The sequence below is a fragment of the Kitasatospora dryopteridis genome (assembly GCF_050749075.1).
Taxonomy (GTDB): domain Bacteria; phylum Actinomycetota; class Actinomycetes; order Streptomycetales; family Streptomycetaceae; genus Kitasatospora.
This window is the reverse complement of the sequence record NZ_CP192749.1, coordinates 4,284,681-4,509,677: the sequence shown is the minus strand read 5'-3', so window position 1 is coordinate 4,509,677 and position 224,997 is coordinate 4,284,681. Positions and strand designations below refer to the sequence as shown.

The window sequence follows — 224,997 nt, the reverse complement described above, 5'->3', positions numbered from 1 at the left end:
TTGGCGCGGACGAGGGCCCGTTGCAGGGCCTGCCGGAAGGCTTCCAGGGTGGTCGGGGGTCCGGCTCCGCGCAGGGTCGGCCGACCGCCGCCCAGCACCTCGTTGCTGAGCCGGGTGAGTTCGCCGTCGCGGGCCGCGGACTCCTCGTCCGTACCGTTCCACGGTTCGAGGGTGCTGACCCAGGCGAGGCCGCGCCGGTCGAGCCGGGCCACCTTCTCGCGGCGGCGGTCGTCGTACAGGGCCCAGCGGTCGACCAGTACGACGGAGGGGGCGGTGGGTTCGGCCCCGCCGAGCAGCGCCGTTGCCTCGTTCTCGAATTCGTGGACGGTTGCCCGGAAGTCCATGTCCCGGGCGCACTCGACGGCGTCCTCGGCGAGGGGTCTGCGGGACTCCGGCCGGTAGGGCTGCCAGTCGGTGCGCAGCGCCCCGTAGTACTCGGCGCTGCGGCCGGGCGGCAGTTCGTCGCGCCGGTAGGAGTAGACCGCGATCCGTACCGCGTTCGGGCGTTCCTGCTCGCCGAAGGCACTGGGTTGCGCCTCGAAGTCGGCCGGCCGCCCGACCGGGATGATCGTCTGCTCCGCGACGTCGACGATCCGCTGGGCGAGCCGGTGCACGGCGAGTTCGTACTGGGGCCGGTAGGCGGTGAGCTTCATCAGCGCGTACAGGCCCTCGGTGGCGTAGTCGGGGCCGAAGCTCGCGTGGTTGAACTGGAGCTTGCTGGCGCAGCGGGGCAGCGTGTAATGGCCCATCGCCACCCAGAGGACGGGGACGATGCCGCTGGTCTCCTCGCTGTCCTGGCGTTTGCGGTAGACCGGGCGTTGGCTGAAAAGATGCCATTCCTGACCGCACGCATGGCTCTTGAAATACCTCGGCGAGTACAGCGGCACGAAGACCCGGCAGCTGGCGAGCTCCTTGGTGAGCCGGTCGGCCCAGAACTGCCCCTGGTGCATGGACTGGTCCATGAACCCGACGGGAACGCCGTCGGGCACGTCGGTCAGTTCGGTGATCGCCTCGCAGAGGTCCTCGAAGAGTTTGGCCACCCAGTGGTTGGGGTCACCGGCCCGGCTGGTGACGCGTGGTGTGTGTGCATAGCTGAGGAAGAAGTACGGCCTTACGGCAGCCTCGCCCCGTCCCCCCAGGCCGTTCACATGTGCCTCCCCCGAGACCCGTCACCTGACCCCCGCACGGGATTGCCAGTCTAGGAAGGTGTTCTTCCCCATGGAATAGGGCCGCAACTCACGACACATCAGAACTCGGTCAACTCTGGCTCTTCAGCAGCCACTCGGTCGCCACGTCGACGGTCTCCGCGATGGGCATCAGCACGCACCCGGCGTCCCCGAAGGGCCCCCGCTCCACGCCGGGGATGCCGTCGACGATCTCGGCGGCCATCTGCTCGAAGTGCGCGGTCTCCAGCCGGGGCGCCTCGAACCGCGCCCACGTGCGGCGCCCGTCCGCGCCGGTGACGACCGTGGCGTAGTGCTGCAGCGGCGGGTCGGGCCGGCGGTACTCGGCGAGGTGGAAGACCGTGCAGCAGGACCACGGCACGCTGATCAGCAGCACCCTGGCGCCCGCCTTGTAGAGCCGGTTCACCGGGGAGCGCTCGCCCAGGTGGCAGTCGAGGTCGTGGTCGGCGGTGAGCTCCTCGGCCATCGGGCCGACGGCGGTGAAGGAGGTCTGCGGATGGTTGCTGCGGACGGCGCCCCGCAGCAGCCTGATCTCCTCGGCGACCCGGCCCATGGTGGGCGAGGCCGGGGTGTGCTCGCGGTCGAAGGCCTTCATGCCGTCGACGAACCGGCGCAGTTCGTCGCCGGAGAGCCCTGCCGTGGCCGCCTTGTGCAGCGGGGAGGTACGCGAGTTCTCCGGTGTCGCGGTGTAGGCGACGAGGGTGCCGCCCTCGCCGAGCGCCTCGCGCAGGGCGGCGACGATCGTCCGGGTGCGGTCCCGGACCGGGCCGACGGCGCGGGCGGAGGACTGGACGAGCAGCACCTCCCCCTCGCGGACGCCGAGAGCGCGCAGATGGCCCGTCAGCTCCCGCTGGGAGTACAACCCGGTCTCCGTCCTCCGTGGCGAGTCACGGACCAAGGCTAGTGCTGATTCGGCGTCATAAACCCACTCGGAAGGAAGGGATCCCCACCTGTCCCGCTTCGACCAGCCGCGTTCATCTCCGGAACCCGGAAAAGTCACCCGGACGGAAGCATCCGTTCGCCTCACCCGTCGGCCCCGTCCCCCGGCCCGGCGCCCTCCAGCTCGGCGACGGCGTCCCGCGCCCAGCGGGTGTACGGGTCGTCGTGACCGAGGACGCTCTCCAGCTCGGGGAGCAGCTCCCTCAGTCGGCCCAGGCCCTCCTCCCGGTCGCCCAGGCGGGCCGTCCAGTAGGCGTGGTCGCCCCGGCAACTGAGGAAGGTCGGGTGCTCGGGCGTCAGCCAGCGGCCGAGTTCACCCAGCAGCTCGCCGAGCAGTTCGACCGCGCCCTCCGCGTCGCCCGACTCCCCCGTCCACTGCGCGAGCCGGCGCCGGAATCCGTAGGGCGTCGCATGGGCGGGGCCGAATGCGGCGGCGAGGCGCGGGAGGACGGCGGAGATCATCCGGAGCGCGGCGGCCGGGTCCCCGGCGACGCCCGTCCAGTGGCCGATCTCCGCCTCGGTGGCCAGGGTGAGCTGGTCGTCGGGACCGAACGCCCGGCGGACGGCGGGGAACAGCTCCCGCCAGAGCCGCAGTGCCGTGTCGGTCTCACCGCGCAGGCCCGTCAGCGAGGCGAGGTTGGCCCGGGTGCGCAGGGTCTCCCGGTGATCCGCCCCGCGCACCCGCAGCTGTCGGGGCAGCAGGTCTGCGAACACGTCCACGGCCGCGTCCCGGGAGCCGCCGTGGGCGAGCCAGAATCCGATCCTGGCGCGGCTGTGGAGGCAGTCCGGGTGGTCGCGGCCGAGCAGCCGCTCCTGGTCGACCAGCAGCTCGCGGTAGCCGTCGGCGGCCTGCGTCCACTCCCCCGACCGGCCGGTCCATTCGGCGACCGCCGCCCGCAGGCGGAGCAACCGCGGATGGTCCGGGCCGAGGCGTCCGGCAAGGTCGGCGTGCAGCTGGCGGAGGAGCCGCCGGGCGTTGTGCGGTGCCCCCGCCTCGCCGATCCACTCGGCGAGGTCGAACCGCCCGGCCAGCACCTCGGGACTGCCGGGGCCGTGGGCGGCGAGCAGCCGCTCCAGTACCTCCTCGCCGCGGGCCACCGCCTCGGCCCAACGGCCGGCGGCGACGTCGGCGGCCAGCTGCGGGTCGTGCCCGGCCAGCGTGCCGAACGGCAGGTCGGTGATCGGTCCGCCGTCCGCCGCCGGCACGAAGCGGGCGAGCAGCGGCGCACCGGCTCCGGCGAAGGCGGCCGCGCCGGGCGGCAACCCCCGGGTGCCGGCCGTGTCGGCCAGGAGCGCCGGCGCGTACCGGCCCTGCGGCTCCTGGTGGTGCATCACCTCGCCGACCAGCGCGGCGGTGTCCAGGGCGGCCCGGGCGGGCAGCGAGTCGAGCAGCAGCTCCCGCACACCGGCCCGGAAGTCGTAACGCCGCGGCCCGCCGGCCTCGTCCGCCCCCTCCACCGGGCTGCGCCGCAGGAGGCCGCCGAGCATCACCTCGGCCAGCTGGGCGGGTGCCGCCCGGCCGCGCAGCACGGCGCGCTGCACCAGACGCATCACCGGCAGGGTGAGCGGGCTCACCGCGGCCAGGTGGCCGGCCAGCAGGAACGCCTCCGGCGAGGCGGCGGCACGGAAGAGCGCCAGTCGGGCGGCCATGTCCGGGGCCGGCCCGGCAGCCTCGGGATGCGGCCCGGGGGGCGCGGCCACCCGGGGGGCGCCGGCCTCGGCGACCCTCAGCACCGCTGTGCCGCCGGTGACCAGGGCGGTCCAGGCCGCGAGGTGGACGGGCCCGAGTTCCAGGACGGGCACGGGCACCCCGCCGGGCGGTGCCAGGTCGAGCGGCAGCAGCGGGTCCGTCGCCCGCCATCCGGTGTTGGGGCCGCCGGGCCGGTCGGCCTGCAGCCGACGGGCGGAGGTGGGCAGTCCCGTGCCCGGCCACAGGCGCTGCGGCAGCGGCTGCAGGACGGCCGTGGGACAGCTCCGGGCCCAGGCGGACAGCAGCGGGTCCATCCGGCCGTCCCGCCAGGCGGTGCCGACGGTGTCGGACAGCACCAGGACCATGCCCCGGCCGTCGGCCGGCAGGCCGCTGCGGGGCGCCGCCGGGGCGGTGGCGCTGCCGAACGGGCGGGGTTTCAGCCGCGGTCCGCCGGGGTGGCGGGTGTCGAGGCCGTGGCAGCGCATCCGGCGGAAGAGCCCGGCACCGGCGAGCAGTGTCCGCAGCTCGTCCGCGAGGTCCGTCCAGAGTTCCATCGACAGGCCGTCGTCGACGACCAGGGTGAGGTCGAGCCAGCGCTCCCGCCGGGGGCGCAGGGCGAGGTCGGGCCGTCCGGTCTCGGCGACGAGGTCGGCGGTGGCCTGCTCGTCCGGTTCCTCGTCCCGCAGGGACGGGACCGTCCTGCGCAGCGGCCGCAGTGCCCGGACGATCCGGCGCTGGCCGGGCAGGGCCCGGGCGGAGCGGACGAGGACGGGGGCCGCGGCCACGCCCGCGGCGACCGTTCCGGCGGCCGCGTAGACGTCGCCGCTGCCCGGTGGCGGTGTCGGCGGGTGGTCCCCGTCCGGTCCCGGCGGGGGCAGCCGGGACGGCGGCGGGGGCGGCACGCCGGGATCGGCGGGCCGGGCCGCGGGCGGGCCCATCCGCTCGGCCAGCCACAGCACCTCGGCGAGTTCCCGGGCGGTCGCGTCGATGCCGGCCGCCGTGAGGGCCGCGCCGAGGCGGCCGGGGCCGGGGCGCCCGTTCATCCGGGCAGTCCGCCCTCGTCCAGCGAGCGCAGGACGGCGGCGTCGAGGTGCGCGCGGTCGAGGTCGGCGCCGCCGAGCCGTAGGTGGACGGCGTTCAGGAGCTGGTCGGTGGCCAGCACGGCCCGGCCGGTGTCCCGGCGGTCGAGGAAGGACTCGATCAGGTCCTCGGCCACCGCCAGGCCCTCCGCGCCGAGGTGGGCGCCGACGATGTCGCGGAGCCGGTCGCCGGTGGGCGGCTTGAGGTCGAGCCTGATGCAGCGGCGCAGGAAGGCCGGCGGGAAGTCGCGCTCGCCGTTGCTGGTGAGCACCGTGACCGGGAACTCCGCGCAGGCCACCCTGCCGTGGCGGACGGTGTGCCGGTCGAGCGAGCCCTCGACCATGACCTGCACCTCCGCCCGGTCCGGCCCGAGCCGGGCGAGTTCGGGGATGTGGAACTCGCCCTCCTCGAACACCACCAGGAGGTCGTTGGGCAGGTCGATGTCCCCCTTGTCGAGTTCGTCGACCAGCAGGACGCGCGGACGGCCCGGGACCCCCGTGGCCAGCGCGGTGCCGAGCGGCCCGAGCCGGACGTAGTCGCCGATGCCGGGCGCGTCACCGGTCCGGCCGGCGGTGCCGGCGTCCCGGAGCCGGCCGACCGCGTCGTAGCGGTACAGCCCGTCGGCGAGCACCGTCCGGCTGTTGACGTCCCAGCGCAGCGGTGCGTCGAGTCCGAGCTCGTGGGCGACGGAGTGGGCGAGCGAGGACTTGCCGGTGCCGGGAGGGCCGGTGACCAGCAGCGGGCGCCGCAGGTGCAGGGCGGCGTTCACGACGTCCGCCTCCTCCGGGCCGATGTGGTACTCGGCACCGCGGGCTGCCGTGCCACCGGCGAAGCACCGCCACGGCGGGGGCGGCGGCAGGGTTGCGGAGCGGCGCACCCGGTCGCCGCGGTAGAGGCGCCAGTCGCTGGTCTCGTCGTTCATCGTGGCCTTTCTTCCTGCTCGCGGGTGGTGGCACGGGTGCGGGCGGCGGGGCGACGGCGGGCTCAGCCGGGGTCGCCGAGGGGCAGGACCGGGGGGAGCCCGTCGGGGCCGTCGTAGACCAGGGCGAGGTGCCGGCCCGGCCCGCCGCCGGCGGCCGCGAGCCTGGCTTCGTACACCGCACGCGGCAGTTGGGCGGCCGTCAGCCCGGACGCCAGCTCGCGCAGGAAGCGCGGTGCGTCCCGGCCGGCCGCGGGGCGGGGCCAGACGACGGCGGGCACGCCGACCGCGAGCGCTATGGCGCGCAGCACCGAGGTGTCCGCCGGGGACCCGCACAGCGCCACGCCGGCCACCGGCCGAGGCCTGCCGCGCTCCTGGACCGTCGGTTCCCGCCGTTCCTGGGCCAGGACGTGCCCGGTGTGGCGGACCTGCCAGCGGTAGCGCAGCTCGGGCCAGTACTCGGGACGGCGGAGCTCGGGGCAGCGGAGCACCACCTGGAAGTCCTCGCCGAGCACGCCCGGGAAGAGCTCGTCCGGCCGGTACACCCACCGGTCGACGTCCAGGTCCAGCTGGTCCCGCTGGACGAACACCTCGACGGTGGGCAGTGTGCCGGGGCTGCTGCCCCGGACGGCCTCGGCGAGCAGGTCGGCGAGCTGCTCCTGCACGACGGAGCGGGCGACGGGTGTGTCGTGGCAGATCCGGCGGCGGACGGTGCCGTCGGCGGCGCGCTCCTGGAGGATCGCGCCGAAGGCGTCCGCGGTGCCCGTCCGCCAGAGCTGGAGCTGGACGACCGGTGCCGGAACACCGCGCCCCGGCGGTGCGGCCCGCACGGCCTCGGCGGCGAGGGTGCGCTGCTCGGCGAGCGCGGCCGCCAGGCCGAGCCTGGCGGCGACCGCGTCGTTCCAGTCGCGCAGGGCGTCGGCGGCGGTGCCGGCGGCCTCCCGGGCGGCGGCCTCGACCACCCGGAGGAGGCTCGGGAGCGACCCCGGCCGCGGGCGGTAGCCCTCGAGGTGCCCGATCAGCACCGGCCAGTCGAGGTCCTCCCAGAGCGGGCCGAGCGGCAGGGCGCGGGCGGCCAGGGCGCTGGGGCGGCCGGGATGGTCGGCGAGCAGTTCCAGCAGCCGGCGGTACTCCCGTGCGGTCAGCAGTTCGTCCGGGGCGGCCAGCACGGCCCGGGCCTGGAGCAGGGCGCGGTCCTCGGGCGCGGCGACCCGGGCCGCCAGGACGGCCGTCAGCGTGGCGGTGCCGTGGCTGTCCGCCGCCGCCGTGCGGACGAACCACTCCGGATCGGGTGCCTCGCCCTCCGGCCGCTGCCGCGAGCCGAGTTCACTGAGCAGTTCGGCGGCTGCATCAAGGCGTGCGGCGGCCGTCGGGAGGATCCGCCGCACCAAATCGAGCAGATGGTCCCGGTACGGCTCCGGCGGTGTCCGGGGGCCGTCGGAGGGTGCGGTGACGGCAAGCCAGGGGAGGCGCGCGGTGATGGCCCGGGCCGGAACGGCGAAGGCCCTCTCGCCGCGGCGGCTCACCACGAGGCCGACGACCCGCTGCTGCTCGCGGTCCCACAGCGGGCTCCCGCTGAACCCCTCGACCAGGCTCTGGGAGGAGCCGGGCGTGTCGAGGACGAGCCAGCGGTCGGTGACCCCCTGGACGAGGACGGCGGCGACGCTGCTCAGGGCTCCGCTGCCGAACCAGGCGAAGGCGGACGGGCCGAGCCGGTGGTCACCCAGGCCGGGGCCGGTCGGGCCGTCCGGGACGGGATCGAGCAGGCGGAGCACGGCGAGGTCGTCGGCCCACTCCGCGTCGCCCGCAACGGCGGGTTCGCCGGTACTGCGGCGGGGAGGGAACCAGTGCTCGAGCGCCACCCGCAGCCGCCGCGGCGCCCCGCGGCCGGGCAGCGCGGCCTGCAGCCCCACGACGGCACCGTCGGCCTCGTCCGGCGGCCGCTGCTCGAAGGTCTGCCGGCCGAGCGCCAGGTTGACCACGTGCGCACAGGTGATGACGCGGTCGCCGGCCACCAGCAGACCGCCGCCGCTCGCCTTGCGGCGAGCGGCGCTGTAGAGCGCGACGTGGGCGCTCTTGACGGCCCCGTCCGGGTCGCCGCCCGGGGCGGGGAGCCAGACCGGACCGGCGGCTGCGGTCAGGGCTCGGTTCCTTCCCGGGCGGCGGCCGGGATTCCCTCGTCGGGGGCAGAGCCCTGAGCGGGCACCGCGGCGGCCGGCCCGCCCGTCCTCCAGGTGGCCCGGACGGTCAGGGCCGCCTCCGCCCCGGCGGACACGATCCCCAGCCGGAGGTCCTTGCTGAGTTTCACCCCGAACTCGACCTCGACCTCCTGGGGCGGCCGCGCCGCGGACCGGACGGCTCCGTGCACCAGGTCGAGCACACCCCCGAGCGGCTGCAGCGCGTCGCGCAGTGCCTGGCCGGTGGTCCGGGTGGCGTCCCGGAGGCGTCCCACGGCGACGACCTCCCCGGCTCCGTCGGGCAGGTCGTCGTCGTCCGCGCCGGGGCCCTGCGGCTCCAGGTCGAAGACCTCCAGCAGGACGGAAGTGCCGTCCCCCAACACCACTTCAGTGAATCCGGCCATGCCCCTCACTGTGCCACCGGCCGCCCGCCGCGGCCGGTGGTTCCGGGATTTTCCCGCCTGCCCGGAGATCGCATTGACTGATCGTCAAATACGTTCGGACGCCACGGTCCTGGCCTCCCAGGCGGTCAGGGCGGAGGTGGCCTCGGCCCGGGCGGCGGCCTCGGCCGAGCGGCCGACCGGCACGTCCAGCCAGGGCCGGACGGCACGGCGCATGCCGTCGGCGAGGCGCTCTCCGAGCCTCGTGAGCGAGCCGGAGGCGGCCAGGGTCTCGACCGCGGTGGCGGTGTGCGAGCGCCAGAGCGCGAACTGGAGCCGGGCCCGGTCGCCGGCCGCACCGGCCAGCCCGTCGTACGCCCGCACCCGGGTGCCCCAGAACTCGGTCACCGCGAGGTGCGCGTAGGTGCCCTGCAGCAGCCCTTCCAGCGGCCGGGGGTCGGGCCGCCACGGCGCGTGGTAGAGCCGCTCGTCCTCGGGGTCGAAGAGCTCGTGCCGGTCAAGCACGGCGCCCAGCTTGACGTGCTGGAACTCGTGGACGAGCAGCAGTGCCAGGATCGGCGCGGTGGCCGGGCGGGCGATGCCGACGGCACCGAAGGCCTGCCGGGCGGCGGCGCTGACGTCCCGGCCGTCCGGGCCGGGGCGCAGCGGGGTGACGGTGCCGAGGCCGGCGGCGAGGCCGGGCGCGTATCCGGGCAGGTCGCGGCCGACGAGCTCCCAGGCCTCCCGCAGGGCACCTGTCCAGCCGAGCAGCTCGTCGTCGGAGAGCCGTTCGGCGACCGGCCACTGGTGGCTGTCCCGCTGCGGGTCGGTGTCCTCCAGGGCGACCGTCCAGCCCGGCAGGGCGACCCTGCGGACGGGCTGCCAGGCCCCGCCCGCCGGGGTGTCCCACCCGACGGTCGTGCCGCGGACGGTGAAGCCCTCGGCGCTGCCGGTGAGCCGGGCCTCGCCGGCGCCGCCGACGACGAGCCTGCCGAGGGTGGGCAGATGCACGGCGCCGTCGCGGACGGGGACCGGGAGGTCGACCTCGACGCGGGCGCGCAGTGCCGCGGCGGCGGCCAGTTCGGCCAGGCCGCCGAGGTCGGCGCCGCGTTCGCCGCGCAGGCAGCGGGCCGCCCAGGCGCGTGTGTAGGGGTGGCCGAGGACGGCGTCGAGGACCTGCGGGGCACGGCCGTCCAGCTCGGCGAGCAGCTGCCAGGCGTCGGGGCGGCCGTCGGCGAGCGCGGCGACCATCCGCCGGGTGAGCCCGAGCTGGGCGGCGGCCAGGGCGTCGACGGTGGCGCGGTCCCCGTGGCCCGAGGCCAGCTGGTCGAACTGTTCGTCCGTCAGGTCCGCTTCGGTGGGCGCGGCCTGGGCGGGCACGGTGGCGGCCGGACCGATCCGGTCGCGGACGGTGGTGATGAGACGCATCAGGTCTCCACAGAAGACCGAGGGGTTGGCGAAACCGCTGCCGCCGGTGCGCCAGCGGTGGGCGTAGAGACCGCCGCCGCAGGAGCGGACGACGGGGCAGGCCCGGCACTGCTCGGCCAGTCCGGCCAGGCCGGACTGGCGTTCGCGCATGCCGGGGTGGTCGGCGACCTGGTCGAGGGTGTGCTCGAACACGGTGAAGCCGGTGGCCGGGGCGCCGTCGTAGGCGGTCTTGAGGCTGTCGGCCTGCTCGAAGCTGCCGTCGGTCTCGATGACGACGAGGTCGGCGGGGTCGAGCCCGAGGGACTCGGTGAGGCTGGAGCGGCCGCGCAGGGTGCGGTGGATCGAGTCGAAGGTCCGCACCGGCACCGGGCGGCCGTCGGCGCTCCACCGCTCGTGGATCGCCAGCAGCCAGTCGGCGTAGGGGTGCGGGCCGAGCCGCTCCGGCCGCGGCGGCGGGGTGTCCCAGGTGGCGTGCGGGAGCAGGAAGTCGATCCGCGGCGGCGCCTCGGCGAGGAGCGCCTCGTACACGGCGATCGGGTCGTTCTCGACGTCGACGGTGCAGAGCAGGCCGGCGTAGAGGTGCCGGTACTCGGGGCGGCGCAGCAGCTCCAGGGCCTTGAGGACCTTGGCGTGGCTGGAACGGCCGTCGGCGAAGCGGCGGTGCCGGTCGTTGGCGGCCAGGTCGCCGTCCAGGGAGACGCCGACCTTGATGCCGTACTCGGCGAAGAGATCGAGGAACGCGGTACTCAGGAGCACCGCGTTGGTGTGGATCCGCAGGTCGAGGGCGCAGCCGTCCGGCAGCGCCCGGTGCAGTTCCTCGGCGGCCCTGCGCAGCAGCGCCGGTCCCGCCAGCAGGGGTTCCCCGCCGTGCAGCACGACGTGCACGGCGGGCAGGGAGTGGGCCCGCGCATGGTCGCCGATCCTCGCGGCCGTGGCGGCCAGCACCTCCGTACCTGTGGCCCTGGGGAGGCCACGCCAGCTGGAATCGGCGTGCTCGTACACGTAGCAGTGGTCGCAGGCGAGATCGCAGCGACTGTGCACCTTGAGCACGAACTGGCTGAAGGGTAATGGGCGGTGTGCCATGGCGGTCGGTCGGTAGGCGGCGCGGGACCCTGGCTCAGATCGACGACTGGAAGGCGGCCACCGGAACCTGCCGGGCTGCGACATCGGGAAGCGCCCGCTCCAGCTGGGCGACCAGTTCGTCGGCATCGAGGGCGGCGAGTTCGGCGAGGGAGGCACGACCGCGTGCGGATTCGGCCCGATTGTCCGTCAGCTCGATCGTAGCCGCGGAGGAGAGAGAGGTCGGCATGATGGGCGCCTTCTGGTAAATGAAAAAGTGACCGACAGTCATGGAACGGGCCACGGGGATCGAGGCAGCCGACCGCTGTGGCACGACACTTGCGGCCACAGTACTCGCCGTGGTCTCGACCCGATGCTCAACTCACGCACGGACTGCGCCGAGAAGGTGCACGGCGGGACCCCGGCGGGGCTCCTGCGGGACCCGGCGGACGGGCTCCGCCCACCGGAGGGCGCCAAGTCCTGGCTGGTCAGGGGCCGGGCAGTTCTGCCGGATCGTTTCGGCGTGCCGGCGCGAGCGGCCGCGGAGGCCGCAGGATGCCCGCCCCGGCCGTAATCCAAACTTCACCCGTGTGGCGGTTTCCGATGGGCCGCAGGCATGTCCGCCCGGCACATGCCGGGCCGTGGGCGACGTCAGGGGCACAGACGCTCGACGCGCCAGCCGTCACTCTCCGCGACGAAGAACAGACGATCGTGGAGCCGGTTCTCCCGGCCCTGCCAGAACTCGACCGTCTCGGGCACGACGCGGTAGCCGCCCCAGAACGGGGGGACGGGGACGCCCTCGCCCTCGGGGTAGCGGGCGGCCAGGTCGGCGTAGCGCTGTTCCAGGACCTCGCGGCCGGCCACCGGGCTGGACTGCTCGCTGGCCCAGGCGCCGAGCTGGGAGCCGTGCGGGCGGGTGCGGAAGTAGGCGGCGGTCTCGTCCCGGCCGACCTTCTCGACGCGGCCGCAGACGATCACCTGCCGGGCCAGCTCGATCCACGGGAAGAGCAGCGAGGCCTGCGGGTTGACGGCGAGTTCGGCACCCTTGCGCGATCCGTAGTTGGTGAAGAAGACGAAGCCGCGGAGGTCGAACCCCTTGAGCAGGACGGTGCGGGAGCTGGGCCGGCCGGCCGCGTCCGCCGTGGAGAGCACCATCGCGTTGGGCTCGACCACGCCCGCCTCGTCCGCCTCGTGGAACCACCGGGTGAACTGGGTCACCGGGTCCGCCGCCAGATCGCCCTCCGCCAGCCCTTCGTGCTGGTAGTGCTTGCGCATGACGGTCAGGTCCGGGCCCGGCCGGGGTTCGGTCGGCGCGGTCAGGGCAGTCGGGGGTCGTTCCGCGGTAGGCACGGCAACATCATCCCGTACGACAAGCGTTGCGGGCGGCTGCGTCCCGGCAAACCGCAGGGGGAGTTAAGGTGTCCCGCCATCGCTTGGCCTGCCACAACCCCGGGAATCGTCCGGTATGAACCGGTTTTCCCCCGGGTGTCCGCCGACGGCGTCGGACACCGGAGGGTCGAGCGCTCCCATGGGGGAAACATCACCGTCGTGGTGTATGGCGCAATGCACGCCGTGCCTGCAAGGCTGACACCGAGTGCCAACCCACCCGCGGTCACCCGGCCCGCCGCACCACTCACTGCGGCCCGCCGGATCGGATCATTGAAGGAGCCGTCTGATGTCCGACTTCGTACCAGGGCTCGAAGGTGTCGTCGCCTTCGAGAGCGAGATCGCCGAACCCGACCGTGAGGGCGGCGCGCTGCGCTACCGCGGCGTGGACATCGACGACCTGGTGGGCCACGTCTCCTTCGGCCACGTGTGGGGCCTGCTGGTGGACGGCAAGTTCAACCCCGGCCTGCCCGCCGCCGAGCCGTTCCCGATCCCGGTGCACTCCGGCGACATCCGGGTCGACGTGCAGTCCGCGCTCGCCATGCTCGCCCCGGTCTGGGGCCTCAAGCCGCTGCTCGACATCTCCGCCGAGCAGGCCCGCGACGACCTCGCCCGGGCCGCCGTGATGGCGCTCTCCTACGTCGCCCAGTCGGCCCGCGGCCAGGGGCTGCCGATGGTGCCGCAGCGCGAGATCGACAAGGCCGAGACCGTCGTCGAGCGGTTCATGATCCGCTGGCGCGGCGAGCCCGACCCCCGCCACGTCAAGGCCGTCGACGCCTACTGGACGTCCGCCGCCGAGCACGGCATGAACGCCTCCACCTTCACCGCCCGCGTCATCGCCTCCACCGGCGCCGACGTCGCCGCCGCGCTCTCCGGCGCGGTCGGCGCGATGTCCGGCCCGCTGCACGGCGGTGCACCGTCCCGCGTGCTCGGCATGATCGAGGAGATCGAGCGCACCGGCGACGCCGTCGGCTACGTGAAGAAGGCGCTGGACAAGGGCGAGCGCCTGATGGGCTTCGGCCACCGCGTCTACCGCGCCGAGGACCCGCGCGCCCGCGTGCTGCGCCGCACCGCCAAGGAGCTCGGCGCCCCGCGCTTCGAGATCGCCGAGGCGCTGGAGAAGGCCGCGCTGGAGGAGCTGCACAACCGCCGCCCCGACCGCGTGCTCGCCACCAACGTGGAGTTCTGGGCCGCGATCATGCTGGACTTCGCCGAGGTCCCGGCGCACATGTTCACCTCGATGTTCACCTGCGCCCGCACCGCCGGCTGGTCAGCGCACATCCTGGAGCAGAAGCGCACCGGCCGGCTCGTGCGCCCCTCCGCGCGCTACATCGGCCCCGGCCCGCGCAGCCCGCACGACGTCGAGGGCTACGACTCGATCGCACACTGACGAATCGCCCTTCCGGGCGGGTTCGGGCATCCCCGGGCCCGCCCGGAAGGGGCGGGGATCACATCTCAGCGGGCGGACGTCCGCCCCCGTACCACCCCCCGGGGCAGTAGGCTGCCGCCGTGGCCCAGATCCAGATCCCCGCTGACATCAAGCCCGCAGACGGCCGTTTCGGCTGCGGTCCGTCCAAGGTGCGCCCCGAGGCCCTGAGTGCCCTCGCCGCCACCGGAACCTCCCTGCTGGGAACCTCCCACCGCCAGGCCCCGGTCAAGAACGTGGTCAAGCGCGTCCGCGAGGGTGTGAGCAGCCTCTTCTCCCTCCCCGAGGGCTACCAGGTGGTGCTCGGCAACGGCGGTTCCACCGCGTTCTGGGACATCGCCGCCTTCGGTCTGGTGCGCGAGAAGTCCCAGCACCTGAACTTCGGCGAGTTCTCCTCCAAGTTCGCCTCCTCGGTCAAGGCCGCCCCGTGGCTGGCCGAGCCGTCCGTGATCAAGACCGAGCCGGGCACCCACCCGCTGCCGGTCGCCGAGGCGGGCGTGGACGTCTACGCCCTGACCCACAACGAGACCTCCACCGGTGTCGCCATGCCGATCCGCCGCCCCGAGGGCGCGGACGCCGGCTCGCTGGTCCTGGTCGACGCCACCTCGGGCGCCGGCGGCCTGCCGGTCGACATCACCGAGACCGACGTCTACTACTTCGCCCCGCAGAAGTCCTTCGCCAGCGAGGGCGGCCTGTGGCTGGCCACCTTCTCCCCGGCCGCCCTGGAGCGCGCCGCCGAGATCGCCGGCTCCGGCCGCTACATCCCGCCGTTCTTCGACCTGCCGACGGCGATCGACAACTCGTCGAAGGACCAGACCTACAACACCCCGTCGATCAGCACGCTCTTCCTGCTCGCCGAGCAGCTGGACTGGCTGAACGGCAACGGCGGCCTGGAGTGGGCGGTGGCCCGCACCGCCGAGTCCTCCTCGATCCTGTACTCCTGGGCCGAGAAGTCCTCCTTCGCGCAGCCGTTCGTCGCCAAGGCCGAGGAGCGCTCGCAGGTCGTCGGCACCATCGACTTCGACGACTCGATCGACGCCGCCGCGATCGCCAAGGCGCTGCGCGCCAACGGCATCGTCGACACCGAGCCGTACCGCAAGCTGGGCCGCAACCAGCTGCGCATCGCGATGTTCCCGGCCGTCGACCCGGCGGACGTCCAGGCGCTCACCGCCTGCATCGACTACGTGGTCGAGCAGCTCTGACCGCTGCCGCAACGGGACCGAAGGGCCACCGCCGGCAGGCGGTGGCCCTTCGCCGTCCGGTGCCGGGGCCGTCCGGTGTCAGGGCTTCCGGAGCCGTCGAAGGCCGCCGGGGCCGTCCTTGGGCGCAGGTCACTTCCGGACGAGCGAGCTGACGATCACCACTACGAGCAGCAACACCAGCGCGCCGGTCACGATCCGCATGCGAGTCTTCGGGTCCACGCTTCGAGGTTAGTCGGTCGTCCGGAGCCCCTCGGTACCGGCCCGGGGCGGCAGCCCGCCGCGGTACTCCCGCTCGCGGAAGACCGACGGGGCCACCCCGACCCGGCGGGTGAAGAGCCGGGTGAAGTAGGCCGGGTCCGGGTAGCCGACCCGGCGGGCCACCGCCGCCACCGGCAGCTCCCCCGCCGCCAGCAGCAGCTTCGCCTCGCTGAGCCGCACCGCCAGCAGGTACTCCTTCGGCCCGGCCTCCCCCACGGCACGGACCGCACGCCGCAGCCCGGCCACCGTCAGCCCCGCCCGGCGGGCGTGCTCGGCGACCGGCAGCGGCAGGAAGGCGTCCCGGCGCAGCGCCTCCAGCACGGGCGCTCCGCGCGGGTCCAGGTCGGCCCGCTGCCGGTGCAGCTCGACCAGCAGCTCGTGCACCGCCGCGCCGGCCTCGGCGTCGACCAGCGGGCCGCCGCGGCGGCAGGCCCCGGCGATCCGGGCGACCACCCGCTGGGCGGAGTCGGCGGCGAGCAGCGGGACGAGGTCCTCCTGCGGCAGCAGGCCGAGCTCGGCGTAGCCGGCGAGGCCGGGGCCGGTGAAGTCGACGAAGGACTCGGACCAGCCGCCGCCGTCCGGCGCGTAGTGGTGCGGCACACCGGGCCGCAGCCACAGCACCGAGGGCGCCGCCACCGGGCGGCGGGAGCCGTCCCGGGCGGTGTACCAGCCGCTGCCGGAGGTGACCACGACCGCGACCCAGCGGTCCAGGGTGCGCGGGCCGACCACGGGCAGCCGGCCGCGCTGCATGCCGACGCCCAGGCAGGCCAGCCCGGTCGCCGCCTGGGCCGGGCCGGGTGTCAGGTAGTGCCACCAGCGCTGCACCGCTCACCTCCGGCGACGACAGTCCAACACCTCACCGGGTTTTGTCCATGGCCGGGGGCGGAGCGTTCCTGCAGGCTGGTGGGCATGCTGACCTACGACCGGGCCGGGTTCCGGCTCGACGGCCGCCCGCTGCGCATCCTGTCGGGTGCCGTGCACTACTTCCGCACCCGCCCCGAGCAGTGGCCGCAGCGGCTGGCCGCCGTCCGCGCGATGGGCCTGAACACCGTGGAGACGTACGTCCCGTGGAACCTCCACGAACCCGCGCCCGGCAGGTTCGGGCGGACGGCCGAGTTGGGCGCCTTCCTGGACGAGGCGGCACGGCAGGGGCTGTGGGCGATCGTCCGGCCCGGCCCGTACATCTGCGCCGAGTGGGACAACGGCGGGCTGCCCGGCTGGCTCACCGCCCGGGTGGGGCGGCGGGCCAGGACCTCCGACCCGGAGTACCTGGCCGCGGTGGACGCCTACTTCGACGAGGTGCTGCCGGCCGTGGTGGAACGGCAGGTGGACCGCGGCGGGAACGTGCTGATGGTGCAGGTGGAGAACGAGTACGGCTCCTTCGGCAGCGACGCGGTCTACCTGCGTCACCTCGCCGAGGGGCTGGTCCGGCGCGGGGTGACCGTCCCGCTGTTCACCTCCGACGGGCCGGAGGACCACATGCTGACCGGCGGGACGCTGCCCGGCGTGCTGGCCACCGTGAACTTCGGCTCCGCGCCCGAGGAGGCCTTCGCCGCACTGCACCGGCACCGGCCCGATGACCCGCCGTTCTGCATGGAGTTCTGGAACGGCTGGTTCGACCACTGGGGCGAGCGGCACCACACCCGCGGCGCCGCGGACGCGGCCGACACGCTGCGCCGCATCCTCGCCGCGGGCGGCTCGGTCAACCTCTACATGGCGCACGGCGGCACCAACTTCGGCACCGGCGCGGGCGCCAACCACGCCGACCCGCCGTTCAACTCGACCGGGTGGACGCACTCGCCGTACCAGCCGGCCACCACCTCCTACGACTACGACGCACCGCTGGACGAGCGGGGGGCGCCGACCGCCAAGTTCGCGCTGTTCCGCGAGGTGCTGGCGGAGTTCGCCGCCGCGCACCCCGACGAGGCGCGCTTCCTCGACGACCGGGAGCCCGCCCTGCCCAAGCTGCCGCCGGTGCTGGGGGCGGCGGTCGTGGAGCTCGCCGAGACGGCCCCGCTGCCCTTCGGGGAGGCCGTCCACGCCCCGGTGCCGCCGCTGTTCGAGGAACTCGGCCTGGAGCACGGGCTGGTCCGCTACCGCACCCGGGTGCCGGCCGGACGCCCGGAGCTCCCGCTCACCGTGGAGGGCCTGCGCGACCGGGCGGTGCTCCGGGTGGACGGCGTACGGGCGGCCGCGCTGGAGCGCGGCATCCCGCAGCCGGAAACGGCCGTACCGGGCGGGGTCACCGTGGAACTGCTGGTGGAGTCGCTCGGCCGGGTCAACTACGGCCCGCAGGTCGGCGAGACCAAGGGGCTCGACGGCGTCCGGCACGAGCGGCAGTACCTGCACGGCTGGCAGGCCGAGGCACTGCGGCTGGACCCGCTGCCGGACGCGGAGTTCGGCCCCGAGGCGGACGGGGGCGCGGCGGACGGCGAGCGCCTGGCCCGGGGGGTGCTCGTCCTGGAGTCCACCGGTGACGCCTTCCTCGCCGTACCGGGCGGCGTGCACGGCCTCCTGTGGGTGAACGGCTTCCTGCTGGGCCGGTACGACGTCAGGGGCCCGCAGACCACGCTGTACTGCCCGCAGCCGCTGCTGCGCCCGGGCCGCAACGAGATCGCCCTCCTCGAGCTCGGGGACGCCCGCCCACGCAAGGTCGAACTCCGCCCCGCCCCGGACCTGGGCTGAAGGGCGGGCAACCCCGTCAGGCCGCTTCCCAGCGGGCCAGGGGCCAGGTGCCGAGGCTGCGGTAGCGGGAGGGGCCGAAGCCGGTCTCGCTGTGCATGAGGTGTATCTCGGCGGCCTCCCACTCCAGCCCGCGGAAGCCGTCCAGGCCGGCCGCGAGGTGCTGCAGTTCGGAGGCGGCCACCCGCTGCTCGGCGCGGCGGCGGCCGCGGCTCGACCCGGCCCTGGCCAGCGTGAGGTGCGGGTGGAAGCCGTACTGGTCGGTCTCGATGCCCACGTCGCCGACGGCGCCGCGGACGGCCTCGGCGAGCCGCCGCAGCGCCCACACCTCGCCGTCCACGCCCGCCCACAGCACCCGGTCGCCGAAGGTGCCCGCGCCGGCCAGCCGCAGCCGGTGCGCGCCGTGCTCACCGGCCGTCCGGGCGAGCACCGCCTCCAGTTCGGGGACGTCGGTGACCGGTACCTCCCCGAGGAAGGCCAGGGTGAGGTGCCAGCCCTCGATGCCGCTCCAGCGCAGCCGTTCCGCGCCGGGCAGCTCCCGGACGGGGGCCGCCGCGTCGACCAGTTCCTGCACCGCCTCACTCGGCGGGTTGACCGCCACAAAGAGCCTCATGCGCCCCATCTTCCCCGCAGGCCCCCTTCCCGTGGCGGTGTTCGGCGACTAGAACCGTCCGTATGAAGATCAGAACGGGAGGCCCCGAGGACGCGGCCGACACCCTCGCCCTGCTCGACGCCGCGGTGGCCTGGCTGGCCGCCCGCGGCCGGACCGGCCAGTGGGGCGACCAGCCGTGGACGAGCCTGGGCCGCGGTGGAGCGCATCCACCGCTACGCCGGCGACCACCTGCTGCGCGCCGCCGAGGACGCCGACGGGCGCACGGTGGGCGTCTGCGTGCTCGCCGAGGAGGCCCCGGAGTACGCCACCGCGGCCGGCGAGCGGGAGCTGTACGTCCGGCTGCTGGTCACCGACCGCAGCCGGGCCGGCTCCGGGATCGGTGCGGCCCTGGTCGCGGACGCCGTCGAGGAGGCCCGCCGCCGCGGCATCGGCCTGCTGCGGGTCGACTGCTACGCGGGCGACGACGGCAAGCTGGTCGCCCAGTACGAGCGGCTGGGGTTCACCCCCACCGACGCCTTCGAGGCGGCCCAGCCGGGCGGGCCGTGGCCGGGGCAGATCCTGGCGATCCGGGTCTGACGCACGGCCCGGCCGGCCCGCACCCGCGCGGTGCGGGCCAGCCGGGCCGGCGGGCCGCTCAGCAGGCGGTGGCGAGGTCCTTCCTGGGCAGGGTCCGCGGCACCACCGCCACCACCCGGCCGCCCGCACCGGGGTGCAGGTCGACGCGGACCTTCAGGTCGGCGGCGCGGGCCAGTACCACGGCGACCACGCCCGCGGCGGCGGCCGACACCAGGCCGCAGGCGAGCAGGCCGAGCCTCGGCCCGTACGCGGCGGTGACCCAGCCGACCAGCGGGGCGCCGATCGGGGTGCCGCCGGTGAAGACCAGCACCAGCAGGCCCATCACCCGGCCGCGGACGGCGGGCTCGGCGCCCAGCTGGAGGGCGGCGTTGACCGAGGTGTTGAAGGTCAGGCCGAAGACGCCGATCAGCATGAGCAGGGCCGCGAAGGTCCAGTAGCCGGGCGCGAACGCGGCCAGGACCTCCAGGGTGCCGAAGGCCACGGCGGCGCCGACCAGCCGGCGCAGCCTGGGGGCGCCGCGCCGCGCGGCCAGCAGAGCACCGGTCAGCGAGCCGACGGCCATCGCGGTGTTGAGCAGGCCGTACTCGCCCGCACCGACCCGGAAGGTGTCGTAGGCGAAGCCGGACAGCAGGGTCGGGAAGTTGAACCCGAAGGTGCCGATGAAGCCGGCCAGCACCATCGGCCACAGCAGCTCGGGCCGTTCCCGGACGTAGCGCAGGCCCTCGCGGAGCTGGCCGCGCTGCCGGGCGACCGGTGCGGTCGGGCGCAGTTCGCTCTCCCGCATCGCCAGCAGGCCGCCGATGACGGCGGCAAAGGACAGTGCGTTCACCGCGAACGCCCAGCCGCTGCCGACCGCGGCGATCAGCAGACCGGCGACGGCCGGGCCGACCAGGCGGGCGGTCTGGAAGTTGGCGGCGTTCAGGCTGACCGCGTTGGGCAGGTCGCGGGCGGGCACCATCTCGCTGACGAAGGCCTGCCGGGTCGGGTTGTCGACCACGGTGACCAGGCCGAGCAGCAGCGCGAAGACGTACACGAGGCCGGCGGTCACGGTGCCGGTGACGGTCAGTACGGCGAGGCCGGCGGCGAGCAGGCCCATGGCGCCCTGGGTGGCGAGCAGCAGCCGGCGCTTGGGCAGCCGGTCGGCGAGGACGCCGCCCCACAGACCCAGCAGCAGCATCGGCAGGAACTGCATCGCGGTGGTCACACCGACCGCGAACGGGCTGCCGGTGAGGCTCAGCACCAGCCAGTCCTGGGCGATGCGCTGCATCCAGGTGCCGGTGTTGGAGACCACCTGGCCGGCGAAGTAGTAGCGGTAGTTGCGGATGCGGAGGGAGGAGAACATCCCCCCGGGCCGGGTGAAGCGTGCCCCGGTGGGGCTGCCCGTTGCGGGGCGGGGTGCGGCGGTGGTGGCCGCCGCGGTGCGTTCGTCGGGGTCGTCGTCGCCGGTGCCGGGCAGGCCCACGGGTGCGGGCGCCTGGCTCTCGGCGGTCGCAGCGCGGTCGGCTGCGGGCTCTGCGGTGAGGTCGTCGGTACGGGTGGCGGCGGCGCTGGCTGCGGCCGGCGGTGTCAAGGTGTTCTCCCCTCGGGGCGCGGCGACGGGCAGGTGCGTCGCCGCGCGACTGGTGTCGCGGATGTGTCCTGCGGTGATGCGGTACTCCTTCGTTCGGTGCCGTGGGATGTCGTGCTCGTCAGAGGTGCGCGAGCTTGTAGAGCGCCGGTGCCGCCGCGCGGACCAGCGCCCATTCCTCCTCGGTCAGCCCTTCGGCCAGTTCGGCCAGCCAGGCGTTCCGCCGCCGCCGGCTCTCCATGAGGATCGCCTCGGCCTGCTCGGTGCTGCTGACGACCACCTGGCGGCGGTCGTCCGGGTGCGGCTCGCGCCGCACCAGCCCCTTCTCCTCCAGCATCGCGATGATCCGCGTCATGGACGGCGGCTGGACGTGCTCGCGCCGGGCGAGCTCGCCAGGGGTTGCCTTGCCGCAGCGCGCCAGGGTGCCGAGCACCCCCATCTCGGTGGGGCTCAGCGACTCCTCGACACGCTGGTGTCTCAGCCGACGGGCAAGGCGCATCGTGGACGAGCGCAGCTGGCTGATCGCTGCAAGATCGTCCTCGGACATCTCGGGCATGGTCATTAGCCTACGTCATTACCCTTTCTAAGGAAAATCCTTTACGAGGCCCGGCCGCCCACCCGCCGGCGCCATGCGGAGGTGGGCGGGACATCGCGTCAATCTCCGGTGACGAGATCTTGCCCCTAACGTGAAGTACCGCTACTGACCTGCGAGTTCACCGAATCTCCCGGCGTTGCCCACGAGCGGAGGGGGTGGCTAGGGTTCGCTGTTGTCAGGAACACAGCACGCCGGCACTGTGCACCCCCACTCCGTCCCGGGAGTCCTCTTGGGTCACATCCACCACGCTGTCTACGGCTGGGTGACACCGGCGTCCTCGTACCTCATCGCCTGCCTCGGCGCCCTGGTCGCCCTGCGCAGTACCCGCTGGGCCCTGCTCGCCGAGGGGCGCTCCAAGCGCAACTGGCTGCTGCTCGGGACGGTCTCGCTCGGCGGGGGCATCTGGAGCATGCACTTCGTCGCCATGCTCGGCTTCGCCGTGAGCGGCGCCGAGATCCGCTACAACGTCCCGCTGACCCTGGCCAGCCTGCTGGTCGCCATCGGCTTCGTCGGCATCGGCCTCTTCACCGTCGGCCACAGCACCCGGTCGCGGAGCGCCCTGCTGGTCGGCGGCGTGGCCACCGGCCTCGGCGTCGCGGCGATGCACTACATGGGCATGGCCGCGGTACAGCTGCCCGGCCGGCTGAGCTACGACCCCGTGCTGGTCGGCGCCTCCGTCGCGATCGCCGTCCTCGCCGCGACCGCCGCACTGTGGGCGGCGCTGAACATCAAGGGGACCGCGGCCGTCATGGCGGCCTCCCCGGTGATGGGCGTGGCCGTCTGCGCGATGCACTTCACCGGCATGCTCGCGGTCTCGGTGCACCTCACCGACACCGACCGCACCCCGTCCGGTCCGGTCGCGCTGCAGTTCGTCTTCCCGCTGGCGGTCGGCTTCGGCACCTACGTCTTCATCAGCGCCCTGGCCTTCGCGGTGGCACCGAGCAAGCAGCACCGCTCGCAGCCCGTGCTGACCGGCCCGGCCGCACCGCTGCCGCCGAAGAAGGCCGCCCGCCGGGCGCCGGACGACTGGCCGGAGTGGCCGCTGCAGGGCGCGGGGTCCCGGCAGGACGACCTCGGCTCCCCGTACGGCCAGGGCGCCTTCGGCCAGCGCAGCGGCCGGCGGGCCCGGCCCACGGCCTCCGCCCCGGTCTCGGGCCGCATCGTCCCGGCCTGGTCCGGCCCCCAGCCCGACGACCAGCCCCGCTACTGAACCGGTCGGGCCGCCCAGGGGCGCAGTTCCCCACGCCCCTGGGTGGCCCCCACGCCCCGGCGGGGAGCCTCAGCCCCGCAGGTGTTCCGGGGTGGCGGTGGGGCAGACCTTGTGGACGAAGTCCCGCCGCAGGCGGTGGTAGGGCTCGTCCGGGGCGGTGAAGTTGCGCCGCATGTGCGCCAGTTCCTCCGCGCGGTAGGCGGAGAGCGGCTTCTCGGCCTCGTCCGCGGCCCGGCGGCGCTTCTTCTCCAGCAGCCGGGTGCCGAGTTCGGGCGAGGCGGCGATCGCTGCGGCCTCCCGTTCCACCCAGCGGCGGAACTCTCCGGCACTGCCGCGCCGGACGCGGTCGACCAGCCCGATCTCCCCGGCCTCCCGGGCGCCCACCGGCAGTGCGGCGGCGGTGAGCCGGCGGGCGTTCTCCTCGCCGACCCGGCGGGGCAGCGTGTACGTCCAGTACTCGGAGCCGTACAGGCCCATCAGCCGGTAGTGCGGGTTGAGCACGGCGGAGGCCCGGCACCAGACCTCGTCGGCGGCGGCGGCGAGCATCATGCCGCCGGCCGCGGCGTTGCCGGCCAGCGCCGAGACGGTGACCTTGTCGGTGGTGGTGAGGACCGCCTCGACCAGGTCGTCCATGGCGTTGATGTTCTGCCAGGACTCCTCGGCGGGGTCGGCGGCGGCCTCGATGGTGTTGAGGTGGATGCCGTTGGAGTAGAAGTCCCGGGCGGGGCCGAGCACGACGACGCCGGTGGGCCGGGTGCAGGCCTCCCGGTAGGCGGCGAGCAGGCGGCGGCACTGCTCGGTGCTCATCGCGCCGCCGGGGAAGGCGAATTCGAGGTAGCCGACGCCGGCGTGCTCGCGGTAGCGCAGTTGGGACCAGGTGGTGCGGCGGGCCGCGTCGTAGGGGGTGACGGGCACCTCGGGCACCCCGGCGAGGAGGTCGCCGAGCACCTGGGCGGCGGGCAGCTTGAAGGTGGCCGGGCCGCCGGGGGTGCGGCGCGGGCGCAGCTGCGGGATCCACACGGCGCCGTCGGCGGTGGCGCGGCAGACCGCGCCCTCGCGGGTGGCGAGGACGGCGCCGGCCGCGCCGCGCAGCACGTCCTCGGGGTGGCCGCCGTGCAGGAAGTACTCGCGGCCGTACAGCTCGTCGAGGACGCCCGGCTGGGAGTCGCCGGAGCGGAGTTTGCGCAGCACGGTGGCGGTGTCGTCGCGGGCCCAGTCGATCCGGCGGTACTCCTGGGCGTGGTAGGGCCGCAGGCGGCCGCGGACGTCCCAGCGGGTGTAGTCGAGCGGCTCCGGTTCGAACCAGCCGCTCTCGTACCGCTCGACGGCGAGCAGGACGGCCTCCAGGGCGGCGTCGGCGACCTCGTTGCGGTAGGCCTCGCTCTTGCCGCAGGGCGGCAGGGTGAAGGGGACGGAGGCCCAGATCGGGCCGGCGTCCATCTCGGCGACGGCCTGGAGCACCGTGACGCCCCACTCCTCGGCGCCCTCGTGGATGGCCCAGTCGAGGGAGGAAGGGCCGCGGTCGCCCTTGGGGCCGGGGTGGACGATCAGCACGGTGTGCCGGCTCCACACGTCCTCGGGCACGGCCCGGGTGAGCATCGGGGCGAGGACGAGATCGGGGGCGAAGCCGCTCACGGCGGCGCGGACGGGTTCGTCGCCCAGGGCGAGCTCGACGGCCACGGTGTGGCCGCGGCCGCGCAGCTCGGTGTGGACGCGCTGGGTGAGGCTGTTGAAGGCGCTGGCGACCAGCAGGATGCGCAAGGTGGCCCTCCGACGACATGTCAGCGGTTGTGGGGGGATGGCCCGTCCGGTCGGCTCCGGGTGCCCGACTGCCTACCCGGGCACGCTGCCCGCGGCACCGGGGCGGGGCGTCCGGGTCGGGGGTCCGGGCTGCCGCACGGCGGGATTCGGCCATCCAAGCATGGTCATGCACACGCAAGTTGCCAGATCGGGGCGTGTCGCCATGCCTTGCACAACACCCGCCCCGAACACGCGCCCCCTTCGTCGAATCGACGCCGGATCGCCACCCGCACGCCCCCTTGTGCGCTGCTCTGCGCCTCCCCCGGCTGCCCGCACGCCGGCCCGGGAACGCCGACGGGCCCTCCCCGGTGTCGGGGGAGGGCCCGTCGGCTGCGGCGCGGATCAGAGCAGGCCGAGCGCCGGCATCAGGTAGTAGAAGGCGAACACCGCGGACACCGCGTACATCGCCACCGGCACCTCGCGGCCCCGGCCTGCGGCCAGGCGCAGCACGCAGAAGGCGATGAAACCCATGCCGAGGCCGTTGGTGATGGAGTAGGTGAACGGCATCAGGACGATGGTCAGGAAGGCCGGGATCGCGATGGTGTGGTCGGCCCAGTCGATCTCCTTGATCGAGTTGGCCAGGATCAGGAAGCCGACGGCGACCAGCGCCGGGGTGGCCGCCTGCGCGGGGACCATGGTGGCGACCGGGGTGAGGAAGAGCGCCAGCAGGAACAGCGCGCCGGTGACGATCGAGGCGAAGCCCGTCCGCGCGCCCTCGCCGACGCCCGCGGTGGACTCGACGTAGCAGGTGTTGGCGGAGCAGGAGGTGGCGCCGCCGGCGGCGGTGGCGATGCCGTCCACCATGAGGATCTTGTTGATGCCCGGCAGGTCGCCCTTCCCGTCCAGCAGGTGCGCCTCGTCGGCGACGCCGAGGATGGTGCCCATCGCGTCGAAGAAGCAGGACATCAGGACGGTGAAGACGAACAGCGCACCGGTGAGCGCGCCGGCGTGGTGGAAGCCGCCGAACAGGTCGACCTCGCCGACCAGGCCGAAGTCGGGGGCGGCGACCGGGCTGCCGGGCCAGGTCGGCACGGTGAGGCCCCAGCCCTGGCCGAGGCCGGCGACCTGCTCGATCACCAGGGCGACCGCGGTGGCGGCGACGATGCCGATCAGGATCGCGCCCGGCACCTTGCGGACCAGCAGCACGAGGGTGAGCACCAGGCCGAGCACGAAGACCAGCACCGGCCAGCCGGTCAGGTGGCCGCTGCCGCCGAGCTGCAGCGGGACGGTGGTGTGCGCGGCGTCCGGGATGCGGCTGACGAAGCCGGCGTCGACCAGGCCGATCAGGGCGATGAACAGGCCGATGCCGATCGCGATGGCCTTGCGCAGGCCGAGCGGCACCGCGTTCATCACCCGCTCGCGCAGGCCGGTGGCGACCAGGACGAGGATGGCGAGGCCCGCGAGGACGACCATGCCCATCGCCTCGGCCCAGGTCATCCGCGGGGCGAGCTGGAGGGCGACGATGCTGTTGACGCCGAGGCCGGCCGCGAGGGCGATCGGCACGTTGCCGACGACGCCCATCAGCAGGGTGGTGAGGCCCGCGGTGAGGGCGGTCGCGGTGACCAGCTGCCCGCTGTCCAGGTGCGCGCCGGTCATGTCCGTGGCGTTGGCCAGGATGATCGGGTTCAGCACCAGGATGTAGGCCATGGTGAAGAAGGTGGCGATGCCGCCGCGGATCTCCCGGGGCAGCGTGGAGCCGCGCTCGGTGATCCGGAAGAAGCGGTCGAGCGGGCCGGCCGGGGGCCTGGGGGAGGCGGAGGGCGCGGAGGTCTCGTCGAGCACGGGCGTCGACTGGGCCTGCGGAGACATGCGGGGGTCCTCGTCGGGTGGGGGCACGGGAGGAGGGACCGGGGGCAGCGCTGACCTGGTCCGCCGGCGGCCTGGGGGCATCGGAATGACGCGCGTAGCAGCAACCGGAAGCACAAGTATGAGTTTCCGCTCGTGCACACGCCATCTTCGCGCGTAGAGCATTGCCCCTTACGGCTGTCCGCGACGGAATCGGTGGTGCGGGGCCGCCACCCCGCTGTCGTCGCCCGGCCGCCCCGTACCCTAGGGGCCATGCCGAAGACCCCGCTGCGCCCCTCGCCCCCGCCCCTGGAGGCCAACGACGTCGCCATCGTCGGCGGCGGCACGGTGCTGTGGTTCGTCGCCTTCCTCGCCCTGCTGCCCTTCAAGAGCACCCTCGAGGCCCACGACCACGGCACCTGGCCGTGGATCTGCCTCTCCGGCGGCCTGCTGGGGCTGATCGGCCTCTGGTACTGCCGGTCCCGCCGGGACGCCATCCGCCGCGCCCGCGCCGCCGAGGCCGAGACCGCCGAGGGCCCCGCCACTCGTCTGGACTGACCGCTCCCCCGGCAGGGCGGCACCCGACCGGGTGCCCACCTAGAGTCGGTGCCATGACGCATCCCGCGGAGGGCATGGCCGAGGCAGGACACCCGGGACCGCCAGGGCGTCGGGGCGGGCTCACGGCGGCCGAGGTCGCCGAGCGGGTCGCCCGCGGCCAGGTCAACGACGTCCCCGTCCGCTCCAGCCGCTCCGTCCGCGAGATCGTCCGGGCCAACGTCTTCACCCGCTTCAACGCGATCATCGGCGTGATGTTCGCCATCATCCTGGTCGTCGGCCCGATCCAGGACGGTCTGTTCGGCCTGGTCATCGTGGCCAACACCGCGATCGGCATCGTCCAGGAGCTGCGCGCCAAGCGGACCCTCGACAGCCTCGCGCTGATCGGCGAGGCCCGCCCGCAGGTCCGCCGGGACGGCACCGAGCAGTCCGTGGCCACCGCCGAGATCGTGCTCGACGACACCGTGCTGCTCGGCATCGGCGACAAGGTGGTGGTGGACGGCGCGGTCACCGAGGCCGACGGCCTGGAGATCGACGAGTCGCTGCTCACCGGCGAGCCCGACGCCGTCCTCAAACGCCCCGGCGACCAGGTGATGTCCGGCAGCTTCGTGGTCGCCGGCTCCGGCGCGTTCACCGCCACCAAGGTCGGCCGGGAGGCGTACGCGGCCCAGCTCGCCGAGGAGGCCAGCCGCTTCACCCTCGTCCGCTCCGAGCTGCGCAGCGGCATCAACGAGATCCTCAAGTTCATCACCTGGCTGCTGGTGCCCACCGCGATCGGGCTGATCGTCAGCCAGCTCGCCGTGGAACGGCACGACTGGCAGGAGGCCGTCCGCCGGATGGTGGCCGGCATCGTGCCGATGGTGCCGGAGGGGCTGGTGCTGCTGACCTCGGTGGCCTTCGCGATCGGCGTGGTGCGGCTCGGCCGCAAGAAGTGCCTGGTGCAGGAGCTGCCCGCGATCGAGGGTCTGGCCCGGGTCGACACGGTGTGCCTGGACAAGACCGGCACCCTCACCGAGGGCGGCATGGACCTGCTGGAGCTGCGGCCGCTCGCCGACGGCAGCCCCGGGCCCGGCGCCGGACCGCTCGGCGAGGTGCTCGGCGCGCTCGGCGGCGCCGACGCCCGGCCGAACCCCTCGATGAAGGCCGTGATCGACGCCTACGGGCCGCCCCCGGACGGCCGCTGGCGGGTGGTCGAGGCGGTGCCGTTCTCCTCCGCCCGCAAGTGGAGCGCGGCCCGGCTCGCCGAACCGCAGGGCGGCGAGGCCAGCTGGCTGCTCGGCGCCCCCGACGTGCTGCTCCCCGCCGGGCACCCGGCGCTGGCCGAGGCGGACGGGCTCGGCGCGCGCGGCCTGCGGGTACTGCTGCTCGGCCGCTCCCCGCTACCGCTGGACGCCCCGGACCCGGCGGCCCGGCTGGAGCCGTGCGCCCTGGTGGTGCTGCAGCAGCGGCTGCGCGCCGACGCCGCCGACACCCTGCGCTACTTCGAGCAGCAGCGGGTCCGGGCCAAGGTGATCTCCGGGGACGCCGCGGTGGCCGTCGGCGCGGTCGCCGCCCACCTCGGGCTGCCCGGCGCCGACGACCCGGTGGACGCCCGGACGCTGCCCCGCGACGACGAGACGGCCTTCGCCGACACCGCCGACCGGACGTCCGTCTTCGGCCGGGTCACCCCCGCGCAGAAGCGCGACCTGGTCGGCGCCCTCCAGTCGCGCGGGCACACCGTGGCGATGACCGGGGACGGCGTCAACGACGTGCTCGCCCTGAAGGACGCCGACATCGGCGTCGCCATGGGCACCGGCAGCGACGCCACCCGGGCGGTCGCCCAGATCGTCCTGCTCGACGACTCCTTCGCCACCCTGCCGTCGGTGGTCGCCGAGGGGCGGCGGGTGATCGGCAACATCGAACGGGTCGCCAACCTCTTCCTGGTGAAGACCGTCTACTCGGTGCTGCTCGCCCTGCTGGTGGTCTTCACCCATGTGCCGTACCCGTTCCTGCCGCGGCACTCCACCGTGCTGTCCACCCTGACCATCGGCGTGCCGGCGTTCTTCCTCGCGCTGGCGCCGAACAACGAGCGGGCCCGCACCGGCTTCGTCCGGCGGGTGCTGCGGTTCGCCGTGCCGGGCGGGGTGATCGCCGGCACGGCCACCTTCACCGCGTACATGCTGGCGCGCGCCAACAACGGCACCGACCTGGAGGCCGACACCAGCGTGGCGACGCTGACGCTCTTCCTGGTCGCGATGTGGGTGCTGGCGATCGTCGCCCGGCCGTACTCGTGGTGGCGGCTGCTGCTCATCGGGGCGATGGGCGGGGCCTTCGCCCTGGTGCTGGTGGTGCCGTGGCTGTCCGACTTCTTCCAGCTGCAGCTGGCGGGCGTCCGCGACCCGTGGATCGGCGTGATCATCGCCGGGATCGCGGGCGTACTGCTGGAGATCAGCTGGCGGGTGATCGTGCTGCGCTCCGAACCGGCCGGGGACGGCGGCTGACCGCCGCCCCCGGCCGGGCCGGTCAGGACTCGTAGTCGCGGGCGTTCAGCAGTTCGTAGGCGCGGTCCGGCTCGGCCAGGGCGGCGAGGATCTCGAAGCGGCGGTGCCACTGGCCGACCGACCAGGCGAGACCGGCGGCCAGGCCCTCCGGGGTGGCCGCGTGCAGCAGGCCCGGAACCGGCGGTACCTCGAACTCGTCGTCCTCGTCGCCGGACTCGGCCTCCTCCGGGGCGTACGGCACCTCGGGGGTGTCGGCGGCGGTGTCCCAGCGCCAGTCGACGTTCGCCTCCTCGCCGTCCGGGCCGACCACCAGCAGCTCCTCGTGCTCCTCGTACGCGGCCGGGCAGCCCGGCAGCAGTTCGCGGACCACCGCCGGAACGCGGTGCAGCACGCCCTCGGACAGCACCCGGCCGCCGGCCACCTCGCTGGCCAGCGACACGTGCAGCCGCTCGGCGAGCGCCACGGCCAGCTCGGGGGCGACCGGCAGCACCGCGTGGTCGTGCAGCAGCTCCACCAGGTCGGGGGCGTCCGCGACGACCGCCTGCGAGGCGTCCACGACCACCGTGGTGTCGGGACGGCGGCCGGTCTCCGGGTCGAGCGGGGCCAGCGCCCGGACGACGTCCAGCGGTTCGACGCGCTCGGCGGGCAGCGCGGCCAGCTGGGTGTGGATGCCGTGCAGCTGGCGGTGGGTGACCTCGGAGGCGTCGTCGACCAGGCGGTCCAGCAGTTCCTCCGGGCCGTGCGGCTCGGCCAGCAGCGCGGCCAGCGTGGTCCGCACCCCGAGGGCGTGCAGGAACTGCTCGTCCAGGGTGGTACGGGCCTCGTCGTACAGGCCGCGCAGCAGCGGGTCCGCACCCGCCGCGCGCAGGCCTGCGGGCTCGCGGCCGTCCAGCACCGGGTGGTCGCGCAGCCACCAGGCGGTGTACGGCGGCAGGTCGACGTACCTGCCGTCCGGCAGCAGCGTCCGCACCGGGTTGACCACGGCGTCCCGGTACGGCGGGCGGGCCAGCACCGCCAGCGCCTCCGGCCAGGCCGAGTCGTCGACCAGGTCCAGGTCCCGCACGGCGAGCAGTTCGGCGGCGACCGGCGGCACGCCGAGCTCGCCGCTGTCGTCGGCGTGCAGGGATTCCAGGGCGTCCTCGCACCACTCGGCGAGGCCGTCCGGCGCCTCGTCGATCAGGCCGGTCGGGGAGCCGCCGACCGCCCGGTCGGCGGGGGCGGTCGGGTCCAGCCGCTCCAGGTCGTCCGGGTCGAGGACCACGTCCTCGGCGCGGACCAGCACGAACGCGGCCAGCGCACCGGCCGCGGCCAGCACCTCGGGGCCCCAGCGCTCCAGCAGGTCCTCGTCCACGAAGGCGGCGTCGCCCTCGCGGGCCAGGTCGGCGAGCGGGGTGTCCGGGATGATCAGCTCGCCGGCCCGGGTCAGCTCGCCCTCGTCGTCCGGCAGCGCCAGCCGGGCCAGCCACGGGTGGTCGCCCGGAGTCGCCTCCGCGGCCCTGACCAGTGCCAGCACGGCGTCCGCGAGGTCCACGGCGGCGTCGAAGTCGTCCTCGCCGACCTCCAGCGAGCGGGCGACGGCGGCCCGGACCTCCGGGGTGTCCAGCACCCCGGCCGGGGTCGCGGTCGCCGCGCCGAGCTTGGCGAGCAGCGGGTGCGCCGCCTCCGGGTGGGCCAGGCGCAGGTCCAGCAGGACGAGCGCCTCCGCCAGGGTGTCCGGGTACCCCTCGTAGCCCGCCCAGTCCGCCGGGTCCGAGGGCAGCAGCACCCGGCGCGGGCCGGTGACGGTACGGCCGTCGGCCAGCGGCACCGGCAGCGCGCCCAGCGCCTCCGGGTCGGCCCCCGCCAGTGCCGCGTACAGGTTGCGCCACCAGGCGGGCTCGCGCTCCAGGCCGCCGAGCTGGTCGACCACCTCGGCCAGCGGCACCCGCCGCACCTCCAGGGCGCGCAGCTCCGGGCGGCGCTCCAGGCCGGCCGGCAGCAGGCCGGGGAAGATCGGTGCCAGTGCGGCCACCACCGAGGTGTCGGCGCCCTCCAGCAGCGTCGCGTCGCGCGGCCGCAGCGCCGGGGTGCCGTCCTCGACCGGGCCGGGGTGCGGCAGGAACGGCGTGCCGGGCAGCCGGCCGAGGATCGCGGCGCGCAGCGCGTTGTCCAGCGCGCCGTGGCCGAGCCGGCCCGGCACCAGGGACAGCGAGCCGAGGTCCGCGCCGCGGGCCCGCAGCAGGTCGGCGTAGGCGTCGGCGGCGCGCTCGGTGAGGAAGTCGGTGAGCGGGCCGGGCGCGACGTGCCGGCGGGTGGAGTCCAGCGGGTAGCCGGCGATCAGCAGCGCGGGCACGCCCAGCGGCTCGTCGCTCGGCGTCGGCGCGTGCACCACCGGGGTGGTCCGCATCTGCTGCGGCACGCCCGTGTCGGAGACCGGGACGGCCCAGGTCACCGACCAGTACGGGCGGGCGCGCTCCTCGGTGGTGCGGTCGGCGAGCAGCTCCGCCGCGACGGTTCCCTCGGCGCCGACGGTCTGCCAGACGGTGGCGCGGTCGCCGTCGGTGATGGTGACGGTGGTGATGCCGTCCGGGCGCGGGGCGTCCGCGGACCGGGTCAGCGTGCGGGCGCCGTCCGGCGTCTCCACCACGACCTCGGCCAGGCCGGGCAGGGTGAGCAGCAGCGCGTCGTCGATCTCGGCGAGCAGACGGCGGGTCAGGTCCTCGGCCGCGGCGTCGCGCAGCGGCAGCACCACGACCGTGTCGTAGCCGTCCGGGGCCGCGCCCTCCGCAGGGAAGGGCAGCCGCAGCAGCGGGACGTGGCCCTCGCGGCGGCGCAGTTCCTCGGCCAGCTGCGAACGGGCCTCGGTCAGCGCGTACGCCTCCGACAGGGACCAGCGGACCGAGCCGTGCGAGGACAGCACGGCCGGCTCGTCGGTGACGGCGAGGACGGCCGAGAAGCCGACGCCGAAGCGGCCGACCGCGCGGGCGTCCTCGGAACGCTTGGCGGAGGCGCGGAGGGTGGAGAGCGACTCCACCGCGGTGGCGTCCAGCGGGGCGCCGGTGTTGGCGGCGGCGAGCACGCCGTCGCGGAGGATCAGCCGCAGGCGGCCGGGGGCGGTGCCGGCGCGGGCCGCGGCGTCGGCCGCGTTCTGGGCTAGCTCGACGATCAGGCGGTCTCGGTAACCGCCGAGGGCGAGTTCCTCCTCGGCGTTGGCGTCCTCACGGAAGCGTGCGGGGGCGGCGGTCCATGCCTCCAGGACGCGGTGGCGCAGGCCCGCCGTGTCGAAGACGTCCGCCGCCCGTCCGTCCGTACCGCCGATGATCCGAGGCTCCACTGGCCCTGCCGCCTTCCGCCGTCTGCACCCTGCGTACGGTCCGCATTCTCCCCTGTCGGGAGGACAGCTCCGGCCCAGGGGCGCTGACGGGTCACCCCGGGGGCGCGGGGTGCTGGAGGGGCACCCCCGGGCGCTCGCCGGGTGCGTCAGGCGTGGCCGAGCTCTTCGGCGGGGGCGTCGGGTTCGACGGAACCGCCGGTGCGGTCGGGGTGGAGGGCGAGGGGCTCGACGACGGTCTCGTCGAGGATCAGCTCGGAGGGGGTGGGCGGGGCGGGCAGCACGGCCGCCTCGGAGTGGCCGCCGCAGCCGTAGCCGAAGGCCACGACCTGGCCGTCGGCAGGACCGAACTCGTTGCCGCACACGCCGAACGCCTGCCCGAGCGAGCCGCCGATCGGGATCAGGAAGCCGCAGGTGTCGCAGTTGGCCGGGGCGGCCTGCGCCATCGGCGTCTGCGGGCCGAAGGAGGTCTCCCAGCGCTCGGCGGCGAGGTGGAGGCCGAGCCGGGAGAGCACCCGGGGCCGGGCGAGGCCGAGCTCCTCGGCGACCGCGCCGATCCGGGCGCGGGCCGGGGCGGGCTGGATGTGCGGGTCGGTGAGGACGACGTCCTCCTCCGCGGCCTCGCTGATGGCGGAGTTGGGGGCGGGCTCGTCCTCGCCGCTCCAGCCGGGCTCCAGCCGCAGGTCGTCGGCGCCGGTGGGGAGGAGGTCGCCGGGGCCCATGTCGCCGGGGCGCAGCCGCTCGCTCCACGGCACCCACTGCGGGGCCAGGACGGCGTCGTCGCCGGGGAGCAGCACGACCTCGTCGAGGGTGACGTTCTTGGCGCGCGGGGCGCGGGCGACGGTGACCGCCCACTGCCATCCGCGGTAGGCGGCGTCGAGGCACTCGAAGGTGTGGGTGACGACGCGGTCGGCCTCGGCGCGGGCGCCGAGGTGGGCGCCGACGGTCTCCGGTCCGACCATCTCGACGGCGGCCTGGCGGGCGAGTTCGACGGCTTCGGCACAGAGCCGGTCGGGGGTACGGCTTCGCATCGCAGCGCTCACGGCGTCGATTTCTCCCAGTCCTGTTGTCCGGCGGTTGTCCCGCGCACGGCCTGGGCCGTCCGGGGTGGTGCCCCGCAGGCCGCCGAAGCCGTACGAGGGGGCACTTCCATTCTGCGCGACCCGGGTCAGTCCCCGGTACCGGCCGCGCCGCCCCGCCCGGTCCGTCCCGCCCCGTGCGCGCGTAGTGCAGGCTACCCGCCGGTCGGTGCCTCGGCACAGTCCGGGGCGGCGCACGGCAGGTCGCGGAACCTCCGCCGGGTCACAGTCGTACGGCGGGTCATTCTCGGGCAGGATGGCGTATGTGGAGGACGAGACCCCCTCGCAGCACGGCGTGGACACTCCGCAGCCGGAGGGTCCCTCGGGGGTGAGGGCTGTGCCTCCACGGGATGCCGGCGCTCCCTCCGAAGCGCCGGACGGCGCGGTTCCGCCGAAGTCGGGCAGGCCGAAGAACCCGCTGGTGCGGGGGGCGTCCGCGGCGGGTGTGCGGACGGGGCGGGTGGTGCACGGCACCGGCCGCAGGATCCGGCGGGCGACCTCGGCGAAGGGCGCCGGCGAGTCGGGTCTGGCGAAACTGATCGAGCTGCATGCGCTGAACTCCTTCGGCGACATGCTGATCACCATCGCGCTGGCCTCCACCATCTTCTTCTCGGTGCCGACGGGCGAGGCCCGCGGCCGGGTGGCTCTGTACCTGCTGATCACCATGGCGCCGTTCGCGCTGCTGGCCCCGGTGATCGGCCCGCTGCTGGACAAGCTGCCGAACGGCCGCCGTTCGGCGATGGCGATGTCGATGCTGGCGCGGGCGATCCTGGCCTGGACGATGGCCGGTTCGATCGCCGGAGGGGGGATCGCGCTCTATCCCGAAGCGCTGGGCGTGCTGGTGGCGTCCAAGTCGTACGGGGTGGTGCGCAGTGTGGTGGTGCCGCGGCTGCTCCCGCCGCAGTTGTCGCTGGTGAAGGCGAATTCGCGGGTGACGCTGGCCGGGCTGCTGGCGACCATGGTCGCGGCGGGGGTGGGCGGGCTGCTGCACCTGGCGGGGCCGGGGTGGCCGCTGCGCGGCGCGTTCCTGGTGTTCGTGATCGGCACGCTGATGGCGTTTCACCTGCCGCACAAGGTGGACTCGTCCAAGGGCGAGCAGCGTGCGGTGATGCACGCCGAGGGGCACGGGCCGCGGTCGTCCAAGGCGATCCTGCGGACGGTCGGCCCGTCGGTGATCCTGGCGCTGCGCGGGGTCTCCTCGCTGCGCTGGCTGGTGGGCTTCCTGGTGATGTTCCTGGCGTTCCTGATCCGCAAGGATCCGGTGAGCGGGGTGCCGGAGACGGCGGCGCTGGGCATCGTGGCGGCCTCCGCGGGGGTGGGCAACGCGCTGGGGTCGGTGTTCGGCTCGTGGCTGAAGACCCGCGGTTCGGAGGCGACGGTGGCCGCGATGCTGCTGCTGGCCGCGGTGGCGTCGGCCGCGGCGGCGCTCTGGTACTCCCTGCTGACGATGGCGATCGTGGCGGCCACCGCGGGCATGGCGGCCTCGCTGGGGAAGCTGGCGCTGGACGCGGTGATCCAGCGGGACGTGCCGGAGTCGGTGCGGACGTCCGCCTTCGCGCGGTCGGAGACGATCCTTCAGCTGTGCTGGGTGGTGGGCGGCGTGGTCGGCATCTCGCTGCCGCTGAACGCCACGCTGGGCCTGGCGCTGGCGGCCGCGGTGATGACGATGATGCTGCTGTGGACGCTGCGGTCGCTCTTCAAGGTCGGGGGGATGCGCAGACCGGCCGCTCGGCCACGGGTGGCATAGCTCCGGCGACTCGGCCACCCCCGCGTCGCGTGATCGCGAAAGCCCGGTAGCCTCTTGCCCATGAGCCTCAGCACCCGTGCAATCGCCGCCATCGGCGCCGTGGTCGTGATCGGCGCCGGCACGGTCGGCGGTTCCATCGCGTACGCCAGCAGCCAGGGCGCGCCCCCGGAGAACGTCGTCACCCTGACGGTCGGCCGCACGTCGATCACCTCGGAGCCGTTCTGCTACAACGACGGCAAGGCGCTGCAGCAGGACGTCCTGGCCAAGTGCCAGGTGGACGCGAAGAAGGCCCGCGAGGCCAACAAGCTGCCCTCCTCCGACGTGCTCGCCAGCGACCGGATCGGCGTGGGCGTGCCCCCGTCCGTGGCCGATCGCGGCTGGTTCGCCTTCACCGACGGCGGCACGCAGGGCCAGGCCCCGCTCGCCCAGGACACCCACGGCTCCACGTGGTCCGGCTCGGTGCTCGCCTCCACGGTGCTGAACGCCTCCGGCACCACCACGGTGACCGTCGTCGAGGCCGACCAGAAGACCCAGGAGATCCTCGGCATCTGGTACTTCGAACTCAAGTCCCAGGACTGACCGCAGCGGCGATGAGCCTTCCGTACGGCGGCGAGCAGCCCGGCACCACGGCCGGGCTGCTCGTCGTCGTTGCCGTTCAGGCCGAGGCCGAGGCGGTTCTGCGCGGACTCGGCAGCGGCCCGCGGCCGCTGCCGCTGCCCGGCGGCGGCCTGTGGCGCGGCGGCGAGCCCGGCGGGGTGCCGGTGGACGTGCTCGCGGGCGGGGTCGGCCCGGCCGCGGCCGCCGCGGCGACCGCGGCGGCGCTCTCCGCCGTGCGGTACCGCCTGGTCGTCTCCGCGGGCATCGCGGGCGGTTTCGCCCCGCACGCACCGGTCGGCGGCACGGTGGTCGCCTCGGAGATCGTGGCGGCCGACCTGGGCGCCGACACCCCCGAGGGCTTCCTGGACGTCTCCGAGCTCGGGTTCGGCGGTGTGCGGCACCGGCCCGCCCCCGGCGCCGTCGCCCTGGCGGCGAAGGCCCTGGACGCCGTGCCGGGCCCGGTGCTGACCGTCACCACCGTGACCGGCAGCGCCGAGCGGGCCGCCGGGCTGGCGGCCCGTCATCCGGGTGCGGCCGCGGAGGCCATGGAGGGCTTCGGGGTGGCCGAGGCGGCCGCCCGGTTCGGGGTGCCCGCCCTCGAGATCAGGACCGTGTCCAACCCCGTCGGCCCGCGCGACCGCGCGGCCTGGCGGATCGGCGAGGCGCTCGCGGCCCTGGAGCGGGCCTTCGCGGCCCTGCCGTACCCAGAACTGCTCCAGGAGGCCGCCGATGGCTGAGCCGCTGCGGGTCGCGTACTCGCCGTGCCCGAACGACACCTTCGTCTTCCACGCCTGGGCGCACGGCCTGGTGCCCGGTGCGGACGCGCCCGAGGTGCTGTTCGCGGACATCGACGTGACCAACGGCATGGCCGAGCGCGGCGAACTGGACCTGCTGAAGATCAGCTACGGCCAGCTGCCCTGGGTGCTGGACGAGTACGCGCTGCTGCCCTGCGGCGGGGCGCTGGGCCGCGGCTGCGGCCCGCTGGTGCTGACCCGCGAGGCCGGCGCCGACCTCACCGGCCGTACGGTGGCGGTGCCGAGCGAGCGCTCCACGGCCTACCTGCTCTTCCGGCTGTGGGCGGCCGAGGCGGTCCCCGGAGGCTTCGGGGAGATCGTGGTCATGCCGTTCCACGAGATCATGCCCGCCGTCCGGGACGGCAGGGTGGACGCCGGGCTGGTCATCCACGAGGCTCGGTTCACCTACCGGCAGTACGGGCTGCACAGCCTCGCCGACATGGGCGAGGCCTGGGAGCGCAAGACCGGCCTGCCGATCCCGCTCGGTGCGATCGTCGCCCGCCGCTCACTGGGCGCCGACCGGCTCCGGGAGCTGGCCGACACCGTCCGCGCCTCGGTGCGGGCCGCCTGGGACGAGCCGGGGAACTCCCGGGCATACGTGCTGGAGCACGCGCAGGAGATGGACCCGGCCGTCGCCGACCAGCACATCGGGCTGTACGTCAACGCCTTCACCGCGGACCTCGGCGAGGAGGGCTACGCGGCGGTCGCCACGCTGCTCACCCGGGCCGCCGCGGAGGGGCTGGTGCCCTCGGTCGACCCGGGTGCGCTGCACTTCTGACGCCCTCGGCGGGCGGTGCGGTCAGACGTCGAACTGGTCGGCGACCGCACGGAGCATGACGGCCAGCTTCTGGCCGGCCGGCTTGGCCGGGTAGCGGCCGCGCTGCAGACCGGGCAGGACGGCGTCCAGCGTGGTGATCAGGTCCTGCACGATCGGTGCCATGTCGTCGGGGCTACGGCGCTGGGCGGCCGCGACCGACGGCAGGGCGTCGAGCAGGGTCACACCCATCGCCTGGTCGCCGCGGTGGCCCGCGACGATCCCGAACTCGACGCGCTGGCCCGGCCGCAGCGTGGTGACCCCGGCGGGCAGCGCCTTGGTGTGGACGAAGACGTCGCCCCCGTCGTCGCGCGACAGGAAGCCGAATCCCTTCGTCTCGTTGAACCACTTGACCTGGCCGGTGGGCATCTCGAACTGTCCTCGGTGTGAGTGTGGGCGGGGCACCGGTTCGGCCGGACCCCGCCGGGTGGACGGCGAGCCGACCACCCTACGCGGGAGACCGGCGACGCTCAGCAGATTAATGATCCCTCAGCCGCTCATCCCCGAGCGGCACTCGATCCGTCCGGGGGCCTGACGCGGCCGGGACGCGACGCGGCGCGATCCACAGGCAGACACCCCCGATGACGAAGCGGGGTACCCGATCAACCCCGTGCGAGGGCTGCATACCCGGCCGGGGCGGCTGCCGAAACTTTGGGTCCCCGGAGAACTGCGAACAGTGACGGACGGCACGTCGCAGCGCTCCGCGGGCCCGCCCGGGCGCGCCGGACACGCCCTAGGCTGGCCGACATGGTTCTCACCGTGGGCTTCGACCTCGACATGACGCTGCTGGACACCCGCCCGGGGATCAAGGCGACGTACGACGCGCTGGCCGCGGAGACCGGCACCTGGATCGACAGCGAACTCGCGGTCAGCCGGCTGGGGCCGCCGCTGGTGCACGAGCTGGCGAACTGGTTCCCCGCCGAGCAGGTGGACGCGATCGCCGACCGCTACCGGGTGATGTACCGGGAGCACGCGCTGCCCGCGACCCTGCTGCTGCCCGGCGCCCTGGAGGCGGTCGCCGCGGTGCGGACGCACGGCGGGCGGGTCGCGGTGATCACTGGCAAGTACGAGCCCAACGCCCGGCTGCACCTGGAGCACTTCGGCCTGGACGCGGACGTCCTGGTCGGCGACCTGTGGGCGGAGACCAAGGGAGACGCACTGCGCGAGCACGGCGCCGGGGTCTACGTCGGCGACCACCTCGGCGACATCCGCGGCGCCCGGGCCGCCGGCGCGGTCGCGGTCGCGGTGGCCACCGGGCCGTACACCGCGGCGCAGCTGCGGGAGGCCGGCGCGGACGCCGTCCTCGACGACCTCACGGCCTTCCCGGACTGGCTCGCCGCCCACCGCGGGGCGATGCGGTAACGCAGTCCCCCGCTCCAGTGCCGCCCTAGGCGTCGGTGCCGGCGCGGCGGCGCTGGGCGCGGGCGGAGGTGAGCAGGCCGGCCAGGGACAGCAGGAAGCCCAGCGGCATCAGCATGCAGATCCAGTACGCCGCGGTGGGCAGCCTCGTCAGGTGGAAGAAGAGCGGGACGAAGGTGACCATGGTCGCGACCGCTCCGACGGCGAAGACGATCGCCCCGGCCCGGACGAGGGCGTCGCCGCGGTCGGCGGACGGCTTGCTCACAACTGGCTCCTCACTGCGTCGGCACGCATCAGTCTCCCAGCCTTCGGCCCCCGCCGTTCGGCGGGGGCGGATTCAGCCTGCGTGTCGAGTCCTCCCAGGAATCTCCCAGCGATCCTTGAAACTGAAGCAACAACGGGGGCGCCGGGCCGACCGGGGGGAGCGGACGCATGGGACTCACCAGCCACAAGGTGCTGGCACTGTCCGCATTGGTGGCGGTGGCTGCGATCGCGGGCACCGTCTGGCTCTGGCCCAGGCTGGCCAGGCCGACCTGGACGGCCGTGATGGCCCGGCTGGGCACCATCGTCGGCACCCAGCTGGCCGTCATGTGCACCCTCGGCCTGCTGGCCAACAACTACTTCGCCTTCTACAGCAGCTGGGACGACCTGCTCGGCACCGGCGACCAGGGCCCGGTGACGATCCAGAACCGGCTCGACGGGCGCCAGCACGGCGTGCAGCGGATCTCCGCCGAGAACGTCCGCGGCACCAACACCGTCGGCCGGGACGCGGCCCAGGTCGGCAAGCTGGAGAAGATCCGCATCCCCGGCGCCACCACCGGGCTGGCGACCGACGGGTACGTCTACCTGCCGCCGCAGTACTTCCAGCCGGAGTACAAGGACAAGCGCTTCCCCGCCGCGATCGCCATCACCGGCTTCCCGGGGGACGCCAAGAACCTGATCACCAAGCTGAACTACCCGGCCACCGAGCTCCAGCTGATCCGCGACGGCCGGATGAAGCCGACCGTCCTGGTGCTGATGCGCCCCTCGCCCGCCATGCCGCGGGACACCGAGTGCGAGGACGTGCCGGGCGGACCGCAGGCGGCGAGCTACTTCACCCACGACGTGCCGGCCGCGATCGGCAGCGCGTACCGGGTGGCCACCGGCCCCGGCAGCTGGGGCGTGATCGGCAACTCCACCGGCGGGTACTGCGCGCTCAAGCTGGCGCTGCGCAACCCCGGCGTGTTCTCCGCGGCGGTCTCGCTCTCCGGGTACTACAAGGCCGCCGAGGACGCCACCACCGGCGACCTGTTCGGCGGTGACGCCCGCCGCCGCGAGGACGCCGACCTGACCTGGCGCCTCACGCACCTGCCCCGGCCCGCGGTCTCGCTGCTGGTCGGCGGCACCAAGGAGGGCGACGGCGACTACTACCGCAGCACCGAGCAGTTCGTCGCGGCCGCCAAGGGCGGGCCGACCAAGGTCTCCTCGATCACCCTGGCGACCGGCGGCCACAACTTCAACACCTGGTCGCGGATGCTTCCCGCCTCGCTGGGCTGGCTCGGCGAGCACCTCCCCGACCCGCGCTGACGCCCACGCCGGTGACGGTTCCTCAGGCAGATCGGGCATTTCATCCATAATCGGATGCAGATGCTCGACCTCCGGGAGGTCCCGATGCCCCACCGGCCGACCCGCCGGGCGGTCCTGACCGCGCTCGCCGCCGGCTGCGGCGGCGTGCTCGCCGGATGCACCGGGCCAACCGTGCTCCGCGGCACCCCGGCCGCCACCGGCGCGCAGTCCGCGGCGAGCGGCAGTCCCAGCCCGCGCCCCACCCCGAGCACCACCGTCACCGCCGCGACCGGGCCGGTGACGGTGCCCGGCGGCCCCGTCCGCGTGGTCGTCCTCGGCACCCCCGAGCTGGACTCCGCGATGACGCTCGGCATCACCCCGGTCGGCTCGACCCGCTCCGCCCTCGACCCCGGCCTGCCCGACTACTGGCCGGCCTCCCGGCTCGCCGAGATCGCCCAGGTGGGCGACACCGGCAGCCCCGACCCGGCCCGCATCCGCAGTACCGAGCCGCAGGTCGTCCTCGGCAGCCAGTCCCGCGACGGCGCCCACCTGGAAGCCCTGCAGCAGATCGCGCCCACCGTGCTCACCCGCACCCCGGGCCCGCCGTGGAAGGACAACTTCCAGCTGCACGCGCAGACCCTGGGCCGCCAGGAGCAGGCCGCCGCGGTCACCTCCGAGTACCGCCGGCACATCGAGCGGGCCGCCCGGGCGATCCGGAACGCCGGTTCGGGCGGGCGCAGGATCAGCGTCCTGCGGTTCGTCGAGGGCCCGCCGCCCGGCATCCGCACCCACGGGCGGCAGAGCTTCCTCGGCAGTGTCCTCACCGATCTCGGCCTCGGCCGCCCCGACGCCCAGAACACCGAGCAGGACGAGATCGACCTGCCCCTGGACCAGCTCGCCCGCGCCGACGCCGACTTCCTCTTCTACGCCACCTACGGCGACCCCGACCGGGCCGGCACCACGGCGGTACTGCGCAGCCCCGGCTGGCTCGCCCTCGGCGCGGTCAGGGCGCACCGGGCCTTCCCGGTCGACGACCGGCTGTGGTTCCAGGGCGTCGGCTACACCGGGGCCAACCTGATCGTCGGCGAGCTGCAGCGCTTCCTGGGCGCCTGACCGGGCAGCCCGTCCGCGGCTGCCGACCGGGCCGGCGTCAGTCCGCGGCCTTGCGCCGGCGGAGCGTCACCGCCAGTACGACCAGGGCCGTCAGCACGGCGGCCGTCCGCAGCACGTCGGGGGCCGCCGTCCAGACGGCGTGGTTCATCGCGTCGCCCTCGGCCAGCGGCTCGCCCCAGCGGCCCTTCGTCCGGCCCCAGTACCAGAAGGCCGACGCGCTCATGGTGGCCAGCGGGATGCCGATCACCACGATCTTGCGGGTCAGGTCGGAGAACTGCCGCGACAGGTAGGCCGCCCCCCAGCCGAGCAGGATCGCCAGCAGCTGCCCGGTCACGGCGCCGGCCAGCAGTGCTGCGGCCGCGAACAGCAGCAGCGGGGAGGGCCGGCGGCCTGCCAGCAGGCCCTCCGGGGCGGGCTCGGCCGCGCGTCCCCGGTGCTGCCGCCCGCCGTGCTGCCGCCCTTCCCGGCCCGGCCCTTCCCGGGCTTGCCCTTCCCAGATGTGCGGCCGGTCGGCGCGGCGGGGGCCGGTTCGGTCGGGGCGGGTGCCTCGGCCTCCGCCCCGGCCCGCTGCGCGGGCACGTCGGCGGCCGGGTCCGCGGCCGCCCGAGCCGCCTCGCCGAGCGGGTCGAACTGCACCACTTCCCAGCCGGGCAGGGTCAGCCCGGGGCCGGAGGAGCCGAAGAGCGGGGCGTCCTGGGCCACCGGGGGCTTCGCCGCCTGCGGAGCCTCCGGAGTCTCCGGACCGGGCGCGGCCGGGGACTTCGGGGCGTACACGCTCTGCTCGTCGGCCGGGGTGTCGTCGGCAGCCGGGCGCGGCGGCCCGATCACCCGCCACGGCATCCCGGACTTCCACCACTCGCCGCCGGCCCCGCCGGCCCGGCCGCCGTCCTGCCCGGCGCCGTCCGCCGTACCGCCCGCCCCGCCGTCCGCCATCTCCCGCACCCCGCTCGCTCACCGGCCCCGCCCACTGCCGACGGTACCGACTGGCATGCCGCACACGCGAGAGGCGCCGCCGTCGCCCGCCTCCGGACCCCATCGGCCCGTCCTGCGACGGACCTGGCGCCGTCCGGCACTGGGCCCGGGGAAGGCGGGCCGACTAACCTGGGTCGGATGACCACCCAGCAGAGCGGGCCGTCCCGCACCCGGGCCACCGCACCCCGCACGCTCGCCGAGGAGCTCCGCGCCCGCAGCGACGAGGACCTCGCCGGGCTGCTCCGGGTGCGGCCGGACCTGCTGAACCCCGTCCCCGGCGACCTCACCCAGCTCTCGGCGCGGCTGTCCAGCCGGGCCTCCGCGCTGCGCGCCCTGGAGCGGCTCGACCGCTTCACCCTGCAGGTCGCCGAGGCGCTGGCCGCCGCGCCGGAGGGCAGCCCCGACACGGTCGTCCGCAATCTGCTGGCCGGTCCGGCCCGGGTGAAGCCGCACCCGCAGGCCGACCCGGTCGACCGTGCCGCGGTCACCGCCGCGCTGCCCGGCGCGCTCGCCGCACTCCGCTCCCGGGCGCTGCTCTGGGGCCCGGACTCGGCGCTGCGGCTGGTCCTGGCCGTCCGCGAGGCGCTGGCGCCGAGCGCGGCCAACCCCGGACGGACCGGCCTCGGCCCGACCGTGGCCGAGGCGACCACCGGCATGTCGCCGGCCCGGTTGCAGGAGCTGCTGGCCGGCGCGGGGCTGCCCGCCACTCCGGACCCGGTGACCGCGGTGGCCGCGCTCGCGGGCCTGTTCGCGGACCGCAAGCGCTGCGCCGCGCTGCTGGAGCAGGCGCCGCCGCCCGCGCTCGCCCTGCTGGACCGGCTGGTCTGGGGCCCGCCCACCGGCACCCTCCCGGACGCCGCCCGCCCGGTGACCGCCGAGCGGGCGCACACCCCCCTGGAGTGGCTGCTCGCCCGCGGCATGCTGCTGCCCTCCGGCCCCGGCTCGGTCGTGCTGCCCCGCGAGCTCGCCCTGCACCTGCGCGGCGGCCGCAGCCACCGCACCGTGGAGCCGGCACCGCCCGTGCTCGCACCGGCCGCCGAACGCGACCCGGCCACGGTCGACGCCACCGCCGCCGGACAGGCGTACACCGCGGTGCGGACCGTCGAGGAGCTGCTGGAGGGCTGGGGGCTCCAGCCGCCGCCCACCCTGCGGGCCGGCGGCGTCGGCGTCCGCGACCTCAAGCGGGCCGCCGCCGCACTGGAGTGCTCCGAGCAGACCGCGGCGTTCTGGCTGGAACTCGCCCACGCGGCCGGCCTGCTCGCCCCGGACGGCGAGGCGGACGAGCACTGGGCGCCCACCCCCGCCTACGACGGCTGGCTGCAGGACCCGGTGGCCGAGCGGTGGACCCGGCTCGCCGACGCCTGGCTGGCCGCCACCCGGGTGGCCGGGCTGACCGGCAGCCCGGACGCCAAGGGCAAGCCGCGGGCCGCCCTCGGCCCGGAGCTCGACCGCACCCTCGCGCCGTCCGTCCGCCGGGCGGTGCTCGGGCTGCTCGCCGGCCTGCCGCCGGGCGGCACCGCCACCGCCGGGGGTCTGCTGCCCGCGCTGCGCTGGCAGCGCCCGCTGCGCGGCGGCGCCACCGGCCCGGACGGCCGCGACCTGCGTGAACACCTCACCGACTGGACGCTGCACGAGGCCGAACTGCTCGGCGTCACCGGCCGTGGGGCGCTCGCCACGGCCGCCCGTACCCTGCTGGCGGGCGACGACCCGGTGCCCGTGCTCGCCCCGCTGCTGCCGCAGCCGCTGGACCACGTCATCCTGCAGCCGGACCTGACCGCGATCGCCCCCGGGCCGCTGCTCACCCCGCTCTCCCAGGCGCTGGCGCTCTGCGCGGACATCGAGTCCAAGGGCGGCGCGACGGTCTACCGGTTCACCGCGGAGTCCGTCCGGCGGGCGCTGGACGCCGGGCGCACCGCGTCCGACCTGCACGCCTTCCTGGAGCAGCACTCCCGGACGCCGGTGCCGCAGCCGCTCGCCTACCTGGTCGACGACGTGGCGCGGCGGCACGGCGTGCTGCGGGTCGGCGCCGCCTCCTCGTACCTGCGCTGCGACGACCCCGCGCTGCTGAACGAGGTGCTGGCGGACCGGCGCGCGGTCGAGCTGCGGCTGCGGCTGCTCGCGCCGACGGTGATGGCCGCGCAGGCGCCGGCCGAGACGCTGCTGGCCGTGCTGCGGGGGATGGGCTACGCGCCGGCCGCGGAGTCCGCCGAGGGCGATGTGCTGATCACCCGCCCGGACAGCCGGCGGACGCCGCCGCGCAGCGCGCCGGTGCCGGTGCCGGACGGGCCGCCGCGCCCGGACGACGCGCTGCTCGGGGCGGCGGTGAAGGCGATCCGGGCCGGCGACCGCGCGGCCACCGCCGTCCGCCGGGAGACGGTGGCCGGGCCGGCCGCGAACATGCCGCAGTCCGGCCCGGCCCGCACCGACCTGCGGCAGCTGCCGCGCACCGCGGCCGCCGACACGCTGGCCGCCCTGCAGACGGCGGTGCTGCTCGGCGAGCGGATGTGGATCGGCTACATCAACGCCGAGGGGATCGCCTCGCAGCGGGTGGTCGACCCGGTGAAGGTCGAGGGCGGGTTCGTCACCGCCTTCGACCACCTGTCGGACGAGGTCCGCACCTTCGCCCTGCACCGGATCACCGGCGTCGCCGAGGTCGACGAGCCGGCCTGAGACCGGAGGTCAGTGGCCCTGGGCGGCCTTGGCGTCCTGTTCGGCCTTCTGCTGCTTGGCCTGCTCGACGAAGGACTGCGGGTCGGGGATCTTGGGCTGCACGCCGGTCAGCAGACCGGTCGCGGTGAACGCGGTGGCGCCCAGCAGCCCGCCGGGCTGCCCGATGTCGGCGACCTGGTCGAGGCCCGGCTCGGCGGCCTGGGCGGGGCTCGCGCCGAGAACGGTGGCGAAGGCCGCGCCGGAGAGGGCGAGGCCGGCGAGGAGGCGGTTCGGCTTGTTCATGACCTACCCAACGAGGCCGCCGCCGTCCGGTCACCCCGGGCCGTCCGGGGAACGGCAGGAGCCCCGGGCACCGGCCCGGGGCTCCTGGGGAAGGGCTTCGGAAGGTCAGACGCCCGCGCCGACCGTCTCCTGGTCCTTCGCGCCGTCCTTCGGCTGCGGGGCCGCGTCACGCGCCGAGTCGTAGCCGATGAAGAACGTGGGACGGTGCTGGACCGCGGTGTAGATCCGGCCGATGTACTCGCCGAGCAGGCCGACGCAGATCAGCTGGACGCCGCCGATGAACAGCATCCCGACGAAGAGGGAGGTCCAGCCCGGGACGGTCTTGCCGCCGATGTAGATGCCGAGCGTGGCGAGCAGCATCGCGAAGCAGCCGAAGAAGCTGGTGACGCCGAGCCAGGTGGCGATCCGCAGCGGAGCCGCGGAGAAGTTGGTGATGCTGTCGACCGCCAGGCGGATCATCTTGCTCAGCGGGTACTTGGTCTCGCCGGCCACCCGCTCGTCGCGGAAGTACGTCACCTGGCCGCTCGGGAAGCCGAGCCACGGCACCAGCAGGCGGTAGACCTGCTGCTGGTCCGGCAGGGACTTGAGGGCGTCCACGGCCTCGCGGCTCAGCAGGCGGAAGTCGCCGGCCTGCGAGGGCACCCGCTTGCCGACCATGCGGCGCATCAGCCAGTAGTAGGCGCCGGCCGTCCAGCGCTTGAAGCCGGTGTCGGTGCTGCGGTCCGAGCGGACGCCGTAGACGATGTCGAGGTTCTGGCTCCGGGCCAGGTCCAGCATCTCCGGTATCTTCTCCGGCGGGTCCTGGAGGTCCGCGTCGATGCTGGCGACGTACGCGCCGACCGAGCTGTGCAGGCCGGCGGTGAGCGCGGCCTGGTGGCCCGAGTTGCGGCGCAGCTTGACTATGCGCAGCTCCGACCAGGTCAGGCGGAACTCCTCGAGGAGCTCGGCCGTGCGGTCCGCGCTGCCGTCGTCCACCGCGACGACCTCGTAGCTGACGCCCGTCCCGTCGAGTGCGGGCCGGAGGCGGGACACCAGTGCGGGGAGGGCCTCCTCCTCGTTGTACATCGGGATGACCACCGACAAGACTGTCGTGGTTGGCTCAGCCGCCATGGGATTCCTGCCTGCGGTGTCGGACTTGACGAAGATGGCGCCCTGACTTTAGTACATGCGCGCAAGCGGCCCGCAGGCCGCTCCGGCCACGGACCGGCCCCGGGGCGCCGGGCCTCCGGCGGGCTCCGCCCGGGCGGGCGCCCGTTCCGACGGTGCACGTCCCAGTGGGCCATATCAAGGCTGATAGTCTGACGATTCTCATTCGCTCCCCTGCGCAAGGGGGCGGGCGGCACCCGCACGGAACACCGCGGATCGCACCGGAACGCGCACAGGACTGCCGCCCGCGACCCCGCGGGCCGACCGGTCGGGGAGACCGGCCGACACCGCGCGCGGCGGAGCACCCGTGTGTCCGGGCAGCAGCAGCGACTCCGCCGGGCGCACCCCGGCCGACGGGTCGGCGGGCGCCGGTCGAGCCGGACACACACAGGAGTGGAAGAGCCCGATGGGCACGAGTCACAGCACCCCGCCCCTGGCGGACCGCGAACCCGTCGCCGTTGCGGCTCCGGCCCCGGGCCGGCCCACGAGCGGCGGAGGCGCCGACCGGGCGGGCCGTCGTCCCCACGCGGTCCTGCGCTGGCTGCCGGCCGCGGCCGCGGTGGCCGTCCTGGTCGCCTGCCTCCTCGCCACGGACACCCCGGTCGGCGCGATCCTGCGCTACGCCGGGTACGCGGCCTGGGGCGTCCTGCTGCCGGGCACCCTGGTCTACCGCTCGCTGCGGCGCCGGCCGCACACCCTGGTGGAGGAGCTGGCGTTCGGCGCCGCCACCGGCCTGGTCCTCGAACTGGCCGCCTGGGCGTTGTTCGTCTCGCTCGGGATCGAGTCCGCGGCGACGCTGTGGCCGCTGCTGGTGGTCGTCCCGTTCGCCGCCGTGCCCCGGCTGCGCAGGCACTGGTGGGTGCGCGGCCACCGGCCCGTCCCGCTCGGCTGGTCCTGGTCCGTGGCGGGCATCGTGGCCGCGTCCTTCGGCTACCTGTACAAGGTGTACCTCGAGCGGAACCCGATCCTGCCGCCGAACGACAGCGCCCGGCAGTTCGTCGACATCTCCTACCAGATGTCGCTGGCCGGGAACGCCAAGCACAACTTCCCGCTGACCCTTCCCCAGGTCGCCGGCGAGCCGCTGGAGTACCACTGGTTCGCCTTCGCGCACCAGGCCATGACCAGCCTGGTCGGCCACCTCGACCTCCCGGTCGTCCAGCTCCGGCTCATGATCCCGGCGCTGGTCGCGCTCACGCTGGTGCTCACGGCCGTGGTCGCCTGGCGGATCTCCGGCCGCGCCTGGGCCGGTCCGGTCGCCGCCCTGCTGATCTTCGCCATCGGCGAGTTCAACGCCTCGGCCACGGGCACGCCGTTCGGCTCGCCGCAGACCACCCTGATGGTCTGGGCGAGCATCTCGATGACGTACAGCCAGCCGCTGCTCTTCGCGCTGATCGGCGTCACCGCGGAGGGGCTTCGCAAGCGCGCCGCGGACGACGAGGTCCCGGCGCTGGGCCGCGGGGTGTTCGTCCTGGTCGCGCTGTTCGCCTTCGCCTCGTGCGCCGCCAAGGCCACCTCCGTCCCGGTGACCCTGGCCGGCCTCGCGCTCGCCGGACTGGTGGTCCTGGTGCGCACCCGGCGGCTCCCCCTGGCCGTCCTGGGCATGGGGCTGGCCGTGGCCGCGGCCCAGCTCTTCTCGACCGCCGTCATCTTCCGGTTCAAGAGCTACGGCCTGGAGGTCGGGCCGCTCGCCAACCTCAGCGGCAGCTGGGCCGACCCGCAGCAGCTCCGCTCCGGTGCCGGCCGGGCCGTGCTCGCCGCGCTGGTCTGCTTCGCGTTCCTGGTCAACACCCAGCTGCGGCTGGTCGGTGCGCTGCCGCTGCTGCTGCGCTCCCGGCTGCGACTCGACACCGTCCAGTGGTTCCTGCTCGGCGGCGCCGTCGCCGGACCGGCCGTCTTCCTGCTGGTCAAGGGCTGGAACGCCGGCTACTTCACGCACGCGGGCCTCGCCTTCGGCGTGGTGCTGTCGGCCTGGGGCTTCTGCGAGTCCTTCGAGCGGGCCCGGCTGTCCACCCGCGGCAAGGTCCTGCTGGCCCTGTGGGCGGTCGTCTTCACCGCCGTCGCCACCTGGGCGGTCGTCGACAGGAGCGCCGGGATGCGGGCGCGGGTCGCGGCCCGCGTCAAGCACTGGGGTTCGGACCCGTCCTCCGTCCTCGCCGCCTTCGGCGACGGGAAGGCCGGGCAGGCCTCCGGCCTGACCATGATCGTGGCCGGCGGCCTGCTCCTGGTGGCGGCCTCCGCGGTCTTCGCCGTGCTGTGGTGGGCGGCGTCCCGGTTCCTGCCCTCGCTGCGGCACCGCGGCGGCATCGTCGTGCTCACCACGGCGCTGCTCGCCGGCGCCCCCACGCTGGCCGTCGACCTGCCGAAGCCGACGTGGGACGCCACGGTCTGGGGCTCGTTCCCGCTGCCGGCCGGCAAGGTCGACGCGGCCCGCTGGCTGCGCGCCCACAGCGCCCCCTCGGACGTCGTCGCCACCAACGAGCACTGCTGGTCGGCGGACGACTTCGCGGACCCGGCCGCGCCGTGCACCGACCACCGCGACTTCGTGCTGAGCGCCTACTCCGAGCGGTCGGTCCTGGTCGAGGGCTGGTCCTTCGCCCCCCGGGTGATGGCCACCGGCTCCAACGAGTTCTGGGACCAGGAGCTGCTGCGCCGTAACGACGACGCGATCTACCACCCCACCACGGCCCTGCTGGACGAGCTCCGCGACGACCACGGCGTCCGCTACCTGTTCGTCAACCGCAAGGCCGGCCGCGAGTCCCCCGAGCTCGCTTCGCTCGCCGAGCGCGTCTTCGACAACGGCCGGATCGGCATCTACGAGCTCCGGCGGTAGTCCAGGGGCCGGCGGCCCGGCGGGGAGTGCCCGCCGGGTCGGCCGGGGCCGTCCGGGTGCGGGACACTGGAAAGTCTGCGACACGACAACCCGGAGGGTGCCCGCGTGAACGACGGACCGCTCATCGTCCAGAGCGACAAGACGCTCCTGCTGGAGATCGACCACCCCAGGGCGGCGGACTGCCGGCGCGTGATCGCGCCGTTCGCCGAGCTGGAGCGCGCCCCGGAGCACGTGCACACCTACCGCGTCACCCCACTCGGCCTGTGGAACGCCCGGGCGGCCGGCCACGACGCCGAGCAGGTGGTCGACGCCCTGGTCACCTACTCCCGCTACCCGGTGCCGCACGCCCTGCTGGTCGACATCGCCGACACCATGGCCCGCTACGGCCGGCTGCAGCTGCAGAAGCACCCGGTGCACGGCCTCGTCCTCTCCACCACCGACCGGCCGGTGCTGGAGGAGGTGCTGCGCTCCAAGAAGATCGCTCCGCTGGTCGGCGCCCGGGTCGACCCGGACACCGTGGTGGTGCACCCCTCGGAGCGCGGCCAGATCAAGCAGATGCTGCTGAAGCTCGGCTGGCCGGCCGAGGACCACGCCGGCTACGTGGACGGCGAGGCCCACCCGATCCACCTGGAGGAGGACGGCTGGCAGCTGCGGCCGTACCAGCAGCAGGCGGTGGAGGGCTTCTGGCACGGCGGCAGCGGCGTCGTGGTGCTGCCGTGCGGTGCGGGCAAGACGCTGGTCGGCGCGGCGGCGATGGCGGAGGCCAAGTCGACCACGCTGATCCTGGTCACCAACACCGTCTCGGCCCGGCAGTGGAAGCACGAGCTGGTGAAGCGCACCTCGCTGACCGAGGACGAGATCGGCGAGTACAGCGGCACCCGCAAGGAGATCCGGCCGGTCACCATCGCCACGTACCAGGTGATGACGACCCGCCGGAAGGGCGTCTACCCGCACCTGGAGCTGTTCGACGCCCGCAACTGGGGCCTGGTGGTGTACGACGAGGTGCACCTGCTGCCGGCGCCGGTGTTCAAGTTCACCGCGGACCTGCAGGCCCGCCGTCGCCTCGGCCTGACGGCGACCCTGGTGCGCGAGGACGGCCGCGAGGGGGACGTGTTCTCGCTGATCGGCCCCAAGCGGTTCGACGCGCCGTGGAAGGAGATCGAGGCGCAGGGCTACATCGCGCCGGCGGACTGCGTGGAGGTGCGGGTGACGCTCTCCGACTCGGAGCGGCTGGCGTACGCGACCGCCGAGCCGGAGGAGCGGTACCGGTTCTGCTCCACCACGGCGACCAAGCGCCGGGTGGTGGAGTCGCTGGTCCGCAAGCACGAGAAGGACCAGACGCTGATCATCGGCCAGTACATCGACCAGCTGGACGAGCTGGGCGAGGTGCTCGGCGCCCCGGTGATCAAGGGCGAGACGACCAACGCGCAGCGCGAGAAGCTGTTCGACGCGTTCCGGAACAAGGAGATCTCCGTGCTGGTGGTCTCCAAGGTGGCGAACTTCTCGATCGACCTGCCGGAGGCCACCGTGGCCATCCAGGTCTCGGGGACGTTCGGCTCCCGCCAGGAGGAGGCGCAGCGGCTCGGCCGGGTGCTGCGGCCCAAGGCGGACGGTCACATGGCGCACTTCTACTCGGTCGTCGCCCGGGACACCGTGGACCAGGACTTCGCGGCGCACCGGCAGCGGTTCCTGGCCGAGCAGGGCTACGCGTACCGGATCGTCGACGCGGACGACATCTGAGCGGGGCCCGCGGCCTGGGCCGGGGTCAGTAGGAGACGCCGTCGCGGCCGAGGAAGACCACGCGGGCGGCGGTGTCGAGCATGATCCCGACGTTGCGGACGGCCTTCGCCACCGGGCTGCGGTGGCGGGGGCCGGCCGGGTCCGTCCGGTCGGCGGAGCGGCGGTCGGCGGTGTGCTGCGTTCTGTTCCTCATGCTTCCACCGTAGGTTTCCGGCCACCGGGGCGCATCGGCCCGAAGTCCGTTTCCGCCGGTCCCCGGTGTCGTCCTGGAGGCGTAGGGCGACCCCGAGGTTCGGGGGTGGCGACCCCGAGACCACCCCGGGGGGTCATCGCCGGAGGCCGTCACCGCCGCCACCGCCGATGTCGCCTGCAAGAGGCAGACCGACCTGGTCGGTGTGTGGGCCGCGGTCGAGACGGCCTACCAGGACCGCCTGGTGGAGAAGAACGCCGAGGTGCTCCGGCTCGCCCGCACCGAGCAGGAGGAGCGGATGCGCCTGGTCGAGTCGCTGCTGCACCCCTGAGGGCCGCAGCGCACACCCGGATCCTTCGCCCGGTTCGCAGCCGATCGGCTATGATCGCCGGTCTGCCCCTCCCGAACCGTGGTGCCCCGTCGTGCGGCAGCCGGGGGAGGTCCGGCCGCTCGGCAACCGGCCGGTGTCCTTCTGCCATGAGCTTCCACCATGAGTCCGCTGCCCCCGCGCCGCCGTGCGCCGGCCGGGCAGCCGGGAAGGTTCGCCGTGCACTCCCCCCTCACCGACGCCGCCGATCCACTGCAGCGCGAGCGCGGCCACCTGGCCTCCTCGCGCGCCGCGCTGCGCGCCATGCGCGAGGACGTCGAGTCGCTCGACCTCACCGACGTCACCGGCACCTGGGTGTCGGCCGCCGTCCTGCACAACCAGATCCAGCAGCGGATCGCCGCACTGGCCGACCTGTCGCACACCCCGCTGTTCTTCGGCCGCCTCGACTACCTGCACGCGATCAGCGAGGAACTGGCCGAGGGCGGCACCGGCGAGCGGTTCTACATCGGCCGCCGGCACGTGCACGACGCGGACGGCGACCCGATGGTGATCGACTGGCGGGCCCCGGTCTCGCAGCCGTTCTACCGGGCCAGCCGCAAGGACCCGATGGACGTGGAGCGCCGCCGCCGGTTCGGCTACACCGGCGGCGAACTGACCGCCTACGAGGACGAGCACCTGAGCGACCCGGCCGAGGGGGAGACCCGGTCGGCGCTGCTCGCCGCGGAGATCGAGAAGCCCCGCGTCGGCCCGATGCGCGACATCGTGGCGACCATCCAGCCCGAGCAGGACGAGATCGTGCGCGCCGACATCGGCGGCACCGTCTGCGTCCAGGGCGCCCCCGGCACCGGGAAGACCGCCGTCGGCCTGCACCGCGTGGCCTACCTGCTGTACGCGCACCGGGAGCGCCTCGCCCGCACCGGGACGCTGGTGATCGGCCCGAACAGCTCCTTCCTGCAGTACATCGAGCAGGTGCTGCCCGCACTCGGCGAGCTGGACGTCGCCCAGGCGACCGTGCAGCAGCTGGTCGGGCACGTCGAGGTGCGCGGCGCGGACTCCGCCGAGGCGGCCCTGGTCAAGGGCGACGCCCGGATGGCTGAAGTGCTGCGGCGCGCCGTCCGCTCGGGCATCACGCTGCCCACCGAGCCGTGCGTGGTGGTCCGCGGCTCCCGCCGCTGGCGCGTCCCGGTGTACGAACTCGTCGAGATCATCGAGGAGTTGCAGGGCCGCGACATCCGCTACGGCGCCGCCAGGGACGCCCTGCCGCAGCGGATCGCGCATGCCGTGCTGGTGAAGATGGAGCAGTCCGGCGAGGCGCCCGACGACCGGGTGCAGGACGCGGTGGCCCGCAATGCGGCCGTCAAGGCGGTGGTGAAGGCCTGCTGGCCGCCGATCGACCCGGTGAAGCTGGTGCACCGGCTGCTCTCCGACGCGGAGTTCCTCGCGCGGTGCGCGGACGGCGTGCTGAGCGAGGAGGAGCAGCGGGCGGTCCGCTGGGCGAAGCCCGTCCGCTCCGCGCGCACGGCCCCCTGGTCGGCGGCGGACGCGGTGCTGGTGGACGAGGCGGCCGACCTGGTGCAGCGCACCCCGTCGCTCGGCCATGTGGTGCTGGACGAGGCCCAGGACCTGTCGCCGATGCAGTACCGCGCGGTGGGCCGCCGCTGCTCGACCGGCTCGGCGACCGTCCTCGGGGACATCGCGCAGGGCACCACCCCGTGGGCCACCGCAGACTGGCCGCAGGCCCTGCACCACCTGGGCAAGCCGGGCGCGCACGTGGAGGAGCTCACCCAGGGCTTCCGGGTGCCGGAGGAGGTCATCGCGTACGCCTCGCGGCTGCTGCCGGAGATCGCGCCCGGGCTGGCGCCGGCGAGCTCGGTGCGCGATGCGCCCGGTTCGCTGACGGTCCGCCGGGTCGACGGCGACCTGGTGGCCGAGGTGGTGGCGGCCTGCAGGACGGCCCTCGGCCGGGAGGGCTCGACCGGGCTGATCGCCGCCGACGCGCGCATCCCGCTGTTCGCCGAGGCACTGGCGGCGGCCGGGCTGCCGTTCGTCGAGCCGGGCACCGAGACCACGGCGGAGGCCCGGCTCACCCTGGTGCCCGCCTCGCTGGCCAAGGGCCTGGAGTACGACTACGTGGTGCTCGACGAGCCCGCCGACGTCGTCGCGGGCGAGCCGGACGAGCGGACCGGCCTGCGCCGGCTGTACGTGGCACTGACCCGCGCGGTCTCCGGACTGCAGGTGCTGCACTCGGCCCCCCTGCCGGACCGGCTCGGCGCATAAGGGGCCGCCGGGGAACGCCCGAGGGGCGCGTGGGGCACCCGAGTCGGCCGCCCGGGCGCCCTCGGATACGCGGTCAGGCGTCGGCCAGGGTCCGCCAGACGGCGACCTTGGCCGGGTCGACCGGGGTCGACCAGCCGTCCGCGCGGACGGCGCCGCCGATGTGGAAGGCGTCGAACCCGGCCGCCTTCAGCCCGGGGACGTGCTCGGCGCGCAGGCCGCCGCCGACCAGGATGCGCTGCGCGTAGCCGGGCTCGCCCGCCTTGGCGATCTCGCCCTCCAGCACGCCCTGGCCGGCGTCGACACCTGCGGGGGCGCCGGAGGTGAGGAAGGTGTCCACGCCCGGCAGTTCGGCGACCGCGGCCCGGACGGCGGCCCGGTCGGCGCTGTGGTCGAGCGCGCGGTGGAACGTCCACGGGCAGCCGGCCACGGCCTCGGCGACGGTGGCGGTGGCCGCCAGGTCGACGGCCCCGCGCTCGTCGAGGAAGCCGAAGACGAACTCCTCTGCGCCCTCGGCGCGCAGCGCGGCCGTCCGGGCGAGCAGGTCGTCCAGGTCGCCGGGGGTGAAGCCGTCGCGGATGCGCAGCATCACGCGCAGCGGCAGGGAGACCGCGGCCCGGATCTCGGCGAAGCCGGCCACCGACGGGGTGAGCCCGTCGGCGGCCATGTCGGTGACCAGCTCCAGGCGGTCGGCACCGCCGGATTCCGCGGCCCTGGCATCCTCGGCGGTCAGCGCGATGACTTCGACAATTGGTCTAGACATATGCGTACCCTGCCACATCGGGGGCCCGCTGGGCGAGCCCCCCTCCCCCGATCGGTCACCGGGCCGCCGGGGGACGCTCCACGGAACGGCTGCGGCGGAACACCAGGGCGGTGGCGGCGCCCAGCACCGCGGCGCCGACCAGTGCCACGGCGAAGGCCCGGGCGGCCCCCAGGACGACGAACAGCCCCCACAGGTCCTCGGCGGCCGTCACCGGCAGCAGTGCCACCACGACCGCGGCCGGAAGACGGCGCCCGCGGGCCATCACGGCGAGGCCGAGTACCGCCGGCGCGACGGAGAGCAGGAGCACGACGACGGGGGTGGCCGGCCCCATGGCGAAATTGTTGAAGGCATGGTCCAGCAGCAGGGCGGCGAAGGCGACCGCCCCGCCGAGCGCCGCGCGGCGTGGCCGGACCCGGCCCAGCAGGTCCGGCGGCGCGCCGAGCACGAGCACCGCCCAGATCAGCGGCGGCAGGACCTGCGCCACGACCTGGACCACGACGGACCCGAAGGGGCCGACCGACGGAGCGGTCAGCCAGGCGTACAACTGCAGGCCGGAACCGGCGGCGCCCAGCAGCACCGGCACCACCATCAGCCGCGCGACCGCCCACCGGCCGGCCAACACCGCGACGGCGGCGGCGATCTGGGCCGCGTCGGCCACCAGGGCCGGCACGAAACCGGAGCCACGGCCCATCACGACCGACGGGCCCGCCGCCGTCAGCGCCGCGAGGTCGAGGAGCGCCATGGCCGCCCCCACCGCCAGGACCATCGGCGCGGCGGTGGCGAGCAGGTGCCCGGCGGGCGAGGCCGATGTCAGCCCGGTGCGCAGCCGTAAGCCGTACCCGGCGATGCCGGCCGTCTCCCGGGCGGCGGCGAGGCGTCCGGCGCCGGACGTGGCGTCGGCGTACACGGCGGCGATCTCCGCTCCGCGTTCCGCCCGGTAGGAGGCGGGGTAGAGCCGCAGTGCCGCGGCGAGCATCGGTGTCGTCACGCGAAGGCCCCCCTGACCCTCGGGTTCTTCTTCGGGCGGGCGTTCGCACCGGCGGCCGCCATCCGGCGTTCCGCCTCCGCCACCACGGCCCGCAGCCGCTCGGTCTCGGCGGCCAGCACGTGCCGGCCGCCCTCGGTCAGCGCATAGGTGCGGCGGGCCCGGCCGTCCACCACCTCCTCGCGCTCGACCTCGATCAGCCCCTGCTGGAGCAGGCGGTCGAGGGCGCCGTACAGCGTGCCGGTGCGCATCCTGACCCGGCCGGAGGAGATCTCGGCGACCTCCTGGATCAGCGCGTAGCCGTGCCGCGGGGCGTCCGCGAGCGCGGTGAGCAGGAGCAGCGTGGGCTCCTGCATGCTTCGTTCCGTCATGTCGACTACATATACCGGTCACCGACATATGGAGTCAGGCGATTCGCCGAATCCGCGGGGGCGCAGAATGGGTGTCATGACCGATGCGCTGCTGGACCGTTGGAACGAGCTGCTGCACCGCTGCGGGGCCGCGGCGGACCCGGAGCCCTACGGGCGGGACCTGTTGGCCCGCTGGTCCGAGCCGCAGCGCCGCTACCACACGGTGGAGCACCTGGCCGCCGTGCTCGACCACGTGGACGCGCTCGCCGACCGCGCCGAGAACGCCGACGCGGTGCGGCTCGCCGCCTGGTTCCACGACGCGGTCTACCGCCCGGACCGTTCGGAGAACGAGGAGCGCAGCGCCCAGCTGGCCGTCCGCGCGCTGCGCGAGGCGGGCCTGGCCGAGGAACTGGTCGCCGAGACCGCCCGGCTGGTGCGGCTGACGACCGGTCACGGCTGCGAGCCGGGCGACCGCAACGGGGAGGTGCTCTGCGACGCGGACCTCGCGATCCTCGGCTCCGACGAGGACCGCTACGCGGCGTACACGGCGGCCGTGCGCGAGGAGTACGCCTTCGTCCCCGAGGAGGCGTTCCGGGCCGGGCGGGCGGCGATCCTGCGGCAGCTGCTGGAGCTGCCCTCGCTCTACCGCACGCCGGAGGCGCTGGCCCGCTTCGACGCCCCCGCCCGGGCCAACCTGGCGGCGGAGCTCAGGAGCCTGGAGAGCTGACCTTGCGCCGGCGCAGTCCGGCCGCGGTCAGCCGCGCGACCAGCTCCTTGCTGCCCACCGGCCGGGCGCCGAGGGCGACGGCCCGGTCGTACCAGGCGGCCGGGATGTCGTAGTGGTCGCGTTCGAAGCCCTTCGCCGGCGCACCGAGGAGTTCGGCGAAGGCGTGCAGTTCCTCGTAGCTGGCGTCGCTGACCAGGTGGGACCAGAACTTGCCGTGGCCGGGCCAGGTCGGCGGGTCTATGAGGATCACGAGAGCTCCCCGACCGGCGCCACCACCACGCCGCGCTTGCCGCACACCCAGTGCGGGTCGGGGCCGAGCTCCGGCTCCACGCTCAGCGCGTGCGGGTCGTCCTCGGCGGCGCAGTCCGCGCACAGCGGCCAGCGCCCGTACGCCTCCAGCAGGGCGTCCTGCACGTCCTGGGCGACCAGCCCGAGGACGAACCCGGCACCGTCCGGCCACTGCTCCAGCCACCACCGCCGGTGCGTCACCGCATCCTCCACCAGCGACACCACCGCCGCATCCGCCACGTCCCGGGCGGTCAGGTCGGCGAGGATCAGCGCACGGGCACCGTGCAGGGCGGCTTCGATCTCAGGACTGGCCATCCGCCCATTCTCCCGCAGCTCACTTGCCGGCCGGGAACCCCTCCGTGCTCAGCTCGATCGCGAACGGCTCGGGCAGCTCGACCGGCTGCCCGAACGGCGTGCGGACACCCCGCTGGTACCGCCCCTGGTCCGGCTCGGAGAACAGGGTGACGGTCGGCCCCTCCTCGTCGAACCGGTCGACCAGCAGGAAGAGCGGGACGGGTGCGTGACCGTACGCCCAGAGCTTCTTCGTGCGGTCGAGCCGGGCGGTGCGCTTCGAGGTGATCTCCACCGCCATCAGCAGCCCGGCCGCGTCGATCGAGGCTTCCTGCGCCACCAAGCGCGCCTTGTCCACCACCACCAGGTCGGGAACGTACAGCTTCTCCAGTGGGACGATCTCCGTGCCCAGGGTCTGGTAGACGCCAACCTCTCGCGGCAGGCACTCGAGCAGCGCCTGGTGAACCTCACCGGCAATCACGTTGTGGCCCACGTTGGGCGGCGGCACCAAGCGGATCTCCCCCTCGTCGATCTCCGCGCGCCAGCCCTCGGGGACGTCCAGCTCCAGCCAGGTGTTCAGCAGGTAGTCCCACTGACGCCCCGGCTCGACCGACATCGCAGTCACCGCCGACCTCCTGTCTCCCGTTCGACGCTCGTGGTCGTCACTGTACGGATCGTCCGAGGTGCCCCATCCGGTCATGGGCCCAGCGTCCCACGGAGGAGTGAACGGCGGGGGGAATGCCGCGAGGGCGGCCTCCCCGTGGTGGGGAGACCGCCCTCGCGGAGCGTTCCGGGCTGCTGATCCTCGGGAGGATCAGAAGTCCATGTCACCGCCCGGCATGCCGCCGCCGGCGGCCGCGGAGGCCTTCTCCGGCTTGTCGGCGATGACGGCCTCGGTGGTGAGGAAGAGCGCCGCGATGGAGGCGGCGTTCTGCAGCGCGGAACGGGTGACCTTGGCCGGGTCGATGATGCCCGCGGCGATGAGGTCGACGTACTCGTTGCTGGCGGCGTTCAGGCCGTGGCCGGCGGGGAGGTTGCGCACCTTCTCCACCACGACGCCGCCCTCGAGGCCGGCGTTGGTCGCGATCTGCTTGATCGGGGCCTCGAGCGCCACGCGGACGATGTTGGCACCGGTGGCCTCGTCGCCCTCCAGCTCCAGCTTGTCGAACGCGACACCGGCCTGCAGCAGGGCGACGCCACCACCGGCGACGATGCCCTCCTCGACGGCGGCCTTGGCGTTGCGGACGGCGTCCTCGATGCGGTGCTTGCGCTCCTTGAGCTCCACCTCGGTGGCCGCGCCGGCCTTGATGACGGCCACGCCGCCGGCCAGCTTGGCGAGGCGCTCCTGGAGCTTCTCGCGGTCGTAGTCCGAGTCGCTGTTCTCGATCTCGGCGCGGATCTGGTTCACGCGGCCGGCGACCTGCTCGCTGTCGCCGCCACCGTCGACGATGGTGGTCTCGTCCTTGGTGATGACCACCTTGCGGGCGGTGCCCAGCAGGTCGAGGCCCGCGTTCTCCAGCTTGAGGCCGACCTCCTCGGAGATGACGGTGCCGCCGGTGAGGATGGCGATGTCGCCGAGCATGGCCTTGCGGCGGTCGCCGAAGCCCGGGGCCTTGACGGCGACGGACTTGAAGGTGCCGCGGATCTTGTTCACGACCAGGGTCGACAGGGCCTCGCCCTCGACGTCCTCGGCGATGATGACGAGCGGCTTGCCGCTCTGCATGACCTTCTCGAGCAGCGGGAGGAGGTCCTTGACCGAGGAGATCTTGGAGTTGGCGATGAGGATGTACGGGTCCTCGAAGCTGGTCTCCATGCGCTCCAGGTCGGTGGCGAAGTACGCGGAGATGTAGCCCTTGTCGAAGCGCATGCCCTCGGTGAGCTCGAGCTCCAGGCCGAAGGTGTTGCTCTCCTCGACGGTGATGACGCCTTCCTTGCCGACCTTGTCCATGGCCTCGGCGATGAGCTCGCCGATCTGGGTGTCGGCGGCGGAGATGGAGGCGGTGGAGGCGATCTGCTCCTTGGTCTCCACGTCCTTGGCCTGGGCGAGCAGCTGGTCGGAGACGGCCGAGACGGCCTTCTCGATACCGCGCTTCAGGGCCATCGGGTTGGCGCCGGCGGCGACGTTGCGCAGACCCTCGCGGACGAGCGCCTGGGCGAGCACGGTGGCGGTGGTGGTGCCGTCACCCGCGACGTCGTCGGTCTTCTTGGCGACCTCCTTGACGAGCTCCGCGCCGATCTTCTCGTACGGGTCCTCGAGCTCGATCTCCTTGGCGATGGAGACACCGTCGTTGGTGATCGTGGGGGCGCCCCACTTCTTCTCAAGGACGACGTTGCGGCCCTTGGGGCCGAGCGTGACCTTGACGGCGTCGGCAAGCTGGTTCATACCGCGCTCAAGGCCGCGGCGAGCTTCCTCATCAAAAGCGATGATCTTGGCCATCTGAAGTGGTCCTCCGGGACACGGTCGACTGCTCGGACCAGAGGTGCCCGCGACGGACGGCCCTGTGAGCGGGGGTCCTTTCCCCTACCGCTCGCCGGGGCCTCACCGACCCGGTCCGCTTGTCACTCTCATGCTGTGAGTGCTAACGCCAATGATTAGCACTCACAGGTGGCGAGTGCAAGCCCGATCGCCGTGTCCCCGCGGACCGGCCGTACCGGTTCCGGACACGACGCAGGCCCGTACGACGTGTCGTACGGGCCTGTCGCGAAGAAACCGCCGACCAGCTCGTGACGAGCCGAGGGCTCCGCAGGTTTCGAAGGTCAGCCCGCGGCGGCACGAACCATGTCCGCCTGCGGCCCCTTCTGCCCCTGGGAGATCTCGAACTCGACCCGCTGGCCCTCTTCGAGGGTGCGGTAGCCGTCCATCTGGATCGCGCTGTAGTGGACGAACACGTCCGCACCACCGTCGACCGCGATGAAGCCGTAGCCCTTCTCCGCGTTGAACCACTTGACGGTGCCCTGAGCCATTCCGAACTCCCCTTGTGCTGTGCTGGCCATTCACGGGTCCGCAGTCTTTGCGGGCCCAGGTCCGGTGGGCCTGCCCGAGGGAACCCCCCCTGGGCGCAGCCCTGCACGCCGCAGACCACCGCCCGCGGCCCTTCAACGGGTCCGGCGGACGGGTGAATGCGTCGACCGCGGCTGAATGTATCCGGACAGGAGCCCTGTGCAACAGGGCCAACTTCATGGAAATCCCGGGCCATGACAAGGGATATGACGGGATGAAAGCGGCGGATCTCGGCAATTCACGCCGGACATAACGGGCAGAAAACGACATATTGCCGTATGAATTCTGACACTTGCCTGACAGGTTCGTCCCCGTGCCGTCCGTGCCCCGTCTCAGCGGGCGGACGTGGCCGTCGATCGGCCCCTGAGCGCTGCGCACACGATCCGACCGGTCGGCCGGGCTGCGGAATTCCGGGTATTGCGGCTGATCAGGGCGGGCGGCGCGGAGGGGAGCACTGCCACGGCCGAACTCTACTCCCCGTCAGGCGGTGGTATTTCCACCCGGCACGGCGAGAGCCGCCGCCGGGACCGGAAAATCGGGTTCCGGTCCCGGCGGCGGCTCTCCGCTTCCCGTCTCGGACGGGCCGTCAGCAGCCGCCGGCCACCGCGGGGATGATCGACACCGAGGCGCCGTCCTTGACCGCGGTCTCCAGGCCGTCGGCGAAGCGCACGTCGTCGTCGTTCACGTAGACGTTGACGAAGCGGCGGAGCTTGCCGGCGTCGTCCAGGATGCGGGCGGAGATGCCGGTGTGGTTCTGCTCCAGGTCCGCGATGACCGCGGCCAGGGTGTCGCCCTCGGCGGTCACCTCGGCGGAGCCGCCGGTGTAGGTGCGCAGGATGGTCGGGATGCGGACGGTGGCGCTCATGCGGTGCTCCTTGCGGACGGGGGTGGGCTGCTTAGACGAGGCCGGCGGCGCGGAAGGACTCCAGCGTCGGGCGGATGGTGGCGGTCAGACCGGCGTCGGCGACCGCGTCGAGGGTCTTCAGGCCGTCGCCGGTGTTGATCGCGACGGTCTCCTTCGACGGGTCCAGCTGCCCGGTCTCGACCAGCTTCTTGAGGACGCCGACGGTCACGCCGCCCGCGGTCTCGGCGAAGATGCCCTCGGTGCGCGCCAGCAGCTTGATGGCGGCCACCACCTCGGCGTCGGTGACGTCCTCGACGGCACCACCGGTACGGCGAGCGATGTCCAGCACGTACGGGCCGTCGGCCGGGTTGCCGATCGCCAGCGACTTGGCGATGGTCTGCGGCTTGACCGGGCGGATCACGTCGTGGCCGGCCTTGAAGGCGGCGGAGACCGGGGAGCAGCCCTCGGCCTGGGCGCCGAAGATCCTGTAGGGGCGGTCCTCGACCAGGCCGAGCTTGATCAGCTCCTGCAGGCCCTTGTCGATCTTGGTGAGCTGGGAGCCCGACGCGATCGGGATCACGATCTGCTCCGGCAGCCGCCAGCCGAGCTGCTCGCAGATCTCGAAGGCCAGCGTCTTGGAGCCCTCGCCGTAGTACGGGCGGAGGTTGACGTTGACGAAGCCCCAGCCCTCGCCGGCCGGGTCGCCGATCAGCTCGGAGCAGAAGCGGTTCACGTCGTCGTAGTTGCCGTCGATGCCGACCAGGGCGCCTCCGTACACACCGGCCATGACGATCTTGCCCTGCTCCAGGTCGTGCGGGATGAACACGCAGGACTTGAATCCGGCCCGGGCCGCGGCCGCGCCGACCGCGCCGGCCAGGTTGCCGGTGGAGGAGCAGGAGAGCGTGGTGAAGTCGAAGGCGCGGGCGGCCTCGATGGCGCAGGCCACCACCCGGTCCTTGAAGGAGTGCGTGGGGTTGCCCGAGTCGTCCTTGACGTGCAGCTGGGCGGTGAAACCGAGCTCGCGGCCGAGGTTGTCGGCCTTCACCAGCGGGGTCCAGCCGGGGTTCAGGTTGGGCTTGCCGGCCACGTCCGCGGGCACCGGCAGCAGCGGGGCGTAGCGCCAGATGCTGGCCGGGCCGGCCTCGATCCGCTTGCGGAGCTCCGCGGCGTCGTAGCCGGAGTAGTCGTAGGCGATCTCCAGCGGGCCGAAGCACTCGAGACAGGCGAAGCTCGGGCCGAGCGGGAAGCGGGTGCCGCACTCGCGACAGGAAAGCGCTGCGGCCGGACCGAGATCGACGGCGGCAACGGGTGCAGGGGTAGCGGTAGCCATGGTGGCGGAGGCCTCTCTCCTCATCTTCCCCGTGACGCGGTTGCGCCACAGGCCGGAATTGGCACCTGTCCCGCGGGCCTGCGACCGCCGCGCGAGAAGGTTGCCGGGACGTCAACGGGCCGTTCCCTCAGTCCCTCTGGATGAGCTCTGTGAAGTTGTGTGTCGTGCGCTGCGGCGACCCCGGCGTGCGAAGGCTCGATCGCAGTACGAAGACTGTATCCGAAGGCCCGGGCGCCGAGAGGTTGCGTCCGATCCGCGAGATGGAAGTTGCGAGGAGCGAGACCGTGACCGAGTTGCCCCGTCCCGACGTCCTCCCGGAGGTGGCGTCCTGGCTGCGTCGCCGCTCCTGGACGGCGGCCGACCGCCCCCTGGAGCGGCTGCTCGCCGCCAAGCGGGCGGCGGGCCGGGCCGGCACCGTCAGCGTCGTCCTGCCCGCACTCGACGAGGAACCGACCGTCGGGGAGATCGTCGCCACCGTCCGCGAGGAGCTGATGGAGCGCCACCCCCTGGTCGACGAACTGGTGGTGGTCGACTCCGGCTCGGTCGACCGGACCGCCGAGACCGCCCGCGCGGCCGGCGCCCGCGTGGTGCACAGGGACGACGTACTCCCCCGGCTCGCGGCGGCCCCCGGCAAGGGCGAGGTGCTCTGGCGCTCGCTGCTGGTGACCACCGGCGAGATCGTCTGCTTCGTCGACGCCGACCTGCGGGAGTTCGACCCGGCCTTCGTCTCCGGCATCGTCGGCCCGCTCCTCACCGACCCCGGGATCCAGCTGGTCAAGGCGATGTACGACCGTCCGCTGGAGACCGAGGGGGCGGTGGTGCCGGCCGGCGGCGGACGGGTAACCGAGCTGGTCGCCCGGCCGCTGCTCAACCTGCACTGGCCGCAGCTGGCCGGCTTCGTCCAGCCGCTCGGCGGCGAGTACGCGGCGCGCCGTTCGCTGCTGGAGCGGCTGCCCTTCCCGACCGGGTACGGGGTGGAACTCGGCCTGCTGGTGGACGCCCTGGAGGAGGTCGGCCTGGACGCGCTGGCCCAGGTCGACGTCGGGGTGCGGCACCACCGCCACCAGGACGGCCAGGCGCTCGGGCGAATGGCCGCCACGATCTACCGCACCGCCCTGGAGCGGCTCGACCGCGCCCACCGGCTGAAGGCCGGCGAGGACCTCGTCCACCCGCTGCTCACCCAGTTCAGCCGGGACCCGGGCACCCGCGGCTTCACCGCGCACACCCACGAGGTCACCGCCCTGGAACGCCCGCCGATGCGGACCGTCCCCGAGTACCGGGACCGCTGAGCGCAGCCCGCGCAGGACTTCGAATGGTTTGCCGCGGCGGTCCCGCGGCAAGCTAGGGGATATGGCCGATCTCGCGTTCGAACGTACGCAGCAGTCCGGCGCCGCCCCCGTCCTGGTGGCCTCGAACCGCGGCCCGGTGTCCTTCAGCAGCGGGGACGACGGCACGCTCACCCTGAAGAGAGGCGGTGGCGGCCTGGTCTCCGGGCTGTCCGCGATCGACGACCCCTCGGCGGTCTGGGTCTGCGCCGCCCTCGGCGACGCCGACCGGACGGCCGCCCGGCAGGCCCCGGACGGACGGCTCGACCTCGCCGGCCACGACGTGGGCGGACAGGCCGTCCGGATGCTGGACATCGAGCCCGGCACCTTCGCCCGCGCCTACAACGGCATCGCCAACTCCACCCTGTGGTTCGTCCACCACCTGCTGTACGACACCCCGGTCTCCCCGGTCTTCGACGACCGGTTCCGCCGCGAGTGGGAGTCCTACACCGCGTACAACACCGCCTTCGCCGAGGCGCTGGCCGCCGAGGCCGCCCCGGGCGCCGCCGTGCTGGTGCAGGACTACCACCTGTCGCTCGCCCCGGCACTGCTCCGCGCACTCCGCCCCGACCTGCGGATCGGACACTTCTCGCACACGCCGTGGGCGCCGCCCGAGTACTACCGGCTGCTGCCCGACGACGTCGCCGCCGAGGTGCTCACCGGCATCCTGGGCGCCGACCGGGCCGGCTTCCTCACCGAGCGCTGGGCGCTCGCCTTCGCCGACTGCTGCGAGAAGGTGCTCGGCGCCGAGGTGGACCGCGCCGCCCGCACCGTCACCCACGCCGGGCGCACCACACGGCTCGGCGTGCACGGGCTCGGCGCCGACGCCGACTTCCTGCGCGAGCGCGCGCACCGGCCGGACGTCGACGCCCGGCTGGCCGCGCTCCGCGAGTCGGTCGGCGACCGCAGGACCATCGTGCGGGTCGACCGCACCGAGCTCAGCAAGAACATCGTCCGCGGCCTGCTCGCCTACCGGCACCTGCTGCGCAGCCGGCCCGAGTGGCTGGACCGGGTGGTGCACATCGCCTTCGCCTACCCGTCCCGGCACGACCTGCCGGAGTACCGCGAGTACACGGCGGCCGTGCAACGGATCGCCCACGAGATCAACGACGAGTTCGCCACACCCTCCTGGCAGCCGCTGATCCTGCACGTCAACGACGACTTCCCGCGCTCGCTGGCCGCCTACCGACTGGCCGACGTCGCCCTGGTCAACCCGATCCGGGACGGCATGAACCTGGTCGCCAAGGAGATCCCGGTGGTCTCCGACGCGGGCTGCGCCCTGGTCCTCTCCCGGGAGGCCGGCGCCTTCGCGGAGCTCGCCGACGACTCGATCACCGTCAACCCGTACGACGTGATCGCCACCGCGGACGCCCTGCACCAGGCCCTCACCATGCCCGCGGGCGAGCGCACCGACCGCACCAAGCGGCTCGCCGCCGCAGCCACCGCACTGCCCCCGCAGCAGTGGTTCCTGGAGCAGCTGAACGCCCTCGGCTGAGGGCCTGACCGCTCAGGGGCGTACGGCCGCCCGCATCCGGATTGCGCAGCTCCCGCGCCCCTGAGTGGTCACCCGTGCGCCTTCGAAGGCACGCCTCAGCGCCGCGAGCCCAGTTCCCCGGCGAGGGCGGACAACAGGTCCACCAGGCCGGCCGGGCCCTGGACCACCAGGTCCGCCCGGTCGGCCAGTTCGCGCACCGGCGCCTCGCCGGTGGTCGGGCCGCTGCACACCAGCAGCCCCGGCGACCCCTCGCCGCGCCGCTTCTCGACCGCCGCGTAGGCGGCCAGGTCGCCCAGGTCGTCGCCGGCGTAGAGGACGGTCCGGGCGGACCGCTCGGCAAGGAAGGCCTCCAGCGCGGCGCCCTTGTCGACGCCCGGCGGCCGCAGCTCCAGCACGAACCGGCCGGGCTCCACGACCAGCCCGTGCTCGGCGGCGAACGCGGCCAGCGGGGCGCGCAGCCGGTCCATCGCGGGCTGCGGATCCGCGGTGCGGCGGGTGTGCACGGCGAGCGCCCGGCCCTTGTCCTCCGTCCAGGTGCCCTCGGGGGCGGCCTCGCGGGCCAGCACCCCGGGGAGGGCGGCCCGGGCGGCCGCGACGCCGGCCGGCGGCTCGGGGGCGGTCAGCTCCCCGGAGTGCGCGTCCCAGCGCTCGGCGCCGTACTGGCCGAGGACGGTGAGGTGCTCCAGACCGGGGACGCCGGCGAAGCCCCCGTACGCGACGGCGTCGGCGGCCGGCCGGCCGGTGACCACGACCACCGCCGCGACCTGCGGGGCCAGTGCGGACAGCACGGCCGCGGCCTCCGGGTGGGCCCGGGCCGCGGTCGGGTCGGCCACGATCGGGGCCAGGGTGCCGTCGAAGTCGAGTGCCACCACGGCCTCGCCGGGAGCGGCCAGCAGGGCGGCGAGGCCGTCCCGCCCGGCGGCCGTGCTCGGTGTGAACTGCTCAGGAATGCCCATGTCCGGGACGGTACCCAGGCGCGGGCGCCGGACACCGTCAGCGCGCGGCGCGCCTGCGCTCGCGGACCCGCCGCAGCCGGTTGACCAGCACCGGATCGGCGGCCAGCGCCTCCGGCCGGTCCAGCAGGGCGTTGAGCAGCTGGTAGTAGCGGGTGGCCGAGATGTCGAGCTCCTCGCGGATCGCCCGCTCCTTGGCACCCGCGGTGCGCCAGGGCCTGGCCTCCAGGGCGAGCACCGCGCGCTCCCGCTCGGTCAGTTCCGCCATCGTCCGCCTCCTCTTACGAGGTGTCATTCTGCCCGGCCGGTGCGACACACTCTGCCCGCCCCGCCCGGATGCCCGGCGCCGCTAGCGTCGGAGCCATGACCTTCGCACTGCACGTCCCCGACGCCGAGCTCGAGCCCGAGCCGCTCGACCCCGACCAGATCGTCTCCGGCACGCCCGAGGTGACCGGGAAGGTGCTGTGGACCTCGCCGGACGGGCGGCAGCTGCGCGGCCTGTGGCAGATCACGCCGGGGGTGGTGACCGACACCGAGGCGGACGAGCTGTTCGTGGTGGTGAGCGGCCGGGCCACCGTCGAGGTCGAGGGCGGCCCGACCCTGGAGGTCGGCCCCGGCGACGCAGCCGTCCTGCGCGCCGGCGACCGCACCACCTGGACGGTCCACGAGACCCTCCGCAAGGCCTACGCGATCACGCTGCCCTGAGCTGCCCCGCCCCGAGGCGAGCAGGCGAGTAATCAGCGCCTTGCGCGCCCTGCCTCGGCTGCGGCAGCGGCCTGGAGTTCTGCCAGGGCGTCGTCGCCGTCGCGCTTCACCGCCGCGCCGATCTGCTGCTTGACCAGCCCGCTGACCTTGTCCCAGGAGGGGTCGCCGTAGGGGTAGAAGTTGGCGGTCGGCAGGGCGTTGAGGAACTCGGTGAGGTCGCGGTGGCGGCCGCTGCCGGTCATGTCGGCGCGGGTCTCCTGGGTGACCGGGAGCAGGTTGTACTGCTCGTCGAAGGAGAGCTGGTTGTCCTTCTGGTAGAGGTGGCCGAGGAACTTCTTGATCTCGGCGCGGTGCCCGTTGGCCTTGAAGGCCATCATCCAGTCGGCGACGCCGAAGGTGGCCGGCTTCACCGAGGCGTCCTTGCGCGGGATCGCCGCCGTACCGTAGTCGATCTTCGCGCCGACGGCCTTGGCGATCAGGCCGGGGTGGCCGTTGAGCATCGCGACCTTGCCGCTGGCGAAGTCGTTGAAGGCGGTCTTGCGGTCGGTGGCGGCCGGGTCGGCGTAGGTGAGGTGCTTGTCGACCAGGTTGCCGCGCAGCCAGGCGAAGGTGGCCCGGTTCTGCGGGGAGTCGAAGGTGTAGTTGCCGGCGTTGTCGGCGAGGCCGCCGCCCCCGCCCATGGCCCAGATCATCGATTCGGCCTGGGCCTCCTCGGGGCCGAGCGGCAGCCCGTACGGGATCACCCCGGGCACCTTGGCCTTGATCTGTTCGGCGTCGCGGCGCAGCTCGTCCCAGGTGGTGGGCGGGGCGGTGATGCCGGCCTTGGCGAAGATCGCCTTGTTGTAGAAGAACACCCGGGTGGAGGCGACGAACGGGATGCCGTACTGGCTGCCGAGCACCTGGCCGGCCCGGGCGAAGGCGTCGATCATGCCGGCCTGGGTGTCGATGGAGAGCACGTCGGTGGCGGGGTAGAGCCGGCCGGCGGCGACCTGGTCGGCGAAGCCGCCGGTCTGCACGAGGTCGGGGACGTGGCCCTCGGCGATCAGCGAGGCGACCCGCTTGTCGATGTCGTTCCAGCTCTGCAGGTCGACCTGGACCTTGATCCCGGGGTTGGCCGCCTCGAAGCCGCGGACGACCTCGTCCCAGAAGCGCGAGGTGCTGTTGGCCTCGCTGTCGCCGTAGTCCGCGGCGACCAGGCGGAGCGTGACGTCGCCGCCGCCGTCGCCGCCGTCGAACGTGCCGCAGCCGGTGGCCAGCACCAGGGCGAGCGCGGGCAGGAGGGCGCGACAGGCGCGGAGCGGATTGGTGCGGGTGAGGGTGTTCACGCGGGTACCGCCTTAGGGAGGGGAAGCTGCGCCACCCTCCCAAGCCCTCGCAGGTGTGGTCCAGACCTGTTCGCGCGGTAGTTATCGAAGTGTCAGATGTCGTTGCACCGGATGCAATCGGAACCGGGCGAATCCGGACAGTCCGGAACCGTGTTCAGACGGTGACCACCTGGACGCCGGCCTCCGTGAACGCCCGCGTCAGACCGGCGTCGGCGCCGGAGTCGGTGACCAGGGTGTCGATCGCCTCCAGGCCGCAGATCCGGGCGAAGGCGCGGCGGCCGAGCTTGGAGGAGTCGGCGGCGACCACCACGCGCTTCGCCCGCTCGGCGAGCAGCCGGTTCACCCCGGCCTCGCCCTCGTGGTGGGCGGTGGCGCCGTGCTCGACGTCGATCGCGTCCACGCCCAGCACGGTGACGTCCAGGGCGAGTTCGGCCAGCATCAGCCCGGCGAGCGGGCCGATCAGCTCGTAGGACTGCGGGCGGGCGACGCCTCCGGTGACCACGATCTTCACCTGCGGACGGACCGTCAGTTCATTGGCGATGTTGAGGGCGTTGGTGACCACGGTGAGGCCCTGGCCGGCGCCGCCCTCGGGGCGCTCGGTGAGTTCGGGCCGGACGGCGAGCGCCCGGGCGACCTCGGTGGTGGTGGTGCCGCCGTTGAGTCCGACCACCTCGCCGGGGGCGACCAGGCCGGCCACCGCGGCGCCGATCCGCTGCTTGGCGTCGGCGTGCCGGGCGGTCTTGTAGCGCAGCGGCAGGTCGTAGGAGACGTGGTGGGCGACCGCGCCGCCCCGGGTGCGGGTGACCATCTGCTGGCGGGCCAGCTGGTCGAGGTCGCGGCGGATGGTCGCGGCGGAGACCTGGAGCTCCTCGGCGGCCTCGTCGACCTCCAGTCGGCCGTGCTCCGCCAGCAGTTCCAGCAGTGCGTTCCACCGCTCGTACCTGGACACCCCGCGCCGCCCTCCTGACCAGATCCGGCCGCTGCGCGCATGTGCGCGAAGCCTGCACAGCTTTGCACACCGCTTGCGCGGCGCGCCCGGCCGGGCGCAGGCCCGCGCCACGCCCGCCCTTCGCACCGTTGCGCATTGATGCGCGAAAGAGCTATAAATCAATCATCTTCACGCAGTTCCGGGTCACGAGTCCGAGGAGCCGCTCCATGCCCCAGCCATCCCTCACCGCCGAGGAGCTGGCCACCCAGCCCGCCGACTGGCGCACGGCGTCGGCGCTGGCCGCCGAGTCGGCCGACCGCCTCCCGCAGCGCGGGGAGCGCGTGGCCGTGGTCGGCTGCGGCACGTCCTGGTTCATGGCGCAGGCGTACGCCGCGCTGCGGGAGTCCGGCGGGCACGGCGAGACGGACGCCTTCGCCGCCTCCGAGTTCCCGCACGGCCGCCGGTACGACCGGGTGCTGGCGATCACCCGCTCCGGCACCACCACCGAGGTGCTGGAGCTGCTCGGGCGCACCAAGGCGCCCACCACCGCGATCACCGCGGACCCCTCGCAGCCGGTCACCGGCGCCGCCGACGCGGTGCTCGACCTCGGCTTCGCGGACGAGCGCTCGGTGGTGCAGACCCGCTTCGCCACCACCGCCCTCGCCCTGCTCCGGGCCCACCTGGAGTCGGAGGGAGCCCTGCCCGCCGGGGCGCGCACGGTCGCCCGGGCCGCCGAGGACGGGCTGGAGGCGGTGGCCGACCCGCTCCCGGAGGGGCTGGTCGGCTGCGAGCAGTTCTCGTTCCTCGGCACCGGCTGGACGGCCGGCCTCGCCCAGGAGGCCGCGCTCAAGATGCGCGAGGCCTCGCTCTCCTGGACGGAGGCCTACCCGGCGATGGAGTACCGGCACGGGCCGATCAGCATCGCCGCGCCGGGCCGCGCGGTCTGGGTCTTCGGCGACCTTCCGGAGGGCCTGGCCGGCCAGATCGCGGCGACCGGCGCGCTGCTGGTGGCCGGTTCGGGCGCGGACGGCATCGACCCGATGGCCGACCTCGTCAGGGCGCAGCGCCTGGCGCTGGCGGTCGCCGCAGCCCGCGGCTTGGACCCGGACCGGCCGCGGAATCTGACCCGGTCGGTGGTACTCGCCCCGGACGGGGCATGAGAAAGGAGGCGGGGCGGGAAGGAGCAAACCTCTCAGCTGCGGCGCAATGGCGACAAACGTCACCGACATGGACCAGACCAATCACGCAACTGGACTAGACCTCTCGGACCGGCTCAAGGGAGACTGTCCCCCGTGAAGCACGTCATCGCACTCGATGTGGGCGGCACCGGCATGAAGGCCGCGCTGCTCGCCCAGGACGGCTCCGTACTGCTCGAAGCACGGAGGCCGACCGGGCGGGAGCACGGCACGGACGCCGTCGTCGCCGCCATCCTCGACTTCGCCGCCGACCTGGCGGACGAGGGCCGAACCCGTCTCGGGAGCGCTCCCCTCGCCGCCGGCGTCGCCGTGCCGGGGACGATCGACGAGAAGAACGGGATCGCGGTCTTCTCCGCCAACCTCGGCTGGCGCGACCTGCCGATGCGCAAGCTGCTCGGCGAGCGCCTCGGCGGCCTGCCGGTCGCCCTCGGCCACGACGTCCGCTCCGGCGGGCTGGCCGAGGGGCGGATCGGCGCCGGCCGCGGCGTCGACCGGTTCCTGTTCGTCGCGCTGGGCACCGGCATCGCCGGCGCCATCGGCATCGGCGGACGGATCGAGGCGGGAGCGCACGGCTACGGCGGCGAGATCGGCCACATCGTGGTCCGGCCCGGCGGCCCGGCCTGCGGCTGCGGCGCCCGCGGCTGCCTGGAGACCCTGGCCTCGGCCTCCGCCGTCTCCCGGGCCTGGGCCGGGGCCAGCGGCGACCCGGAGGCGGACGCGGCTGCCTGCGCGGCCGCGGTCGAGGCCGGTGACCCGCGCGCGGTCGAGGTCTGGCGGACGGCGGTCGAGGCCCTCGCGGACGGCATCGTGACGGCCCAGAGCCTGCTGGACCCGTCCACGGTGATCGTCGGCGGCGGGCTGGCCGAGGCCGGCGACACGCTCTTCACACCGCTGCGTGCGGCGGTCTCCGAGCGGCTGACCTTCCAGATGCCGCCCAAGGTCGTCCCGGCCGAACTCCGAGACACCGCCGCTTCCCTGGGCGCGGGCCTGCTCGCCTGGGACCTGCTCTCCACGGAGGTGACCGCGTGACCGCGGACCGCATTGCACTGGCCGGAGCCCGACTCGTCCTGCCGGGCGGCGTCGTCGAGAACGGCCGGCTCACCGTCGAGGGGTCGCGGATCGCGGCCCTCGGCGGCGAGCGCGAGCCCGCCGACCTCGATCTCACCGGGTGCACGGTCGTCCCCGGCTTCGTCGACCTGCACGTGCACGGCGGCGGCGGCGCCTCGTACGCCTCCGGCGACGCCGAGCAGGCGCTGGTCGCGGCACGCACCCACCTGGCACACGGCACCACCACGACGATCGCCTCCACCGTCACCGGCGAGATCGACGAGGTGTGCCGGCAGGCGGCCGTCCTCTCCGAGCTGGTCGAGGACGGCGTGCTGGCCGGCGTGCACTTCGAGGGCCCGTTCATCTCGCCGGGCCGCTGCGGCGCGCACGACCCCGCCCTGCTGCGCGACCCCGACCCGGCGGTCGTCCGCAAGGTGGTGGACGCCGCCCGCGGCACCGCGCGGATGGTCACCCTCGCCCCCGAGCTCCCGGGCGGCCTGGACTCCGTCCGGATGCTGGCCGACCTCGGCGTGATCGCGGCCGTCGGCCACACCGACTCCGACTACGCCAAGACCCTGGAGGCGATCGAGGCCGGCGCGACCGTCGCCACCCACCTGTTCAACGCGATGCCGGCCATAGGCCACCGCGCCCCCGGCCCGATCGTCGCCCTGCTGGAGGACGAGCGGGTCACCGTCGAGCTGATCAACGACGGCGTCCACCTGCACCCCTCGGTGCTGGACCTCGCCTACGGCACCGCCGGCTCCGGCCGGGTCGCGCTGATCACCGACGCCATGGGCGCGGCCGGCATGGGCGACGGCCTCTACCCGCTCGGACCCCTGGCGGTCCGGGTCGAGGGCGGCGTGGCCCGGCTGGTCGAGGGCGGCTCCATCGCGGGCTCCACCCTCACCCTCGACGTGGCGTTCAAGCGCTCCGTCACCGTCAACGGACTGAGCCTCGGTCAGGCCGTCGAGTCCCTGTCCACCGTTCCGGCCCGGCTGCTCGGCCTGGCGGACACCGTCGGGTCGCTGGAGACCGGCAAGAACGCCGACCTGGTCGTCCTCGACTCCCTCACGTACGACCTCGTCGCGGTGATGCGCCGCGGCGAGTGGATCACCGGCGCCGACCGCCTCTCCCAGGCCCTCCCGGTCTGATCCCCGCGTCCCACCGGGGTGAGTGGCGGTACTGCGTCCCGCCACTCACCCTCAGGGGGACACCCATGCCTCTCGCCGCCACCGCCGACCTGCTCGCCGCCGCGGCGGCCGCCCGCCGCGGTCTGCCCGCCTTCAACGTGATCACCCTGGAGCACGCCGAGGCGATCGCGGCCGGCGCGGAGACCGCCGGCACCGCCGCCGTGCTGCAGATCAGCCAGAACGCGGTCCGCTACCACGGCGGCCGGCTGCTGCCGCTGGCCCGCGCCTGCGCCGAGGTCGCAGCCGCCGCCCGCGTCCCGCTCTCGCTCCACCTCGACCACGTCGAGGACACCGACCTGCTGCACGCCGCACCGGCGGCCGGCTTCTCCTCGGCGATGTACGACGCCTCCCGGCTGCCGCACGACGACAACGTCAAGTCGACCGCGCAGGCCGCCGCCTGGGCGCACCGGCACGGGCTGCACCTGGAGGCGGAGCTCGGCCGGGTGGGCGGCAAGGACGGCGAGCCGCCGCTCTCCCCGCACGCCCCCGGCGCCCGCACCGATCCGGACGAAGCGGCCCGGTACGTCGCGGACACCGGTGTGGACGCGCTCGCCGTCGCCGTCGGCAGCTCGCACGCGATGACCGCCCGCACCGCCGAACTGGACCACGGCCTGATCGCCCGGCTGGCCGCCGCAGTGCCCGTTCCGCTGGTCCTGCACGGCAGTTCGGGGGTGCCGGACGGCCAGCTCGCGGACGGCATCGCGGCCGGACTGGTCAAGGTGAACATCGGCACGGCGCTCAACACCGCCTTCACCCCGGCCGTCCGCCGTCACCTGGCCGCGGACGCCCGGGTCACCGACCCGCGGCGCTACCTCGCCGAGGGGCGCGCGGCGATGGCCGCCGCGGTCGCCCGGCTCGCCGCCGTCGTCAGCTCTTCGGGTAGTCGCTGACCGACATCGGGGTCAGCGCGACCTGGTCGAGCAGAATGCTGCCGCTGCCGGCCGGGAGGGTCACCGTCAGGGTGTTCGTCCCGGCCACCAGCTGCGGCCATATGTTGGTGCTGTACCAGGCGCGGTCCGCGTCCGTGCTGCCCTTGGAGTAGTTCTTGAAGGTCACCCCGCCGGGGTGCTCCTTGCCGTTGACGGTCACCTGGGCCGGCGTGTCGGAGCCGGTGTTGTTGAAGTGCAGCCAGAACTTGGTCTGCCCGGCCTGCTCGGCCGTCACCGTCCAGGTCACCGTCGACCCGCCCTGCAGCGTCAGGTAGCTGCCGTCGGCGGAGATCGCGCCCTTCACGGTGCTCGCCGACGGGGCGTTCTGGGCCTGCAGCTTGGCGGCGTCGGCGACCGGCTTGCCGTCCGGCGTCGGGCTCGCCGACGCGGAGGGCGAGGCGGGCGCGCCGGTCGAGGCCTTCGCGGAGGCGCTCGGGTTCGGCGCGGCCTTGTCCTTCTTCCCCGGGTCGCCGGTGGACAGCGCGATGCCCGCACCGATCGCCACCGCGGCGATCACGGCCACGGCACCGATCACGGCGCCCTTGCCGCGGCCCGAGCTCGGGCGGTCCTCGCCCGGCTGCGGACGGGAGCGCTCGGCGTAGCGGCTCTGCTGCGGCGGCAGCGGTGTCGTCGGGCTGGTGGTCTGCTGGCCGTACGAGGGCTGCGCCGGGTGGGCCTGCTGGGGGCGGGGGGCGGCCTGCTGGCCGTACTGCGCGCGGCCGACCTCCATCGGGCGGCTGTACGAGCTGCGCGGCTGGCTGGGCGCGGCGGAGCCGTCGGCAGGGCGGTAGAGATAGGCGAACGGGTCGTCGTCGCCCGCGCCCTCGGGCGCGCCGTTGCTGCCGTCCGTGGTCACGGTGCTCACTCCCCGGGCAGATGATGGACGCTCGTACCGGGGAACCCTACCTGCAGGGCCCTGCCGCAGGGAAAGCCGATCAACAGCGCGACTACCCGGCGCGACGGTGGGAACGCTCCCCCCTCGCTCCCCTCACGGAACCTCCACGCGCCCGCTTCTCGTCGTACATCCGCTCGTCGGCGGCGTGCAGCACCTCCTCGGTGGACATGCCGCAACCCGCCCAGCCGATGCCGAGGCTGACGCCCACCCGCATCGCGCGGTTGTCGATCCGCATCGGCGGGATGATCGCGTTGCGCAGCCGCCCGGCGAGGTCCTTCGCCTCCTCGCGGCCGATGCCGTCCGCGAGCACCACGAACTCGTCACCGCCGAGCCGGGCCACCGTGTCACCCTCCCGGACGGCCTGCTGGAGCCGGCGGGCCACCTCGATGAGCACCGCGTCGCCCGCGTTGTGGCCGAACCGGTCGTTGATGGACTTGAAACCGTCCAGGTCGCAGAAGAGCACCGCCAGGCCCTTGTCGGAGACGGCCGGCATCCGGTGCGCGCCGTTCCACGGCTCGGCGCCCTCGGGCTGCTCGGCGGGCACCACGGTGTGCACGTGCGCCGGGCCGTGGTCGAAGCGCCCCAGCACCTCCCCGGCCGCGAAGGCCTCCAGGTCGCGGTCGAGGGCGCTGCCGGGCGCGCCGTACCCGTGCGCCAGCGGCGTCGGCGCACCCATGCCGTCGAAGGCGCTGTGCGCGCTGTAGGAGAGCCCGGAGGAGGCTAGCGCGGCACCGTGCTCGGCCGCACTCGGCGCCACGCTGCACAGCCGGCGGCCCAGCCTGGCCTTGAGTTCCGAGCCGTTCGGCAGCCCGGTCAGCGCGTCGTGGCTGGCCCGGTGCGCCAGCTGCAGCTCGTGCCGCTTGCGGTCCTCGATGTCCTCGACGTGCGTGAGCAGGAAGCTCGGGCCCTCGGCGGCGTCCGCCACCACCGAGTTGCGCAGGCAGACCCACTGGTAGCCGCCGTCCCGCCGGGAGAGCCGCAGCTCCGCCCGGCCGCCCTCGGCGCTGGTGCGCTGCAGCAGGGCGAGGTCCTCCGGGTGCACCAGATCGGCGAAGCTCTGCTGGCGCAGCGTCGCCCGCGGTCGGCCCAGCAGGCGGCACAGCGCGTCGTTGACCCTGGTCAGCTGGCCCCGCCCGACGCCGTGCAGCTCGGTGATCGCCATCCCGCTCGGTGCGTACTCGAAGGCCTGGCGGAAGCTCTCCTCGCTGGCCCGCAGCGCCTGCTGCTCCTTCTCCAGCCGGGCCAGCGCCCGTTGCATCTCGGCGCGCAGCCGGGCGTTGCCGATCGCGATGGACGCCTGCAGGGAGAACATCTCCAGCGCCTCGCGGGTCCACGCGCCGGGCCGCTTGCCGCTGCGCGGCCGGTCCACCGAGAGCACGCCGAGCAGGTCGCCGCCGGCGCTGTACATGGGGGCGAAGAGGAAGTCGCGGGGGTGCCAGTCGTTGGCGTAGACGGGCAGCGGGCCGTCGCCCGTCCAGGTCGGCACGTCGGTGCCGATCGCCCAGCCCCGGTCGTACGGCAGGAAGCGCAGCGTGCCCCAGTGGTCGCTGACGCTGAGCATCCGGTCCCAGGAGTCGCGGGAGCCGACCTGGCCGAGCAGCACCGCCGGGCCGCCCACCCCGCTCTCCTCGACCTCCCAGACCGCCGCCACCACCAGGTCGCCGTCGGGGCGGACGAGGCTCACCGCGGCCGCGTCGAACCCGAGCCCGTGCACGGCGCCCTCCACCACGGCCTGCAGGGTGCCGGCCAGGCTGCGGGCAGCGTTGAGGTCCGCCACGACCCGGTGCAAGGTGCGGAGGGTCGCGAGGCGGACATAGGGCTCCGACTCGGCTTCCATGCGGGGGCTCCCCGGCTGCTTCGGATTGGCGGTGATGGTTATCGTCCGATTGCCAGAAGAACTGAATCACAGCGAGCACAGCGATAGGCACGCTCGGTCAGCAATAGGCCATCACTTGTGACTCAAATCACACCGCCTGCCCGTGCCCTCACCTCGGTGAACGACGGGAAATCCGGATGAATCGGGACATCTTCCCGCGTCGCTTCCGCCTCACCGGCCCACGGTCCTACGACCAGGGCCCGATTCCGCTCCACAGGGCCGCGGACTACCGTGCGGTACGTGCACACCTCCTCGCAACCCTCCCACGCCCGCACGGCCGGCCCCGACGAGTTCCGGTCCGCCCTCTCCCAGCTCGCCTCCGGGGTCGCCCTGGTGACGGCGAACGACCCCGAGGACGGCGAGGACGCGGGCATGACGGCGACCTCGTTCCTCTCGGTGTCGCTGGAGCCGCCGCTGGTGCTCATCTCGGTCCGCGAGGACTCCCGGATGGACGACGTGCTCACCCGCGCCGAGACCTGGGCGGTCTCCCTCCTCACCGAGGAGCAGCGCACCGCGGCCTCGCGGTTCGCCATGAAGGGCCGGCTCAGCGACCGGCTGCTGTTCGCCGACACCCCGCACCGGCGGGGCGAGCACAGCGGCGCACCGCTGATCGACGGCGCCCTCGCCACCGTGGAGTGCCGCACCGAACAGCGCGTCCCCGCCGGGGACCACACCCTCGTCATCGGTCGCGTCCTGGAGGCCCGGGTGCAGGAACCCGGCGGACGGCCGCTGCTGTACTTCCGCGGCGACTACCGCCGGCTCGCCTGACACCGCCCCCGGACGGACGGCCCGTCGGGCCGACGGTCCGTCAGTCTGCGCCGCGGACGCGGCCCCTGCCCTGCTTCAGCTGGGCGCGGTGCCGCTTGTTCTCCAGACGGCGCTCGACCATGCCGCGGGTCGGCCGGGTCGCCCGGCGCACCTTCGGCGGCGGAGCGGTGGCCTCCCCCAGCAGGGAGGCGAGGCGGGCCGCGGCCACCTCCCGGTTGCGCCACTGCGAGCGGTGCTCGGACGCCCGGACGACCAGCACCCGGCCGTCCACCAGACGGTTGGCCAGGCGCTCCAGGGCACGCTCCTTCCACACCGGGGGCAGCGCGGCCGACCCCGCCAGGTCGTAGCGCAGCTCGACCTGGGTGTCGGAGGTGTTGACGTGCTGGCCACCGGGGCCGGAAGAACGCGAGAAGCGCCAGACGAGCTCGGCGTCGGGGACGACCACCGACCCCCGTACGCGGATGGGCTCGGACATACCCCCATCATCCCGCCCCACCCCACCCCGGGTCACCCGGTTATCGCCCCGGCCCACCAGGGCACCGGGCCGGGCACTCGGGGGCGCGGGCGCCCCTGCGGGCAGAGCCCGTGCCCGTGCGGGTCGCCCCGGCCGGTGGCGGAGAATGGGGGCGTGATCGAGCTCGGGTATTCCCTGTCCAACCGCTTTCCCGACCCGCCGCAGACCGACTACCGGGAGGCCCCCGTCCGCAGCCTGCGCCACGACCTGTTCTGCGGCGACGTCTACCTGGAGACGGACGGCGAGGCGGTGGAGACCCGCTGGGGCTGGGTGCCGGTGCTGGACTTCGCGTGGGCGCTGTGCGACGTCGTCGAGCAGCTCGACCGCGACCCGCAGGGCAGCCGTGCCGCCACCGTGCAGACCGCCGACCTCGACTTCACCCAGAACACCGAGCTGCTGCGCTTCGCCCGCCGCTTCGGCTGGGTGGAGATCACCGCCACCTGGCTGCGGGACGCCGAGCCGATCGTGGTCCGCCACGCGGACCTCCGCCGCGAGGCGCGGGACTTCCTGCAGGACGTGCTGGCCGATCTGACGGACCTGCACGAGGGCCTCGGCGACAATCCGAACATCTGGACGGTGCAGGGCCGTTTCCCCAGGATCTGACACCGGAGCCGCCCCGCGGCACGCCGCAGCGCGACGGTTCGTACGAGAAATTCGCTCCGGCCTGGAACCATGGCCCCCGCGACCAGCGTTCTTCCGAACAAAAGCGACCGAAGGGACACACACACCATGCCCGTGAGCCTCTCCAAGGGTGGCAACGTCTCGCTGACCAAGGAGGCCCCCGGTCTGAGCGCCGTCACCGTCGGCCTCGGCTGGGACGTCCGCACCACCACCGGCGCGGAGTTCGACCTCGACGCCAGCGCGATCGTGCTGAACAACGACGGCAAGGTGTACTCCGACCGTCACTTCGTCTTCTTCAACAACACCGCCACCCCGGACAACACGGTCGTCCACACCGGCGACAACCGGACGGGCGAGGGCGCCGGCGACGACGAGCAGATCAACGTGAACCTGGCCGCCCTGCCGGCCGACGTCACCCGGATCACCTTCCCGGTCTCCATCTACGACGCGGTCAGCCGCGGCCAGAGCTTCGGCCAGGTCCGCAACGCGTACATCCGCGTGCTCAACGCGGCCGGCGGCGCCGAGATCGCCCGCTACGACCTGTCCGAGGACGCCGCCACCGAGACCGCCATGATCTTCGGCGAGCTCTACCGCAGCGGCGCCGAGTGGAAGTTCCGCGCCATCGGCCAGGGCTACGCCTCCGGCCTGGTCGGCATCGCCCAGGACTTCGGCGTCAACGTCTGACGGTCTGCTCCGACGGGCCGTCAACGGCCCGCGCACCACGAACGGGCGATGCCCGGGACTCCTGCGGGAGTCCCGGGCATCGCCCGTTCGACGTCTGCCGGCACCCCGTCAGGAGCGGCCCGCCCGCAGCTCGGGAAGCTGCAGCATCTCGGTGTCCTCGTGCGGGGTCAGGTCGACCACCTCGGGCCGGCCGTGCTCGGTCTGCTCGGCGGGTTCGGACTGCAGCGGGGCGGGGGCGGGCTCGACCGGCCGCGCGGCGCTGTCGGCCGGGGCGGCGTAGCGGACGCTCTCCGCCAGCGCCTCGTCGCCCACCACGTCCGCCAGGTCGCCCACCGCGGGCGCCGGGGCGGCGGCCCGCAGCGCGGCGGCGGTGGCCGGGCGGCCGAAGAAGCTGAAACCCATGCGCCCGACGGGCCGGGGCCGGACGGCCGGGACGACGGTGCCTGCGGCCTGCGTCCGCAGGACGGGCGCCGAGGACACCGGCTGCGGCCCGGTGGCGGGCTCCTGGGCGGACGGCGCGGCGGGGACGGCCTGCGGCCGGGCGACCGGCACCGGCTGCGGCATCCGCGGGCGGAGCTCCAGCTGGGCCCGCGCCTCGCCCTCGCGGCGGCGCTCCTCGGCCTCCGCACCACGGCGCTCCAGGTGGCGCAGCGCGGCTGCGGCGCGGACGTACGCGGCCGGGGTGACGGGGTGCTCGGGGCGGGCGGCGTCGAGTGCGCGCTGGGCCGCCTCGGCCTCGCGCATCGCCTGCTCGGCGACCATGACGGCGCGTTCGCGCAGCAGCCGGGCGATCTCGGTCTCGGCCTTGGCCAGGCGCGACTTCTCCGCCGTCAGCCGGCGCCCGAAGCGGGTGGCCCGCTCCTCGGCGACCTCTGCGGCGTACTCGGCCTCGGCGAGCTGTTCCTCGAAACGCTCCTCCAGGCGCAGCCGCCTGGTCGCGGCGAGCTGCAGCGCGGCGCGGGCCGCGCGGTCGCGCTGGCGCAGCAGGAGGCCCAGGCCGACGGCCGCCACCACGGCGGCGACACCGACGGAACGCGCCACCACCGGATCGGGCGTGGCCACCAGTGCGGCCACCGCGGCGAGTACGAGAACGCCGGTGGCGACGGGAGGCACGGAACGGCCGAGGACGGAGGAATGACGGTGGCGTCCACGAGACATGCCAAGAAACTAGCGTGCGAATCGGGGCCCTGTCAGCCTCGCCACTCATTCGGCTCTTGACAGCCCGTCGGAAATACCCGGCGCTTCCGGGGCGTCACGGCCCGTTACCATGGCGGGCGTCCGACCGACCGTCAGAGCGAGGCGCCCGTGTCCCCCGGTTTCCGTGTGCACCCAGGCGAGTTGACCGCCGCCGGGCAGGCCGCCCGGCAGACCGCCGAACAGCTGCGCGGCGACGCCAGGGCGGTGCTCGGCCCGGCCGACGCGGCCGCCGCCGCACTCCCCGGCTGGCGCACCGCCGAGGCGCTGCGCGCCTGCACCGACGCCTGGCACCGGGTGCTGGAGCGGCTGGCCGACGACCTCGGCACGATCGGCACGGACCTCGGGCGGACGGCCGACGGGTACACCGCCACCGAGGAGGCCGTCCGGCGCAGCCTCACCCCGGCGGGCTGAGGTGGACGCCCCCGCCCTCGCCGCGGCCCGCCCGGCCGAACTGCTGACCGCCGCCGAGGCGTACGGCGCCCTGGCCGCCGCCCTGGACCGGCACCACGTCGCCTGGGCCCGGCGCACGGCGGACCGGGTGCGCGGTTCCGGCTGGCAGGGCCGGGCCGCCGACCTCGCCGGGGCCGCGGCGGACCGGGCCGCGGGTCGGCTGCAGGCCGCCTGGATGGAGCTGACGCTCGTCCAGGAGACGCTGCGCCAGGCCGCGGAGGCGTTCCGGGTCGCCCAGGCGGCACAGCAGGGCGGCGGCCCCGAGGGCGGGGTCGCACAGGCCGAGCGGGCCGACGCGGCCGTCGCCGAGCGGCTGGACGCGCTGGCCGCGGCGGCCCGGGCGGGCGGGCTCACCCCGGCCGCGGCGATGGCCGGGATGGTCCGGCTGTCCGACCCCCGGGAGCCGCTGAACGCCCGGCTGCGGGCCCTGCTGCCGCCGCTCGGCGCGAGCCCGGCACAGGTCGCCGCCTGGTGGCGCGGCCTGCCGCCCGGCGCGCGGGCGGCCCTGACCGAGGGCCGGCCCGAACTGGTCGGCGCCCTGGACGGGTTGCCGGCCCGCGACCGCGACCGCGCCAACCGGCTGCAGCTGGCCCGGCTGCTGGAGCACCCGGACACGCTGTCCGGCCCGCTGCGGGAGGGCCTGCGGGCGGTCGCGCAGAAGCTGGCCGCCGGCGACCCGGCGGGCGGCGACGTCCTGCTGCTCGCCCTCGGCGCCGAGGGGCAGGGCCGGGCCGTGCTGTCCTACGGGGACCCGGACACCGCGGACGACGTCGCGGTGTACGTGCCGGGCTTCGGCACCGGGCTGGCGAACGCGGGCGGCGGGGACGCCGACCGGGCGGAGCGCATCCGCACTGCCGCCGAGCGCTGCGGCACCGGGCGGACGGCCGCCGCGATGGTCTGGCTCGGCTACGACGCCCCGCCCAACGAGGGGCTGAGCCTGCGCTCGGCGCAGGTCGCGGGGGACGCCAGGGCCAGGGCCGGCGCGGAGGACCTGAACCGCTTCCTGGGCGGGCTGCGGGCCGCCCGCCCGGAGGAGCCCGCGCATGTCACGGCGGTCGGCCACAGCTACGGCTCGCTGGTGGTCGGGCTCGCGGCGCGGCAGGACGGCGCCGGCGTGGACGACGTGGTCCTGGTCGGCAGCCCGGGTGCCGGGGTGGAACGGGCCGACCAGCTCAGGGTGGGCAGCGGCCACGTGTACGTCGGGGTGGCCGACCACGACCCGGTGGGCCGGCTGCCGGACGGTGCGGACGTGGCCGGCGGGATGCTGCTGGGCGGGCTGCCGGTGGCGGTGGCCCGGCAGGCCTCGGGGCCGGACGAGCTGTGGTTCGGCCGCGACCCGGCGGACGCGGGCTTCGGCGCGCACCGCTTCGAGGTGGCCCCCGGCGACCGCGGGAACGCCTTCGCCAGCCACTCCGCCTACTTCGACACGGCGGCGGACGGCCCGTCGGCCTCCCTGGCGAACATCGGCCGGGTGGTCGCCGGCCGCGGCGCGGAGACCACCCCCGCCCCGCCCCGCTGAGCCGGGCTGCGGCAGCGGTCAGCGCGGGGAGGGCTCTGCCGGGTGGCTCGGTCCGTCGTGGTCCTCGGGGAGCTTGCAGACGTGCTGCAGCCACAGGGCGGCGGCCATCACGGCGGCGCCGGCCAGGACCGCGAAGCCTGCGGTGACGGCCTGGGACTTGCGGGCCGAGATGTCGAGCTGGCCGAGCAGGAAGACCCCGGTGCCGGCGTAGATGCCGGTGACCACGGCGGAGACCAGGGCGCTGGCCTGGGCGAGCACCACGGCCCGCGCCGCGTGCAGCGGGTCGACGCCCTTGGCCCCGGGCTGCCGCTCGCGGACCGCCTTCAGCCGGGACCGCAGCGAGATCGCGGTGGCGAGCAGCACCACGGCGACGGCCGCGAGCACCACCGGCGCGGCGGCCGGCACACCGGGGAGGCTGCCGAGGGAGCCCCACAGCTTGGCGCCGGACCAGGACAGCACCCCCGTCACGACGGTGATGCCGAGCAGCAGGCGGAGACGGATCGGCTTCACGCGGACGGTGTCCTTCCCGGCGGACGCGACGGACTGCTGTCCCTGACGGACCGTCGCTGGGTGGCGGTGCCAGCCCACCGTACCGGGCCGCCAGGTGCCACCTGTACGGACGGCCCGGCCCCGGGGGAAGTTCCCCACCGGGCGCCGGGCCGTACCGGCGGTGTCACTCGGGCAGCCTCAGCTGCAGGTCGGCGCGGCGGCGGACGCCCTGGGCCTCCTCGCCGCCGAGCCCCTTGAGGAGGGCGGCGGCGGGGCCGTGGCCGGGCACCTCGGCGTCCGGGTCGGCGTCGAGCCAGGGGGCGAGCACGAAGGCGCGCTCGTGCGCGCGGGGGTGCGGCAGCAGCAGCTGCGGGTCGTCGCTGAGGACGCCCTCCACGGCGAGGATGTCGACGTCGAGGGTGCGCGGGCCCCAGCGGACCTCGCGGACCCGTCCGAAGGCGTCCTCGACGGCGTTCCCGCGCTCCAGCAGGGAGTGCGGGGGCAGGGTGGTGCGCAGCAGCACCACGGCGTTGAAGTAGGACGGCTGGTCCTCCGGGCCGCCGACGGCGTCCGTCTCGTACACCGCGGAGACGGCGGTGACGCGGATGCAGGGGGTGTCCGCGAGGGCGTCGACGGCGCCCTGCAGGGTCTCCAGGCGGTTGCCCAGGTTGGCACCTAGGGCGATCGCGGCGGTGCGGACGGTCTGCAGCGTGGAGTCGGCCCTGTCGACCCGGCGCTCCAGGTCGAACGTGGTCGGCGAGGCGGTCGGGTCGCTGGTGCTCATCGGATTCCCTCTGCGGCTCGGGGGCGACGCGGCCGGCACGTCATGCGCGGCCCCGGTGGATGGTGACGGTCACATCGTCGAACGGGACGGTGATCGGGGCGTCCGGCTTGTGCACGGTGACCTCGACCTCCTGGACGGGCTCGTGCTTGAGGCACTGGTCGGCGATGCGCTGGGCGAGCGTCTCGATCAGGTCGACGGGGTCGCCGGCGATCACCGCGGTGACCTCCTCGGCGATCACGCCGTAGTGCGCGGTCTTGGTCAGGTCGTCCCCGGCGGCGGCCGGCCGGGTGTCCAGGAACAGCACGAGGTCGACCACGAAGGTCTGGCCCTCGACGCGCTCCCGTTCGAAGACGCCGTGGTGGCCGCGGGCACGCAGGCCCCGCAGGGTGACGCGGTCCAGCAAACGAATCACTGCTCCCAGGAGAACGGCCCCGGCCGAGGACAGGGCGACGGCGGGCACCGTCGCCCGCCGTCCCTCGAATCTACCTCCGGGTACCCGGGGTGCCTGACCGTCTACCCGGCAGCACGGGGCGTCACGCACGCCGGATCGGCGATTGACGTGAACGTTTCGTGCCGTTCCGGCGACGGCCCGGCGACCGCCCTCCGGGTCAGTCCTCGTCCTCGTCGTCCGCGCTGGTCAGGACGGGTGAGCCGTGGTGCGACCAGAGCCGCCAGCCGTCCGCGGTGCGGCGGAAGAGGTTGGTGGAGACGACCTTCCCGCCGACCAGCGGGCCCAGTTCGCCCTCCTCCTCGGCCTCGCCCTCGGAGAGGATGTTCTCGGTGCAGGTGACGAGGGCCACATCGCCCTGCACCTCGCACTCGACGTCGGTCAGGAAGAACTGGATGTACTCCGTGTTCGCCATGATCAGCATGTACGAGCGGGTGACCTGGGCCCGCCCGCGCAGCACCGGCCAGCCGGGGTGGACGCAGACCACGCCGCCCTTGTCGTCGGCGTCCGACGCGCCCAGCCAGATGGACTCGACGGCCTCCAGGTCGCCGTTCTCCATCGCCTCGTAGAGTGCCTGGTTCACCGCCAGGACGGCCTCGCGGTCCACCTCCAGGGCCGCTGCCCGCTCGCCGCCGCTCATCGTGCCGCCTCCGCCCGGCGCATCCGCCTCGCCGTCGCCTCGCACTGTGCCTCCTGCCGGGCTTCTGCCACGCCTACCCCCTTCGGGCGGCCTGCTGCCAGGCCGCGACCACTCGTACGGCGTCCGCCGTGCCGGCCACGTCGTGCACCCGGACGGCCCAGGCACCGGCCCGGGCCGAGAGCACCGAGACGGCCGCCGTGGCGTCGTCCCGCTGCCTGGCCGGGCGCAGCTCCCCGGTTTCCGGGTTGGCGAGCAGCGTACCCAGGAAGCGCTTGCGCGAAGCGGCGACGAGCACCGGGCGCCCGAGCGAGGTGAGCGCGTCGAGCCGGCCGAGCAGGGCCCAGTTGTGCTCGCTGGTCTTGGCGAAGCCGAGGCCGGGGTCGAGGACGAGCTGTTCCTCCTTGACGCCGGCGGCCAGCAGGGCGGTCATCCGGGCGGTGAGCTCGGCGGTGACGTCGGCGACCACGTCGTCGTAGACGGCGAGGGAGTCCATGTCGGCGGACTGGCCGCGCCAGTGCATCACCACGAAGGGGGCGCCGGTGGCGGCGACGACCTCGGCCATCGCCGGGTCGGCGAGGCCGCCGGAGACGTCGTTGACCAGCCTGGCACCGGCCGCCACGGCCTCGGCGGCGACGCGCGCCCGCATGGTGTCGACGGAGACGACCGCACCGGCGGCGGCGAGTTCGCGGACGACCGGGATCACCCGGCGCAGCTCCTCCTGCTCGGTGACCCGCTGGGCGCCCGGCCGGGTGGACTCCCCGCCGACGTCGATCAGGTCGGCGCCCTGCGCGGTCAGCCGGAGCCCGTGCGCCACCGCGGCGGCGGGATCGAGCCACAGGCCGCCGTCGGAGAAGGAGTCCGGGGTGACGTTGACCACCCCCATCACGGCGCAGCGGTCGAGGGTCGGGAGGCCGGGCAGCGGGTTGTCCATGGGGCCATTATCGAGCCACCGCCGGGGGCGGACCGGCCGCCGGACGCGCCTGCGGCGGGCACCGTGGGCCGGTGCCCGCCGCGGGCGGGTGGAGCGGGCCGCCGTGCGCGGCCGGGGGTCAGGCCGCCTCGGTCACCGAGGCGGGCCGGGTCAGGTCGGGCTCGGGCATGAGGCCCTGCCGCTGCTTCGGCCGGCCCAGGCGGGGCATGCCGAGCGTGATGAAGGCCTCGGCCTGCATCGCGGCGAAGCCGATCCGCGGGAGGTCGCGGGTCTGCTTGTAGACCAGGAAGCGGGGCTCCCACTCCGGCTGGAACTTGGCGTTGAACTTGTACAGCGACTCGATCTGGAACCAGCGGGAGAGGAACACCAGCAGGCCGCGCCAGGCGCGCAGCACCGGACCGGCGCCGATCCGCTCGCCGCGGGCGAGGGCGGAGCGGAACATCGCGAAGTTCAGCGAGACCCGGCGGACGCCCATGGCGGGCACCGCCTGCAGGGCGGCGACGATGAGCAGTTCGTTGAGGCCCGGGTCGGCCTCGCGGTCGCGGCGCATGAGCTCCAGCGAGATTCCGTCGGGGCCCCAGGGCACGAAGTGCAGCACGGCCTTGAGGTCGCTGCCGGGCGGGCCGGCCGGCTCGCCCTCCTCGGGCGCCTTGTGGGCGGTGACGACCACGCACGCGTCGTCGCCCTGGTCGCCGAAGCGGCCGAGCGCCATGGAGAAGCCGCGCTCGGTGTCGGTGCCGCGCCAGCGGCAGGCGGCGTCGGCGATCTGCCGCTTCTCCTCCAGGGTGAGCTCGCCGACCCGGCGGACCTGGCAGGAGTAGCCGTTGCGCTCGATCCGCTTCACCATCTGCCGGACGTTGCGCATGGCCCGGCCGGACAGCGAGAAGGTCGAGGTGTCGACGATCGCCTCGTCGCCGAGCTCCAGCGCGTCGAGGCCGGCCTCGCGCGTCCAGACCTCGCCGCCGACCTCGCTGCAGCCCATCACGGCGGGCACCCAGGCGTGCTCGCGGGCCTCCGCCATGAACACCTTGATCGCGCCGGGCCAGGCCTCGACGTCGCCGACCGGGTCGCCGGAGGCGAGCATCACGCCGGACACCACGCGGTAGGAGATGGCGGCCTTGCCGGAGGGCGAGAAGAGCACGCTCTTGTCGCGGCGCAGCGCGAAGTAGCCGAGGGAGTCCCGCTTGCCGTGCCGGTCGAGCAGCTCGCGCACCCGGACCTCGTCCTCGGCGGTGAGCTCGGGCTCGGGCTTCTCCGGGCGCAGCGCCAGGTAGCCGGTGGTGAAGGCGGTCAGCAGGCCGAGCGCGCCGAGCGAGTAGCCGACCAGGTCGGTGACGCGGTCGGAGCCGTACTGGATCGGGCCGTCGAAGCCGAACAGGCCGTAGAGGGTCTCCTCCAGGCGCTGCGTCATCGACGGGTCGCCGACCTCCGACTTGGGGTGGACGCTCACGATCAGCAGGCCGAGCAGGACGCTGAAGGCGCCCATGACGACCAGGTTGGCGACCGCGCGCCAGCGGGTGCGGGGGTCGGCCTTGGCGTAGAACTCGCGGCGGTGCACCAGGATCACGGCGAACAGCACGAGCGAGATCACCGCGGGGACGGTCTGGTGCCAGCGCAGCAGGTGCAGGGCGGCGCCGACCGGGAGCAGGACGCAGACCGCGCGCCAGGCCCGCCGCTTGCGGCGGCGCAGGGCGTGGGCGAGCAGCACCAGCAGCACGCCGACCATCAGCGTGCCGGCCGCGGCGAGGGTGGTGGTCGCGCCGGGCAGCTGGCCGGCGAAGGTGTGCATCCGGGTGTGGCGCAGTCTCGGGAAGACGGCGCTGCAGATGTCGAGCAGGCCGATCAGCAGGCACGCGTAGCCGACCACGCCCGGGAGCCAGGCGCGGGGGACCGCCGCGGCCTGGGTGCGCAGCGTCTGCAGCCCGCTGCGGCGGGGCTGCTCGGTCGACGGCTCAACGGACACGGGAACGCTCATGGAAGCTCAGCGTAGGGGCTGATCCGGCTCGTCCTGTCACTCCGAAGTAGGAGTTGTGATGGACCTTCATGCCTATTCCTTGATCGGGCAATCCGCCGGTCGGGAAGGGCCTGCCGGCGGGTGTGCCGGACGGGCGCCTCCGGGCCGGGGGGAGCCTGGGGACGGGTGGGTCCGCCGCCGGACGGGCCGGTGTGGGACCGGGCGGCCGGAGGGCGGGGCGGTAGCGGGTGACGGCTCACGGGCGCCGTCGCAACGGGACGGTGGTTCACGCACTACACACGGTGGACGCCGCATTCTAGGGCCTCGGTTGCAGCCGGATCGGCTCCCCCGCCAGGGCGGGAATCCGACGCCCGGTCAGGCTATCCCCGGTGGCCCCGGGCCGTGGGCGAACGGACGATGAACCCTGGCCCACCCCCGCCGGATGGAAGGCTCCGCCATGGGACTGACCAGCAGGTCGCTGGTGTACTCGCTGATCGCGACGGCGGCCGCGGCCCTGGTCGCCACCCTCTGGCTGTGGCCCCGGCTGGCCCGCCAGCGTCCGCTGCCGATGCTCGGGCGGCTGGGTCTGCTGACGGTGGTTCAGGCGTCGGTGCTGGGGGTGCTGGCCCTGGCGGTCAACAACTCGTACAGCTTCTACACCTCGTGGAACGACCTGCTGCACCCCGGCGGGGCGGCGCTGGCGCTGACCAGCTCGGAGCACGCCAAGGGGGCGGCGCCGGACTCCGGGAAGCTGGTCGAGCCGACCCCCGAGGGCGGCCTGGAGACGGTGAAGGACGTGCTGCCGGACGGGAAGCCGGAGGAGGTCGGACGGGTCGACTCGGTGAAGGTGACGGGCACCGAGTCCGGGCTGTCCGACCAGGTCTTCGTCTACCTGCCGCCGGAGTACTTCGTCCCCAAGTACGCACGCGAACGGTTCCCGGTGATGCTGGCGATCGGCGGGTACCCGGGGCCCTCGCTGCACCTGGTGGAAGGGCTGCGGGTGCCGCAGACGGTGTCGGAGCTGGAGCGGGCGGGCCGGATGTCGCCGACGATCGTGGTGATGGCCCGCCCGACGGTGGCGCAGCCGCGGAACACCGAGTGCGTGGACGTGGCCGGCGGCGGGCCGCGCTCGGAGACCTGGTTCGCCAAGGACCTGCCGGCCGCGATCCGCTCGGCGTACCGGGCGAGCCACTCGGCCGGCTCCTGGGGGGTGTTCGGCTACTCCACCGGCGGCAGCTGCGCGCTGCGGCTGGCGATGCGCAACCCGGAGGCCTTCCCGAACGCGGCCGGTCTGCATGCGGACTACCAGGTGCCGAACGACCGCTGGACGGACGGCGACCTCTTCCACGGCGACGCCCAGGCCGCCTCGCAGTCCGACCTGAACTGGCGGCTGAAGAACCTGCCGGCCCCGCACGCGGCCCTGCTGCTGATCAGCACCAGGACGGAGGACAACTACCAGACGACCCAGCAGTTCCTGGCCGCCGCCCAGCAGGTCGCGGCGAACAACCCGCAGTTCACCGCGGACTCGCTCTTCCTGGACGACGGCGGCCACAGCTTCGAGACCTGGCGGCGGGAGCTGCCGGCGGCGCTGGAGTGGATGAGCGACCACCTGGCCCCGCCGCCGGACCGCGAGCCCCGGCAGTAGCCCCTCGGGGCTACCTGGCGGCGATCAGGCTCATCGCCTCGGCGCGGGTGGCCGGGTCGCGCAGCTGGCCGCGGACGGCCGAGGTGAGCGTCTTGGCGCCGGGCTTGCGGATGCCGCGCATGGACATGCACATGTGCTCGCACTCGATGACGACGATCGCGCCGCGGGGCTCCAGGATGCGCATCAGCGCGTCGGCGACCTGGCTGGTCAGCCGCTCCTGGACCTGGGGCCGGCGGGCGTACACGTCGACCAGGCGGGCGAGCTTCGACAGGCCGGTGATCTTGCCGCTGGTGGACGGGATGTAGCCGACGTGCGCCACGCCGCGGAACGGCACCAGGTGGTGCTCGCAGGTGGAGAACACCTCGATGTCCTTGACCAGCACCATCTCGTCGTGGCCGATGTCGAAGGTCGTGGTCAGCACGTCCTCCGGCTCCTGCCAGAGCCCGGCGAATATCTCCTTGTAGGCGCGCGCCACCCGGGCCGGCGTCTCCAGCAGCCCCTCGCGGTCCGGGTCCTCTCCGACGGCGATGAGCAGCTCGCGGACCGCGTTCTCCGCGCGCTTCTGGTCGAAGTGCCCGACGGCGGTCTCGCCTTCGAGAGTCACCGGGTCGATCATGCGGGCCTCGCTTGCCTGTAGGTGTCCGATTTCGGGCACAGGGGCCCGGCAGCACGAATGCCGCGCCTCCAGGGTACAAACCCCGGTGGCGCGGCATTCATTCCGTACGGGTGCGGCCGGTCAGCCCTCGGTGCTGCCCTCGCCGCTCGGCGGCAGCTTCACGACGTCCACCGGGGCGGCCTCGTGGGAGGCGACGACGCCGTTGGTCAGCGCCAGCTCCTTCGGGGACTGCACGGGCGGGCGGGTGGAGGGGGTGCGGCGGGAGGAGCCCGTCCACGCCGGGCGGGCGGGGCGCTTCACGATCGAAGCGAAGATCTCGGCGATCTGCTCCTTGTTCAGCGTCTCCTTCTCCAGCAGCTCCAGCACGAGGTTGTCGAGCACGTCGCGGTTCTCGACCAGGATCTCCCAGGCCTCGTTGTGCGCGTTCTCGATGAGCTTCTTGACCTCTTCGTCCACCAGCCCGGCGATCTCCTCGGAGTAGTCGCGCTGGTGGGCCATCTCGCGGCCCAGGAACGGCTCGGAGTCGCTGGAGCCGAACTTGATCGCGCCGAGGCGCTCGCTCATGCCGTACTGGGTGACCATCGCGCGGGCCGTGGCGGTGGCCTTCTCGATGTCGTTGGACGCGCCGGTGGTCGGGTCGTGGAAGACCAGCTCCTCCGCTGCGCGGCCGCCCAGCATGTACGCCAGCTGGTCGAGCATCTCGTTGCGGGTGGTCGAGTACTTGTCCTCGTCCGGCAGCACCATCGTGTAGCCCAGGGCGCGGCCGCGGGACAGGATGGTGATCTTGTGGACCGGGTCCGCGTTCGGGGAGGCCGCCGCGACCAGGGCGTGGCCGCCCTCGTGGTACGCGGTGATCTTCTTCTCCCGGTCGGACATGATCCGGGTGCGCTTCTGCGGGCCTGCCACCACGCGGTCGATCGCCTCGTCGAGGACGAGGTTGTCGATCAGCTTCTTGTCCGAGCGGGCGGTCAGCAGGGCCGCCTCGTTCAGGACGTTGGAGAGGTCCGCACCGGTGAAGCCGGGGGTGCGCTTGGCGACGGCCGACAGGTCGACGTCCGGCGCGATCGGCTTGCCCTTCTGGTGCACCTTGAGGATGTCCAGGCGGCCCTGGAGGTCGGGGCGCTCGACCGCGATCTGCCGGTCGAAGCGGCCCGGGCGCAGCAGCGCCGGGTCCAGGATGTCGGGGCGGTTGGTGGCGGCGATCAGGATGACGCCGCCCTTCACGTCGAAGCCGTCCATCTCGACGAGCAGCTGGTTCAGGGTCTGCTCGCGCTCGTCGTGGCCGCCGCCGAGGCCCGCACCGCGGTGCCGGCCGACGGCGTCGATCTCGTCGACGAAGATGATCGCCGGGGCGTTCGCCTTGGCCTGCTCGAACAGGTCGCGCACCCGGGAGGCACCGACACCGACGAACATCTCGACGAAGTCGGAACCGGAGATGGAGTAGAACGGCACGCCCGCCTCGCCGGCCACCGCACGGGCCAGCAGGGTCTTGCCGGTGCCGGGCGGGCCGTACAGCAGCACGCCCTTGGGGATCTTGGCGCCGACGGCCTGGAACTTGGACGGCTCCTGCAGGAACTCCTTGATCTCCTGGAGCTCCTCCACCGCCTCGTCCGCGCCCGCCACGTCGGAGAAGGTGGTCTTCGGGGTGTCCTTGGTGAGCAGCTTGGCCTTGGACTTGCCGAACTGCATGACCCGGGAGCCGCCGCCCTGCATCTGGTTCATCAGGAACAGGAAGACCAGGACGATGATGACGATCGGCAGCATCGACAGCAGCAGGCTGACGAAGGTCGACTGCCGCTCCGGGGTGACGGTGTAGTTGTTGGGCAGCTGGCCGTTCTTGTACGACTGCTGGAGCGTGTCGGCGATGTCGTTCGCCTGGCCGTCCGAGACGTACGAGGCCTGGAACTTGCTGCCGCTGGGAGCCTTGCCGTTGGCCTTGGCCGGCAGCTGCTGGCCGTCCTTCAGCTCGATCTTGATCAGGTTGGAGTCACCGGTGGTGAGCTGCGCCTGCTTGACCTGGTTGTTGTTGATCGCGGCAATGACCTGGCCGGTGTCCGCCGTCTTGTAGCCGCTCGAGTCCGAGACGACCTGCATCAGCACGATGACGGCGAGGACGGCCAGCACGATCCACATGATCGGCGCGCGGAAGTATCGCTTGACGTCCATCCATGCGGGGCGTTGCCGCCCCGTCCCTCCTGCCACTCAACGGCGCTGCGCGGCCTCGGCCACCGGCGCATTCGGATGTGCTCATGAGAAGAGCAGTTCATTGGACCGTACCGCAGTACCACCCGCACGCGGCGGGAGCACGAGTCGGCACGACGTATTTTCCTACGTCGGCACAACGGGTGGGAACGGTGCACTGTTCCCACCCGTCGCCCGGACGGTCGTCAGCCGCCGTAGACGTGCGGCGCCAGGGTGCCGATGAACGGCAGGTTGCGCAGCTTCTCCGCGTAGTCGAGGCCGTAGCCGACGACGAACTCGTTCGGGATGTCGAAGCCGACGTACTTGACGTCGATCTCGACCTTGGCGGCGTCGGGCTTGCGCAGCAGGGTGCACACCTCCAGGGAGGCGGGGCGGCGCGAGCCGAGGTTGCCGAGCAGCCAGGACAGCGTCAGACCGGAGTCGATGATGTCCTCGACGATCAGCACGTCCCTGCCGGCGATGTCGGTGTCGAGGTCCTTGAGAATCCGGACCACACCGGAGGACTTGGTGCCCATCCCGTACGACGAGACGGCCATCCAGTCCATGGTCACCTGGGAGTGCAGCGTCCGGGCGAGGTCGGCCATCACCATGACGGCGCCCTTGAGCACACCGACCAGCAGCAGGTCCCGTCCGGCGTAGTCCCGGTCGATCCGCTCGGCCAGCTCAAGCAGCTTGGCGTCGATCTCGTCCTTGCTGATGAGCACCTTCGCCAGGTCGGCGCCCATGTCGTTCTGATCCACCGGGGATACGTCCTCAAACGTTCGGGGTCCTGTGTCGGCGGCGGCCCTGCGACGCGTTGCCGCTAGTCGCTCTGTCGCCGAAACACCAGCGTGCCACACCGGCGGCTCGCTTCGACCCCCCCGGGTAGGTGCAGCGGGCCCTGGCCGCGCCAGCCGGTGACGAGCAGGTCGACGCTCTCCAGGTGGCGGGCGAAGAGGTCTCCGGCCGGACAGCCCGCGCGCAGAGCGGCCCGGCGCAGCACCCGGCGGCGGACGGCGGAGGGCAGTTCGGAGAGCTTTCCGACGTCCAGGCCGCCTTCGGCCGTCCGGAGGTCGCGCTCGGCGAGGACGGCCCACTGGTCGAGTGCGTCGGCGTCGTCGCGGAAGAGCCTGGCGGTCCTGGCGAGCGCCTCGACCACGCCGCCGCCGAGGTGCTTCTCCAGCACCGGCAGCACCTCGTGGCGGACCCGGGCCCGGGTGTACGCCGGGTCGGAGTTGTGCGGGTCGTCCCAGACCGGGATGGACTGCGCGGAGCAGGCCTGACGGGTGGCGGCGCGGTCGAGTTCGAGCAGCGGGCGGCGGTAGCGGCCCTTCTGGGCGGGCATGCCGGCCAGCGAGCGGGCGCCGGAGCCGCGGGCGAGGCCCAGCAGGACCGTCTCGGCCTGGTCGTCACGGGTGTGGCCGAGGAGCACGGCGAGGGCGCCGTGGCGGTCCGCGGCGGCGTCGAGGGCGGCGTAGCGGGCGTCCCGGGCGGCGTTCTCCGGGCCGCCCTCGCGGCCGACCAGGACGGGGACGGCCTCGACCGGGTCCAGGCCGAGCTCGCGCAGCCGTACCGCGACCTGCTCGGCGCGCTCGGCGGAGCCGGGCTGCAGGCCGTGGTCGACGGTGACGGCGCCGACCCGCAGGCCGAGCTTGGGCGCCTCGAAGGCGGTCGCGGTGGCCAGTGCCATGGAGTCGGCGCCGCCGCTGACGGCGACCAGGACCAGCGGGGAGCCGGGGGCGGCGGGGGTGCGGGGCAGCCCGGAGGGGTGGCGGCGGGCGTTGCCGATCAGGGCGGTGGCACCGGCCGGCACCAGGGCGGGGGTCGCCGGGCGGCTCTGCGGCGCGCGGACCGGGGCGCCGGCTTCGACGCCGGCCTCGGCGGCGAGCTCGGCGAGGGTGCGGCGGACGGCGAGGCGTATCGCCGCGACGGCAGGGTGAGGGCCCACGGGGTGCACTCCTTGACGGAGAGGGGGAGGGGACGGGCGGACCGGCCCGGGCGGCGGGGCGGGGACCTCGCACGCTCACGGTCACCGGGCGCTCACAGATGGTCGCAGATAGTGGGCCGCTGCCAGGCCGTGCGCGCCAGCGCCGTCTCCACCGTCCCACGTACGGGTGAATGGAGAAACGTTCATTCGGCCGCCGTCCGCCCGGGTGGGGGCATCTGTACGGGCCGGACTCGCCTGCCTCAGCGGGCCACCCGGGCCACCCAGGCGGCCGGGTCGTGGATCTCCTCCTTGGTCGGCAGGGTGTTCGGCGACGTCCAGACCCGGTTGAAGCCGGTGATGCCGACCCGCTCCACCACGCCGCGGACGAACACCGCGCCGTCCTGGTACTGCCGCAGCTTGGCGTCCATGCCGAGCAGCCGGCGGAGCACCAGGTCGAGCCGGCCGGCGCCGCGGTCCCTGCGGCGCTGGAACTTCTCCCGGATCTCGCCGACGCTCGGCACCACGGCCGGGCCCACGCCGTCCATCACCACGTCCGCGTGGCCCTCCAGCAGCGACATCACGGCGGTCAGCCGGCCCAGCACCTCGCGCTGGCCGGGCGACTGCACGGCCTCCAGCAGGGTCTGCGGGCCGGAGCCGTCCCCGCGGCCGCCGAGGCCGGGGAAGCCGTCCGCGACGGCCTCCCGGGCCCGCTCCAGCAGCGCGCCCGGGTCGATGTCGGTCTGCGCCAGGAAGGACTGCACCTCGGACTGGATGTGGTCGCGCAGCCACGGCACCGCGCTGAACTGGGTGCGGTGGGTCTCCTCGTGCAGGCAGACCCAGAGCCGGAAGTCGTGCGGGTCGACGTCGAGCTCCCGCTCGACCTGGACGATGTTCGGGGCGACCAGCAGCAGCCGGCCGGGGCCGGGCGGCTCGGGACCGCGCCGCGGCTTGTCGAACAGCCCGGCCGGGCTGTCCGGCGCGGGCGGCAGCTCGGCCGGTGCGAAGGTCTCGTACTGGCCGAGCACCTTGGTGGACAGGAACGCCAACAGCGCGCCGACCTCGATGCCGGTGGCCTTCTCGCCGATGGCCCCGAAGACCTGTGCGCCGGTGCCGTCGCCGCGGCGCGCCTGCATCCGGTCCACCAGCGGCTGGACGATGGTGCGGAAGCCGGCCACGTTGGCCCGCACCCAGCCGGGCCGGTCCACCACCAGGACCGGGGTGGCCTCGGCGTCGGCCAGCCGGGCCGGCTGCAGCCCGGTGAAGGCGCGCACGTGCTCCTCGGCCTCCAGCGCGTGCCGGCGCAGCTCGGCGACGACCTTGACGGCCTCCTCCCGGGTCACCTCCGGGCCGGGCCTGGCCAGCCGGGTGGCGGTCGCGACCGCGAGGTTCCAGTCGACCATTCCTGCTCCGCCGCTACCGCTCGTCATGCCCTCACCGTACGTGCTCCGGGCCGGTGGAGGGAGGGAACCTGCCGCGCCGTCCCGGCCGGTCGCCCCGGCGGAGTGGGTCAGCGGCAGCCGCAGGCGGCGATCCGGGCGACGATCCGGTCCACGGCGGCCCTGGCGTCCCCGCCGGACGTCCGGCTCATCAGCGCGAAGGCCAGGACCCGGCCGTCCGCGTCGACGACCGTGCCGGCCAGGGTGACCACGCCGGACAGCGTGCCGGTCTTCGCCCGGACGATGCCGGCCGCCTCGGCGGCGCCGGAGCGGGCGCCGAAGCGGTTGGCCAGCGTGCCGGTGAAGCCGGCCACCGGCAGGCCGGTGAGCACCGGCCGCAGTTCGGGGTGGTCGGGCGCGGCGGCGCGGGCGAGCAGCTGGGTCAGGGTGACCGGCGGGATCCGGTTGTCCTGGCTGAGCCCGCTGCCGTCGTTCAGCACCACGCCGGCGGTCGGCACGCCGAGCCGCTCCAGCGCCTGCACGGTGGCGGCGGCCGCGCCCTCGAAGCTGGCGGGCCGGTGCGCGGCGATGGCGACCTGCCGGGCGACGGCCTCGGCCAGGGTGTTGTCGGAGGTGGTCAGCAGCCGCTCGATGAGCCGGGGGACGGTCGGCGACCGCACCGCGGCGAGGACGGCGGCGCCGACCTGGCCGGGGTGCCCGTCACGGTGATGCCCTCGGCGCGGAGCCGGTCGGCGAGGGCCGCCGCGGCCTGCCCGGCGGGGTCGAAGACCCGGGCCGGGGCCTCGTCGGGGGACTTGGGGTCGATCCGGCCCTCGTCGACCATCAGCGGGGTGACGGCGGCGATGTTGGTGGCGTCGTGCTCCTTGTGCAGCAGCGGGCCGGTGTACAGCGAGGTGTCGTAGCCGAGCTTCACCGTGGTGGTGCCGGCCGCGCGGAGCGCGGCGGCGGTGCGGGAGGCGAGGTCGGCGAGCGAGGCCGGGGCGGTGTCGGCGTCCACCAGCTGGCCGCCGATCCGGATCTGGTCGGCCGGCAGCACGGTGAGGGTCGGGTCGCCGCCGCCGACCAGGGTGATCGTGCCGGGCTCGGCCCCGCGCACCACGGTGGTGGAGAGCCGGGTGGTCGGCGGGATCAGCGCGAGCGCGGCGACCGCGGTGGCGAGCTTGGTGGTGGAGGCCGGGGTGGCCGGGGTGTTCTCGCCGGAGCCGTACAGCAGCTTGCCGGTGGCGGCGTCGGCGACCGCGAAGTTCAGCGTGCCGAGGGAGCCGTCCCGGACGCTGGTGCCGAGCGCGTTCTGCACGCCGGGGCCGGTGGGGGCGCCCACCGGGTCCGCGGTGGTGCCGGTGGCGGCGAGCACCGGGCCCTTGACCGGGGTGGCCCGGTGGCGCCCGGCCGTGCCCTTGCCGCCCCTGCCGTCGTTCCTGTTGTCGCCGGCACGGCGCCGGGTGCCGTCGACGTCGTCGCCGGAGTGGTGCCGGCCCTGCTGGCCCGGGGAAGGCGTGGGCCGGGCCGCGGCGGCCGTCGGGGCGGTCGCCGCCGCGAGGACCGCCAGCACCGTCGCCACGGCTCCGGCGGCTGCGGCTCTCCGGGCCCGCCCCACCCGTGCACCCTCGTTCACCGACCGGCCCCTTTCCCGAGCACTCCCTGCCGTGCGAGACACTGGATTCTGTCAGTTTCTACCTTGGAGGAACCTTGGAGTTCGACGTCCTGATCGAGATCCCGAAGGGCTCGCGCAACAAGTACGAGGTCGACCACGAGACCGGTCGCCTGCGTCTCGACCGGATGCTCTTCACCTCGACCCGCTACCCGGCCGACTACGGCTACGTCGAGGGCACGCTCGGCGAGGACGGCGACCCGCTGGACGCGCTGGTCATCCTGGACGAGCCGACCTTCCCGGGCTGCCTGATCAAGTGCCGCGCCGTCGGCATGTTCCACATGACCGACGAGGCCGGCGGCGACGACAAGCTGCTCTGCGTCCCGGCGACCGACCCGCGCTGGGAGCACCTGCGGGACATCCACCACGTCTCGGAGTTCGACCGCCTGGAGATCCAGCACTTCTTCGAGGTCTACAAGGACCTGGAGCCCGGCAAGTCGGTCGAGGGTGCCAACTGGGTGGGCCGCGTCGAGGCCGAGGCCGAGATCGAGGCCTCGATCAAGCGCCTGGAGGAAAAGGGCGGCCACTGAGCCGTCCCTCCCCTCGGTCGTCCGAGGTGACGAGGGCCGGGGCGAGCAGGTGTGCTCGCCCCGGCCCTCGTGCGTGCGCGCGGGCGCCCGCGCCCGGCGGGCGGGCGGCGCCGGCGGCGTGCGGCCGCCCGGGTGCCGTCAGCCCGCGTCGTCCAGCCGGAAGCCGACCTTCAGCCCGACCTGGTAGTGCTCGATCCGGCCGTCCGCGAGGTGCCCCCGGACCTGCGTCACCTCGAACCAGTCGAGGTTGCGGAGGGTGCGGGAGGCCCGCTCGATGCCGTTGCGGATCGCCGCGTCGATGCCCTCGGGCGAGGAGCCGACGATCTCGGTGACTCGGTAGACGTGGTCGGTCATGGCGCATCTCCCAGCGGTGGTGTGGCGAGGGTGGTGTGACGGGCCCTCGTCCACCGTGCCGCAGGACGCCGTGGCCCGCGCGCCGAGCCGCCGCCCGGGGGACCCGGCCGGCGGGTGCCCCGGGAGCCGCCGCGCCCGGACGCGGATGCGTCAGAAGGCGGCGCGCACCTCGCCGACCACCGTGCCGCCGCCGTGCAGCGGCTCGGCACCGATCCGGGCCAGCACCTCGTCCTCCACGCCCAGCCGGCGCAGTGCCGCGGCGAGCACCGGGCCGCGGGCGCGCTCGGCGCCGTCCTCGATCTTGAAGGCGAGGGCCCGGCCGTCGGCCAGGGCGACCACCTGGACGGCCTCGGCGCCCATCTTCGACAGCGCACCGGGCACCGCGCGCATCAGCCAGGTGTCGGCGCGGCGGGTGCCGGCCACGTACTCCGGGTGGGCGCGCATGGCGTCGGCGACGCGGCGCTGCGGGGTGCCGGGCTCGGCGAGCACCAGGGCGCGGTAGCCGCGGGCCAGGCCGGTCAGCGAGACGGCGAGCAGCGGGGCGCCGCAGCCGTCGGTGCCGACGTGTGCGGCCGGTTCGCCGGTGGCCTCCTCCAGGGCCTCGCGGGCCAGCCGCTGGATGGGGTGGGCGGCGTCGAGGTAGTCGGCGGTGTCCCAGCCGTTGGCGGCGCAGGCGGCCAGCCAGCCGGCGTGCTTGCCGGAGCAGTCCATGAGGATCGGGGCGGCGGCGCCGCCGGAGCGCAGCAGCAGCTCGGCCTCGACCCGGTCGAGCGGGAGGTCGGCCGGGGTGAGCAGGTCGGCCTCGGTGAGCCCGGCGCCGGCCAGCACAGCGCGGACGGCGTCCCGGTGGAACTCCTCGGCGGAGTGGCTGGAGGCGGCCAGGGCGAGCAGCTCGCCGTCGAGGGCGAGGCCGGCCCGGAGGGTGGCGACCGCCTGGAAGGGCTTGGCGGTGGAGCGGGGGAAGACCGCTGCCTCGGGCGAGCCGAGGGCGTACTCGACGCTGCCGTCGGCGGCGAGCAGGACGAGGGAGCCGCGGTGGCGGCCCTCGGTGAAGCCGGAGCGTATGACTTCGGCGAGGGCGGGCAGGGCGGACTGCGGCATGCGGGTACTCCTGACGGCTGTGCACTGGGTGAGGGTGGCCCGGCCGCCGCCCGCTCCTCAGCCCCCTGTGAGCAGGTCGTCGACCCGTGCTTCCCCCTCACGGTACCTGCGGGTGATTTCGGCACTGCAGTCGTCCGCCGTCCGCTGCAGCCGCTGGCGCCGGCCGGAGACCTCGCGCTCGTGCCGGGCGAGCCGCTCGACGGCCGCCAGCAGGGCCGACGTGGGGTGCGCAGCGAGGTCGGCGAGCCGGACGTCCCCCATGAGCGCGTCGGCCTCCCGCCGGTACTGCTCGCCGCGCGGCGGGCCCAGGGTGACGTGCCGGGCCGGGCGCCGGACGGAGGACGGCGCGTCGGCCAGGATGGCCGGCAGCCGGTCGACCAGGTCCGCGGGGACGGGCGGGGCGGGCTGGTGCGGCACCCGGCGGCCGGCCAGTTCGGCCCGCAGGATGTCCATCCGGCCCTGCAGCAGGCGCCGGAGGTACGAGAGGTCGGCCTCCTGTTCCTGCGCGTCCCGCCGGAGCGTCCGTAGCCGGTCGAGGCCCAGCCCGCCGATGTCGCTCGCGTCCATCCACCACCTGCCGAAGTTCCTGCGCCGTGTGCGGCCCGAACAGAGCACGCCCGCAGCCCCCGGGGAGTTCCCGGCGGGGCCCGGTGCCACCCGCTCGGGCTAGCCGCGCGGCCGGGGAGCCGGTCCGTTCGAACGTGCCGCGTCCCGAGTGGGCCCACCGACAGCGTGCCACCCCGGCGGGTGGCCGCGCACCGCCCGGCACCCGAACGGCCCCCCTGGCGAACCGCCATGGCTGGTACGACAATTGGCGGCTGCTCGCTGACCTGCGCCGACACTGGCGCACGCGCGCACGACCCGGCGCGCGCCGGGCCTGTGTGCGCCTCCGGCAGAATGGCGGCATGCGAGCAGTGGTGCAGCGGGTGTCGGAGGCCGCCGTCCGGGTGGACGGCGAGTGCGTGGGTGCGATCGACGGGCCGGGGCTGTGCGTCCTGGTCGGCGTGATGCACGAGGACACCCCGGCGAAGGCGGCCCAACTGGCCCGCAAGCTGTGGACGCTGCGGCTGTTCGAGGGCACCCCCGAGCGCTCCTGCGAGGAGCTGGGCGCACCGCTGCTGGTGATCAGTCAGTTCACGCTGTACGGCGACGCCCGCAAGGGCCGCCGGCCCACCTGGAACGCCGCGGCGCCCGGCCCGGTCGCCGAGCCGCTGGTGGACGCGGTGGTGGCCGAGCTGCGGGCGCTGGGCGCCAAGGTGGAGACCGGGCGGTTCGGGGCGGACATGAAGGTGTCGCTGGTGAACGACGGACCGTTCACCGTGCTGCTGGAGATCTGAGGCCGGCCGCGGGCTACTGCGGCACGATCACGTCCTGGGTGCCGGGCACGCCGTCGGCCACCAGCACCGCGTCGACCGGCACGTTCCGCTTGACCAGCGCCATCGCGATCGGGCCGAGCTCCCAGTGCCGGGCCGAGGAGGTCACGAAGCCGAGCACCCGACCGTCCTCGCCGTCCGAGGCCAACCGGACCTCGGCGCCGTGCGGCGGCAGCTTCTCCTCGGTGCCGTCCAGGTGCAGGAAGACCAGGCGGCGGGGCGGGCGGCCGAGGTTGTGCACCCGGGCGACCGTCTCCTGGCCGCGGTAGCAGCCCTTCTGCAGGTGGACGGCGGTGGCCAGCCAGTCGACCTCGTGCGGGATGGTGCGGTGGTCGGTCTCGAAGCCGAGCCGGGGCCGGTGCCCCTCGATCCGCAGCGCCTCGTACGCCCAGACGCCGGCCGCCGGGCCGTAACCGGCCGTCAGCTTCTCCAGCTCCGCCCGCGGGAGGAACAGGTCGCGCCCGTAGGGGAGTTCGCGGACGGCGGCGGCGCCGTCGGCACTGGCGGCGGAGCCGGCCGGCAGGTGCACCACGGCGAAGTCGGCGGTCGCGTCGGCGATCTCCACCCGGTAGAAGAACTTCATGCTCTCCAGGTAGGCAAGCAGTGCGGGGGCGGTGCCGGGCTCGACGTGCAGCCAGGTGGTGGTGCCGTCGTCGACCAGGTAGAGGGCGTGCTCGACGTGCCCGTGCGGGGAGAGGATCAGCGCGTCCGCGGCCTGCTGCGGGGGCAGCGCACTGACGTGCTGGGTCAGCAGCAGGTGCAGCCAGGAGAGGCGGTCGGCACCGCCGACGGTGACCACCCCGCGGTGCGAGAGGTCGACGAAGCCGCGGCCGGCGGCGAGCTCGCGCTGTTCGCGGAAGAAGTCGCCGTAGTGGGCGGCGACGCCCTCGTCGGGCCCCTCGGCGGGGACGGCACCGGGCAGGTCCAGCAGCGGGCTCTTGGTTCCGGTCATACCGGCCAGCTTACGACTGCTCGGCGCGGCGCTTTTCGGTGCAGTCGGCGCAGCGGCCGAAGATCGCGAAGTGCTTGAGGTCGGTGTCGAAGCCGTGCTGGGCGCGCAGGCTGTCGATCAGCGGCGCGGCGATCGCGGTGTCCGTCTCGGTGACCTTGTCGCAGTCCCGGCAGACCAGGTGGAGGTGGCTGTGGCGGCCCGCCAGGTGGTACGTCGGGGCGCCGTGGCCGAGGTGGGCGTGCGAGACCAGGCCGAGCTCCTCCAGCAGCTCCAGCGTCCGGTAGACGGTGGAGATGTTGACCCCGCTGGCGGTCTTGCGGACGTGGCCGAGGATCTCGTCCGGGGTGGCGTGGTCCAGCACGTCGACGGCCTCCAGGACGAGCTGGCGCTGGGGGGTCAGCCGGTAGCCGCGCTGCCGCAGGTCGCTCTTCCAGTCGGTGGGGGTGTCGGTGTTCGCCACGTTAGGTCCCTGCCCGGTTCGAGGTGATGGGACAAGTGTAGGGACCGACCGTACGGCCGGTCCCTACGTCGTGCGGCCTGCGCCGTGCGGGGGCGGCCCCGCGGCGGTCAGCGGAAGAAGGCGATGCCGTCGTCCGGCAGGTCGTTGATGTCCTTGATCAGCTGGGCGGGGCTGAGCACCTTCCGCAGCTGGGCGGACATGTACGGCCGCAGCGGAACCTCGGGGGCGGCCTTCTCGCCGACCCAGAGCAGCTCCTCCTTGACCATGCCGTACAGGCGCTTGCCGCCGGTGTACGGTGCGGCACCCTCGATCCGGGCGACCGCATCGGTGGCGAGGTCGATCTGCGGCTTGCCGTCGTGCAGCTTGCCGTACCAGACCTCGACCGTGCCGTCGTCGCGGACGGACGAGACCTCGATCTCGCGCTCGCCGGAGGTGCCGTGCTGGTTGCTGGTGATCCGCCAGAAGGCGTGCTCGTTCTCCAGCGGGCGGACCTTCTCGCCCTGCTCGTCCAGCACCCAGGTGCGGGAGCGGAACTCCAGGAACGGGCGCCCGTCGTGCCGGAAGACGACCTCCTGGCCGAAGTTGCACTTCTCGGTACCCGGGAAGTCGTAGACGCCGGCGCCCTCCCAGGTGCCCAGGAGGAAGGCCAGCGGGACGACGTCACGGTGGAGGTCTGAGGGGATCTCGATCATTTTCCTGCTGCTGTCGTCGGAGTCGGCCCGTTCCACAAGAACAGGCCCTGGACCCAACGGTACGGCAGTCCGGGCAGCGTCAGCGCTGGCCCTGGTACAGCTTCATCACGGAGAAGATGGCGAACCAGGTGATCAGCACGGCCATCAGAGCGAGCAGGCTGTCGAAGAAGATTTCCAGACCGGACACGAGGCGCTCCATTGCGGGCGGGCGGACAGATAGACGAAGGACGTCGCGAGTCTATCGGCCGCCCTCCGGCCGGTCTCGGTGAGCCCCGCCACGCCGTCGATAGTCTGGGCGGCATGTCGAAGAAGCTGGTCATCAAGGTCACGGCCGGGGCGGACGCGCCGGAGCGCTGCTCGCAGGCGTTCACGGTGGCGGCGGTCGCCGTCGCCAGCGGCGTGGAGGTCTCGCTCTGGCTGACCGGGGAGTCGTCCTGGTTCGCGCTGCCGGGGCGGGCGGCGGAGTTCGAGCTGCCGCACGCGGCGCCGCTGCCGGAGCTGCTGGAGTCGGTGCTCGCGGCGGGCACGGTGACGCTGTGCACCCAGTGCGCGGCGCGCCGGGACATCACGGAGAAGGACACCGTGAAGGGTGTCCGCATCGCGGGCGCCCAGGTCTTCCTGAGCGAGATCATGCAGGACGGGGTGCAGGCGCTGGTCTACTGACGGAGCTCGCGGGCCGCTCTACTGACGGGGCTCGTGGTCGGGGCGGTCCCGGTCGTGGCCGGGCCTGTTCCAGCCGGGGTCGTCCCAGCGCGGGTCGTTCCACCAGTCGTCGTCCGGGTCGCGCTTGTTGGCGAACACCGCGGCGAGCGGCGGGATGACCATGGCGAACAGGCACATCCCGACCGCGGCCGGGACGGACCAGAGGCGCACGACGCCCCAGGCCAGGACGAACATGCCGAGGCAGACGCCCATCATCACGAAGTAGCGGACGTGCCGCTGGTGTGCCTGCACGTCTCCAGGGTATGGCTGTGGCCCCCTGCACGGCAGGGGGCCACAGCACCGGTCTCCGGAGGTCAGACCGCGATCGCGACCTCGGTGAACTCGCCCTGGGCGGCGACGACCTGGCGGTCGACGGTCGCGCCCGGCACCAGTGCACGCAGCGTCCACTTGCCCGGACGGGCGAAGAAGCGGAACTGCCCGGTGGCCGAGGTGGGCACCTCGGCGGTGAACTCGCCGCCCTCGTCGAGCAGTCGGACGTAGCCGTTGACCGGCTCGCCGTCGCGGGTCACCGAACCCTGGATGATGGTCTCGCTTGCCACGTCAACTCCTGCCAGGTCCGGGCCGCCGGCCTTCGCACCGCACATGTCTTGTCTTCCCTTCCTACGGTTCCAGCCGGGGCTCAGTTGGAGCCGAGCTCGATCGGCACGCCGACGAGGCTGCCGTACTCGGTCCAGGAGCCGTCGTAGTTCTTCACGTTCGGCTGGTCCAGCAGCTCGTGCAGGACGAACCAGGTGAGCGCGGAGCGCTCGCCGATGCGGCAGTAGGCGATGGTGTCCTTGGCCAGGTCCACGCCCTCCTCCTGGTAGAGCGCGCGCAGCTCGTCGTCGCTCTTGAAGGTGCCGTCGTCGTTGGCGTTCTTGGCCCACGGGATGTTCTTGGCGCTCGGCACGTGGCCCGGGCGCTGCGACTGCTCCTGCGGAAGGTGGGCCGGGGCGAGCAGCTTGCCGGAGAACTCGTCGGGCGAGCGCACGTCGACCAGGTTGAGGTTGCCGATCGCGCTGATCACGTCGTCGCGGAAGGCGCGGATCGAGCTGTCGGCGGCCTGCGCCTTGTACTCGGTGACGGCGCGCTCGGGCACCTCGACGACCAGCTCGCGGGAGTCCAGCTCCCACTTCTTGCGGCCGCCGTCGAGCAGGCGGACGTCGCCGTGGCCGTACAGCTTGAAGTACCAGTAGGCGTACGAGGCGAACCAGTTGTTGTTGCCGCCGTAGAGCACCACGGTCTGGTCGTTGGCGATGCCCTTGGCGCTGAGCAGCGCCTCGAAGCCGGCCTGGTCGATGAAGTCGCGGCGCACCGGGTCCTGGAGGTCCTTCTTCCAGTCGATGCGGACGGCGTTGCGGATGTGGTTCTTCTCGTAGGCGGAGGTGTCCTCGTCGACCTCGACGATGACGACCTGCGGGTCGTCCAGGCGGGCCTGGACCCAGTCGGCGTCGACCAGGACGTCGCTGCGGCTCATGGTGATGTCTCCATCCGGGGGCGGTTTGCGGAAGGCTGCTGGGGGTGCTCGAAGGGCCCGGTTCCGAATAGGTGTCCACAGTTCGGACACTGCAGGTCATGGGCCTGTCGTGCGGTTCGGGTCATGGGCGCCGGGGAGCCGTCGGCTCGGGAGCGGGCCGTACGGGGCCCGGCATGCGGGGCGGGCGGGGCCTGACGGGCTGGTCAGAGCTGCCCGGTCAGCGCATTCGACACAGGCAGGTGGACACGCGGCACAGGTCTACCGCCCGCCGCTTCGTGAGATCCGCCTGTCGCTTCATGTCGACGATGCTAGGGACCCGGAACGCCCGCTGTCATCAGCGTGTCAAATAATGAGACCGAATGGCCCGAATACTGGGATTTGCCGATTTGCCGCCGCCGCGGCCAGCGAGAACGCGGCCCCGGCGCACGCACGGAACGGCCCCGGACGGCCGCTCGGACGCCGGGGCTGGACAGTGCGTCTCGCAGAGCGGGACGATCGGAGGGGCGGGAAGGGGTCGGCCGGAGTGTCGATCAGCCGATCACGCGGACGTTGTCGCCCTGGAAGGTGAGCTGCAGGCCGTCCGGCTGCGGCACCGCACCCGCGAGGTTCAGCCCCGCCGGCAGCTCGGTCAGGGTGAAGCTGCGCGCGCCGAGCTTCCCGGCCAGCGGGCCGTTCAGCAGCGAACCCATGCCGGTCAGCTTGAAGCCGTCCGCGGTGATGGTGTTGCCCTTGCTGTGCACGTCGCCCTGGCCGATCGAGACGCCCATCAGCGAGGCCTTGATCTTGCCGGGGCCGCCGTAGGAGAGCTCCAGGCGGTCGGCGCCCGGCACACCGGAGGCCGGTGCCGCCAGCCGCGCCGCATCGGCATAACTGATCAGACCGGTGCCGGTGCCGTGCCGCACGGTGGCGCTGCGGTAGTCGTCGCCGACCGCCACACCGGACAGCCGGGCACTGAACGAGCGCAGCGCCACCTGCTCGTTGCCGTTGCCCACCGTCATGCCCTCGCCGGAGAGCCGCACGTCGTCGAACTCCCGGGCGAGGGCCTGGGTCAGGAAGGGGAAACCGTCGATGTGCACGGTGGGCCGCTGCGACATCCGGCCGCTGCCGGCCAGCTTGTCGGCCGCCTCGTCCTCGGCGACCCCCGCGGCTATCCGGTCCGCACCGGCCAGCAGGCCTGCCAGGGCCGCCAGGCCGATCGTGAACTTCAGCCAGCCGCGCATCTCTCTCCCCGATGGTCGCTCCGTGTCGCCGTGCCGTTCGGAGACCTACGACGATCGGCCGACCCCTGCGGTTCCTGGGCGCCGGCCGGGCTCAGCCGCCGGCGAAGGGCGGCAGGACCTCCACGGTGCCGCCCTCGGTCAGCAGCACCCCGGCGCGGTCGCGCGTGCCGACCTGCTCGCCGTCCACCAGGAACGAGCAGTGCCCGAGCACCTGGAGCAGCCGCGGGCGGTCGGCGTGGCGCTCGTGCACCGCGGCCAGCGCCTCGGCGAGCGTGGCGGCCTCGTACGGCTCCTCGGCGGTGCCGGCCTCCGCCTTGGCGGCGGCCCAGTAGCGGATCGTCCCGGTCACCCGCACGGCCTCCGGAACCACTCCCCGGGGTGAAGCTGCGGCGGTGGTGCCCATGGCAAGCCCTCCTCGTCGTCCTCGCCCGGTGCAGCGGCCCGGCTCCGTCCGCCGGCCCGCCCACGCCACAGGTGTACACGTACGGTGCGGCCGGTGCGCTGCCCCCATGATGGCCCGACGGCCCGTCCGGGCGGTAACGGTGCAGTTCGGCCGGGCGGAATGCGGGCCTCCGAACGCCCCGGGGGCGCGCGCCGTGTGGCCCACCACTCCCGTACGCCCCTCCCGGAGCGGGGTGTGGTCGGCTATTCTCGACGCGTAAGGGATCCGGGCAGAGTCGCCCCCGGGTCCTTTTGTGCTTTCAGGACGCCAGTACGGACGTTCTTGCGAACGGCGCACCACCCGCGCCGGGAGCGGGAACACCCCGAGGACAGCGGCACAACGGAGTGCGCGTGGTCCGACGGGGCGTCAGGACCGGCGCCGGGCCCCCGCCCGGCGCGGGAGCAGACCGGAAGGTTCGCGGATGGGCAGGGCAGGAACGGTACGCCAGGGGTTGCGGGACCTCTGCCGTGCGCCCCGCTGTGCCGTGCGCGCCCACGAATCCGCCGGAACGACTCCCCGACGCCTTGCGAGCACACCCTCCACCTCCACCGCTCCCGCGTCCGCCGGCCGTGACCGCAGGCGTGGTGCGACCGCGACGACCCGGAAAGGGGACTACCGGGTATGAGTTCTCTCCTCCTGCTGACCAACGCCCTGCAGCCGTCCGCCGAAGTACTGCCCGCGCTCGGGCTGCTGCTGCACAACGTCCGGGTCGCCCCGGCCGAGGGATCGGCCCTGGTCGACACCCCCAGCGCCGACGTCATCCTGGTCGACGGGCGGCGCGACCTGCCGCAGATCCGCAGCCTCTGCCAGCTGCTGCGCTCCACCGGCATCGGCTGCCCGCTCGTCCTGATCGTCACCGAGGGCGGCCTGGCCGCCGTCACCGCCGAGTGGGGCATCGACGACGTCCTGCTGGACACCGCGGGGCCGGCCGAGGTCGAGGCCCGGCTCCGGCTCGCCATGGGCCGGCTCCAGGTCACCGCCGACGACAGCCCTATGGAGATCCGCAACGGCGACCTGTCCGTCGACGAGGCGACCTACTCGGCCAAGCTCAAGGGCCGGGTGCTGGACCTCACCTTCAAGGAGTTCGAACTCCTGAAGTACCTCGCGCAGCATCCCGGCCGGGTCTTCACCCGCGCCCAGCTGCTGCAGGAGGTGTGGGGCTACGACTACTTCGGCGGCACCCGGACGGTCGACGTCCACGTCCGGCGGCTGCGGGCCAAGCTCGGCGTCGAGCACGAGCAGCTGATCGGCACCGTGCGCAACGTCGGCTACCGCTTCGTCGTTCCGGAGAAGCCCGAGAAGGGCGAGCGGCACGGCGCCGAGCAGCGCTCCGCCGCCGTCCAGGAGGTCTGACGACCGGTGCCGGGCGGTCGGCCCTGCGGGGCCGGCCGCCCGGCTTGTCCGGATAGGGGCGGGTACCGGCACGACCGACCGGCCGGTACGTGAGACTCCTCCTACCGTCGACCTGCCACCCGCGTAGACTCCCTCCGTGGCCAAGGTGACGCGCGACGATGTAGCCCGACTGGCTGGGACCTCGACCGCGGTCGTCAGCTACGTGATCAACAACGGACCCCGCCCGGTCGCCCCGGCGACCCGCGAGAAGGTCCTCGCGGCGATCGAGCAGCTCGGCTACCGGCCGAACAGCGTCGCCCAGGCGATGGCCTCGCGCCGCACCAACCTGATCGGCATGGTCGTCCCCGACGCCCGGCAGCCCTTCTTCGCCGAGATGGCGCACGCCGTGGAACGGGCCGCCTCCGAGCGCGGCAAGCTCGTCCTGATCGGCAACTCCGACTACGTCGACGACCGCGAGGTCCACTACGTCCGGGCCTTCCTCGGCATGCGGGTGGCCGGTCTGATCCTGGTCAGCCAGGGCCCCTCGCAGCGCGCCGCCGAGGAGTTCGCGGCGATGGAGGGCGCCAAGGTCGTGCTGCTGCACCGCCGGCCCGAGGCCATCGACGACGTCGCCGTGGTCACCGACGACGTCGGCGGCTCCGAGCTCGCCGTCCGCCACCTGCTGGAGGTGCACGGCCACCCGTACGTGGTCTGCTTCGGCGGCCCGGTCGAGTCCCCCGCGCCCGGCGACCCGGTCATCGACCACGTCGAGGGCTGGCAGCGCGCCATGTCCGCGCACGGCCTGCCGACCGAGCAGCACCTGGTCGACGCCCCCTTCCACCGGTACGGCGCCTACGAGGTCGCGCTGGAGCTGCTGCGCTCGCCCGACCGACCGCCGGCGATCTTCTGCTCCACCGACGACCAGGCGATCGGCGTGCTGCGGGCCGCCCGCGAGGTCGGCCTGCGGGTGCCCGAGGACCTCGCCGTCGCCGGCTTCGACGACGTGCCCGAGGCCGCCCTCGCCGACCCGCCGCTGACCACCGTCGCCTCCGACCGCGACGCCATGGCCCGCGCCGCCGTCGACCTGGTGCTCGACGACTCGCTGATGGTGCCCGGATCGGACACCGAGCGGGTGCGGAAGTTCGAATCGCGCCTGGTCGTGCGGCGTTCCTGCGGCTGCTCCGGCGAGGAGCCCGCGCCCACTGCCTGACCAGGCTTTATGAGAACCTGACGGGCTTCTCGGAGCGTTCTGAGCGCGTTCTCATCAACCGTTCATGCGGCGGGCGGAACGTGGTTGCCATGAGCGACCAGTACCGCAGCAGCGACGACCCGTACCGCACCTCCGACGGCCACCTGGTGTGGCCCTCCGCCCACCCCGGGCAGCCGGCCCATCCGCCGACCGCGCACCTCGCCGACGCACAGCAGGCCACGGGGTACGGGCCGGCCCCGTCGCCGCCGACGGGCAGGCTCCGCCGTACGCCGCGGCCTTCGCGGACGCCCCCGAGCCGCCCACCCCGCCCGAGGGCCCCGGCGCGGTGCCCCCGGCGTCCTCCTCCGGCGCGCACGCCCGCCGCGGTTTCCTGCGCGGACGGCTCGCCCTGGCCGCGGCCGTCGCCGTCGGCGCGGCCCTGCTCGGCGGGGTCGTCGGCGGCGCCGTCGCCCGGGCCGGGGACGGCGGGAGCAGCGCCTCCAGCACCCTGGTCTCCCCGGTCGCCGCGAAGTCCGACGGCACCGCCGACGTCACCGCGATCGCCGGCGCGGTCTCCCCCAGCGTCGTCCAGATCACCGTCAAGGACGGCAGCGGCACCGCCACCGGCACCGGCGTCGTCCTCACCGCGAACGGCCAGATCCTCACCAACTACCACGTGATCGCCGGCGCCGTGGACGGCGGACAGGCCACCGTCACCTTCCAGAACGGCAGAACGGCCCAGGCCACCGTCACCGGCACCGACAAGTCGCTGGACGTCGCCGTGATCACCGCCTCCGGCGTCAGCGGCCTCACCCCGGCCGTCCTCGGCGACTCCGCCACCGTCCGGGTCGGCGACCCTGTCGTCGCCATCGGCAACCCGGAGGGCCTCACCGGCACCGTCACCTCCGGCATCATCAGCGCCGAGAACCGCGAGGTCACCGTCCAGGTCGACGAGGACTCCACCAGCGGCAACGGCGGCTTCGGCTTCCCCAGGCTGCCCGGCCTGGAAGGTCGGTCCGGCACCTCCGGCGACTCCGCCACCTACAAGGCCCTGCAGACCGACGCCGCACTCAACCCGGGCAACTCCGGCGGCCCGCTGATCAACGCCGGCGGCCAGGTCATCGGCATCAACTCCGCGATGTACTCGGCGAGCGGCTCCAACTCCACCGCCGACTCCAGCACCGCGGGCAGCGTCGGCCTCGGCTTCGCCATCCCGATCGACGACGTCAAGCAGGTCCTGCCGAAGATGCAGTCCGGCCAGAACCTGTAACCGCACACTCCCACGGGAAAGCACCTCCCGCAGGACAATGGCAGCACCCCCACGACACCGCCCCCACGAAAGCCAGAAAGGGCCCGAGCCCATGACGCCCCCCGCCGACGACCGCATCCCCGCCGAGCCCGTGGGCAGCAGCACCGCCCGGCTCCTGGTGGTCGACGACGAGCCCGCCCTGCGGGACGCCCTGGAGAGCAGCCTCGCCTTCGAGGGCTACGAGGTCACCACCGCCACCGACGGCTTCGAGGCCCTGGAGGCGGTCGAGCGCGACAAGCCCGACCTGGTCCTGCTCGACATCATGATGCCGCGGATGGACGGCCTCACCGCGGTGCGCCGGATGCGCTCCCGCGGCGACACCGCCCCGGTGCTCATGCTCACCGCCCGGGACGCCGTCGGCGACCGCGTCACCGGCCTCGACGTCGGTGCCGACGACTACCTCGCCAAGCCCTTCGAGCTCGACGAACTCCTCGCCCGGGTCCGCGCCCTGCTCCGCCGCAGCGCCCTCGCCAGCGAGGCCGCCGCCCGCGCCGCCTCCGCCGAGGACGAGGGCGAGGTGCTCGCCTTCGCCGACCTGCGGATGAACACCGCCACCCGCGAGGTCACCCGGGCCGGCCGGCCGATCGAACTCACCCGCACCGAGTTCATGCTGCTGGAGATGTTCCTCTCCCACCCGCGGCAGGTGCTGACCCGGGAGCAGATCCTCAAGGCCGTCTGGGGCTTCGACTTCGAGCCGTCCTCCAACTCGCTCGACGTCTACGTCATGTACCTGCGGCGGAAGACCGAGCAGGGCGGCATGCCCCGGCTCATCCAGACCGTGCGCGGCGTCGGCTACGCGCTGCGGCCCGCCAGCGGCGCGGCGGCGTGAAGGCGGTCGGCCGGCTCACTGGGTGGTTCCGCGGCCGATCACTGCGGAGCCGGCTGGCCGTACTCACCGCAGCCGCCGTCGCGGTGGCCATCGCCCTGTCCGCCCTGGCCTGCTGGTTCCTCGTCAGGGACCGGCTCTACCAGCAGGTGCGGAACAACCTCCGCAACGCGCCACCGGTGCTGGTCGGCCCGCAGCAGCGGCTCATCGCGTGCGGGGACGACGCCCGGACCGCGCTGGAGCGGGCCGCCACGGCCGCTGCGGCCGATCCCGAAAACCGCCGCAACCCCCAGCCCAACCGGTGGGACGTCCAACTGATCGCCGCCGACGGCTCGATCTGCTTCCCGCTCTCCAGCGAACGGGCGATCAAGACCAGTCCCTCGGACCTGTCCGTGCTCGGCACCCACGGCACGACCTTCCGCGACGGCGAGTATCTGGACGGCTCCCCCGCCATGGTGCGGCGCTCCTCCGTGACCCTCACCGTCGACGGGGTCACCGGCCAGTACGTGCAGCTGGTCGCCGAGGGAGTCAGCGACGTCCAGGACTCGCTGCGCGAACTCGCCTTCATCCTGATCGGCGTCGCCGCGGGCGGTGTGGTGCTGGCCGGGGTCGCCGGGCGGATCGTGGCCAGGTCGGCGCTCAAGCCGGTCGACCGGCTGAGCGACGCGGTGGAGCACATCGCCCGTACCGAGGAGGTCGGCACCACCATCCCCGTCCACGGCAAGGACGAGATCGCCCGGCTGTCCACCTCGTTCAACTCGATGTCCACCGCGCTGCTCAACTCCCGCGAGCGGCAGACCCGGCTGATCGCCGACGCCGGGCACGAGCTCCGCACCCCGCTGACCTCGCTGCGCACCAACGTCGACCTGCTGATCCGCAGCGACGAGACCGGGCGCCCGCTGCCGGCGGACACCCGCACCCGGCTGCTCGGCAACATGAAGGCCCAGATGCAGGAACTGACCCTGCTGATCGGCGACCTGCTGCAGCTGTCCCGCCCGGACTCGCCGAAGCCCGGTCAGAACCTCGCCGTGGTCGCCCTGCACGAGATCGCCGGGCGGGCGGTGGAGCGGGCCCGGCTGCGCGGGCCCGGCCTGGTCTTCAACCTCGCCGTCCACCCCTGGTACGTGCACGGGGACGCGGCGGCGCTGGAGCGGGCGGTGATCAACCTGCTGGACAACGCGGTGAAGTACAGCCCGCCCGGCGGCGCCGTGGACGTGTCGTTGATAGACGGCCGGCTGACCGTCCGCGACCACGGCCCTGGCATCCCGCAGGACGAGCTGCAGTACGTCTTCGACCGGTTCTGGCGCTCGCCGTCCTCGCGGCAGTTGCCCGGCTCCGGGCTGGGGCTGTCGATCGTGGCGCAGACCGTCCGGGACACCGGCGGCGAGGTGGCCCTCGGCCCCGCGGCGGACGGCGGCCCGGGGGCGCTGGCGAGCGTCGTCCTGCCCGGGCAGCCCGACCGCCCTGAGTGACCGGGCAGCCCGACCGCCCCGGAGTGACCGGGGAACGGCGAAGGGCGGGACACCCCCTCAGGTGCCCCGCCCTCCGCGGCTCGTGCCGGCGGTGCGTCAGTCCTTGTCGGTGCCGGGGCCGACCAGGGTGATCCGGTCGCGGGCCGGGACGGCCAGCGGCGCGGAGGCCGAGCTGTTGGCGGCCAGGTAGGCGTTGAACAGCTCCAGGTCGGCCGGGCCGACCAGGGTGTTGGTGCCCGCGGCGAAGGCCGGGAAGCCGTCGCCGCCGCCCGCCAGGAACTCGTTGGCGGCGACCCGGTAGGAGGCGGCCGGGTCGATCGCGGTGCCGTTGAGCTTGACCGAGGAGACGACCACGCGGGCGGCGCCGGTCTTGGTCATGTCCAGGGTGTAGGTGAAGCCCTTGGAGACCTGCAGGATCTTCGGCGCAGCGTCGTTCGGGCCGCTGACCTGCTGCTGGAGCAGCTGGACGATCTGGGCACCGGTGAGCGTCTTGACCTGCATCATGTTGGTGAACGGCTGGACGGTGAACGCCTCGCCGTAGGTCACCACGCCGTCGCCCTCGGCCGCGGAGGCCTTGTAGACCAGGTCCGAGCGGATGCCGCCCGGGTTCATGAAGGCGATCTGGGCGCCGCCCTTGTCGGCGGGCGCCATGCCGGCCAGCTGGGCGTCGGCGATGACGTCGCCGAGCGGCTTCTCGAGGTCGGCGGAGCCGCGGCCGTTGATGTCGGCCGAGATGTAGCCGATCGGGCGGTTGGCGATCGGGGCGGCCAGCTTGTTGTAGCCGTCGATCAGCTTGGTCATGTCCGGCGCCTTGGCGACGGTGCGGCGCACCACGTGGTTGGCGGCGGTGACCGACGGGCGGACGATCGCGCCCGAGCGCTTGTCGATCTGCAGGTTGATCTCGGTGTACAGGCGCCCGAAGGAGGCGGCGCTGGTGACCGAGCGCGGCACGCCGTTCTTGTCCGGGATGGCGCAGGCGTACGCGTTGTGGGTGTGGCCGGTGACGATCGCACCGACCGCGGGGTCGATGTTCTTCGCGATGTCGACGATCGGGCCCGAGACGCCGGAGCCGCCCGCGCCGCAGTCGTAGTTGTACGTGGTCGACGCCGGGAAGCCGCCCTCGTGGATCAGCGCGACGATCGCGTTGACGCCCTTGCGCTTGAGCTGGGCCGCGTACTTGTTGATGGTCTCGACCTCGTCGCCGAACTTCAGGCCCTTGACGCCCGCGGCGGTGACGATGTTCGGCGTGCCCTCCAGGGTGACGCCGATGAAGCCGACCTTCTCGCCGTGCACATTGGCGATCCAGTACGGGTCGAGGATCGGGCGGCCGGTCTTCTCGTTGGTGACGTTGGCGGCCAGGTACTCGAACTCGGCGCCCTTGAACTTGCGGCCCTTGGTGTAGCAGCCGTCGGTCGGATGGCAGCCGCCGTTCTGCAGGCGGAGCAGTTCCTTGGCGCCCTCGTCGAACTCGTGGTTGCCGACGCTGGTGACGTCCAGGCCGAGCTTGTTCATCGCCTCGACGGTCGGCTCGTCGTGGAACAGGCCCGAGAGGAGCGGGCTGGCGCCGACGATGTCGCCGGCGGCGACGGTGAGGGTGTTGCGGTGGCCCTTGCGGGCCTCGCGCAGGGCGGTGGCCAGGTACTCGACGCCGCCGGCCGGGGTGGAGACGACCTGCCCGGTCGCCGGGTCGACCTCCTTGATGGTGCCGGAGGAGCCCGCCGGGGGCTCCAGGTTGCCGTGGAAGTCGTTGATGGCGAGGAGCTGGAGGTCCTCGACCTTCGGCTTGTGGTGGCCGTGCGCCTCGGCGACGCTCGGCACGAACAGCGTGCCGACGAGGCCGGCGGCCGCCGCGGCGGCGAGCGCCGTCCGGCGGTATCTGCCGGTCCGACCGGATGTGGACATGAGGGTACCCCCGCACCGTCTGGGGCCCGGCGACGCCGGGGCCATTGTGCATGACCAGTGAAGCCTAGAGTCAACGCGCGTAGCTGTCAGGTCCTCTGACGTAACGGGAGGGTTTCCTGCTGCTGACGGGATGTTGATCGGCGGTACTCGGGTGCTCTGTCGCCCGCATGGAGAACGGGTCGCGCACCCGACCCGCGGGCGTGACGCCCGGCGGCCGGGGTGCGGTGGGCCCCGGCGGCCGGATCAGATCAGCGGCTCGGCGGCCAGTTGCTGTTCGGCGCGCTGGCGTTCGGCGACGGCGTCCTCGGTCATGGCGCGGTCGGTGTAGACGAGCGGCCGCTCGGCCTCGGTGATGATGTGCTTCACCACCTGGACGTTGCCGTTGACGTCCCAGACGGCGATGCCGGGGGAGAGGGTCGGGATGATCTCCACCGCCCATCTGGGCAGGCCCAGCACCCGGCCGGTGGCTCTCGCCTCCTCGGCCTTCTGCATGTAGACGGTACGGGTGGAGGCCATCTTCAGGATCGCCGAGGCCTCCCTGGCGGCCGCGCCGTCCACCACGTCGGAGAGGTGGTGGACGACCGCCACGAAGGACAGGCCGAGCCGGCGGCCGAACTTCAGCAGCCGCTGGAAGAGCTGTGCGACGAACGGGCTGTTGATGATGTGCCAGGCCTCTTCCACCAGGAAGATCCGCTTCACCCGGTCCGGCCGCAGCCAGGTGTGCTCCAGCCACACGCCGACGATCGCCATCAGGATCGGCATCGCGATGGAGTTCCGGTCGATGTGCGACAGGTCGAAGACGATCAGCGGCGCGTCCAGGTCGATGCCGGCCGTGGTCGGCCCGTCGAACATGCCGCGCAGGTCGCCGTCGACCAGCCGGTCCAGCACCAGGGCGACGTCCAGGCCCCAGGACTGCACGTCGCCGACGCCGACCCCGAGCGACTCCACCGAGGACAGGTCGGGGTTGCGCAGGGTGGTGATGATGTCGTCCAGCACGGGCTGGCGGTCCTTCACCGTGGCGTGCACATGGGCGTGCGCGGCCTTCAGCGCGAAGCCGGCCCGCTCCTCCAGCGCCCGCCCCATCGCCACCTCGATGATGGTGCGCAGCAGCGACAGCTGGCCGGTGGTGGTGATCGACGGGTCGAGCGGGTTGAGCTTCACGCCGCCGTCGCGGGCCGCCATCGGGTCGAGCCGGATCGACTTTATGCCCAGCGCGTTGGCGATCAGGTTCCACTCGCCGACGCCGTCCTCGCCCTGCGCGTCCAGCACCACGACCTGCCGGTCACGGAAGCGCAGCTGGCGCAGCACGTACGTCTTCTCCAGCGCCGACTTGCCGTTGCCGGACTCGCCGAGGACCAGCCAGTGCGGGGCCGGCAGCTGCTGGCCGTACAGCTGGAACGGGTCGTAGACGTAGCCCTTGCCGCTGTACACCTCGCGGCCGATGATCACGCCGGAGTCGCCCAGGCCGGGCGCCGCCGTCGGCAGGTAGACCGCCTGGGCCTGGCCGGTGGACGTGCGCACGGGCAGGCGGGTGGTCTCCACCTTGCCGAACATCAGGCTGGTGAAGGCGTCGGTGAGGTTGCCGATCACGGTGTCCCCTCCCTCAGCGGCGGATGCCGGTCGCGAACGGCAGCGTGTTGACGAACGCCCGGTGGTGCTCGCGGTCGCACCACTCCAGCTTGAGGTAGCTCTTGCCGGCCGAGGCGCGGATGGTCCGCTTGTCCCGGGCCAGCGCCTCGGGGCTGCGGGCCGAGACCGTGATGTACCCGACCAGGTTGACGCCGGCCGCGCCGGAGGCGAGGTCGTCGCCGCGCTGGTCGACACGGCCGGTGTGGGCCAGGTCGCGCGGGTCGACGGTGCGGTTCATCTTGGCGGCGCGGTTGGCCTCCGCCTCGTCGTTGGTCTTCTCGGTGAGCATCCGCTCGATGGCCACGTCGGTCGGCTCCAGGTCCATGGTGACGGCCACCGTGCGGATCACGTCCGGGGTGTGCACCAGCAGCGGCGCCAGGAAGTTCACGCCGACCGGGGTCAGCGGCCACTCCTTGACCCAGGCCGTGGCGTGGCACCAGGGCTCGCGGGTCGCCGACTCCCGGGTCTTCGCCGCCAGGTACTGCGGGTGCGTGGCGTCCAGCTCGGCCGGCCAGGCGTTGCGCCGGCTCATCGCCTGGATGTGGTCGATCTGGTGGTCCGGGTCGTACATCGAGTGCACCAGCGAGGCCAGCCGGGCCTGGCCCAGCGGCTGGCGGACCCGGATGTCCGCCTCGGCCAGCCGGGCGCAGATGTCGGTGAGCTCACGGGCCATCACCGTCGCCAGGCCCTCGTCGTCGCGCTGCCGCCGCCCGTCGGCCGTACGGCCCATCGCGTGCGCCTCGGCCGCCAGGTCGCGGGTGTAGTGCATGCAGGCGACCAGGTACGCCCGGTGCTGCTCCGAGGAGGTCGACACCATCGACTGCAGCTGGTCGTACGACTCCTGGAGCCAGCGCGGCGCCTCGTGGTCGCCGCGGCGCTCCACGTCCTTGGCGTGCGCGTCCGGGTCGGCGGGCAGCGTCCTGGCCAGCATCTGCAGCCGGGTCACGAAGCCGTCGCCGTTGGCCACGTGCTTGAGCAGGGTGCCGAACCGGTCGACCAGTGCCTCCTGGTCCTCCGAGTCGCGCAGGCCGACGCCCGGGCCCTCGATCTCAATCGCGGCGGTGACGGTGCGGCGCTCCAGGTGCATCAGCACGCCGACCTCGTCCGGCCCGAACGGCGCGGACAGCCAGCGCAGCCGGCCGACGCCGGGCGGCGGGCCGACCTCCACCTCACGGCCGTCCAGCCGGGTGCCGGCGTCGATCACGTCGGACTTCCAGACCGCCCGGCCGCTGCGCACGGTGCGCCGGTAGGTGCGGTTGATCTCCACCCACTTGTAGAAGGTGCGGCGGCGGTACGGCACGTACACGGCCATGATCGCCAGCAGCGGGAGGCCCACCAGGCCGGCGATCCGCAGCGGCAGGATCGGCATCAGCAGACCCCACATCATGCCGAGGAAGGCGCCGAAGATGATCAGCACGATCTCGCCGGACTCCCGGTTGCGCCCGATCGGCGCGTTCGGCCGGGACTTGCCGATCAGATAGGTGCGGCGCTGGTGCACGTACGGCTGGGCGTACTGGGCGCCGAACTGGCCGAGCGGTTCGCTGCTCACCCGTCACCCTCCCTTCGTGGGGTTGCTGGCCGGAGCCGGGGGCTGGGGCGGGCGGCCCGGGGGTGCGGCCGGCGTGCGCGGCGATGCCGGGCGCCACCGAACCGCCGCCCGAACCGGACGAGGCGTTGGCGGTCTGCGGGCCGCCGCGCGACCCGTGCGCGGAGATGCCCTGCTTCACCAGGTTCGCCGGGCCGTTGATCATCGCCGATCCGGCCGACACCGCACTCGCCCGGGCCCGGTGCATCTGCTGCAGCTCGTCGCCGAAGCCCGGCACGAAGCGGTAGACGGCGGTGCTGGCGAAGATCGACAGGAAGAGGATGGCCAGCCCGGACAGCACCCGGGCGAAGTCGTCGTTCGCCCCGGCCCCGGTGGCGACCGCGCCGGCCAGGCCCAGGATGATCACGATGATCGGCTTGGCCAGGTCCACCGCCAGCATCAGGCCGGCCCAGCGGCGGACGTGCTTCCACAGCTGCTTGTCGACCAGCCCCGCGTAGACGGCCGTGCCGAGCAGCGCACCCACGTAGAGCATCGCCGCCCGGATCAGCAGCTCGATCCAGAGCACCGCCGCGGCGAGCACCGCCACCAGCGACACGATGATCAGGATCAGCGGGCCGCCGCCGAGGGTGCCCTTCTCCAGGGTGTCCGCGAAGCCGCCCAGGTAGGTGCCGGTGTCCGACTTGGTGCCGGCCGAGATCGCCGCCGTCAGGCCGTCCGTGGCGGAGACCACCGTGTAGAGGATCAGCGGGGTGAACGCCGAGGCCACCACCGTCAGCCAGAGGAAGCCGATCGCCTCCGAGATCGCCTGGCCCAGCGGGGCCCCGCGGACCGCCCGCTTGGTCACCGCCAGCAGCCACAGCACCAGCGTGATGATGGTCGAACCGGCGAAGACCACCGCGTACTGCTGCAGGAAGGCGGCGTTGGTGAAGTCCACCTGCGTGGTGCCGTCGATCGCCCCGGACAGCTTGCGCACCACCCAGGCGGCCGCCTGCGCACACCCCTTGGCCAACGACCCGAGCGGGTCGGTCGCCGTTCCGACGGCTCCGGTACCGGGGATGACGGTCGCGTCCGGCGGCGGGCAGAGTTTGTTGCCACCGAGCCAGTCGGCGCCGCCCTGGCCCGTACAGGCCGACGGCGACGGCGTGGGCGAGGGCGTCGGGTCCGCGAACACCCGCTGGGCGGTGAGCAGGGCGGTCGTCTGAAGGACCGCCAGGGCACCGCCGAGCGCACCGGCCCTGCGGACGAAGAATCGCATCGAGCCGTCACCGCGCATAGCGGAAGCCTCCGAACCTCTGGACTGCGTCAGTGATCTCCTGGGCCGTGGCGGCCTGCTGATCACCCGGGACGGGGGCAGGGCCCGCGGCCCGGTCGAAGTCGGTCACCTTCCAGTCACTGCCGTTCCAGCGCATGGTGACGGTGAGTGTGTACCAGTCCTGGGCGACGGGCCTGGTCGAGCTCTCGCCGGCGAGGCCGTGCAGCCCGGTGCACCACACCTCCACCTTCGTCGCGGTGTCGGCGTAGTTGGCCGTCCGCGTACCGACGGGCACCGTCCGGCTGACGAAGGTGAGGCCCTTGGGGGCCTTGCCCTGGGCGTCGAGGCCGAAGCGGGCGTTGTTCTCGGTGGTGAAGGCGGCGTCGAGGCGCTGCTGGAGCCGGTCGGTGACGGTCGGGTCGGCGAGGGTGTCGACGATGCCGTGGCGGGCGGCGGTCTGGAACATCTCCGCGGAGCCCAGTGCGGTGGCGTAGTTGGCGGCGGCGGACTGCGCACCCTGGTCGGTGTGCGGGAAGCCGTTGGCGATGCCGTTGGCGGTGGTGTCGACGGGCCGGGTGCCGGTCGGGGCGGTGGCGGCGGCGCTGGGTGCGGCGTTGTCGCCGGAGCCGGTGGCGCCGGTGCCGGAGGAGGGGTCGGGTTTGCCGCGGTTGGCGATGGAGATGGCGATCACCAGCAGGGTGACCACGAGCAGGACGGTCAGCAGGGTGCGGACGGGTCTCGGCTGACGTGCGGTCTGGTGGGAGGGCTGTTCGCCGACCGGCAGCCGCGTACGGGTGTGCGGCTGGTCGTCGGACAACGGCACGGCGGCCCTCCTGGTGCGGGGAGCCCCGCGGGGCCCCGGTAGCGCGAACACGACTGCACCGGCAGAGACGCATGGCCGCCCTGCCGGTATGACTATCCGATCCGTACGATCGTCAGATCGCCATGCCGTAGACAATGGTGAACAGGGTGCCCAGCGATCCGATGATGAACACGCCGGTCAATCCTGCGATGATCAGTCCCTTGCCCTGCTCGGCACTGAACGTGTCCCGCATCGCGGTGGCGCCGATGCGCTGCTTCGCGGCCCCCCAGACCGCGATGGCGAGGCAGGCCAGGATGGCGACCGCCATCACGACCTCGACCATCACCCGCGCCTCGGAGCCGAGGCTCGCGAACGGCCCCCAGTCCGGGGCGATGCCGCCGATGATGGTGTCGATGTTGGCCTTCTTGGGTGGGTCCTCGGCCAGGTAGCCGACCACCTTGTTGTCCACGCTGCTCAGGTTCATTCCATCTCACCGCCCGATCAGGCAAATTCAAGGCCCCGGAGCACGGCTTCGCGAAGGGGCAGGACCTATTCTTGGCCAGATCTGATGTCGACTTGGCTATATCTCGCGGATTGGTCGTGAGGCATGGGACACGTACGACAGGATGTCCACCGTACGAAGGATACCGCTCACTCTTCGTATCTGTGTTGATTGCGCTGGGCAATGGCTTCCGGGACACTCGCAACTGACGCCACGTCGGGGATGGTGCAGATGGTACTCCGCAGAGCGGGCGCGGCGGCCGCCGCTGCAGCGGTGGTGACGGTCGGTTTCGTCGGCCTGGTCACGGTGGGGACGTTCGCCGCCAGCGGCACGCCCCGGTCGGGTGCCAACAATCTCGCGATCTCCTCCGGCACGGTGCCCGCCGCCTACCGTCCGCTGATCGAGAAATGGGGCACCCTCTGCCCCGAGATCTCTCCCCCGATGCTCGCGGCACAGCTGTACCAGGAGAGCGGATTCGACCCGACCGCCAAGAGCCCCGCCAAGGCGTACGGCATGGCGCAGTTCCTGGAGGGCACCTGGGCGACCTACGGGGTCGACGCGAACGGTGACGGCCGACGCGACATCTGGGACCCTGCGGACGCCATCGCCTCGGCCGCCACCTACGACTGCGCCCTCGCCAAGGATGTCTCCAAGGTGCCCGGCGACCGCCAGGCGAACATGCTCGCCGCCTACAACGCAGGCCCGTACGCGGTCATCAAGTCGGGCGGCATCCCGTCGTACCGGGAGACCCAGGGCTATGTGAAGAACATCCAGTCGCTCGCCCGCAGCTTCACCGCTCCCGCCCCGAGGGCGGCCGTCGGGCTCTCCTCGCAGGCCGCCGGGGCGATCTACTTCGCCCAGACCAAGCTCGGCACGCCGTACCTGTGGGGCGGCGAGGGCCTGCCCTCGCAGAAGGGGCGGTTCGACTGCTCGGGCCTCACCCAGGCCGCGTTCGCCAGCGTCGGCATCACCCTGCCGCGGGTCGCCAACGACCAGTGGTACGCCGGCGAGCACCCCTCCAGGGACCAGCTCCGCCCCGGCGACCTGGTCTTCTTCGCGAACGACCTCAACGACCCGCGCTCGATCCACCACGTCGGCATCTACGTCGGCGGCGGCTACATGATCGACGCCCCGCACACCGGTGCGGTGATCCGCTACGACCGCATCGACCAGCGCGACTACATCGGCGCGACCCGGGTCACCCCGGACGGGGCCGCAGCTCTCCCGGTCCGCAACGCCGACGGTACGATCAGCGGCGGCCGGGCTCCGGCAGGCAGCTGACCTGCCGCTCCGCCCGACTGTGGGCGGACGGTGGACGGTGGGTCAAGTTTCCGTAACGCGCGGTTCCCGTGGAACCGTGCGGCCTGCCCGCGACGTTGTGCCCGGTGCTGACGGAGCACCCGCAGTGCGCTGAACACAGAGAGGGAGGTGTGGCGTGTCGACGCTGCTCGCCGACACGGGCAACCCCGACCTGGGCCTGCTCCGGGCCGTCAACGGCATGGCGAAGTCCGCCCCCGACTGGCTGGACTCCGCGGTCTCCTGGATCGGCGAGTACGGCATCCTGCTCGGCCTCGCCGCCGTCTGCATCACCGCCTGGCTGCAGGCCCGCAAGCGGCCGGACGCCCCGGTGGCGGTGGCCGGCCTGCTCTGGGCGCCGCTCGCGGTGGCCATCGCAGAGGTGGCGAACCTGCCGATCTCCGCGATCGTCGACCGCCCCCGGCCGTTCGTCGACCACCCCGAGCTCGAGGTCCTGGTGGAGGGCAAGGAGGGCACCCTCTCCTTCGTCAGCGACCACTCCGCGATGTCCATGGGCATCGCCGTCGCCCTGTTGCTGGTCAACCGACGGCTCGGGCTGGTCGCCGGCGGGCTGGCGCTGCTGCAGGGCTTCTGCCGGATGTACATGGGCGTGCACTACCCGACCGACGTGATCGGCGGCTTCGCGCTGGCCACCGCGGTGGTGCTGCTGCTGGCGCCGCTGGCGATGGCGGTGCTCGTCCCGTTCTGCCACGCGCTGACCCGGACGGCCGCCGCACCGCTGGTGACCGCCGCCCGCCGCGGCGACCGCGGCGGTGCCGGGCGCTCCCGCCGTCGGCGCGAGCACGCCGAGGCCGAGGATCCGGCCGCCGAGTCCGACCTGGCCGCCTGAGCCCTGCCCGCCCCGCCCCGCCCCGCCCCGGGCACCTTGTCCTCCTGCGCCCGACCCGGTGCGGTCAGTCGTCCCCGTCGGCGCGCAGGTGCTCGTCGGCATCCCTCCGGGCCCGGTCCCGGGAGCGCCGCCCCGGGGCGAACCAGCCGCAGCTGCAATGGGCGAAACAGAACGATCCACGTTCTTCGACCGCCACCCGGTGGACGGTGGACGGGGCCCCTCCGGGCCCCGTCGGGAGCTCACTGCGCACGTGCTTCACCGTATCGCCCGGCGACAGGGGCGCGCGCCCGATTCCGTACGCCGGGACGACCGTAACCCGGGCGGCATCGGCTCGTTGGGCCCTGGAGAGCTCTGCCCATCCGGGGTGGCTGCTTGCCGGGCATCGGGGCCCGAGGGGGTTGTGTCGATCGTGAAGAAGCTGAAGCCCGTCCGTTCCGCCGCTGCGGCGGTGGCGCTGGCCGCCGCCCTGTCCGCCTGCTCCGGCGGCGGCGGAGGATCGCAGAGCGGCTCTGCGGACGTGCTCTCCGCGGACCCGCTGACGGCGGTGCGCTCCGCCGCCGACATCACCGGCCGGACGGGCTCGGCGCGGACCACCACCGAGCTGACCACGGAGTCCGCGGACAAGAAGGCGGTCTTCAAGGGCACCGGCGGGTACGACTACGTGAAGCGGATCGGCACCCTGGAGATCACCGTGCCGCCCGGCGCGGCCACCACCGGCACCATCCGGGAGGTCGTCCTGCCGGGCTCGGTCTACCTGCAGAACAGCGGCGCGAAGGTGCCCGCGGGCAAGTGGGTCAAGCTGGACGTCCGGCAGCTCCCGGACGGCAACCTGGTCAGCAGCGGGGCGACCGACCCGGCCAGTGCCGCGGGTGCCCTGCGCGGGGCGGAGTCCGCCGAGCTGGTCGGCACCGAGACGGTCGACGGCACCGAGCTGAAGCACTACAAGGGCACCCTGGACCTCGCCAAGGCCGCCGAGGCCACCGGCGGCCGCGGCGCGGACGGCCTGCGGATGGCCGCCCAGACCTTCACCGTGAAGCAGGTGCCCTACGAGGCGTGGCTGGACGCCCAGGGCCGGCTGCGCAAGGTGGTGGAGACCTTCTCCTTCGCCGGGGTGGCCGGTTCGAAGGAGGCCAAGGACCAGGTGAAGGTGGTCTCGACCACAGCACTGGCCGATTTCGGAGGGCCGGTGGAGGCCGCCGAGCCCGCTGCCTCCGACATCTACTCGCCCAAGGCCTCGGCGCCTGCCAAGTGACGGGCCACGGCACATAGTGCCTGTGGCCGAAGAGATGACCCGTCCGTGCCATACGGTGCGGGCCCGTACCTCCCTACCCTGGAAGGCGGGTACCGCCGCCCTGGCCGGGAGGCGGCGCTGGAGGGGTGGTGCAGGTGTCATCCTCGGACGGCCGCGCGGGCGGCCACGACAAGACCGCGCTCGACGAGATCGAGCTGGCCGGTGAGCTCATGATCGCCGCATCGGCCAGCTCCGACGAGAAATTGGCCACCGAGCAGATCGACCGGGTGCTGCTCGACCGGGTTCCGGCGGCGCCGCTGCCGGACGGGCCGGGGGCCTCGGCCGCCACGGACTGAACCCGTCGCACGCAGGCCGCCGGCGCGAGCCGTGGCCCGGGCCGCCGACCGGGAGTCACCGGCCTGGGGCGGCCGGCCGGAGCTTCCGTACGGCCGCGGCCCGGTGACCGCCCCTCAGGTGCGCAGCAGCCGGGAGATGGCCGCGGTCGCCTCGGCGACCTTGTCGTCCAGCTCGGCGCCGCCCTGATCCGCGGCCGCGGCCACGCAGTGCCGCAGGTGCTCCTCGAGCAGCGAGAGGGCGAAGGCCTGGAGGGCCTTGGTGCCGGCGGAGACCTGGGTGAGGATGTCGATGCAGTAGACGTCCTCGTCGACCATCCGCTGCAGGCCGCGGATCTGGCCCTCGATCCGGCGGAGCCGCTTGAGGTGCTCGCTCTTCTGCGCGCTGTAGCCGTGCGGCCCGTGCGGGTGCGCCGCCCCCGCCTCCGCGGTGATGTCGTCGCCCCCGGCCGCGGTGTCGGGGGTGTCGGTCTCGGCCGCGGTGTCGGGGGTGGTGGTGTGCCCGGTGCGCGTCTGAATCGTGGTCATCCGGCCCGCCTCTGTCTCCTGCTCGCCGTCCCTGGACCTCCAGTGTCCAACACCCGGGGCTTCCTGCGTGTTCCACCGTCCGGGCGGCGGCCCGGATCTCCCCGTGCACGGCAGGAGCAAACGGGTTCGGGTTCCGCCAGACTGGGAAACCGGATCAACAACCCCGTTTGCACGCCCGGGACGACGAGCGCCTAGAGTCGTTCAGTCCCTACCCCGCACATCGGAGATTTCCGTGCGTTTTAGCCTGACCCCGAAGGAGACGAGCTTCTACGACATGTTCGCCGCTGCAGCGGAGAACCTCGTCGTCGGGTCGAAGCTCCTGCTGGAACTGCTGGGATCAGACGTGTCGGCCCGCGCGGAGATCGTCGAGCGCATGCGCGCCGCCGAGCACGCCGGCGACGACACCACCCATGCGATCTTCCACCAGCTGAACTCCTCCTTCATCACGCCCTTCGACCGCGAGGACATCTACAGCCTCGCCGGCTCGCTGGACGACATCATGGACTTCATGGAGGAGGCCGTCGACCTGGTCGTCCTCTACGACATCGAGACGCTGCCGAAGGGCGTGGAGCAGCAGATCGAGGTGCTGGCCCGGGCGGCCGAGCTGACTGCCGAGGCGATGCCCAACCTGCGCTCGATGCAGAACCTCACCGAGTACTGGATCGAGGTCAACCGGCTGGAGAACCAGGCCGACCAGATTCACCGCAAGCTGCTGGCGCACCTCTTCTCCGGCCAGTACGACGCGATCGAGGTGCTCAAGCTGAAGCAGGTCGTCGACGTCCTGGAAGAGGCGGCCGACGCGTTCGAGCACGTGGCGAACACGGTGGAGACCATCGCGGTCAAGGAGTCCTGACCTCCGTGGACACGGCAGCACTGATCGCCGTCATCGGCGTGGCCTTCTTCTTCACCTACACCAACGGCTTCCACGACTCCGCGAACGCGATCGCCACCTCGGTCTCGACCCGGGCGCTGACCCCCCGGGCGGCGCTGGCGATGGCCGCGGTCATGAACCTCGCCGGTGCCTTCCTCGGTTCTGGGGTGGCGCACACGGTGTCCAGCGGCATCATCGAGACGCCCTCGGGCAGCCAGGGCATGGCGATCCTGTTCGCCGCGCTGGTCGGCGCGATCACCTGGAACCTGGTCACCTGGTACTTCGGTCTTCCCTCGTCCTCCTCGCACGCGCTGTTCGGCGGCCTGGTGGGTGCGGCGCTGGCGGGCGGCACCGAGGTGATCTGGAACGGCGTCGTCGACAAGATCATCATTCCGATGGTGGTCTCGCCGGTGGTCGGCCTGATCGGCGGTTTCCTGGTGATGCTGGGCATCCTGTGGATCTTCCGCCGGGCCAACCCGCACCGCGCCAAGCGCAACTTCCGGGTCGCGCAGACCGCCTCGGCCGCCGCCATGGCGCTGGCGCACGGTCTGCAGGACGCCCAGAAGACCATGGGCATCGTGGTGATGGCGCTCACCATCTCGGGGCACCAGAGCACCAGCGACATCCCGATCTGGGTGAAGATCTCCTGCGCGACGATGCTGTCGCTGGGCACCTACGCGGGCGGCTGGCGGATCATGCGGACGCTCGGCCGCAAGATCATCGAGCTGGACCCGCCGCAGGGCTTCGCCGCCGAGACCACGGCGTCGACCGTCATGTACATCACCTCGTTCGTCTACGCGGCGCCGATCTCCACCACCCACGTGATCACCTCGGCGATCATGGGTGTGGGTGCCACCAAGCGGATCCGCGCGGTGCGCTGGGGCGTGGCCAAGAACATCGTGCTCGGCTGGTTCATCACCATGCCGGCGGCCGCCCTGGTGGCCGCCGCGATGTACGGCGTCGTGGACCTGCTGTTCCTCTGACGCGCAGGCCGCGGCGCAGGACCCGCCCCGATAAGGGTGCAGGGCCCGCCCCCACATCACGGGGGCGGGCCCTGCGTACTTCGCGGCGGCACCGCCATGCAGCGCCGCGAAGTGCTCGGTGGGGCTCCGGGGAGCCCGGGCCGGTCAGCCGAAGCGGCCGGAGATGTAGTCCTCGGTCGCCTGGACGGACGGGTTGGAGAAGATCCGCTGGGTGTCGTCCAGCTCGATCAGCTTGCCCGGCTGGCCGACGCCGGCCAGGTTGAAGAAGGCGGTGCGGTCGGAGACGCGGGCCGCCTGCTGCATGTTGTGGGTGACGATCACGATGGTGTACTGCGACTTCAGCTCGCCGATCAGGTCCTCGATGGCGAGGGTGGAGATCGGGTCGAGGGCCGAGCAGGGCTCGTCCATCAGCAGGACCTGGGGCTCTACCGCGATGGCGCGGGCGATGCAGAGGCGCTGCTGCTGGCCGCCGGAGAGGCCGGCACCCGGCTTGTTCAGCCGGTCCTTGACCTCGTTCCAGAGGTTGGCGCCCTTGAGGGACTTCTCGACGACGCCGTCCAGCACGGTCTTCTTCCGGACGCCCGCCAGCTTGAGGCCCGCCACGACGTTGTCGTAGATGGACATGGTCGGGAAGGGGTTCGGCCGCTGGAAAACCATGCCGATCGAGCGGCGGACGGCGACCGGGTCGATGTTGCTCGCGTACAGGTTCTCGTCGTCCAGCATCACCTTGCCCTCGACGCGGGCGCCGGGGATGACCTCGTGCATCCGGTTGAGGGTGCGCAGGAAGGTGGACTTGCCGCAGCCGGACGGGCCGATGAAGGCCGTCACGGAGCGGGGTTCGATGGTCATCGAGATGTCCTCGATGGCGCGGGTGGCTCCGTAGTAGGCGGACAGTCCGCTGACGTCGATGCGCTTGGCCATGATCTTTCGTCTTCTCTCGTCTCGTACGTCAGTCGGGTCAGTGTCCGCCCTTGGGCGAGCGCCAGCGGGCGATGCCCCGCGCGACGAGGTTGAGCCCCATCACGAAGAAGATCAGCACCAGCGCGGCACCCCAGGCACGGGCGTAGCCGAAGTCGTTGTTGACCATCGAGTACTGCTGCCAGATGTACAGCGGCAGCGACTGCTGCGGTCCGTTGAACGGGTCGTTGTTGATCGCGTCCGCGCCGAACACCAGCATCATCACCGGGGCGGTCTCGCCCGTGATGCGGGCGACGGCCAGCATCACGCCGGTGGTGATGCCGCCGATCGCGGTCGGCAGCACGATCCGCAGGATGGTCTTCCACTTGGGCACGCCGAGGGCGTACGAGGCCTCCCGCAGCTCGTTCGGGACCAGCTTGAGCATCTCCTCGGTGGAGCGGACGACGACCGGCATCATCAGGATGGCCAGTGCGAGGCTGCCGGAGAAACCCGAGTAGTCGAACCCGAGCAGGATGTTCCAGAGCGAGAGGATGAACAGACCGGCGACGATCGACGGGACACCCGTCATCACGTCGACGAAGAAGGTGACCCACTTGGCGAGCGTGCCGCGGCCGTACTCCACCAGGTAGACGGCGGTCATCAGGCCGACGGGGGCGGCCATCAGGGTGGCCAGCAGGACCTGCTCCAGGGTGCCGATCAGCGCGTGGTAGATGCCGCCGCCCGGGCCGGAGGAGATCACGTTCTTCATGGAGTGCGTCAGGAAGTCCGCATCGAGCACCTCCAGACCCTGCTGGACGGTGTAGATCGTCAGCGCGGCCAGCGGCACGACGGCCAGGATGAAGGCGACCCAGACCACGGAGGTGGCCAGCCGGTCCTTCGCCTGGCGGCGGCCCTCGACGCGGGCGGAGAGCCCGTAGCTCAGCACCACGAAGAGCGCTGCGGCGATCAGGCCCCACTGGATGTGGCTGGCGAGCCCGGCGCCGGCACCGATGGCGCAGCCGAGGCCGATGGCGAGGACGGCGACGCCGGCCGGGGCCCACTTGGGGAGCCGGGCGGTGGTCAGGTCGCGGCGCATCTGCGGAGCCGCGTCGGCAATCGTCGTTGCGGCACTCATGCGTTGGCCCCCGAGTACTCCTTGCGGCGCGCGATGATCAGTCGGGCGGCGCCGTTCACCAGCAGGGTGATGACGAAGAGGACCAGGCCGGAAGCCATCAGGGCGTCGCGGCCGAACGGCTGGGCCTCGTTGAACTTGAGCGCGATGTTCTGCGCGAAGGTGCCGCCGCCGGGGTCGAGGACGTGCAGCGACAGGATGCTGTTGGCGGAGAGCACGATCGCCACCGCGATGGTCTCGCCGAGGGCGCGGCCGAGGCCGAGCATCGAGGCGGAGATGATGCCGGGCCGGCCGAACGGCAGGACGGCGGTGCGGACCATCTCCCAGCGGGTGGCGCCGAGGGCGAGGGCCGCCTCCTCGTGCATCCGCGGAACCTGCCGGAAGACCTCGCGGGAGACCGCGGTGATGATCGGCAGGACCATGATCGCCAGCAGGATGCCGACGGTGAACAGGTTGCGCGGGGTGACGCCGGCCTGGGTCTGGTCGAAGACGAAGGTCCAGCCGAGGTACTGGTCCATCCAGGCGGTCAGGCCGTCCATGTGCGGGACCAGGAAGAGCACGCCCCACAGGCCGTAGACGATGCTGGGGACGGCCGCGAGCAGGTCGACCAGGTAGGCGAAGGGCTGCGCGATGCGGCGCGGCGCGTAGTGCGAGATGAACAGGGCGATGCCGACCGCGACCGGTACGGCGATCACCATGGCGATCAGCGCGCTGACGATGGTGCCGAAGGTCAGGACGGCGATGCCGAAGACCGGCTCGGGGGCGTCCGGGTTCCACTCGAAGGTGGTGAGGAAGTTGCCTTCGTTCTTGGACAGCGCGATGCCCGAGCGGTAGGCGAGGAAGCCTGCGATGGCGGCCATGATGACCAGCAGGAGGATGCCCGACCCTCGGGAGAGGTTGAAGAAGATGCTGTCGCCGAGCCGGCTGTCGCTCCGGCTGCGGCGGGCCCTGCCTCGTGAGGCGGCAGGGGGTGCTGTAGTCATGATCTTTTACTCCGGTCTGACGGTGCTGCCCCCGTGGGGGACGGCACCTGGCGGCGGTGCCCCGGACGTGTGGTGCTTTGCGGTGGTGCTCCCGGCGGGGCAGCCCGTCCCCCCTTTGAGGGCCGCCCCGCCGGTGGTGCGGGGATCAGGCCAGGGTCGGGATGACGGCCTGGACCTTCGAGCTCAGCTCCTTCGGCAGCGGGACGTAGCCCTTGGCGCCGATGGCCTGCTGACCGGCGTCGCTGATCGTGTAGGTGAGGAAGGACTTCAGGGTGTCGAGGCTCTCGGCCTTGTTGCCCTTGTCGCAGACGATCTCGTAGGTGACCAGGACGATCGGGTAGGCGCCCTCGTCCTTGGTCGCGTAGTCGAGGCTCAGCGCCAGGTCGCTGCCGGTGCCGGCGATCTTCGCCTTGGCGAAGGTGGTGGCGGCGTTCTCGGCGGTCGCGTCGACCGGCTTGGAGGCGCCGGTGTTGATGGCGGCGCTCTTCAGGCTGTTGGTCTGGGCGTAGGAGAGCTCGACGTAGCTGATCGAGTTCTTGACCTGCTTGACCTGCGCGGAGACGCCGGCCGAGCCGTTGGCGGACTGGCCGCCCTTGCCCGCCCAGGTCTTGCTGGCCGGGTAGGTCCAGGCGCCGCCGGAGGCCTTGGCCAGGTAGCCGGTCAGGTTGGCGGTGGTGCCGGAGTCGTCCGAGCGGTGGATGGCCTGGATCGGCGCGTCCGGCAGGGTGACGCCGGAGTTGAGGGCGGCGATCGCCGGGTCGTTCCACTTGGTGATCTGCGAGTCGAAGATCTTGGCGATCGTCGGGCCGTCGAGGACGAGCTTGTCGACGCCGTCGACGTTGAAGACGATCGAGATCAGGCCGCCGACCATCGGCAGGTTGACGCCCTGGCCGCCGGTGCAGACCGCCTTGGAGGCGTCCACCTCGGCGGGCTTGAGGGCGGAGTCGGAGCCGGCGAAGGCGACCTTGCCCTGGTTGAACTGCTGCACACCGGCGCCGGAGCCGCCGCCGCCGTAGGTGATGGTGGAGCCGGAGCAGGCGGAGCCGTACGCGGCCTTCCAGACGTCGATCGCGTTGGTCTGGGCGGTCGAGCCCGCACCCAGCAGCTGGCCGCCCTTGCCGCAGGCGATCTGGGCCGCGGGGGCCGCGCCGGAGGCCGCGGCGCTGCTGCCGGTGCTGCTGGTCGAGTTGTCGTCCGTACCGCAGGCCGCGAGCGACAGCGAGCCGACGAGCGCCATGGCACCGATGGCGAGGGCCTTGGAGCCGTTCCGCTGGAGCTTCACTGGGATGTCCCTTTCTGAGGCATAGCCGACGCCCTGGCGAGCTCATCGATGGCTCGATCGGCGCGGGTTTGCTGTGGTCCGGGGCCCGTTCGGCCCTCCGGTGGTCCCGAAGGTAGGCGCGGCAGGTGACGCGTCAGGCGGTCGCAAATGAACGAAAGGTGAACCTCGAACGGACGACAGGAAACCGGGTCCGGTAGTAACGGTTGCGTCACGGTGAGGGCGCGGTGAGATCACCCCCGGCACCGCGCTGACCTGCACCGGAGCACCCCGGCGGAACCCCCGGAAAGGGCGCTCGGTCAGCCCTGTGCGCCGTGCGGCAGGGCGAGCAGCGCGTCCACCAGCGCCCGGTCCCGGACATGGGTGAGACGGGCCTTCGCCTTCTTCGGGGGCAGCCATTCCAGCCGGTCGACCTCGCGTCCGGGCGTGAACGAACCGACGACCGGCGAGGCCGCCCAGTAGCGGACCTCCTTGGGCCGCCCCTCGACCAGGTAGTGCTGGGTGGGCAGCTCCGGGCCGAGCACGCAGCGCATCCCGGTCTCCTCGTACAGCTCCCGCAGGGCAGCCGTCCGCCAGCCCTCCCCCGGGTCGAGCTTCCCCTTGGGCAGGCTCCAGTCGTCGTACTTGGGCCGGTGGATCACCGCGATCCGCGGCTTCTTCAGTCCGCCGCTCTTCTTGGGCGGCCCGGGCACCCACAGCACGCCGCCGGCCGCGAGGATCGTCGGCCCGTAGCCCGGCACGGCCTTCCGTGCGACCGTGCGGGCGCCGGCCCGGGCCCGCACGGGACGGCGGACGTGGAAGGGGTTGGCAGCGCGCTGCTGCGCTGCGGTCAGGCGGTCGCCCATTCGTGCCATCCGTGGTGCGGGAGCTTCGGCCACTGGTGGCCGAAGGCGTACCGGGCCGCCTCCACCTCCAGTCGTTGATCAGCATGCACCACACCGAGCACGTACGCGGTCGCCGGCGTGATCCTCGGGGTTCGCGCCGCGGTCGAGGCGGTGGCGGCGGCGTCGGAGGCGTCCCGGTGCCGGTCCAGGACGGCGTCCAGCCCGTCCAGCTCGGCGGTGGGCACCTGGCACACCTCCAGCGCGTAGCGGGCCCGCTTCACCAGCACCCGCACCCGGTGCCAGGGCTCGTCGTCCGCCGCGAGCAGGGAATCGGCGTCCGCCGCGGCCGGCGCCGGCCCGCTGCGGGCCGCGGGCACCGACGACAGCCGGTGCAGGCCGTCCCCGCCGTACGGCTGGACGGCCCTGGCCAGCGGCAGCTTCTCGGCCCCGGCGGCCAGCGCACCGAGCGCCGCGGACGCCTGCGGCAGCAGCGCGCTGCCCTCCTGCCCGGCGGTCCCGGCGAGCAGCGGCACCTCCCCGGTCAGCAGGGTCATCCGGTCGGCCAGCGCGTGCAGCCTGGCCGTCCGCAGCTGCTGCAGCAGCGAGGTGTGGGCCCGGGTGCGGGCCAGGGCGAGCTGGCGCTCCAGCAGCGCGCGGGCCTTGGGTGCGCCCGTGTGCCCGGACAGCATGCCGGGGGTCTCGGAGGCGGCGTCGCTGAGCGAGTCCAGGGCGGCCAGCAGCCGGGCCGAGCGGCGCCGGTAGCCGGGTTCGCGGCCGAGCAGGTCGAGCAGCCAGGCCAGCTCGGTCCGCAGCTCGCCGGCCCAGCCGGGATCGAAGGCCGCCGCATAGGTGTGCAGGGCACCGCCGATCCGCCGGACGGCGCGCAGGAGGTCGTCCGCGCCCGCCGCCGAGGCCGGGAGCGAGCCCGGTCTCGATCCGGCCTCGCCCACCGCCTGCGGCAGCGCGCGCAGGAACGCGCCGGCCTGGGAGGTGAGGTAGCCGGAGAGGACTTCCCCCGCGGATGCGCTCGGCGCCGCCGGGGCCGTCATCGGCGAATCGGTCATGGCAAGGACTCCCCCATGTGGTCGTCCCGGGCCGTCCCCGCGGCCGCCGGCCCGGCCACCGCCGGACCGGGAGCGCGGGCGGCGGCCCGGGCAGTGGTCAGCGGCTTGCGGCCGTGCTCCGGTGGCGCTTGCGCGAGGCGATGAGCAGGTCCTGGACGTGCCGCAGCGGCTTGCCCTCGGCGTCGGCCGAGTGGCGCGTCCAGCTCCCGTCCGCCCCGAGGTGCCAGGACTCCGTCTCGTCGGAGACGCCGAGGTCGAGCAGGCCGGACAGCTCGGCCCGGTGCGCCGGGTCGGAGACCCGCACCAGCGCCTCGATCCGGCGGTCCAGGTTGCGGTGCATCATGTCCGCGCTGCCGAACCACACCTCGGGCTCGCCGCCGTTGCCGAACACGAAGATCCGCGAGTGCTCCAGGAACCGGCCCAGCACGCTGCGGACCCGGACGTTCTCGCTCAGCCCGGAGACGCCGGGGCGGATCGCGCAGATGCCGCGCACCCACACGTCCACCGGCACCCCGGCCTGCGAGGCCCGGTACAGCGCGTCGATCAGCACCTCGTCGACGATCGAGTTGACCTTGATCTTCACGTACGCCGGCCGGCCCGCCCGGTGGTGCGCGATCTCCCCGTGGATGCGCGAGACCAGGCCGTCCCGCAGGCCGCGCGGCGCGGTCAGCAGGCGCCGGTACGACTCGCGGCGCGAGTAGCCGGACAGCCGGTTGAAGAGGTCCGAGAGGTCCGCGCCGACCTGCGGGTCGGCGGTGAGCAGACCGAGGTCCTCGTACAGCCGGGCGGTCTTCGGGTGGTAGTTGCCGGTGCCGACGTGGGCGTACCGGCGGAGCGTCTCGCCCTCCTGGCGCACCACCAGCGACAGCTTGCAGTGCGTCTTGAGGCCGATCAGGCCGTAGACGACGTGGCAGCCGGACTCCTCGAGCTTGCGGGCCCACTTGATGTTGGCCTGCTCGTCGAAGCGCGCCTTGATCTCGACCAGGACGAGCACCTGTTTGCCGGACTCGGCCGCGTCTATCAGCGCGTCGACGATCGGCGAGTCGCCGGAGGTGCGGTACAGCGTCTGCTTGATCGCGAGCACGTGCGGGTCGGCGGCCGCCTGCTCCAGGAAGGCCTGCACCGAGGTCGAGAAGCTGTCGTACGGGTGGTGCAGCAGCACGTCCCGCTCGCGCATCGCGGCGAAGATGTCGGGCTGGGAGGCCGACTCGACGTCGGTCAGCCCGCGGGCGGTGCCGGCGACGAACTTCGGGTACTTCAGCTCCGGCCGGTCGAGGTCCGCGATGCCGAACAGCCCGGTGAGGTCGAGCGGGCCGGGCAGCGGGAAGACCTCGGCCTCGCTGACGTTCAGCTCCCGCACCAGCAGGTCGAGGATGTAGGGGTCGATCGACTCCTCGACCTCCAGGCGGACCGGCGGGCCGAAGCGCCGCCGCATCAGCTCCTTCTCGAGCGCCTTCAGGATGTTCTCGGCGTCGTCCTCCTCGACCTCCAGGTCCTCGTTGCGGGTGACCCGGAAGGCGTGGTGGGCGAGGACCTCCATGCCGGGGAACAGCTCCTCCAGGTGCGCCCCCATGACGTCCTCCAGCGGCACGTACCGCTGGGGCGAGGCCTCCAGGAACCGGGAGAGCGACTGCGGCACCTTCACCCGGGCGAAGTGCTTGTGCCCGGAGACCGGGTTGCGCACCACCACGGCCAGGTTGAGGCTCAGCCCGGAGATGTAGGGGAACGGGTGCGCGGGGTCGACCGCCAGCGGGGTGAGCACGGGGAAGATCTGCTGCCGGAAGAGCGTGTGCAGCCGGGCCTGCTCCTTGTCCTCGAGCTCCGGCCAGCGCACCACCTCGATGCCCTCGGCGGCCAGGTCCGGCAGCACCTCGTGCTGGAAGGAGGCCGCATGGCGGGCCATCAGCTCGCGCGAACGCCGCCAGATCAGGTCCAGCACCTCGCGCGGCTGCAGCCCGGAGGCACTGCGGGTGGCGACGCCGGTCGCGATCCGGCGCTTCAGACCGGCCACCCGGACCATGAAGAACTCGTCGAGGTTGCTGGCGAAGATCGCCAGGAACTTGGCGCGCTCGAGCAGTGGTATGTCCGGGTCCTCCGCCAGTTCCAGCACCCGCTCGTTGAACGCGAGCCAGCTCCGCTCGCGGTCCAGGAAGCGGCCCTCGGGCAGGATGCCGAACTCGGTCTCGACGTCCGCCAGCGCGGAGTGCACGCCGCCGGTCGAGGTGGCGGCGGCCGCCGAGCGGGGCGTGCGCACGACCGCCGGCTCGTCGTTGAGCGGCAGGCCGAGCGCGTTCGAGATGACGCTCGGCAGCGTGGACGGCGGAGCCGGGGCCGCGGAGCGGGCCGCCGCTGCCTGCGGCTTCCCGTCGGCGACGGCCGCACGGCCGGCCTTGGGGACCCGCGTGCGGCCCTTGGCCGCCTTGGAGCCCGTGCCGGAGGCGGCACCGGAGGCCGCACCGGACGAAGCGGAGACGGGGCCAGGGATGGTCATCGGTGCCAGCTCCTCCTGCAGGGCGAAGTCCCGGGCGCACGTACCGCGGCCGTCAGCCGTTTTCACGGCGGCGTACGTGTGTGCGACGTACGCAGCGTCCTCGTCCCGCCACTCCAGCGCCCACCCGCCGGGGGCGACCGGATGGAACGGCGCCGGCCGGTGGGCCGAACGGGGACGAGGCACTACGGGCGTCATCCTGTGATCTTCGCGGCGTCAATTGAATCCACGGTAAACACCGCATGGCCAGGAGGAAAGCTGAGTCGGTCACCCCCGTGGGACGGGCCCGCCCGGCACCTCCGCCACCTGGACGCGGTACATCAGGTCCACCTCGTGGATGGTGAATCCCAATCGGTCATATACCCGCACCGCAGCCGGATTGTCAGCGTCCACATAGAGCAGTACGGCCGGCACCCCGCGGTCGCGCACCAGGTGCCGCAGTCCGGCCGCGGTGAGTGCCCGGCCCAGCCCGCTGCCCTGCTCGCCGGGGGCCACGCCGACCACGTATACCTCGCCGAGGCCGTCGGGGTGGACCTTCGTCCAGTGGAAGCCGACCAGGTCCTTCCCGCGGGTGGCCAGGAAGAAGCCCGCCGGGTCGAACCACGGCTCCGCGAGCCGGTCCGCGAGGTCGGCCTCCGTCCAGGCGCCCTGCTCCGGGTGGTGGGCGAAGGCCAGTGCGTTCAGCCGCAGCCACGCCGCGTCGTCCTCGCCGGGCCGGAAGGTGCGGAGCTCCACCCCCTCCGGCAGCACCGGTTCGGGCACCTCGCCGGCGGGCCGGCGCATCTGCCGCAGCTCACGGACGAGCTTCGCCCCGTACCGCTCGGCCAGCCGGGTCGACCCCGGGTGGCCGCCGTGCGCCCAGAAATCGATCCCGGGCAGGGTCTCGCCGTCCGGCACCAGCTGCGGAGCCGTGGACAGCACGGCATCGGCCAGGCGGCCGCCGAGCCCCTGGCGCCGCACCTCCGGGTGGACGGCCAGCTCCGCGGTCGCCGGCGTGCCGTCGCCCGGCACCTCGAGCTGCGCGTACCCGGCGGGGCGGCCGCCGAGCGTCTGCAGTACGTGCCGGACCCCGGGCCGCTCCGACGCCTCGCGCAGCCGCAGCCGGCCCGCCTCCGAGACCGCCTCCCGGCCGTCGTCGACGGCGGCCGCCGTCAGAACGGCCCGCGCGATCCGAAGATCCTCGGCCGACAGCTCGGACGTGACACGGATGCTCTCGCCTGTCGGCGACGTAGTCGTGGTCTCCATACCGCGACCCTACGTCGCACACGCTCGGCTTCCGGAGGAAACCCGGAAATGCGAGAAGCCCCGCCCGGGACCCGGGCGGGGCTTCTCTGAAGAATTGTTCGGCGGCGTCCTACTCTCCCACAGGGTCCCCCCTGCAGTACCATCGGCGCTACGAGGCTTAGCTTCCGGGTTCGGAATGTGACCGGGCGTTTCCCTCGCGCTATGACCACCGAAACACTGTGAAACACATCGAACAACCGGCACAAGGCCTGTTCGCGGTTTCAGAACCAACACAGTGGACGCGAGCAACTGAGGACAAGCCCTCGGCCTATTAGTACCGGTCAACTCCACCCCTCACGGGGCTTCCATATCCGGCCTATCAACCCAGTCGTCTACTGGGAGCCTTACCCTCTCCAGGAGGTGGGAGTGCTCATCTCGAAGCAGGCTTCCCGCTTAGATGCTTTCAGCGGTTATCCCTCCCGAACGTAGCCAACCAGCCATGCCCTTGGCAGGACAACTGGCACACCAGAGGTTCGTCCGTCCCGGTCCTCTCGTACTAGGGACAGCCCTTCTCAACACTCCTACGCGCACAGCGGATAGGGACCGAACTGTCTCACGACGTTCTAAACCCAGCTCGCGTACCGCTTTAATGGGCGAACAGCCCAACCCTTGGGACCTACTCCAGCCCCAGGATGCGACGAGCCGACATCGAGGTGCCAAACCATCCCGTCGATATGGACTCTTGGGGAAGATCAGCCTGTTATCCCCGGGGTACCTTTTATCCGTTGAGCGACGGCGCTTCCACAAGCCACCGCCGGATCACTAGTCCCTACTTTCGTACCTGCTCGACCCGTCAGTCTCACAGTCAAGCTCCCTTGTGCACTTACACTCAACACCTGATTGCCAACCAGGCTGAGGGAACCTTTGGGCGCCTCCGTTACCCTTTAGGAGGCAACCGCCCCAGTTAAACTACCCACCAGACACTGTCCCTGATCCGGATCACGGACCCAGGTTAGACATCCAGCACGACCAGAGTGGTATTTCAATGTCGACTCCACAACAACTGGCGTTGCTGCTTCAAAGTCTCCCACCTATCCTACACAAGCCGAACCGAACACCAATATCAAGCTATAGTAAAGGTCCCGGGGTCTTTCCGTCCTGCTGCGCGAAACGAGCATCTTTACTCGTAATGCAATTTCACCGGGCCTGTGGTTGAGACAGTCGAGAAGTCGTTACGCCATTCGTGCAGGTCGGAACTTACCCGACAAGGAATTTCGCTACCTTAGGATGGTTATAGTTACCACCGCCGTTTACTGGCGCTTAAGTTCTCAGCTTCGCCCGACCGAAATCGGACTAACCGGTCCCCTTAACGTTCCAGCACCGGGCAGGCGTCAGTCCGTATACATCGCCTTACGGCTTCGCACGGACCTGTGTTTTTAGTAAACAGTCGCTTCTCGCTGGTCTCTGCGGCCACCCCCAGCTCGGAGTGCAAGACTCGTCACCGGGGCTGGCCCCCCTTCTCCCGAAGTTACGGGGGCATTTTGCCGAGTTCCTTAACCACAGTTCACCCGAACGCCTCGGTATTCTCTACCTGACCACCTGAGTCGGTTTGGGGTACGGGCCGCCATGAAACTCGCTAGAGGCTTTTCTCGACAGCATAGGATCATCCACTTCACCACAATCGGCTCGGCATCGGGTCTCAGACTATGTGTCACGCGGATTTGCCTACGTGACGTCCTACACCCTTACCCCGGGACAACCACCGCCCGGGCTGGACTACCTTCCTGCGTCACCCCATCGCTCACCTACTACCACCTTGGGCCGCCGGCTCCACCACTCCCCTTCACCCGAAGGATCCGGGGCGGCTTCACGGGCTTAGCATCAGAGGGTTCAGCGTTGGCGCTTCACAGCGGGTACGGGAATATCAACCCGTTGTCCATCGACTACGCCTGTCGGCCTCGCCTTAGGTCCCGACTTACCCTGGGCAGATCAGCTTGACCCAGGAACCCTTGGTCAATCGGCGCAAGAGTTTCCCACTCTTGTATCGCTACTCATGCCTGCATTCTCACTCGTGAACCGTCCACGACTCGATTCCTCGGCCGCTTCACCCGGCACACGACGCTCCCCTACCCATCACAGCGGGCGTTGGCCCTATTGCTGCAATGACACGACTTCGGTGGTGTGCTTGAGCCCCGCTACATTGTCGGCGCGGAATCACTTGACCAGTGAGCTATTACGCACTCTTTCAAGGGTGGCTGCTTCTAAGCCAACCTCCTGGTTGTCTCTGCGACTCCACATCCTTTCCCACTTAGCACACGCTTGGGGACCTTAGTCGGTGTTCTGGGCTGTTTCCCTCTCGACCATGGAGCTTATCCCCCACAGTCTCACTGCCGCGCTCTCACTTACCGGCATTCGGAGTTTGGCTAAGGTCAGTAACCCGGTGAGGCCCATCGCCTATCCAGTGCTCTACCTCCGGCAAGAAACACGCGACGCTGCACCTAAATGCATTTCGGGGAGAACCAGCTATCACGGAGTTTGATTGGCCTTTCACCCCTAACCACAGGTCATCCCCCAGGTTTTCAACCCTGGTGGGTTCGGTCCTCCACACGGTCTTACCCGCGCTTCAACCTGCCCATGGCTAGATCACTCCGCTTCGGGTCTTGGGCATGCAACTCGAACGCCCTATTCGGACTCGCTTTCGCTACGGCTACCCCACACGGGTTAACCTCGCTACACACCGCAAACTCGCAGGCTCATTCTTCAAAAGGCACGCAGTCACAGTCCGAAGACTGCCCCCACGGCTTGTAGGCACACGGTTTCAGGTACTATTTCACTCCGCTCCCGCGGTACTTTTCACCATTCCCTCACGGTACTATCCGCTATCGGTCACCAGGGAATATTTAGGCTTAGCGGGTGGTCCCGCCAGATTCACACGGGATTTCTCGGGCCCCGTGCTACTTGGGAAATAGGCAAGCAAGCCGCTGATGTTTCGTCTACGGGGGTCTTACCCTCTACGCCGGACCTTTCGCATGTCCTTCGACTACACCAACGGTTTCTGACTCGCCGACCGGCCGGCAGACCGGTCAAGCCCACTCCCACAACCCCGTCACGGCAACCCCTGCCGGGTCTCACACCATGACGGTTTGGCCTCATCCGGTTTCGCTCGCCACTACTCCCGGAATCACGGTTGTTTTCTCTTCCTGCGGGTACTGAGATGTTTCACTTCCCCGCGTTCCCTCCACATACCCTATGTGTTCAGGTATGGGTGACAGCCCATGACGACTGCCGGGTTTCCCCATTCGGACACCCCCGGATCAAAGCTCGGTTGACAGCTCCCCGGGGCCTATCGCGGCCTCCCACGTCCTTCATCGGTTCCTGGTGCCAAGGCATCCACCGTGCGCCCTTAAAAACTTGGCCACAGATGCTCGCGTCCACTGTGCAGTTCTCAAACAACGACCAGACACCCAAACTCCGACACTGCCAAGCAGCGCCCTCGCATGGGGCCGGCATCCACGAGGAAACCATCGTTCCCTCAGGACCCAACAGCGTGCCCGACCCACCCGGCGGTGATCCACGTTCCACGCCCCGAAGAGCAGTACTGGTGACCCCTTACCGTGTGTGCCGAATAGTCAACGTTCCACCCATGAGCGAGCACTCCGGAACACTCGTCCGAAGCTGCTGTGTGCTCCTTAGAAAGGAGGTGATCCAGCCGCACCTTCCGGTACGGCTACCTTGTTACGACTTCGTCCCAATCGCTGGTCCCACCTTCGACGGCTCCCTCCCAAGGGTTAGGCCACCGGCTTCGGGTGTTACCGACTTTCGTGACGTGACGGGCGGTGTGTACAAGGCCCGGGAACGTATTCACCGCAGCATGCTGATCTGCGATTACTAGCAACTCCAACTTCATGGGGTCGAGTTGCAGACCCCAATCCGAACTGAGACCGGCTTTTTGGGATTCGCTCCGCCTCGCGGCATCGCAGCCCTTTGTACCGGCCATTGTAGCACGTGTGCAGCCCAAGACATAAGGGGCATGATGATTTGACGTCGTCCCCACCTTCCTCCGAGTTGACCCCGGCAGTCTCCTGTGAGTCCCCGACATTACTCGCTGGCAACACAGAACAAGGGTTGCGCTCGTTGCGGGACTTAACCCAACATCTCACGACACGAGCTGACGACAACCATGCACCACCTGTACACCGACCACAAGGGGGCTGATATCTCTACCAGTTTCCGGCGTATGTCAAGCCTTGGTAAGGTTCTTCGCGTTGCGTCGAATTAAGCCACATGCTCCGCTGCTTGTGCGGGCCCCCGTCAATTCCTTTGAGTTTTAGCCTTGCGGCCGTACTCCCCAGGCGGGGAACTTAATGCGTTAGCTGCGGCACCGACGACGTGGAATGTCGCCAACACCTAGTTCCCAACGTTTACGGCGTGGACTACCAGGGTATCTAATCCTGTTCGCTCCCCACGCTTTCGCTCCTCAGCGTCAGTAATGGCCCAGAGATCCGCCTTCGCCACCGGTGTTCCTCCTGATATCTGCGCATTTCACCGCTACACCAGGAATTCCGATCTCCCCTACCACACTCCAGCCTGCCCGTATCGAATGCAGACCCGGGGTTAAGCCCCGGGCTTTCACATCCGACGCGACAGGCCGCCTACGAGCTCTTTACGCCCAATAATTCCGGACAACGCTCGCACCCTACGTATTACCGCGGCTGCTGGCACGTAGTTAGCCGGTGCTTCTTCTGCAGGTACCGTCACTTGCGCTTCTTCCCTGCTGAAAGAGGTTTACAACCCGAAGGCCGTCATCCCTCACGCGGCGTCGCTGCATCAGGCTTTCGCCCATTGTGCAATATTCCCCACTGCTGCCTCCCGTAGGAGTCTGGGCCGTGTCTCAGTCCCAGTGTGGCCGGTCGCCCTCTCAGGCCGGCTACCCGTCGTCGCCTTGGTAGGCCATTACCCCACCAACAAGCTGATAGGCCGCGGGCTCATCCTGCACCGCCGGAGCTTTCCACCCACCCCCATGCAGGGGCGGGTCGTATCCGGTATTAGACCCCGTTTCCAGGGCTTGTCCCAGAGTGCAGGGCAGATTGCCCACGTGTTACTCACCCGTTCGCCACTGATCCACCCCGAAGGGCTTCACCGTTCGACTTGCATGTGTTAAGCACGCCGCCAGCGTTCGTCCTGAGCCAGGATCAAACTCTCCGTGAATGATGACCCGTTATCGGGTGCACACTCGCGTTGAGCGGCACGGCAACCACCGGAATAGGGCGGTCCCGCGCACTGCGTCCTCGCTGTGTTATTTCCAAAGGAATCTCCAACCGATCCACGAAGGACCGGCCGGGGATGTCAACATATCTGGCGTTGACTTTTGGCACGCTGTTGAGTTCTCAAGGAACGGACACTTCCTTCGGACCGCCTTCCAGCGGACCCTCCGGGCGTTTCGCTCTTTCGTGTTTCCAGCTTATCAGACCCGAGTCAGTGCTCTTCGCCGACCTGCTTTCTCCACCGCTTTGCCGGAACCGACCTGACGGCCCGTCCGACGTTTCAAACCTTAGCCGATCCCCGCTCCGAAAAGCGAATCCGACGCCGGCCCGAACACAATCCCCGAAAAAGCGCACACCGAATTCGCACTGAGACGCGACAGCACGCAGCAAGACGCGACCCAGCCCGAACCGGGAAGTGGTGTTTCAGAGGATTGGCCGCCCCGGGACCGTCCGCGCAGAACGCTCGTCCGGTGCTCCCTGTCAGGCAACTCGGAGAACTTTACACATCCGACGCCTCCGGTTCAAGTGGCAGCTGGAAGGCCAGCACGGCCACGTCGTCGTCGTGCTCCGCCGTGACGCCCATGGCCCGCAGCAGCCGGGCGCAGACCACCTCGGGGCTGCCGGCGGCGCCGGCCAGGGTGCGGGCGAGCAGGTCCAGGCCGTGGTCGATGTCCTCGTCGCGGCGCTCGACCAGGCCGTCGGTGTAGAGGACGCCGGTGGTACCGGGCAGGAGCTTCAGCGTGTGGGAGACGTGGCTGCCCGTCCCTGTCCCGAGCGGCGGGCCGTTCTGCTCCTCTCCCTGCAGGACGCTGCCGTCGGGGCAGCGCAGCAGTAGGGGGAGGTGGCCGGCGGAGGCGTACTCGAGGGTTCCGGAGGCCGGGTCCCAGACCGCGTAGGTGCAGGTGGCGATCTGGTTGGCGTCGATCTCCATGGCCAGGCCGTCGAGGAGGCCCATGACCTCGTGCGGGGGGAGGTCGAGCCGCGCGTAGGCGCGGACGGCGGTCCGCAGCTGGCCCATGACGGCGGCGGCGCGCAGGCCGCGGCCCATCACGTCGCCGATGACGAGGGCGGTGCGGCCGTTGCCGAGGCGGATCACGTCGTACCAGTCGCCGCCGACCGCGGCGTCGGCACCGCCGGGCTGGTAGGTGGCGGCGACGCGGAGGTCGGCGGGCTGTTCGAGCTTCTGCGGGAGGAGGCTGCGCTGCAGGGTGACGGCGGCCTCGCGCTGGCGGCGTTCGGCTTCCCGGACCCGGGTGGCGGCCTGGACCTGGTCGGTGACCTCGGCGGCGTAGATGAGCAGGCCGGCGGGAGGGCGGGACAGGTCCTGGGCGGCGGGGCGGAGCGGCTCGGCGCCGTCCTGCGGGGCCGGCGCCGGGGCGGCGGCCAGCGGGACGCAGGCGACGTTGTAGTAGCGGCTGCCGGCGGCGCCGAGGATGCAGCGGGCCTTCACACTGCGCGGCCGTCCGCCGCGGAGGGCCTGGTCCATGAGGGGGAGGACGCCGAGGGCGCCGAGTTCGGGGAGGCCCTCGGCGGCGGGCAGGCCGGCGGTGCGCTCGCCGAAGAGCTCGCGGTAGGCGTTGTTGGCGTACCCGAGCTGGTGGAGCGGCCCGTAGGTGACGGCGACGGGGGCCGGGAGCCGGTCGAGGACACCGCGCAGCTCGTACAGCTCGTGGATCTCGCGGTGGTCGAGAGCGCCGGGCACGGCGTCGGGGTCGCGGGGGCCGGGGAGGGGGACGGTTTCGATGGACGTCGAGGACGGGGCGGGGCGCCATGGGGTTCCGGTGAGCCGAGCGCTCCAGCGCATGAGGTTCAACGTCGGCCGCTTCCTCGGGGTGTGGGGGCTTGCGGTTTCTGAGTGGCCATCACACGACGTGCCCGGGGCGGCACGGGTGGTGATGATCGGGTGGGCTGATCCTGTCAGGCGGAGGTGTCGTTCCGGAAGTCGTATCGCCGGTACGGCGCATTCGCTACAGACCGGCGTGCGCGGGGGCGCTAACCGTGCTCGGGGAAGCCGGACTCGAACTCCGCGCGCGGGTGCTCGATGGAGCCCAGGGAGACGACCTCGCGGCTGAAGATCCCGCCGAGCAGCCAGTCGGTGAAGACCCGGACCCGGCGGTCGAGGCTGGGCAGTCGGCGCAGGTGGCGGGCCCGGTGGAGCCACCAGGCGCGGCGGCCGGTGACCCGCCCGCGCCGGGTGTGGGCGACGCCGCGGCGCAGGCCGAGCGAGGTGGAGCAGTGGATGCGCTCGGGGCGGTACGGGGTGGGGGTGCGGCGTTCCAGGTCGGCCGTCAGGTTGTCGGCGAGGAGCCGGGCCTGGGCGAGCGCGTGCTGGGCGTTGGGGGCGCACAGCGCGTCCTCGGACGCCGGGTCGGGGACGGCCGCGCAGTCGCCGGCTGCCCAGGCCCCGGCGAGGGGTGTGCCGCCGGGTCCGCGGACCTGGAGGGTGGGCAGGCAGCGGACGCGCCCGGTGGCGTCCAGCGGGAGGTCGGTGTCGCGCAGCAGCGGGGCGGGGCGGACTCCTGCCGTCCAGACCAGGGTGCGGGCGGCGAAGCGGCTGCCGTCGGAGAGGGCCATGACCCGGTCCGCGGCGGACTCCAGCCTGGTGGAGAGGCGGACGTCGATGCTGCGTTCGCGCAGTTCGGCGAGGGTGTGGGCGGCGAGGTCGGCGGGCTCCTGGGGGAGGATGCGGTCGGTGGTCTCGACGAGGAGCCAGCGGAGGTCGTCGGCGGTGAGGTTGTGGTAGCCGCGGACGGCGTACCTGGCCATGTCCTCGAGCTCGGCGAGGGCGCTCACGCCCGCGTATCCGGCGCCGACGAAGACGAAGGTGAGGGCGGCCTGGCGGAGCTCCGGGTCGCGGGTGGAGGAGGCCAGGTCGAGCTGCTCCAGCACGTGGTTGCGGAGGGCGACCGCCTCGCCGACGGTGGAGAAGCCGAGGCCGTGCTCGGCGAGGCCGGGGACGGGGTCGGTGCGGGAGACCGCGCCGGGGGTCAGCACCAGGTGGTCGTAGCGGAGTTCGGTGACAGCGGGGACGGTGCCGCGGGGCGCGGTGTCGACCAGGGCGCGGCGTCCGGCGTGGTCGATGCGGGTGATCCGGGCGGTGAGCACGCGGCAGTGCGGGAGGACCCGGCGCAGCGGGACGACCACGTGGCGGGGGTCGATGCTGCCGGCGGCGACCTCGGCGAGCAGCGGCTGGTAGGTCAGGTAGGGCTGCGGCTCGACCACGGTGATCTCGGCCTCGCCGGTGCGCAGGCGGGCGGCGAGGGACTGCTGGAGTGCGAGGGCTGCGGCCATGCCGGCGCATCCGCCGCCGACGATGAGAATCCTGATGGGGCACCCCCTGCCGTCCGTGGGCCGTGTGACCTGTTTCACGTCCCGCGGGGACGCCCTCCAATGAGGCAATGCGGGGGGTGGGTTTGTCCACAGGGCGAACCGGATCGGCCGGGTCGGATGTGGCCTCCGTGGCCGGATGTGTCGTGGCGGGGGTGGTTCGCGGGGGTCCGATCGGGTGCGGGAGGTCCGCTTCTGCCACGAACTCGCCTGAACTATGGTCGGATTGTGCTCCGTCAAGGTCGGGGTCGATCGAACCGGCGGCCGACTGGCCGACGGAGAAGTGGGGAAGGGTGTAGTCCGCACCCGTGAGTTGCGGACGGCATGAGGCCGCACCGGGGGGTGCGGCCGGTTGGGGCGGGCGCCGACGGTGCCCGCGGGGGAGGGTTGAAGTGACGGATCAGGATCGCCTGTCGGGTGGCGTGGTGTCGCCGGTGCACGGGCGGGGCGGGGCGGGCCACGGCTCGGTCCCTGAGCAGCGCGGCCCGGCCGGGGCGGAGCTGCTGGCGGCGGGCGGGCCGGCGGCCTCCGGGCGGCCGGGGCGGCTGCGTGTGGATGCCCGGCGCAACCTGGAGAGCGTGCTGCGGGCGGCCCGCCAGGTGTTCGGCGAACTCGGCTACGACGCGCCGATGGAGGAGGTCGCGCGGCGGGCCGGGGTGGGTGTCGGCACGGTGTACCGGCGGTTCCCGAGCAAGGAGGTGCTGGTCCGCCGGATCGCGGCCGAGGAGGTCGCCTGGCTGACGGCGCAGGCCCGTGAGTCGCTGTACGGCGGCGGCACGGCCTGGGAGTCGCTGGCGGAGTTCCTGGGGCGGGCGGTGGCGTCCGGCGCGGGCCGGCTGCTGCCTCCGGAGGCGTTCCGGTACGCGGTCGAGCTGGGCCGGGTGCCCGGGCAGCGCGGGTCGGAGGCCGGGCCCGAGGTGCTCGGGGCGGAGGACCGGGCTGCGGCGGACGCCGATCCGCGGCTGCTGCTGCAGTTGGTGGCGGCATTGGTGGCGCGGGCGGCCTCGGCCGGTGAGCTGCGGGCCGGGGTGACGGTGTCGGACGTGGTGCTGGTGCTGACGGCAGCGGTGCCGGTGCATGCGGCTGCGGCCCTCCCCGGGGGCGGCGATCCGACGGACGGTCAATCCGGCGATGCTCCGGCGCAGCGGCTGCTGCAGATCCTGCTGCAGGGTCTGCAGGCGAACTGAGCAAGGGAGTTGTTGCCGGGCCGGGTGTCCGGTGCGGCGCTCGTACGAGTGGGTCGCGGCAGGTCCGACTTCCGGCCGGCGCTGTGCTATGCAATCCTTTGCCCGTGCTTGGAGCCATTGTCCCGTTGCGCGCCGTTCCCGCAGTTCGCTGCCCGTGCCCGGTCGCCGGTGCCGTGGCGGCGCCTCCGGCGGTGGTGCCCGGTCCGGTGGATTCCGGGGGGCGCAGGTGAGCGCCGATGAGCGGAACGAACCCGGTGCGGGCGCGGGCCCGTCCGGCCATGTGCCGGACCAGGCGGGTGCGCCGCTGCGCGAGTCGCTGGTGGGCCGGGTGCCCGGCCAGGCGGCGGCCGGCCAGGGCGGTGTGACGCCGGAGGCGTTCGTCGGGGAGGAGTTGCCGGCGCGTGCCGTGGTGCCCGCGCCGGCCGAGCCGGTGGACGGCGAACGCCCGCCTTCCGATGCCGAGTTGACGGCCCGGGTGCGGGCCGGGGACGACGCGGCGTACGAGGAGGTCTACCGGCGGCACGCGGATGCGGTGCGCCGCTATGCGCGGACCTGCTGCCGGGACAGCTTCACGGCGGAGGATCTCGCGGGCGAGGTGTTCGCCCGGACGCTGCAGGCGCTGAAGGCGGGCCGGGGGCCGGAGTTCGCCGTCCGCGCGTACCTGCTGACCGCGGTGCGCAATGTGGCGGCGGCCTGGGCGCGCAGCGAGCGGCGCGAGCAGCTGGTCGACGACTTCGGTTCGTTCACCCGGGGTTCGGGTGCGGCGATCGAGTACGACCTGGCCGATCCGGGGGCGGACGCCTGGGCGATGGCGTTGGCCGACCGCCGGATGGTGATGCGCGCCTATGCCGAACTCCCGGAGGACGACCGGGTGGTGCTGTGGCACACCGAGGTCGAGCGGGAGTCGCCGAAGACCGTTGCGGTGATGCTGGGCAAGACGGCCAATGCGACGGCGGTGCAGGCGCACCGGGCCAGGGACCGGCTGGCCGCGGCCTTCCTTCAGGCGCACGTGTCGGGCAGCCAGGAGCAGTCCTGTGCGGCGTACGCGAACCGGCTGGGTGCGTACGCCCGGGGCTCGTTGCGCAAGCGGGCCACCACCGAGGTGGGCCGGCACGTGCAGGAGTGCGCGCGCTGCACGGCCGCCTGCCTGGAGCTGGCGGACATCAACCACAGTCTGCGGGCCGTGCTGCCCGGGGGCGTGCTGGTGTGGGTGGGTACGGGCGCCTTCACGGCTGCTGCGGCCGCGGTGCTGGGCGGTGCCGCGGTGGCGGGGGCGGCGGTCGGCGCTGCGGCCGCGGGCGGTGCCGCGACGGCCGGCGGTACGGCGGCGGGCGGCGCGGGCTCGGTCGGCGTGGTCGCCGGCGAGGGACTGGGGGTCGCGGCCAAGGCCGGGATCGCGGCGAGTGTGGCGCTGGCCGCGGCGGCCGTGGCCGCGTACGCGCTGAGCGGCCCGTCGGACGCTCCCCCGGTGGCCGCGCCCCGGCCGGTGGTGTCCGCCCCGGAGCGGCCGCCGGTGTCCCGTGCTCCGGAGCCGGTGCCGAGTCCGTCGGCGAGCCCGGAGGCGGTGCCGCAGCCGGCGCCGCCGCGGCGGCCGGCGGTGCCCGTCCCGACCCCGACGCCGACCGCGTCGCCGGTGGTGGAGCCGCCGTCCCCGGTGCGGACCCCGGAGCCCGTCCCGAGCCCGACGCCGACCCCGCAGCCCCCGACGCCCGCGCCGACGCCGACGCCGACCCCGCCGCCGGTGCCCACCGCGTTCTGGCTGGACGACCTGCCGTTCGCCGGTCCGGGCCGGCGGGAGGCGCAGGCCGAGGGCCGGCCGAGCATCCGGCACGGCGGCGGGACGCTGGCGCAGCGGCCGGGCCTGTGGATGGCCGGGCGGTGGCACTGGCATGCGCTGAGCGTCCATGTGCCGTCCAGGGTGGCGGTGGACCTGAACCGCAGCTGCACCGCGTTCGACGCGGTGGCCGGTCCTGACGACCTGGCGGTCGGCTACGGGGGTGTGGTGTTCAGCGTGCAGGGCGGCGACGGGACGGTGCTGTGGCGGTCGGGCCCGGTGCGGGCCGGCAGCGGTCCGGTGCGGGTGCACGCCGCGCTGGCCGGTCAGACCTCGATCCGGCTGGTGGCGGAGCGGGTCGACGGCGGCCGGGCGCTGATCGACGTCGCCGACTGGGCGGACGCCCGGCTCACCTGCTGACGGGTGGCCGGGCGCGTCCGCCGGAGCCGGTCAGACCGCGCAGGAGCCGTCCGCGCAGGCCCCGTCGGCGGCCTCGGTGCCGGGTGCCGGGACGAGGGCGCCGGTCTCCTCGGCGACCTGCTGCAGGACACGCAGGAAGGTGTCCGCCTCCTGGCCGCCCTGCACCGCCCAGCGGCCCTCGAAGACGAAGGTCGGGACGGCGCTGATGCCGAGCGCCCGGGCCCGGTCGAGCTGGGTCCGGACCTCCTCGGCGCCCTCCTCGCCGGCCAGGTAGGCGGCGGCGCGCCCGCCGTCCATGCCGGCGGCGACGGCGACCTCGGTGAGCTGCGCCCGGTCGCCGATGTCCACGCCGTCGGTGAAGTGCGCCTTGAGCAGCCGCTCCTTGAGGTCGGCCTGCACGGCGGCGCCGTACTCGGTCTCGGCGAGGTGCAGCAGGCGGTGGCCGAGGAAGGTGTTGGCGTGCAGGGCGGCGTCGAAGTCGTAGGTGATGCCCTCGGCGGCGCCGAGCTCGGTGACCTGGGCGTCCATGGCGACGGACTGCGGGCCGAAGCGGGCGGCGAGCCAGTCGCGGTGCGGGGTGGCCTGCTCGGGGGCGTCGGGGACGAGCTGGTACGGCCGGTAGACCACCTCGACGGCGTCCTTGCCCGGGAAGCGGTCCAGCGCCTGCTCGAAGCGGCGCTTGCCGATGTAGCACCAGGGGCAGGCGATGTCGGAGTAGATCTCGACCTTCATGGGGTTGCGGCTCCTGTTCGAGGATTGCGGTCCGTGCGCGGGCCAGGGGGTTGTGGGACCCGGTCCACCGAGGGTTGAACGGTCAACTGTCGGCCCGGCATTCCCGGCCGCGTGCCGGGGCGCCTTTTCCTTCGGAGCGGCGGAATATTCGGCCCGCCGAAGGGCGCGGCTACGCTGGCCCCATGGCCGAGCGACCGGACCCCGCCTCCGCAGACCGCCCCCGCGACGCGGTGCTCGCCCAGGTCCGCGAGGCCTGCCGGGCGTCCGGCGCCGCGGCGGCGGCCTTCCACACCGCGGTCGCCGAGAAGGCCGGTCTGGGCGCGAGCGAGGCGAGGGCACTGGACCTGCTGCAGCGCGGCGGTCCGCTGACCGCCAAGGAACTCGCCGAGCGCTCCGGCCTCGCACCCGCCTCGGTGACCGGGCTGGTCGACCGCCTGGAACGCAAGGGGTTCGTCCGCCGCGTCCCGCACCCGGCCGACCGGCGGCGCGTCCTGGTTGAGCACCTGCCGGAGGCGTCCGCGCGGCTGGCCGCGCTGTCCGAGGACTGGGAGCGCGAGGTCGGCGGGCTCTGCGAGGAGTTCGGCACCGCGGAGCTGGAGGTGGTGCTGCGGTTCCTGGCCGGCAGCGCCGCCCGGCAGCGGGCGGCGGCGGCACGCCTGGCGATCTGACGCACCGCACGCGGAGGGTGCCCCGGTCAGCCGGCGGGCGGAGCCGGGACGACCAGCACCGGGCAGTTCGCGTGGTGCACCGCCGCGGTGCTCACCGAGCCCAGCAGCAGCCGGGTGAAGCCGCCGTTGCCGCGGGTGCCGATCACCAGCGTGTGCTGCCCCGCGGAGGCGGCGAGCACCACCTCGATCACGCTGCCCAGCACCACGTGCAGCTGCAGCTCCCCGCCGTACGGCCGGGACCGGGCGACCTGGACGGTGTCCACCGCGCGGCGCAGCCCGTCGGCCATGCTCTCCGCCAGCAGCTCGATGCTCTGCTGGACGAGTTCGACCATGCCGGGCGGGTAGCCGGCCGGGGAGGGGTTGACCACGGCCAGGACGTACAGCGGCAGGCCGAACAGTTCGGCCTCGGTCATCGCCCGGTCGAGCGCCCACAGCGAGCCGTCGGAGCCGTCGCAGGCGGCCAGGACGCCGGGGCGGCCCGCCGGGGGCGGCTCGGCGAGCACGGGCAGGGGAACCATCGCGGCAGCCACCCGGTCATGATGCCGCGTCGGCGCGGCCCGCCACGGACGGACGCGCCGGGGCCGGACTCCGCGGCCGGCTCGGGCCCGCCCGGCCGGGTTCAGGCCGGTCTGGCGAGGGCCTTGCGCTCCACCGGTGGGAGGCCCGTCCAGCAGGAGCCGTGCCGGCGCGCGGCGACGCGGCGCAGCCAGAGCTCGGTGGCGATCAGGTCGGCGAGGCCGGCCAGGGTGCCGGGGGGCAGTCCGCTGCCGGGTTCGGCGGCGGTGGCGAGGGTCTGCCGGACGGCGGGCAGGTCGATCAGGCCGGCTTCGGCGAGGAGCGGGCGGTGGAAGAGCTCGGCCAGGCCGTCGGCGGCGCGGCGCAGGCCGGCGCGGGCCTCGTCGGCGCGGTCTGGCCTGGGGGTGCGGCCCCAGTCGGCGGGCAGGTCGGTGCGTCCGGCGCCGGTGAGGACCGAGCGGAGCAGGGCGTGCCGGGCGCCGGGCTGCAGCCGGGTGTCGTCGGGGAGCAGCCGGGCGGCGCGGACGACCTGGTTGTCGAGGAAGGGCGCGTGCAGGCGCTGGCCGCGCTGTTCGGCGGCCTGGACGAGGGTGCGGTAGGCGGTGGCGTGCCGGTGCAGGGCGAGGCGGGCGCGGCGGGCGCCGGGGTGTTCGGCGGGGACGGGGCCGCGGGCGGCCGTCCGCAGCCGCTGGGCGACGGTGGCGAGGGCCTCGTCGGAGAGCCAGCGGGCGGCGGGGCCGGGCACGGTCCAGGCGAGGTCGGCGGCGGAGCTGGCGCCGGCGGTACCGGGCGGTTCGGCGAAGTGGCGGACGGTCAGCCGGACGGCGAGGTCGTCGAGCGCGTCGGCGTAGCCGGTGCGGGCCAGTCGGTGGGCGGCGCGCAGCACGGTGACCGGGGTGCGGACGGTGCCGGTGAGGGCTCCGGCGGTGGCGCGGTCGGCTCCGGCGAGGGCGGCGACGGGGGCGAGGAGTTCGCGGGCGCGGCCGGCCCGGACGAGGTCGGCGAGGCGGGCGGGGTGGCCGTCGAGGACCTGGCGGGCGCCGTAGCCGGTGAGGTGGTCGGTGCCGCCGGCGCGGAAGCGGGTGGCGGTGAGGGCGGCGGCGGTGAGGGCGGGCCCGGGTTCGTCGGTGAGCGGTCCGGCGAGCGGGTCGTCGGCGACGTCGGTGTACGGGAGGCCGGGCGGGACGACGACGTGCCGGAGCCGGGGGACGTCGACGGCCAGGGCGAGCCCGTCGGTGTCGGCGTGGGTGACGGCGGTGAGGGCCTCGCCCTCGTTCCCGGGGCCGGCGTCGGCGGTGGGCCGGCGGGCCCAGGAGCCCTTGACGGCGCCGGTGCGCGGTGCCGCGGCGGCCGGGCGGGCGGGGAAGCGGCCGGCCGGTCCGGCGGCGGGGGCGATCGGGACGGCGGCGGCGAGCAGGGCGACGGTGGCCGAGGCGGTGCCGTAGGAGAGGTCGACGCCGAGCCGGGGGCGGTCGGCGGCGTCCTCGGGGGTGTCGGGGGCGGGGTTGTGCGCGGTGGTGCGGACCCGGCAGCGGACGGCCTCCAGCAGGGTCCGGGTGAGTTCGCGGACGGCGGGGGCGTCCTCGCGGCGGCCGGGGCCCGGGTCCTGCTCGTAGGAGGCGGGGTAGGGGCGACCGCCGCGGATGCCGAGGGAGTGTCCGGGCGGCACCCGGTGCACGCCCGCGTAGGGGGTGCTGTGGCCGAGCGCCTCGGGCGACTCGGGGCAGGCGAGCAGGGCGGCGAGGTGGCCGGTGTCCACCGGTGCGCCGATCAGGTCGGCGAGCGGCAGGGCGGCGGTGGCGTAGGCGGTGCCGCCGTGCCAGGGGGTGTGGAAGACCGGCTGGGCGCCGGCGAGGTCGGTGAGCAGCACGGTGGAGCGGGTGCCGGTGCGCAGGACGGCGGTGTAGCTGCCGGGCCAGCCGGTGAGGTGGCGGACGGCGCCGCCGCGGGCCGCGGCGAGGCCGTCGGCGAGTTCGGCGTCGGTGGCGCCGCAGCGGCCGAGGACGGCGAGGCGGGTGGTGGCCGGGGTGTCGGCGGGCTCGGTGTCCGGCCTGCCGCCGGGGGGCGGGCCGGTGGTGACGACGGGGTCGGCGCCGGGGCGCAGGGTGACCAGGCGGATCTCGTCGGGCCGCCAGTCGCCGACCGCCCAGAGCGGGTTGGGGCCCGCCCACAGGGCGGTGCCGGCGATCGGGCGGACGCCTTCGGGCGAGGGGCCGCCGGTGCCGTGCGGCCCTCCGCTCCAGCCGGTGAGCCACCGCATCGCGCCTCCACCTGACGAGGGGTCGGGCGCACGGGGTGTCCGGAAACGGTGCGCCGCAGGAGACATCGTGCCACCGGATGTGCGCCGTGTGAGCCGAGTTGCGGCAGCGGATCACGGCGGGCGCACGGAAGCGACGCCCGGCCGGCCCGGCCGGGGCGCGGCCGGATCACCCGATCTGATGGTCCGTCATCCAGGTTGCGGGGCAGGGCGGCAGCGCGGGGGCGGGCCTGCGGGGGCGCGGCCCGGCCGGCGGACGGGCCGGCCGAGCGGCGGTGCCCCGCGGGCGGACCGGGCCGCCCCCTCCGTGGCCCGGGCCGCCCCCTGCGCCTCGTGGCATGGACATCGACGGATGGCCGAAAGGCGTCGCACTGCCCGGGAGGGCATCCGCATGCCCTCCCGGACCCACCGCTGCCCGCGGGGATGGCGGCAGCGGTTCCCCCGGCCCGCCGGGTCCTCGACGGCGGGCCGATCCACGGGGTCCAGCGAATCGCCCACCTGCCGCTGCGGCCAGGGGGCACGGGCGGGCGCACATGGGCACGGGACCGGAGCACGGGAGTCCGGGACGGTGCACGGCCGAGCAGTGGATTCCGTCGCGCCCTCGGGCGGACCGTCGCCGACAGGCCGTTCGGGCGCGCGATCCCGCCATCCGGAATGCGGCCTCTTAACCCTCGGAACGCGTCCGACTACGCTAGGTGCAGCGGGTGGCCGCACTTCGCGCGCCACCCTCCGCGCAGGACCTCGCCAGGGGGTGCCACCGCCACCATGACCGCCAGCTCACGAGGGCCGAACGAACGGCTCGGCGCACTCCTGTCCCTCGCCCAGATCAGCAACGCCGGCCTGGCCCGCCGGGTCAACGACCTCGGTGCGCAGCGCGGTCTGACGCTGCGCTACGACAAGACGTCGGTGGCGCGGTGGGTCACCAAGGGCATGGTGCCGCAGCGGCCGGTGCCCCATCTGATCGCGACCGCGCTCGGCAGCAAGCTGGGCCGCCCGGTGCCGCTGGAGGAGATCGGGCTGGGCGACACCCAGCCGACGCCGGAACTCGGCCTGGAGTTCCCGCGCGAGGTCCCGGAGGCGGTGCGGTCGGCGACCGAGCTGTGGCGGGTCGACCTGGACCTGCGGCGCGGCCCGGGCGGCGGCCGGTGGAGCGACAGCCTGGCGGGCACGTTCTCGGTCTCGGCGTACGCGACTCCGGTCTCCCGCTGGCTGATCACCCCGGCGGACGGCTCGGTGGCGCGGGAGGCGGCCGCACCGGACCGCTCCGGGTACCGGGTCGGCCACTCGGACGCGGCGAAGCTGCGCGAGGCGGCCCAGGAGGCCCGCCGCTGGGACTCCAAGTACGGCGGCGGGGACTGGCGTTCGTCCATGGTGCCGGAGTGCCTGCGGGTGGAGGCGGCGCCGCTGCTGCTCGGCTCGTACAGCGACGCGGTGGGCCGGGCGCTGTTCGGCGCGACGGCCGAACTGACCAGGCTGGCCGGGTGGATGGCCTTCGACACCGGCCAGCACGAGGCTGCGCAGCGGTACTACATCCAGGCGCTGCGCCTGGCCCGGGCGGCCGGGGACGTGCCGCTCGGCGGGTACGTGCTGGCGTCGATGAGCCTGCAGGCGGTGTACCGGAACTTCCCCGAGGAGGCGGTGGACCTCGCGCAGGCCGCGCTGGAGCGCAACCGGGGGCTGGCCACCGCCCGGACGATGAGCTTCTTCCACCTGGTGGAGGCGCGGGCGCAGGCGAGAGCGGGCAACGCGGCGGCCTGCGCGACGGCGCTGGTCGCGGCCGAGGGCGCGCTGGACCGTTCCCGGCCCGGCGACGCCGACCCGACCTGGATCGACTTCTACACCTACGACCGGCTGGCGGCGGACGCCGCGGAGTGCTTCCGCGACCTCGGCATGCCGTCCAAGGTGCGGCAGTTCACCCGGGAGGCGCTGGCCAGGCCGACCGAGGGGTACGTGCGCTCGCACGCGCTGCGGCTGGTGGTGTCGGCGATGGCCGAGGCGGAGGCCGGCGACCTGGACGCGGCCGTGGCGGCGGGGGAGCGCGCGGTGGACGTGGCCGGGCGGATCTCCTCGCAGCGCAGCCGGGAGTACGTGCTGGAGCTGCTGCGCCGCCTGGAGCCGTTCCAGGACGAGCGGCGGGTGCGGGAGTTGACCGAGCGGGCGCGGCTGGTGCTGGCCGGCTCGACCTGACCCGGCGGATATTCGGGTGCGTGGCCGGCGGCCGGGTGGCTAACGTCTTACTCGTCCAGGTGCGCAGGCAGAGGTTACTTCCACTGTTAATGGGCGGGTCGCGGGTTCGAGTCCCGCCATCGGCTTCCGGGCCGGTGTAGCTCAGTCGGTAGAGCAGCACACGTCACCTCCGCCGCTTCTGTTCTCTGGACACCTACACGTTCATACGACTGCCACCTCCCGGTGCGCAGGACCGGTTACTTCCTCCAACGAAATGAGCCGGCACCCACTTTTGATCTCGGGAGGCAGCGTGCCGGGGCGTCCGGTGCGCAGGCGGGGGTTACTTCATTGGGATCAGGCGGTGCCGGGTTCGAGTCCCGGACGGCCGTGCGCGAGCACGGCCGGTAGCTCAGCCGGTAGAGCACCTGACTGTCACCTCCGCCGCGGCCGGCCCGCGAGGCCGGCACGACCTCGGGCGCCCCGGCTCCGTTCTGCCTCCCCGCAGGGGGAATCACCATGTCTCGCTTCAACATCCGCCGCCCGAAGACCGGCCCGACCTCGCCCGTGACCACGACCGGGCAGCACACCGCCAACCACGCCGGCGGTGCGGGCCACCTGCGCGACGAGAAGTCCGAACTCTTCCTGCTCGCCGTCGCCAACCTGGTCGGCCAGGACACCTACTACGAGCGCGGCGGCGCACGCGACAACCGGTACACCGCCCTGGTCCGCTCCCTCGCGGTGAGCGACCCGGAGTGGACGCTCGGCCTGCTGCGCTGGCTCCGGCACGGCGCCGCGATGCGCACCGCCTCGCTGGTCGGCGCCGCGGAGTTCACCCGCGCCCGGCTCGACGCCAAGGCGCCCGGCCACTCCCGGCAGGCCGTCGACGCGGTGCTGCAGCGCCCCGACGAGCCCGGCGAGCTGCTCGCCTACTGGACGTCCCGGTACGGCCGGGCGCTGCCGAAGCCGATCAAGCGGGGTGTCGCCGACGCCACCCGCCGCCTGTACAACGGCCGCGCGCTGCTCAAGTACGACACCGTCTCCAAGGGCTTCCGGTTCGGCGACGTGCTGGAGCTGACCCACCCTGCGCCGCACCCCGACAAGCCGTGGCAGGGCCCGCTGTTCCAGTACGCGCTGGACCGCCGGCACCGCCCGGACGAGGCCGTGCCGCCGACCGGCGACGCCCTGCTGACCGCAAGCCGCGAGCTGCTCGCGCTGCCGGTCGAGCAGCGCCGCGCGGTCGTCACCGGCCCCGGCGGCGCCGAGCGGCTGGCCGCGGCGGGCATGACCTGGGAGGCGCTGGCCGGCTGGCTGCAGGGTCCGCTGGACGCGGCGGTCTGGGAGGCGATCATCCCGTCGATGGGGCCGATGGCACTGGTCCGCAACCTGCGGAACTTCGACCAGGCCGGGGTGTCCGACGCGGTGGCCGAGCAGGTCGCACGGCGGATCTCCGACCGGGGCGAGGTGCAGCGGTCCAAGCAGTTCCCGTTCCGCTACCTGGCCGCCCACCGGCACGCGCCCTCGCTGCGCTGGGGCCACGCACTGGAGAAGGCACTCGGCCACTCGCTGGCCAACGTGCCGGTGCTGCCCGGCCGCACGCTCGTCCTGGTCGACCGCTCCGGCTCGATGTTCGACCGGCCGAGCGCGCAGACCATGCTCAACCGGGCGGACTCGGCGGCGGTCTTCGGTGCGGCGCTGGCGCTGCGCGCGGCCGACGCCGACCTGGTCGAGTTCGGCACCACCAGCCGGCGGATCAAGCTGGAGCGCGGCGAGGCGGTGCTGAAGGTCCTGGACCGCTTCTCCGACCTCGGCGGCACCGAGACCGGCAAGGCCGTCAAGAAGCACTACTGCGGCCACGACCGGGTGGTGATCATCACCGACGAGCAGGCGTACGGCGGTTGGCAGGGCGACCCGCTCGCCGCGGTCCCGGCGCAGGTCCCGGTCTACACCTGGAACCTGGCCGGCTACCGGGCGGGCCACGCGCCCTCCGGCGGTGCCCGGCGGCACACCTTCGGCGGCCTGACCGACGCGGCGTTCCGGCTGATCCCGCTGCTGGAGGCCGGCCACGACGCCCACTGGCCGTGGGAGCAGAACCAGGCACCCGCATAGGGCGCGGGGTTCCCCGCGCCCCTATGCGGGGTGACCGACGCCGCCTTCTCGGTACGGTCCTGCCGTGGCACGATCGCTGCGGCGGGGGCAGCCGAACGAAGGGGCCGAGGTGCGCTACGACGTCGACGTACTGGTGGTGGGGGGCGGCATCGTCGGGCTGTCCACGGCGTATGCACTGACCCGGGCGCAGCCCGGGCTGCAGGTCGCCGTGCTGGAGAAGGAGCCGGCCCTCGCCGTGCACCAGACCGGCCGCAACAGCGGCGTCATCCACAGCGGCGTGTACTACCGGCCGGGCTCGCTGAAGGCCCGGTACGCGACCGGCGGCGCCGCCGAGATGGTGGAGTTCTGCCGCGAGCAGGGCATCCCTTACGAGGTCACCGGCAAGCTGATCGTCGCCACCTCGCCGGAGGAGCTGCCGCGGCTGGCCGCACTCGCCGAGCGGGGCCGGGCCAACGGCATCCCGGTGACCGAGCTGGACGCGGCGGGGATCGCCGCCCACGAGCCCGAGGTGCGCGGTGCGGCCGGCCTGCACATCGGCACCACCGGCATCTGCGACTTCCCCGCGGTGGCCCGCCGGTACGCGGAGCTCGCCGAGGAGAAGGGCGCCGTGCTGCGCACCGGCACCGAGCTGCGCGCGGTGGCCCGCCGGACGGACGGGGTGACGGTGCAGACCTCCGCGGGCGAGCTGCGCTGCGGGGTGCTGGTGAACTGCGCGGGCCTGCACAGCGACCGGGTGGCCCGGCTGGCCGGGGACGACCCGGGGGTGCGGATCGTCCCGTTCCGCGGCGAGTACTACGAGCTCGCCGAGCACCGGCGGGGCCTGGTCCGCGGTCTGGTGTACCCGGTGCCGGACCCGGCGTTCCCGTTCCTCGGCGTGCACCTCACCCGGGGCGTGCACGGTGACGTGCACGTCGGCCCGAACGCGGTGCCGGCGCTGGCCCGCGAGGGCTACGACTGGCGCACGGTGCGGCTGCGCGACCTGGCCGGGACGGCGGCCTTCCCCGGTACGTGGAGGATCGCGCGCCGGCACTGGCGGTACGAGCTCGGCGAGCTGCACCGCTCGCTGTCCCGGCGGGCGTTCACCACGGCGGTGCAGCGGCTGCTGCCGGCCGTGACCGCGGCCGACCTGGTGCCGACCGCGGCCGGGGTGCGGGCCCAGGCGGTGGCCCGGGACGGCTCGCTGCTGGACGACTTCGCCTTCGCCGGCTTCGATCCGGACGACCCGTCCTCCGCCCGCCGGGCGGTGCACGTGCTCAATGCGCCCTCGCCGGCCGCGACGGCCTCGCTGCCGATCGGCCGGGAGGTCGCCCGCCGTGCGCTGGCGGCGCTGGAGGCCGGCGGCTGAGCCGGGGCCGCGGCGGGGCGCCGGCTCGGGCGCCCTTGGCCGCCCGGTGTGGCCCGGGCCGCTCCTGGACGCCGGCGGGCCCTCGTAGACTGGGGCGATTGTGACTGCCACCGCCCCCAGCCCCGAGCTGTCCCCGTCCGCCCGGCTCTCCGCCGCCCCCGCCGGGTACCCCGCGCCGATGTACCCGCACAAGGCCACCGAGGCCCAGCACCGGGAGCGGCGCATCCGCAGCTTCCAGCCGCGCCGCGGCCGGATGACCAACGCCCAGGCCGATGCGCTGGACCGGCTCTGGGAGCAGCACGGCCTCGCGATCGACGGCACCCCGCTGGACCTGCCGGCGCTCTTCGGCGACCTCCCGGTCACCCTGGAGATCGGTTTCGGCATGGGCGAGACGACCGCCGCGATGGCCGCCGCCGACCCGGCGTCCGGCATCCTCGCCGCGGACGTCCACACCCCCGGCCACGGCAACCTGCTGCAGATGCTGGAGCGCGACGGCTCCCGCAACGTCCGGCTCGCCGCGGGCGACGCGGTGATCCTGCTCCGCGACATGCTGCCGGACGCCTCGCTGGCCGGTCTGCGGGTCTACTTCGCCGACCCGTGGCCGAAGCCCAAGCACCACAAGCGGCGCCTGATCCAGCCGCACTTCCTGGAGCTGGTGCTGCCCAAGCTCGCCCCCGGCGCCCTGGTGCACTGCGCCACCGACTGGGAGCACTACGCGGAGCAGATGCTGGACGTGCTCTCCGCCTCGCCCGAGCTGGAGAACCTTCACCCGGAGGGCGACGGCAGCGGCTGGCTGGAGCCCGCCGAGCGCCCGGCCGGCAGCGTGCCCGGCTACGCGCCGCGGCCGGACTGGCGGCCGCTGACCAAGTTCGAGCGCGCGGGCCTGGCCAAGGGCCACATCGTGCACGACCTGCTGTTCCGCCGCCGCTGACCGGACACCGCCACACCCGGTGGCGGGGCTGCGCCACCGGGAGCTGACGGTCCGTCACCCGGAGTGATTCCGGGCACACGGATCGTTCGGAGGACTCCCGCTGCGGCGGAGGCGTCGCCTACGCTTTCCGGGTGAGCCGTCCGCCCAGCGGCAGCCCGTCCCCCCACACCACGGCCCGCACTGCCGCCGACGAACCGCCCGCGACCACCGCCGGCACCCGGACCGACCCGGGGCCCCGGGTGCGCGGTCTGCGCCGCGTGCTGCCGCTCTGGGGCCGCATGGAGGCCCTGCACCGCTCGCTCCACTACCCGGCGCTGTCCTCCTCGCTGGCGGCATTCGCGCTGGCCGGCAGCGGGGTGCTGATCCTGCACCTGGTGCAGCGGCAGACCGGCACCACCGGGCTGCTGGTCGGGCTGGGGCTCGCCCTGCTGCCGCTGCCCTTCGTGCTCGGCTCACTGGCCTGGCTGAACCAGACGGCCCGGGTGCCGCTGCGGCACACCCTGTTCTGCCTCGCCTGGGGCGCCTGCGCCGCCACCACGGTGGCCCTCCTCGCCAACGGCTGGGCCAGCGACTTCCTGGTCGCCCACCAGGGCAGCACCCGCGGCGAGACGCTCGGGGCGGAGGTCGCCACCCCGCTGATCGAGGAGTTCTGCAAGGGGGCGGCCCTGCTCCTGCTGCTCGTCCCGCTCCGCCGCCGGCCGAACTGCCGCCAGGACCTGAACTGCGCACTGCTCGCCCGCGAGGAGGCCGGGGGCGCGCCGCCCCCGGACGGCCCGCCCGCGCCCGCGCCGGTGCCGCGGCCGCGCGGCTCGCGCACCCCGGGGCTGCCCCGGATACGCCCGCACCTGAGGCCGCTGCCGTACTTCCGGCCGCCGGTGCTGCCGCCTGCCGGCGGCCGGGCGCACCCGCGGGCCCGGTCCAGCCCGCGGACGCTCGCCGCCGGCCTCGTCCTCGGCGCGATCACCGCCTGCGGCTTCGCCTTCACCGAGAACGCCCTCTACCTGGGCCGCGCCTTCACCGACGACCAGCAGTCCCGGCTGGACTCCATCGGGTTCGGCGAGCCGCCCACGCTGCGCGACTTCGACTCGACGGTGCACACCTTCGTGCTGCGCGCCCTGCTCTCCCCCTTCGCGCACCCGCTGTTCACCGCGCTCACCGGCCTCGGCATCGCCGTCACCCTCACCACCGGCCGCCGCTGGCTCGCCCGGCTCGCCGCCCCGGTCGGCCTGGCCGCGGCGATCGGCCTGCACGGGGTGTGGAACGCCGCCGCCGAGCTGGGCACCGACGGCTTCCTGCTGATCTACGGCCTGGTGATGGTGCCCGCCTTCGCCACCCTGGTCTGCCTCTCCGTGTGGGCCCGCGCCCGGCGCTCGCGGCAGCCGGCGCGCCCGCCGCTGACCGAGTGACCGGCGCCCTGCCGGTAATGGATTTCCCTTCCACGCATCCGTCACGTAGTGTTGGGTTCACCGACGCGGGGTGGAGCAGCTCGGTAGCTCGCTGGGCTCATAACCCAGAGGTCGCAGGTTCAAATCCTGTCCCCGCTACTCAGTAGCACGAAGGCCCGGCAGATCATCTGCCGGGCCTTCGTCGTACCCGGGCAGAATCCACACCCGGAAATTCCATTGCCCTCCGCGGGGGTGCGTGCCTATGGTGGCCGCACACTGAAAGGAGGTGATCCTGAGTTGAGTACCACCAGGATGCGTGAGGTGGCTGCTCGCTAGAGCCGCCCCTGCCTGTGGCGGAGCGGGGCCCAACGGCCTCCGGCGGCAGGCGCAAACCCAAGCAGTCACCCGGCCCGTGGGCTCACCGGTACATCCCCGGTGCCTCGGGCGCAGGTCCTTCGCGGGCCTGTGCCGAGGAAACAGCCCGCGGGCCGTCTGCATGTCCGGGCCCGGCCGCACGGCGGCGGCCTGCAAGGACCCTGCAACGACTGCAGCGACCTCCCGGAGTGATCGGACGGTCCGCTACAGTCACTGCGGAATGACAGGTCCGGGGCAGGGGGTGGCTCGGTGCAGCTGGAGCGCGGCGGACAGCCGGTACCGGCGGTGAGGATCGGGCTGATCGGGGTGGTCGGCGCCGGCCTGGTCGGCCTGGCGCTGTACGCGCTGGCGAGCGAACACGGGATCCGGGCGCTCGGCGGCGGCCTGGTCGTCGCGGCGACCTTCGCGGTCGGCGGTGGCCTGCTGGGCTTCCTGTTCGGCATCCCCAAGCTGCTGACCAGCGGCGCCGCGGCCCACCCGGACGACCAGGCCGCGACCTCCACCGCGAGCTACGCACCCAACACCAATCTGGAGCAGGTCTCCGACTGGCTGACCAAGATCCTTCTGGGTGCCGGCCTCACCCAGATCGGGACGTTCCCGCGGCGGCTGAACGAGCTCGGCCAGGCGCTCGCCCCCGCCGTCGGCGGCGGCCCGGGTGCGGTCGGGTTCGCGGCGGCGCTCTCGGTGTACTTCACCGTCCTCGGCTTCCTCTCCGGGTGGCTGCTCACCCGGCTGCTGCTGGCCCGGGCGCTGTCCGCCGCGGACCGGCAGACCCTGGCCGACTCGGTGAACCAGACGGTGCTCGCCGCGCAGTCGCTGAACTTCAGTCCGCAGCAGGTGCGCGACCTCTTCGGAACGGGCGTGGAGGGCCTGCGGGTGCAGGCCCTGGCCCTGCTGCAGGGCAAGCCGGACCCGGAGAACCTCGACCTGGTCGTCTCGGCCATCGACCGGCACCTCTCGCCCTTCGAGCTGCTGCAGGCACTGCTCGCCGCCAAGGCGATGCTCGGCGGCGCCGCGCTGAGCGAGGAGCAGCGGGCGGCCCTGCGGGCGGCGGTCGCCTACAAGATCCGCAACACCAGGAACGTACCGCCGTACTCGCGGCGCAGGGCCGTGGCCGACGAGGTGCTGCGACGGCTGCCGGCCCCCGCTGCGGGCGACCCGGGCACCGGCGGCGACAGCGGCTCCGGCGGGGACGGCCCGAGCGAGGGCACGGTGCCCGGCCTCGGGAAGGAGCCTGCGCCGACGCCGATCCCGGCTCAGGTGCAGCAGTCGCCGGAGACACCTGCAGCGCCCTGAGACCGTACGGCCGGGCCACGGCGGGCGGTGCCCCGGCGGCCGGCGTAGGCCGGGCCGGGGGCCGCCCGGCTGCTCAGCGGGCACCCAGCAGGCCGCGGGCGGCGAGGCGGTTGACCCCGGTGAGGCCGCGGATCATCAGCGGGGTGAGCAGCACCAGGGCGATGCCGATCGCCGAGACGCCGGCGATCTGCGCGGGCGAGGTGATGTAGTACTCGTGGTGGCGGCCGGCGTCGGTGGTGAAGTCGAACACCCGGTACCCGGGCCAGTCGGTGTAGCGGGCGAAGACCCAGTGGTAGAGCGGGTAGAGGGCGACGACCCAGCCGGTCACCAGGAAGGTGACGGTGAGGGCGAAGCTCAGCACCGCCCAGGGGAACATCACCACCTGGTGCAGTACTCCCCGCCAGCCGGCGCCGTCGGCGAGGCGCGCGGTGACGGCGCCCCAGAATCCGGCCCGGGCGGGCCGCACCGGCGCGGGCGCCGCGATGTCGGCGCCGAGCAGGGTGCGGGCGCGGTACCGCTCCAGTGCGCCGAAGCCGCGGGCCGCGGACAGCAGCAGGGCCAGCACGGGCAGGCCGAGCGCGGTGACCGCCAGGCCGAGACCGGCCGAGAAGAGCGTCACGGCGACGGTGAACGCGGCGATCGCGATCGGCAGGCCCGTGAGGACGTAGCCGACCTCCCGGTAGGTGGTGCCGGAGAACGGCGCCCGGAAGAAGCCGGGCCGGCGGGCGGCGGGCGTGTCGGCCGGGTGCAGTCCGGTGGTCGAGTACAGCGGTGCGGTGGTCATCGGGGCCCCCTCGGTGCGTCCTGGTGTGCACACCACGGTGCCGGACCGGCCGCTCCGGCGTAATGCAGCCCGCTGCCGGATCCGGGGTGGGGCTGGCCCTACCCCCGTCCTGCGGCGGGCTGCACCCACTCGTCCTCCAGCAGGGAGAACAGCAGGGAGTCGTGCCAGGTGTCGCGCAGGTGGAGGTCGTGCCGGATGCGGCCCTCCAGTTGGAAGCCGGCCCGGGCGAGCACCCGGGCGGAGGCGGTGTTGGCCGGGTCGACGCGGGCGGCGAGCCTGTGCAGGCCGAGGGTGCCGAAGCCGAACCCGCAGAGCATGGCGGTGATCTCGCCGGCGTAGCCGTTGCCCCAGGTGTCGCGGCGCAGCACGTAGCCGATGGTGGCGGCGCGCTGCCCTTCGAGGCCGAGGACGGCGTTGCCGATCGGCAGCGCCTCCGGGCCGTCCTCACGGAGCGTCACGGCGAGGCGGTAGACGGTCCGCGGGTCCTTCTCGGCCTCTTCGAGGTAGAGCTCGATCTGGTCGGCGCACTCCTCCTCGTCGCGCGGTTCGAAGGGCAGGTAGCGGGCGGTCTCCGGGTCACCGAAGATCGCGTGCAGGGCCGCGGTGTCGTCCGGGGTGAGCCGGAACTCGCGGATCGCCAGGCGCGGTCCGGTCAGCCGGACCTGTCGCACCGTCCGGACCTGTTCGGGTGTCATGGCGGCCGACCCTACCCCGCCGCCCCGCGACGGGCCCGCCGTGCCGCACGCCGGTCGCCGCACCGGCTACGGTACGGGGCGTGGACGACGAAGACCTGCAGCTCATCCCCCGTACCTGCGCCGAGGAGCTGCTCGCCTGGGCGGATGCCGAGGGCCGCGCACCCGTCCCGGAGGAGGCCCTCCGGGAAGTGCTGACGCTGCTGGAACTGGGCGGCGCCCCGATGCACGACGGCCGGCCCGAGCTGGGCTCGGCCGTGCTGGAGCAGCTGCTGCACGAACGGCTCCACCTGTACGTGCAGCCGGCCGGCGACCCGGCGGTCTACGGGGAGGCGGTGCGGCTGCTGATCGACCGTCAGCGGGCGGCACGGCGGCTGAACGCGAAGCGGCAGGAGCGCCTGCACGCCGAGGCGGAGTGGCAGGGCGAGCTGCTGGGGACGCTGCTGCGGCGGCCGCAGCTGCTGACCTGGCCGCGGCTGTACACGCTGCTGCTGCGCGCCGACGGCGTGGACACCGGGGATGCGGCGGCGGTGCGGGCCTGGCTGGACGCCTTCCGCGCGCTGGAGCCGGACGGCCGGACGGCCGCGTACGAGGCCCTGGTGGAGACCGGTGCGCTGGACGCGATGACCGGTGCGGACGCCGCACTGGGCTGGGGCGAGGCGCACCTGCTGTCGATCGGCATGGCCACCGACGGGGCACGGCGGCTGCTGGAGTACGGGCTGATGCAGCGCAGCTACCGCAACCTGGCGGCGCTGACCGCGATGGGCGAGCCGATGCCGTTCGAGCTGCGGGGCGAGTTCGAGGACTTCGAGCAGGTCGTGGCGGACGTCGCGCTGTGGCTCTGCGGCGAGTGGACGGTGCCCGGGCTGCCGACCCTGCTGGTCGCGGAGTACCCGGACCTGGCCCCCGAGCCGGGCACCGAGGAACTGGAGGCGTACGCGGCGGCCCGGCAGACGCACGACGAGGAGTGAGCGAAGCCGGGGGCACGCGGGGGCACCTGAAGAATCAACCGCCCGCGTGCGTTCGGACCCTAGGGCTGGACGCCGTGGGAGCGGAGCCAGCCCAGCGGGTCGACGGGGGCTCCGCCGCCGGGGCGGACCTCCAGGTGGAGGCGGGGCGAGGTGACGCTGCCGGTGGCGCCGACCGCGCCGAGGACGGTGCCGCGCTCGACCGGGCCGTCGATGGTGGCGAGCCGGGCGAGGTGGCAGTACCAGATCTCGGTGCCGTCGGGCAGGGTCTGGACGATGCGGTAGCCGTACGAGCCGGCCCAGCCGGCCGAGGTGACGGTGCCCGGGCCGACCGCGGTGACCGGGGTGCCGGTGGCGGCCTCGAAGTCGAGGCCGGTGTGCAGGTGGGCCCAGTGCGAGCCGGACGGGCCGTACTGGGTGCCCAGGGTGTAGCCGGTGGTCGGCAGGGCGAGGGCGGTGGCCTCCACGGCGGCCTGCGCGGCGCGGCGGGCCTCGGCCTCCTGGGCGGCGGCGAGGCGGGCGGCCTCGTCGGCGGCGGTGCGGTGGTCGGCCTGCTGCTGGATGCGGGCGGCGAGGGCGAGGCCCGGGTCGGCGTCGGGTGCCTCGTCGGGGACGGAGACGGCGGGCTCGGCAGCGGCGGCCGGGCCGGCGGCGGCCGCGGTGAGGCCGGCGGCGCCGAAGGTGGCGGCCATGGTCGCGGTCACGCCGAGCAGCGGGCTGCCGCCCCTGGTCTGTCGGGGCAGCCGGTGGCGGGCCTGTTCGGCCTGCTCCCAGGGGTGGTCGAGGAGCTGGGTGGCTGCGGCGGTGGGGTCCGCCGAGTGCGTCGACGCCACGGGGCGCACTCCTTTCCTTCCCTCTCGCCGACCGGGTTAGCTGACGGGTTCGGAGCAGGAAGGTCTCCTACGGCTGGGCCACCGGCCCGGCCGATTCACCCCAAGGAAGGTGGTTCCCCGGCTCCCGGGCCCACCGGCGAAGGCAGACGCGGGATTGAGCGACACGCGCACGGTGCCGTGTCGGTACGGCGTTGCCGACCGCGCTGCGTTATCAAACGTTAATGCTATGCCCGCCCTGATTCCAAGCGCCTGAGCCAGTGGATTCGTCGGGACTACGGGCACGATGGGCGATTTGCCATGGATTGTCAGTTGGGTGGTGACTCAGGGTGATAAGCCATCGAAGCTGAGTATCCGTACTCATGCCGGCCTGCCGGCGCTCCGGGACGCTGCAGGCATGAGCGCACCCATGCAGCCCCGCACCACGGCCGCCTACTACGTGCAGGCCGTCCTGTCCTTCGCCCTCGCCACGGCCGCCCTCGCGATCGGGATCGCCTGCCTTCCGGTGGACGCCTGGGTGCGGGCCTTCCTGGCGGTCGCCCTGCTCTACGTCATCACCTCGGCGTTCACCCTGGCCAAGGTGGTCCGCGACCGCCAGGACGCGGGCGAGCTCGTCTCCCGGGTCGACCAGGCCAGGCTGGACAAGCTGCTGGCGGAGCACGACCCGTTCCGGGCGGACGGTCTCTGAGCCGCCCGCCCCGGTCAGCTGCCGGAGGCGGCGGCGCGGGCCCGCTTGGCGGCGAAGGTCTCGCCGCCGGCCGACCAGTTCTCGGCCGGGAGCTCCTCGATGGCGACCCAGATGTTCGACGGGTCCACCCCGGTGATCCGGGCGTACGTCGCGGTGAGCTCCCGGGCGATCTCCGCCCGCTGCTCCTCGGTACGGCCGGCCAGCTGCTTGACGTTGATGAAGGGCATGGCGCCTCGCTCTCTCGGTTCCCGCGGTCCGGCGGCACGCTACCGCAGGGCGGGGCCACACTTGACGGCTAAGGCTATTAGCCGTAGCTTTTTGGCTACAGGCAATCAGCCAGGCATTCAGCCACCAGGCCGAGGAGGCCCGCCGTGAACGACACCCGGAGCGCACTGAAGACCCGCCACCTGGACGTCCCGGGCGGCCGGCTGGCCTACGACGACACCGAGCAGGGCAGCGGCGTCCCGGTCGTCCTGCTCCCCGGCATGCTCGACCTGCGCGCCGCCTACCGGCACCTGCACCCGCTGCTGACCGCCGCCGGGCACCGGGTGGTCACCATGGACCTGCGCGGACTCGGGGAGTCCTCGACCGCCTGGGACGACTACTCGCCGACCGCGATCGCCGGCGACGTCCTCGCCCTGCTCGACCACCTCGGCATCCGCCGCGCCGTCCTGGTCGGCAGCTCGTACACCGGCGCCACCGTCGTCCGGGCCGCGGCCGACGCCCCGGAGCGGGTCGCCGGCATCGTCCTGATCGACGCGTTCTTCGAGAACTTCCCGCCCAACCTGCTGCAGAAGGCGATGGTCGGCCTGCTCGGCCCGGCCCTCACCTGGTTCCCCTCGCTGTGGGGCGCGGCGCAGAGGTTCTACTACCCGAACCGGCGCCCGGCCGACTTCGACGCGTACCGCGCCCGGCTGGTCGCCGCACTCAAGCAGCCCGGCCGCCGGCAGGCGGTGCGCGGGTACGTCCGCGGCGACTCCGCACCGACCGGCTGGGGCGCGGACGTCACCTGCCCGGCGCTGGTCGTCATGGGCGGCGCCGACCCGGACTTCCCCGACCCGGCCGCGCTCGCCGAGCGCCAGGCACAGGCCCTCCGGGGCCGTAAGGTGATCATCGAGGGCGGCGGCCACTACCCGATGGCCGGGTACCCGCAGGCCACCGCCGACGCCCTGCTGCCCTTCCTGGACGAAGTGAACGAGGTCGCCTGATGCCCAGGGCCGGACTGAACCCCGCCGCCGTCGTCGACCACGCGGTCGGACTCCTCGACGAGCAGGGCCCGGAGGCGCTGACCCTGGCCGCCGTGGCCGGCCGCGCCGGCGTCGCCACCCCCTCGCTCTACAAGCACGTCACCGGCGGACTCGCCGAACTGCGCCGCCTGGTGGCCGTCCGGGTCACCGACGAACTGACCGAACGGCTCTCCCGCGCGGTGCTCGGCCGCGGCGGGGACGAGGCCCTCGCCGCCCTGGTCGACGCCTACGTCGACTACGCGGTGCGCCACCCGAACCGCTACGCGGCGCTCCCGCAGGCCCCGCAGGACGATCCGGAGCTCACCGCGGCCGCCGGCCGGCTGGTCGAGGTGATCCTCGCGGTGCTGCAGGGCTACGGCCTGGCCGGATCGGAGCTGATCCACGCCACCAGGACGGTCCGCGCGACCGTCCACGGCTTCGCCTCGCTGGCCACCGCGGGCGGCTTCCGGCTCGCCGAGGACGTCGCGGTGTCCCGGCAGCGGCTGACCGGAGTGCTGGTCGAAGGCCTGCGGCACTGGCCGCGCTAGCCGTACTCGACTGCCCGTGGCCGGCCGGCCGTGACCTCGTGCCGCTGTGCGCGTTGTGCAGGGCATGAAGAAGCGCAGCATGCTCGCCTTTGCCTCCCTCGCCGTCGGCGTCGTCGCCTCGCTGACCGCCCCGAGCGCCCACGCCGACATGCCCCAGCAGCGCATCGGCGACGCCAAGGCCGTCACCGGCACCGAGCTGCCGGACACTGCCGCCGACGGGCAGGCGGCCACCGACGCCGACCTGCTGTAGGGACAGCAGGGCAGCCCCTCGGGGTGCCCTGGACTCCGATACCGACGGGCCCGCGCCGCACGGCGCGGGCCCCGGTGCTGTCCGGGCCCGGGGTTGACTCCGGGCCGGTCGGCGGCGGAAGGTTCGTGGAGCACCCCAGCCCCCGCACCAGGACCGCCGCCATGGACACCGTCACCGACCGACTCCGCAGCAACCTCACCGGCCAGCCGCTGCTGGCGACGCTGGGGGTGGAGATCGTCGAGCTGTCCCGCGGCCGGGTGGTGCTCGATCTGCCGGTCCGGCCCGAGGTCACCCAGCAGAACGGCTTCGTGCACGCCGGCGCGATCTCCACGCTCGCGGATGCGGCGGCCGGCGCCGCCGCGCTCTCCCTGATGCCCGAGGGCAAGGACGTGCTGAGCGTGGAGTTCAAGCTGAACCTGCTCAGCCCCGGGGTCGGCGAGCGGCTGCGGGCCACCGGGACGGTCGTCCGCAGCGGCCGCACCATCACCGTCGTCGGCGCCGAGATACGTTCGGTCAGCGGCGGAATTCCGGGCAAGGAAGTCGCGCTGCTGCAGGGCACGATGATCGCCGTCGAGCACACGCCGTGACCCCGCCCGCGGCGAACGGCACCGGCCCGGGAGGATCCCGGGACCGCCTTGTCGCCGAATCCGGACAGAACCGGCCGCCCCACGGGGTAGACCTCACAGCGGACGGCGAGAACCCGCCCCGCACCGGCGGCACCCGGCAGGAACACGGAGGACGTGGAGAGATGACGCAGACGGCCCGCAGCACCGCGCCCGCCACCGGCCTCATCCCCGGGCAGCGCCCGCCGGCCGAGCCCCCAGTCGTACCGGCGCCCGCCGAGCCGGAGACCGGTCTCGGTGCCGCTCTCCGCCGCGGCTTCGCCGTGGCCCGCGGCCTGCGCTCGCTGCGGCCCGTCCCGGCGCGCGCCCAGGAGCCGTACGGCGAGGTGGACGGCCAGTGACCTGCGCGGGTCCGGGAACCCGGGCCCGTCGGGGGAGTTGTCCGGCACCGACGGAAGGGCGCGGAAGGCGCCCCGAACACTGACGAAATGTCATGGCGAAAGCCGCTATTTGACGCGTCCAGATCACCAATCCTGCGATCTGTTCACACTTACGTAGGATCATCATCCTAGAATTCGCCGCGTGACGATGTCTCAGTGGTGCGCAGCGGCAGCCGTTGTCCTCGCCGTCCCCGCGGTCCTGACCGCCGCGAGGTACCGGTCCGTCACCCGCACCCTGCGCCGCCGGCTCGACGAGCAGCAGCGCGAAACCGACTCCCTGCGCGGCCGGTTGGCCGGCGAGATGGCGCGCCGCAGTGCGGAGGCCGCCGCGGTGCAGCAGGAGCAGGAGATCGTCGCCGCCACCCAGCGCGCATTCCTCAGCGTCGCCCGCCGCATCCTGGTGATGGCCCACGACCAGCAGGCCGGGCTGGACGAGATGGAGCGCACCCACGACGACCCCGTCCTGCTGGAGGGCCTGCTCAAGGCCGACCACGCCGCCGCCCAGCAGGCCCGGCTGGCCCAGACCCTGGCCGTGCTGTGCGGCGCACGCGCGGGCCGGCACTGGCCGGAGCCGGTCGCCCTGGAGGACGTGGTCCGCGGCGCCCAGTCGCGCATCCTGCCGTTCCAGCGGGTGGTGGTGCGCAGCCGGATGGAGACCGCCGTGGTGGGCGCCGCCGCGGAGGCGCTGATCCACGCGGTCGCCGAGCTGCTGGACAACGCCACCCGCTACTCCCCGCCCAGCACGCAGGTGTTCGTCACGCTGATGCCGGTGCACAACGGCGCCGTGATCGAGATCGACGACGCCGGCGTCGGCATGCCCGAGGGCGCGGTGGAGAAGGCGGCCGCCGCGCTGTCCGGCGATGTCGGGCTGGAGGTGTCCCGGCTCGGCGAGGTGCCGCAGCTGGGGCTGGCGGCGGTCGGCAGGCTGGCCGAGCAGTACGGCTTCCGGGTCACGCTCAGCTCCGCGCCCTCGCCGTACGGCGGTGTGCGGGTGGTCGTCCTGCTGCCGAACGCGCTGCTCACCGAGCCGCTGCCGCACTCGCCCGCACTTCCCGGCGGGCAGCCGCACCCCGCCGCCGAGCGGCCCGCCGCACCCGCCGCACCGGCGGCCGCGGCCCCGGCCGCACCCACCGCTCCTGCCGTACCGGCAGAACCGGCCCCGCAGGACGGGCCGTCCACCGGCGGGCTGCCCCGCCGCACCAACCGCCGCCGTGCCGCCCCCGCGGCAGGACGGCACGCCGCCGGACAGTCCGGCGGCACCGGCGGCGCCGTTGCGCCGCGCTCCGCCCGGGAGGCGCAGGCCTTCATGGCACTCTTCCAGGCCGGCACCGCCAGCGGGCGCTCGGCCACCAGGCAGGACCAGCAGGACCAGCAGCACCACACCCCGGCCGCACCCGCCCCCGGGCCGGCCGGGACGCTTCCCGCTTCCCCCCAACAGCCCCTGCGCGCAGGAGAGTTCTATGACCACCAACCCTGATCTCGGCTGGCTTCTGGCGGACATCGTCTCCGTCCCCGAGGTGCGGCACGCCGTCGTGGTGTCCAACGACGGCCTGGAGATCGGCCGCAGCGAACGGATCGGCCGCGACGACGCCGAGCGGCTCGCCGCCGCCTGCTCCGGCCTGCAGTCGCTGGCCCGCGGCGTGGCGCAGGGCTTCGGCGGACCGGGCAGCGCGACCCGGCAGATCGTCGTCGAGTACGGCGGCGGCTACCTGTTCATCGTGGCGGCCGGTGCCGGCGCCCACCTCGCCGTGGTCACCGGCGAGGCCGTCGACGCGGGCCTGGTGGCCTATCAGATGCAGGTGCTGGTCGAGCGGATCGGCACCCACCTGACCAGCCCGCCCCGGGTGGAGCAGGCGGCCGGGGACGCGCGGTGAGCGGCCCGGTCCGGCCGTACGTGATCACGGGCGGCCGGAGCCGGCCCAGCCGGAACGTCCTCGCGCTGGAGAGCCTCGTCTCCACCGTGCCCGGGGCCGACACCGGCGGTGCCGAGCTCAACCGGGAACACCAGCGCATCCTGGCGCTCTGCGGGCGGCTGCTCGCGATCGCCGAGATCGCCGCCCACCTGCACCTGCCGCTGAGCGTGGTGAAGGTGCTCGTCGGCGACCTGTGGGACCTCGGCGCCGTCCAGGTCCTCCCCCCGGCGACCGCCGTCCACCGGTCGCCGGACGTCCCGCAGGCCGAGCGCCTGCCCACCGCGCTCCTCGAGGAGGTGCTCGTTGGCCTCCGCCAACTCCGCTGAACCGTCCTACCTGCCCTCCACCGTGCAGGGCGCCGTCAAGATCCTGGTCACCGGTCCGTTCGGGGTCGGCAAGACCACCCTCGTCGGATCGCTCAGCGAGATCGCCCCGCTGCGCACCGAGGAGACCATGACCGCCGCCGGCGCCGGCATCGACGACCTCACCGGCCGGGTCGGCAAGACCACCACCACCGTGGCGCTCGACTTCGGCCGGATCACGCTCAGCCCGCAGCTCGCGCTCTACCTGTTCGGCACCCCCGGGCAGCAGCGCTTCTGGCCGCTGTGGGAGGACCTCTCGCGCGGCGCACTCGGCGCGATCGCCCTGGTCGACACCCGCCGGATCGACGAGAGCTTCGACGTGCTCGGCCAGCTCGAGGAGCAGGGCATCCCGTTCGCGGTGGCCGTCAACGTCTTCCCGGACACCAAGCGCCATGCCGAGGACGAGCTGCGCGCCGCCCTCGACCTGCTCCCGGACGTGCCGATCCTGCACTGCGACGCCCGCGACCGACAGGCCGCCTACGACGTGCTGATCGACTTCGTCGCCCACCTGCACGCCACCGCCGCACTGGAGCTCCAGCCATGACCACCCCCCTGCCGGAGGGCGGCCAGCTCCCGCCGCCCGGCTGCCCGATGCACCAGGGCGGCGGCGGGCACGCCGCACCGCTCTACGGCCCGGCGGTCTCCGACGACCCGCACGGCCTGTACGCCCGGCTGCGCGAGCAGTACGGGCCGGTCGCGCCGATCGAGCTGGAGCCCGGAGTCGAGGCCTGGCTGGTCATCGGCTACCCCGAGCTGCTCGAACTCACCCGCAACGAGCAGCTGTTCTCCAAGGACTCGCGGCGCTGGCGGGTGCCGCGGGAGGGCCGGCTCGCCGCCGACTCGCGGCTGCTGCCGATGACCGTCTGGCGGCCCACCCTGCTCAACCTGGACGGCGCCGAGCACCAGCGGCTGCGCGCCGCCGTCGCCGACACCCTGGCCAGGATCGACCACCGGCAGCTGCGCACCACCACCGAGGCCGCGGCCAACGCCCTGATCGACAGCTGGGGTCCGGACGGCACCGCCGACCTGATCGCCCAGTACGCGCGCCGGCTGCCGCTGCTGGTCTTCACCCAGCTGCTCGGCCTGCCCGCCGAGGCCGGCCCCCATCTCATCGAGCTGATCAGCCACTTCGTGGACAGCAGCGAGAAGTCGGTGCGGGCCAACGCCGAGTTCCAGGCGATCCTGGTCGACCTGGTGAAGCGCCGCCGCGAACAGCCCGGCGCCGACCTGACCTCCTGGCTGCTCGCCCACCAGGCCGGGCTCACCGACGAGGAGGCCGTCCACCACCTGGTGGTGATCCTGGTCGCGGGCAACGAGACCACCATCAACTGGACCGGCAACGCGCTGCGGCTGCTGCTCACCGACCGCCGGTTCCGCTCGACGCTCACCGGCGGCCGGCTGAGCGTCTCGGACGCCCTGGACGAGGTGCTGTGGCGCGACCCGCCGACCCAGAACTTCCCCGGGCGGTGGGCCACGAGCGACACCGTGCTCGGCGGCCAGTACATCAGCGCCGGCGACATGCTGGTGCTCGGCCTGGCCGGGGCCAACGCCGACCCGTCCGTGCACGGCCCGGACGGCATCGGCGGCAACCGGGCGCACCTGGCGTGGGGCGCCGGACGGCACGTCTGCCCAGCCCAGCACCCGGCCCGGCTGATCGTCGAGACCGCCGTCGAGACCCTGCTGCACCGGCTCCCCGATCTGCAGCTCGCCGTGCCTGCGGCCGAGTTGAAGTGGCGGCCGTCGCCCTGGTCGCGCGCGCTGGTCGACCTGCCGGTGCTGTACAGCGCGTTCACCCCGCCCCGCCCCGCCGCCACGTCCGAAAGGCCGACATGGACACCGCCGACAGTCTCACCCCCGTCAGACTCGACCCCTTCGGCCGCGACCAGCACACCGAGAACACCCGGCTCCGGGAAGCCGGCCCGGCGGTCCTGGTGGAACTCCCTGGCGGGGTGGTGGTCTGGGCGATAACCCACCACGACACCCTCCAGGATCTGCTCGCCGACCCCCGGGTCGGCAAGAACGCCCGGCTGTGGACGACGTTCCGCGAGGGCCGGCTGCCCGAGGGCTGGCCGCTGCTCAACTTCGTGACCGTGCCCGGCATGGTCACCGCGGACGGCGCCGACCACCGGCGGCTGCGCGGGCTGGTCACCCAGGCGTTCACCCCGCGCCGGATCGCCGAACTGGCCCCCGCGGTCGAGGCCCGGGCCGAGCGGCTGCTGGACGGACTCGCCGGCCTGGAGGGCGACTTCGACCTGCGCACGCACTTCGCGTACCCGCTGCCGATGCAGGTCATCGGCGAACTCCTCGGCCTGGACGTGCAGCAGCAGGACGAGCTGCACGAGCTGTCCAACACCCTGGTCTCCAGCTCCGCGACGCCCGAGGCGGCGATCGCGGCGCAGCAGGGCCTGTTCGCGCTGCTCGGTTCGGTGATCGCGGCCAAGCGGGCGCAGCCCGGCGACGACCTCACCACCGACCTGATCGCCGCCCGCGAGGAGGGCGACCGGCTCTCCGAGCAGGAGCTGGTCGGCACCCTGCTGCTGATGCTGGTGGCCGGCCACGAGACCACGCTGAACCTGATCACCAATGCGGTGCGCGCCCTGCTCGCCCACCCGGACCAGCTGCAGCTGGTGCTGGACGGCAAGGCGACCTGGTCGGCGGTGGTCGAGGAGACGCTGCGGTACGACTCCCCGGTGGGCCAGTTCCCGCTGCGCTACGCGGCGGAGGACATCGAGGTCGGCGGGGTGCTGATCCGGCGCGGCGAGGCGCTGCTGGCCTCGTACGCGGCGGCCGGACGGGACGGCGGGCACCACGCGGAGGCGGACCGCTTCGACGTCACGCGGACGGCCTCCCGGCACCTGTCCTTCGGGCACGGCCCGCACTTCTGCCTGGGTGCGGGGCTGGCCCGGCTGGAGGCGGAGACGGCGCTGCGCGGGCTGTTCACCCGCTACCCGTCGCTGGTGGCGGCGGACGGTCCGGCGCCCGAGCCGATCGCCTCGTTCGTCTCCAACAGCGTGCGGACGCTGCCGGTGCGGATCGGCTGACGCCGGGGCGGGGCGGGCCGGCGTACTGCCGGTCCGCCCCGCCCGGTCAGGCCGGGGTACTGCTCAGGCCGGGGTGATGCGGCCGTGCACGAGGCGGACGAGGGCGGCGTGCACGTCGTCCAGGCTGCGGTCGGGCTGGAAGGCCAGCCAGTCGAGGGCGACCACCAGCACCATGCCGAACAGCGCCGAGGCGATCAGCTGGGTGTCCAGGTCCTCGGAGAGCAGGCCTTCGCGGACGGCCTCGTCGAGCACCCCGGCGACCACCGCGACGGCGCTGTCGCGCATCATCCGCAGCGACTCGTGCCAGGCCCGGTTGGTGCGCCAGGTCTCGGCGACGAAGAGCTGCGCGAACGACGGGTAGGCGGCGATGAAGACCAGGCCGGCCCGGATCATCGCGTCGACGCCCTCCAGCGGCGGTCTTCCCTCGGCGGCCTCCCGGAGCGAGTCGGTGAGCAGCCCGGTGCCGTGCTTGAGCAGGCCCTCGAACAGCTCGGTCTTGCTGGCGAAGTTGTAGTAGACGGTGCCCTTGGCCACCTGGGCGCGTTCGGCGATCTCGTCGACGGTGGTGGCGGAGAAGCCCTTCTCGGCGATGAGGGTGACGGCGGCCTCGTACAGCTTCTGCCGGGTCGCGCTGCGGCGTTGGCTCATGGGTGCTTCCGGAGGGTGGGGGACGCCGGCCGGCGCCGGTGGGTGGGGAACGAAGAATGCCGGGCGCGCGGATCGTACCGCGCGCCCGGCAGGGTTTCGGCGGGGCGTCAGAGCGACAGCTCGGGGTGCAGCCGGGAGAGCGTCCAGACCTGGCGGCCGCGGGCGGTGAGCACGGTCAGGGCGAGCGCGCCGGCCCAGAAGGCGGCGAGCACGGCGCTGCCCGTCCAGACGGCGGTGAGGTCGCCGCCGCTGATCAGCCGGCGCAGTCCGGCGACGACGTAGGTCATCGGCAGGAACGGGTGGATCGCGTTGAAGAAGCCGGGGCTGGACTCCACCGGGTAGGTGCCGCCCGCCGAGGTGAGCTGCAGCATCAGCAGGGCCAGGGCGAGCAGCCGTCCTGCCGGGCCGAAGCGGGCGTTGATCCACTGCATGAGGGCGGTGAAGCAGAGCACGGTGAGGGCGAGGTAGCCGATCAGCCCGGCCATCCGCTCGGGCTCCAGCCCGAGGCCCCAGTGCAGGACGCCGAGCAGGGCGCCGGCCTGGGCGAGGCCGATCACGGCGGCGGGCAGCCAGCCGGCCAGGGCGACCCGCCAGGCGGGTGCGTTGCCGGCCAGGGCGCGCGGGCCGAGCGGGCGGAGCAGCATGTAGCTGACCATCGCGCCGACCCAGAGGGCGAGCGGGATGAAGTACGGGGCGAAGCCGGTGCCGTAGTTGGGTGCCTTGTTGAGCTCCTGCCGGGCGAGGGCGACCGGGTCGCTCATGGCGGCGGTGCGGGCGGCGCGCTGGCCGTCGGTGTAGTCGGGGATCTTCGCGGCGCCGTCCTGCAGTCCGGCGGCGAGCCGGCCGGAGCCGTCGGCGAGGGTGCCGAGACCGTCGTCGAGGCGGGCGGCGCCGTCGGCGAGCTGCCCGGTGGCGGAGTCGAGGGCGGTCATGCCGGTGGAGAGCCGGTAGATGCCGCCGGAGAGGCGGTGGGCGCCGTCGTCGAGCCGGCCGAGGCCGCTGTCGAGGCTGCGGATGCCGGTGAGGGCGACGGCGGTGCCCTGCTTGATCTTCGCGGTGCCGTCGGCGACCTGGTGGGCGCCGTCGTCCAGCCGGTGCAGGTCGGCGACCTTGGCGTCGAACTCGGCGGCGAGGGCGGGGTCGGCGAGCTTGCGGGCCGCCTTCTCCACGTCGCCGGCGTAGGCCGCCACCTGGTCCAGTGCGGGCGCCGCCCGGCGGATCAGGGCGTCGGCGTGCTCGGCGGCGGTGACCAGGCGGTGGCCGATGTTCGAGAGCTCGGCCTCCGCCCGGCAGTCGGCGGCGTCGCGGCCCGGGGCGGGGGCGCCGCCGGGGCAGTGCTGCGCGTACGAGGCGTCGATCTCGGCGGACACCTTGCGGGCGTCGGCGAGGACGGCCGCGGAGCGGGCGGGCAGGTCCTTCAGGTCGGTGGAGAGCTTCCCGGCGGCGTCGGCGGTCAGTTGGGCGGCGATGCGGATCTGCTCCGGGTAGGTGTGCAGCACCGGGGAGATCTTGCGGGCCAGCGGGTCGACCTCGTCGGTGAGCCGGCGGGTGCCGTCGGCGACCTGCTGGGCGCCGGTGGTCAGCCTGGCGAGGCTGTCGTCGATCCTGGCGATGCCGTCGTCGAGGCTGCTGCTGCCCTGCTTGGCCTTGTCCAGGCCGGTGGCGAGGTCGGAGGCGCCGGTGCGGGCGTCGCGGCCGCCGGCGGCCAGCTTGCCGGCGCCGTCCTTGGCACGTGCGGTGCCGTCGGCGAGCTGCGCCGAGCCGTCGTGGGCCCGGTCGGCGCCGTCGGCGACCTGGTGGGCGCCGTCGGCGGCCTGCGCGGTGCGGTCGTGCAGGTCGGAGAAGCCGAGGAAGATCTTGTCGTAGAACCCGGCGGAGGCCTTGGCGCTGGCGGCGGCCCGGACCTCGCTGAAGACGGTGCGGGAGATCGAGCCGACGACGTAGTTGTTGGAGTCGTTGGTGCGCACCTGCAGGGTGCCCCGCTCGGGGTGGTCGCCGTTGCTGCCCGCGATGCCGGCGCTGAAGTCGGCCGGGATGGTGAGGGTCAGGTAGTAGCGGCCGGTGGCGAGGCCCTTCTCCGCGTCGGCGGCGGTGGTCTCCTTCCAGCCGAAGGTGCGGCTCTGCCCGAGCTTCGCGGCGAGGTCGTGCCCGGCGTCGACCTTGCTGCCCTCCACCGTGACGGCGCGGTCCTCGTTGACGAGGGCGACCGGCAGCTTGTCGAGGCGGCTGTACGGGTCCCAGAACGACCAGAGGTAGAGCGCGCCGTAGAGCAGCGGGAGGAGCAGCAGGGCGGCCATTGCGGCGCGGGGCAGCCGGCCGCGGCTGAAGCGGCCGAATTCCAGGCGGGCCAGGCTAAGCGCGCGCATCGGCGGCCTCCTGTTCGGGTGCCGCGGGGGTCTCCGCGGGAGTGGTTTGCGCCGTCAGGTCGGCGAGGCCGGCGGCGCGTCCGGCGTCGGTGGTGGAGGCCAGCACGGTGATGCCGCGGTCGGCGGTGTCGCGGAGCAGTTGCCAGGCGGCGCGCCGGCCGGCGTCGTCGAGGCGCTCGTCGGGCTCGTCCACGCAGATCAGCCGGGGCTCGCCGATCAGGGCGAGTGCGGTGCCGAGCCGGAGCCGGTCCAGGGCGCCCAACTCGCGGGCGGGGGTGCGCAGTCCGTCGGGCAGCCGGTCGGGGTCGAGGCCGGCGGCGGCCAGCGCGAGGGCGGCCCGCCGGTCGTTGCCACGGCGCGCGGACGGTGCGAACGGGCGACCGTGCAGGTGGAGTTGCTCGCGCAGGTGGGCGGCGACGGTGAGTGCCGGATCGGGTTCGTTGACACCGGGGACGGGGCCCAGGGCGGCGATGCGGCGGACCTTGGCGGCCTGCTTCGGCAGGGCGAGGCCGTCGACGGCGGCACTGCCGCCGGTGGGGCGCATCCGCCCGGCGAGGGTGAGCAGCAGGGAGGTGCGGCCGGAGCCGGCCTCCCCCTCCAGTGCGACGAGGGCGCCGGGCGGCGCCTCGAACTCCACGTCCCGGTAGACCCAGCCGCGTGCGCCGCGCAGTGACAGCGCCTCCGCCCTGACTGCGGCCCCGGCATGCCGGTCGGCCATGAAGCCCTCCCCCGTTTTTGAACTGACCAGTCAGTTCAAATATAGGGGCGCCGCGGGCCCGGTCCGCACCGAACCGGGCCCGACGGGCTGTGAGATGGGTTACGGCCGGTGCCGCACCGGGGAGTTCGCGGCCTCAGGCCTGCTTGGGGGCGGGGCTCAGCCGGGAGGTGATGCCGATCCGGTTCCAGGAGTTGATGGTGATGATCAGGGCGATCAGCTGGGCGAGTTCGGGCTGGTCGAAGTGCTTGGCGGCCTCGTCGTAGACGGCGTCCGGCACGTGCCCCTGGGACACCAGGGTGACCGCCTCGGTGAGGGCGAGGGCGGCCCGCTCGCGGGCGGTGTACCAGGGGGCCTCGCGCCAGGCCGGCAGCGTGGCGAGGCGGTGTTCCTGCTCGCCGCCCTTGCGGGCGTCGGTGGTGTGCATGTCCAGGCAGAAGGCGCAGCCGTTGATCGCCGAGGCGTGGATCTTCACGAGTTCGGCCAGCGACGGATCGAGGCCGGCCCGGGCGGCCCGGTCCAGGTCGATCATGGCGCGGTAGAAGCCGGCGGCCTGCTCCGGGAGCGAGATGCGCTGGACGGGGGCGGGGACGTAGGCGGATTCGTTCGTCGTCATGCGTTCCACCGTAGGGACGAAATGGCCCCCGCCTGTGGTTCATTGGCAGCATGGAATCCTGGGCCACTTTCGGCGGCGACCTGCACCTCGACCTCACCGCCGGGCGCTCCCGCGGCCTCGGCCTGCGGGCCGCCCTGGAGGACGCGCTGCGCGAGGCCGTCCGCACCGGCCGGCTCGCCCGCGGCACCCGGCTGCCCTCCTCGCGCGAACTCTCCCGGGACCTGGGCATCGCCCGCAACACCGTCGCCGAGGCGTACGCGCAGCTCGCCGCCGAGGGCTGGCTGGCCTCCCGGCAGGGCTCGGGCACGGTGGTGGCCGACCGCGGCACGCCGTCCGTGCCCGTGCCCGCGGCCCTCGCGCCGCGCACCCCGGCCGTCCGGTACGACCTGATGCCGGGTCGCCCGGACGTGTCGCGCTTCCCGCGGTCCGCCTGGACGGCGGCGGCCCGCCGGGCACTGGCCACCGCCCCGCACGAGGCGTTCGGCTACACCGACCCGCGCGGCCGGATCGAACTGCGCCGCGCCCTCGCCGGCTACCTGGCGCGGGTCCGCGGGGTGCGGACCGACCCGGAGCGGCTGCTGGTCTGCGCGGGCTACACCCAGGGCCTCGGCCTGCTGAGCGAGGTACTGCGCGAACAGGGCGCGGAGACGGTCGCGGTCGAGGAGTACGGACTGCCGCCGCAGCAGCAGGTGCTGACCGCGAAGGGCCTGGCCACCATGGCGCTGCCGCTGGACGGCGGCGGGGCGCGCACCGACCTGCTGGCCGGCAGCGGCGCGGCCGCGGCGGTGCTCACCCCGGCGCACCAGTTCCCGACCGGGGTGCCGCTGCGGGCCGCCCGCCGGGCCGCAGCGGTGGGCTGGGCCCGGGAGAGCGGCGGGCTGGTGGTGGAGGACGACTACGACGGGGAGTTCCGCTACGACCGGCAGCCCGTCGGCGCGATGCAGGCCCTCGACCCGGAGCGGGTGGTCTACGCGGGCACCGCCAGCAAGAGCCTGGCACCCGGCCTGCGGCTGGGCTGGCTGGCCCTGCCGGCCGCCCTGGTCGGCCCGGTGACCCGCCGGAAGGAACTGGCGGACGGCCAGAGCGGGGTGGTGGACCAGCTGACCCTGGCCGAGCTGATCACCTCGGGTGCGTACGACCGGCACGTCCGCCGCAGCCGGCTGCAGTACCGGCGACGGCGGGACCGCCTGGTGGCGGTGCTGGCCGAGCGGGCACCCCGGGTGCGGGTCACCGGCATCGCGGCCGGGCTGCACGCGGTGCTGGAGCTGCCGCCGGGCTCGCTGGGCGAGGAGGAGCTGCTGCGCCAGGCCTCCTGGCTGGGACTGTCGGTGAACGTCCTCGGCTGGTGCCGCACCCCGGCGGCCGGCCCCGACCCGGAGCGCCCGGCCTCCCTGGTGATCGGCTACGGCACCCCGCCGGACCACGCCTTCGAGGCCGCCCTGGACGCCCTCTGCACGCTGGTCCGGCTCTGAGCGACCGCTGGCCGTTCTGCCGCCGGCCGGCCCTCCGTCAGCCGTTCTTCCGGCTGCCGATCTCGAAGAGCAGGATCACGAAGCCCGCGAAGGCGTGCGTGGCGGCCATGTAGATGGTGGCGCGGATCCAGACCCGGCGGTCGGTGCGCCGTCCGGCGTCGGTGGTGGGCTTGTCCATGTCCGTCCTCCTGACGGGGTGGCAGGTGCGGTCAGATCCGGGGTGCGTCGCCGAGGCAGAGTTCGCCGCCCGGGCTCTGCAGCAGCGTGTGCAGGAAGAGCAGTTCGACCCCGGCGGGCGATTCGGCGGCGATGCAGTGCGGGGTGAGCGAGTCGAAGTGCGCCGAGTCGCCCCGGTCGAGCAGGTGGACGGTCTCGCCGAGGGTGAGCCGCAGCCGACCCTCCAGCACGTACAGCCACTCCTCGCCCGGGTGGACCCGGACGACGGCGTCCTGGACGCTCGGCGGGACGTGGACGCGCAGCGCCTGCATGGCCCGGCCCTGTGCACCGGCCCGCCGGTAGCCCCAGCCGCCGGCCCGGCCGGGCTCGATGGCCCCGCCGCGGACCACCGGGTCCGGTTCCCCGGGCTGCTCGCCGAGCAGCCCGGAGACGGTCGTCCCGTACGCGCGGGCGAGACCGAGCAGCACGGGCAGCGAGGGCTGCCGTCGCCCGGTCTCCAACCGCGACAGATAGGCTGGGGAGAGCCCCACCCGGGCGGCCGCGCCCTCCAGGGTCAGCCGCCCGGCCAGCCGGTGCTCACGCAGTCGCGTGCCGAGGCCCGCGACCTCCTGGTCGTCCGTCATGCGACCAGTCCACACCCGCCGTGCCCACTGGGCAAGAAATTTGCCCCAGAGGCAAGCTCAGCCGATCAGCGCCGGCTCCCCGTCCTTCCGCACGGGCTCCGCAGCGGCACCGGCGGCATCGGCAGCCGGCTGCGGGCGGTGCCTGGGCAGCGCCCCCATCAGGACGAACACCAGCACCAGTCCGCCGGCCACCCACCACATGGAGCTGCCGAAGGCGTCGGCGAACGCCCGCCCGTCCGCGATCCCGGCCGGCCCGGCATCGTCCACCACGTTGAAGAACAGCACCGAGGTCAGGCCGAGCCCGAGCGCCACACCCAGCTGGTTGACCGTGTTGATCAGCCCGGACGCCGAACCGGCGTGCTCCCGCGGCACCTCGGAGAGCACCGCATCGGTCAGCGGCGCCACGATCAGACCCATGCCGGCGCCCATCACCGCGAGCGGCAACGCCATCTGCCACGGCGTGATGCCGGTGCCCAGCCACTCGGCGAGGGCGAGGTACAGCAGCGAACCCGCGGCCATCACGACCGCCCCGGCGCGGAGCACCCCGCGGCCGAACCGCGGCACCAGCTTCTGCACCGACAGCCCGGCCGCCGTGGAGACGGCCAGCGAGAACGGCAGGCCGGTCAGACCGGACTTCAGCGGGCTCCAGCCGAGGCCGAGCTGCATGTAGAGCGTCCACACCAGGAAGAACACGCCGCAGACCGTGCCGTGGCCCAGCTGCACGCCGATGCCCGCGGCGAAGCTGCGCACCCGGAAGAGCGAGAGCTCCACCAGCGGGGAGCCGTCCCGGCGGCTCTTGGCCCGCTCGTACCGGACGAACAGTGCCAGCACCACCGGGCCGCCCGCCATCAGCGCGTAGCCCCACAGCGGCCAGCCGAGCTCCCGGCCGCGGGTCAGCGGGTACAGCACCATCAGCAGGCCGGCGGTGGCCAGCAGCATGCCGACCAGGTCCAGCCGGAGCGCCTGCGGCGCCTTCGACTCGTCGATGAAGATCCGTCCGAGCACCAGGCCGGCCACCCCGACCGGCAGGTTGACCAGGAAGATCGGCCGCCAGCCGAGCCCGGCGACGTCCCACTCGGTCAGCAGCGCGCCGAGCAGCGGCCCGGTCACCGCGCCCAGGCCGACCATGGCGCCGAACAGGCCGAAGACCTTGCCGCGCTCCTCCGCCGGGAAGCCGGCATGGATGATCGAAAGCACCTGCGGCACCATCAGCGCACCGGCGGCGCCCTGCAGCACCCGGGCCGCGACCAGCATGTCCGGGCCGGTGGCGAGGCCGCACAGCGCGGACGCGACGGTGAACCCGCCGATGCCGAGCAGGAAGAGCCGCCTGCGGCCGTAGATGTCGCCGAGCCGGCCGCCGGTGATCAGGCCGACCGCGAAGGCCAGCGCATAGCCGGCGCTGATCCACTGCAGGGCGCTGAACGACGCCCCGGTCTCCTGCTGGATGCTGGGCATCGCGATGTTGACGATGGTCACGTCGACCAGGTCCATCAGGCTGGCCGTCATCACCACGGCCAGCGCGAACCAGCGCCTGCGATCCGGGTGTTGGGAGGTCATCTGCCGCTCCTCGGTGCTCGTCGGGGTACGCCTTCGACGGTAGGAGGTGATTAGGCCGGATTCCGTCCGCTACTCGCGCGAGACTGGAGCCATGACCGACACACCCGGCCGGCTGCTGGCCCTGCTCTCGCTCCTGCAGACCCCGCGCGAGTGGCCCGGCGGCGAACTCGCCGACCGCCTGCAGGTCAGCCCGCGCACCGTCCGCCGGGACATCGAGCGGCTGCGCGACCTCGGCTACCCCGTGGAGGCCACCCGCGGGCCGATCGGCGGCTACCGCCTGGTCGCGGGCACCGCCATGCCCCCGCTGCTGCTCGACGACGAGGAGGCGGTGGCCATCGCGGTCGGCCTGCGGACGGCCGCCGGGCACGCCGTGGACGGCATCGAGGAGGCCTCCGTACGGGCGCTGGCCAAGCTCGTCCAGGTGCTGCCCTCCCGGCTGCGGCACCGGGTCTCCGCGCTCGACACCGCCACCGTCCCGATGCTGCCCGGGGACGGCCCGCGGATCGACCCCGAGGAACTCGCCCTGCTCGCCTCGGCCGTGGCCGCCCGGGAGAAGGTCCGCTTCGACTACTGCGCCCGTGACGGCGCCGCCACCCGCCGACTGGTCGAGCCGCACCGGCTGGTCTCCGTCGGCCGCCGCTGGTACCTGGTGGCCTTCGACACCGACCGGGACGACTGGCGGCTGTTCCGGGTCGACCGCATCGCCGCCCCGCAGCGGACCGGCCTGCGCAGCACCCCGCGCGAGCTCCCCGCCGAGAACGCCGCCGCCTACGTCGCCGCCAAACTCGCCGGCCCGGCCCGCACCCACCGCGCAGTCGCCACCCTGCACCTCCCGCGGGCCGAGGCCGCCCGCCGCCTCGGCCCCGCGGCCGGCACCGTGGAGGAGATCGACGAGGACCGCTGCCGCCTGCACAGCCGCGCCGACTCCCTGGAGTGGCTGGCCGTCCGACTCGTCACCCTCGGCTGCGACTTCGAGGTCCACGAGCCCCCCGAGCTCGCCGACCACCTCCGCACCCTCGCCGCCCGCGCGGCCCGCGCAGCGGGTCCGGCGGACTGAAGGAGGACCGCTACGGCCGCGGGATGTTCCGCAGGTTCGACCGGGCCAGGTCGATCATCTTGCCGACGCCGCCGGAGAGGACGGTGCGGCCGGCGGCCAGGGCGAAGCCCTTGAGCTGGGCGGCGGTGATGCGGGGCGGGATGGAGAGGGCGTTGGGGTCGGTGACGACGTCGACGAGGGCGGGGCCGGGGCGTTCCAGGGCCTCGGCCAGGACGTCGCGGACCCTGGCCGGGTCGGTGACGCGTTTGGCGGGGATGCCGGACGCGCGGGCGATGGCCGCGTAGTCCACGTCGCCGTTGTCGATCTCCCACTCGGGGTAGCCGCTGACCAGCATCTCCAGCTTGATCATGCCGAGGGCGCCGTTGTTGAAGACGACGGTCTTCACCGGCAGCCGGTGCTTGGCGACGGTGAGCAGTTCGCCGAGCATCATGCCGAGCCCGCCGTCGCCGGACATCGAGATCACCTGCCGCCCGGGGAAGGCGAGCTGGGCGCCGATGGCGTGCGGCAGGGCGTTCGCCATGGAGCCGTGCAGGAAGGAGCCGATGACCCGGCGGCGGCCGTTGGGGGTGAGGTAGCGGGCCGCCCAGACGTTGCACATCCCGGTGTCGACGGTGAACACCGCGTCGTCGGCGGCGACTTCGTCGAGCACCGAGGCCACGTACTCGGGGTGGATCGGCGTGTGCTTCTCGATGTCCCTGGTGTACGCGCCGACGACCGTCTCCAGGGCCCGGGCGTGCCGGGCCAGCATCTCGTCCAGGAAGCTGCGGTCGGTGCGCTGGGAGAGCAGCGGCAGCACGGCCCGCAGGGTGGCGGAGACGTCGCCGTGGACGGCGAGTTCGAGCGGCACACGGCGGCCGAGCCGGGTGGCGTCGTGGTCGACCTGGATCACCCGCCGGGTCGGCAGGAAGGAGTCGTACGGGAAGTCGGTGCCCAGCAGCAGCACCAACTCGGCCTCGTGCAGTGCCTCGTGGCAGGCGCCGTAGCCGAGCAGGCCGCTCATCCCGACGTCGTACGGGTTGTCGAACTGCACGAACTCCTTGCCCCGCAGCGAGTGCCCGATCGGGGCCTGGAGGGTGCCGGCGAGCTTCATCACCTCCTCGTGCGCGTTGCGCACCCCGGCGCCGCAGAAGAGGGCGACGGTGGCGGCCGACTCCAGGGCCGAGGCGAGGGCCTGCACCTGGCCCCAGGGCGGTGCGGCGACGGCCTGCTCGGTGAGGAAGTGCCCGCTGCCGGTGGGCCCGGCGGCGGGCTGGGCGGCGACGTCGCCCGGGAAGGCCAGCACCGCGACGCCGCGCGCGCCGAGGGCGTGCTGGATCGCCACCCGCAGCAGCCGCGGCATCTGCGCCGGGGTGGAGACGGTCTCGCAGAAGCCGCTGCAGTCGGTGAACACCCGCTCGGGGTGGGTCTCCTGGAAGAAGCCGGTGCCGATCTGGCCGGACGGGATGTGCGAGGCGAGGGCGAGCACCGGCACGCCGCTGCGCTGGGCGTCGTAGAGGCCCTGGATCAGGTGGGTGTTGCCGGGGCCGCAGGAACCGGCGCAGACCGCGAGGCGGCCGGTCAGCTCGGCCTCGGCGGCGGCCGCGAAGGCGCCCGCCTCCTCGTTGCGGACGTGCACCCAGGAGATGCCCTCGGTGCGGCGGATCGCGTCGACGACCGGATTGAGACTGTCGCCGACCACGCCGTAGACCCGTTCCGCACCGGCCTGCCGGAGCACCTCGACCATCTGCTCGGCCACACTGCCCACGGGAGAACCGCCCTTCCGGCGCCGGTCACGGGTCGCCACCACCCTGCGACGGCGGCCCGCGGCGGGCACCCGGTCGGCGGCGAACGGGTGACCGCCCCGGCGTCACTCGGCGGGCAGGTGCTCGATCGGCTGGGTGTGCACGCCGGCCTGCGGGTGGCGGCGGGCCGGCTCGCGGCCGGGCGGCTGGGTGCACCGCTCCGGCGGCACCTCGTCGACCGTGGTGGGCCGGCGGACCGGCGCCCCCGACCCCACGGTCAGCACCTCGCCGTCGTGCTGGACGTCGATGCTCCGCCCGCGCTTCAGCGTGTAGGTGGTGGTGGCGTGGGTGATCTCGACCCGCAGCAGGCTGTCGCGCACCCGCAGGGCGAAGGAGAGCCGGCGCAGCCCGGAGGGCAGCCGCGGCCGGAAGGACAGCCGGCCGCCGCGGTCGCGCAGGCCGCCGAAGCCGGCCACCAGGGCGATGCAGGCCCCGGCGAGCGAGGCCATGTGCAGGCCGTCCCGGGTGTTGCCGCCGAGGTCGTGCAGGTCCATCAGTGCGGCCTCGGCGGTGTAGTCGTACGCGAGGTCGAGCTGTCCGACCTCGGCCGCGATGACCGCCTGGGTGCAGGCGGAGAGCGAGGAGTCCCGGACGGTGAGGCGCTCGTAGTAGGCGAAGTTGCGGGCCTTCTGCTCGTCGGTGAAGGCGTCCCCGCGGACCTGCATGGCGAGCACCAGGTCGGCCTGTTTGACGACCTGCTTCCGGTACAGGTCGAAGTACGGGTAGTGCAGCAGCAGCGGGTAGTTGTCGGCCGGGGTGTTCTCGAAGTCCCACAGCTGGTGGTCGGTGAACCCGTCGGCCTGCGGGTGCACCCCGAGGTTCTCGTCGTACGGGATGAACATGGCCGAGGCGGCGTCCCGCCAGGCGGCGGCCTCCTCGGTGTCCACGCCGAGCCCGGCGGCCTCCAGCGGGTGCCGGGTGGCGGCCTCGGCGGCGGCCCGCAGGTTGGTCTGCGCCATGAGGTTGGTGAAGACGTTGTTGTCGGCGACGGCGCTGTACTCGTCGGGGCCGGTGACGCCCTCGATGCGGAAGCGGCCGGCCGGGTCGTGGTGGCCGAGCGAGCGCCACATCCGGGCGGTCTCGACGAGCAGTTCCAGGCCCCAGGTGCGCTCGAACTCGGTGTCGCCGGTGGCGTGCACGTAGCGGACGACGGCGGCGGCGATGTCCGCGCCGATGTGGAAGGCGGCGGTGCCGGCCGGCCAGTAGCCGGAGCACTCCTCGCCGCGGATCGTCCGCCACGGGAACACCGCGCCGGCCAGGCCGAGCGTGGTGGCGCGCTCGCGGGCCAGCGGCAGTGTGGTGTGCCGCCAGCGCAGCGCCTGGTCGACGGCGGACGGCAGGCAGTAGGTGAGCACCGGCAGCACGAAGGTCTCGGTGTCCCAGAAGCTGTGCCCGTCGTAGCCGGGGCCGGTGAGGCCCTTGGCGGGGATGGCCCGCTCCTCGCTGCGGGCGCCGGCCTGCAGCACGTGGAACAGCGCGAAGCGGACGGCCTGCTGCAGTTCGACGTCGCCCTCGACCTCGATGTCGCTGCCGCCCCAGAACTCGGCGAGGAAGCCTTTCTGCTCGGCGACCAGCCCGTCCCACCCGGTGTAGCGGGCGGCGGTCAGCGCGGCCTCCACCTGGTCGCGCACCGCGGGCAGCGAGCGGGTCGCCGACCACCCGTACGCGACGAACTTGACCAGCCGCAGCCGCTCGCCGGCCTTCAGCACGGTGGTGACGCTGATCCTGCCCTGCTGCTCGGTGGCCTCGGCGGTGGCCTCGAAGCGGTCGGGCCCCTCGATGACGTGGTCCATGCCGGCGGCGACCCGCAGCCCGCTGTAGCGGGTGCGGTGGACCAGGACGGCCTTGGTGCCGACCGCCCCGTGCGCCTCGGCGACCAGCGGCGCCTCCAGCACGGCGGCGGCCCGGGGGTCGCGCTCGCCGTCGGGGAGCTGCTCGTTGGCGACCAGTTCGGACTGGAGCACGATCCGGACGGGGCCGTCGACGGCCTCGACGGTGTAGTCGAAGGCGGCGACGGCGCGCTGGGTGAGCGAGACCAGCCGGGCGGAGGAGACCTTGACGGTCCGTCCGGCGGGGGAGGTCCACTCGGCGGTGCGGTGCAGCACCCCGTCGCGGAAGTCCAGGCTGCGCTGGTGCTGGTGGAGGTCGCCGTAGCGCAGGTCGAAGGGCTCGTCGTCGACCAGCAGCCGGATGATCTTGCCGTTGGTGACGTTGATGACGCTCTGGCCGGACTCGGGGTAGCCGTAGCCGCTCTCCGCGTAGGGCAGCGGGCGGAGCTCGAAGACGCCGTTGAGGTAGGTGCCGGGCAGGCCGTGCGGCTCGCCCTCGTCGAGGTTGGCGCGCAGGCCGATGTGGCCGTTGGAGAGGGCGAACACCGACTCGGCGCGGGCCATGCCCGCGAGGTCCAGGCCGTGCTCGACGACGCCCCAGGGGTCGATGGCGAAGGTGTCCTGGCCGTTCACCGGGCCTCCCCGGTGCCGGGCCCGTCGGGCAGCAGGTCGGCGAGGTCGCGGACGACCAGGGAGGCGCCGTGCGCGCGCAGTTCCTCGGCCTGGCCGACCCGGTCGATGCCGACGACCGCGCCGAAGCCCCCGGCCCGCCCGGAGGCGACGCCGGCCAGCGCGTCCTCGAAGACGGCGGCGTGCTCGGGTGCGGTGCCGAGCGCCCGGGCGGCGGCCAGGTAGGTGTCGGGGGCGGGCTTGCCGGCGAGGCCGTCGCGCCTGGCGGTGACGCCGTCCACCACCACGTCGAACAGGTCGTCGATGCCGGCGGAGCGCAGCACGTCCCGGCAGTTGGCGCTGGAGGAGACCACGGCCCGCGGCAGGCCGAGGTCGCGCAGCCGGTGCAGGTAGGCCACGGAGCCCCGGTAGGGCTCGACGCCCTGCTCGCGGATCATCCGCAGCACGGTGTCGTTCTTGGCCCTGCTGAGCCCCTGCACGGTGCGGCTGCCGGGGGCGTCCTGCTCGCTGCCCTCGGGCAGGCTGATGCCGCGCGACTCCAGGAAGCCCCGGGTGCCGTCGAGGCGGGGTCTGCCGTCGACGTACTCGTCGTAGTCGGCGACCGAGTCGAAGGGCACGAAGGCGGTGCCGGTGCGGTCCGCCTCGGCACGCAGGAAGGTGTCGAACATGTCCTTCCAGGCGGCGGCGTGCACGGTGGCGGTCTGCGTCAGCACGCCGTCCAGGTCGAACAGGAAGGCGTGGATGTCGTCCGGAAGCCCCAGCATGGCTGCAAGTCTTGCCCGTGGGCGGTCCGATATGCCGCCCATTCGCGGACCGGCGTGTTGGCGCGTCGCGAACGGGCGGCCGTCGGGCCTCAGGCGGCCGGGGCCGCCGCGGTGATCACGGCGAAGGCGGCGCCCTGCGGGTCGGCGACCAGCGCGACCCGGCCGGCCGGGCCGTCCGAGGGCGGGGCGAGCACCGTGCCGCCGGCCTTCACCAGGGCGTCGACGGTGCTGTCGGTGTCGTCGACGGCGTACCAGACCCGCCAGTGCGAGGGGGTGCCGGGCGGGTCGTCCTGCAGCCCGACGACGCCCCCGACCGCGCGGCCGTCGACGTGGATGCCGCGGTAGTCGGGCATGCCGTCGATGGGTGCGACCTCGACGCCGAAGACGGCGGAGTAGAAGGCGGAGGCCGCCTCGGGGTCGCTGGTGTGCAGGTCGTTCCAGGTGAGGGCGCCGGGCTCGTTGACCACGCCCGCGCCGATGAACTCCAGCGGCTGCCAGACCCCGAAGACGGCCCCGGTCGGGTCGCTGGCGACCAGCATCCGGCCGACGTTCCCGACGTCCATGGCCGGCATCAGGGTGGTGCCGCCGGCGGCGTTGATCGCGGCGAGGGCGGCGTCGGCGTTGTCGGTGGCCAGGTAGGTCGTCCAGACGGTGGGCGGCAGCGGCTCGCCCTCGGGGGCCATCAGCGGGGCGATGCCGGCGACCGGGCGGCCGTTCAGCGCGCAGATCGCGTAACCGCCGAACTCGGCCGGGCCGACCTCGCCCTGCCAGCCGAACAGGTCCCGGTAGAAGTCGAGGGCGGCCTGCTGGTCCTTGGCCATCAGATCGACCCAGCACGGGGTGCCGGACCGGTAGCGGGTGGTTACCTCGGGCATTCGGTGCCTCCCAGGGCCGGGGTGCCACCCCGTGCCGTACGGGGCATTCCCCGCACCACCCTTCCCGGTGCCGGCGGAGGCCGCCACCGGAGCGGCCGGGACGGCACCGGAGAAGTGCCCGGAAAGGGGTGTGTGCACGGCCCTCCGCGACCGCGTCCGCACCGCACGGGGACGAACCACCGCACCTTCATGAGGCGGTGTCAGATCGGGAACCGGTTCCAGTCCGGTGGAGTCAGTGCTTGACGGTATGTTCGCTCCGCGGCCGGGTGCCGCAGCAGGAGCACCGCCCTCGGCCACCGACAGCCGGTGCAGGGCGTCCACCACGAGCAGGAGAACCATGAAGACCGTATTCCGGAAGGCGCGTATCGCCACTTCCGCCGTCGTCGCCGCGGCCGCCCTCGGCCTGCTGACCGCCCCCGCCGCCCAGGCGGCCCCGACCGCTGTGACCAACCCCGACTTCGAGGCCGGCGCCACTGGGTGGAACACGTTCTCGACGCCGTTCGGCGCCCAGGTGATCAACAACTCGGCCGGTCGGCCGGCCCGCTCGGGCAGCTGGAAGGCCGAGCTCGGCGGGCACGGCTACACCGGTATGGACCGGATATCGCAGCAGGTCACGATCCCGGCCCTCCGGGTGCCGGTGCTCACCTTCTGGATGCGGCTCGACTCGCCGACCCCGGCCACCTTCGGCTACCACGAGCTCACCGTCGAGGCCACCGCGCAGGACGGCACGCCGTACACCCTCGTCACCCGCACCAACAAGGACTCGAGCAGCGAGTACCAGAAGGTCACGGTGACCCTGCCGAGCGCCTTCTACGCCTCGGAGGAGAAGACCGCCACCATCTCCTTCCTCACCGTCGACGACGCCGCGAACCGGATGCCGTTCCTGATCGACGACGTTTCGATGGCCTACCAGCTGAAGGTCTACAAGCCCTGGCTCCCGCCGCTGTTCAAGCTCTGACGCACCGTCGTCCCGGCCCGCCGCCACGGGTCGGGTCGACGCACCGCCGGCGGGGGACGATCCCCTGTGCGCGGGCACCGCGCCGGCGCCGAACCGACCCGCCACGGAGCCCAGGGAGCCCAGGTTGACCGAGCAGCACCGGCCCTTCCTCTACGTCGTCGTCTGCGCCGCGGGCATCGCCTCCGACGTCGGCACGCTGATCACCGCCGCCCTCGACGAGGGCTGGGGCGTCGGCGTCGTCGCCACTCCCCACGCGCTCGGCTTCATCGACCGCGAGGCCGTGGAGGCACGGACCGGCCACCCCGTCCGCTCCGCCTGGCGCACCCCCGGCAGCCCGCAGCCGCTGCCCTGGGCCGACGCGATCGCCGTCGCCCCCGCCACCTTCAACACCGTCAACAAGTGGGCCGCGGGCATCTCCGACACCCTCGCCCTCGGCATCCTCTGCGAGGCGTACGGGCTGGGCACCCCCACCGCGGTACAGCCGTACGTCAACGCGGCGCAGGCCGCCCACCCCGCGTACGGGGCGAGCCTGGAGCGCCTGCGGGCGATGGGCGTGCTGTTCGGCGACGCCGTCCCGCACCGGGCCCGCACCGACGAGGGCCGCGCCGCCTACCGCTGGACGGCCGTCCTCGACCTGCTGCGGCCGGTGCTGACCGCCGCCCGCGGCGGCGCCTGAGACCGGCGGGCCGCGGGCCGGAACGCCGAAGTCCGGCACCGGGAGCCGGTGCCGGACTTCGGGACAACTGGTGGGCCGCCAGGGGCTCGAACCCTGAACCTACGGATTAAAAGTCCGCAGCTCTGCCAATTGAGCTAGCGGCCCGTCGGCGTGCGTCCGCACTGGTACAGCGCTCGCCGGGGCCGATCCTACCCGGTGATCCCCGGGGGGCCGCCAGGGGATTGTGCGCCGCGCCGCGGCTCGAACCGACGCCCGAACCCGCGCCCGGACGGCGGTCAGGCCGCCGACTCCAGGTGGGCGGCCCGCACCCGGCGCAGCCAGGCCTCCGCCGGGGCCTCGTCCGGCGCCTCCGGCAGCACGCCGGGCCGGTCGAAGCGGGCCTCCGCGGCGGCGAGCAGGCCGGCCGCGTCCTCGGGCCGCTCGGCGTACTGCTCGCCGAGGGCGCGGACCCGCTCCGGGTCGGCCAGCCGCACCACGATCTCGCCGCTCTCGTGCAGGGCCAGGCCCTGTTCGACCAGCCGGACGAGGTGCCTGGCGTGCTTGGCGGCCCGGGCGCGGGCCACCGGGTCGGCAGCATCCCGGGTCGTCAGTTTCCTGAACTGCTGGGTGGCGTAGCCGAGATAGGACCGGCGGACGGCGTGGCCGCTGAGGAAGGAGCGGCGTATGCCGATCAGTTCGTCGCCCAACGGGGTGCGCACCTCGTACAGGTCCTCGGGCAGCCAGACGAGTTCGGAGGCGGTGGGGTTGCCGCCGAGGGCGAGCCGGCACCACTTGGCGGCCTCGTGCAGGGTGCGGTCGGGCGCGGTGGTGACGTGCGACTCGGCGGGCCGGTGCAGGCCGTGGAAGTCGACCGTGGGCGCGGCGAACAGGCCGAGCCGGTCGACGTCGGAGCCCGGGTGGGCGAGGCCGTAGGCGGTGGAGCCGACGATGCCGGAGAGCAGGACGTGCACGGGCGGTCTCCGTCCGTCGGGAGTGGTCTCGGGAGTGGTCAGGGCCGCAGTCTGCCGCGCGGCCCGCCCGGCACGCGAGCGAATTGTGCTCACGTCGCTCCGCCCGGCAGCCGCGACACCCGCCGATACTGGGCGCATGGCGAGTGGGCTGACGAACAGCGCGATCCCGACGGCGAAGCTCCGGGCCTGGTGGGCGCACCGGCAGTGGCTGGAGGGCGGCCCGGGCGGGGCCCACGCGGGCGCCTCCGCCGCCGAGGTGCTCGCGGCGGCCGGCTGGGCCCGCTCGGTGGGCGGCGCGGCGCCGTACCTGGGCCTGTTCGCCCGGGCCGGGCTGCACCGGGAGGAGGTGGACGCCGCGGTCGCCGCGCTGGAGGTGCACGAGCTGCCGTCCGCCCGCGGCTGCACCTACGTCCTGCCGGCGGAGGACTTCGCGCTCGGCCTGGCCGCCGGCGCGGGCGCCCCGGAGGGCGACATCGCCTCGGCGGTGAAGCACCTGGGCGTCACCCGGGACGAGATCGAGAAGCTCTGCCTCACCATCGGCCAGTTACTGTCACCCGACGACCCGTTGGAGCCCGCGGCGATCCGCGAGGCGGCCGGCGGCGCCGTCCGCTCACTGGGGGAGGCGGGCCGCAAGCGCGGGACGTCGACGACGCTGCCGCTGGCCCTGGGGCTGCTGCAGGCCCGCGGCCAGGCCCGCCGGGTGCCGGTCAACGGCCGCCTGGACCAGCAGCGTTACGGCTACGTCCGGTGGGACCAGCCGGTGCGGGGCTCGGCCGCCGAACTCGCCGAGCGCTACCTGGCCTGGGCGGCACCGGCGGCCGTCCGGCACCTGCGGTGGTTCACCGGTTTCACCGCGGCGACCGCCAAGGCCGCGCTGGCCCCGCTCGACCTGGTCACCCTGCCCGGCACCGACCTCCTGCTGCCCGCCGGCCTGGTGGACGAGTTCGAGGCCTTCGTCCCGCCCGAGGAGCCCTCGTACGCGCTGCTCGCCGGGATCGACGGCCTCCACCTGCTCCACCGCGACCTGCCGCGGCTGCTGGAGCCGGAGGACGCCGGACGGACCCTCCCGGCCGGACGGGCCGGGCGCAGCTTCGGCACCGAGGCGGACCCGCAGACGCACATCGTGGCCGACCGCGGCCGGATCGTCGGCGTCTGGGAGTACGACCCGGAACAGCGCGAGATCGTGCACCAGCTGTACGTGCCCGTGGACGCGGCGCTGCGCGAGGCGATCGACCGCACCGAGGCGTTCGTCCGGGACGAGCTCGGCGATGCGCGCGGTTTCAGCCTCGACTCCCCGAAGAGCCGGGCGCCGAAGATCGCCGCCCTGCGCGCCGCGGCCGGCTGAGCGCGGCCCCGGTCGCGGCCCCTCGCGGCCGGCTCAGAGTCCGACGGGGATGTGGTCGAAGGACGCCTTGCCCGGGACACCCCGTGCCAGGGCCGCCGCGAGGGCGGGCGGCACCGCGGCGTGCACCCCGGGGAGCACCGGGAACTCCGGGTAGGCGAGCCGCTCGTCCTCCGGCGCGGTCGCGAACCGGGCGTCCATCCCCGGCCGGTTGCCGCGCGGGTCGATCCGCACCCAGTCCGCCCACCCGGGCAGGCGGACGGCGGCGAGCCCGTGCAGCACGTTCAGCGGCTGGTAGCACAGGCCGGCCGGGATGCCCTCGGCGCGCAGCAGGGCGACCAGCAGGTGGGCCTTGCCGTGGCAGACGGCGTCGCCCGCGGCGAGCACGTCGGAGGCCCGGACGGCGGCGCTCCAGCGGTCGACGTCGGCCGAGTGCGGGAGCTCGTCGCGGACGTGCTCGTACAGGGCGCGGGCCGTCTCCTCCGCGGTCGCCCCGCGCAGGCTGCGGGCGAGGGCGCGGACCGCCGGGTGGCCGTGGTCGATCACCTCGTCGGCGGCGAGGAAGGCCGGGTCGTTCGGGTCGGCCGGGGCCGGGTGCGCGGTCATGGGCCCCATCGTGCCGTCCTGCGGCGGTCGCGTCCCGGAGTTCACGGTGATCGGCTACCGTCGGCTCCATGAGCGACGACGTCCTTGTGGTCACCGGCGGCGGGCGCGGGATCGGCGCCGCCACGGCACGCCTCGCGGCGGCCCGCGGATACCGGGTCTGCGTCAACTACCGCAGCGACCGGGCCTCTGCGGAGTCCGTGGTGGACGGCATCCGGGAGGCGGGCGGCACCGCGATCGCCGTCCGCGCGGACGTCAGCCGGGCGGCCGGCGCGAAGGAGCTGTTCGCGGCGGTCGACGAGCAACTCGGCACGCTCACCGCCCTGGTGAACAACGCGGGCACCCTGGAGCGGCAGTGCCGCCTCGACGAACTGGACGAGGACCGGCTGGCCCGGATCTGGGCGGCCAACATCACCGGCCCCTTCCTGTGCGCGGGCGAGGCGGTGCGCCGGATGTCCACCCGCTACGGCGGGCGCGGCGGGGCGATCGTCAACGTGTCCTCTGCGGCGTCCCGGCTCGGCTCGCCGAACGAGTACGTGGACTACGCGGCGTCCAAGGGCGCCCTGGACTCGATGACCCGCGGGCTGGCCCTGGAGGTCGCCGCCGAGGGCATCCGGGTCAATGCGGTGCGGCCCGGCCTGATCCACACCGGCATCCATGCGCTCGGCGGCGAGCCGGGCCGGGTCGACCGGGTCGCGCCGGGGCTGCCGATGGGCCGCGGCGGGGAGCCCGAGGAGGTCGCCGAGGGCATCCTCTTCCTGCTCTCGCCCGCCTCGTCCTACGCCACCGGGGCCTTCCTGGACCTCGCGGGCGGGCGGTGACACCCGCCCGGGGCGTGTTTCGCGATCCGCGCCGGGCGGGGCGGCCGCCGGGCCTACCGTTGGGCTCATGACCGAGAGCGAGTTCGACGCCGACACCGCCACCGACACCGACGCCGCCGTCACCGGCACGGCCACGGCCGTGACGACCGCCGCCGGGCACCCCGCCGACATCCCCGCCCGGATCGACTACCAGCGGTCCCGGCCGCACCGCGCCGTCCCGGACGTGCCGAACTTCCGGGACGCCGGGGTGGGCACCGTCCGCAGCGGGGTGCTGTTCCGCTCCGGCACCCTCAGCCTGCTCACCCCGCAGGGCGCGCAGGCGCTCAAGTCGCTCGGCGTCCGCGTGGTCGTCGACCTGCGGACCTCCACCGAGCGCAGCCGCTGGCCGGACGAGCGGCACGGCCTGGACTACGAGGACCACCACCTGCCGCTGCTGCCCGACCGGGCGGAGACCGGCGTCGAATGGCCCGCCGGGGCGCTGTCCGTCTACGTCTTCATGGCCGAGACCGGCGGGTACGCGATCGCCGGCGCGGTGCGGCGGCTGGCCGCGCCGGACGGGCTGCCGGCGATCGTGCACTGCGCGGTCGGCAAGGACCGCACCGGCCTGACCATCGCCGTGCTGCACCACCTCGCCGGGCTCTCCGAGGAGGAGATCGTGGCGGACTTCCTCCGCTCCAACGTCCACCTCGGTCTGGACAACGGCCCCGTCCCGTACATCGACGAGAACGGCGACGAGCAGCTCTCGCACCCCGTGGAGGCGGAGAACCTGCTCGCCGCGCTCGCCCGGATGCGCGAGATGCACGGCTCGGTCGACGGCTACCTGCTCGCCCACGGCGTCACCGAGGACGAACTCACCACCCTGCGCGCGCTGCTGAGTCACTGACAGGCCGCCGCCGGCCCGCCGTGGGCACTATCGGCCGCGGGCGGGTCGGCGGCGCTCCTCCCAGGCGAACGCGGCCGCCATCAGCACCGCGATCGCAGCGATCTGGACGAGCGCGGACACCCGGGTGCCGACCGGCACGGTGGCTGCGACCAGCCCCGCCGCCACCGCCCGGGGCAGCAGCGGCCGCAGGCCGAAGGTGTACCGGATGCCCGTGTTGGCGAGCAGGAACAGCGCCGGGCCGGCGGCCAGCACCGCGGCCTCGCCCGTCCCGAGGACCGCGGTGGGACGGGCGACGCCCGACTCGGCGCCCGCCGCGAAGAGGATCACGGCGAGCAGCAGCGCGTAGTGCCCGATGTTGTGGACCCGGATGGCGATCCGGTTGCGCCGGGCGTCGTCCAGCACCTCCATGTACCGCACGGCCCGCTCGTCGTCGTCGTGCCCGAAGTACGCCCACCAGAGGCCGAAGCAGACCGCGAGCGCGCAGACCGCCGCGCTCACCGGGGCCGGGGTGAGCTCCTCGTGGCCGGCCGCGCCGGCACCCAGGGCGACGACCGACTCGCCGAAGGCGACGATCACCACCAGCCCGTGCCGCTCGACGAAGTGGTCGGACCGCAGGTGGAACTGCGGCAGGTCGACCAGGTACGGGATGACGATCTGCACGGCCAGCGAGACCGTCCACAGCGCCAGTTGGGCCGAGCCCTCGAGGTAGCCGCCGACCACCACCAGCGCCGCGTTGACCAGGTTCAGCCCGCCCATCCGCAGCACCGGCCCGCGGGCGACCCCGGCCGCCGCGAACATCCCGGTGTGCACGGCGACCACCAGCAGGTACGCCCAGCCGAAGGCGGCGCCGCTGCCGTCGAAGGCGTGCGGGACGGCCAGCGAGACGACGAGGAACCCGACCATGCCCAGCAGCAGGAACGCCCGCCGGGGATGGGTGGACGGCGGCATCGCATTGGTGAGCCAGATGAACGCGTCGTACATCCACCAGATCACCGCCAGCATCACCAGGACCCGCACCAGCCCGCCCGGGGTGAGGTGGTGGGCCAGGCTGGCGGTCAACTGGGTGACGGTGAAGACGAAGACGAGGTCGAAGAACAGCTCCAGCGGGCCGACTCTCAGCTCGGCCTCGCCGCCTGCGGTGGTGCTCCCGGTGGCAGTGGTCACGGCCGCGAGTATGGATCAACTCGCCCGCCGGCGGGCGGCATTTCGGCGCCGTCGATCACCTTCGGGCCGCCGGGCGCGGCCGGCGGGCCGCCGCAGGGCCCAGCGGCGGGCGCCCGGCCGGGGCGGGTTATGGTCGGAAGGACACGTCCCGGACGGAGGAGAGCGGCGATGGCGGGTGTCCCGAGCACGGCGGTGGCGGCGGTCGGTCTGATCGGCGGCTACGGCACGGCACGGTGGAGCGGCCGCCGGGAGCTCGGCGGCGCGGTGCTGGCCGCGGCCGGGGCCACCGCGGCGGTGGGCTGGCAGCGGCAGGCCGGCACGGCCACCGCAGCGGCGCTGACCGGCCTGTACCTGGCGGCCTTCGGCGGCTCGCACCCGTTGGCCAAGAAGATCGGCGCCTGGCCGTCCGTCCTGGCGGTGACCGGTGTGGTCGCCGCCGCCTCGGCCCTGGCCACGCGCCGCTCCGCCTGACGCCGGCCCTTCGACTGCTGCAAGCGGCTCAGGCGGTCTTGAAGCGCTCCTCGAAGGCGGCGCGGTTCGCCGACACCGGGGAGCGGTCCCACACCGCGAAGACCACCCGGGAGAAGGCGGCGCCGTGCTCGTCCAGCGCGCCGGCGAACGCCTCGGCCACCACCGCCGGGTCGTTGCGGAACACCCCGCACCCCCAGGCCCCCAGCACCAGCTCGCGCACACCGTGCCGGGCCGCCACGGCGAGCACCCGCCCGGCCCGCTCCGCGAGCACCCCGGACACGTCCACCGGTCGCCCGGGCGAACGCAGCGCCAGCTGGCCCGCGTTGGGCGCCGGCGAGGTCAGGAAGGACAGCGTGTACGGCTCCGCGAGCAGCCCGCCGGGCCCGCGGACCACCGGGACGTGCGGCGACCAGATCACCCGGTGGCTGTAGCGCAGGTCGGCCGAGGCCCGGTGCGCCTCGTAGTAGTCGGGGGCCTCCAGCAGGCATTGGTAGAGCAGCGCGCTGCGGCAGAGGTCCTCCTCCTGGGCCTTGGCGCCGCGCAGGTAGCCGCCGCCCGGATTGCGCGCGGAGGCGAAGTTCAGCACGGCGACGTGCTCGCCGCCCTCCCGCACCAGCCGCTCGCCCGCCTGGATGCTGCCCTCGGCGGTGACCTCCATCTCCCCCGTGTACCGGCCCGCCCCGCGGCCCGGCGCCTCGTCCGGCCCGTACGAGACCGTGCCCGCCCGGGCCGCGGCCAGCAGCGGCCCGATCTCCACCTCCGCGCCCTCGCGCGTCCGGTAGCTCCCCCGCTCGGCGATCGCCTCGTTCTCGACCGCCACATGATGCATTCGACTCATGGCGGTGACGCTACGCGCGGCAGGGCCCGCCCGCCACCGATTATTCTCAATCGGAGAACAACGTGCCACGGAATCGGACCGGGAACGCGGACGGGCCCGCCCCACCGAAGTGGAGCGGGCCCGGCCTCACGCCGCAGGGGCGTCAGTTCTTCCAGCGCGGCTTGCGGTCGTCGCGGTTGAAGCCGCCGCGGTCGCGGTCACGGTCGCGGTCGTTGAAGGTACGGCCGCCGCGGTCGTCCCGGCCGAAGCCCTGCGGGCGGCCACCGGAGCGGTGGTCGTCGCGGCGGGCGAACGGACGGCTGCTGCTGCTGCCGCGGTCGCGGTCACCGAAGGACGGACGGTCGCCGAAGGAGCGGGCCGGACGGTCGCCGAAGGAACGGCCACCGCGGTCGTCGCGGTTGAAGCCACCGCGCTCACGGTCACGGTCACCGAAGGAACGGCCGCCCCGGTCGTCACGGTTGAACGAACGGCCGCCCCGGTCATCACGGTTGAAGCCACCGCGGTCGTCGCGGTTGAAGCCACCGCGCTCACGGTCACGGTCACCGAAGGAACGGCCGCCCCGGTCGTCACGGTTGAACGAACGGCCGCCCCGGTCATCACGGTTGAAGCCACCGCGGTCGTCGCGGTTGAAGCCGCCGCGCTCACGGTCACGGTCACGGTCACCGAAGGAACGGCCGCCCCGGTCGTCACGGTCACGGTCGCGGCCGAAGGACGGACGCTCCCGGTCCCGGTCACGGCCGAAGGACGGGCGGTCGCGGTCGCGGTCCCGGGTGTACGCCGGGCGCTCGCTGCGCGCCTCGCGGTAGGAGGCGGTGCGCTCGGGCTCGGCGGCCGCGACGGGCGCCTCGGCGGTCTCCGCCGCAGGGGCGGTCTCGGCCGCGGTCTCGGCGGCCTCCTCGGCCGGCTCGTCCTCGATGCCGAGGGCGGCCCGCTCGCGCGCGGCACGGGCGGCCAGGCGGTCGGCCTCCTCGCGCAGCTCGGTGGCGCGGCGCTGGGCGCGCTCCAGCTGGCGGGTCATGTCGGCGACCTCGCGCTCGGCGGCACCGGCGATACCGGCGGCCGACTCGGCCTGCACCTCGACGAGCGAGCGGGCGCCGGTGATCTTGGCCACCTCGGCGTCGAAGGCGTGGTCGAGGATGTGGCGGGAGGCCTCGACGCCGGCGTCCTCCATCAGGCGGAAGACGCCGCGGCGCTGGTGCGGCAGCACCAGGGTGACGACGGTGCCGGAGCGGCCGGCGCGGGCGGTGCGGCCCGAGCGGTGCAGGTAGTCCTTGTGGTCGCCGGCCGGGTCGACGTTCAGCACCAGGTCGATGCCGTCGACGTGGATGCCGCGGGCGGCGACGTCGGTGGCGACGACCACGTTGACGTAGCCGTCCTTGAAGTCGCCGAGGACGCGGGTGCGGGCGCCCTGGGTCATGCCGCCGTGCAGCGCGTCGGCCTTCACGCCGGCCTCGACGAGCTGCTCGGCGACGCGGTCGGCACCCATCTGGGTGCGGACGAAGATGATGGTGCGACCCTTGCGGGCGGCGATCGCGTTGGTGATCGGCGCCTTGTCCTTGGGCTTCACCACGAGGATGTGGTGGGTCATGGTGGTGACCGCGCCGGCGGACGGGTCGACCTCGTGGGTGACCGGGTTGTTCAGGTAGCGCTTCACCAGGGTGTCGATCTCGTTCTCCAGCGTGGCGGAGAACAGCAGGCGCTGGCCGCCGGCCGGCACCAGGTCGAGGATCTCGGTGACCTCGGGCAGGAAGCCCATGTCGGCCATCTGGTCGGCCTCGTCGAGGACGGCGATCTGCACGTCGTCCATCTTGGCGGAGCCGCGGTTGATCAGGTCGCGCAGGCGGCCCGGGGTGGCGACGAGGACGTCGACGCCGCGCTCCAGGGCGTAGATCTGGTTGGACATCGAGGTGCCGCCGCAGACCACCTTGAGCTTGAGGCCGAGCACCGAGCCGAACGGCTCCAGGGCGTCGGCGACCTGCATGGCCAGCTCGCGGGTCGGGACGAGGATCAGGCCGCGGGGGTGCTTGGCGCGGGTGCGCTCGCCGTCGGCGAGGCGGGTCAGCAGCGGCAGGCCGAAGCTGAGGGTCTTGCCGGAGCCGGTGCGGCCGCGGCCCAGCACGTCCTTGCCGGCCAGGGCGTCCGGGATGGTCGCGGCCTGGATCGGGAACGGCGTGGTGACACCGCGCTTGGCGAGGGCGCGGACGACCTCGTCCGGCAGGCCCAGGTCACCGAAGGTGATGGTGGGCTCGGCACTCGCGGTGTCGGTGTCGGTGTCCGCGTCGGCAGGCTCGACGGCGTCGAGCAGCTCGGTGGTGTCGGTGGTGTCGGCGGCGTCGAGACCGTTCGCGGGCATGGCGAAGCGGGCGTCGTCAACGAGAGACATGCAAAACCTTCCGGAAGTGGCACGCGCCAAAGTCCGGGGTTCTGTTTCACAACCGCCTCTATGCGGTCAGCCACGGATCGCCGGAACGCGCCAAGGGCGCCGGTTTGGGAATGGAGGCGCCAGTCAAATGGATCAAACGAACGATCTACCACCATAGAGGAGCCTGGGGATCGGAGGCAAACGCGCTGGCCAGCCGGTCAATGGTCGGGTGATCCACCGCCGGAGCCGGAGGAACCGGGGAGGCTGGGGAGCGGCCCCGGGTCGGACGGCGCGGACGTGGCGCTCCCGGACGGCTCCGGCGCGGACGTGGCGGAGGGCGCCGGGGCGGACGGCGAGGGGGGCGGGGCCGGGGTCTCCACGCTGCGGTTGGCCGGCACCGAGGCGGACGGCCCGGGCTCCGGCAGGACGGCCTCGGACTGCGCCGCGCCCGCGCTGCCGGCCGCCGCCCCGGAGGACGCCGCCCCCGTCCGCCCCGCGGCGGACGGCAGCGCCCCGCCGCGGGGCGCGTGCTTCCCGTCGGCCGGCCGCGCGCCGGGGGCGCCGGAGCCGCCCGCCGCATCACCCTGCCCGGCCTGCCGGTCGCTGGACTGCAGCTCGGCCGACCCGGCGCCGACCGCCATGCACCCGCTGAGCCCCAGCCCGGCGAGCGCCGCCATCACGGCACCCGCCACCGCGCGCCGGCGCCTCGCGCCGCCCGCCGACACTCCGGTCCTCACCCGAGCCACCACCCGAGCCACCTCTCGCCGCCCACCCGGGCCCACTGCCCTCCGGTGCCCAACGCGCGGGACACCCCGGCGGACACGGCCCCGCGCCTCTTCGGGCTCAGCCCCAGAACGCGTGCGCCAGCGCCGTCCCCGCGTACGCCGCGCCGAGCCCCGCCAGCACGCTCCCGGCGACGTTCGCGGCGGCCAGGAAGCGGGCACCGGCCTGCGCCAGCCGCAGCGTCTCGTACGAGAACGTCGAGTAGGTGGTGAGCGCCCCGCACAGCCCGGTGCCGAGCAGCAGCCGGAGGTCGGTGGAGGCCTCGCCGGCGGCTGCGGCACCGGTGAGCAGCCCGAGCACCAGGCAGCCGGCCACGTTCACGGTGAACGTGCCCCAGGGGAACACCGAGTCGTGCCGGGACTGCACGGCCCGGTCGGTCAGGTAGCGCAGCGGGGCGCCGACGGCCGCGCCGGCGATCACCAGCAGCCAGGTCACCGGCGGTCCTCCCCGTCGCCCGCACCCCGGACGACCTCGCACTCGTCGAGCAGCACCAGCCCGAGCCCGGGCAGGTCCTCCAGCTGCGGCAGGAAGGCCCTGATCCGCTCCGCCGCGTCCACCACGACCACGGCCACCGGCAGGTCCTCGCCGAGCGAGAGCAGCCGGGCGGTGTGGATCATCGAGGAGGCGCCGAAGCCCTCGATCCCGCGGAACACGCTCGCGCCGGCCAGGCCCGCGGCGTGCGCGCGGTGCACCACCTCGGTGTACAGCGGCCGCGAGCGGTGGCGGTGGTTCTCGCCGACCAGCACGGTCAGCCGCAGTGCGGTGCCCCTCAGCCTGGTCATGCCGTCCTCCCGACTGCCGGGCCGGGTGCCCGGCTCACACCGGCCGCCGGACGAACAGGCGCCTGGTCAGCGCGGCCGCGACCCAGACCGAGCCGAGCGCGGCCAGGACGGTCGCCGCGAGGTAGGCCAGCCCGCGGGCCGGTGCGCCGTGGTCGACCAGGCTCTGCACCTCGACGGTGGCCGTGGAGAAGGTGGTGAAGCCGCCCAGGACGCCCGTGCCGAAGAAGGGCCTGAGCAGCGGGTGCGGTGTGCCGAGCTCGGTGATCAGCACCATGAAGACGCCGATCACGCCGCAGCCCAGGGTGTTGACCAGCAGCGTCGTCCACGGGAAGGCGTCCGTCCCGGTCGGCCAGGCAAGCGCGGCCGCGTACCGCGCGGAGCCGCCGAGTGCGCCCCCCAGTGCCACCACGGCAATGGTCGGGCCCTGCCCGCGCAGCACCGGCGGACGGCCGCCGGCGGACTCCCGCGGCGGCGCCGCGACTCCGTCTGCCGGGTCCGAGCGCACACTCAAGTGAATCACCCCCGCCGATCACCTGGCACACCGTCACCGCACACCCGACAATGAGGCGGTGGAGATGACCCGGGACGAGTTCGAGACGCTGGTCGCCGACGCCCTCGACCAGATCCCCCCGAAGCTCGCGGCGATGATGGACAACGTCGCGATCTTCGTCGAGGACGAGCCGGACCCGTCCGCCCCCGACCTGCTCGGACTCTACGAGGGCACCCCGCTCACCGAGCGCGGCGAGTGGTACGCCGGGGTGCTGCCCGACCGGATCATCATCTACATGGGTCCCACGCTGCGGTACTGCGAGTCGTACGAGCAGATCGTCGACGAGGTGCGGACCACGGTGATCCACGAGGTCGCCCACCACTTCGGCTTCGACGACCACGAGCTGCACGAGCTGGGCTGGTCCTGACCGCCCGCCGCCCGGGTCCGGACCGGCCCGGGAGCGCGACACCGGACACGGCGGCGGAAACCGTTTTGGTGTTCCCGCCCGGCATCCCATATGCTTCTCGACGTCCCCGAACGCTGGATAACAGCCCGGGGGGCCGCAAGCCCTCATCGTCTAGTGGCCCAGGACGCCGCCCTTTCAAGGCGGTAGCACGGGTTCGAATCCCGTTGGGGGCACGCGTTACCGTAGTACAGTGCAGTGCCGCAAGGCCTGAGCGGAATTTTTCCGCACCAGGTCCCGTGGAGCAGTTGGTTAGCTCGCCACCCTGTCAAGGTGGAGGTCGCGGGTTCAAGTCCCGTCGGGATCGCTCGTCTCGCAAGAGACGGTGCAGTACGGCCAGGTAGCTCAGTTGGTACGAGCGTCCGCCTGAAAAGCGGAAGGTCGCCGGTTCGACCCCGGCCCTGGCCACCAGTGCTGAACAGCACAAAGCCCCCGAGCGCATCGCGCTGCGGGGGCTTTTTCGTGCCACGTATGCCAACCGGTATGCCAACGACTCAGGCGAACCGCTCGCTGAGCGAGCCGGGGGCCTTCCGCTGCTCGTCCAGCGAGGCATGGGCGTAGACCTTCATGGTCACCCCGATGTCGCTGTGGCCGGCGATCTGCCGGACGATGTGCGGCGGGACCCCGAGGTCCAGCAGCAGGGTCACGCAGGTGTGCCGGAGGTCGTGGAACCGGAGCGTGAGCCCGAGCCGATCCCGGAGCGGGTACCAGCTCCGCCGGAGGTTGTCCGGCTCGATCGCGGTCCCGACCCGGCTGGTGAACACCAGCCCCGAGTCCTTCCACCGGTCGCCGGCCGCCGCGCGCTCCTGGGCCTGCCTCTCCTGGTGCTCTCGGAGAGCCGTCAGCACCAGAGGCAGGAGCGGCAGCGTCCGGAGCGAGGAAGCCGTCTTGGTCGGCCCGAGCTGAAGGCTGCCATCCACGCGCTGAAGGTTGCTCGACACGATCAGCGTCCCCCGCTCCAGGTCGACCGCCGACCAGTGGAGTCCGACCAGCTCGCCGCGCCGCATCCCCATGGCCAGCGCCAGCACGTACAGCGCGTGCAGCCGGTCCGCGCTCGCCGCCTTCAGCAGAAGCCGCGCCTGCGGCACCGTGAGGCCCTTCCCAGTGCCGTAGTCGGGCGTCGGCACCTGAACCAGCTTGGCGACGTTCCGGAGAATCAGCTCCTCACGGACGGCGTTCTCGATCGCGTTCCGCAGGACGGCGTGGATCGACTGCACCATCCGGCGGGAGAGCCGCGTGTTGCAGCACTCCCCCGCCTCGCAGCACCTCGGCTCCTTGCGGGCCTTGTCCCACCCGTTCGCGCAGCAACGGTAGCCAGCCAGTACGCCAAGTAGTTCGCCATCTTCACGTTGGTATCCGGCGTCGGGATGCCCTGGTTGTCCTGAGCCTGGAAGGTCGTGATCTTCTCCCGGACGTCGTCCCGCGTCTTGCCGTAGACGGCGACCCGCTTGGGAACGCCGGAAGTGGTGGTCACGTAGACCGGCCTTGGAACAGAGCGCGGCTCTTCAGGTAGGTGATGCTGCCGTCTCCGTTGGCGCGCTTGGCGCTCAGCGGCAACGTAACCAACGTCACGCCGCTCCGGTCCGGCGGAAGCCGCACACTAACTTGACTGGGATGGCCGGGGCGCGCCGACCACGGCGCGGCCGGTGCTCCAACGGCGCAGGCCAGGCGGCAGTAGGGAGGTGCTTTCGATGGCTGTGTCGGTTCGCGCTGACGATGTTCGGGTGGCGGTCGTGCACGCGACGTTGGCGCCGTTCGCGTGGCAGTCGTTCACCACCGTGTCGCTCTGCCGCCGTGCGCTGGCCGCGATGGACGCCGAGCAGGTGTCTCACCGTCCCGGCCCGCACGGCCTTCCGCAGGAGGAGTGCGTCGCCGCGGTGGTGGAGTTCCTGAACGGCCGGCCATGGCGGTCGTACACGGTCGGCGGGCTGAGTCGACTCCTGGTGGGGGCTGCACTGGCTTGGCGGCAGGAGCAGGCCTGGTTCGACATCCGGCTGGGCCTGCTGCTGGACGGCGTGGACTGACCGGCAGCAGGCCCCGGGTGGGCGGAGGCCCTACTGGCGGGCCATGTGCATGCGCATCTCGCTGGGGGCGTCGACGATGAGGTCGCCGGACAGGTCGACGGTGACGCTGTGAAGGGTGCCGGTGAAGCGGAACGGTGCCTGGTAGTCGGGGGTGATGGCCGATCCCGGGTTGGCGCCGCAGGCCATGCCACCGGGGTTGAAGGCGATCGGGGTGGTGACCGGCATATCGGTCTCGCCGACGAGGCGCCCGTCGATGTACAGCTGGGCCTGGCCGGATGCGCCCTTGCCATGGGCGATGTCCGGGGCGCCGGTGGGCTCGAACTCGAAGCGCAGGGTGTGCCGCCCCTCGGGCACGCTCTCGCTGGAGGTCACGTGGTGCAGGGTCCGCTGGACGTAGTTGTGGGCGTAGTGGAGGTGGCCGTCCTTGAGGTAGAGGGACCAGCCGCCGGCGTTGGTGCCCTGGCAGAGCAGGACGCCCTGCGCGCCGCCGGGCGGGATCTCGACGTCGGCGGTGACGCTGTGCGGGCGGTTGAGGACCCGGGGCGCGACCGCGGCCGGCAAGGCCTGCGTGCCGGGACGGAAGGTGTAGCTGGTGCGGGCCTCGGTGATCTGCGGGCGCTCGGTCATGATGCGCTGCAGGACGCTGCCGTCGATCGGCATCACGTTGTACCTGCCGGCCTCCACGTACCACTGGGCGATCATCTCGATGAGCTTGCTGCGGTGCTCCTCGGCGAGGTTGCGGGTCTCGGCGATGTCCTCGTCGACGTGGTAGAGCTCCCAGTGGTGGGCGTCGAGGTCGTCCAGGTCCGCCATGGTGATGGGGGTGCCGAAGGGCCGCTCGGCCTCGGTGAAGTTGGGGCCGGGCCAGGGGCAGACCGCGCGCCAGCCGTTGTGGTCGATCGCCCGGTGGCCGAGCATCTCGTAGTACTGGGTGCGGTGGCGGGTCGGCGCGGCTGCGTCGTCGAAGGTGTGCGCGAAGCTGACCCCGTGCAGGGGCGACTGGGTGACGCCCCGGATGGTGGCGGGCGGCTCAATGCCGAGCACGTCCAGGACGGTGGGGACCATGTCGATGATGTGCGCGAACTGGCCGCGGACCTCGCCGCGGGCCTGGATGCCGGCGGGCCAGTGGACGAGGAACGGGTCGCTGACGCCGCCACGGTAGGTCTCCCGCTTCCACCGCCTGAACGGTGTGTTGCCCGCCCAGGTCCAGCCCCATGGGTAGTGGTTGAACGTGGCCGGGCCGCCGATCTCCTCGATCCGCGCCAGGCTCTCCTCCAGCGTCTCGGGCGCGTTGTTGAAGAACTGCAGCTCGTTGGTGGTTCCGGTCACCCCGCCCTCGGCGCTCGCCCCGTTGTCGGAGACCACCATGATCAGCGTGTTGTCGAACTCGCCGGTCTCCTTCAGGAAGTCCAGCAGCCGCCCGATGTGGTGGTCGGTGTGGGAGAGGAACCCGGCGTAGACCTCCATCATCCGCGCGGCCAGGCGCCGCGCTTCGGGCGTGAGCGACTCCCACGTGGGCACGTCCGGATCATGCGGCGACAGCTCCGCGTCCGCCGGTACGACGCCGAGCTCCTTCTGCCGGGCGAAGGTCCGCTCGCGGTAGGCCTCCCAGCCGGCGTCGAACCGCCCCCGGTAGCGATCCGCCCACTCCTTGGGCACATGGTGCGGGGCGTGCGTCGCACCGGGGCAGAAGTGCAGGTAGAACGGCTTGTCCGGGGCGACCTGCTTGGCGTCGGCGATGAACGACATCGCCCGCTCGACCAGATCCGCGGTCAGGTGGTAGCCCTCCTCCGGGGTGGCCGGCGGCTCGACCTGGTGGTTGTCGTAGACCAGGTCCGGGTACCACTGGCTGGAATCCCCGCCCAGGAACCCGTAGAACCGCTCGAAGCCCCGCCCCAGCGGCCACCGGTCGTACGGGCCCGCGGCCGACTCCTGCTCCGAGGGCATCAGGTGCCACTTGCCGACCATGTACGTGTTGTAGCCGTGCTGCAGCAGCATCTCGGAGAGGAACCCGTTCTCGAACGGGATCTGCCCGTTGTAGCCCGGGTAGCCGGTGGCGAGCTCCGTGATCGCCGCCATCCCGTTGGCATGGTGGTTGCGGCCCGTCACAATGCACGAACGCGACGGCGAACACAGCGCGGTCGTGTGCATGTTGTTGTACAGCAGCCCACCCGCCGCCAGCGAGTCCAGATTCGGCGTCTCGATCGGGCTCCCGTAGCAGCCGAACTGTCCGAACCCGGTGTCGTCCAGCACGATCATCAGCACGTTCGGCGCGCCCGGCACCGCTCGCACCGGCTGCGGCCACGCCGGGATCGACTCATCAGTGGTCCGCCCGATGACCCCGGGGAACCTCTGGCCCGGCCTGTACTCACCCCAGGATGACTGCGACATTCTGGCCTCCGTCGCACCAGCAGGCGCGAGAACCGGTGATGTTTGGGTACGCGGCTGTTCCACGGAGCCCTGTCGCCGACACGTCATAGGGGGGCCGGACAGCAGGCCCCCGGTGCCAGCCATCGGCTGGGAGCGACCTGGGCTCCTCCACGCTAGGCCGCCACCATCACCATGGCGACTGGGGCGCGGCATTCGGTCCTCACTGTGAGCAGAGATGGGGACCACGACGCTGTCAGATGCGGTCCGGCCACGGTCTCCCACTCTCGACATGTCTTCCTGCCGTGGCCGATGCGTATGCCAACGCGTATGCCAACAGCGGCGCACATCGGCACCCGGCCGAGCACCCCCCTGGGACCGAAAGCGCCTTCAGCCGGGCACGAGGAGCGTCAACCGCGCAGCCTGAAAAGCGGAAGGTCGCCGGTTCGACCCCGGCCCTGGCCACATCGCCTGACCAGGCACGATGCCCTCGAAGCAGCTCGCTTCGAGGGCATTTTTCACCCCGTCCGACGCCAACGCGGCGGCGGACGGCCACTCCCTCCCGGGACGCCGAGTACGTGGCGTACGAGCTCGGACTTCCCGAAGGGCGGATCGATCCCGCGCATTCGCCGGCCGACCTTCGTGAAGTCGTCGGACTCCCGGCGCCGGGGACGGCGGACCCGCCTCCCCGTCGCCCGGCGGCCGTCCCGCTCATGCACCGCGTGGGGACCGCGGGGGCGGGCCGCCGCGGCGCCCCGGGGCCTCCTGGGCCCTTCGGACGCCCGACGCGGGGCGAGCGCCGCGATTGCGACCGGCGGCGCGGCGGGGGTGTTCGTCCGCAAGGTCGGGTACCACCACGGGCACTCCGGTGGGTACGCGCGCACCGGTGATCCGGGCGAGTGCTTCGTCGCCGGGCCGGACACGGGCGGACTCGGGGGTGATGCCGGCGGCGGCCATCATGCGCGCCGTCCCTCGGCGCTGGTTGGGCAGCACGAGGGTGACGACCGTGCCGGACTCGCCGGCGCGGGCGGTACGGCCGCCGCGGTGCAGGTAGTCCTTGTGGTCGGCCGGAGGATCGACGTTGACGACCAGGTCGAGGCCGTCGATGTGGATGCCGCGGGCGGCGACGTTGGTGGCGATCAGCGCGGTGACCGCGCCGGCGCGGAACTGCTCCAGAGTGTGGGTGCGCTGCGGTTGCGACTTGCCGCTGTGCAGCGCGGCTGCCTTCACCCCGTTGGCCAGCAGGTCCTCCACCAGGCGGTCGGCTCCGTTCCTGGTCTCGGTGAACATGATCACGCCACCGTCACGGGACGCGATGTGGGCAACGGCGGAGCGCTTGTCGGAGTTCTGGACGTGCAGCACGTGGTGATCCATCGTGCTGACCGCGGCCGCCGGCGGGTCCACCGAGTGGGTGACCGGGTCCGTGAGGAAGCGATGCACCAGGCGGTCGACGTTGCGGTCGAGGGTGGCGGAGAACAGCATCGTCTGACTGTCCGCGTCGACCATGTCGAGCAGCGCGGTGACCTGCGGGAGGAATCCCATGTCGGCCATCTGGTCGGCCTCGTCGAGGACCGTGACGGTGATGTCGTCGAGCAGGCAGTCGCCTCGTTGAACCAGGTCTGCAAGCCGACCGGGGGTGGCGACGACGACCTCGGCCCCGCGGTTCAGCGCCAGTGCCTGGTGGTGGATCGGCATGCCACCCACGAGGGTGGCCAGCCGGAGCCGTACCGAGCGGGCGAAGGGGAGGAGGGCGTCGGCGACCTGCTGGGCGAGGTCACGGGTGGGCACCAGGATCAGGGCCAGCGGTCGGCGCGGCTCGGCCCGGCGTCCGGCGGTACGGGCCAACAGCGGCAGCCCGAAGGCGAGGGTCTTGCCGGAGCCCGTGCGTCCGCGCCCCAGGACATCGCGACCCGCCAGCGAGTTCGGCAGCGTTGCGGCCTGGATCGGGAACGGCGTGGTGACGCCCTGCCGGCTCAGCGTCGCAAGCAGCGCGCTCGGCAGGTCCATTTCGTCGAACGACCCGACCGGGGGCAGCGCCGAGGTGGTGCCGGACGGGGGAGCGACCGTGTGTCGGCGGCCGGCGGCCGGCGGGATCGGGCCGGAAGTCCTGTTCGAAGAACCGGTGGAGCGCATCATGCGGAACCTTCCTGGGAGCGGCACACCACCTGGAAGGCTCCGCGGCGTGAGACCGCGTGAAACTCGCAAGAACGGGCCGGGACTTCGAGGAGCAGTGCGTGGACGGTGGAGCAGTACGCCCTCACACCTCGTCAACGCGCACGTGACCAGCGGTGGAACGTCGACCGGGGATCCCCACGGCTGCACGGTCCATCCGGGCGCGGACCTGCGTAGCAGAAGCGCCGGAATGGCGGTCGGCGGCAAGGCCGAGGAGCCTTGGGGCCCGGGCCGATCCCCGTGAAAAGCCGAAGGGCCCGCACCGTGCGAGTGCGCGGTGCAGGCCCGGGCTGCCTGGCAGAGGCCGAGCAGCGGGAAGTACTAGAGCGGGCGAATGTTCTCCGCCTGCGGGCCCTTCTGGCCCTGCGTGACGTCGAACTCGACCTTCTGGCCCTCGAGCAGCTCACGGAAGCCGTTGGCGTTGATGTTCGAGTAGTGGGCGAACACGTCAGGACCGCCGCCATCCTGCTCGATGAAGCCGAAGCCCTTTTCCGAGTTGAACCACTTCACAGTGCCGTTAGCCATAAAAATATCCTTCGAATGGGTCGTCCGAAACTCACAGGGAGCAAGTTCCGCGTCGCCGCGATGATGACCCACCCGGGGAATGGCCGGGAAACAAAATGCACCTGCGGTCACAACCAGCAGGCGCACACAAAGTTCATGGGAACCACAACTGCAACTACCACGACTGTAGCAGGGTCCGGACCGTAACGGGGGAGTTCTCCTCGGCCGGTTCACCCACGCGGCCCCGACCGGCGATGGCGTCAGGCGCTCGTCCGTGCCCGCGGCTCCCCCGTTCGCCGGGAGTGCGCACCGTCGTTCACGCCCGCCGGCCGAGATCCAAAAATATTCGGCGGCTCGAGCCGCCCACTCCGTCGAAATCGGGCGCATACTGGCCGAAATGACGAATCCAGCCGCGCCCCGGCGCCACCTGCCCACCAGCCCCTTCCGACGGGCTCCGGCCCCGCCGCCGCCCAAGCAATTCGCCGTCGGAGACCGTGTGACGCACGACGAGTACGGCCTCGGCCGCGTCATCGGCGCCGAAGGCGACGGCGAGATCGCCGTGCTCGTCGACTTCGGCTCACGGGTGGAGCGGCTCCCCACGCCTTTCTCCAAGCTCTTCCTGTTGTGACCCTCGGCACACCGGTCGACTCGGACGCCGACCGGCGCGGGGGCGGGACGGTCCTCGACTCGATCCATCAGGAGCATGGCGACGTGCGGCGCCGATCGGCGCCGAGGCCGACCGCCCCGGACGGTGGCATCCCACTGCGGCCTTCCATGGACGGCACGGTCGCCCGGGCCAGGCAATGTCAACCGCCCGGCCCGGCCTGAAAGCGGAAGGTCGCCGCCTCGGCCCGGCCCTGGCACCAGCGGGAAGGCCCCGGAGAGATCACTCTCCGGGGCTTTTCGCATGCCCGGTACGCCGACCCGTACGCCGACCGTGGCCCGGCCGCGGGTGGCGTCCCGGGCACGGGTCAGCGCGGCCCGGGGCCCTGTTCCACCGGGAGGTCGGACGGGCGGCCCCATTCGCTCCACGAGCCGTCGTAGACGACGACGTCGCGGTAGCCGGCCAGCTCGGCGCCCAGGGCCAGGACGCAGGCGGTGACCCCGGAGCCGCAGCTGAGGACCAGCTTCTCCCGGCCGCCGGCCGCGGCCGTGATCCGGGCCTTCAGCTCCCCGGCGGGCCGCATCCGGCCGTCCTCCTGGAGGTCCGGGAAGGGCAGGTTCACCGCGCCGGGGATGTGGCCGCGGCGCAGGCCCGGCCGGGGCTCCTCGACCCGGCCGCTGTAGCGCTCGCGGCTGCGGGCGTCGAGCACCGCGCAGGCGTCGTCGGCCAGTGCCCCGGCCACCGCGTGGCGGTCCACCAGCAGCCCCGGGCGGGGCCTCGCCGTGAACGCTCCCGGCGCGGGCGGCTCCTCCTCGGCGCCCGCCTCCGCCAGCGGCAGTCCGGCGGCCTCCCAGACGGGCAGCCCGCCGTCGAGGACGGCGGCCCGGTCGAAGCCCATCGCGCGCAGCATCCACCAGGCGCGGGCGCTGGAGTAGATGCCCGCGTTGTCGTAGACCACCACCACGCTGTCCTCGTGCACCCCGAGCGCCCGCATCACGCGCTCGAACTGCTCCGGGGCGGGCATGGTGTGCGGCAGCGGGTCCGAGAGGTCGGAGAGCGCGCCGTCGATGTCGAACTCCCGGGCGCCCGGGATCGGCCGCCGGATGCCGCGGTACGCCCCGACGCTGGCGTCGAGCACCACCAGGCCGGGCCGGCCGAGCCGTTCCGCGAGCCAGTCGGCCGCCACCAGCGGCCCGGGGGGAGTCAGCAGAACCATGGCGCGCACCATCTCCGTTCCGGCCCGGCCCGCACACCGCGCGGGCATCCGACGCACAGTAGTGCACGTACCGACGACCCCGGCGGCGTTTGCGGGACAACCGATCGGTGGAGCGGGAGGCCGGCGGCGGGCCGGGGGACGGAGGCGCCGTACGCCTCGGCGGCGCCGGGGCCGCGGGCCGTGCGGGCGCCGCGGGCGGAAGCGGTGCCGGGCGCCGTTGCCCACCCCCGTGGGGCAGCGGCGCTCCGGAGTCTGCGGGGCCGGGTGGCGGCGGTTCGGCCGCGCACCGGCGGGCCGGTGTGGTCGATCCTGCTGAATGCGTGATGACCTGTCAACTATCGTGGATCGCGATGGGGGCTGCTCCCGGATACCGGCACGCCTCGTGCACCGGTCGGGCACTTCTCCCTCAACGATCGTGCAAGTCGGTGCCCCCGGGGGATACTGGCGGAGCGTCAGATCGTTCTATGATCCGCGCATGTCCACCGAATCTGCGCGACCGGCGGGCTCCGGCGGGCCGTCCGGCGAGGGTGCGGAGCCGCCGGGCTCCCCCGACTTCGCGGCCCGCTTCCGGCGCCTGATCAAGGTGATCTATCCGAAGGACCTCGGCCGCCCCTGGCGGGACTCCGAGATCGCCGTCGGCACCGGGCTGAGCGGCACCTACATCGGCAACCTCCGCAAGGGCACGCAGAAGCCGAGCCTGGAGAACGCCGTGAAGATCGCCAAGTTCTTCGGCGTCCCGCTGGACTACTTCAGCGACTCGGCGACCGCGCAGGCCGTCGAGCGCGACCTGCAGCGGATCGAGGCGCTGCGGGACGCCCGGGTGGAGCGGATCGCGATGCGGGCGGCCGGCCTTCCGCCGGAGATGCAGGACGCGGCACTCACCGTCGTGGAACAGTTGCGCCGGGCGGTCGGACTGCCCGACGACGGTGACCCGGTGACGTGAGTGGCGTGACCGGGCAGCAGACGCCGCTGGGCCACTGGCGGCTTCCCGAGGGGGAGCACGTGCGAGGTGTGGGGCGTACCCGCCGCCGGATGAGGGGCGTGGCCAGGCAGCTGGGACTGCCGCCGCTGAGCACCGTCGAGGAGCTGTGCGCGGCGGTCGCCGAGCGCTCGGGCCGGCCGGTGCGGCTGTCACCCCGCCGGATGCGGGTGGGGGAGCCGTCCGGCTTCGTCGAGCGGCTCCCGGACGAGGACGTCGTCCACTTCGAGCAGGAGACCTCCGGCCTGCACCAGGCGCACATCATCTGCCACGAACTGGCCCACCTGCTGTGCGGGCACCTGCCGGAGGCCCCGCCGCCCGGCGCGGAGGCCGAGCTGGTGGAGCTGCCCACCATCGACCCGGCCGTGCTGCGGCTGGTGCTGGGCCGCTCGCACTACGACGACGCCGCCGAGGAGGAGGCCGAGGTGCTGGGGGCCGAACTGCTGCGGATCCTGGTCCTGGCACCGGGCGCCGGGACGACCTCGCAGCTGGCGCCCGCCCTGGAGCACCGCAAGGGGCAGCATGTCTGAGCCGTACGCCGCTGCCGTGGCCTCCGCGGCCCCGGCGGTGTCCGAGGCGCCGTTCAACGCCGTCTACCTGGCGATCGGCGCGGCCGCCTGGGCGGTGGCCTGCCTCAAGGTCCGGGCGTGGCGCCGCGACCCCTCGGCGGGCCTGCTGGTGGTGGCGCTGGCGATCGCCTCGCCGGCCACCTCCTTCCTGATGGCCGCACCCGTCGTGTACCGGCTGATCGACCGGGTCGCGCACGTCGGCAACCTGGCGACCCTGCTGGTCTACCTGGGCATCACCGGGTTCTCGGCCGCGACCGTGGTGCTGGCGCTGATCTGGACGCCCCCGGGGGAGCGCTCCGGCGACCGGATCTGGGACGCCTCCTCGGCGGTCACCCGGCGCCGGATACGGCAGCGCCTGGCGGTGTTCGCGGTGCTGGCACCGCTGATGGCGGCGCTGTTCGCCGCGGGCCGGGCCGGCAGCCCGGAGACGCCGCTGACCTTCGACACCACCTTCGCCACGGTGCCCGCGATCGCCTGCTTCCTCGTCCTCTACCAGGGCGTCTTCGCCTTCGCGCTGGTCGACATCGGACGGGTCTGCCTGGGCCACGCGGCCCGGCTGCCGGACGGCTGGCTGCGCCGCGGCATCCGGCTGATCGCGTACGGCTCGGTCACCGCCTGCGGGTACGTGCTCTGCAAGATCACGGCGATCGCGGCGGCCGCGGTCGGCACCGGCGGTCTCGACTGGCTGAGCACCGCGGCGGGGCCCGCCTTCGCGGCGGCCGGCGCCCTGCTGATCACCGCGGGCTTCGCCGGCCCGGCGGGCGCGGCCTGGGCCCGCCGGCGGCGCGACTACCGGGCCCTGCGCCCGCTCTGGGACCTCGTCTACCGGGCGGACCGCCGCCTCGCCCTGGAGGCCCCGCCGGCCCGCTGGACGGAGCGACTGGCCCTGCGCGACCTGGAGTGGCGCACCACCCGGCGCGGCCTGGAGATCCGGGACGGACAGCTGACCCTGCGCCCCTGGGTGGACCCGGCCGTGGTCGACGGAGGCCTGCGGATCGCCGCACGGGCCGGGCTGGACGAGGCCGAGCGCGCCGCCCTGGTGGTGGCCGCCGGGCTGCGGTCCGCCGTCGCGGCGCTGGACGCCGGGCGCCCGCCGCTGCCCCGCGAGGAGCAGGCCGCGCTGCCCGGCCTCGACGCCGACCCCGCCGAGGAGCGGGCGCACCTCGTCCGCGTCGCCCGCGGACTCGACGGCCCGCTCACCGAAGAGGCCCTCGCCACGGCCCGGACGCCGTGAACACAGCCGACCCGGACGCCGCCGGCGGCCCCCGCCCCGCGGGCCCGCGCGACGCGTACGCCCGGCTGGTGCTGGAGGCGATGCCGGAGGAGTGCAAGGCCGGGCTGACCCTGGGCTTCGTCCGGACGTTCGCGGTGCCGGAGATCGCCGCGGTGCTGCACGGCACCGGCCGGGTCACCGGGCAGCCGAGGGCGCGGGGCAAGGCGACCGGTGCGGCGATGTTCACGCTGATCGGGTGCGGCCCGGACAGTGCGGAGGGCCGCGAGGTGGTGGCCGCGCTGCGGCGGATCCACGACCGCCCGGGCATCACACCGGAGCTGATGCACTACGTGCTGGCCTGTTTCACGGTCTGCCCGCTGCGCTTCGCGGACGCGCACGGCCCCCGTCCCGCGACGCCGGCCGAGCGGGACGCCGCGTACGCCTTCCACCGGGAGCTCGCCGCCGCCCTGGGCCTGCCCGAGCCGCCCGGCGGCGGCCTCACCGGCACCGAGGAGTGGATGCGCGGCTTCGAGCGCCGCCGCTTCGCACCGACCCCGGAGGGCAGGGAGCTGTGGGCCTCGGCCCGCGGCCTGCTGGCCTCCCGGCTGCCGCGGCGGCTGGCACCGCTCGTCCCGGTGTTCGCCGCGGCCCTGCTGGACGCGCCGCTGCGCGAGGCGCTCGGCGTCCGCCGGCCGCCGCTGCCCGTCCGCGCGCTGGTGGCGGGGGCGCTGAAGGCCCGCTCCCGGCGCCGTGCGGGCCGGCCGGAGGCAGGTGCCGCGCCCCGCTCCGAGTGACGCGGGCCTTACGGCGCCGGGAGCACACTGGAACTGCACGCCGGGCGTCTCCGGCACGGCGGTACGGGATCGGCCGCAGCTCCGCGGCCGGCGGTCCGCCGCCGGGCCCCGGCCCGGAGGTGCCCGTGGAATCGGCTCCGGCAGCGCCCCGGCGCGGCGGCCCCTCGGCCGTCCTGCGCCGACTGGCGGGCGGGCTCGGACGCAGCCGCACCCGCCCGCTGCCCGACCCCGCCGCCTTTTCGCTGGGCCGCCGGACACAGGCCGCCGCCCTGCTCGCGGTGCTGGACGAGGCGGTGGAGGAGCAGGTGTCCGCGGATCTCGCGCTCGCGATGTGCGGGGAGCCCGGTCCGGTGCCCCCGGGGCTGGCGGAGCAGTTGTCCCGGCAGTCCGTGCGCTACGCCCGGCTGGCGGGGTGGCTGCGGGCGCTGCCGGCCGACGGCGACCTGGCCGGGGTGCGCGACCTCGCGGTGCGGCTGGTCAGCTACCACCAGTGGATGCTGCACCAGTCCGCGAACCTGGCGTTCTCCGGCCACCACCGGCCGCGGTGCGAGGCGGCGCGGCAGCGGATCAACGGCCTCGGCGCCCCGGCGGACCGGCTGCGCGAGCTGCGCGACCGGCTGCAGGCCGAGGCCGGGATGTGACCCTTCATCAGCCGACGGTCCGACAGGGGCCGCGCCGGACGGCGGTGCAGCGGGGTCGGCGGCACCTAGTAGGCTCCACGGCGCACTTGTGGCCGCGGGCGGACCGTCCGCGGCCGGGGGCGGTCCGCCGGGCGTACGGCGGGCCGTGGACAGCCATCTAGGGGGAATCCGTCATGCGTATCCGTCCTGCGGCCATTGCCGCCCTGCTGATCGCGACCTCGTTCGGCGCGGCCGCCTGCGGCCCGGAGGACTCCGGGAGCGACACCGCGCTCCAGGCGCCGAGCACCGCTGCCGCCGCACCGTCGGCCCCGGCCGGCGAGCCGTCGGCCGACAAGGCCGCCCCGGCCGCCTCCGCGTCGGCCGGCAAGGCCACCGGCGCCGCGGAGGACGACAACGGCGGCCGCGGGCCGAACTGCAAGGAGTACTTCAAGACCCACAAGGTCATCCACGTCCGGTCGGTCGACAAGGGCTTCGGCAAGCTGGTCGCCCAGAAGGTGACCGCCAACTGCACGGACAACGGCCTCTTCTTCAACTGGGAGGAGAAGGACACCTCCTTCACCGTGTCGCCCGAGGCGAAGATCACCGTGTACACGGCCGAGTACTACGCGAAGGCGAAGACCGTGACGGTGAAGAACGGCACCGCCGCCGACGGCATGGCGCACGTGAAGACCTGCGCGGAGACGCCGCACGCCACCGAGCCGGAGAAGCTGCCCGCCGGGTACGTCTGCACCCAGGACACCTACGAGTACACCGTGGACTCGAAGGGCGCCATCACCTCGATGCGGGAGACCTGGAGCTCCTGACCGAAGGCCCGTGGCCCCCGGCGGCGGACCGCCGGGGGCCACGGGCCGCCGTGACCGCTACATCCCGTTCTTGCGGATGGCGGTGTAGGAGGAGAACTCGGAGAGCGAGGTCTCGCGGGAGACGCAGCCGCGGCTGCCGCTGTCCTCCAGGACGATCATCCGGGTGTGCGATGCGTCGGCCCAGCCGCCGAAGAGCACGACGTGCTGCGAGCCGCCCTCCCGGTGGACGACCATCGCGTCGCCGGGCTTCATCTCGCCCTTGGAGATGTGGTGGGCGATGCCGGCACTCTCGCTGATCAGCGGGCCGGTGGAGGTGCCGCCGCCCGAGGTGTTCAGGCCCCAGGCCGCGGACACGAAGCCCGAGCAGTCGACGCGGTAGCCGTTGGTGACGGCGCCCTGGCTGTAGCCGAGCTTCCGGTTGACCCGCTCCATGGCGCGCTCGACCATCGCCCGGCGCTCGTCGGAGACGCCTTCGAGCTTCGGCTGGGCGAGGGCGCCGGCGCCGCCGCCGTTGCGCGGGTGCCACTTGTGGCTCGGGCTCCAGTCGTCCCAGCCCTTGCCGTTGATCATGTGGGTCTTCCAGGTGCCGTCGCTCCGGTCCTTGATCTTCGGACCGTCGTGCCGGCCGCCGGGGCGCAGGGTGACGCCCGAGCCGTCGTTCCCACTGCTGTCGGTGCCCGTGTGGGGGGAGTCGGGGGTGTTGTGGTGGCCGCCGCCACCGCCGCTGCCGCCACCGCCGTTGCCGCCGCCCTTGCCGCCGCCGGTGCCGTCGATGCCGGTGTGCGGGCCCTTGGGCTTCTCCTGGCCGTCGTGCTTGCCCTTGAGGTCCTCGAGGATCTTGCGCTCCGCGGCCTCGTACTCCGCGATGACCTTCTTGATCTTCTGTGCGTCCTCGCCGAGGTGGTCGGTGAGCTGCTTCTTCGCGGCCTCCAGTGCGTCGGCCTTCCGCTCGATCGCCTCGATGTGCCGGGCGACGCTGTAGGCGACGGCGAAGAAGTTGACGACGCCGAGCGGGCCGCCCGCGGCGACGTCCATGGCGGCGGCCCGGCCGATGGCGCTCTTGATGGCGCCGACCTTCTGGGTCATCTCGGCCATGCGCTGGTTGATCTTCTGGAAGTCGTTCTGGATCTTCGCCAGCTCCTGCAGCTGGTACCCGAACTTGTCGCCCATGGGGCGCTCCCCCTCGTGTGGTGTGGATGACGGACGTGCGGCCGGGGCGGGGTACGACCGCGCCGGAGGCCGGCTCAGAAGGCGTCGGCGAGACCCTTGATCTCCTTGCCGAGGCCCTCGAGGTCGTCAGCCACGGTGTTGAGTTCCTTGACGCGGCCCTGGGCGTGGCCGATGAAGGCGTCGGCAGCCGGGCCGTGCCAGGTGAGGTGGCTCAGCGCGGTGTTGATCTCCTTGCCGAAGGCCTCCACCTCCTTGGCCAGCTGCTCCAGCTCCGAGGCGTACTTGGCGAGTTCGGCGTCAGGGTCGCCGAACATCTGGCTGAGCACCCAGTGTGCGATCTTCTGCGGGGCCCAGAAGACGTCCTCTACGACGTCCACCGCCGCGCTGCCGAGCTTCTTGATGTCGTCCCACGTACTCACAGCCGCTCCCCCATGACTTTCACGACAGGCTGATAGTCGGTCAAAAGGCTATCGGAACCGGGCATGCCGGGGGAGCCTGCCCGCCCCGCGGGCCGCGGGCTCCCCGGCCGCCCCCGGGGCTCAGCGACGCCCGACCGCCAGGACCGCCACCGCCGGGACCGCCAGCAGCCCGTCCGCGCCCGCCCGTTCGGCGGTCAGCCGGTCGTAGTGCCGCTTGATCTCGGCGACCCCCTCCGGCGACTGCGCGGCGACCACCTGGCCGAAGGACGCGATCCCGCCGACCGCGCCCCGCCAGTAGTCCTCGGCGGCCACCGTGTACGTCCAGCGCAGCTCGCGCCCGCCGGCCTCCGCCCAGCCCGCCTTCTCCAGCAGGCCGGCGAACCCGTCCGGCGTCCGCTCGAAGTCGACCGGCACGGTCGGGAACACCGGGCGCTCGACGCCGGCGGCGTTCAGCGCCTCGCCGAAGACCGCCATCGCGCCGTTGGCCGCGGACGCCCAGATCGTGGCCGCGAGCCGTCCGCCGGGCCGGGTCACCCGGCGCAGCTCGGCGAGCACGGCGATCGGGTCCTCGACGTGGTTGAGCACGAAGTTGCCGACCACCGCGTCGAAGGAACGGTCGGCGAAGGGCAGCTCGGGCAGGACGGCGTGCCGCACCGCGGCCTGCGGCACCCGGGCGGCGGCCAGCTCGACCATGCTCGGCTCGGCGTCCACCGCGGTGACCCGCGCCCCGAGCCGGACACCGGCCGCGGCAGCGGTGCCGGGGCCCGTCCCGACGTCCAGCAGCTCGGTGCCGGCCCCAGCGCCCGAGGCGGCGATCAGCTCCGGCACCGCGCCCGCGCACAGCGGCGCGAAACTGCCCTCGTACGCCTGTGCCCGACCCGCCCAGATCCTGCGTTCGTGTGCGTCGAACTCCCCCGCCACGGCGTTTCCCCCTCGTGATCGTTTCGGTACGGGCAGCCTAGCCCGGGTCGTTCGCCGTTCGAGCGGGCGGGCTGTGACACTGGAGGGGCTCGAAAACCGAGGTGCGCGCGCCCGTGCCTCCTTGCGAATCTAGAGGGATGCCCGCAGTGAGTTCTCCCGTAGCCCGGTCCGCCGATGCGCCCGCCATCGCGGAGCTGGCCGCCCGACTGCCCGAGCTGATGCTCCGCGACCAGCAGCGGATCGGCCGGCGGCTGGACGGCGCGCGGCGGGTGCGCAGCCCCGAGGCCCGGCAGAAGATCGCCGGGGAGCTGGCCGCCGAGGTCGCCAAGGCCGAGCTGCGGGTGGAGCAGCGCCGCGCCGCGGTGCCGGAGATCCGGTACCCGCAGGAGCTGCCGGTCAGCCAGAAGAAGGACGAGATCCTCGCCGCGATCCGCGACCACCAGGTGGTGATCGTGGCGGGCGAGACCGGTTCCGGCAAGACGACGCAGATCCCGAAGATCTGTCTGGAGCTGGGCCGCGGGGTGAAGGGCCTGGTCGGCCACACCCAGCCGCGCCGGATCGCTGCGCGCACCGTCGCGGAGCGGGTGGCGGAGGAGCTGGCCACGCCGCTCGGCGAGGCGGTCGGCTGGAAGGTGCGGTTCACCGACCAGGTCGGCCAGGACACCCTGGTCAAGCTGATGACGGACGGCATCCTGCTGGCGGAGATCCAGACCGACCGGGAGCTGCGCCAGTACGACACGCTGATCATCGACGAGGCGCACGAGCGCAGCCTCAACATCGACTTCCTGCTCGGCTACCTCAAGCAGCTGCTGCCGCGCCGCCCCGACCTCAAGGTCGTGATCACCTCCGCGACGATCGACCCGGAGCGCTTCGCCGCCCACTTCGACGACGCGCCGATCGTCGAGGTGTCCGGCCGCACCTACCCGGTCGAGGTGCGCTACCGCCCGGTCCTCGAGGAGGGCACCGAGGAGGACGAGGTCGACCGGGACCGCGACCAGGTCCAGGCGATCTGCGACGCGGTGGAGGAGCTCCAGGCCGAGGGCCCGGGCGACATCCTGGTGTTCCTCTCCGGCGAGCGGGAGATCCGCGACACCGCGGACGCGCTGAACCGGATGAAGCTGAAGTTCACCGAGGTGCTGCCGCTGTACGCCCGGCTGTCCTCGGCCGAGCAGCACAAGGTCTTCCAGCGGTCGAACAGCCGGCGCGTGGTGCTCGCCACCAACGTCGCCGAGACCTCGCTGACCGTGCCGGGCATCAAGTACGTGGTCGACCCGGGCACCGCCCGCATCTCCCGCTACAGCCACCGCACCAAGGTGCAGCGGCTGCCGATCGAGGCGGTCAGCCAGGCCAGCGCCAACCAGCGCAAGGGCCGCTGCGGCCGCACCTCGGACGGCATCTGCATCCGGCTGTACTCGGAGGAGGACTTCCTCTCCCGCCCGGAGTTCACCGACGCCGAGATCCTGCGCACCAACCTGGCCTCGGTCATCCTGCAGATGACGGCGGCCGGCCTGGGCGACATCGCGGCCTTCCCGTTCCTGGACCCGCCGGACTCGCGGAACATCAAGGACGGCGTCAACCTGCTGCACGAGCTGGGCGCGCTCGACCCGGCGGAGAAGGACCACCGCAAGCGGCTCACCCCGCTCGGCCGCAAGCTGGCCCAGCTGCCGGTGGACCCGCGGATGGCCCGGATGGTGCTGGAGGCGGACCGGCTCGGCTGCGTCCGCGACGTCATGGTGATCGCCGCCGCACTGTCCATCCAGGACCCGCGCGAGCGGCCCGCCGAGAAGCGCCAGGCCGCCGACGACCGGCACCGCCGGTTCAACTCGGAGACCTCGGACTTCCTCTCCTACCTGGCGATGTGGCGCTACGTCAGGGAGCAGCAGAAGGAGCTCTCCTCCTCGGCCTTCCGCCGGATGTGCAAGACGGAGTTCCTGAACTACCTGCGGATACGCGAATGGCAGGACGTCTACGTCCAGCTGCGGACGGTCGCCAAGCAGCTCGGGGTGACGATCGACGAACCGCATCCGGACGCCGAGCCCGATGCCGACCGCATCCACCAGGCACTGCTGTCCGGCCTGCTCTCGCACATCGGCCTGTTCGACGTGGAGAAGCGCGAGTACGGCGGCGCCCGGGGTGCCCGGTTCGCGGTCTTCCCGGGGTCGGGGCTGTTCAAGAAGCCGCCGCGCTGGGTGATGTCCGCCGAGCTGGTGGAGACCTCGCGGCTGTGGGCGCGGATCAACGCGAAGATCGAGCCCGAGTGGGTGGAGCCGCTGGCCGGCCACCTGATCAAGAGGTCGTACAGCGAGCCGCACTGGGAGAAGAAGGCCGGCGCGGTGCTGGCGTACGAGAAGGTGACCCTCTACGGGATGCCGGTCGTCGCGCAGCGCAAGGTGAACTACGGCCGGATCGACCCCGAGCTGTGCCGGGAGCTGTTCATCCGCAACGCCCTGGTGGAGGGCGACTGGGAGACCCACCACCGGTTCTTCGCGGAGAACCGCAAGCTGCTCGGCGAGGTCGAGGAGCTGGAGAACCGGGCCCGCCGCCGGGACATCCTGGTGGACGACCAGACCCTGTTCGACTTCTACGACGCGCGGCTGCCGGAGGAGATCGTCTCCACCCGGCACTTCGACTCCTGGTGGAAGAAGGCCCGGCACGAGCAGCCGGACCTGCTGAACTTCGAGAAGTCGATGCTGATCAACGAGTCGGCCGACGGCGTCACCGAGGCCGACTACCCGGACCACTGGCACCAGGGCAAGCTGCGCTTCAGGCTGACCTACCAGTTCGAGCCGGGCAGCGACGCGGACGGCGTGACCGTGCACATCCCGCTGCCGGTGCTGAACCAGGTGTCCGACGAGGGCTTCGACTGGCAGATCCCGGGGCTGCGGGCCGAGCTGGTCACCGCGTACATCCGCTCGCTGCCCAAGGCGATCCGGCGCAACTTCGTGCCGGCGCCGGACTTCGCGGCGGCGGCGCTGCGCGAGATGAAGGACCGCCAGGAGCCGCTGCTGCCGACGCTGGAGCGGGTGCTGCACCGGATGGGCGGCGTGGTGGTCCCGCCGGAGGCCTGGGACGACGAGCGGGTGCCGGACCACCTGAAGGTCACCTTCCGGGTGGTGGACGGCCGGAAGAAGCTCGCCGAGTCCAAGGACCTGGCGGAGCTGCGCCTGCAGCTCCAGCCGAAGCTGTCGGCGACGCTGTCCAGCGCCGCCTCGGGCCGCGGCATCGAGCAGGGCGGGCTGACCTCCTGGCCGGCCGGGCTGCCGGTGCTGCAGCGCACCTTCGAGCAGCGCACCCGCGGCCACTCGGTGCGGGCGTACCCCGCGCTGGTGGACGAGGGCGACACGGTGGCGGTCCGGCTGTTCGACACGCCGGAGGCCCAGGAGCAGGCGATGTGGGCGGGCACCCGCCGGCTGCTGGCGCTCCAGGTGAACTCCCCGGCGAAGTCGATCCAGGGCCGGCTGGGCAACCAGGCGAAGCTGGCGCTGTCGTACAACCCGCACGGGTCGATCCCCGCGCTGTTCGAGGACGTCGTGGCGGCGGGCATCGACCGGCTGATGGAGCTGAACGGCGGCCCGGCCTGGGACGAGGCGGCGTTCACCGCGCTGTACGACAAGGTCCGCGCCGACCTGTACGACCTGTCGGCGGACACCACGCTGAAGACGGCGACCGCGCTGATCGCCTTCCACCGGGCGACCACCCGGCTGAAGTCGGTCTCCAGCCCGGTGCTGCTGAACGCGGTGAACGACGTCCGGCTGCACCTGGCCTCGCTGGTGTACCCGGGCTTCGTCACGGAGACCGGCTGGCAGCGCCTGCCCGACCTGAAGCGCTATCTGCTGGCGGTGGACCGCCGTCTGGAGGCGCTGCCGGACCACCCGCAGCGGGACGCCCAGAACCTGCTGAAGGTGCAGGCCGTGCAGCAGGCCTACGGCGAGCTGCTGGCCCGGGTGCCGGCCGGGCGCGAGCCCTCGCCGGAGGTCCGGGCGATCCGCTGGATGATCGAGGAGCTGCGGGTGAGCTTCTTCGCCCAGGGGCTGGGCACGCCTGCACCCGTCTCGGAGAAGCGCATCCTCAAGGCGATGGACGCCGCCGCGGCGACGCTGTGACCGCCTCCGGTCCGGGGGCGGGCGCCCCCGGACCGGGCCCGCGGCGGCCGGTTCGACCTGGGGGCCTGCCATGCAGTACGATCTGTCTTGTTCGCGAGCGAGAGCAGACGAACGGATCAGAAATCTCTGGTCCCGTGGAGCAGTTGGTTAGCTCGCCACCCTGTCAAGGTGGAGGTCGCGGGTTCAAGTCCCGTCGGGATCGCAGTACAGGCAGAGGCCCGGAGCCGTAAGGTTCCGGGCCTCTGTCGTTCCCGCCGTCCAGGCTTGCTGACGGCACGTCAGCCCCTACACCGGGCTAGGTCTAGACCTCAAGATAACGACTGCGTGATGGTCGTCACTTATCCGTTCTTGAGATCGGACACTCGAGGGCCCCCTGCCGGGGGCGGGAATTTAATATATAAAATTGCACACGTATTCCCAGTAATTCCCCCCACCCCCGGCAGCCCCATCGGGAATGCCCGGTTCCGGCATGCCGAAGGGCCGCACCCCCGACCCGGCGGAGTCGGGGACACGGCCCTTCGAGAAAACCCCTGAGACCTGTCAGGCCTCGGTGCGCTGCGCCGGAATACCGGCCAGCAGAGCACGTACTTCCGCCTCCCGGTAGCGGCGGTGGCCGCCCAGGGTGCGGATGGACGTCAGCTTGCCCGCCTTGGCCCAGCGAGTGACCGTCTTGGGGTCAACGCGGAACATGGTGGCAACCTCTGCCGGCGTCAGCAGAGGTTCAGCGTCAGGGGTACGAGCGGTCATGAGCGGCCTCCTCGGGAGAACCGAACCAGGGCGGTTCTATCCTTCAAATTCTGCACCTTGACCCGCGATGCCCGAAATGGCACACACGGACCGAGTCGGTTATAGGACGAACGGCTTGTCCTGATGTCTACAACTACACCATCCGTCCAGCCCCATCGGCCAAACCGCCTAAATTGGCCCCTCAGGGGTTCAAGCGAGACGGATGGCCATGGACCATCTCATAACGGACAGTCACGATTTCGTGACATTCGGTAACGAGACGACCAGACCCTCCGCTTCCCCACAAAGTACGCACCACCGTCAGAACGACCCAGAAGTGGACACACCAGGTTGAACTTGGGCTGGTTGTCCCATTTTTGCATATAGGGGTAAGTTCGCGTCAACGGTGAGTAGTGTCACGTTCCAGGGGGATTGACCCTGCCGGGGCCCTTCGTCCCGGGATCGGGGCCGAACGACCCTTCCGTACATACCCGCCTCCACCCCCGGCCTCACCCGGCGGCGGTGACCTCGCGTCAGCTGGCCTGCCGGAGGGCCAGAACCCGGCGCCAACGCGCCGTCACCGACTCGTACGCCCGCACCGCGGCGGCCGTGTCCCCGGCCCGCAGCGCGCCGATGCCCGCCTCGACGTCCCCCACGGAGCGCTCGGCAGCCAGCGCCTCCGGCCCCAGCAGGTGCACCAGGCCCCCGTAGTCGAGCTCCACCAGCGAGCGCGGGTGGAACTCCTCCAGCCAGCGGCCGACCTGCTCCACGCCCAGCACCAGCTCCCCGCCGGGCCCGCTCCCCGCCCCCGGCACGGCCGTCCGAAGCGCCCGGTAGCCGCGCGCCACCCGCCGCCGGGCCTGGGCCATCGGCGTCAGGTAGAAGAGCGAGGCCGGCGCGGGCCGCGCCCCGGGCACGGACCCCGGCTCCGCCGGGACGAACCGGCGGTCCTCCTCGCCGAACGGCAGGCACCAGCGCACCGGGACCTCCCAGCGGCTGGTGAGGATCCACGGCCGGGCGTCCGGGTGGTCGGCCCGCCAGCGCGCCTGGTCGGCCTCGGCCTCGGCCCGCACCGCCGGCGGCAGCACGGTGTCCAGCAGGAAGGCCGGCATGGCCGCGCGGAGCTCCTCCAGCGCCTGCCAGCTGCGCAGCCGGGTCGTCCAGGGGCAGATGTAGGTGACCCGGTCGACGACCCGCACCAGGGCCCGCTCGCTCTCCCGGTCCGGCAGTGCGCCGGGGGTGCGGCCGGCCAGCTCGGCCAGGGCCCTGCGCTGCTCGGCCAGGGCGGCCGCGGCGACCGGTTCGGCGACCCCGT

Annotated in this window: 205 protein-coding genes, 6 tRNA genes, 3 rRNA genes, 2 pseudogenes and 2 riboswitches (2 of these 218 running past the window's edge); of the genes and pseudogenes, 92 read left to right on the top strand and 124 right to left on the bottom strand. The window is 73.5% G+C overall.

All coding sequences use genetic code 11. From position 1 onward, the window contains the following. The 9 genes from ACQ614_RS20590 to pdxH all read right to left on the bottom strand — a co-directional run. Positions 1 to 1,148 carry the 5' portion of a TIR-like protein FxsC gene (locus ACQ614_RS20590; protein WP_431679971.1) on the bottom strand. It extends 145 nt beyond the left edge of the window, so the window shows 1,148 of its 1,293 coding nt (coding positions 1-1,148); it begins with the start codon at positions 1,146 to 1,148; the stop codon falls past the left edge of the window. A gap of 109 nt (positions 1,149 to 1,257) precedes the next feature. Next, positions 1,258 to 2,046, bottom strand: coding sequence for an aminoglycoside N(3)-acetyltransferase (locus ACQ614_RS20585; RefSeq protein ID WP_431679970.1), 789 nt, complete (start codon positions 2,044 to 2,046; stop codon positions 1,258 to 1,260). Positions 2,047 to 2,207: 161 nt separating this feature from the next. After that, positions 2,208 to 4,856, bottom strand: a complete 2,649-nt coding sequence (locus tag ACQ614_RS20580) for an SAV_2336 N-terminal domain-related protein (RefSeq protein WP_431679969.1) — start codon at positions 4,854 to 4,856, stop codon at positions 2,208 to 2,210. After that, a complete protein-coding gene (locus ACQ614_RS20575) occupies positions 4,853 to 5,815 on the bottom strand; it encodes an AAA family ATPase (protein WP_431679968.1) in 963 nt (320 codons plus the stop codon). Before ACQ614_RS20575 ends, ACQ614_RS20580 begins: the two co-directional genes overlap by 4 nt. Positions 5,816 to 5,877: 62 nt before the next feature. After that, a complete protein-coding gene (locus ACQ614_RS20570) occupies positions 5,878 to 7,830 on the bottom strand; it encodes a trypsin-like peptidase domain-containing protein (protein ID WP_431683974.1) in 1,953 nt (650 codons plus the stop codon). Positions 7,831 to 7,949: 119 nt separating this feature from the next. Next, a complete protein-coding gene (locus tag ACQ614_RS20565; RefSeq protein ID WP_431679967.1) occupies positions 7,950 to 8,393 on the bottom strand; it encodes a CU044_2847 family protein in 444 nt (147 codons plus the stop codon). 84 nt (positions 8,394 to 8,477) lie between these two features. Next, on the bottom strand, positions 8,478 to 10,880 hold the full coding sequence (locus tag ACQ614_RS20560; protein ID WP_431679966.1) for an FxsB family cyclophane-forming radical SAM/SPASM peptide maturase: 2,403 nt from the start codon (positions 10,878 to 10,880) through the stop codon (positions 8,478 to 8,480). A gap of 34 nt (positions 10,881 to 10,914) precedes the next feature. Continuing rightward, entirely contained in the window at positions 10,915 to 11,106 is a 192-nt protein-coding gene (gene fxsA / locus ACQ614_RS20555) for an FxSxx-COOH cyclophane-containing RiPP peptide (RefSeq protein WP_431679965.1), read from the bottom strand. Positions 11,107 to 11,507: 401 nt separating this feature from the next. After that, the gene (pdxH, locus tag ACQ614_RS20550) at positions 11,508 to 12,131 is read right to left on the bottom strand and encodes a pyridoxamine 5'-phosphate oxidase (protein WP_363488863.1); all 624 of its coding nucleotides are present in this window, start codon (positions 12,129 to 12,131) and stop codon (positions 11,508 to 11,510) included. A 400-nt stretch (positions 12,132 to 12,531) separates the two neighbouring features. Here pdxH and ACQ614_RS20545 point away from each other — a divergent pair, with 400 nt between their 5' ends. Beyond that, positions 12,532 to 13,632 carry a citrate synthase 2 gene (locus ACQ614_RS20545; RefSeq protein WP_431679964.1) on the top strand — a complete coding sequence of 367 codons (1,101 nt, stop codon included), beginning with the start codon at positions 12,532 to 12,534 and terminating at the stop codon, positions 13,630 to 13,632. Positions 13,633 to 13,751: 119 nt separating this feature from the next. Continuing rightward, complete coding sequence (gene serC, locus ACQ614_RS20540) at positions 13,752 to 14,870, top strand: phosphoserine transaminase (RefSeq protein ID WP_431679963.1); 1,119 nt, start codon at positions 13,752 to 13,754, stop codon at positions 14,868 to 14,870. A gap of 228 nt (positions 14,871 to 15,098) precedes the next feature. Here serC and ACQ614_RS20535 read toward each other — a convergent pair whose 3' ends face one another. Continuing rightward, positions 15,099 to 15,953 carry an AraC family transcriptional regulator gene (locus ACQ614_RS20535; protein ID WP_431679962.1) on the bottom strand — a complete coding sequence of 285 codons (855 nt, stop codon included), beginning with the start codon at positions 15,951 to 15,953 and terminating at the stop codon, positions 15,099 to 15,101. An 84-nt stretch (positions 15,954 to 16,037) separates the two neighbouring features. Here ACQ614_RS20535 and ACQ614_RS20530 point away from each other — a divergent pair, with 84 nt between their 5' ends. After that, a complete protein-coding gene (locus tag ACQ614_RS20530; RefSeq protein WP_431679961.1) occupies positions 16,038 to 17,813 on the top strand; it encodes a glycoside hydrolase family 35 protein in 1,776 nt (591 codons plus the stop codon). A 16-nt stretch (positions 17,814 to 17,829) separates the two neighbouring features. Here ACQ614_RS20530 and thpR read toward each other — a convergent pair whose 3' ends face one another. After that, entirely contained in the window at positions 17,830 to 18,423 is a 594-nt protein-coding gene (gene thpR / locus ACQ614_RS20525) for an RNA 2',3'-cyclic phosphodiesterase (protein WP_431679960.1), read from the bottom strand. Between the two features lie 62 nt (positions 18,424 to 18,485). Here thpR and ACQ614_RS20520 point away from each other — a divergent pair. Next, a pseudogene (locus tag ACQ614_RS20520) lies at positions 18,486 to 18,999 on the top strand (GNAT family N-acetyltransferase). 58 nt (positions 19,000 to 19,057) lie between these two features. Here ACQ614_RS20520 and ACQ614_RS20515 read toward each other — a convergent pair. Both ACQ614_RS20515 and ACQ614_RS20510 read right to left on the bottom strand, forming a co-directional pair. Then, a complete protein-coding gene (locus tag ACQ614_RS20515; protein WP_431679959.1) occupies positions 19,058 to 20,569 on the bottom strand; it encodes an MFS transporter in 1,512 nt (503 codons plus the stop codon). A gap of 118 nt (positions 20,570 to 20,687) precedes the next feature. Next, the gene (locus ACQ614_RS20510; RefSeq protein ID WP_431679958.1) at positions 20,688 to 21,128 is read right to left on the bottom strand and encodes a MarR family winged helix-turn-helix transcriptional regulator; all 441 of its coding nucleotides are present in this window, start codon (positions 21,126 to 21,128) and stop codon (positions 20,688 to 20,690) included. Between the two features lie 262 nt (positions 21,129 to 21,390). Here ACQ614_RS20510 and ACQ614_RS20505 point away from each other — a divergent pair, with 262 nt between their 5' ends. Then, positions 21,391 to 22,371 carry an MHYT domain-containing protein gene (locus ACQ614_RS20505; RefSeq protein ID WP_431679957.1) on the top strand — a complete coding sequence of 327 codons (981 nt, stop codon included), beginning with the start codon at positions 21,391 to 21,393 and terminating at the stop codon, positions 22,369 to 22,371. A 69-nt stretch (positions 22,372 to 22,440) separates the two neighbouring features. Here ACQ614_RS20505 and ACQ614_RS20500 read toward each other — a convergent pair whose 3' ends face one another. Continuing rightward, positions 22,441 to 24,132, bottom strand: a complete 1,692-nt coding sequence (locus ACQ614_RS20500) for a hydrogenase maturation protein (protein ID WP_431679956.1) — start codon at positions 24,130 to 24,132, stop codon at positions 22,441 to 22,443. A 381-nt stretch (positions 24,133 to 24,513) separates the two neighbouring features. Next, positions 24,514 to 25,980 carry an NCS2 family permease gene (locus tag ACQ614_RS20495; protein WP_431679955.1) on the bottom strand — a complete coding sequence of 489 codons (1,467 nt, stop codon included), beginning with the start codon at positions 25,978 to 25,980 and terminating at the stop codon, positions 24,514 to 24,516. A gap of 249 nt (positions 25,981 to 26,229) precedes the next feature. Here ACQ614_RS20495 and ACQ614_RS20490 point away from each other — a divergent pair, with 249 nt between their 5' ends. Together ACQ614_RS20490 and ACQ614_RS20485 are read left to right on the top strand one after the other, a co-directional pair. Then, positions 26,230 to 26,514, top strand: coding sequence for a DUF2530 domain-containing protein (locus tag ACQ614_RS20490; protein WP_431679954.1), 285 nt, complete (start codon positions 26,230 to 26,232; stop codon positions 26,512 to 26,514). A gap of 74 nt (positions 26,515 to 26,588) precedes the next feature. Next, the gene (locus ACQ614_RS20485; protein ID WP_431683973.1) at positions 26,589 to 28,991 is read left to right on the top strand and encodes an HAD-IC family P-type ATPase; all 2,403 of its coding nucleotides are present in this window, start codon (positions 26,589 to 26,591) and stop codon (positions 28,989 to 28,991) included. Positions 28,992 to 29,013: 22 nt separating this feature from the next. Here ACQ614_RS20485 and ACQ614_RS20480 read toward each other — a convergent pair whose 3' ends face one another. Next, positions 29,014 to 32,304, bottom strand: coding sequence for a sacsin N-terminal ATP-binding-like domain-containing protein (locus tag ACQ614_RS20480; protein WP_431679953.1), 3,291 nt, complete (start codon positions 32,302 to 32,304; stop codon positions 29,014 to 29,016). A 146-nt stretch (positions 32,305 to 32,450) separates the two neighbouring features. Beyond that, complete coding sequence (locus ACQ614_RS20475; protein ID WP_363488699.1) at positions 32,451 to 33,332, bottom strand: DUF3027 domain-containing protein; 882 nt, start codon at positions 33,330 to 33,332, stop codon at positions 32,451 to 32,453. Positions 33,333 to 33,801: 469 nt separating this feature from the next. Here ACQ614_RS20475 and ACQ614_RS20470 point away from each other — a divergent pair, with 469 nt between their 5' ends. From ACQ614_RS20470 to ACQ614_RS20455, 4 genes are read left to right on the top strand one after another with little or no spacing between them, the layout of a single operon-like run. Continuing rightward, a complete protein-coding gene (locus ACQ614_RS20470; RefSeq protein WP_431679952.1) occupies positions 33,802 to 35,127 on the top strand; it encodes an MFS transporter in 1,326 nt (441 codons plus the stop codon). Positions 35,128 to 35,187: 60 nt separating this feature from the next. Continuing rightward, a complete protein-coding gene (locus tag ACQ614_RS20465; protein ID WP_431679951.1) occupies positions 35,188 to 35,706 on the top strand; it encodes a hypothetical protein in 519 nt (172 codons plus the stop codon). Positions 35,707 to 35,717: 11 nt separating this feature from the next. Next, the gene (locus ACQ614_RS20460) at positions 35,718 to 36,461 is read left to right on the top strand and encodes a futalosine hydrolase (RefSeq protein WP_431679950.1); all 744 of its coding nucleotides are present in this window, start codon (positions 35,718 to 35,720) and stop codon (positions 36,459 to 36,461) included. After that, positions 36,454 to 37,296, top strand: coding sequence for a 1,4-dihydroxy-6-naphthoate synthase (locus ACQ614_RS20455; RefSeq protein ID WP_431679949.1), 843 nt, complete (start codon positions 36,454 to 36,456; stop codon positions 37,294 to 37,296). The genes ACQ614_RS20460 and ACQ614_RS20455 overlap by 8 nt, the downstream gene beginning before the upstream one ends. A 21-nt stretch (positions 37,297 to 37,317) precedes the next feature. Here the strand turns inward: ACQ614_RS20455 and ACQ614_RS20450 are convergent, their stop codons facing one another. Beyond that, positions 37,318 to 37,701, bottom strand: a complete 384-nt coding sequence (locus ACQ614_RS20450; RefSeq protein WP_344622529.1) for a cold-shock protein — start codon at positions 37,699 to 37,701, stop codon at positions 37,318 to 37,320. A gap of 378 nt (positions 37,702 to 38,079) precedes the next feature. Here ACQ614_RS20450 and ACQ614_RS20445 point away from each other — a divergent pair, with 378 nt between their 5' ends. After that, positions 38,080 to 38,694 (top strand): HAD family hydrolase, encoded by a 615-nt coding sequence (locus tag ACQ614_RS20445; protein WP_431679948.1) that lies wholly within the window; start codon positions 38,080 to 38,082, stop codon positions 38,692 to 38,694. A 25-nt stretch (positions 38,695 to 38,719) separates the two neighbouring features. Here ACQ614_RS20445 and ACQ614_RS20440 read toward each other — a convergent pair whose 3' ends face one another. After that, on the bottom strand, positions 38,720 to 38,956 hold the full coding sequence (locus ACQ614_RS20440) for a hypothetical protein (protein ID WP_431679947.1): 237 nt from the start codon (positions 38,954 to 38,956) through the stop codon (positions 38,720 to 38,722). Positions 38,957 to 39,123: 167 nt separating this feature from the next. On the opposite strand from ACQ614_RS20440, the gene ACQ614_RS20435 reads away from it, so the two are divergent. Further along, positions 39,124 to 40,257, top strand: a complete 1,134-nt coding sequence (locus ACQ614_RS20435) for an alpha/beta hydrolase (RefSeq protein WP_431679946.1) — start codon at positions 39,124 to 39,126, stop codon at positions 40,255 to 40,257. Between the two features lie 60 nt (positions 40,258 to 40,317). Continuing rightward, the gene (locus ACQ614_RS20430) at positions 40,318 to 41,349 is read left to right on the top strand and encodes an ABC transporter substrate-binding protein (RefSeq protein WP_431679945.1); all 1,032 of its coding nucleotides are present in this window, start codon (positions 40,318 to 40,320) and stop codon (positions 41,347 to 41,349) included. Positions 41,350 to 41,386: 37 nt separating this feature from the next. On the opposite strand, the gene ACQ614_RS20425 is transcribed toward ACQ614_RS20430, so the two are convergent. Together ACQ614_RS20425 and ACQ614_RS20420 are read right to left on the bottom strand one after the other, a co-directional pair. Further along, positions 41,387 to 41,683 (bottom strand): hypothetical protein, encoded by a 297-nt coding sequence (locus ACQ614_RS20425; RefSeq protein ID WP_431679944.1) that lies wholly within the window; start codon positions 41,681 to 41,683, stop codon positions 41,387 to 41,389. Beyond that, entirely contained in the window at positions 41,680 to 42,282 is a 603-nt protein-coding gene (locus ACQ614_RS20420; RefSeq protein WP_431679943.1) for a hypothetical protein, read from the bottom strand. Before ACQ614_RS20420 ends, ACQ614_RS20425 begins: the two co-directional genes overlap by 4 nt. Before the next feature lie 177 nt (positions 42,283 to 42,459). Between ACQ614_RS20420 and ACQ614_RS20415 the strand changes: the two genes are divergently transcribed. Continuing rightward, positions 42,460 to 44,991, top strand: a complete 2,532-nt coding sequence (locus tag ACQ614_RS20415) for a helicase-associated domain-containing protein (RefSeq protein ID WP_431679942.1) — start codon at positions 42,460 to 42,462, stop codon at positions 44,989 to 44,991. A gap of 9 nt (positions 44,992 to 45,000) precedes the next feature. On the opposite strand, the gene ACQ614_RS20410 is transcribed toward ACQ614_RS20415, so the two are convergent. Both ACQ614_RS20410 and ACQ614_RS20405 read right to left on the bottom strand, forming a co-directional pair. Next, entirely contained in the window at positions 45,001 to 45,273 is a 273-nt protein-coding gene (locus ACQ614_RS20410) for a hypothetical protein (RefSeq protein WP_263104095.1), read from the bottom strand. A gap of 105 nt (positions 45,274 to 45,378) precedes the next feature. Beyond that, entirely contained in the window at positions 45,379 to 46,383 is a 1,005-nt protein-coding gene (locus ACQ614_RS20405) for a glycosyltransferase family 2 protein (RefSeq protein ID WP_431679941.1), read from the bottom strand. 442 nt (positions 46,384 to 46,825) lie between these two features. On the opposite strand from ACQ614_RS20405, the gene ACQ614_RS20400 reads away from it, so the two are divergent. Next, on the top strand, positions 46,826 to 49,249 hold the full coding sequence (locus tag ACQ614_RS20400) for a hypothetical protein (RefSeq protein WP_431679940.1): 2,424 nt from the start codon (positions 46,826 to 46,828) through the stop codon (positions 49,247 to 49,249). A gap of 105 nt (positions 49,250 to 49,354) precedes the next feature. Next, a complete protein-coding gene (locus ACQ614_RS20395; RefSeq protein ID WP_431679939.1) occupies positions 49,355 to 50,989 on the top strand; it encodes a DNA repair helicase XPB in 1,635 nt (544 codons plus the stop codon). Positions 50,990 to 51,014: 25 nt separating this feature from the next. Here the strand turns inward: ACQ614_RS20395 and ACQ614_RS20390 are convergent, their stop codons facing one another. Further along, the gene (locus tag ACQ614_RS20390) at positions 51,015 to 51,182 is read right to left on the bottom strand and encodes a hypothetical protein (RefSeq protein ID WP_431679938.1); all 168 of its coding nucleotides are present in this window, start codon (positions 51,180 to 51,182) and stop codon (positions 51,015 to 51,017) included. Between the two features lie 202 nt (positions 51,183 to 51,384). Between ACQ614_RS20390 and ACQ614_RS20385 the strand changes: the two genes are divergently transcribed. Both ACQ614_RS20385 and ACQ614_RS20380 read left to right on the top strand, forming a co-directional pair. After that, entirely contained in the window at positions 51,385 to 51,510 is a 126-nt protein-coding gene (locus ACQ614_RS20385; protein WP_431679937.1) for a hypothetical protein, read from the top strand. Between the two features lie 159 nt (positions 51,511 to 51,669). After that, entirely contained in the window at positions 51,670 to 53,784 is a 2,115-nt protein-coding gene (locus ACQ614_RS20380) for a HelD family protein (RefSeq protein WP_431679936.1), read from the top strand. Positions 53,785 to 53,857: 73 nt separating this feature from the next. On the opposite strand, the gene ACQ614_RS20375 is transcribed toward ACQ614_RS20380, so the two are convergent. The 3 genes from ACQ614_RS20375 to ACQ614_RS20365 are packed head-to-tail and all read right to left on the bottom strand — an operon-like array spanning position 53,858 to position 55,900. Further along, positions 53,858 to 54,544, bottom strand: a complete 687-nt coding sequence (locus tag ACQ614_RS20375; RefSeq protein WP_431679935.1) for a copper homeostasis protein CutC — start codon at positions 54,542 to 54,544, stop codon at positions 53,858 to 53,860. Positions 54,545 to 54,599: 55 nt separating this feature from the next. Next, on the bottom strand, positions 54,600 to 55,532 hold the full coding sequence (locus ACQ614_RS20370) for a hypothetical protein (protein WP_431679934.1): 933 nt from the start codon (positions 55,530 to 55,532) through the stop codon (positions 54,600 to 54,602). Next, on the bottom strand, positions 55,529 to 55,900 hold the full coding sequence (locus tag ACQ614_RS20365; protein WP_431679933.1) for a PadR family transcriptional regulator: 372 nt from the start codon (positions 55,898 to 55,900) through the stop codon (positions 55,529 to 55,531). The genes ACQ614_RS20370 and ACQ614_RS20365 overlap by 4 nt, the downstream gene beginning before the upstream one ends. 76 nt (positions 55,901 to 55,976) lie before the next feature. On the opposite strand from ACQ614_RS20365, the gene ACQ614_RS20360 reads away from it, so the two are divergent. Further along, positions 55,977 to 56,606 carry an HD domain-containing protein gene (locus tag ACQ614_RS20360; protein WP_431679932.1) on the top strand — a complete coding sequence of 210 codons (630 nt, stop codon included), beginning with the start codon at positions 55,977 to 55,979 and terminating at the stop codon, positions 56,604 to 56,606. Here ACQ614_RS20360 and ACQ614_RS20355 read toward each other — a convergent pair. The 7 genes from ACQ614_RS20355 to thrC form a co-directional block, all read right to left on the bottom strand. Next, on the bottom strand, positions 56,587 to 56,856 hold the full coding sequence (locus ACQ614_RS20355; RefSeq protein ID WP_431679931.1) for a DUF4031 domain-containing protein: 270 nt from the start codon (positions 56,854 to 56,856) through the stop codon (positions 56,587 to 56,589). The two genes, ACQ614_RS20360 and ACQ614_RS20355, sit on opposite strands and share 20 nt — an antisense overlap. Then, positions 56,853 to 57,209 (bottom strand): hypothetical protein, encoded by a 357-nt coding sequence (locus tag ACQ614_RS20350; RefSeq protein WP_431679930.1) that lies wholly within the window; start codon positions 57,207 to 57,209, stop codon positions 56,853 to 56,855. The genes ACQ614_RS20355 and ACQ614_RS20350 overlap by 4 nt, the downstream gene beginning before the upstream one ends. A 19-nt stretch (positions 57,210 to 57,228) precedes the next feature. Continuing rightward, the gene (locus ACQ614_RS20345; protein WP_431679929.1) at positions 57,229 to 57,810 is read right to left on the bottom strand and encodes a Uma2 family endonuclease; all 582 of its coding nucleotides are present in this window, start codon (positions 57,808 to 57,810) and stop codon (positions 57,229 to 57,231) included. A gap of 189 nt (positions 57,811 to 57,999) precedes the next feature. Continuing rightward, positions 58,000 to 59,622, bottom strand: coding sequence for a chaperonin GroEL (gene groL, locus ACQ614_RS20340; RefSeq protein WP_263104107.1), 1,623 nt, complete (start codon positions 59,620 to 59,622; stop codon positions 58,000 to 58,002). Positions 59,623 to 59,942: 320 nt separating this feature from the next. After that, positions 59,943 to 60,149 carry a cold-shock protein gene (locus tag ACQ614_RS20335; protein WP_030235075.1) on the bottom strand — a complete coding sequence of 69 codons (207 nt, stop codon included), beginning with the start codon at positions 60,147 to 60,149 and terminating at the stop codon, positions 59,943 to 59,945. A 623-nt stretch (positions 60,150 to 60,772) separates the two neighbouring features. Next, a complete protein-coding gene (locus tag ACQ614_RS20330; RefSeq protein ID WP_363488653.1) occupies positions 60,773 to 61,051 on the bottom strand; it encodes a ubiquitin-like small modifier protein 1 in 279 nt (92 codons plus the stop codon). 31 nt (positions 61,052 to 61,082) lie between these two features. Next, positions 61,083 to 62,360, bottom strand: a complete 1,278-nt coding sequence (gene thrC, locus ACQ614_RS20325) for a threonine synthase (RefSeq protein ID WP_431679928.1) — start codon at positions 62,358 to 62,360, stop codon at positions 61,083 to 61,085. 17 nt (positions 62,361 to 62,377) lie between these two features. Continuing rightward, positions 62,378 to 62,507: riboswitch (SAM riboswitch) on the bottom strand. A 137-nt stretch (positions 62,508 to 62,644) separates the two neighbouring features. Here thrC and ACQ614_RS20320 point away from each other — a divergent pair. Together ACQ614_RS20320 and ACQ614_RS20315 are read left to right on the top strand one after the other, a co-directional pair. After that, positions 62,645 to 63,649 (top strand): glucosyl-3-phosphoglycerate synthase, encoded by a 1,005-nt coding sequence (locus tag ACQ614_RS20320; RefSeq protein ID WP_431679927.1) that lies wholly within the window; start codon positions 62,645 to 62,647, stop codon positions 63,647 to 63,649. 61 nt (positions 63,650 to 63,710) lie between these two features. Next, a complete protein-coding gene (locus tag ACQ614_RS20315) occupies positions 63,711 to 65,180 on the top strand; it encodes an alpha,alpha-trehalose-phosphate synthase (UDP-forming) (RefSeq protein WP_431679926.1) in 1,470 nt (489 codons plus the stop codon). 95 nt (positions 65,181 to 65,275) lie between these two features. Here the strand turns inward: ACQ614_RS20315 and otsB are convergent, their stop codons facing one another. After that, the gene (otsB, locus tag ACQ614_RS20310) at positions 65,276 to 66,136 is read right to left on the bottom strand and encodes a trehalose-phosphatase (protein ID WP_431679925.1); all 861 of its coding nucleotides are present in this window, start codon (positions 66,134 to 66,136) and stop codon (positions 65,276 to 65,278) included. Between the two features lie 37 nt (positions 66,137 to 66,173). Next, positions 66,174 to 66,401, bottom strand: a complete 228-nt coding sequence (locus tag ACQ614_RS20305) for a DUF3263 domain-containing protein (RefSeq protein WP_363488643.1) — start codon at positions 66,399 to 66,401, stop codon at positions 66,174 to 66,176. Between the two features lie 95 nt (positions 66,402 to 66,496). On the opposite strand from ACQ614_RS20305, the gene ACQ614_RS20300 reads away from it, so the two are divergent. Next, on the top strand, positions 66,497 to 66,838 hold the full coding sequence (locus ACQ614_RS20300) for a cupin domain-containing protein (protein ID WP_431679924.1): 342 nt from the start codon (positions 66,497 to 66,499) through the stop codon (positions 66,836 to 66,838). 32 nt (positions 66,839 to 66,870) lie between these two features. Here ACQ614_RS20300 and ACQ614_RS20295 read toward each other — a convergent pair whose 3' ends face one another. Together ACQ614_RS20295 and ACQ614_RS20290 are read right to left on the bottom strand one after the other, a co-directional pair. Next, positions 66,871 to 68,163 carry an extracellular solute-binding protein gene (locus ACQ614_RS20295; RefSeq protein ID WP_431679923.1) on the bottom strand — a complete coding sequence of 431 codons (1,293 nt, stop codon included), beginning with the start codon at positions 68,161 to 68,163 and terminating at the stop codon, positions 66,871 to 66,873. Between the two features lie 154 nt (positions 68,164 to 68,317). After that, positions 68,318 to 69,112 carry a DeoR/GlpR family DNA-binding transcription regulator gene (locus ACQ614_RS20290; protein ID WP_431679922.1) on the bottom strand — a complete coding sequence of 265 codons (795 nt, stop codon included), beginning with the start codon at positions 69,110 to 69,112 and terminating at the stop codon, positions 68,318 to 68,320. Between the two features lie 206 nt (positions 69,113 to 69,318). On the opposite strand from ACQ614_RS20290, the gene ACQ614_RS20285 reads away from it, so the two are divergent. The 4 genes from ACQ614_RS20285 to ACQ614_RS20270 all read left to right on the top strand — a co-directional run bounded on the left by ACQ614_RS20285 (position 69,319) and on the right by ACQ614_RS20270 (position 73,414). After that, on the top strand, positions 69,319 to 70,251 hold the full coding sequence (locus ACQ614_RS20285; RefSeq protein WP_431679921.1) for an SIS domain-containing protein: 933 nt from the start codon (positions 69,319 to 69,321) through the stop codon (positions 70,249 to 70,251). A gap of 132 nt (positions 70,252 to 70,383) precedes the next feature. After that, a complete protein-coding gene (locus tag ACQ614_RS20280; protein WP_431679920.1) occupies positions 70,384 to 71,316 on the top strand; it encodes an ROK family protein in 933 nt (310 codons plus the stop codon). After that, positions 71,313 to 72,485 (top strand): N-acetylglucosamine-6-phosphate deacetylase, encoded by a 1,173-nt coding sequence (nagA, locus tag ACQ614_RS20275; RefSeq protein WP_431679919.1) that lies wholly within the window; start codon positions 71,313 to 71,315, stop codon positions 72,483 to 72,485. The genes ACQ614_RS20280 and nagA overlap by 4 nt, the downstream gene beginning before the upstream one ends. 65 nt (positions 72,486 to 72,550) lie before the next feature. Continuing rightward, a complete protein-coding gene (locus ACQ614_RS20270) occupies positions 72,551 to 73,414 on the top strand; it encodes a class II fructose-bisphosphate aldolase (protein ID WP_363488629.1) in 864 nt (287 codons plus the stop codon). Here the strand turns inward: ACQ614_RS20270 and ACQ614_RS20265 are convergent. Next, positions 73,392 to 74,309, bottom strand: a complete 918-nt coding sequence (locus ACQ614_RS20265) for a hypothetical protein (protein ID WP_431679918.1) — start codon at positions 74,307 to 74,309, stop codon at positions 73,392 to 73,394. The two genes, ACQ614_RS20270 and ACQ614_RS20265, sit on opposite strands and share 23 nt — an antisense overlap. Before the next feature lie 91 nt (positions 74,310 to 74,400). After that, positions 74,401 to 76,185: a diguanylate cyclase domain-containing protein gene (locus tag ACQ614_RS20260; protein ID WP_431679917.1), complete on the bottom strand. Its 1,785-nt coding sequence runs from the start codon at positions 76,183 to 76,185 to the stop codon at positions 74,401 to 74,403. A 279-nt stretch (positions 76,186 to 76,464) separates the two neighbouring features. Between ACQ614_RS20260 and ACQ614_RS20255 the strand changes: the two genes are divergently transcribed. After that, positions 76,465 to 76,992: a flavin reductase family protein gene (locus ACQ614_RS20255; protein ID WP_431679916.1), complete on the top strand. Its 528-nt coding sequence runs from the start codon at positions 76,465 to 76,467 to the stop codon at positions 76,990 to 76,992. Between the two features lie 40 nt (positions 76,993 to 77,032). Here ACQ614_RS20255 and arfB read toward each other — a convergent pair whose 3' ends face one another. Next, on the bottom strand, positions 77,033 to 77,467 hold the full coding sequence (gene arfB / locus ACQ614_RS20250; protein WP_431679915.1) for an alternative ribosome rescue aminoacyl-tRNA hydrolase ArfB: 435 nt from the start codon (positions 77,465 to 77,467) through the stop codon (positions 77,033 to 77,035). Positions 77,468 to 77,620: 153 nt separating this feature from the next. On the opposite strand from arfB, the gene ACQ614_RS20245 reads away from it, so the two are divergent. Beyond that, complete coding sequence (locus ACQ614_RS20245) at positions 77,621 to 78,109, top strand: hypothetical protein (protein ID WP_431679914.1); 489 nt, start codon at positions 77,621 to 77,623, stop codon at positions 78,107 to 78,109. Positions 78,110 to 78,235: 126 nt separating this feature from the next. Continuing rightward, positions 78,236 to 78,811, top strand: coding sequence for a TerD family protein (locus ACQ614_RS20240; RefSeq protein ID WP_431679913.1), 576 nt, complete (start codon positions 78,236 to 78,238; stop codon positions 78,809 to 78,811). Positions 78,812 to 78,919: 108 nt separating this feature from the next. Here the strand turns inward: ACQ614_RS20240 and ACQ614_RS20235 are convergent, their stop codons facing one another. Further along, a complete protein-coding gene (locus ACQ614_RS20235) occupies positions 78,920 to 79,969 on the bottom strand; it encodes a hypothetical protein (protein WP_431679912.1) in 1,050 nt (349 codons plus the stop codon). A gap of 180 nt (positions 79,970 to 80,149) precedes the next feature. Here ACQ614_RS20235 and ACQ614_RS20230 point away from each other — a divergent pair, with 180 nt between their 5' ends. Together ACQ614_RS20230 and ACQ614_RS20225 are read left to right on the top strand one after the other, a co-directional pair. Further along, a complete protein-coding gene (locus ACQ614_RS20230) occupies positions 80,150 to 80,419 on the top strand; it encodes a hypothetical protein (RefSeq protein WP_431679911.1) in 270 nt (89 codons plus the stop codon). Between the two features lies 1 nt (position 80,420). Beyond that, entirely contained in the window at positions 80,421 to 81,977 is a 1,557-nt protein-coding gene (locus tag ACQ614_RS20225) for an alpha/beta hydrolase (RefSeq protein ID WP_431679910.1), read from the top strand. Positions 81,978 to 81,995: 18 nt separating this feature from the next. On the opposite strand, the gene ACQ614_RS20220 is transcribed toward ACQ614_RS20225, so the two are convergent. From ACQ614_RS20220 to ACQ614_RS20195, 6 genes are all read right to left on the bottom strand, one after another. After that, positions 81,996 to 82,487 carry a DUF3180 domain-containing protein gene (locus tag ACQ614_RS20220; RefSeq protein ID WP_431679909.1) on the bottom strand — a complete coding sequence of 164 codons (492 nt, stop codon included), beginning with the start codon at positions 82,485 to 82,487 and terminating at the stop codon, positions 81,996 to 81,998. 163 nt (positions 82,488 to 82,650) lie between these two features. After that, positions 82,651 to 83,250, bottom strand: a complete 600-nt coding sequence (gene folK / locus ACQ614_RS20215; protein WP_431679908.1) for a 2-amino-4-hydroxy-6-hydroxymethyldihydropteridine diphosphokinase — start codon at positions 83,248 to 83,250, stop codon at positions 82,651 to 82,653. 40 nt (positions 83,251 to 83,290) lie between these two features. Then, on the bottom strand, positions 83,291 to 83,650 hold the full coding sequence (gene folB / locus ACQ614_RS20210) for a dihydroneopterin aldolase (protein ID WP_363488857.1): 360 nt from the start codon (positions 83,648 to 83,650) through the stop codon (positions 83,291 to 83,293). 208 nt (positions 83,651 to 83,858) lie between these two features. After that, complete coding sequence (locus tag ACQ614_RS20205; protein WP_363488855.1) at positions 83,859 to 84,338, bottom strand: nuclear transport factor 2 family protein; 480 nt, start codon at positions 84,336 to 84,338, stop codon at positions 83,859 to 83,861. Between the two features lie 73 nt (positions 84,339 to 84,411). Further along, positions 84,412 to 85,269 carry a dihydropteroate synthase gene (folP, locus tag ACQ614_RS20200; protein ID WP_431679907.1) on the bottom strand — a complete coding sequence of 286 codons (858 nt, stop codon included), beginning with the start codon at positions 85,267 to 85,269 and terminating at the stop codon, positions 84,412 to 84,414. Positions 85,270 to 85,387: 118 nt separating this feature from the next. Next, the gene (locus ACQ614_RS20195) at positions 85,388 to 87,244 is read right to left on the bottom strand and encodes a phosphatidylglycerol lysyltransferase domain-containing protein (RefSeq protein WP_431679906.1); all 1,857 of its coding nucleotides are present in this window, start codon (positions 87,242 to 87,244) and stop codon (positions 85,388 to 85,390) included. A gap of 436 nt (positions 87,245 to 87,680) precedes the next feature. On the opposite strand from ACQ614_RS20195, the gene ACQ614_RS20190 reads away from it, so the two are divergent. Continuing rightward, positions 87,681 to 88,868 (top strand): alpha/beta hydrolase, encoded by a 1,188-nt coding sequence (locus ACQ614_RS20190; RefSeq protein WP_431679905.1) that lies wholly within the window; start codon positions 87,681 to 87,683, stop codon positions 88,866 to 88,868. A gap of 10 nt (positions 88,869 to 88,878) precedes the next feature. On the opposite strand, the gene folE is transcribed toward ACQ614_RS20190, so the two are convergent. From folE to ACQ614_RS20155, 7 genes are all read right to left on the bottom strand, one after another. Beyond that, positions 88,879 to 89,484, bottom strand: coding sequence for a GTP cyclohydrolase I FolE (gene folE / locus ACQ614_RS20185; RefSeq protein WP_431679904.1), 606 nt, complete (start codon positions 89,482 to 89,484; stop codon positions 88,879 to 88,881). 120 nt (positions 89,485 to 89,604) lie between these two features. Beyond that, positions 89,605 to 91,650, bottom strand: a complete 2,046-nt coding sequence (gene ftsH / locus ACQ614_RS20180) for an ATP-dependent zinc metalloprotease FtsH (RefSeq protein ID WP_431679903.1) — start codon at positions 91,648 to 91,650, stop codon at positions 89,605 to 89,607. A 221-nt stretch (positions 91,651 to 91,871) separates the two neighbouring features. Then, positions 91,872 to 92,426, bottom strand: coding sequence for a hypoxanthine phosphoribosyltransferase (hpt, locus tag ACQ614_RS20175; protein WP_363488595.1), 555 nt, complete (start codon positions 92,424 to 92,426; stop codon positions 91,872 to 91,874). Positions 92,427 to 92,488: 62 nt separating this feature from the next. Continuing rightward, a complete protein-coding gene (gene tilS / locus ACQ614_RS20170) occupies positions 92,489 to 93,613 on the bottom strand; it encodes a tRNA lysidine(34) synthetase TilS (RefSeq protein ID WP_431679902.1) in 1,125 nt (374 codons plus the stop codon). A 239-nt stretch (positions 93,614 to 93,852) separates the two neighbouring features. Then, positions 93,853 to 95,019: a zinc-dependent metalloprotease gene (locus ACQ614_RS20165; protein WP_431679901.1), complete on the bottom strand. Its 1,167-nt coding sequence runs from the start codon at positions 95,017 to 95,019 to the stop codon at positions 93,853 to 93,855. Positions 95,020 to 95,099: 80 nt separating this feature from the next. Continuing rightward, on the bottom strand, positions 95,100 to 95,648 hold the full coding sequence (dacB, locus tag ACQ614_RS20160; protein WP_431679900.1) for a D-alanyl-D-alanine carboxypeptidase/D-alanyl-D-alanine endopeptidase: 549 nt from the start codon (positions 95,646 to 95,648) through the stop codon (positions 95,100 to 95,102). Then, positions 95,606 to 96,550, bottom strand: coding sequence for a D-alanyl-D-alanine carboxypeptidase (locus ACQ614_RS20155; RefSeq protein ID WP_431679899.1), 945 nt, complete (start codon positions 96,548 to 96,550; stop codon positions 95,606 to 95,608). Before ACQ614_RS20155 ends, dacB begins: the two co-directional genes overlap by 43 nt. Before the next feature lie 128 nt (positions 96,551 to 96,678). On the opposite strand from ACQ614_RS20155, the gene ACQ614_RS20150 reads away from it, so the two are divergent. Beyond that, positions 96,679 to 97,170 (top strand): inorganic diphosphatase, encoded by a 492-nt coding sequence (locus ACQ614_RS20150; RefSeq protein WP_431679898.1) that lies wholly within the window; start codon positions 96,679 to 96,681, stop codon positions 97,168 to 97,170. A 138-nt stretch (positions 97,171 to 97,308) separates the two neighbouring features. Here ACQ614_RS20150 and ACQ614_RS20145 read toward each other — a convergent pair whose 3' ends face one another. The 3 genes from ACQ614_RS20145 to ACQ614_RS20135 all read right to left on the bottom strand — a co-directional run bounded on the left by ACQ614_RS20145 (position 97,309) and on the right by ACQ614_RS20135 (position 99,192). Beyond that, on the bottom strand, positions 97,309 to 97,524 hold the full coding sequence (locus tag ACQ614_RS20145) for a dodecin (protein WP_363488585.1): 216 nt from the start codon (positions 97,522 to 97,524) through the stop codon (positions 97,309 to 97,311). Positions 97,525 to 97,674: 150 nt separating this feature from the next. Then, a complete protein-coding gene (locus ACQ614_RS20140; RefSeq protein ID WP_431679897.1) occupies positions 97,675 to 98,625 on the bottom strand; it encodes an asparaginase in 951 nt (316 codons plus the stop codon). A 57-nt stretch (positions 98,626 to 98,682) separates the two neighbouring features. Continuing rightward, complete coding sequence (locus ACQ614_RS20135; RefSeq protein ID WP_431679896.1) at positions 98,683 to 99,192, bottom strand: ABC transporter substrate-binding protein; 510 nt, start codon at positions 99,190 to 99,192, stop codon at positions 98,683 to 98,685. 338 nt (positions 99,193 to 99,530) lie between these two features. Between ACQ614_RS20135 and dtd the strand changes: the two genes are divergently transcribed. After that, complete coding sequence (gene dtd / locus ACQ614_RS20130; RefSeq protein WP_431679895.1) at positions 99,531 to 99,962, top strand: D-aminoacyl-tRNA deacylase; 432 nt, start codon at positions 99,531 to 99,533, stop codon at positions 99,960 to 99,962. Between the two features lie 13 nt (positions 99,963 to 99,975). On the opposite strand, the gene ACQ614_RS20125 is transcribed toward dtd, so the two are convergent. The 3 genes from ACQ614_RS20125 to ACQ614_RS20115 all read right to left on the bottom strand — a co-directional run bounded on the left by ACQ614_RS20125 (position 99,976) and on the right by ACQ614_RS20115 (position 102,102). Beyond that, positions 99,976 to 100,950, bottom strand: a complete 975-nt coding sequence (locus tag ACQ614_RS20125; RefSeq protein WP_431679894.1) for a YgfZ/GcvT domain-containing protein — start codon at positions 100,948 to 100,950, stop codon at positions 99,976 to 99,978. Between the two features lie 10 nt (positions 100,951 to 100,960). Further along, positions 100,961 to 101,410, bottom strand: a complete 450-nt coding sequence (locus ACQ614_RS20120; RefSeq protein WP_431679893.1) for a Fur family transcriptional regulator — start codon at positions 101,408 to 101,410, stop codon at positions 100,961 to 100,963. Between the two features lie 107 nt (positions 101,411 to 101,517). Continuing rightward, complete coding sequence (locus tag ACQ614_RS20115; protein WP_363488573.1) at positions 101,518 to 102,102, bottom strand: FABP family protein; 585 nt, start codon at positions 102,100 to 102,102, stop codon at positions 101,518 to 101,520. 300 nt (positions 102,103 to 102,402) lie between these two features. Between ACQ614_RS20115 and ACQ614_RS20110 the strand changes: the two genes are divergently transcribed. Then, a complete protein-coding gene (locus tag ACQ614_RS20110) occupies positions 102,403 to 102,765 on the top strand; it encodes a DsrE family protein (RefSeq protein ID WP_431679892.1) in 363 nt (120 codons plus the stop codon). Positions 102,766 to 102,783: 18 nt separating this feature from the next. Here ACQ614_RS20110 and ACQ614_RS20105 read toward each other — a convergent pair whose 3' ends face one another. The 6 genes from ACQ614_RS20105 to ACQ614_RS20080 form a co-directional block, all read right to left on the bottom strand. Next, positions 102,784 to 103,056: a DUF3099 domain-containing protein gene (locus ACQ614_RS20105; RefSeq protein WP_363488569.1), complete on the bottom strand. Its 273-nt coding sequence runs from the start codon at positions 103,054 to 103,056 to the stop codon at positions 102,784 to 102,786. Between the two features lie 62 nt (positions 103,057 to 103,118). Next, positions 103,119 to 103,409, bottom strand: a complete 291-nt coding sequence (locus ACQ614_RS20100; RefSeq protein ID WP_095873619.1) for a DUF1416 domain-containing protein — start codon at positions 103,407 to 103,409, stop codon at positions 103,119 to 103,121. Between the two features lie 35 nt (positions 103,410 to 103,444). Then, positions 103,445 to 104,281 carry a sulfurtransferase gene (locus ACQ614_RS20095; RefSeq protein ID WP_431679891.1) on the bottom strand — a complete coding sequence of 279 codons (837 nt, stop codon included), beginning with the start codon at positions 104,279 to 104,281 and terminating at the stop codon, positions 103,445 to 103,447. 217 nt (positions 104,282 to 104,498) lie between these two features. Next, on the bottom strand, positions 104,499 to 104,579 hold the full coding sequence (locus tag ACQ614_RS20090) for a putative leader peptide (protein ID WP_350637490.1): 81 nt from the start codon (positions 104,577 to 104,579) through the stop codon (positions 104,499 to 104,501). 232 nt (positions 104,580 to 104,811) lie between these two features. Continuing rightward, entirely contained in the window at positions 104,812 to 105,501 is a 690-nt protein-coding gene (locus tag ACQ614_RS20085; RefSeq protein WP_431679890.1) for an LmeA family phospholipid-binding protein, read from the bottom strand. A 91-nt stretch (positions 105,502 to 105,592) separates the two neighbouring features. Further along, a complete protein-coding gene (locus ACQ614_RS20080) occupies positions 105,593 to 105,904 on the bottom strand; it encodes a MoaD/ThiS family protein (protein WP_431679889.1) in 312 nt (103 codons plus the stop codon). Between the two features lie 660 nt (positions 105,905 to 106,564). Here ACQ614_RS20080 and ACQ614_RS20075 point away from each other — a divergent pair. The 5 genes from ACQ614_RS20075 (at position 106,565) to ACQ614_RS20055 (ending at position 112,071) form a co-directional block, all read left to right on the top strand. Further along, positions 106,565 to 107,296 (top strand): response regulator transcription factor, encoded by a 732-nt coding sequence (locus tag ACQ614_RS20075; protein ID WP_363488561.1) that lies wholly within the window; start codon positions 106,565 to 106,567, stop codon positions 107,294 to 107,296. A 136-nt stretch (positions 107,297 to 107,432) separates the two neighbouring features. Continuing rightward, complete coding sequence (locus ACQ614_RS20070) at positions 107,433 to 108,485, top strand: LacI family DNA-binding transcriptional regulator (protein ID WP_363499612.1); 1,053 nt, start codon at positions 107,433 to 107,435, stop codon at positions 108,483 to 108,485. 325 nt (positions 108,486 to 108,810) lie between these two features. Next, a complete protein-coding gene (locus ACQ614_RS20065; protein WP_431679888.1) occupies positions 108,811 to 109,734 on the top strand; it encodes a S1C family serine protease in 924 nt (307 codons plus the stop codon). Between the two features lie 91 nt (positions 109,735 to 109,825). Continuing rightward, positions 109,826 to 110,602, top strand: a complete 777-nt coding sequence (locus ACQ614_RS20060; protein ID WP_431679887.1) for a response regulator transcription factor — start codon at positions 109,826 to 109,828, stop codon at positions 110,600 to 110,602. Continuing rightward, positions 110,599 to 112,071, top strand: coding sequence for a sensor histidine kinase (locus ACQ614_RS20055; RefSeq protein WP_431679886.1), 1,473 nt, complete (start codon positions 110,599 to 110,601; stop codon positions 112,069 to 112,071). The genes ACQ614_RS20060 and ACQ614_RS20055 overlap by 4 nt, the downstream gene beginning before the upstream one ends. Positions 112,072 to 112,167: 96 nt before the next feature. Here the strand turns inward: ACQ614_RS20055 and ACQ614_RS20050 are convergent, their stop codons facing one another. The 5 genes from ACQ614_RS20050 to ACQ614_RS20030 form a co-directional block, all read right to left on the bottom strand. Then, on the bottom strand, positions 112,168 to 113,973 hold the full coding sequence (locus ACQ614_RS20050) for a bifunctional metallophosphatase/5'-nucleotidase (protein ID WP_431679885.1): 1,806 nt from the start codon (positions 113,971 to 113,973) through the stop codon (positions 112,168 to 112,170). 243 nt (positions 113,974 to 114,216) lie between these two features. Then, entirely contained in the window at positions 114,217 to 115,527 is a 1,311-nt protein-coding gene (locus ACQ614_RS20045) for an ATP-binding protein (protein ID WP_431683972.1), read from the bottom strand. A 49-nt stretch (positions 115,528 to 115,576) separates the two neighbouring features. Further along, positions 115,577 to 117,100 (bottom strand): SCO6880 family protein, encoded by a 1,524-nt coding sequence (locus tag ACQ614_RS20040; protein ID WP_431679884.1) that lies wholly within the window; start codon positions 117,098 to 117,100, stop codon positions 115,577 to 115,579. Positions 117,101 to 118,410: 1,310 nt separating this feature from the next. Beyond that, the gene (locus ACQ614_RS20035; RefSeq protein WP_431679883.1) at positions 118,411 to 119,223 is read right to left on the bottom strand and encodes a hypothetical protein; all 813 of its coding nucleotides are present in this window, start codon (positions 119,221 to 119,223) and stop codon (positions 118,411 to 118,413) included. Between the two features lie 112 nt (positions 119,224 to 119,335). Then, a complete protein-coding gene (locus ACQ614_RS20030; RefSeq protein ID WP_363499627.1) occupies positions 119,336 to 119,686 on the bottom strand; it encodes a hypothetical protein in 351 nt (116 codons plus the stop codon). A gap of 249 nt (positions 119,687 to 119,935) precedes the next feature. On the opposite strand from ACQ614_RS20030, the gene ACQ614_RS20025 reads away from it, so the two are divergent. The 4 genes from ACQ614_RS20025 to ACQ614_RS20010 all read left to right on the top strand — a co-directional run bounded on the left by ACQ614_RS20025 (position 119,936) and on the right by ACQ614_RS20010 (position 123,437). Then, complete coding sequence (locus ACQ614_RS20025; RefSeq protein ID WP_431679882.1) at positions 119,936 to 120,985, top strand: NlpC/P60 family protein; 1,050 nt, start codon at positions 119,936 to 119,938, stop codon at positions 120,983 to 120,985. A gap of 154 nt (positions 120,986 to 121,139) precedes the next feature. Beyond that, positions 121,140 to 121,850: a phosphatase PAP2 family protein gene (locus ACQ614_RS20020; protein ID WP_431679881.1), complete on the top strand. Its 711-nt coding sequence runs from the start codon at positions 121,140 to 121,142 to the stop codon at positions 121,848 to 121,850. Between the two features lie 409 nt (positions 121,851 to 122,259). Next, on the top strand, positions 122,260 to 123,102 hold the full coding sequence (locus ACQ614_RS20015; RefSeq protein ID WP_431679880.1) for a hypothetical protein: 843 nt from the start codon (positions 122,260 to 122,262) through the stop codon (positions 123,100 to 123,102). 134 nt (positions 123,103 to 123,236) lie between these two features. Further along, the gene (locus ACQ614_RS20010) at positions 123,237 to 123,437 is read left to right on the top strand and encodes a hypothetical protein (RefSeq protein ID WP_431679879.1); all 201 of its coding nucleotides are present in this window, start codon (positions 123,237 to 123,239) and stop codon (positions 123,435 to 123,437) included. 114 nt (positions 123,438 to 123,551) lie between these two features. Here the strand turns inward: ACQ614_RS20010 and ACQ614_RS20005 are convergent, their stop codons facing one another. After that, entirely contained in the window at positions 123,552 to 123,962 is a 411-nt protein-coding gene (locus ACQ614_RS20005) for a metal-sensitive transcriptional regulator (RefSeq protein WP_431679878.1), read from the bottom strand. A 232-nt stretch (positions 123,963 to 124,194) separates the two neighbouring features. Between ACQ614_RS20005 and ACQ614_RS20000 the strand changes: the two genes are divergently transcribed. Further along, entirely contained in the window at positions 124,195 to 124,815 is a 621-nt protein-coding gene (locus tag ACQ614_RS20000) for a DUF47 domain-containing protein (RefSeq protein ID WP_363499639.1), read from the top strand. Between the two features lie 5 nt (positions 124,816 to 124,820). Next, a complete protein-coding gene (locus tag ACQ614_RS19995) occupies positions 124,821 to 125,816 on the top strand; it encodes an inorganic phosphate transporter (protein WP_431679877.1) in 996 nt (331 codons plus the stop codon). Between the two features lie 144 nt (positions 125,817 to 125,960). On the opposite strand, the gene pstB is transcribed toward ACQ614_RS19995, so the two are convergent. From pstB to ACQ614_RS19930, 13 genes and pseudogenes are all read right to left on the bottom strand, one after another. Continuing rightward, positions 125,961 to 126,737 carry a phosphate ABC transporter ATP-binding protein PstB gene (gene pstB, locus ACQ614_RS19990; RefSeq protein ID WP_431679876.1) on the bottom strand — a complete coding sequence of 259 codons (777 nt, stop codon included), beginning with the start codon at positions 126,735 to 126,737 and terminating at the stop codon, positions 125,961 to 125,963. A gap of 37 nt (positions 126,738 to 126,774) precedes the next feature. Continuing rightward, positions 126,775 to 127,848, bottom strand: coding sequence for a phosphate ABC transporter permease PstA (gene pstA / locus ACQ614_RS19985; protein ID WP_431679875.1), 1,074 nt, complete (start codon positions 127,846 to 127,848; stop codon positions 126,775 to 126,777). Further along, complete coding sequence (pstC, locus tag ACQ614_RS19980; protein WP_431679874.1) at positions 127,845 to 128,828, bottom strand: phosphate ABC transporter permease subunit PstC; 984 nt, start codon at positions 128,826 to 128,828, stop codon at positions 127,845 to 127,847. The genes pstA and pstC overlap by 4 nt, the downstream gene beginning before the upstream one ends. Positions 128,829 to 128,973: 145 nt before the next feature. Continuing rightward, positions 128,974 to 130,110, bottom strand: coding sequence for a phosphate ABC transporter substrate-binding protein PstS (pstS, locus tag ACQ614_RS19975; protein WP_363499647.1), 1,137 nt, complete (start codon positions 130,108 to 130,110; stop codon positions 128,974 to 128,976). A gap of 296 nt (positions 130,111 to 130,406) precedes the next feature. Beyond that, positions 130,407 to 130,847 carry an NUDIX hydrolase gene (locus ACQ614_RS19970; RefSeq protein ID WP_431683971.1) on the bottom strand — a complete coding sequence of 147 codons (441 nt, stop codon included), beginning with the start codon at positions 130,845 to 130,847 and terminating at the stop codon, positions 130,407 to 130,409. An 89-nt stretch (positions 130,848 to 130,936) separates the two neighbouring features. Next, a complete protein-coding gene (locus ACQ614_RS19965; protein ID WP_431679873.1) occupies positions 130,937 to 131,995 on the bottom strand; it encodes a CHAD domain-containing protein in 1,059 nt (352 codons plus the stop codon). 97 nt (positions 131,996 to 132,092) lie between these two features. Then, complete coding sequence (locus ACQ614_RS19960; protein WP_431679872.1) at positions 132,093 to 134,486, bottom strand: RNA degradosome polyphosphate kinase; 2,394 nt, start codon at positions 134,484 to 134,486, stop codon at positions 132,093 to 132,095. A 264-nt stretch (positions 134,487 to 134,750) separates the two neighbouring features. After that, entirely contained in the window at positions 134,751 to 135,728 is a 978-nt protein-coding gene (mshD, locus tag ACQ614_RS19955) for a mycothiol synthase (protein WP_431679871.1), read from the bottom strand. Between the two features lie 96 nt (positions 135,729 to 135,824). Continuing rightward, positions 135,825 to 135,941: ribosomal RNA gene (rrf, locus tag ACQ614_RS19950) — 5S ribosomal RNA — on the bottom strand. A gap of 77 nt (positions 135,942 to 136,018) precedes the next feature. Continuing rightward, a 23S ribosomal RNA gene (locus ACQ614_RS19945) occupies positions 136,019 to 139,124 on the bottom strand. A gap of 276 nt (positions 139,125 to 139,400) precedes the next feature. Further along, positions 139,401 to 140,915: ribosomal RNA gene (locus tag ACQ614_RS19940) — 16S ribosomal RNA — on the bottom strand. The 16S, 23S and 5S rRNA genes sit together here, the layout of an rRNA operon. 582 nt (positions 140,916 to 141,497) lie before the next feature. After that, positions 141,498 to 142,784 (bottom strand): annotated as a pseudogene (locus ACQ614_RS19935) (PP2C family protein-serine/threonine phosphatase); the annotation flags it as partial. Between the two features lie 179 nt (positions 142,785 to 142,963). Then, a complete protein-coding gene (locus ACQ614_RS19930; RefSeq protein ID WP_431683970.1) occupies positions 142,964 to 144,298 on the bottom strand; it encodes an NAD(P)/FAD-dependent oxidoreductase in 1,335 nt (444 codons plus the stop codon). Positions 144,299 to 144,690: 392 nt separating this feature from the next. Between ACQ614_RS19930 and ACQ614_RS19925 the strand changes: the two genes are divergently transcribed. Together ACQ614_RS19925 and ACQ614_RS19920 are read left to right on the top strand one after the other, a co-directional pair. Next, positions 144,691 to 145,485 carry a TetR/AcrR family transcriptional regulator gene (locus tag ACQ614_RS19925; RefSeq protein ID WP_431679870.1) on the top strand — a complete coding sequence of 265 codons (795 nt, stop codon included), beginning with the start codon at positions 144,691 to 144,693 and terminating at the stop codon, positions 145,483 to 145,485. 226 nt (positions 145,486 to 145,711) lie between these two features. Then, entirely contained in the window at positions 145,712 to 147,679 is a 1,968-nt protein-coding gene (locus ACQ614_RS19920) for a sigma-70 family RNA polymerase sigma factor (RefSeq protein WP_431679869.1), read from the top strand. Between the two features lie 30 nt (positions 147,680 to 147,709). Here the strand turns inward: ACQ614_RS19920 and ACQ614_RS19915 are convergent, their stop codons facing one another. Beyond that, a complete protein-coding gene (locus ACQ614_RS19915) occupies positions 147,710 to 148,411 on the bottom strand; it encodes a DsbA family oxidoreductase (RefSeq protein WP_431679868.1) in 702 nt (233 codons plus the stop codon). A 182-nt stretch (positions 148,412 to 148,593) separates the two neighbouring features. Here ACQ614_RS19915 and ACQ614_RS19910 point away from each other — a divergent pair, with 182 nt between their 5' ends. Beyond that, complete coding sequence (locus ACQ614_RS19910) at positions 148,594 to 149,079, top strand: MarR family winged helix-turn-helix transcriptional regulator (protein WP_431679867.1); 486 nt, start codon at positions 148,594 to 148,596, stop codon at positions 149,077 to 149,079. Positions 149,080 to 149,105: 26 nt separating this feature from the next. On the opposite strand, the gene ACQ614_RS19905 is transcribed toward ACQ614_RS19910, so the two are convergent. Next, positions 149,106 to 149,609, bottom strand: coding sequence for a universal stress protein (locus tag ACQ614_RS19905; protein WP_431679866.1), 504 nt, complete (start codon positions 149,607 to 149,609; stop codon positions 149,106 to 149,108). Positions 149,610 to 149,698: 89 nt separating this feature from the next. After that, entirely contained in the window at positions 149,699 to 151,855 is a 2,157-nt protein-coding gene (locus ACQ614_RS19900; RefSeq protein ID WP_431679865.1) for an asparagine synthase-related protein, read from the bottom strand. A 762-nt stretch (positions 151,856 to 152,617) separates the two neighbouring features. On the opposite strand from ACQ614_RS19900, the gene ACQ614_RS19895 reads away from it, so the two are divergent. The 7 genes from ACQ614_RS19895 to ACQ614_RS19865 all read left to right on the top strand — a co-directional run bounded on the left by ACQ614_RS19895 (position 152,618) and on the right by ACQ614_RS19865 (position 161,456). After that, entirely contained in the window at positions 152,618 to 154,039 is a 1,422-nt protein-coding gene (locus tag ACQ614_RS19895) for an MFS transporter (protein ID WP_363492727.1), read from the top strand. 495 nt (positions 154,040 to 154,534) lie between these two features. Then, on the top strand, positions 154,535 to 156,124 hold the full coding sequence (locus ACQ614_RS19890) for a TROVE domain-containing protein (RefSeq protein ID WP_431679864.1): 1,590 nt from the start codon (positions 154,535 to 154,537) through the stop codon (positions 156,122 to 156,124). Positions 156,125 to 156,233: 109 nt separating this feature from the next. Further along, positions 156,234 to 157,469: an L-2-hydroxyglutarate oxidase gene (gene lhgO / locus ACQ614_RS19885; RefSeq protein ID WP_431683969.1), complete on the top strand. Its 1,236-nt coding sequence runs from the start codon at positions 156,234 to 156,236 to the stop codon at positions 157,467 to 157,469. Between the two features lie 100 nt (positions 157,470 to 157,569). After that, entirely contained in the window at positions 157,570 to 158,400 is an 831-nt protein-coding gene (trmB, locus tag ACQ614_RS19880) for a tRNA (guanosine(46)-N7)-methyltransferase TrmB (RefSeq protein WP_363492729.1), read from the top strand. 131 nt (positions 158,401 to 158,531) lie between these two features. Further along, complete coding sequence (locus ACQ614_RS19875; RefSeq protein WP_431679863.1) at positions 158,532 to 159,806, top strand: PrsW family intramembrane metalloprotease; 1,275 nt, start codon at positions 158,532 to 158,534, stop codon at positions 159,804 to 159,806. A gap of 64 nt (positions 159,807 to 159,870) precedes the next feature. Then, positions 159,871 to 159,944 (top strand) — tRNA-Met (locus ACQ614_RS19870). Between the two features lie 465 nt (positions 159,945 to 160,409). Beyond that, positions 160,410 to 161,456, top strand: a complete 1,047-nt coding sequence (locus tag ACQ614_RS19865; protein ID WP_431679862.1) for a hypothetical protein — start codon at positions 160,410 to 160,412, stop codon at positions 161,454 to 161,456. A 73-nt stretch (positions 161,457 to 161,529) separates the two neighbouring features. Here the strand turns inward: ACQ614_RS19865 and ACQ614_RS19860 are convergent, their stop codons facing one another. Beyond that, positions 161,530 to 162,240 carry a sensor domain-containing protein gene (locus ACQ614_RS19860; protein ID WP_431679861.1) on the bottom strand — a complete coding sequence of 237 codons (711 nt, stop codon included), beginning with the start codon at positions 162,238 to 162,240 and terminating at the stop codon, positions 161,530 to 161,532. A 98-nt stretch (positions 162,241 to 162,338) separates the two neighbouring features. After that, positions 162,339 to 162,935: a GNAT family N-acetyltransferase gene (locus tag ACQ614_RS19855; RefSeq protein WP_431679860.1), complete on the bottom strand. Its 597-nt coding sequence runs from the start codon at positions 162,933 to 162,935 to the stop codon at positions 162,339 to 162,341. Positions 162,936 to 163,015: 80 nt separating this feature from the next. On the opposite strand from ACQ614_RS19855, the gene ACQ614_RS19850 reads away from it, so the two are divergent. Then, the gene (locus ACQ614_RS19850; RefSeq protein WP_431679859.1) at positions 163,016 to 163,903 is read left to right on the top strand and encodes a hypothetical protein; all 888 of its coding nucleotides are present in this window, start codon (positions 163,016 to 163,018) and stop codon (positions 163,901 to 163,903) included. A gap of 59 nt (positions 163,904 to 163,962) precedes the next feature. On the opposite strand, the gene ACQ614_RS19845 is transcribed toward ACQ614_RS19850, so the two are convergent. Next, on the bottom strand, positions 163,963 to 164,733 hold the full coding sequence (locus ACQ614_RS19845; RefSeq protein ID WP_431679858.1) for a M23 family metallopeptidase: 771 nt from the start codon (positions 164,731 to 164,733) through the stop codon (positions 163,963 to 163,965). Positions 164,734 to 164,743: 10 nt separating this feature from the next. Continuing rightward, a riboswitch (cyclic di-AMP (ydaO/yuaA leader) is annotated at positions 164,744 to 164,904 on the bottom strand. A gap of 223 nt (positions 164,905 to 165,127) precedes the next feature. Between ACQ614_RS19845 and ACQ614_RS19840 the strand changes: the two genes are divergently transcribed. Beyond that, positions 165,128 to 165,418, top strand: a complete 291-nt coding sequence (locus ACQ614_RS19840; protein ID WP_363492736.1) for a YiaA/YiaB family inner membrane protein — start codon at positions 165,128 to 165,130, stop codon at positions 165,416 to 165,418. 14 nt (positions 165,419 to 165,432) lie between these two features. On the opposite strand, the gene ACQ614_RS19835 is transcribed toward ACQ614_RS19840, so the two are convergent. After that, positions 165,433 to 165,645 carry a tautomerase family protein gene (locus ACQ614_RS19835; protein WP_431679857.1) on the bottom strand — a complete coding sequence of 71 codons (213 nt, stop codon included), beginning with the start codon at positions 165,643 to 165,645 and terminating at the stop codon, positions 165,433 to 165,435. A gap of 144 nt (positions 165,646 to 165,789) precedes the next feature. On the opposite strand from ACQ614_RS19835, the gene ACQ614_RS19830 reads away from it, so the two are divergent. From ACQ614_RS19830 to ACQ614_RS19780, 11 genes are all read left to right on the top strand, one after another. Continuing rightward, the gene (locus ACQ614_RS19830; protein WP_431679856.1) at positions 165,790 to 166,626 is read left to right on the top strand and encodes an alpha/beta fold hydrolase; all 837 of its coding nucleotides are present in this window, start codon (positions 165,790 to 165,792) and stop codon (positions 166,624 to 166,626) included. Then, on the top strand, positions 166,626 to 167,192 hold the full coding sequence (locus ACQ614_RS19825) for a TetR/AcrR family transcriptional regulator (RefSeq protein WP_431679855.1): 567 nt from the start codon (positions 166,626 to 166,628) through the stop codon (positions 167,190 to 167,192). Before ACQ614_RS19830 ends, ACQ614_RS19825 begins: the two co-directional genes overlap by 1 nt. Before the next feature lie 64 nt (positions 167,193 to 167,256). Continuing rightward, positions 167,257 to 167,442, top strand: coding sequence for a hypothetical protein (locus ACQ614_RS19820; protein WP_431679854.1), 186 nt, complete (start codon positions 167,257 to 167,259; stop codon positions 167,440 to 167,442). Positions 167,443 to 167,567: 125 nt separating this feature from the next. After that, positions 167,568 to 168,029, top strand: a complete 462-nt coding sequence (locus tag ACQ614_RS19815; protein WP_431679853.1) for a PaaI family thioesterase — start codon at positions 167,568 to 167,570, stop codon at positions 168,027 to 168,029. 161 nt (positions 168,030 to 168,190) lie between these two features. Beyond that, a complete protein-coding gene (locus ACQ614_RS19810; RefSeq protein ID WP_431679852.1) occupies positions 168,191 to 168,406 on the top strand; it encodes a hypothetical protein in 216 nt (71 codons plus the stop codon). Positions 168,407 to 168,593: 187 nt separating this feature from the next. Beyond that, entirely contained in the window at positions 168,594 to 169,922 is a 1,329-nt protein-coding gene (locus ACQ614_RS19805) for an ATP-binding protein (RefSeq protein ID WP_431683968.1), read from the top strand. Next, entirely contained in the window at positions 169,906 to 170,319 is a 414-nt protein-coding gene (locus ACQ614_RS19800) for a roadblock/LC7 domain-containing protein (RefSeq protein ID WP_363492743.1), read from the top strand. Before ACQ614_RS19805 ends, ACQ614_RS19800 begins: the two co-directional genes overlap by 17 nt. Next, entirely contained in the window at positions 170,316 to 170,684 is a 369-nt protein-coding gene (locus ACQ614_RS19795; protein WP_363492744.1) for a DUF742 domain-containing protein, read from the top strand. Before ACQ614_RS19800 ends, ACQ614_RS19795 begins: the two co-directional genes overlap by 4 nt. Further along, positions 170,662 to 171,264: a GTP-binding protein gene (locus ACQ614_RS19790; protein WP_431679851.1), complete on the top strand. Its 603-nt coding sequence runs from the start codon at positions 170,662 to 170,664 to the stop codon at positions 171,262 to 171,264. Before ACQ614_RS19795 ends, ACQ614_RS19790 begins: the two co-directional genes overlap by 23 nt. After that, a complete protein-coding gene (locus ACQ614_RS19785; protein WP_431679850.1) occupies positions 171,261 to 172,688 on the top strand; it encodes a cytochrome P450 in 1,428 nt (475 codons plus the stop codon). The genes ACQ614_RS19790 and ACQ614_RS19785 overlap by 4 nt, the downstream gene beginning before the upstream one ends. Further along, complete coding sequence (locus ACQ614_RS19780) at positions 172,652 to 173,761, top strand: cytochrome P450 family protein (protein ID WP_431679849.1); 1,110 nt, start codon at positions 172,652 to 172,654, stop codon at positions 173,759 to 173,761. Before ACQ614_RS19785 ends, ACQ614_RS19780 begins: the two co-directional genes overlap by 37 nt. A 63-nt stretch (positions 173,762 to 173,824) precedes the next feature. On the opposite strand, the gene ACQ614_RS19775 is transcribed toward ACQ614_RS19780, so the two are convergent. The 4 genes from ACQ614_RS19775 to ACQ614_RS19760 form a co-directional block, all read right to left on the bottom strand. Beyond that, entirely contained in the window at positions 173,825 to 174,409 is a 585-nt protein-coding gene (locus tag ACQ614_RS19775; RefSeq protein WP_363492748.1) for a TetR/AcrR family transcriptional regulator, read from the bottom strand. A gap of 107 nt (positions 174,410 to 174,516) precedes the next feature. After that, positions 174,517 to 176,775 carry a YhgE/Pip family protein gene (locus ACQ614_RS19770; RefSeq protein ID WP_431679848.1) on the bottom strand — a complete coding sequence of 753 codons (2,259 nt, stop codon included), beginning with the start codon at positions 176,773 to 176,775 and terminating at the stop codon, positions 174,517 to 174,519. Further along, a complete protein-coding gene (locus ACQ614_RS19765; RefSeq protein WP_431679847.1) occupies positions 176,762 to 177,493 on the bottom strand; it encodes an ATP-binding cassette domain-containing protein in 732 nt (243 codons plus the stop codon). The genes ACQ614_RS19770 and ACQ614_RS19765 overlap by 14 nt, the downstream gene beginning before the upstream one ends. 133 nt (positions 177,494 to 177,626) lie before the next feature. Next, positions 177,627 to 178,106, bottom strand: coding sequence for a carboxymuconolactone decarboxylase family protein (locus ACQ614_RS19760; protein ID WP_431679846.1), 480 nt, complete (start codon positions 178,104 to 178,106; stop codon positions 177,627 to 177,629). Between the two features lie 50 nt (positions 178,107 to 178,156). Here ACQ614_RS19760 and ACQ614_RS19755 point away from each other — a divergent pair, with 50 nt between their 5' ends. Further along, positions 178,157 to 179,578 carry a PLP-dependent aminotransferase family protein gene (locus ACQ614_RS19755; RefSeq protein ID WP_431679845.1) on the top strand — a complete coding sequence of 474 codons (1,422 nt, stop codon included), beginning with the start codon at positions 178,157 to 178,159 and terminating at the stop codon, positions 179,576 to 179,578. A gap of 37 nt (positions 179,579 to 179,615) precedes the next feature. Here the strand turns inward: ACQ614_RS19755 and ACQ614_RS19750 are convergent, their stop codons facing one another. The 3 genes from ACQ614_RS19750 to ACQ614_RS19740 are packed head-to-tail and all read right to left on the bottom strand — an operon-like array spanning position 179,616 to position 181,935. Next, a complete protein-coding gene (locus ACQ614_RS19750; RefSeq protein ID WP_363492753.1) occupies positions 179,616 to 179,756 on the bottom strand; it encodes a DUF6126 family protein in 141 nt (46 codons plus the stop codon). A 31-nt stretch (positions 179,757 to 179,787) separates the two neighbouring features. Next, a complete protein-coding gene (locus ACQ614_RS19745) occupies positions 179,788 to 180,378 on the bottom strand; it encodes a helix-turn-helix domain-containing protein (protein WP_431679844.1) in 591 nt (196 codons plus the stop codon). Positions 180,379 to 180,435: 57 nt separating this feature from the next. Next, positions 180,436 to 181,935, bottom strand: a complete 1,500-nt coding sequence (locus ACQ614_RS19740) for an MFS transporter (RefSeq protein WP_431679843.1) — start codon at positions 181,933 to 181,935, stop codon at positions 180,436 to 180,438. 91 nt (positions 181,936 to 182,026) lie between these two features. On the opposite strand from ACQ614_RS19740, the gene ACQ614_RS19735 reads away from it, so the two are divergent. Further along, entirely contained in the window at positions 182,027 to 182,992 is a 966-nt protein-coding gene (locus tag ACQ614_RS19735) for a helix-turn-helix transcriptional regulator (protein WP_431679842.1), read from the top strand. 10 nt (positions 182,993 to 183,002) lie between these two features. Here ACQ614_RS19735 and ACQ614_RS19730 read toward each other — a convergent pair whose 3' ends face one another. The 4 genes from ACQ614_RS19730 to ACQ614_RS19715 form a co-directional block, all read right to left on the bottom strand. Then, the gene (locus tag ACQ614_RS19730; RefSeq protein ID WP_431683967.1) at positions 183,003 to 184,715 is read right to left on the bottom strand and encodes a pyruvate dehydrogenase; all 1,713 of its coding nucleotides are present in this window, start codon (positions 184,713 to 184,715) and stop codon (positions 183,003 to 183,005) included. Positions 184,716 to 184,838: 123 nt separating this feature from the next. Continuing rightward, positions 184,839 to 187,235 carry a glycoside hydrolase family 65 protein gene (locus tag ACQ614_RS19725; protein ID WP_431679841.1) on the bottom strand — a complete coding sequence of 799 codons (2,397 nt, stop codon included), beginning with the start codon at positions 187,233 to 187,235 and terminating at the stop codon, positions 184,839 to 184,841. After that, the gene (locus tag ACQ614_RS19720; protein WP_431679840.1) at positions 187,232 to 187,996 is read right to left on the bottom strand and encodes an HAD family hydrolase; all 765 of its coding nucleotides are present in this window, start codon (positions 187,994 to 187,996) and stop codon (positions 187,232 to 187,234) included. The genes ACQ614_RS19725 and ACQ614_RS19720 overlap by 4 nt, the downstream gene beginning before the upstream one ends. Positions 187,997 to 188,085: 89 nt before the next feature. Next, complete coding sequence (locus ACQ614_RS19715) at positions 188,086 to 188,871, bottom strand: VOC family protein (protein ID WP_431679839.1); 786 nt, start codon at positions 188,869 to 188,871, stop codon at positions 188,086 to 188,088. A gap of 337 nt (positions 188,872 to 189,208) precedes the next feature. On the opposite strand from ACQ614_RS19715, the gene ACQ614_RS19710 reads away from it, so the two are divergent. Beyond that, positions 189,209 to 189,829 carry a hypothetical protein gene (locus ACQ614_RS19710; RefSeq protein WP_431679838.1) on the top strand — a complete coding sequence of 207 codons (621 nt, stop codon included), beginning with the start codon at positions 189,209 to 189,211 and terminating at the stop codon, positions 189,827 to 189,829. Positions 189,830 to 189,953: 124 nt separating this feature from the next. Continuing rightward, a complete protein-coding gene (locus ACQ614_RS19705; protein ID WP_431679837.1) occupies positions 189,954 to 190,505 on the top strand; it encodes a flavoprotein in 552 nt (183 codons plus the stop codon). A 68-nt stretch (positions 190,506 to 190,573) separates the two neighbouring features. Here ACQ614_RS19705 and ACQ614_RS19700 read toward each other — a convergent pair. Together ACQ614_RS19700 and ACQ614_RS19695 are read right to left on the bottom strand one after the other, a co-directional pair. Next, a tRNA-Lys gene (locus ACQ614_RS19700) sits at positions 190,574 to 190,649 on the bottom strand. Between the two features lie 131 nt (positions 190,650 to 190,780). After that, the gene (locus ACQ614_RS19695) at positions 190,781 to 191,455 is read right to left on the bottom strand and encodes a DNA polymerase beta superfamily protein (RefSeq protein WP_431679836.1); all 675 of its coding nucleotides are present in this window, start codon (positions 191,453 to 191,455) and stop codon (positions 190,781 to 190,783) included. A gap of 136 nt (positions 191,456 to 191,591) precedes the next feature. Here ACQ614_RS19695 and ACQ614_RS19690 point away from each other — a divergent pair, with 136 nt between their 5' ends. After that, positions 191,592 to 192,800, top strand: a complete 1,209-nt coding sequence (locus tag ACQ614_RS19690; RefSeq protein ID WP_431679835.1) for a DNA glycosylase AlkZ-like family protein — start codon at positions 191,592 to 191,594, stop codon at positions 192,798 to 192,800. A 33-nt stretch (positions 192,801 to 192,833) separates the two neighbouring features. Here the strand turns inward: ACQ614_RS19690 and ACQ614_RS19685 are convergent, their stop codons facing one another. Beyond that, entirely contained in the window at positions 192,834 to 193,403 is a 570-nt protein-coding gene (locus ACQ614_RS19685; RefSeq protein WP_431679834.1) for a transglutaminase-like domain-containing protein, read from the bottom strand. 68 nt (positions 193,404 to 193,471) lie between these two features. Here ACQ614_RS19685 and ACQ614_RS19680 point away from each other — a divergent pair, with 68 nt between their 5' ends. Continuing rightward, positions 193,472 to 194,221 (top strand): SDR family oxidoreductase, encoded by a 750-nt coding sequence (locus ACQ614_RS19680; RefSeq protein ID WP_363492766.1) that lies wholly within the window; start codon positions 193,472 to 193,474, stop codon positions 194,219 to 194,221. Between the two features lie 67 nt (positions 194,222 to 194,288). Further along, positions 194,289 to 195,104 carry a tyrosine-protein phosphatase gene (locus tag ACQ614_RS19675; RefSeq protein ID WP_431679833.1) on the top strand — a complete coding sequence of 272 codons (816 nt, stop codon included), beginning with the start codon at positions 194,289 to 194,291 and terminating at the stop codon, positions 195,102 to 195,104. A 27-nt stretch (positions 195,105 to 195,131) separates the two neighbouring features. On the opposite strand, the gene ACQ614_RS19670 is transcribed toward ACQ614_RS19675, so the two are convergent. Then, the gene (locus tag ACQ614_RS19670) at positions 195,132 to 196,268 is read right to left on the bottom strand and encodes a low temperature requirement protein A (protein WP_431679832.1); all 1,137 of its coding nucleotides are present in this window, start codon (positions 196,266 to 196,268) and stop codon (positions 195,132 to 195,134) included. A gap of 168 nt (positions 196,269 to 196,436) precedes the next feature. On the opposite strand from ACQ614_RS19670, the gene ACQ614_RS19665 reads away from it, so the two are divergent. Continuing rightward, complete coding sequence (locus ACQ614_RS19665) at positions 196,437 to 196,739, top strand: hypothetical protein (protein ID WP_431679831.1); 303 nt, start codon at positions 196,437 to 196,439, stop codon at positions 196,737 to 196,739. Positions 196,740 to 196,767: 28 nt separating this feature from the next. Here the strand turns inward: ACQ614_RS19665 and ACQ614_RS19660 are convergent, their stop codons facing one another. From ACQ614_RS19660 to ACQ614_RS19635, 6 genes are all read right to left on the bottom strand, one after another. Beyond that, positions 196,768 to 197,577, bottom strand: coding sequence for a TIGR02452 family protein (locus ACQ614_RS19660; protein WP_431679830.1), 810 nt, complete (start codon positions 197,575 to 197,577; stop codon positions 196,768 to 196,770). Positions 197,578 to 197,719: 142 nt separating this feature from the next. Further along, complete coding sequence (locus ACQ614_RS19655; protein WP_431679829.1) at positions 197,720 to 199,960, bottom strand: DEAD/DEAH box helicase; 2,241 nt, start codon at positions 199,958 to 199,960, stop codon at positions 197,720 to 197,722. A gap of 197 nt (positions 199,961 to 200,157) precedes the next feature. Next, a complete protein-coding gene (locus ACQ614_RS19650; protein ID WP_431679828.1) occupies positions 200,158 to 200,676 on the bottom strand; it encodes a hypothetical protein in 519 nt (172 codons plus the stop codon). A gap of 106 nt (positions 200,677 to 200,782) precedes the next feature. Then, on the bottom strand, positions 200,783 to 201,157 hold the full coding sequence (gene crcB, locus ACQ614_RS19645) for a fluoride efflux transporter CrcB (protein ID WP_431679827.1): 375 nt from the start codon (positions 201,155 to 201,157) through the stop codon (positions 200,783 to 200,785). Then, complete coding sequence (locus ACQ614_RS19640) at positions 201,154 to 201,504, bottom strand: DUF190 domain-containing protein (RefSeq protein WP_431679826.1); 351 nt, start codon at positions 201,502 to 201,504, stop codon at positions 201,154 to 201,156. The genes crcB and ACQ614_RS19640 overlap by 4 nt, the downstream gene beginning before the upstream one ends. Positions 201,505 to 201,538: 34 nt before the next feature. After that, positions 201,539 to 201,943 (bottom strand): fluoride efflux transporter FluC, encoded by a 405-nt coding sequence (locus ACQ614_RS19635; RefSeq protein ID WP_431683966.1) that lies wholly within the window; start codon positions 201,941 to 201,943, stop codon positions 201,539 to 201,541. A 136-nt stretch (positions 201,944 to 202,079) separates the two neighbouring features. Between ACQ614_RS19635 and ACQ614_RS19630 the strand changes: the two genes are divergently transcribed. The 4 genes from ACQ614_RS19630 to ACQ614_RS19615 all read left to right on the top strand — a co-directional run bounded on the left by ACQ614_RS19630 (position 202,080) and on the right by ACQ614_RS19615 (position 202,868). Beyond that, the gene (locus tag ACQ614_RS19630) at positions 202,080 to 202,421 is read left to right on the top strand and encodes a metallopeptidase family protein (RefSeq protein ID WP_363492823.1); all 342 of its coding nucleotides are present in this window, start codon (positions 202,080 to 202,082) and stop codon (positions 202,419 to 202,421) included. 139 nt (positions 202,422 to 202,560) lie between these two features. After that, positions 202,561 to 202,633: transfer RNA gene (locus ACQ614_RS19625), tRNA-Glu, on the top strand. Between the two features lie 57 nt (positions 202,634 to 202,690). Next, a tRNA-Asp gene (locus tag ACQ614_RS19620) sits at positions 202,691 to 202,764 on the top strand. A 27-nt stretch (positions 202,765 to 202,791) separates the two neighbouring features. Further along, positions 202,792 to 202,868: transfer RNA gene (locus ACQ614_RS19615), tRNA-Phe, on the top strand. Between the two features lie 83 nt (positions 202,869 to 202,951). On the opposite strand, the gene ACQ614_RS19610 is transcribed toward ACQ614_RS19615, so the two are convergent. Beyond that, positions 202,952 to 203,677 (bottom strand): tyrosine-type recombinase/integrase, encoded by a 726-nt coding sequence (locus ACQ614_RS19610; protein WP_431679825.1) that lies wholly within the window; start codon positions 203,675 to 203,677, stop codon positions 202,952 to 202,954. A 504-nt stretch (positions 203,678 to 204,181) separates the two neighbouring features. On the opposite strand from ACQ614_RS19610, the gene ACQ614_RS19605 reads away from it, so the two are divergent. Further along, a complete protein-coding gene (locus ACQ614_RS19605) occupies positions 204,182 to 204,481 on the top strand; it encodes a hypothetical protein (protein ID WP_431679824.1) in 300 nt (99 codons plus the stop codon). Between the two features lie 30 nt (positions 204,482 to 204,511). On the opposite strand, the gene ACQ614_RS19600 is transcribed toward ACQ614_RS19605, so the two are convergent. The 3 genes from ACQ614_RS19600 to ACQ614_RS19590 form a co-directional block, all read right to left on the bottom strand. Then, the gene (locus tag ACQ614_RS19600; RefSeq protein ID WP_431679823.1) at positions 204,512 to 206,764 is read right to left on the bottom strand and encodes an arylsulfatase; all 2,253 of its coding nucleotides are present in this window, start codon (positions 206,762 to 206,764) and stop codon (positions 204,512 to 204,514) included. Positions 206,765 to 207,559: 795 nt separating this feature from the next. Further along, the gene (locus ACQ614_RS19595; protein ID WP_431679822.1) at positions 207,560 to 208,984 is read right to left on the bottom strand and encodes a DEAD/DEAH box helicase; all 1,425 of its coding nucleotides are present in this window, start codon (positions 208,982 to 208,984) and stop codon (positions 207,560 to 207,562) included. 357 nt (positions 208,985 to 209,341) lie between these two features. Further along, positions 209,342 to 209,545 carry a cold-shock protein gene (locus tag ACQ614_RS19590; RefSeq protein ID WP_030303996.1) on the bottom strand — a complete coding sequence of 68 codons (204 nt, stop codon included), beginning with the start codon at positions 209,543 to 209,545 and terminating at the stop codon, positions 209,342 to 209,344. Between the two features lie 376 nt (positions 209,546 to 209,921). Between ACQ614_RS19590 and ACQ614_RS19585 the strand changes: the two genes are divergently transcribed. Then, positions 209,922 to 210,152, top strand: a complete 231-nt coding sequence (locus ACQ614_RS19585) for a hypothetical protein (protein ID WP_431679821.1) — start codon at positions 209,922 to 209,924, stop codon at positions 210,150 to 210,152. A 343-nt stretch (positions 210,153 to 210,495) separates the two neighbouring features. Here ACQ614_RS19585 and ACQ614_RS19580 read toward each other — a convergent pair whose 3' ends face one another. Continuing rightward, a complete protein-coding gene (locus ACQ614_RS19580) occupies positions 210,496 to 211,344 on the bottom strand; it encodes a sulfurtransferase (RefSeq protein WP_431679820.1) in 849 nt (282 codons plus the stop codon). 475 nt (positions 211,345 to 211,819) lie between these two features. On the opposite strand from ACQ614_RS19580, the gene ACQ614_RS19575 reads away from it, so the two are divergent. The 6 genes from ACQ614_RS19575 (at position 211,820) to ACQ614_RS19550 (ending at position 216,343) form a co-directional block, all read left to right on the top strand. Continuing rightward, the gene (locus ACQ614_RS19575) at positions 211,820 to 212,287 is read left to right on the top strand and encodes a helix-turn-helix domain-containing protein (RefSeq protein ID WP_431679819.1); all 468 of its coding nucleotides are present in this window, start codon (positions 211,820 to 211,822) and stop codon (positions 212,285 to 212,287) included. Positions 212,288 to 212,385: 98 nt separating this feature from the next. Continuing rightward, on the top strand, positions 212,386 to 212,853 hold the full coding sequence (locus tag ACQ614_RS19570) for a hypothetical protein (protein WP_363492783.1): 468 nt from the start codon (positions 212,386 to 212,388) through the stop codon (positions 212,851 to 212,853). After that, entirely contained in the window at positions 212,846 to 214,126 is a 1,281-nt protein-coding gene (locus tag ACQ614_RS19565; RefSeq protein WP_431679818.1) for an MAB_1171c family putative transporter, read from the top strand. The genes ACQ614_RS19570 and ACQ614_RS19565 overlap by 8 nt, the downstream gene beginning before the upstream one ends. Then, entirely contained in the window at positions 214,123 to 214,899 is a 777-nt protein-coding gene (locus ACQ614_RS19560; RefSeq protein ID WP_431679817.1) for an oxygenase MpaB family protein, read from the top strand. The genes ACQ614_RS19565 and ACQ614_RS19560 overlap by 4 nt, the downstream gene beginning before the upstream one ends. Before the next feature lie 125 nt (positions 214,900 to 215,024). Then, positions 215,025 to 215,540 carry a hypothetical protein gene (locus ACQ614_RS19555; RefSeq protein WP_431679816.1) on the top strand — a complete coding sequence of 172 codons (516 nt, stop codon included), beginning with the start codon at positions 215,025 to 215,027 and terminating at the stop codon, positions 215,538 to 215,540. 173 nt (positions 215,541 to 215,713) lie between these two features. Beyond that, on the top strand, positions 215,714 to 216,343 hold the full coding sequence (locus tag ACQ614_RS19550; protein WP_431679815.1) for a hypothetical protein: 630 nt from the start codon (positions 215,714 to 215,716) through the stop codon (positions 216,341 to 216,343). A 57-nt stretch (positions 216,344 to 216,400) separates the two neighbouring features. Here the strand turns inward: ACQ614_RS19550 and ACQ614_RS19545 are convergent, their stop codons facing one another. The 3 genes from ACQ614_RS19545 to ACQ614_RS19535 form a co-directional block, all read right to left on the bottom strand. After that, on the bottom strand, positions 216,401 to 217,513 hold the full coding sequence (locus ACQ614_RS19545; protein ID WP_431679814.1) for a hypothetical protein: 1,113 nt from the start codon (positions 217,511 to 217,513) through the stop codon (positions 216,401 to 216,403). A 74-nt stretch (positions 217,514 to 217,587) separates the two neighbouring features. Then, a complete protein-coding gene (locus tag ACQ614_RS19540; protein ID WP_431679813.1) occupies positions 217,588 to 217,932 on the bottom strand; it encodes a WXG100 family type VII secretion target in 345 nt (114 codons plus the stop codon). A gap of 120 nt (positions 217,933 to 218,052) precedes the next feature. Then, entirely contained in the window at positions 218,053 to 218,853 is an 801-nt protein-coding gene (locus ACQ614_RS19535; RefSeq protein ID WP_431679812.1) for a class I SAM-dependent methyltransferase, read from the bottom strand. Between the two features lie 137 nt (positions 218,854 to 218,990). Between ACQ614_RS19535 and hrpA the strand changes: the two genes are divergently transcribed. Together hrpA and ACQ614_RS19525 are read left to right on the top strand one after the other, a co-directional pair. Continuing rightward, positions 218,991 to 222,956 carry an ATP-dependent RNA helicase HrpA gene (gene hrpA / locus ACQ614_RS19530; RefSeq protein ID WP_431679811.1) on the top strand — a complete coding sequence of 1,322 codons (3,966 nt, stop codon included), beginning with the start codon at positions 218,991 to 218,993 and terminating at the stop codon, positions 222,954 to 222,956. Positions 222,957 to 223,084: 128 nt separating this feature from the next. After that, a tRNA-Asp gene (locus ACQ614_RS19525) sits at positions 223,085 to 223,158 on the top strand. 338 nt (positions 223,159 to 223,496) lie between these two features. Here the strand turns inward: ACQ614_RS19525 and bldC are convergent. After that, positions 223,497 to 223,703 (bottom strand): developmental transcriptional regulator BldC, encoded by a 207-nt coding sequence (bldC, locus tag ACQ614_RS19520; RefSeq protein ID WP_014137253.1) that lies wholly within the window; start codon positions 223,701 to 223,703, stop codon positions 223,497 to 223,499. 512 nt (positions 223,704 to 224,215) lie between these two features. Continuing rightward, a protein-coding gene (locus ACQ614_RS19515; RefSeq protein WP_431679810.1) for a hypothetical protein crosses the window boundary here: on the bottom strand, positions 224,216 to 224,997 show its 3' portion. The gene runs 142 nt beyond the window's last position; 782 of the gene's 924 nt are visible here — the last part of the coding sequence; its start codon lies beyond the right edge, outside the window; its stop codon occupies positions 224,216 to 224,218.

Bases quoted from the DNA above. Each gene is read 5' to 3' on its own strand.
- ACQ614_RS20580 (WP_431679969.1), bottom strand. From the start codon at position 4,856: ATGAACGGGCGCCCCGGCCCCGGCCGCCTCGGCGCGGCCCTCACGGCG.
- ACQ614_RS20575 (WP_431679968.1), bottom strand. From the start codon at position 5,815: ATGAACGACGAGACCAGCGACTGGCGCCTCTACCGCGGCGACCGGGTG.
- ACQ614_RS20565 (WP_431679967.1), bottom strand. From the start codon at position 8,393: ATGGCCGGATTCACTGAAGTGGTGTTGGGGGACGGCACTTCCGTCCTG.
- ACQ614_RS20560 (WP_431679966.1), bottom strand. From the start codon at position 10,880: ATGGCACACCGCCCATTACCCTTCAGCCAGTTCGTGCTCAAGGTGCAC.
- fxsA (WP_431679965.1), bottom strand. From the start codon at position 11,106: ATGCCGACCTCTCTCTCCTCCGCGGCTACGATCGAGCTGACGGACAAT.
- pdxH (WP_363488863.1), bottom strand. From the start codon at position 12,131: ATGCGCAAGCACTACCAGCACGAAGGGCTGGCGGAGGGCGATCTGGCG.
- ACQ614_RS20545 (WP_431679964.1), top strand. From the start codon at position 12,532: ATGTCCGACTTCGTACCAGGGCTCGAAGGTGTCGTCGCCTTCGAGAGC.
- ACQ614_RS20530 (WP_431679961.1), top strand. From the start codon at position 16,038: ATGCTGACCTACGACCGGGCCGGGTTCCGGCTCGACGGCCGCCCGCTG.
- thpR (WP_431679960.1), bottom strand. From the start codon at position 18,423: ATGAGGCTCTTTGTGGCGGTCAACCCGCCGAGTGAGGCGGTGCAGGAA.
- ACQ614_RS20510 (WP_431679958.1), bottom strand. From the start codon at position 21,128: ATGACCATGCCCGAGATGTCCGAGGACGATCTTGCAGCGATCAGCCAG.
- ACQ614_RS20495 (WP_431679955.1), bottom strand. From the start codon at position 25,980: ATGTCTCCGCAGGCCCAGTCGACGCCCGTGCTCGACGAGACCTCCGCG.
- ACQ614_RS20490 (WP_431679954.1), top strand. From the start codon at position 26,230: ATGCCGAAGACCCCGCTGCGCCCCTCGCCCCCGCCCCTGGAGGCCAAC.
- ACQ614_RS20485 (WP_431683973.1), top strand. From the start codon at position 26,589: ATGGCCGAGGCAGGACACCCGGGACCGCCAGGGCGTCGGGGCGGGCTC.
- ACQ614_RS20475 (WP_363488699.1), bottom strand. From the start codon at position 33,332: ATGCGAAGCCGTACCCCCGACCGGCTCTGTGCCGAAGCCGTCGAACTC.
- ACQ614_RS20465 (WP_431679951.1), top strand. From the start codon at position 35,188: ATGAGCCTCAGCACCCGTGCAATCGCCGCCATCGGCGCCGTGGTCGTG.
- ACQ614_RS20460 (WP_431679950.1), top strand. From the start codon at position 35,718: ATGAGCCTTCCGTACGGCGGCGAGCAGCCCGGCACCACGGCCGGGCTG.
- ACQ614_RS20455 (WP_431679949.1), top strand. From the start codon at position 36,454: ATGGCTGAGCCGCTGCGGGTCGCGTACTCGCCGTGCCCGAACGACACC.
- ACQ614_RS20450 (WP_344622529.1), bottom strand. From the start codon at position 37,701: ATGCCCACCGGCCAGGTCAAGTGGTTCAACGAGACGAAGGGATTCGGC.
- ACQ614_RS20445 (WP_431679948.1), top strand. From the start codon at position 38,080: ATGGTTCTCACCGTGGGCTTCGACCTCGACATGACGCTGCTGGACACC.
- ACQ614_RS20435 (WP_431679946.1), top strand. From the start codon at position 39,124: ATGGGACTCACCAGCCACAAGGTGCTGGCACTGTCCGCATTGGTGGCG.
- ACQ614_RS20430 (WP_431679945.1), top strand. From the start codon at position 40,318: ATGCTCGACCTCCGGGAGGTCCCGATGCCCCACCGGCCGACCCGCCGG.
- ACQ614_RS20420 (WP_431679943.1), bottom strand. From the start codon at position 42,282: ATGGCGGACGGCGGGGCGGGCGGTACGGCGGACGGCGCCGGGCAGGAC.
- ACQ614_RS20415 (WP_431679942.1), top strand. From the start codon at position 42,460: ATGACCACCCAGCAGAGCGGGCCGTCCCGCACCCGGGCCACCGCACCC.
- ACQ614_RS20410 (WP_263104095.1), bottom strand. From the start codon at position 45,273: ATGAACAAGCCGAACCGCCTCCTCGCCGGCCTCGCCCTCTCCGGCGCG.
- ACQ614_RS20405 (WP_431679941.1), bottom strand. From the start codon at position 46,383: ATGGCGGCTGAGCCAACCACGACAGTCTTGTCGGTGGTCATCCCGATG.
- ACQ614_RS20400 (WP_431679940.1), top strand. From the start codon at position 46,826: ATGGGCACGAGTCACAGCACCCCGCCCCTGGCGGACCGCGAACCCGTC.
- ACQ614_RS20390 (WP_431679938.1), bottom strand. From the start codon at position 51,182: ATGAGGAACAGAACGCAGCACACCGCCGACCGCCGCTCCGCCGACCGG.
- ACQ614_RS20380 (WP_431679936.1), top strand. From the start codon at position 51,670: ATGAGTCCGCTGCCCCCGCGCCGCCGTGCGCCGGCCGGGCAGCCGGGA.
- ACQ614_RS20375 (WP_431679935.1), bottom strand. From the start codon at position 54,544: ATGTCTAGACCAATTGTCGAAGTCATCGCGCTGACCGCCGAGGATGCC.
- ACQ614_RS20365 (WP_431679933.1), bottom strand. From the start codon at position 55,900: ATGACGGAACGAAGCATGCAGGAGCCCACGCTGCTCCTGCTCACCGCG.
- ACQ614_RS20360 (WP_431679932.1), top strand. From the start codon at position 55,977: ATGACCGATGCGCTGCTGGACCGTTGGAACGAGCTGCTGCACCGCTGC.
- ACQ614_RS20350 (WP_431679930.1), bottom strand. From the start codon at position 57,209: ATGGCCAGTCCTGAGATCGAAGCCGCCCTGCACGGTGCCCGTGCGCTG.
- groL (WP_263104107.1), bottom strand. From the start codon at position 59,622: ATGGCCAAGATCATCGCTTTTGATGAGGAAGCTCGCCGCGGCCTTGAG.
- ACQ614_RS20335 (WP_030235075.1), bottom strand. From the start codon at position 60,149: ATGGCTCAGGGCACCGTCAAGTGGTTCAACGCGGAGAAGGGCTACGGC.
- ACQ614_RS20330 (WP_363488653.1), bottom strand. From the start codon at position 61,051: ATGAGCGCCACCGTCCGCATCCCGACCATCCTGCGCACCTACACCGGC.
- thrC (WP_431679928.1), bottom strand. From the start codon at position 62,360: ATGGCTACCGCTACCCCTGCACCCGTTGCCGCCGTCGATCTCGGTCCG.
- ACQ614_RS20315 (WP_431679926.1), top strand. From the start codon at position 63,711: ATGGCCGATCTCGCGTTCGAACGTACGCAGCAGTCCGGCGCCGCCCCC.
- otsB (WP_431679925.1), bottom strand. From the start codon at position 66,136: ATGGGCATTCCTGAGCAGTTCACACCGAGCACGGCCGCCGGGCGGGAC.
- ACQ614_RS20305 (WP_363488643.1), bottom strand. From the start codon at position 66,401: ATGGCGGAACTGACCGAGCGGGAGCGCGCGGTGCTCGCCCTGGAGGCC.
- ACQ614_RS20300 (WP_431679924.1), top strand. From the start codon at position 66,497: ATGACCTTCGCACTGCACGTCCCCGACGCCGAGCTCGAGCCCGAGCCG.
- ACQ614_RS20285 (WP_431679921.1), top strand. From the start codon at position 69,319: ATGCCCCAGCCATCCCTCACCGCCGAGGAGCTGGCCACCCAGCCCGCC.
- ACQ614_RS20270 (WP_363488629.1), top strand. From the start codon at position 72,551: ATGCCTCTCGCCGCCACCGCCGACCTGCTCGCCGCCGCGGCGGCCGCC.
- ACQ614_RS20260 (WP_431679917.1), bottom strand. From the start codon at position 76,185: ATGGAAGCCGAGTCGGAGCCCTATGTCCGCCTCGCGACCCTCCGCACC.
- arfB (WP_431679915.1), bottom strand. From the start codon at position 77,467: ATGTCCGAGCCCATCCGCGTACGGGGGTCGGTGGTCGTCCCCGACGCC.
- ACQ614_RS20240 (WP_431679913.1), top strand. From the start codon at position 78,236: ATGCCCGTGAGCCTCTCCAAGGGTGGCAACGTCTCGCTGACCAAGGAG.
- ACQ614_RS20235 (WP_431679912.1), bottom strand. From the start codon at position 79,969: ATGTCTCGTGGACGCCACCGTCATTCCTCCGTCCTCGGCCGTTCCGTG.
- folK (WP_431679908.1), bottom strand. From the start codon at position 83,250: ATGAGCACCAGCGACCCGACCGCCTCGCCGACCACGTTCGACCTGGAG.
- ACQ614_RS20205 (WP_363488855.1), bottom strand. From the start codon at position 84,338: ATGAGCGGCGGCGAGCGGGCAGCGGCCCTGGAGGTGGACCGCGAGGCC.
- folP (WP_431679907.1), bottom strand. From the start codon at position 85,269: ATGGACAACCCGCTGCCCGGCCTCCCGACCCTCGACCGCTGCGCCGTG.
- ACQ614_RS20195 (WP_431679906.1), bottom strand. From the start codon at position 87,244: ATGAGCGTTCCCGTGTCCGTTGAGCCGTCGACCGAGCAGCCCCGCCGC.
- ACQ614_RS20190 (WP_431679905.1), top strand. From the start codon at position 87,681: ATGGGACTGACCAGCAGGTCGCTGGTGTACTCGCTGATCGCGACGGCG.
- folE (WP_431679904.1), bottom strand. From the start codon at position 89,484: ATGATCGACCCGGTGACTCTCGAAGGCGAGACCGCCGTCGGGCACTTC.
- ftsH (WP_431679903.1), bottom strand. From the start codon at position 91,650: ATGGACGTCAAGCGATACTTCCGCGCGCCGATCATGTGGATCGTGCTG.
- ACQ614_RS20165 (WP_431679901.1), bottom strand. From the start codon at position 95,019: ATGACGAGCGGTAGCGGCGGAGCAGGAATGGTCGACTGGAACCTCGCG.
- ACQ614_RS20145 (WP_363488585.1), bottom strand. From the start codon at position 97,524: ATGACCGACCACGTCTACCGAGTCACCGAGATCGTCGGCTCCTCGCCC.
- ACQ614_RS20140 (WP_431679897.1), bottom strand. From the start codon at position 98,625: ATGCCGCAGTCCGCCCTGCCCGCCCTCGCCGAAGTCATACGCTCCGGC.
- ACQ614_RS20135 (WP_431679896.1), bottom strand. From the start codon at position 99,192: ATGGACGCGAGCGACATCGGCGGGCTGGGCCTCGACCGGCTACGGACG.
- dtd (WP_431679895.1), top strand. From the start codon at position 99,531: ATGCGAGCAGTGGTGCAGCGGGTGTCGGAGGCCGCCGTCCGGGTGGAC.
- ACQ614_RS20125 (WP_431679894.1), bottom strand. From the start codon at position 100,950: ATGACCGGAACCAAGAGCCCGCTGCTGGACCTGCCCGGTGCCGTCCCC.
- ACQ614_RS20115 (WP_363488573.1), bottom strand. From the start codon at position 102,102: ATGATCGAGATCCCCTCAGACCTCCACCGTGACGTCGTCCCGCTGGCC.
- ACQ614_RS20110 (WP_431679892.1), top strand. From the start codon at position 102,403: ATGTCGAAGAAGCTGGTCATCAAGGTCACGGCCGGGGCGGACGCGCCG.
- ACQ614_RS20100 (WP_095873619.1), bottom strand. From the start codon at position 103,409: ATGTGCGGTGCGAAGGCCGGCGGCCCGGACCTGGCAGGAGTTGACGTG.
- ACQ614_RS20095 (WP_431679891.1), bottom strand. From the start codon at position 104,281: ATGAGCCGCAGCGACGTCCTGGTCGACGCCGACTGGGTCCAGGCCCGC.
- ACQ614_RS20090 (WP_350637490.1), bottom strand. From the start codon at position 104,579: ATGAAGCGACAGGCGGATCTCACGAAGCGGCGGGCGGTAGACCTGTGC.
- ACQ614_RS20085 (WP_431679890.1), bottom strand. From the start codon at position 105,501: ATGCGCGGCTGGCTGAAGTTCACGATCGGCCTGGCGGCCCTGGCAGGC.
- ACQ614_RS20080 (WP_431679889.1), bottom strand. From the start codon at position 105,904: ATGGGCACCACCGCCGCAGCTTCACCCCGGGGAGTGGTTCCGGAGGCC.
- ACQ614_RS20075 (WP_363488561.1), top strand. From the start codon at position 106,565: ATGAGTTCTCTCCTCCTGCTGACCAACGCCCTGCAGCCGTCCGCCGAA.
- ACQ614_RS20060 (WP_431679887.1), top strand. From the start codon at position 109,826: ATGACGCCCCCCGCCGACGACCGCATCCCCGCCGAGCCCGTGGGCAGC.
- ACQ614_RS20050 (WP_431679885.1), bottom strand. From the start codon at position 113,973: ATGTCCACATCCGGTCGGACCGGCAGATACCGCCGGACGGCGCTCGCC.
- ACQ614_RS20045 (WP_431683972.1), bottom strand. From the start codon at position 115,527: ATGTTCGGCAAGGTGGAGACCACCCGCCTGCCCGTGCGCACGTCCACC.
- ACQ614_RS20030 (WP_363499627.1), bottom strand. From the start codon at position 119,686: ATGAACCTGAGCAGCGTGGACAACAAGGTGGTCGGCTACCTGGCCGAG.
- ACQ614_RS20025 (WP_431679882.1), top strand. From the start codon at position 119,936: ATGGTACTCCGCAGAGCGGGCGCGGCGGCCGCCGCTGCAGCGGTGGTG.
- ACQ614_RS20005 (WP_431679878.1), bottom strand. From the start codon at position 123,962: ATGACCACGATTCAGACGCGCACCGGGCACACCACCACCCCCGACACC.
- pstB (WP_431679876.1), bottom strand. From the start codon at position 126,737: ATGGCCAAGCGCATCGACGTCAGCGGACTGTCCGCCTACTACGGAGCC.
- pstA (WP_431679875.1), bottom strand. From the start codon at position 127,848: ATGAGTGCCGCAACGACGATTGCCGACGCGGCTCCGCAGATGCGCCGC.
- pstC (WP_431679874.1), bottom strand. From the start codon at position 128,828: ATGACTACAGCACCCCCTGCCGCCTCACGAGGCAGGGCCCGCCGCAGC.
- ACQ614_RS19965 (WP_431679873.1), bottom strand. From the start codon at position 131,995: ATGACCGATTCGCCGATGACGGCCCCGGCGGCGCCGAGCGCATCCGCG.
- ACQ614_RS19960 (WP_431679872.1), bottom strand. From the start codon at position 134,486: ATGACCATCCCTGGCCCCGTCTCCGCTTCGTCCGGTGCGGCCTCCGGT.
- mshD (WP_431679871.1), bottom strand. From the start codon at position 135,728: ATGGAGACCACGACTACGTCGCCGACAGGCGAGAGCATCCGTGTCACG.
- ACQ614_RS19915 (WP_431679868.1), bottom strand. From the start codon at position 148,411: ATGAAGGTCGAGATCTACTCCGACATCGCCTGCCCCTGGTGCTACATC.
- ACQ614_RS19910 (WP_431679867.1), top strand. From the start codon at position 148,594: ATGGCCGAGCGACCGGACCCCGCCTCCGCAGACCGCCCCCGCGACGCG.
- ACQ614_RS19900 (WP_431679865.1), bottom strand. From the start codon at position 151,855: ATGCGGTGGCTCACCGGCTGGAGCGGAGGGCCGCACGGCACCGGCGGC.
- ACQ614_RS19895 (WP_363492727.1), top strand. From the start codon at position 152,618: ATGACCGCCAGCTCACGAGGGCCGAACGAACGGCTCGGCGCACTCCTG.
- ACQ614_RS19890 (WP_431679864.1), top strand. From the start codon at position 154,535: ATGTCTCGCTTCAACATCCGCCGCCCGAAGACCGGCCCGACCTCGCCC.
- ACQ614_RS19860 (WP_431679861.1), bottom strand. From the start codon at position 162,240: ATGACCACCGCACCGCTGTACTCGACCACCGGACTGCACCCGGCCGAC.
- ACQ614_RS19855 (WP_431679860.1), bottom strand. From the start codon at position 162,935: ATGACACCCGAACAGGTCCGGACGGTGCGACAGGTCCGGCTGACCGGA.
- ACQ614_RS19840 (WP_363492736.1), top strand. From the start codon at position 165,128: ATGAGCGCACCCATGCAGCCCCGCACCACGGCCGCCTACTACGTGCAG.
- ACQ614_RS19835 (WP_431679857.1), bottom strand. From the start codon at position 165,645: ATGCCCTTCATCAACGTCAAGCAGCTGGCCGGCCGTACCGAGGAGCAG.
- ACQ614_RS19825 (WP_431679855.1), top strand. From the start codon at position 166,626: ATGCCCAGGGCCGGACTGAACCCCGCCGCCGTCGTCGACCACGCGGTC.
- ACQ614_RS19820 (WP_431679854.1), top strand. From the start codon at position 167,257: ATGAAGAAGCGCAGCATGCTCGCCTTTGCCTCCCTCGCCGTCGGCGTC.
- ACQ614_RS19810 (WP_431679852.1), top strand. From the start codon at position 168,191: ATGACGCAGACGGCCCGCAGCACCGCGCCCGCCACCGGCCTCATCCCC.
- ACQ614_RS19805 (WP_431683968.1), top strand. From the start codon at position 168,594: ATGTCTCAGTGGTGCGCAGCGGCAGCCGTTGTCCTCGCCGTCCCCGCG.
- ACQ614_RS19800 (WP_363492743.1), top strand. From the start codon at position 169,906: ATGACCACCAACCCTGATCTCGGCTGGCTTCTGGCGGACATCGTCTCC.
- ACQ614_RS19785 (WP_431679850.1), top strand. From the start codon at position 171,261: ATGACCACCCCCCTGCCGGAGGGCGGCCAGCTCCCGCCGCCCGGCTGC.
- ACQ614_RS19775 (WP_363492748.1), bottom strand. From the start codon at position 174,409: ATGAGCCAACGCCGCAGCGCGACCCGGCAGAAGCTGTACGAGGCCGCC.
- ACQ614_RS19770 (WP_431679848.1), bottom strand. From the start codon at position 176,775: ATGCGCGCGCTTAGCCTGGCCCGCCTGGAATTCGGCCGCTTCAGCCGC.
- ACQ614_RS19765 (WP_431679847.1), bottom strand. From the start codon at position 177,493: ATGGCCGACCGGCATGCCGGGGCCGCAGTCAGGGCGGAGGCGCTGTCA.
- ACQ614_RS19760 (WP_431679846.1), bottom strand. From the start codon at position 178,106: ATGACGACGAACGAATCCGCCTACGTCCCCGCCCCCGTCCAGCGCATC.
- ACQ614_RS19755 (WP_431679845.1), top strand. From the start codon at position 178,157: ATGGAATCCTGGGCCACTTTCGGCGGCGACCTGCACCTCGACCTCACC.
- ACQ614_RS19750 (WP_363492753.1), bottom strand. From the start codon at position 179,756: ATGGACAAGCCCACCACCGACGCCGGACGGCGCACCGACCGCCGGGTC.
- ACQ614_RS19745 (WP_431679844.1), bottom strand. From the start codon at position 180,378: ATGACGGACGACCAGGAGGTCGCGGGCCTCGGCACGCGACTGCGTGAG.
- ACQ614_RS19740 (WP_431679843.1), bottom strand. From the start codon at position 181,935: ATGACCTCCCAACACCCGGATCGCAGGCGCTGGTTCGCGCTGGCCGTG.
- ACQ614_RS19735 (WP_431679842.1), top strand. From the start codon at position 182,027: ATGACCGACACACCCGGCCGGCTGCTGGCCCTGCTCTCGCTCCTGCAG.
- ACQ614_RS19730 (WP_431683967.1), bottom strand. From the start codon at position 184,715: ATGGTCGAGGTGCTCCGGCAGGCCGGTGCGGAACGGGTCTACGGCGTG.
- ACQ614_RS19720 (WP_431679840.1), bottom strand. From the start codon at position 187,996: ATGCTGGGGCTTCCGGACGACATCCACGCCTTCCTGTTCGACCTGGAC.
- ACQ614_RS19715 (WP_431679839.1), bottom strand. From the start codon at position 188,871: ATGCCCGAGGTAACCACCCGCTACCGGTCCGGCACCCCGTGCTGGGTC.
- ACQ614_RS19710 (WP_431679838.1), top strand. From the start codon at position 189,209: ATGAAGACCGTATTCCGGAAGGCGCGTATCGCCACTTCCGCCGTCGTC.
- ACQ614_RS19690 (WP_431679835.1), top strand. From the start codon at position 191,592: ATGGCGAGTGGGCTGACGAACAGCGCGATCCCGACGGCGAAGCTCCGG.
- ACQ614_RS19685 (WP_431679834.1), bottom strand. From the start codon at position 193,403: ATGACCGCGCACCCGGCCCCGGCCGACCCGAACGACCCGGCCTTCCTC.
- ACQ614_RS19680 (WP_363492766.1), top strand. From the start codon at position 193,472: ATGAGCGACGACGTCCTTGTGGTCACCGGCGGCGGGCGCGGGATCGGC.
- ACQ614_RS19675 (WP_431679833.1), top strand. From the start codon at position 194,289: ATGACCGAGAGCGAGTTCGACGCCGACACCGCCACCGACACCGACGCC.
- ACQ614_RS19665 (WP_431679831.1), top strand. From the start codon at position 196,437: ATGGCGGGTGTCCCGAGCACGGCGGTGGCGGCGGTCGGTCTGATCGGC.
- ACQ614_RS19660 (WP_431679830.1), bottom strand. From the start codon at position 197,577: ATGAGTCGAATGCATCATGTGGCGGTCGAGAACGAGGCGATCGCCGAG.
- ACQ614_RS19655 (WP_431679829.1), bottom strand. From the start codon at position 199,960: ATGTCTCTCGTTGACGACGCCCGCTTCGCCATGCCCGCGAACGGTCTC.
- ACQ614_RS19640 (WP_431679826.1), bottom strand. From the start codon at position 201,504: ATGACCAGGCTGAGGGGCACCGCACTGCGGCTGACCGTGCTGGTCGGC.
- ACQ614_RS19630 (WP_363492823.1), top strand. From the start codon at position 202,080: ATGACCCGGGACGAGTTCGAGACGCTGGTCGCCGACGCCCTCGACCAG.
- ACQ614_RS19610 (WP_431679825.1), bottom strand. From the start codon at position 203,677: ATGGTGCAGTCGATCCACGCCGTCCTGCGGAACGCGATCGAGAACGCC.
- ACQ614_RS19595 (WP_431679822.1), bottom strand. From the start codon at position 208,984: ATGATGCGCTCCACCGGTTCTTCGAACAGGACTTCCGGCCCGATCCCG.
- ACQ614_RS19590 (WP_030303996.1), bottom strand. From the start codon at position 209,545: ATGGCTAACGGCACTGTGAAGTGGTTCAACTCGGAAAAGGGCTTCGGC.
- ACQ614_RS19585 (WP_431679821.1), top strand. From the start codon at position 209,922: ATGACGAATCCAGCCGCGCCCCGGCGCCACCTGCCCACCAGCCCCTTC.
- ACQ614_RS19580 (WP_431679820.1), bottom strand. From the start codon at position 211,344: ATGGTTCTGCTGACTCCCCCCGGGCCGCTGGTGGCGGCCGACTGGCTC.
- ACQ614_RS19575 (WP_431679819.1), top strand. From the start codon at position 211,820: ATGTCCACCGAATCTGCGCGACCGGCGGGCTCCGGCGGGCCGTCCGGC.
- ACQ614_RS19565 (WP_431679818.1), top strand. From the start codon at position 212,846: ATGTCTGAGCCGTACGCCGCTGCCGTGGCCTCCGCGGCCCCGGCGGTG.
- ACQ614_RS19550 (WP_431679815.1), top strand. From the start codon at position 215,714: ATGCGTATCCGTCCTGCGGCCATTGCCGCCCTGCTGATCGCGACCTCG.
- ACQ614_RS19545 (WP_431679814.1), bottom strand. From the start codon at position 217,513: ATGGGCGACAAGTTCGGGTACCAGCTGCAGGAGCTGGCGAAGATCCAG.
- hrpA (WP_431679811.1), top strand. From the start codon at position 218,991: ATGCCCGCAGTGAGTTCTCCCGTAGCCCGGTCCGCCGATGCGCCCGCC.
- bldC (WP_014137253.1), bottom strand. From the start codon at position 223,703: ATGACCGCTCGTACCCCTGACGCTGAACCTCTGCTGACGCCGGCAGAG.